This is a genomic window from Tardiphaga sp. 20_F10_N6_6 (genome assembly GCF_052076045.1).
GTDB lineage: Bacteria > Pseudomonadota > Alphaproteobacteria > Rhizobiales > Xanthobacteraceae > Tardiphaga > Tardiphaga robiniae.
The window spans coordinates 2,256,767-2,486,261 of record NZ_CP197239.1 but is presented as its reverse complement, the minus strand read 5'-3'; the positions used below and the strand labels follow the sequence as shown (position 1 = coordinate 2,486,261).

Below are 229,495 nucleotides of genomic sequence, written 5' to 3'. Positions count from 1 at the left end.
CGTGAAATAGCTCGCCTACACGGATCAATACAATCTTTCCCCGGATGCGTCCAATTCCCAGCCCCAAACGCTGGACTAGTCTCCGGCCATCGAACGCCACAAGGCGTCGGTGAAAAGAATTCGGGGAGGATAACATGGTGTCAGCAGTCAAGCGCGTTGCGGCGGGACTACTCGCAGTTGCCGGTGCGGCGGCCGTCGGATGGGGCGGCGGAGCCGAGGCCCAGACGTCTGTCAAGATCGGTTATGCCATCTCGCGCACCGGCCCCGCCGCCGGCGGCGCTGCGGTGACGACGATTCCGAACTACGAGCTGTGGGTAAAGGAAGTGAACGCCGCCGGTGGGCTCAAGCTCGGCGACAAGCGCGTCCCAATCGAGGTCGTCCAGTATGACGACCGGTCGAGCGCAGAAGAAGCCGCCAAGGCGCTGGAGCGACTGATCACCCAGGACAAGGTCGATTTCATCCTGCCGCCCTGGGGCACCGGCCTGAACCTCGCGGTTGGCCCGATCCTCAACAAGGCCGGCTATCCGCATATCGCCTCGACGGCGGTCACCGACCGCGCGCCAGAACTGGCGAAGCGCTGGCCCAACAGTTTCTGGCTGCTCGGCACCAGCGCCGATGCCGCCAAGACGCTGGTTGAGCTGCTGGTGAAGCTGCGCACCGAAGGCAAGATTGGCGATACGGTGGCGATGGCCAGCATCGCCGACGGCTTCGGCATCGATCTCTCTGGTGCGGCCAGACCCGCACTCACGGCCGCCAAGTTCAAGCTCGCCTATGACAAGACCTATCCGGTCGGCACACAGGATCTCAGCCCGATCATCAATGAGGTGAAGGCGCTGAACCCCGACGTGTTCATCGCCTTCAGCTATCCGCCGGACACGATCGCCATCACCGAACAGTCACGCATCTCCGGCTTCAATCCGAAGATCTTCTACACCGGTGTCGGCACGGCATTTCCGCTGTTCAAGCAGAAATTCGGCGCCAACGCGGAAGGCGTGATGGGCATCGGCGGCTGGAATGGCGACAGCCCGGCCATCAAGGACTATCTGGCGCGGCACAAGGCGTCGGCCGCGAATGGCGCGGAGCCGGATCGCTGGGCCAGTGCGGTCACCTATGCCGGCCTGCAGATGCTGCAGCAGGCGATCGAGCGGGTTGGCAAGGTCGATCGGGCCGCCGTCATCAAGGACTTGCAGAGCGGCACGTTCGATACCGTGATCGGCAAGGTGAAGCTCGAGAACAACATGCCGACCAAATACTGGTGGGTCGGGCAGTGGCAGGACGGCGAGTTCTACGGCGTCGGCCCGTCGGGTAACGAGGGCGCGCGTGCGCCGGTCGTGCCGAAGCCGGCATGGAAGGCGCAGTGATCGCGTCCCTCCCGTATCTGGTCTGACAGAATGACAAACGCGGTTCTCACCGGCCTCGTGCTGGGTGGCATGTACGCGCTGATCGCCATGGGGCTCACCCTGCAATATGGCGTGGCGCGGATCATGAACCTGTCCTATGGCGAGTTCCTGATCGGCGCGGCCTTTGCGTCCTACTGGCTGTTTACCGGCTGGGCGCTCAATCCGCTCGCAGGACTGGCATTTGTCATTCCGGTCAGTTTCGGCATCAGCTATCTCTTGTACCGCGTGTTGCTCACGCCGCTGGTGCGCCGCGCGCGCACCCGCGACGCCCTTGAGGTCGACAGCATTCTCGCCACCTTCGGCATGATGTTCATCGTGCAGGGCATCATGCTGACCATGTTCGGTGGTGCTTACTTCAGCTATTCGTTCCTCGCCATTCCTGTGAAGATCGTCGGCGAGGTGCTGGCACTCAATCGCCTGATTGCATTCGGGCTTGCGGTCGTGGTCGGCCTTGCGCTCTATCTGACGCTGACCCGCACACGGATCGGGACGTCCATCCGCGCCGTAGCCGTCGATCCCATCGCAGCGCAGCTTGTTGCCATCGATGTCACCAGGACATCGGCGCTGGCCTTTGCGCTCGGCGGCGCGCTGGTGGCGTCTGCCGGCGTGCTGATCAGCATGTTCCTGACCTTCAGCGCCACTTCCGGCGTGGTGTTCACCATGAAGGCGCTGATCGTGGTCGTGATGGGCGGCGTCGGCAATTTGCTGGGCTGTCTCGTCGCCGGACTGGCGCTAGGATTGAGCGAAGCGCTGGTGGCGACCTTCATCGATCCCGGCCTGACGCTTGCGGTGAATTTCGCGCTGTTCCTCGGTGTGCTGCTGGTGAAGCCGGCCGGCATTTTCGGGAGGGCGCAGCGATGAGCCGTACCCAAATGACGACTGGCGCGATCTGCCTCGCAGCCGTGGTTGCGCTCGCATTCGTCCCGATGATTGTCGATGCCTATCACCTCGCGCTCGCGATCAGTCTCCTGCAATTCACGGTGCTGGCGACGGCTTGGGGCATGTTCTCCGGCCCGACGCGCTATGTGTCGCTGGCGACCACAGCCTTCTTCGGCGTTGGTGCATACACGGTCGCTGTTCTCGGCGAACAATTGCCGTGGTCGCTGGTGCTGCTGATTGCGGCCGTGATCGGCGCGGTCATGGCCGTCATTGTCGGCTTGTCGACGCTGCGGCTGAGCGGCGTGCATTTCGTCATCTTCACCTTCGGTCTCGCCGAACTCGTGCGCCAGATCGTGGTCTGGTACGAGGTCAACAAGACCCGCGTGCTCGGGCGTTACGTCTTTGTCGATATCACCCAGAACGACATCTACTGGCAGCTGCTGGCGCTTGCCGTCATCGTGTTCGGCTCCGGCTGGCTGATCGCCCGCTCGCGCTTCGGCTTCGCACTGCGCATCATCGGCGAAGACGAGACTGTAGCACGGCATTGCGGCATCAATGTCACCATCGCCAAGGTTGCGCTGTTCACCATCACGGCCACCTTCATGACGCTGGTCGGTGCGATCATGGCGCCGCGCTTCACCTATATCGAGCCGTCGATCGCCTTCAACGCGACCATTTCGTTCGAAGTGGTGATCATGGCACTGCTCGGCGGCGCGCATCGGTTATGGGGCCCAGCGCTCGGCGCCATTCCGCTGACGCTGTTGTTCGACTTTCTGTCCGCGCGCTTTCCCAGCACATCGACCCTGATCATGGGCGTGGTGTTCCTGCTGATCGTCTATGCGCTGCCGTCGGGTGTCGTCGGCCTCTGGGAGAAGCTCAAAGCCTGGCGACCCTCAGCCTCGAACGTGCGGGGAGCACAGGCATGACCGCCAGTGCAATGCCGGTGCTTCGCATCGAAGGCCTGACCCGCGCCTTTGGCGGTCTCGTCGCCGTCAACGGAATCGACCTGACGGTGCATGCCGGCGAGATCGTCGGGCTGCTCGGTCCCAACGGCTCCGGCAAGACCACGGCGCTCAACCTGATCTCCGGCGTGCTGTCGCCGAATACGGGCGTGATCGCTTTTGCTGGCCATGACATCGCGGGATGGCCGACCCATCGCATCGCGCGACTCGGTTTGGCGCGTACGTTCCAACTGGTGCGCGTGCTCGACGGCATGACCTGCGGGGAGAATGTGGAGGCCGGGCTGGCCTTTCATCATGCGCCGCTTGCACGCGACGCGATGGCTGCGGCTGCGGCCGGCCTGCTCGCGCGGGTCGGTCTCGCCGGATTTGGCGGACGGCCCGCATCGGAGCTCACTTATATCGACCGCAAGCGGCTTGAACTGGCACGCGCGCTGGCGCTGCAGCCGCGCCTGCTGCTGCTCGACGAATGGCTCGCCGGTCTGAACCCGTCCGAATTGCTGATCGGGATCGAGCTGATCCGATCGCTCAAACAGGAGGGGCTGTCGATCCTGCTGGTCGAGCATGTGATGGATGCGATCCGTTCGCTCTGCGATCGTTGCGTGGTGATGAGCAGTGGCCGCAAGATTGCAGAAGGGCCTGTAGCTGCTGTGCTGAGCGACCCCGCGGTGATCGAAGCCTATCTGGGAGTGACGGCGGATGCTTGAGGTCTCCAATATCAGCGTCACCTATGGCCAGCATCACGCGCTGAGCGATGCGGCGCTCCATGTCGAGCGCGGCGAGATCATTGTCATTCTCGGCGCCAATGGCGCGGGCAAGTCATCGTTGCTCAAAGCCATCGCCGGCTTGCTGCCGTCACCAGCCAAGATCGTCAAACTCGCCGGTCGTGATCTGTCCCGTCTGCCGCCTCATGAGATCGTGGAAGCCGGGCTTGCGCTGGTGCCGGAAGGTCGCGGCGTGTTCGGCGAATTGACAGTGGCCGAAAACCTGTTGCTCGGCGCCAACCCGAAGCGTGCGCGGGCGGTCGAGGCAGCGCAGCGTGCCAAGGTGATGACGCTGTTTCCGCGGCTTGGCGAACGCTTGGCGCAGACCGTGCGCACCATGAGCGGTGGCGAGCAGCAGATGGTAGCAGTCGGTCGTGCGCTGATGTCGAACCCCGACATTCTTCTGCTCGACGAACCGTCGCTCGGTCTGTCGCCGTTGCTGGTGCGGGAATTGTTCGCCGCCTTGCGTAAGGTGCGCGAGACCGGCGTCGGCCTGTTGCTGGTCGAACAGAACGCACGCGAGAGTCTGGCTATCGCCGATCGCGGCTATCTGATCGAGAACGGCAAGATCACCGGCAGCGGCACCGCCGCAGCCCTGCAATCCGACGACGCCGTGCGCCGCGCCTATCTCGGCGGGCTCGCCAGCGGCGCGGCTTGAAATTCAAAGAAACATCCAACGGAGGACATCATCATGAACCAGATCAATCTGCTGCTCGAGAACCAGGATGTGCAGGCCATCGACGGCGCGACATTCGATCGTCTCAATCCGATGACCGGCGATATCGCCTCGCGCGCCGCGGCAGCCCAAATCGCCGATGCCAAGCGCGCTGCCGATGCTGCCGCCGCTGCTTTCCCTGCGTGGTCGGCGACCGGCCCGGGCGCACGCCGCGCCGTCCTGCTGAAGGCGGCCGATATCCTTGCCAGCAAGGCGCCTGATTTCATTGCCTTGATGGCGTCGGAAACCGGCGCGACTGCCGGCTGGGCCGGCTTCAATGTTCATCTCGCCTCCAACATGCTGCGCGAAGCGGCATCGATGACGACGCAGATTTCCGGCGAGGTCATTCCATCGGACAAGCCCGGCTGCATCTCGATGGCGATCCGCCAGCCCGCGGGCGTCGTGCTCAGCATCGCGCCGTGGAATGCGCCGGTCATTCTGGGCGTGCGGGCTGTGGCGTTGCCGCTGGCCTGCGGCAATACGGTAATCCTGAAGGCATCGGAAATCTGCCCGGGCACACATCGGTTGATCGGCGAGTGCCTGCGCGAGGCCGGTCTGCCGCCTGGCGTACTTAATGTGATCACCAACGCGCCGGAAGATGCGCCCGCGCTGATCGATGCACTGATCTCGCATCCCGCCGTGCGCCGGATCAACTTTACCGGTTCGACCCGCGTCGGCCGCATCATCGCAGAGACCGCCGCCAAATATCTCAAGCCAGTGCTGCTTGAACTCGGCGGCAAGGCGCCGCTGGTGGTGCTCGACGATGCTGATCTCGATGCAGCGGTGGCGGCCGCGGCCTTTGGAGCATTCATGAACCAGGGGCAGATCTGCATGTCCACCGAGCGGCTTGTTGTCGATCAGAAGATTGCCGACACCTTCGTGGCTAAGCTCGCGGCCAAGGCGGGTAGCCTAGTCGCCGGCGATCCGCGCAAGGGCGATACACCGCTCGGTTCACTGATCGGCAGGGATGCTGCGGGTCGCATGCAGGCGCTGATCAAGGACGCCGTGGGCAAGGGTGCCCGTGTTGTGGCGGGTGGCAGCGTCGATGGCACGCTGATGTCGGCTACAGTACTCGATCACGTTACCTCGACGATGCGGATCTACAATGAGGAGTCATTCGGGCCGATCGTGAGTGTCGTGCGCGTCGATGGCGTGAACGAAGCCGTGCGCGTTGCCAACGATACCGAATACGGACTATCGGCGGCGGTGTTCGGCCGCGATATCGCCCGGGCGCTGGAAGTCGCCAAGCGGATCGAGTCCGGCATTTGCCACATTAACGGCGCGACCGTGCATGACGAGGCGCAGATGCCGTTCGGCGGGGTGAAGGCGTCGGGCTACGGTCGGTTCGGCGGCAAGGCCGGCATTGCCGAATTCACCGAACTGCGCTGGATCACCATCGAGACCGGCCCGCAGCACTATCCGATCTGATCGTGTCCGTTACACGCGGCCGTCAGAAGCTGACGGCAGCGTAGGCCTTGCTGATATCTGCAGCTGCGTGCTGCAGATGCTCGCGCAACCTGATCTGGCTGGCTTTCGGCGTGCGGAATGCCGGCGTCACGAAAGAGATTGCGGCGATCACGCCACCGGAATCGCGGACGGGAACGGAGACGGCATAAACATGCGGTGTGATTTCCGCGCGCGACTCCGACCATCCCTGCTCGCGGATCACGGCGAGCTCGCGCACCAGCAGCCTGCGATGGGGTGCGAAGCCGGGATCGCGCCGAACGGCGTCGTCGAGGATTGTCTCGCATTCAGCTTCGGGCATATGCGCGAGCAGCATTTTCGGTCCGGCACCGCGGTGCAGCGGCAAGGCCGTTCCAACCTCGAAGGTCAGGCGAATGCGTGACGACGATTCGGCGCGCTCGATACACACGGCGCGATCGGCCGAGCGGCGCAGCAGGATGATGGTTTCTCCGACCTCCTGAGAGACGCGCTTCATGAAGGGGCGCGCAATGGAGGCAAGGTCGGTGCCGGCGCGGGCCGCCTGAGCCAGGCCGATGACGCGTGGCGCGAGCACGAACGAGCCGCGGCCGTCTTCGTCGATGAGGTCGGCTTCGCGCAAGATGCCAATGTACCGATAGGTCGACGACAGTGGCACCCCGATCTGTTCAGACAGGCTTTCTGCGGAATGCCTCGGACGATCGGTGGAGAAGGCCAGCAAGGCGCGAAGTATCTTTCGCGAACTGCCATCTGCAGCAGCAGGACGGTCCGTCTGGTCGACGCGTTTCGACGCAGTTGCGGCTCTCTTGATGGCCAACGGAACCTCCATTCGGTAATGCTTGCCAATGGAAACGGCAGCATGTGGATATCATTTGCGCACCAACAAACATTGCCGTGCGCGTGCCTTCTTATAAGATAAGATAGTGTTCTCAGCAATTGAGAAGTAGCAAATCAGCCCATGAAGCTTCCGCCGCTGGACTATATTTGCCCTGCTACGCTGCCCGAGGCGATCGCCGCGCTCGCGGTTCATGGCGGCAATGCCAAGGTGATCGCGGGTGGGCAGAGCCTGATGCCGATGCTTGCTTTCCGGCTGGCGGCGCCAAGCGTGCTGGTCGATATCGGACGGCTGCCAGATCTCAAAAGTATCAGTATTTCCGCTGAGGGCATCGACATTGGGGCCCTCGTGACCTGGCGGGATATCGAGCGCGATGCGCAGCTCGCACAGGCGCATCCGCTACTGGCGGCGGCCATCGCCCATGTCGCGCATTACCAGGTCCGTAACCGCGGCACCGTCGGCGGGAGCATGGCCCATGCCGATCCGGCCGCCGAAATGCCGGGCATTGCGGTGACCTGCGATGCGATGCTGACGATCGTCGGATCGACCGGGACCCGCATCTTGAGCGCAAACGAGTTCCTCACCGGCGGCCTCAGCACGGTTCTGGGGGCCGACGAAATCTTGACCAGCATACGTCTGCCGCTCTGGAAGAAGGCGCGGCGCTGGGCCTTCGAGGAACTCGCACGCCGCCGCGGAGATTTTGCGCTGGCGGGTGTTGCCGCATTCTACGACATCGACGCGCAGGGCCTGGCGCATAATGCGCATATCGGGGTGATCGGCGTTGCCGATCGTCCGATGCGGCTGCCCGGTGTCGAGGCCATCCTCGATGGTCGTCGGATCGATGCCGACGTGATTTTGCAGGCCGCGGCTGTCGCACGGGATGCGGTCGATCCCGCCGATGATATCCACGCGGAAGCCGCCTATCGCCGCGATCTTCTCGGCGTGTTGCTGGAGCGGGCGCTGGCGCGCGCAGCCAATATCACTCTGCCGGAGGCCGCATGACGTCGGCCCGTCCCGTCCATTTCACCGTCAACGGTGCCGCGGCGACCGTCACAGTCGAACCTCGCACCACGCTGGCGGATGCGCTGCGCAACGAGCTCCGCCTGACCGGCACGCATCTGGGTTGCGAGCACGGTGTCTGCGGTGCCTGCACGGTCATCGTCGATGGCGCCGCAGTGCGCGGCTGCCTGGTGCTGGCGGCGCAGGCAGAAGGACGCGAGATAACCACCGTCGAGGGTCTTGGCAGCGCCGCACATCTCAGTGCGTTGCAGCTTGCGTTCCGCAAGCATCACGCTTTGCAGTGCGGCTTCTGCACTGCCGGTATTCTCACGACGGCGCATGCATTGCTGACCGAAGAGCCGCATGCGGACGAGGACCGCATCCGCGAGGTGATTTCCGGAAACCTATGTCGCTGCACCGGTTATCTGCCGATCATCGCGGCGATCATGGAAGCCCGTATTGCCTATCGCGACGTGCAATGCGAGGCGGCGCAATGAGCGATGTCGCCAAGCTCCTGGTCGGTAGCGCAGTCGAGCGCATGGAGGATGCGCGCTTCCTGTCGGGATCCGGCAATTTCGCTGACGATCTCGCCGTCGAGGGCATGCTGCATGCGGCGATCCTGCGCAGCCCGATCGCGCATGCGCGGATTGTCGCCATCGATGCATCGGCGGCACTAGCGATGCCGGGCATTCATGCCGTGATCACGGCTCGCGACATCAGCGACACCATCCCCATCATCCCGCTGCGCCTGGCGCCGCTGCCCGAATTCGAGCCATTCCGCCAGCCCGTCATCGCAAGCGACAAGGTGCGCTATGTCGGTGAGCCCATCGCTGTCGTGATCGCCGACAGCCGCGCACTGGCCGAGGATGCGCTGGAGAGGATCGGCATCGAATTTGAAGCGCTGTCCGCAGTCACTGAGCGCGGCGCAAGTGAAACCCCGCTGTTCGACTTCGCCGAAGATAACGTTGCGCTGCGCTACGATGCCGGGTTTGGCGATGCCGATGCGGCCTTCGCGTCGGCGGACTATGTGCGCACCGAGCGCTTCAGCGTGCAGCGCCATACGGCGCTGCCCATGGAGACGCGGGGCCTCCTCGCAGAATGGAATTCATCGGCCGGTCGGCTCGTCGTCACAGGCGCGACAAAGGTTACGTTCTATAACCGCCGCGCGCTGGCGCAGATGCTGGGCCTTCGCGAGGATGATATCGATCTGATCGAGATCGATGTCGGTGGCGGCTTCGGCGTGCGCGGCGAATTCTATCCCGAGGATTTCCTGATCCCCTTCGCTGCCCGCAAAGTGGCACGCCCGGTCAAATGGATCGAGGATCGCCGCGAACATCTGATGGCGATCAATCACTCACGCGACATCGCTTGCGAATTGTCGCTCGCCTGCCGCAGCGACGGAATGATGCTGGGTTTGCGCGGCCAGGTATTCGCCGATATGGGCGCCTATATCCGCACCAATGGCGGCGTGGTGCCGGCCAAGGCGGCGCAGTTTCTGCCCGGCCCTTACCGCATTCCCCATGTCAGCGTCTCTGTCGAAGCTTTCATGACCAGCAAGACGCCGGTCGGCACCTATCGCGGGCCGGGCCGCTTCGAGGCGAATTTCTTTCGCGAGCGGCTGATCGACATGGCCGCCATGGATCTCGGCATCGACGTCGCCGAATTCCGGCGCAAGAACCTGATCACCGAACAGGAATTGCCTTATCCGATCGATGGGCTCGTGCCCTATGAGGGGCCGACCTCCTACGACACCGGCGACTATGTCGAGGTCTTCGAGTGTGCCTTGAAGGAGATAGGCTGGCACGAGAAACGTCATCTGCAGGGTAAATTGGTCGATGGCGTACGTCATGGCATCGGGCTCGGCTGTTTCGTCGAAAGCGGCGGTGCCGGCCCGAAGGAGAACGCCGAGCTCACCCTTGAGAAGGACGGCTCGTTGACGGTTGCCGTGGGATCGTCCGTGCTGGGGCAGGGATTGGAGACGGTGCTCGGCCAGATCGCATCGGATACGCTGTCGATCCCGTTCGACCGCATCCGTGTGCTGCACGGCTCGACCACGCTGCTGGATGAGGGCTTTGGCACCTATCATTCGCGTGCGGTGGTGATGGGCGGTTCGGCCGTGCTCGACGCCGCCACCCGGCTCCGCGAGAAGATCCTGCAGCAGGCGTCCAATCACTTGGGCAGGCCGAACAGCGAGTTGAAGATCATTAGTGCGAACGTCATCGCCGATAACGGCGCGTCGGTGTCGTTTGCGGCGCTCGCAGCCGGGCGCCAATTGCGGGCAGACGGCACATTCGCCAACGATGTGCGCACCTATAGCTACGGCACCCATGCGGCGCATGTCACTGTCGATCCACGCACGGGCGCGGTGAAAGTTCTCGATTACATCGCGGTCGAAGATGTCGGTCGCGCCATCAATCCGGCCATCGTGCACGGACAGGCGATCGGCGCCATCGTGCAGGGACTGGGTGGCGTTTTCCTCGATCATCTGATCTATGACGATCAGGGACAGCTCTTGAACGCTTCTCTGGCCGATTATCTGGTGCCGACCGCGAGCGACTTTCCGGTGCTGCGCGCGGTGACGCTGGAGCTGCGGCCGTCGCCGAGCAATCCGCTGGGTGCCAAGGGCGCGGGCGAGGGCGGTATCGTTGCTGTGGCCGCGGCGACGGCCAATGCGGTGGCAGCAGCGCTGGCGCCGCTCAATGTCGAGATTCATCACTTGCCGCTGACGCCGCCGCGTCTGTGGCGCCTCATCAAGAATGCGCGCGAGCGCACGACCAATGCCGCATAGGGACTGATTGTGCCGATCGATATCCATGCCCATTATGTGCCGCCGCAGCTGCTGTCCGCCATCGATGGCCGTGGCGCCTATTGCGGCGTGAGGCTGCTGCCGGCCGGGAATGGCAAGCCGCCGGCCCTTGGCTTCGATTATGGTTTCAGGGTTCGGCCGTTCTTCCCGCAACTGGTCGAGCCGGTTGAACAACGCCGTGCCAGCCTCGACCGCCAGGGTCTCGACCGGCAACTGGTCGCCACATGGCCGGATATCTACGGCTACGGTCTGGCGAAAGATGCCTGCGCGCATTGGCACCGCATGCTCAACGATACGCTGGGCGAGTGGTGCCATACGAACAACGACCGCTTTTCCTTTGTCGCATCGGTGCCGCTGGTCGATGCTGTCGACGCTGCTGCTGAACTCGATCGCGCCGTGGATCTCGGGGCGGTCGCGGTGATGGTCCCGGCCAATATCGAAGGCGTCAATATCGGAGAGAGGCCGCTCGATTCGTTCTGGGCCAAGGCGGAAGCGTTGGGACTGCCAGTCATCCTGCATCCCGTGCTGGTGGATGCCGCGCCGCGCGCCGCGAAGTTCGCCCTGACGCAGATCGCGCAATACACATTCGACACCACGCTCGGCATTGGTTCGATCATCTTCTCGGGTGTGCTCGATCGCTTCCCGGCGCTCTCGATCGTCCTCAGCCATGGCGGCGGCACATTTCCTTATCTGCTGGGTCGTTTCGATGTGATGCATGCGCGGATGGATCGCGCGGGACAGGGCGATGTCGCGCAATGCGACCCGTCGGTCTACGCATCGCGCATCGGCTATGACAGCATCGTGCATGCGCCGAAAGCGTTGCGTTTCCTCGCCGATACCGTGGGCATCGAACGTGTGGCGCTCGGTACTGACGAGTCCTTCCCGCCGGCGGATCGCGATCCCCTCGCCAGCGTCAAGGCTGCGGGCTTTTCCGCTGCCGATATCGAACTGATTACCGAAACCAATCCGAGGCGTCTGTTTCCACGCTTGCCCTGAGCTGCGGTGCGTTCTGCCGTATCATCTTCATGCGAGATAAAGAGGACCGATCATGCTGAAACGTCTGCTTGTTGCCGCCGGTGTTGCGATGTCGATGCTGGGTCTTGCGAACGCCCAGGAGATGAAGACGGTCAAGGTGGGGACGACCAATCTGTCGTCGGATATCGGCCTGTTCCTTGCCGAGAAGCGCGGCTACTTCAAGGAAGAGGGTATCAAGGTTGAACTGATCCCGTTCGACTCCGGCGCCAAGATGGTTGCGCCGCTCGGCGCAGGCGATCTCGACGCATCGGCAGGCGCGGCCTCCGCCGGGCTCTATAATGCCGTCAATCGCGGTCTCAAGCTGAAGATGGTGGCGGACAAGGGCACCAATATCGCGGGCTATAGCTACAAGGCGCTGATGGTGCGCAAGGATCTGATCGAGTCAGGCGCGTTCAAGTCGCTTGCGGATCTCAAGGGCAAGAAGGTCGCGATCATCGCCAATGGCGCGGCCGATGAGTCGGTCATCAATCAGGCGCTGAAAAAGGCCGGTTTGAAGGACGAGGATATCGAAAAGGTCTTCCTTCCGTTCCCGCAGCATCTCACCGCCTTCGCCAACAAGGCGATCGACGCGGCGATTTCGGCGGAGCCGGGCGTGACGGCGATGGTGCGCAACAATGTCGCTGTGCGCTTCACCGGCCTCGACGATTTCTATCCAGTGCAACAGACGGCGATGCTGCTGATCAATGGCAAGTTCGCCGAGGACCGCAAGACGGTCACGGCGTTTCTCAAGGCCTATCTGCGCGGGGTGCGCGCCTATGCCGCGACCCTCAAGGACGGCAAGATCGCGGGTCCCGGCGCCGAGGACATGATCAAGGACATTGCCGAGATGACGGGCATCAAGGACACGGCGCTGCTGCATCAGATCGTGCCGGTGTTCATCGATCCCGACGGTCAGATCAATCTTCCCAGCGTCGAGACCGATCTTGCCTATTTCAAGTCGCGCGGGCTGGTCACCAGCGACATCGAGGCCGCCAAGGTCGTCGACATGTCCTATGTCGATGCACTGAAGCCAGTCCTGGGGCCGTTCGCACGGCCCAAGTGAAACGGTGAAGAGAAGTGTGGCGATGACGGTGCAGATGTCGACAGCAGCAATCGGGGACAGCGGGCCAGCGCCCGCGCCGAAGATCAGCCTGCGCGACGTCACCAAGCGTCACGATGCACGGCTGGCGCTGGACCGGATCACGCTCGATATCCCGACCAGCACCTTTTTCGTGGTGGTCGGCCCGAGCGGCTGCGGCAAGACGACCTTGCTGCGCATGCTTGCCGGGCTGGATGCGCCATCGGAGGGCCGGATCGACATCGCCAATCCGCAGCCCGGCCATCCGCAGAACGCCATGGTGTTCCAGGGGGACTCGTTGTTTCCCTGGATGACCGTCTGGGACAACGCGGCCTATGGCCTGACGATGCGCAATGTTCCGAAGGCGCGCATCGATGACGTGGTCGGGCACTATCTGAACAAGACCGGCATGTATGGCGCGCGGACGCTCTATCCGCATCAGCTGTCCGGCGGCATGCGCCAGCGCGTCTCCATCGCGCGCGCCTTTGCCAACGATCCCGATATCCTGCTGATGGACGAGCCGTTTTCGGCGCTCGACGAACAGAACAAGACATTGCTGCATGAAGAGCTGCTGCGGATCTGGGAAGAGACCCGCAAGACCGTGGTCTTCATCACCCATAGTGTCGATGAAGCTGTGACGCTGGGCGACCGCATCATGGTGATGACGGCTGGCCCCGGCCGCATCAAGACCATCGTGCCAGTGGATCTGCCGCGGCCGCGCAATGTCGTCGAGCTCCGGCATACCCCGGCTTACGGCGAACTGGTCTATGACATCTGGGCGCAGCTGCGCGAAGAGGTCGATCGCGCGCGCAGCCGCGAACCGGGGAGCAAGGCATGAGCGCGGCCCGCACCGGCGCACTGTGGAGCGAGCGCGCCATCAGCATCCTCTCGCCGCTGGTGCTACTGGGCCTATGGGAAATCTGCGCCCGCACCGGCATCGTGGATGTCAGGTTCTTTCCGGCGCCCTCTAACATCATTGGGCATCTGTTCGAACTCGCTTCCTCCGGCGCACTGTGGCGTCATGTGGGAGCTAGCCTCTATCGCCTCGCTGCCGGTTTTGTCGTCGGCTGCGTGCCGGCCATCGTGATCGGACTCGCTATCGGCCTCTATCGGCCGATACGTGCGGCCTTCGATCCCCTGATCTCCGCGACCTATCCAATTCCGAAGAGCTCCCTGCTGCCGCTGATCCTCTTGATCTTCGGTCTCGGTGAAAGCTCGAAGATCGCCATGGTCGCGATCGGCGTGTTCTATCCGGTGGTCATCAATACGGCGGCCGGCGTGCGACAGATCGCACCGATCTTCCTCGATGTCGGCCGCAATTTTGGCGCCAGCCGCTTCAACATGTTTCGCACCGTGGCGCTGCCCGGCGCATTGCCGCTGATCATGACCGGCATCAAGCTCGGCGCGGGCATGGGCCTCGTGCTGATCGCCATCGCCGAAATGGTCGGCGCCAAACAGGGGCTGGGTTACATGATCTGGAATGCGTGGGAGTTGTTCGATGTCCAGACCATGTATGTCGGCCTGTTTGTCATTGCGATTATCGGCTTCGTGATGAATGCCGGCTTCGACGCGCTGGAGCGCGCCATCGTGCCGTGGCGGAAGGGCTAGAGCGTCTTCAACTGCTCGCTCACGGCCAGCAACTGCCGCCGAATATTGGATGCCGCAGTCACTTCCCAGAACGCGCCGCGTGTCGCCGGGCCGATGGCATAAAAGCCGGGTTGGACATGACCGGCGCTGTCACGCAGCTCGCAGGTTGGGGCGACATCGAGGCCGAGGCCGTTGAAGCCGGTCCGTACCTGTCCGGTCGCAAGCAGCGACTTGATGAGCGGATCGTCGAGGCGATCATAGCGCTCTTCGGGGCCGGTACAGTTCAGGATCCAGTTGGTGGCGAGGTTGACCGTCTCGCCGTGTCCGCGCTTGCGGATAGTGACGTCACGCCCCGACGGTGTCGCAACTGCACTGGTGATGCGACCCGCGATCACATCGAGCTGCTTGTCTCGCTGCAACTGCTCCAGCAGTTCGGCGACGTCGGGCGCCAGCCGATGCCGATGCACCATCCAGATCGCGCGCAGATGCCGCGCGAAGCGGGCACGTTCGGCCTCAGAGGCATTCCTGTAGATTTCACCGATGGACAATCGAAACGTGTCGACCATCGTCTGCCATGGAATGCCCGCGGCAACCTTGCGGCGGGTGTCCCTGAGCAATGCCGCCAGAAGCCCCCGTGCGGTGGGATTCGGGAACGATGTCATCGGATCGGGATCGGTCTGCGCCGGCACGTCGATCAGCGGCAGCAACCCGCGCCGCGAGACCATCGTGATGGGCGCGCGCATGCCGCGATGAACGAGATCGATCACCATATCGACGGCAGTGGCGCCGGTGCCGATGACCAGCACGCGATCGTCGTTGCCGATCGGATCGAGCGCGCCCGGCGCCCAGACATTGGTGATCGAGCGCGGCGATGCCTCGATGCCGGGAAATGGCGACGGCGGCTGGTTGCCAAGACAGAGGAACACCAGATCGGCGTCCATGATCGCACCCGATGCCGTCGCAACGCGATAACCATCGCCCTGTCGCGTCACACTCAGAGCCACATCCTGCCGCGGCGTTACGCGTCCGCTGCCCGTCAATTCGTTGAACTTCGTGGAGATGTAGTCGCCATAGACCCGGCGAGGCACGAAGGAGGTTGAATAGTCCGGCCAGTCCGCCTGGCCCGTCTCCGTCAACCATTCGACGAAGCCGTTATCGTCGGCGCCGAGTCCGCCCATCTTTGAGGCTGGGACGTTGATGCGGTGCCACTTGGCTTTCGCGGAATAGGCAAGCCCGCGCCCGAAGGCGCCATCGCGATCCAGCACGGTGATCGGCCCGATCTGCGGCAGTCTGGCCAGAATGATGCCGGCGAATGCGCCGGCCACGCCGCCGCCGATAACGGCAACGCGCAGAGAATGGGGGGAGGCTGATGTCATGCTGCCGGACGATGCGAGGAAAGGATGTCGAAGATATCAGGTCGGCGGCGCGTAGGCGGCCGGATCGACCGATGCCGGGCGGCTGTCGAGTGCGAGCCGGCCGATCCGTGCGGGCGTCTCGGCGATCACCTTGCCGCGGCGCACGACCGCAAGCCGCGTCGCCTTCAGCCGGATCGCCTCGATGGGATCGCGCGCCTGCAGCAGCACGAGGTCGCCATTGCAGCCGACATCGAGGCCGTAGCCGTCGAGCCCCATGATCTTTGCTGGATTGGTCGTAACGGTGTCGAAGCAGAAACGCATCGCGTCGCGGCTGGTCATCTGCCCGACATGCAGGCCCATATGCGCGACTTCCAGCATGTCCGCCGAGCCCAGCGAGTACCACGGGTCCATGCAGCAGTCCTGGCCGAAGGCCACGTTAATACCGTAGGGCCGCATCTCGGGCACGCGGGTCTGGCCGCGGCGCTTGGGGTAACTGTCGTGGCGCCCCTGCAGCACGATGTTGATCAGCGGGTTGGCGATCGCAGCGACGCCGGCCTCCGCGATCAGCGGCAGCAGCTTCGAGACATAGTAATTGTCCATCGAATGCATCGACGTCAGATGAGAGCCGGCGACGCGGTCCTGCAATCCGAGACGCTGGGTCTCATAGGCGAGGGTCTCGATATGGCGCGAGAGCGGGTCGTCGCTTTCGTCGCAATGCATGTCGACGCGCAGTCCGCGCGCAGCGGCGATCTCGCACAATGCCTTCACCGATGCGGCGCCATCGGCCATGGTGCGCTCGAAATGTGGAATGCCGCCGACGATGCTGACCCCCTTGTCGAGCGCGCGCGCAAGATTTTGCGCAGCCGTGGGCGAGCGGAAATAGCCGTCCTGCGGAAACGCCACCAGTTCGAGATCGAGATAGGGCGCGACCTGCTTCTTGACGTCGAGCAGCGCATCGACAGCCAGCAGCCGGTCGTCGCAGATATCCACATGGGTACGCACCGCGAGCAGGCCCTGTGCCACCGCGAGGTCGCAATAGCGCAGCGCGCGTTCGATCAGGGCCTCATAAGTGAGGTGTGGCTTCAATTCGCCCCACAGCGCGATGCCCTCGAGCAGGGTACCCGACACATTCAGGCGCGGCAGGCCGAGCGATAGCGTCGCATCCATGTGAAAGTGGATGTCGACGAATGGCGGCGAGACCAGGTGCCCGGCGGCATCGATCGCACGTCCGGCCTCTCCCGCCAGATTGGGCTGCACCGCGACGATACGGCCCGATTCAATGGCGATATCCTGGCCCATGCGGCCGTCGGGAAGCGTGGCGTTGCGAATGAGGAGGTCGAACGGCATGAAACCCTTGCTGCTGCAGGTGTGATCGCCGAATTATCTCCGTTGCGCTGCAGCAATGCAAGACGGTCCCACGCGGGCGGCATCCGCCGGTCCGCGCGGGCCGATTTGACCTGTATCAGTGAAACGATTGTTGTGCGGCGCGGAGCAGATCGATCGGGCTCCATGGCTTGGCCATGAACAGTGTGCCGTCGGGCAGCCGACGCACGCGAGGCGCACCTGAGGTCACGATCACATGCATATCGGGGTATCGTTGCTTGGCGAGATAAGCGAGCTCGATGCCGTCCATCATGCCCGCGAGTTCCACGTCGGTGAAGACCATCGCAACATTGTCGCCGGATTCTTCCAGCACCAGTACGGCCGCCTCCGCGCTTTCGCATTCGATGACGTTCATCTCGCTCTCTTCGAGCAGCAGGCTGACCAGTGTGCGTTGTGCTTCGTCGTTCTCGACCACCAGCGCTGTCGACCTGTGTGCATAACCCATGGGGGAGCCTCCGTGGTTTGGTTGCGACAGGAGGGCAATGCGTGAGTTCATCAGGGGTTCAGATAAAAGTGAGTTCCCGTGAGCAACAATGTTGCGAGCGCACCTGCATGAGTAGGCATGTAGATGCGCCTGATAAAATAGCAGTCAACCCGTAATAGAAGTCGAGTTCGCAATCTGTTGCATCATCTGCGGCAGCAGATAGGGCGCGCCATCGTCCGTTCGTGCAACGGCGACGTCGATATCGAACACGCGGCGAATGACATCGCTGGTGATCGTTTCCGCAGGCGTTCCTTCGGCTGCAACGGCGCCGTTGCGCATCACGATGATGCGGTCTGCAAACCGAACTGCGAGATTGAGATCGTGCAGCACTGCGATCACGGCCGTGCCGTTGCGCGCGCGCTGCCGCGAAATTTCGACGAGTTCGATCTGGTGACGCAGATCGAGCGATGATGTGGGCTCGTCGAGTAGCAGGATGCCTGGACCATGGGCAGCTTCGCCGCAGGCGAGCTGCACGAGGATGCGCGCGAAATGCGCGCGCTGTTGCTCGCCGCCGGAGAGCGTTGGCAATTCGCGATGACGGAAGTCGCCAAGGCCCACTTCGTCGATGGCCGCATTGACGAGCGATTGCGCAGAAGCCAGCGGCAGGTTGCCCCGACCCATCTGCACGACTTCCTCGACCGTGAATGGAAAGCTCACACTGACATGTTGCGACAGCATCGCGCGCCGCATCGCCAGTTCGGCGGGCGACCAGGCGTGGAGGTCGCGGCCTTTGAGCGTGATGGCGCCGCGCGACGCACGCAGATCGGCCGACAGCAAGCGTAGCAGTGTCGACTTGCCGGCGCCGTTGGGGCCGACGATGGCGACCATCTCGCCGCTGGTGATGGCGAGATCGACATGATTGAGCAGCGTGGCCTGGCCAATGGTCAGCGACAGGCCGGATGCTGTGAGGATGGGCGCGTCGGCCATCGGCGTCACAGCCCCACCAGCCCGCGCTGGCGCAGCAGGATCAGCAGGAAGATCGGCGCGCCCACGGCGGCGGTCAGGATACCGATGGGCATCTCGGCCGGCGCCACGATGGTGCGGGCGAGCGTGTCGGCGCCGACCAGCAGGCTCGCGCCGAGACCGACGGATGCCGGCAGCAACAACCGATGACCCGGTCCAATCATCAGCCGTAGCAGGTGTGGCACGACGATGCCGACGAAGCCGATCACGCCGCAGACAGACACCGCCGCGCCGGTCATGACCGACACCAGCACAATGCAGATGCGCTTGAGGCGCTCGACATCGACGCCGGAATGGAAGGCCTCGGACTCACCGAGGATCAGCACGTCGAGGCCGCGGCTGGTGAACAGCATCCCGATCAGGCCCAGCGCCAGCATAGGTGCAATCGTTGCCGCCTTGCTCCAGGTGGCGCCGCTGAGCGAGCCGAGCAGCCAAAACGTGATGTCGCGCAATTGCCGGTCGTCGGCGATGAACACCAGAAGGCCGATGCCCGCATTGGCGATCGCGGCGATGGCAATGCCGGCGAGCAGGAACAGCGCGATGGAGGTGCGCCCGCTGCGGCTGGAAATCCGGTACAGAATGATGGTCGTCAGCAGCGAGCCGATGAAGGCGGCCAGCGGCAGCAGGAAGGGCTGCAGAAAAAGCACATAATGCGCAAAGCGGCTGTCACTGATGACGATGGCGCCGGCTGCTGCAAATGCGCCGCCGCTGGAGACGCCCACCAGCGCCGGATCGGCGAGGGGATTGCGAAACAGGCCCTGCATAATCGCGCCGGCGGCGCCCAGCATGCCGCCGATCATGGCGGCGATGGCAATGCGCGGAATCCGGATCGACCACAGGATCAGCTGATCGCGCGCGGCAAATTGATTGCCGGGATCGGCGGCCGCGAGGCCAAGTGCTGCGGGCAGGCGGGACAGTGGGATACCGGCGGCACCCACGGTGGCGGCAAGCAGCACCGTCAGCAGCAGTGCCGCGAGCAGGCCGCACAACACGATAACGGTGGCAGGGCGACGCACCCGACCGGTCGTTCTGACAAACGCAGTCAGCTTGGCGTCGGCAGCGCTCATCTTATTGGCGGCAGTTGACGGCGAGCGAGACGGGCTTGAACGTTGCAGCCTCGGACGACAGCGCCGGGTCGAGCTTGACGGCGAGGTCGCGTGCGGCGGCGGCCGTGCGCGGACCGAAGCCGAGCAGATAGAGGCCATCCATGGCGACCAGGCTCCTGGTCTTCGCGGCCGGCGTCAGTGCGAATGCCGGGCTGGCAAACACGGTGTCGGCCTGCAGCGTATCCTTGCCGCGCTCCATCGAGAGCATGGTATCCGGCTTGGCTGCGGCGATGGCTTCATCGCTCATGATCTTGTAGCCGTCGAAGCTGTCCGCGACATTCACACCGCCGGCCAGTTTGATGATCTCGTTGGCTGCCGTCTTCTGGCCTGCGACCATGGCGCGGCCATCGAGGAAGGACATCACGAACATCACCCGTGGCGGGGTCTTCACCTTGGCGCGCAATTCACGCAGCGCGGCAAGATCGCCGGCCACGGCGTTGGCGAGACATTCGCCGCGTGCCTCGACACCCGCGACCTTGGCGATCAGCCGGATCTTCTCCACCATGCCGGCTTCGGTGAACGTATCCGGCACCATGATGAGCGGAATCTTGGCGGCGTCGATGACGTCGATGGTTTCCTTTGGGCCGGAGCCCGCAATCGCCAGTACCAGTTGCGGATTCAGCCCCAATACGCCTTCCGCAGAGAGTTGCCGCATGTAACCGACATTGGGTTTGTCGGCCATGGCCTTCGGCGGATAAAGGCTGGTCGTATCGACGGCGACGATACGGTCGTCAGCGCCGAGGGCATAAAGGATTTCGGTCACCGCGCCGCCGATTGAGACGATGCGGGTCGGGTGGCCGATGGTGACGTCGCGTCCGCGTGCGTCGCGCACAACGGCGTCTTCCGCCGCGGCCGCGGCTGACAGTACCAGCGTGCTGGCAAGCACTACACATTGCAGCGCATGTGCGATGCGATGACGTCGAACAGGGAGGCCGGTGATCATTTGGTGAGGATCAGTTTATTCTGGAATGTCAGGCGCAGGCGATAAGTCTCGTCGCCATGCGTAATCAGCAACTCACGCTGATCCGCGAACAGTTCCTTGCTGTCCATCCGGTCGCCATTTATGACCACATTGCGTCCGGCTGAGGATTTGGCGTGAGCGGCAGCGCTGCCGTCGTGAGAACCCGTATCCATAGCGCCGATCTATCCCATCCGTAAAAGTCTCTGTCATCGTTATAGGTTTTGTCGCACCTCATCGCCAAGCACTGCAGTCTATAATCAGTATAAACAGGGCGGGGATTGCTTGACCCCCCCGTTAATGAACCGTAATCGAAAATGGCAACTTGGTGGCAGGGGTCCCCGAGTCGCATTCGAGAGCCAGCAAGCTCACTGCCTCGTGCAGCGCCAGCCAGCCACGATCCGTTGAAATTTGTGTTTGGGGATTAGGCTATGGCTCTTGGGGGCATGACTACGCGCGCCTTGTTGTTGGGTGTGTCGATCGTATCAATGGGGGCGTTGGTCTCCGAGACCGCCTTGGCACAGGCCGCCGTGCAGGCAGGCGACGTGCAGCCGCAAAAGCCGAAACCCGCCAAGAAGAAGCGTGCAGCCGCCAAGCCGGCGGCCGTGCCAGCGCAGGTGGCTAACGCCAATGCGCAGGCCAGCCGCAGCGGCCAGTCACTCGATGAAATCACGGTGACGGCTTCGAAGACCCAGGAGCGCGCCATCGATGCGCTGGCGCCCGTCAGCGTCGTGACGCAGGAGCAGATCCAGCTGCAGCAGCCGAGCCGGCTGAGCCAGCTTTTCTACAATGTCCCCGGTGTCTGGATGCAGGATCGTGGCGATGATCCGTCCACGGCGATCAATATCCGCGGCTTGCAGGATTTCGGACGTGTCGCCGTTGTCGTTGACGGCGCTCGCCAGAACTATCAGCGCTCCGGTCACAATGCGAATGGCTCGTTCTTTCTCGATCCCGAGCTGATCGGCGGCATCGATATCACCCGCGGCCCGACTGCCAATATTTACGGCTCTGGTGCCATCGGCGGCGTCGCCTCGTTCCGCACCAAGGACATCAATGACGTCCTGCGACCCGGCGAGCGCTGGGGCGTGGATATGAGCGGCACCTACGGCTCCAACAACAGTCGCGGTCTCGGCTCCGTGTTCGGCGGCGTGCGTGTCGATCCGACGGTCGATGTGTTCGGCGGTGCGGTCTATCGCACCCAGGGCAACTACAAGGATGGCGCCGGTACCGAGATCGGCAATACAGGCAACGACATCGCTGCGGGCCTGATGAAAGTTACGGTTCGCCCGGCCGACGGCCATGAGGTGAAGTTCGGCGGCCTGTTCCAGGACTACAGCTACACGATTGGTCAGTTGAATCGTGGTCCAACTACAACGCCGGCCTTGATCGCTCTGAATCAGGGCTCGTCCGTCTATGCCTCCAATGCAAAGAACTATACCGGTACGGTGACGTGGAAATACGCGCGTCCGGAGGACATGCTGTTCGATTTCAATGTCTCGCTTTACGGCAATCGCGTCGACAACGACCAGACCAAGACCTACCACTATTCGACGGCCGGCACCGCGCTCTGCGGTGCTGGTAGTGCCGGTAACAACATTTCTGGTTGCGTTGGCGATCAGCGCGGCTACTTGCTGGATACGTTCGGCGTCGACGTCAACAACACGTCTCGCTTCAATATCGGTGAGTGGCGCAATGCTGTGACCTATGGCTTCGACGTCTTCAACGACAAGGTGAAAACATTCGACTCGCGCGGAAACTCCAACATCACCACGCCGAGCGGCGAGCGCACAGTCTCCGGCGGCTTCGTCCAGCTAAAGACCAACTATTCGAGTTGGCTCGAAGTCATAGGCGCGCTGCGTTATGACCACTATGAGCTCAATTCAAGCGGGACAGCCGTGGGTGTTAACAATGTTTCATCCAGCGGTGACCGCCTGTCGCCCAAGATCACACTCGGCGTGACGCCGGTAGCGGGCTTTACGCCCTATGTGAGCTATGCGGAGGGTTATCGTGCACCATCCATCAGTGAAACGCTCATTGCAGGTGGCCACGCTTCCGGCGGCGGACCGACTTTCGTCACCTGTGCTGATGGTACCGCTGGCCTGTTCTGCTTCTTGCCGAACCCGAACCTCCGGGCAGAAGTCGGCAAGAACAAGGAAGTCGGCATCAATCTGAAATACAACGACGTCTTTACGTCTGGCGACAGTTTCCGCGCCAAGTTTAACTTCTTCCGCAACGACGTTGATGACTACATCGACCTCGTCGCCTCTACGCCAGTTCTCGTCAACTATGTATTCATGGGGCGTCCTGGCACCATCCTCAACAGCAACTTCTATCAGTACCAAAACATTGCCAATGCGAAGATCGAAGGCTTCGAGGCCGAGACGGCCTATGACGCGGGCCTTTGGTTCCTGGGCGTCGGCGCGACGGTTCAAAGCGGCAAGAACACCCAGACCAATGTTGGTCTGGCGACAATCCAGCCGCGCAAGGTCACGACCACCGGTGGCGTCCGCCTGCTCGATCGCAAGCTGACAATCTCGGCTCAGTGGGCTTCGGTCGCGGCCAATACCGACCTTCCGGCCGGATACGTGCCATCGACCTCCTACGATCTCGTCAATCTCTACGTCGCCTATCAACCGACGCAGGACATCACCTTGAATTTCGGGGTCGACAATATCCTGAACCAGTATTACCGCCCCTATGCTATTCCCGGGTCGACCAGCGATGGCACAACGCAGAACGACGCGTTGTGGACCGCCCCTGGTCCGGGCATCGTTTACAAGGGTGGCATCAAGGTGCATTTCGGCGGCGCATAATCGCCATCTGCATCCACCAGCCTCCAAGGAATCGCGCTCATGTCCGGGCGCGATTTCGGTTATGATAGGTTCTCGACGTCACGAAAGGAAAGACATCCATGTTCATCGCCATGAACCGCTTTCAGGTCAAAACCGGATCCGAAGCCGCTTTCGAAAACATCTGGGCGACCCGCGAATCCTATCTCTCGGAATTGCCGGGCTTCATCGAGTTCAGCCTGCTGAAGGGGCCGGTGGCTGAGGATCACACGCTGTATTCGTCGCATACGGTCTGGGCCAGCAAGGCAGACTTCGAGGGCTGGACCAAGTCCGAGCAGTTCCGCAAGGCGCATGCCCGCGCGGACAATAAGTCGGAAGGCGCCAGCCTCTATCTCGGTCACCCCAAGTTCGAGGGTTTCGAAGTGATCCAGTCCGAGCGCCGCAAGAGCGCTGCGGCCTGATTGCAGGCACTGCGTCTCACACCAATGATCGATCACGGAGCCATCTCATGCTGAATACGGATCTCGCCGCGCTGAAGACCTATATGGCGGAGAATCCCGGCGCCGTGATCGAGACTGTTGCGCGCGAGCGGGGCGTCACGCCGCGTGCCGTGCTGGAAGCGCTGCCCGAGGGGATGGTGACCATCGGTGGCGGCGCCGATGCGTTCGTCACGGCGATGACGGATATCGCCGAGTGGGGCGAGGTGACGCTGATCGTTCACACCGAGGACGGCATCTTCGAGACCACTGCACCGCTGTCGCCGGGCGCCATCGGTCATGGCTACTACAATCTGACACAGCCGAAGGGGCTGCATGGCCATCTGCGCCATGAGCGCTGCGGCGGCGTGGCTTTCGTCGAGCGCCCGTTCATGGGCAAGTCGTCGGCTTTCGTCGCTTTTCTCAATGTCGATGGTGGCGTGATGTTCAAGGTCTTCGTCGGCCGCGACGAGACCCGCGCGCTGAAGCAGGATCAGCTCGAGCGTTTCCGCGCGCTGGCTGGAAAGCTCGCTGCCTGATCGCGCGTCTACCCTTCCTCATTATCCTTCATCTGCGCCACCAGCATCTCGGCGACCAGTCGCGTTGAGGGCGATGCCATGCGTGCGGCCGACTGCACCAGCGTCACCTGTGTTGACTCGAGTCTGCGGTCGCGCGGCGGGATCGCGACGAGTGTGCCGGCATTGATCGCCGCCGTCGCTGAGACCATCGGCAGGAAGGTCGCAAGATCGGTGCGGGCAGCGACGGTCTGGGTGAAGGCCAGCGAGTTGGTCTCGCTACACATTTCCAGCCGCACACTGGCCTGTGCGCAGGACTTGTCGAGTTCTTGACGAATGCCGAACGATGGATCCGGAAGGATCACGCGCAACCCTGCGAGATCCTTCATCGCGTATGAGTTCTGGCCGGCCAGCGGATGCGTGGGCGCGACGATCAGGCAGACCGGTTGTCGCATGCGTCCGAGTTCGATCAGATCGCGTCGTGGCGCACGGCCGAAGATCAGGCCGAGATCGACCTCGTTCTGGCTGACCATCTCGACCACATCGCGAGCGCCCACGGCGGTGACAGATAGCGCGATCCCCGGATATTGCTGCGACAGGTCAACGAAGGAGTTGGGCAGGAAGCTCGACAGCATGCCTTCGACGGTGGCGATCTTCACCTGGCCGCGGCGCAGCGATGCGAATTCCTCGACCTGGCTGCGCAGCCCGTCGAGCTGGCTGCGGTTCTCGACTGCATAGCGATAGAGCACGTGGCCGGCATCGGTCAGGTTCATGCCGCGCGCGCCGCGCTCGAACAGCTTGACCGCAAGCTCTTCTTCCAGCCCCTGCACCTGCCGGCTGATGGCGGAGGGGGCGATGCGGAGCGCTGCGGCGGCCTGTTTGATCGATCCGGACTCGGTAACGACGCGAAAATAGCGAATGGCGGTGGATTCGATCATGGTCAGTCCCTCGCGGCTGGCTGCCCAGCGCGATGGCAGGACCTGACTAGCGTTCTGATTTTCAGACCTCTCACATCGAAATTCAATGCTTTTATTCGAAATCTAAATTTGACAGAGTTTTGATCAGGTCACGGTCCCGTCATCGATGGAGAATTTGGATGTTTCATCCCCGGCTTGCTGTCTCGGCTTTTTCCGCGTCCCTCCTGCTGGCTGCGGCCGGTTTGGGAGCAACCTCCTCAATGGCTTCGGCGCAGGATGTGATCCGCTTCGGCGCGCCGCTGCCGATCACCGGGCCGCTGGCGCCGGAAGCCGTGAAGCAGCAGCAGGGCTATGACCTCTGGGCCGAGCAGGCCAACAAGGCCGGCGGCATCGATGTCGGCGGCAAGAAGTACAAGGTCGAGATCGTCTATTCGGACTATCAGTCCAACACGCCGCGCTCGGTGCAGACCACCGAACAGATGATCACCCAGGACAAGGTGAACTTCATGTTCGGCCCGTTCGGCTCGGGCGCCGCCAAGGCCGCCAGCACGATCGCTGAGAAATACAAGGTGCCGATGCTGGCCGCGACGGCGTCGTCATCCCAGGTCTATGACCAGAACTACAAGTATCTGTTCGGCACCTTCACCCCGAACGACACGCTGACCACGCCGCTGACGCAGCTCGTCAAGGCCAAGGCTGCCGACGTCAAGAAGGTCGCCATTCTGGCGCGTAACGATCTGTTCCCGCTGGCCATCGCGCAGGAAATGGAGAAGTCCGCCAAGGCCAACGGTCTCGAAGTCGTCTATTTCGAAAAATACGCCATCAACACCCTCGATCACTCCGCAACCCTCTCGCAGATCAAGTCGTTGAATCCGCAATGGGTGTTCGTCACCGGCTACACCAACGACCTCTTGCTGATCCGCAAGCAGATGGTCGATCAGCAGATGAAGGCCAATGTCGTGACCATGATCGCCGGTCCGGCCTATCAGGAATTCATCGAATCCGCCGGGGCGAGCGCCGAGAACATCTCCAGCGCTTCGTGGTGGCATCCGGCCGAACAGTACAACGGCAAGGACATTTTCGGCACCACGGCCAACTTCGTGAAGCTGTTCAAGGACAAGTACAAGCTCGAGCCCGATTATGCTCACGCCTCGGCTGCGGTCTGCGGCGCGCTGTTCCAGATGGCCATCGAAAAGGCCGGTTCGCTGGATCGCGACAAGGTGCGTGACGAACTCGCCAAGATGGACGTCGTGACCTTCTGGGGCCCGGTGAAATTCGGCGCCAACGGCCAGATCAACTCGCTCGAACCTCCGGTCTTCCAGATCCAGGCCGGCAAGCCGGTGGTGCTATTCCCGGATGCGATCAAGCAGGGCGAGTTCAAGCTCGGCGTGAACTGAGCCACGGCTGACCGGCGGGGAAACGATATGCTGGCCATCCAGGTCCTGATCAATGCACTCGTGCTCGGGTGTCTCTATGCCTGTATCGCGATCGGTTTCTCGCTGGTCTGGGGCGTGCTCAACGTCATCAACCTGATCCACGGCTCGTTCATCGTGCTTGGCGCCTATCTGGCCTGGGGGGCCTATAATTCGCTCGGCCTGTCGCCGTGGTATGCGCTGCTGATTGCGGCGCCGGCCTTCTTCGTGTTCGGCTACCTGCTGCAACGGCTGCTGCTCAACCGCGTCATCACCGCGCCGGTGCTGGTGACGCTGACGCTGACCTTCGGGCTCGATCTGATCCTGAACAATGCGATGATCTATTACTTCAAGGCCGACTACCGGAAGCTGACCCTCAATCCGCCCACGGGATCGATCTCGATCTTCGACGTCGTCGTCCCTGTCGATCGCCTGATCGCGACCGGCTCGGCGCTGGCGCTGACCTTTCTGCTCTATCTGCTGCTGCGTCGCTCGAAAGTCGGCCGCGCCATCGTTGCGGTCCGGCTCGACCGCGATGCCGCCGTACTGATGGGCGTCGACGTCAAATCGATCTACGCCATCGCCTTCGGTCTCGGTGCTGCATTGGCCGGTTGCGCCGGTGTGCTGATGGCGCTGATCTTCCCGATCTCGCCGCTGACCTCGTCGGCCTATCTCGGCAAGGCTTTCGTGGTCTGCGTCCTCGGCGGCCTCGGCAGCGTTTCCGGGGCACTCGCAGGCGGCTTGCTGCTGGCGCTCGTTGAAGGCGTCGGCTCGGTCTATCTCGGTCCGGCCCATGCGGTGACGCTGTCTTTCGTCCTGCTCATCATTTTCCTTGTGGTCAGGCCGCAGGGCTTGCTCGGCCGAAAGGGTTTTGAATGACCCGGACCAATATCGCGCTTCTCGTTCTCATTGCCGGCGTAGCATCGCTGCCGCTGTTCGGCGACGCGTATGCGCTGCGTCTCGGCACCATGGCCTGCATGTATGCGATCTTCGCGCTGTCATGGAACATCGTCGGTGGCTTCGCCGGCTATCCGTCTTTCGCGACGGCGGCCTTCTTCGGGCTCGGCGCCTATACAACCGGCATTCTCATGAACAAGGGCGTGCCGCTGACATTGTCGCTGCTGGGTTCGCTGGTATTGTGCCTGTTGCTTGCTGCAGCCCTCGGCGCGGTGCTGCTTCGCCTCCGCGGGCATTACTTCGCCATCGCCAGCCTCTCGCTGGTCGAAGTGTTCCGCGAACTCGTCAACAATGCCACCGACCTCACCGGCGGTGGCATGGGCCTGAATATCCCCTTGGTGTCCGGCTCCAGTGTCCTCTCCGACGCGACGTTCTTCTTTTACGCGATGTGGGGATTGCTGCTGATCACCGCGATCGTCGTCATCGCGGTGTCGATGTCGAAGCTCGGCTTCGGCCTCAACTGCATCCGGCAGAACGAGACGGCCTCGAACATGGTCGGTCTCAATTCCACGCTCTACAAGGCCATCGCCTTCGGCCTGTCTGCGTGTTTCGTCGGCGCCGCCGGCGGGCTCTATGCGGCCTGGGTGCACTATATCGATCCGTCCGACGTGTTCGACATTCTCTATTCGGTGAAGCCGATCGTGATGGCGCTGATGGGCGGGCTCGGATCGCCGCTTGGCGTGGTCTGCGGCGCCTTCGTCTATCTCGGCCTCGAGGAAGTGGTCTGGCGCAATTACATCCAGATCCATTCGGGCGTGCTGGGCGTCCTCATCATCCTGCTGCTGCTGTTCCTGCCGCATGGGTTGGTCTCGCTCCATGCCGGCAAGATCTGGCGCGGGCTGTTCGGACGAAAGGCAAAGCATGTCTGAGATCCGTCACGAAATCCTGCATCTGAGCAACGTCTCGCGAAACTTCAGCGGGCTGAAGGCGCTGAGCGACGTTTCGCTGTCGGTGAACAGGGGTGAGGTGGTCGGCTTGATCGGCCCGAATGGCGCCGGCAAGACCACGCTGGTCAACACCATCTGCGGCGTCACCCCGGCAAGCTCGGGCGTCGTCACCTTCGACGGCCGCGACATCACGCGGATCAAGACCTATCAGTCCGCGCGGCTCGGCCTGTCGCGCACCTTCCAGATCGTACAGCCCTTTGCGGAATTTTCGGCGCTCGACAATGTCGCCGCCGCCGCGCTGTTCTCGCAGCCGGGCGAGGGCCTGAAATCGGCGCGCGAGGCCGCCCGCGCGCATCTCGCTTTTGTGGGTCTCGACGCGCAGGCCGATCAATCAGCGGCGACGCTGACGCTTGCCATGCGCAAGCGGCTGGAACTGGCCAAGGCGCTGGCGATGAAGCCGAAGCTCTTGTTCCTCGACGAGGTCAATGCCGGCCTCAACAGCGCCGAGGTCGAGCGCGCCACGAAGCTGATCCATCAGCTTGCTGCCGATGGCATCACCATCGTGATGATCGAACATCTTATGAAGGTCGTGCTCAATGTGTGCACCCGTATCGCGGTGCTGCATAACGGCAAGCTGATCGCCGACGGCGCGCCGCGCGACATCATCAAGGATCCTGCCGTCGTCGATGCCTATCTTGGCCAGCAATATGCACAACGGAACGCTGCCCGTGGCTGATCATCCGATGCTCGAACTCAATCAGGTCTGCGCCGGCTACGGCGAAATTCAGGTGCTGTGGGGCATCGACATGACGGTGCGCTCCGGCGAAATCACCGCGCTGATCGGCTCCAACGGTGCCGGCAAGACCACGCTAATGCGTGCTCTGTCCGGGCTGATCCCGTTGGTCTCCGGCAAATATGTCTCCGAAGGCGTCGATCTCTCCAAGGCAACGGCTGCGCAGATGCTGGCGCATGGCATTGTGCACGTGCCGGAAGGCCGCCGCCTGTTTGGCGCCATGAGCATCGAGGACAATCTCCTGATGGGCGCCTATTCGCGCAGCGTTGGCCGTACCGAGCTCAATCGCGATCTCGATCGCGTTTACACGACCTTTCCGAAGCTGCGTGAGCGCCGCAACCAGGCGGCGGCGACATTGTCCGGCGGCGAACAGCAGATGTGCGCCATCGGCCGCGGGCTGATGAGCGCGCCGCGCCTCTTGATGATCGACGAACTCTCGCTCGGCCTGTCGCCATTGCTGGTGGAGCAACTGGTCGCGGCGCTGCGCCAGTTGAACTCCGAAGGCATGTCGATCCTGCTGGTGGAGCAGGACGTCACCACGGCGCTCGATCTCTGCCATCACGCCTACATCATGGATATGGGCCGCATCGTGCGCACCGGGCAGGGCGCCGAATTGCTGGCCGATCCAATCATCCGCGACGCCTATCTCGGCGTCCTCGAAGACTGACTTTGATTTCATCCAAAGAGGCAAACATGATCGAGACCGTCGAAGCCCCCAATAGCGGCTACCGTTACATGCCGGGCGTGTTCCAGTATTCCTGCGGCGTCGGCGCGCTGCCCGGCTTCGCGCTGGAGCGCGTGCGCTTCTCGAAAGTCGTTCCGCTGAAGGAAGGCTTCGCCAGGGTTGCCGAGATCATCAAGGCCGCCGGCCGGCCGCTGACCGCCTTTGCGGCCTGCGAATTGCGCTCGCCGGCGCCGTTCACGGAGCAGGGGTTCATCGACTTCAACGAGATCTACATCAAGACCCTCGAAGACTGGGGCATCATGAAGGATCGCGTGAATCCCATCGCGCGCAGCAATGTGTGTCCGAAGATCGATCCGCCGTCGGAGCCCGGCTTCCACGCTTTCTCTTTCACGACCGTCGCGCCGAATGCGCCGGCATCCTTCGTCATCGCCGGCAGCGGCGAGGCCGCGGAAGGCAAGGGCGACTATCGCGACAACACCGTGCGTCTCGGCGACATCAGCCCGTCGGGCATGCTGGAAAAAGCCAAGTTCGTGCTCGACGAGATGGAGCGCCGCATGAGCGCATTCTCCGGCACCTGGGACCAGACCACCGGCGCGCAGCTCTACACCGTGCGCGACGTCTATGCGCTCTTGGAAAGCGAACTCGGTCGTCGTGGCGTGTTCCGCAACGGCCTGACCTGGCACTTCAACCGTCCGCCGGTCGTCGATCTCGAATACGAGATGGATTGCCGCCGCGTGCATGTGGAGCGCGTGGTCGAGGTTTAACCGCCTCAATGATGACTGATGCGCAGATCTTGTGAGGTCTGTCGCAGTCGCCGGGTGAGTTCGCGCGCCAGGTTGCCCAGAAGCCTGGTGGCGAGCACCGGATTTTTCTTCAGGATCAGGTCGAAGCCGTCGCGCGGGAATTCGTAACAGATCACCGCGTCGTCGGCGACGATGGTCGCCGAGCGTGGTACCGATTCCACCAGCGCCATTTCTCCGACCGTCGTGCCGCGGCCAAGTCCGGCGATGCGGCGTCGCTCGTGATGTCCGTCGGTACGCAGCAGCACGCTGACGCTGCCTTTCAGGATCAGCCACATGCGGTCGCCGGCGTCGCCCTCGCGGCAGATCGTATCGCCGCACGCGAATTCGCGTCTGGTCATCACTGTGGTCAGTTCGGCCATCTCGTTCGCCGATACACCATCGAGAAAGTCGATCTGCTCGAGCGTGAGTTCATCCGCTTGCCCCTGCCTCGTAGCTGAGCGGTCGAGCATGGTCTGCTCCATCCACTCCAGTGCGGAATCGAGATCCTGCGTCATGGACGGCGATGCGGGATCGTGCCCGATCCCGTTGCCGATGATGGCGGCATGGATGGGCCGGACGTTGCAGTAGATCAGTCGCCGTTTCTTTTCAGTCGCCTTCTGGCGCAGGGTTCGCAATGCGTTGATGCCGGAGATGTCGAGGTCGGAGATGGCGCCCATGTCGAGCAGGATCATGTCCGTGCTGTTGAACAAGTCCTTGACGCGGAGCGAGAGGTCGTCGGCATTGCCGAAGAACAGCGCGCCTTCGAGCTGCAGGATGGCGCGCTGCTGCCCGGTCTGCTGCAGGATCGCGAGATCGTCGGCCGAGCGAATGCGCTTGGAGAACAGCGTGTCGCCGAGATGGGCGCGGCGTACCAGTGGCCGGCTCATATTGATGACGAAGATGATGCAGGACAGGATGATGCCGACGATCACTCCGGAAACGACCGAGCTGAACACGGTCACGGCCATCACCGCGAGCACCACGATCAGGTTGTAGACCGCGTGCCGGCGAACCTGCGGCTCGATGCTGTATCGGATATCGGCCAGCAGTTGCAGGTTCCAGCGATCGAACAGCACGATGCCGATCACCAGAAGCAGGCCGGCGAACACCGCGCGCGGCACCTGTGCGAGCACCGAGGACAGCGCGAATGTGATGGCCAACAGGCTGAGAGCCACGAAAATGCTGGTCCAGCGCGTGCGGCCGCCCATGCGATAGCCGAGCAGGATCACCGATGGAATCGCAGATCCTCCAATGCCGCCGCCGAGTGCTGCTGCCGCATTAGCGATGCCTTGTGCGGCGAGGTCGCGCACCGGATGGATATGCGTGTCGTCGAGCTGCTGTGCCACGCGAAACGCCAGCATGGTCTCCACCGTGCCGATGATCGCCAGCACCAGCGACACCAGCACGACATGCGGAAGCACGGCGGTCAGTTCCGGCGTGATGGAGCCGTCGAACACTGCGCCGAGCGGCATGGCGGGCGGGAAGCTGACATGGATCTCACCGATGGTCGGCCCGAGATCGAGACCGGTCGGGATGCTGATCAGATAGTAGAGCGCGGTGCCGGCGACGAAGCCTGCAAGCGATCCCGGTATTTTCCGCAGCCAGTCCGGCAGCCGCAGCCAGGCTGCTATGGCCGGATAGTTCAGAACAAAGAGCGCCAGGGCCACGACGTAAACCAGCATCGCGGGCTTGTTCGGCCACAGCGTCTGCGCGGCAAAGAACGGCTTGAACTGGGAAATCACGATCAGCATCCCGACGCCATTGAGCAGGCCCGTGAGTACCGGGTGCGGCGCGAATTTGATGGCGCGCGTCAGGCCGAGCAGTCCGAACAGGACCTGCCACAGCCCGGCCAGAAACAAACACAGCATGATCGCGGTCACGATTATCGCAGGCTGGCTCGCAAGCGTGGCGTCATTGACCAGCGTCGTAGTCAGGCCGGCCTGCACCAGGGCCATGCTGACGCGGCTCGTCGTCACGATATAGGACGAGGTGGCGACCACGGCCGCGACCAGGCCGACGATGGCGCCGCCATACAGGCCGGCCGCAGCGCCGGCCGCGACATAGTCGGGGCCGAGCGGCGCAAACACCAGCAGTCCGCAAGCAAGGCAGAGCGGCAGACAGACGAGGCTGGAGATCAGACCGGCGCTGATTTCCGATCGCCAGTCGACGAGCGGCTCGGCGGGAGGCGAAGCTTTGAGCACGGGCTGGCCTTCATCACAGGGGGTACCGGCCACGCCTTCATGGATGATAGTTGTTGCCAGCTTTTGCCATTATTGTGAAACGGAACTGATCCGCAAGCCAAGATCGGGGTTCGCCCGCCGATTTCCCGCGCTACACGCCGGCGACGATCGTCTTGCGATACAGCGCGCTGTAGCTGGCGGCAGAAATATTCCAGCTGAATGATTTCGACATGGCGCTGCGACGCATCGAGTTCAGGCGATCCTTCGAGCCATAGGTCGCGAAGGCCCGCAGGATGCCGCCCAGAAATGACTCGGTGGAGGGCTGCGTGAACAGGAAGCCGGTCTCGCCATCGACGATGGTTTCGGCGAGGCCGCCGGTCTGGTGGCCGATCGGCAGCGAGCCGAAGCGCTGCGCATACATCTGGCTCAGGCCGCAGGGTTCGAAGCGCGACGGCATCAGCGTGAAGTCGCTGCCGGCGAAGATGCGCCGTGCCTCGCGGTCGTTGAAGCCGATGGCGACGCCGATCGCGTCGGGGCGACGGCGATGCGCGTCCATCAGCGCATTCTCCAGTTCGGTCTCGCCGCGGCCGGTCACGACGATCTGTCCGCCGGCGGACACGATGGCGTCGGCCGCCGACAATACGAGGTCGACGCCCTTCTGATGCACGAGGCGGGCGACCAAACCAAAAATGGGCCCGCGGGAGAGCGCGAGCCCAAATTGTTGACGTACCCCGTCGGCATTGGCGCGTTTGGCTTCCCAGTCGCCCGCGCCGAACGGTCTCATGAGCTCCGCGCAGACGCGCGGATCCCAGCTTTCATCGATGCCGTTCAGAATGCCGGTGAGGCGCGACTCGTTGGAGCGCTTGGTCAGCAGGCCTTCCAGCCCGCAACCGAGTTCCGGCGTGGTGATCTCGCGCGCGTAAGTCTCACTCACGGTGGTGAGGTGGGACGAGTAGATCAGCCCACCCTTGAGAAAGGAGAGCTTGTCGTAGAATTCCAGCCCGTCGATATGGAACGACTCCGCCGGTGCACCGATCCGGCGCAGCGAAGACTTCGGAAACAGGCCCTGATAAGCGAGATTGTGGATCGTCAGGATGGTCGGGATCTTCACCCCGCTCCAGGCGAGATAGGCCGGCACCAAGGCCGCCTGCCAGTCATTGGCGTGGACCAGATCGGCCGACCAGTTCTTGTCGAGCTTCCCCGAGGCGAGCAGCGCCGCAGCGGAGGCGAAGCGCGCGAAGCGAATGTCGTTGTCCGGCCAGTCCCGGCCGCAGGCATCGCCATAGGGATTGCCGGGGCGATCGTAGAGCTGCGGGCAGAGCAGGATATAGATCGGCAGCCCGTCTTTGGTCGCGGCGAGGCCGACCGAGCAGGCGGGCATTTCCGCCAGCGCCGGGCATTCGCCGACGATCTCGATATCAGGAAACTGCGTGACGACGTCGCGATAGCCGGGAAGGATGATGCGAACGTCGGTCCAGATGCGCAAGGCTCTAGGGAGAGCGGCGGACACGGCTGCAAGGCCACCCACCCGGATGAAGTCGTCAATCTCTGGAGTGACGAACAGTACCCTCAAGAAATGCCCTCGTGCCCGCCGCGACTACAAGGATACGAAACTGGTCCAGCGTCTTTGGGTACTTACGGAACCGAAGGGCAATGGAACTCAGTTTTGTTACTTGCGCTGCAAAATATCTGTCTCTGCACTGCAGTATATCACATCACTTAATACGGCATTGCAAAAGAGAAATGTGAGTTCGCTAAATTATCTCTGAAATCAGTGACTGGGTGACGACGGGACGATCAGCCGCAGGAAGCTCATGACGCAGCCGAGCGCGGCAAAGCCGGCACCGAGCGCCAGCGCCCAGGTCGCGCCGCCATGGCCGAACAGGCCGAAGCAGAAGGCGGCGAGCGCCGCGCCCATGCTCTGGCCGGTCAGCCGGGCGGTGGCTACGATACCGCTGGCGCCGCCGCTGCGGCCGGCGGGGGCGCTCGACATGATCGCCTTCATGTTCGGCGCTTGGAAGAAGCCGAAGCCGGCGCCGCAGATCACCATCCGCCAGACGATATTGGCGACGCTCGGGTCGGGCGGCAGGGTGGCCAGCAGCACCATGCCGATGCCGAGCAGGGCCATGCCGATACCGCCAAGAAGCCCGGCGGGATAGTGGTCCGACAACCGGCCGGCGATCGGCGCCATGATGCCGACGACCAGCGGCCAAGGCGTCAGGAAGAAGCCGGTCTCGACTGCCGAACGATGCAGAACTTCTTCGAAATAGAACGGCAGCGACACAAAGGCGAGGCCCTGGACGGAGAAGGAGCATACCGCCGTGGCCGCCGACAGCGCGAACAGTGGGCGGCGGAACAGGTCGATCGGCAGCATCGGTGCAGGGTGATCGGCCTGCCGGCGGAGCAGCAGCCAGCCGAACAGCAGGCCGGCAACCAGTTCGGCGACGACGATGGATGGCGCCGTGTGATGGGCGGCGCTGTCGATGCCGAGGATCAGCAGGCCGAGACAGAGCGAGGTCAGCAGGGCGCCGAGAAAATCGAAACGATGGGTGGCGCGCGTGGTCTTTGGCAGTGTCTTGAGGCTGATGATAATGGCGGCGAGGCCGAAGGGCAGGTTGATCGCGAACAGCCAGGGCCAGGTCGCAACCGACAGGATGCCCGAGGCGATGGTGGGGCCGAGGGTGAAGGCCGTCGCAACGACGAGGGCGTTATGACCGAGCCCGCGGCCGAAATGGCTTGGGGGATAAACCACGCGGACCAGCGCGGCATTGACGCTCATGGCGCCAGCGGCGCCGAGGCCCTGCAGCACCCGGGCGAACAGTAAAGTGTCCAGCGACCATGCGAATGCGCAGGCGACGGACGCGATCGTGAACAGGATCAGCCCGCCGAGATAGATGCGCTGATGGCCGACGATCTCGCCCAGTGCGCCGAACGGCAGCAGCGTGGCGACCATGGCGATTTGGTAGACATTGACCACCCAGATCACGTCCGCTGGCGTGGCATGCAGGTCGCTGGCGATGGAGGGCAGCGCGATATTGGCAATGGCGGTATCGAGCGAGGCCATGGCAAGGGCGGTAAAGATGGCAAGCCGCGCCCAACGCTGCTGGCTCGGCGTCAGCCCTTCCGTCGGCTGGGGAGCCTGTGCCGCGATACCGTCTGCCATAGCTGGGGATTCCTGGGTGCGGCCGAACTGGCTGCCGATCCGCGCTATCTAGGATAGTTCGCTTTGCCCCTACAGGCGTGCAACTGCATGAGGCATATGCACATCTTTATTCCCAGCGGAAAATCCGCTTTCGGCTGATCACATCGCTGTCAGGCGATCACATCGCTGGCGATCACATCGCCGTCAGACCGGCTTGGTCTTGAACCAGGTCCCGGACGCCACCGCCGTGACGATGATGGTGCCGTAGACCACCAAGGCGAATGTCAGGCAGGCAAACAGCCAGGTCAGCGATCCCGTCAGCCGCAGCGCCAGCCAGCCGCCGCCGATCGAGATCAGGAGGCGCAGCACGCCGGCCAGCAGCGGATAGAGCATCTTGCCGGCGCCCTGCGAGGCAAAATACAGCGACAGGCCGAGGCCAAAGAAGCCATAGGCGGGGCCGACGATGCGCAGATAGGCGCTGCCGGTCTCGATCATCTGCGGATCCGACCCGAACAGGCCGAGCCACGCGGCTGGCCAGATCGCGGCCGCCAGGCCGACGGTTTCGGTGATCACGAACACCATGCCGCCGCCGATCAGCGCCGCCCGCAGCGCGCGCTGCTCCTGTCCGGCGCCGATATTGGTGCCGACCAGTGCGACCAGCGGTCCGCCAAACCCGAAGGCCAGCGGCACCATCAGATATTCCAGCCGGACGCCGGTGCCGAAGCCCGCCACGGCGTCGCCGCCAGCGAAGCCGCCGACCAGTGCGGTGGTCAGCAGCACCGTGAAACTCGTCTGCAGCGAAATCACCGCGGCGATGGCGCCGACGCGCAGGATGTCGGCCGAGAGATCCCAGCGCAGCCGGGCCAGCTTGAAATGGACGATGCAGCGGCCCGAGAGAATGTAGCCGGCGAGTACCGCGCCGACGGTGAAGGTGGACAGCACCACGGCCCAACCGCCGCCGGCAATGCCGAGCGCCGGAATCGGTCCCCAGCCGAAGATCAGCAGCGGCGACAGCGGGATCAGCAGCACCACGCCGATACAGATCGACAGCGACGGTACCAGCATATTGCCGGTGCCGCGGATGATGCTGGCAAAGCCGTTCATCAGCCAAACTAAAACGCTGCCGCCGAATACCACGTTGGAATATTGCATGGCCGCGTCTAGCGCGCCGCCGCTGACGCCCATCGCCGTGTAAATCGCACGGCCCCAGATCAGGAAGATCGCCGAACCGATGAGGCCGAGCAGGATATTGATGAGCGTGGCATGCATCACCAGTGCTTCGGCATCGTCGGTGCGGCGCGCACCGAGCGCACGCGCAATCGCCGAGGAAATGCCGCCGCCCATGGCGCCGGCCGACAGCATCTGCATCATCATGAAGCCGGGAAACACCACGGCCATGCCGGTCAGCGCGTCGCTGCCGAGATGCGACACCCACCAGGTCTCGATCAGCCCGGTGGAAGCCTGCGCCAGCATCACCAGCAGATTGGGCCAGGCGAGCTTGACCAGCGTGGAGGCGATTGGCGCCTGCAGCAGCATGCGCGTCCGCGGGTTCATCTCGTGGACGGGCGCGGCCGTGGCGGCGACGATGGCCTGCGGCGTTTCCAGTTTCATAATGTTCCGTCCTTCTGCGGGCGCGGTTTGCTGAGCCGCCGTTGCACGCGTGCGCTGGCGGCAGGGCCGGGCGCATTGGCGTGAGTGGCTTCGGTGATTGGTTTGCCGGTACGGCGGTCGACCAGGATGGGATCGGCGGTCTCGCCGGTCTCCTTGTCGATCAGGACAACGCTTTCACCCTCAGGCGCGAAGTGCCGGTTGCCCCAGCTTTGCAGCGACCACAGCACGGAGCGGAAATCCCGGCCGCGCGGGGTCACGATATATTCGTAGCGCGGCGGCTTTTCGCAGTACAGCCGCTTCTCCAGCAGCCCGGCCTCGACCAGGACTGCCAGCCGGCGGGTCAGCATGTTCGGCGCGATGTTGAGGTTCTTCTGGAACTGATCGAACCGCGTCATGCCGTAGATGGCATCGCGCATGATCAGAATGCTCCACCACTCGCCGACGCGCTCAAGGCTGCGGGCGACCGGGCATTCCAGTTTCTCGAAACTCTTGCGCTCCATGGTGGGAAGATAGGGGAGTAACTATCATCATGCAAGTCACTAGGTGGTGACCCTCCACGGTCATTCCGGGGCGCAGGTCAGCGGCGAAGCCGCTGGCAGGCGAACCCGGAATCCCGAAGTGTTCAGCCATGTCGAGATTCCGGGTTCGCGTGCGCAAGATGCACACGCGCCCCGGAATGACGGCGTTAGTGCTAAGCCCCTTACCCCACCATCCGCTCGCGCCCGACCCAGAAGCTCGCGCGCAGCGCCTTCTTGTCGATCTTGCCGACGCCGGTCATCGGCAGCTCAGTCACGAACTTGATGTGTTTCGGCGCATGAGCCGAGCCCTTGCGGGTCTTGACCAGATTGATCAGCTCATCCGCATCCGGCTTCGCACCGCCACGCGCGACCACGATGGCGGTGACAGCCTCGCCCCATTTGTCGTCGGGCACGCCGACCACAGCGCACATGGCCACATCGGCATGGGTGGTCAACACATCCTCGATCTCGCGCGGGAAGATGTTGAAGCCGCCGGAGACGATCATGTCCTTCTTGCGGTCGAGGATGAACATGTAGCCGCGCTCGTCGGCGCGGGCGATGTCACCGGTGTGCAGCCAGCCGTTCTTGAGCGTTTCGGCCGTCTGCTCCGGCCGCTTCCAGTATTCCTTCATCACATGCGGCGCACGCACGCAAATTTCGCCGGCCTCACCGGGCGAGACCTCCTGATCGTCATCGTCGAGAATGCGGACATCGCAGACCGCGATCGGAAAACCGCAGGACAAAAACAGTTCGGGCTTCTTCGGATCATGATCCGTCTTGCGCAGTACCGAGACCGGATAGCATTCGGTCTGTCCATAAAGTTGCGAGAACACCGGACCGATGCGCTCGATGCCTTCCACCAGTCGGCTCGGCGACATCGGCGATGCGCCGTAAAGCACCAGATCGAGCGACGATAGATCGGTCTTTGACAGCGTCGGGTTGTCGAGCAACACATAGATCATGGTCGGCACGAACAGCGTGAAATTGATCCGCTCGCGTTCGATGGTGTTGAGCACTGCCTCGGGATCGAAGCCCTTCAGCATGTGCACCGTGCCGCCGCGCATCAGCGTCGGCAGCACCTTGGTGCCGGCGACATGACTAATCGGCGCCACCGTGAGATAGCTCGGCGTGTCCGGAATTTCGAAGTCGGACAGGATGGCGCTGGCAAAACCCGACACTTCACGATGCCGGCGCAGCGCGCCCTTGGATTTTCCGGTGGTGCCGCCGGTGTAGTTCAGCACGGCGATGTCATCGACCTGTGCAAAGTCCCGCGCAGTGGCGCTGCCGCCTGAGCCGACGACTTTCAGCAGATCGATGCCGTAGTCTGCACGGCCCAGCGTGAATACGTGTTGCAGGCCCTGCGCGCGCGAGGCGAGCTCGCCGCCGCGCTGCAGGAAATTGTCGGCGTCAATGATCAGGATCGTTGCTTCGGCATCCTCGATCTGGTCGATCTGATCCTGCATCGAGCCCAGCGGATGCAGCCAGGAGATCGCGAAACGCGACAGTTGCGCGGCGACGCCGGCGCACCAGGTGTCGGCGCGGTTGGCTGTGAGCAGCGCCACTTTCGTGCCGGGCTGTGCGCCGAGGTTCATGAACACATTCTGCAGTCGCGCGATCAGGTCCGTGGTGCCGCGATAGGTGATCGAGCCGCCGGGCCAGCTGAAAGCGATGCGGTCCGGATAGCGCGCCAGGGCCCGCAGGGTCTGCGCGCCAACGGTCGGAAACGTGTTCAGCACGTCCGTCATGGAAACCTCCCCAAATGTCCTCGGCTTCTGTGGGCCGATGGTTGCGGCAAGGCTAACAACGAATGCCGGGCATGCAAACATAAACCCGTATGGGCATTGCAGCATTCGCGATGAACTTGTGGCGGCTTTCGTCGTTTGCCTGTGCTAGAAGCGGTCGAGCCATTTGAGCCGCGTCACAGGAGAATTTCATGCGCAAGTTTTTGACCGTGCTGGCAGCACTGGCGACCCTCAGCCTGACCAATTGCGGTTACAACGCGATCCAGACCAATGATGAGCAGGTCAAGTCGGCTTGGTCGGAAGTGGTCAACCAGTATCAGCGGCGCGCGGACCTCGTGCCGAATCTCGTGAATTCCGTGAAGGGCTTCGCGCAGCAGGAGAAGGACGTTCTTCTGGGCGTAACAAATGCACGCGCCAAGGTCGGCTCGGTGCAGGCGACGCCTGATGTGGTCAACGATCCCGCCGCGCTGCAGAAATTCCAGGCCGCGCAAGGCGAACTCTCCAGCGCGCTGTCGCGCTTGCTCGTGGTCACCGAGAACTATCCGCAGCTCAAGTCGGACGCGCTGTTCAAGGATCTGATGTCGCAGCTCGAAGGCACCGAGAACCGCATCACTGTGGCGCGCAACCGCTACATCAAGTCGGTGCAGGACTATAATGTCGGCGTGCGCACCTTCCCGAACAATCTGACGGCCATGATGTTCGGCTACAAGGAGAAGGCGAATTTCTCCGTCGCCAATGAGAGCGAAATCTCGACCGCGCCGAAGGTCGACTTCAACCCGACGCCGGCGCCCGCGAAATAGACCGGTGCCGATCAGGCCGATCCGATGAAGGCGATCAAAGCCTGCCTGCTGGCATTGCTGCTGTGCTGGAGCGCCATTGCTCTGGCCGATGTGGCCGTGCCGGCTCTGACGGGGCGCGTGGTCGATCAGACCATGACGTTGAGCGAGTCCGACCGGGCGTCGCTCGACAGCACGCTGCGCGACTTCGAGGCACGCAAGGGCAGCCAGATCGTGGTGCTGATCGTGCCCACCACGGCGCCGGAAGCCATCGCGCAATACTCCATCCGCGTTGCCGAAGCCTGGAAGATTGGCCGCAAGAAAGTCGATGACGGCGCGATCCTGCTGGTCGCCAAGGACGATCGCAAGCTCCGCATCGAAGTTGGCTACGGCCTCGAAGGCGCACTGACCGACGTCACGACGAAACGGATCATGGACGAGATCATCACGCCGCGCTTCAAGACCGGCGATTTCGCCGGTGGCATCACAGCCGGCGTCAACCAGATCATCAAGGTGATCGACGGCGAGCCGTTGCCAGCGCCGGATGAATGGAAGGGCAATTCGAATGCCCTCGATCAGATCATGGAATATGCGCCGTTCCTGCTGTTCGGTGTGCTGATCTTCGGCAGCATCCTGCGCAACATTTTCGGCCGGCTGTTCGGCTCGCTGGCGACCGGCGGGCTTGTCACCGCGGTGGTCTGGCTTGTCGCCGGCAGCCTGCTGTTCGGCGGCATTCTCGGCGCGGTCGCGTTTTTCTTTACGCTGATCAGCGAGGCCCTCATGTCGGGCGGCGGAGGCGGTGGACGCCGCGGTGGTGGCTATATCGGGGGCGGCGGCGGTTCCTGGTCATCAGGGAGCTCATCGAGCAGCGGCGGCTTCAGTGGAGGCGGTGGCAGTTTCGGTGGCGGCGGCGCTTCGGGGAGTTGGTGATGAGCCTGAAACGCATCGGCAACCATCTGCTCGGCAATCGCTCGCGGGTCCGCAAGGCGTTCCCGCCGCAATCGCTGGCGGCGATCGAACAGGCCATCAAGGCCTCCGAAGCCGGCCATGCCGGACAGATCCGCTTCGTGGTCGAGGGCGCGCTCGACGGCGCGCCGCTGTTCCGCAATCAATCCGCCCGCGAACGCGCCATCGGTGTGTTCGCGCAACTGCGCGTCTGGGACACCGCGCATAACAACGGCGTGCTGATCTATCTGCTGCTCGCCGATCGCGACGTCGAGATCGTGGTCGATCGCGGCATCGATGCCCGCGTCGGCAAAGCCGGCTGGGAAGCGATCTGCCAGATGATGGAAGCGGAGTTTCGCGCCGGGCATTTCGAGCGCGGCGTGATCAAGGGGATCGACGCGGTGACGCAGCATCTGGCGGCTCACTTTCCGCGGGACGGCGCGTTGGCGAATGAGCTGCCCGATGCGCCGGTGGTGCTGTAACGCGCTGCTCCCTCAGCCGTCATTGCAAGCGTAGCGAAGCAATCCAGTCTTCGCTTGTGACCTTCTGGATTGCCGCGTCGCTTCGCTCCTCGCAATGACGTGGAGAGGTCATTGACCTCCGCTCACGCCTTCGCCGACTCCCGCGCACCGACCCGCTCGAACCACGCCGCGACCTTCGCATTTCCGCGATCCCACGGCTGCTTCACCTTGTCGGCGAAATCGAGCCAGCAAAACAACACGATGTCGGCCATCGTGAACCGCTCGCCGCAGATGAAGGTCTTGCCGGCCATCTGTCCGTCGAGCCAGCGCAGCCGGTCGATGGCGATTGTCTTCAGGCCCGGCGCGCCTTCGGGTACGCAGACGATGCGCGTCTCGAAGCGCTTCAACCCCTCCGAAAAGCGATAGCCGTTGGCGATGTGCTGGCAGATGTTGAGATCGACGCGCTGCCGCCACATCCGTGCCTCGGCGCGCTGTTCGGGCGTGGTGCCGATCAGCGGCGGCATCGGATGCGTCTCCTCGACATATTCGCAGATCGCGACCGTCTCGGACACATAGGCGCCGTCGTCGAGCTCGAGCGTCGGCATCTGGCCGTGCGGATTGCGCGCCAGATGCGCGGGTTCGCGGTTCTCGCCAGCAGCAAGATCGACGGTCTGGACGGGGAGGCTGATGCCCTTCTCGGCCAAGAACATGCGCACCACGCGCGGATTCGGTCCGATGGAATCGTAGAGCTTCATGGCATTTCCCCGATTGTTCTGTTTGCTGGTGTTGTGCGGGCGGGGCGCGTGCGCGTCAAGCAACGGTTCCCATCGCCGGACAAGAGGTGAAATTTTCGTAAGCACTGCACCCGGTAAGGATTTGGCAAGCAATGAAAGTTACCAAAGTGTTCATCTATTCCGGAGAATTTGATCGTGAGCGAGCACAAGGCCGATTCCACCCCAGACGTCAGCGGCGATCACGTCGACACCGGCGCCGCGGCGGCGGCCGGCTCCCACGATGCTGACATTCACGTGGATTCGCCGAAGCTCGCACCGGAGCAGGGCGAGGAGCGCCCCGCCCAGATGCCAAAGCGGGAAGCGCCGAAGCTCGGAGCGCCCGGCCGGATCACCATCATGGCGCCCTCCCGCGACAGCGGCCCGCATGAGGGCGCGTCCCGTGAGCATGCGGCGCGCGAGCGCTCGTGGGAAGACTTCGTCAATTCCGAGCCGAAGATCGAGTCGGCAGAGAAGGCTGGCCGCAGCCGGATGATGGCGATTGCCGCGATGATCGCGCTGGGCATCACCGTCGGCGCAGTCGGCGGTTCGGTGGCTATGTCCGGCCTCGGCAAGCTGTTTGCCGCCGACGACACCAAGTCGACCAACCAGGCACTGGAAGAACACATTGCCCGTCTCGACGGTGAACTCTCGGCGCTCAAGGCCGAGGTCGACCGCAACGCCAAGCAGTCCATTGCGGCGCGCGCGAAGTCTGCCGAGCGTCTCGACAAGCTTGAGAAGGGCCAGGCCGAACCGGCCGCGAAACTCGCGAAGCTGAGCGAGACCGTCGAAAAGCTGCGCACCACGCCGCCGCCTGCTGCTGCACCCGCGCTGGTCCCTGCACCGGTTGCCTCGGCACCGGCCAAGGAAGTGACCGGTTCGATCAACGCCCCGGTGCCGACCCCGGCACCGAAGCCTGAAGTTGCGCGCCTGCCCATGGTCGAAGGCTGGCGCATCATCGACATCGCCGGCGGCGGCGCTACCATCGAGGGTCGTGCCGGAATCTTCGAAGTCTATGCCGGCGATCCGGTTCCCGGACTCGGCCGCATCGACGCGATCCGCAAACAGGACGGCCGCTGGACGGTGGTCACCTCCAAGGGCCTGATCGTCGCCCGCTGATCCACCCTTCTAGCGACGAATGCGTTCAGGCCGCTGCTGGTGCAGCGGCCTTTCTTTTGGGCTAGCCTCCCGACGTGACGTCTGGGATAGCGCCGTGCGACTTCGCTTGAGCTTCATTGCCGTGCTGCTCTGCCTCGTGGCTCCCGTCGCGCGGGCGGATGAGGGCAATGGTCTCGCCGTCACCGATCCCGGTGTGTTGCGGGCACTGGAAACGCACAACACCCGCGGTCTCGGCCTCGCGCAGCTGCTCGATCCCGCGCGGACAACGCCGATCCCCAACGACGCGCTGTTTGCTCTGCCTGCGATGACACCGGTGCGCGCCGCGCTGGACGATGCCTTTGCGCGCTATCTCGCCGATCACCGCACACACCAGCCGGGCGTGAGTATCGGCGTCGGCCCTGGACATGATGTGCAACTGTTCGACCAGGCAATGCTGACATCGCCGGACGCGCGGTTCGTTCTCGCCGGGATCGTCAATCGTATGGATCGGGCCTATGTCGCGCCGGAGACCTGCGGCGAGATCAGGCTGATCTATCGCCTCACGCGCACGGCCGCTGGCACAACGCCGCCGCGTCTGCCGATGACGCTCAATCTTGTGCTTCGTGCGAAGGACCTGAACGATGCGTCGGTGACATGCGCGGATCTCGCCGGGCGCTGGCTCGACTCTCCGTCATTCACCGAGACTGGCGCAGCACGCGCAGATCGCTTGCTGAAACCGGATGGTCCGCTTGCGACAATCACAGCCGCGCATGTCGATCGCGTCGAGACCAATCTGCAGATTGTGCATCGACCGAAGTCCGAGACGCAGGAATTCCGCACCGACTATTTGCAGAAGGTGTTTCGCTTCGATGCCACCGTGAAGCAGTTTCGCGAGGCACCCATGGAGAACCAGATCGACCGTGACCGGTTGCTGGCTGATGCGGCGCTCGGTCGCGCGTTTCGCGACTGGCTGCTTGCGCCCGTCAATCTCCTTGCTTTCGATCGCGGTACAGTTTTGATCCCCGAGAAATTCCTTGCGACCACGTCGCTGTCGTCGACACCAGCCGGCTTTGCACCGTCGGCCCTGCAGCCGGAATTCGGGCTGATAGACAGCAAGGGGAAGGGCGTGTTCAGCGAGCGTGACGTCGTCGCCGCGCTGGAGCGGGCAGTGGCGCAGGGCGGCGCCTTGGAGAATATCCGTTCGCCGGCTGGCTTCGCGCGGCGGCTGAACGACATCACCTGCGGTGGTTGCCACCAGATCCGCGGCATCGGTGGCTTCCATTTTCCGGGCGCGGACACGCTGGCAGACCAATCGCAGGTAACGGTTGCCGCATCGCCGCGTTTCATCGGTGACCAGCCCCGCCGTCGCGATATCGTCATGGCGATGCGCGATGGAAAGGCGCCGGATTTTTCGCGCGGCTTCTCCGATCGCCCGCAGATGCGTGGTAACAATGAACTCGCGGGATCGCCTCTCCTCGATGGCTGGGGTGCGACATGTTATCGACCGAAGCAGAAAGGTGTCGCGGACAAGAGTTTCGCGTCCTGGACCTGTGCCGAAGGTCTCGCCTGTCAGCAGGTTGGCGCGGATGCGTCGTCTGCAATCGGCATGTGTTTCGTGAAATGAAATGAGGACGCGATGAACGAGACCGACAAAGAGATCAAGGAACGCGACATCGCGATCGCCGAGAACGAGAGCAAGCAGCAGACGACAAGCAGTATCCGCGTCAGCGTCTGGGCGATCGGTGTGGCGGTTCTGCTCGGGCTCGGCTTCTTCGGATGGCTGCTGGCGCGGTAGCGTTTCCCTCGCCCCGCAGTGCGAAGCATAGCTTCGCTAGGCGGGGAGAGGGGGGATCGAACGCACGAAGGGCGTTCGAGACGGGTGGGGAGCCAGCGTGTGAAATATTGGCTCCCCCTCACCCGAATTGCTCCGCTCCGCTCGCAATTCGACCTCTCCCCGCAAGCGGGGAGAGGTAAGATCAATCAGCCCGGCATCAGCACGGTGTTGACGACGTGGATCACGCCGTTCGACTGGTTGACGTTCGGGATCGTCACCGTGGAGGCGCCACCCTTGGCATCGACGATCGTGACCTTGCCGCCCGAGCGCTTGACGGTGAGTTGTTCGCCTTCAACAGTCGTCAGCTTCTTGCCGTCGGTGAGGTCGGCCGCCGAGAGCCGTCCGGGCACCACATGATAGGTGAGGATCTTGGTGAGGGTCATCTTGTTCTCGGGCTGCACCAGCGTATTGACCGTGCCCTTCGGCAATTTGCCGAATGCGGCATTGGTCGGCGCGAAGACGGTAAACGGGCCGGGGCTGGCCAGCGTATCGACGAGGCCGGCGGCCTTCACGGCGGCGACCAGCGTGGTGTGATCCTTCGAATTCACCGCGTTCTCGACGATGTTCTTCGACGGATACATCGCGGCGCCGCCTACCATGACGGTGTTCTCGCCCTTCATCATCTTGGCAGCAGCAGGCTCAAGGAAGCTCGCCGAAATCATCAGCGTGCTGAAGGCGGCAAATGACAGCAGTGCAATGCGCTTCTTGGACATGGTCGTCTCCCGGTTGATAGTGGCGTCGCCGGCGGGGAATCCGCAGGCGTGGTGATCTCGTTGCCGCGCGACATGGCGAGTGCCTGTTGCGCTAACGAGACCAGCTACGCGTTTTAGGGGAGGCGGTTTCAGGTCGGCCTGTGACCACTTCGTGATCACAGGCCGCATCGCAATTTGAAACTCTTTCACGCGGGCTGCGTAACCCGCGGCTTGCGCGACTATGCTACCGTGCCGGAAGCGCGCAACCGCGCGATATCGGCATCATCGAAGCCGGCGGCGCGCAGGATCTCGTCGCTGTGCTGGCCGATGGACGGCGGCAGATGCGGCTTGCGCTTGGTCTCGCCGCCGATCCAGATCGGGCTGTTGATGGTGAGGATGTCGGTTCCTTCGAACGGGATCAGCACGTCATTGTCCTTCATCTGCTGATCGTTCGGAATATCGTCGAGGATGCCGACGAAGCCGAAGACGAGGCCATTGCCGTCAAGTCGCTCGCGCCAGTCGGCGAGGTCGCGGGTCGCGAACACCTCGTCGAGGATCTTGATCAGTTCGACCGAGCGCGCATGGCGATCGGGTTTGGTTGCGAAGCGCGGATCGTCGCGCAGGTCCTCGCGGCCGAGGCATTTGGTAAAAGCCGGCCACTGCCGCTCTTCGGCGAGCAGCGACAGCATGATCCAGCGGCCGTCGCGGCACCTGTAGTGATTGGTGACGGCATTGAGCGCTTCCTCGCGCGAGCGGCGCTTCTCGAATTTGGCGCCCACCAGCTTGGCCTGCGCCAGCACGCTCGACGACCACACGCCATTGGCCATCAGGTTCGATTTCACCTGGCAACCCTTGCCGGTCTTCTCGCGCTTGTAGAGCGCGGTGACGATGGCGCCATACAGCGCCATGGCGCAGGGATGATCGCCCATGCCGGCGATCGAACGCGCGGGTGTCGTGTCTTCGTCCGCCCGCACCAGATCCATCATGCCGGAGCGCGCCCACCACGCGGTGGAGTCGAAACCGGGCTTGTCGGCTTCCGCGCCCTTGTCGCCATAGCCGGTGAAGCAGGCATAGATCAGCCGCTCGTTCAGCGGTGCGATATCCTCATAGGCGATCTTCAGGCGCTTGCGCACCGGCGGCGGGAAATTGGTGATGAAGACATCTGCCTCGGCGATCAATTTGTAGAGCACCGCCTGGCCTTCCGGCTTGGCCAGATCGAGCGCCAGGCTTTTCTTGTTCCGGCTCTCCATCATCCACGCATAGTTGTGTTCGCTCTTGGGATAACCGGGCAGGTTGGGCAGGTTGCGATAGGGATCGCCAGCACCGGGCGGTTCGATCTTGATGACGTCGGCGCCGAAGTCGGACAGCACTGTGGCTGCGGCGGGCGCGGCGATGAAACTCGCGCAGTCCAGCACCTTCAGCCCTTTGAACAGACCGTCTTCCATGCGTCACTCCCGTCGCTTTTGTTTTGCGTGTTATTCTTGCCGTCTGCCGGAATTTAATTCCATCTGGAATCCGGTGGCGCATTTGACCCATCTTCGATGGGTGATGCAACGGCCTCAGCTAACCCTCCCCTGGAGGGGGAGGGTCGCTGCGTGCATAGCGCGCAGCGGGGTGGGGTGAAGCAGCAAGCTCCGTCGTTGTGGCTTCACCCCACCCCGTCTCGCAACACACGTCGCGTGCTGCTCACCGACCCTCCCCCTCCAGGGGAGGGTAAGAAGGATCAGTTTTGATCTGTCATCAATGCTGCATTGCCACCCGCGGCAGCCGTGTTGATCGTCACCGTCTGTTCGGTGGCGAAGCGGGCGAGGTAATGCGGGCCACCGGCTTTCGGCCCGGTGCCGGACAGGCCGAAGCCGCCGAAGGGCTGCACGCCGACCACGGCGCCGATCATGTTGCGGTTCACATAGACATTGCCGACCGGCAGGCGCGCGATCACGCGCACCATATCGTCGATCCGCGAATGCACGCCGAGCGTGAGCCCGAAACCGGTGTCGGCAATATCCTGCAGCACCTTGTCGAAGCCGGCAGCGCGGTAGCGGACCACATGCAGGACCGGACCGAACACTTCCTCGGTCAGTTGCCGCGCGCTTGCGAGTTCGAAGATATGCGGTGCGACGAAGTTGCCTGCAGGTGCCATGCCCGCAAGGTGCACGCGCATCTCGAGCATCATGCGCGCGATATGCGCATCCAGCTTCTGCTTCGCTTCGGCATCGATCACCGGGCCGATATGGGTGGCGGTATCACGGGGATCGCCCAGCTTGAGTTCCCGGGCTGCGCCCACGATCATTTCGATCATGCGGTCGGCGACATCGTCCTGCACCAATAGCAGCCGCAACGCGGAGCAACGCTGCCCGGCCGACCGGAACGCCGACATCACCACATCGTCGGCGACCTGTTCCGGCAGCGCGGTGGCATCGACGATCATCGCATTGATGCCGCCGGTCTCGGCGATCAGTGGCACGATCGGGCCATCCTTAGCGGCGAGGGTGCGGTTGATGGATCGGGCCACCTCGGTCGAGCCGGTGAACACCACACCGGCGATGGCGGGATGCGCGACGAGCGCCGCCCCGGTGTGGCCGTCGCCCTGGATCAGATGCAATGCTGATGTGGGCACACCCGCTTCATGAAGCAGGCGTACGGCCCGTGCCGCGATGCGTGGCGTTTGTTCGGCCGGCTTGGCGACAACCGTGTTGCCCGCCATCAGCGCGGCGCTGACCTGGCCGAGAAAGATCGCCAGCGGAAAATTCCACGGCGAGATGGCGATAAAGACGCCACGGCCGCGCAGGCTCAACACGTTGCTCTCGCCGGTGGGCCCGGGCATTGTCTGGCTAGTGCCGAATTGCTTGCGGCCCCGCGCGGCGTAATAGCGGCAGAAGTCGATGGCTTCGCGGACTTCCGACAGCGCGTCATCAAGCGTCTTGCCGCCTTCCTGTTGCAGCAAGGCGATAAAGGACGAGCGGCGCTGTTCCAGAAAGTCCGCGGCGTTGTCGAGCATCGCCGCGCGGTCTTCGGCCGGCGTGCGGCTCCATGATGCAAAGCCGGCGCGTGCTGCCGTCACAGCAGCACCTGCCTGCTCGGCATTGGCATCAACGACCTTATCCATGTCAGGCTTGCTGGCCGCAATCTCGGCCAGCAATTTGTTCAACGCAGCGCGTTCGCCGAATTCGATGTCGTGCGAATTGGTGCGCTCGGGTCGATAGAGATCGCCAGGCAGCGGGATCTTCGCGTGTCGCGCGCCGTCGGGCGCGCCAATAATTGCGGCAGGCCGCTTCAGCAGCGTCGTGACCGGCACGGTGTCATCTGCGGCAATCGCCACGAAAGATGAGTTCGCGCCGTTCTCCAGCAGCCGCCGCACCAGATAGGCCAGCAGATCGCGATGACTGCCGACCGGCGCATAGGTGCGCCAACGGATCGCGGGATGGTCCTTGCCGAGCCGCTCATAGAGCGCATCGCCCATGCCGTGCAGGCGCTGGAATTCGTAGCCGCCGCTGATGCCAGCCAGTTCGAGGATGGTCGCGACGGTGAGCGCATTGTGAGTGGCGAATTGCGGAAAGATGCGTGGCTGTAAAGCCAGCAGCTTCTGTGCGCAGGCGATGTAGTTGAGGTCGGTCATCGCCTTGCGCGTGAACACCGGATAGCCGGCGAGCCCGCGTTCCTGCGCGCGCTTGATCTCGGTGTCCCAATAGGCGCCCTTCACGAGCCGCACCATCATCTTGCGATCGTGACGGCGCGCCAGCGCGTCGATGTGGTCGATCACATCCGCGCAGCGCTTCTGATAGGCCTGGATAGCAAGCCCGAATCCGTCCCATCCCGCCAGCGACGGATCGGCAAAGGCCGCATCGATCACATCGAGCGACAATTCGAGCCGGTCGGCTTCTTCGGCATCGATGGTGAAATTGAGGTCATAGCTCTTCGCTTGCTGCGCCAGCGCGATCAGGCGCGGCACCAGTTCGCGCATCACGCGCTGATGGCTCACCGCCTCATAGCGTGGATGCAGCGCCGAGAGTTTGACCGAGATACCCGGCCGGTCAGGCAGCGGGTTGTTGCCCGCGGCGTGGCCGATGGCTGATATGGCCGAGGCATAGGAGTCGAAATAACGCTGCGCGTCGTCGGCAGTGCGGGCGCCTTCGCCGAGCATGTCGAAGGAATAGCGCGCCGGACGCTCGGACGGCGTGCGGGCGCGGGCCAGCGCCGCGTCGATGGTTTCGCCGAGCACGAAATGGCTGCCCATCAGCCGCATCGCCTGCCGCGTCGCCGTGCGCACCGCGGGCAGGCCGATCCGCTTGGCCAGCCGGCCTAGCGTGCCCGTCGGCGTCTCGCCGGGCTGGATCGCGCGCTGCGAGATGCCGAGCGCCCAGGCCGAGGCGTTGACCAGGAAGGCACTGGATCTGGTCTCGTGATGGATGAAGTCGCCCTGGCCGAGCTTGTCCTCGATAAAGGCATCGGCGGTCCGCGCGTCCGGCACCCGCAGCAGCGCCTCGGCCAGCACCATCAGCGCCAAGCCCTCTTTGGTGGAGAGCGAATATTCCCGCAGCATGTCCTCGACACCGCCGAAGCGGTCGTCTTTGGCGCGGATCGCGTCGATCAGGCGCGTCGCCGTTGCGTCGATCCGCGCGTCCTGGGCAGGCGTCATGGCTGCGTTGGCCAGAAGCCCGGCAGCGATGGCCCCATCATCCGGTGCATAGGGAGCGGTGAAGGGAGGCATGGAATCGGGTGGCATGGGCGTTTCCTCGGATATCCTTCAAGCCTAATCCCGGTCTGTCCGTAGTTCGATAGGAGATATCGGAATTTTACCTTAGATAATCCGGAAATGATCGTGCTATACACCGGGTATGAGCGATATCGACAAGATTGACCGGAAAATCCTCGCCGTCCTGCAGGCTGACGGCCGAATCGCCAATGTCGAGCTGGCCGAGAAGGTCGGCCTGTCCCCAACCTCGATCGGCGAGCGGTTGAAGCGGCTGCAGCGCGACGGCTATATCGAAGGCTATGGCGCGCGGCTCAATCCGCAGATGCTCGGCCTTGGCCTGCTGGTGTTCGTCGAGGTGCTGCTCGACAAGACAACACCAGATGTGTTCGAGCGCTTCGCCCGCGCCGTGCGGCTCGCGCCGGAAGTGCTGGAGTGCCACATGGTGGCGGGTGGTTTCGATTATCTGGTGAAGGCGCGTGTCGCCGACATGAGCGCGTATCGTCGCTTTCTTGGCGAGAGCCTGCTGGCGCTGCCCGGCGTGCGCGAGAGCCGCACTTACGCGGTCATGGAAGAAGTGAAGCGCGACGCACCGCTGCCCGTGGGATAGCGAGCCGGGATAACGCCACCGTTGTCTTGCCGTTGCCTTGGCAGCCCGAAAGCGCTGCGTTAGGTTTCCGCGCGTTTCTCTCGGAGCAAATCATGCGGGCAGGCCAGTTCAATCTTCGTGTCGCCGATTTTCGTATTCTGATGGCGGCAGGTGTCATCGCAGTGACCGGCCTGTTCTCGATGTCGCATGCGCGCGCGATCGAAATGTCCCGCGAGGTCAGCGATCTCTACACGTCGGTGTCGATCTACCCGCCATCCGCCGGTTCCATGACCATCTGCTACGGCTTCGTCTGCCGGCGTCGCCACGCCTTCGATTTTACGCCTGCCGACAGGGCTGCGCTCACCAAGCTTCTCGCCGCGGGCAAGGGGTCGGCCGCGGCGGAACGCGCTGCCGTGCAGAAGGCGGTGGTGTGGTGGGACCGCCGCGTCGGCCCGGTGCTCGGCACCGACAAGCGGATCGCCAATGCGGATTTCCGCTATTTCGACGACAAGCATAATTTCGATTGCTGGGACACGACGCGCAACGTCACCAGCCTGCTGCTGATCATCCAGGACTGGGGTTTGCTGAAGCATCACACGGTGGGCAATCCGCGCTATCGCGGCAATGCGTTGGTGCTGCAGACGCCGCACAATACCGCCGTGCTGCTGGACCGCGCGACGGGCACCGAATGGGTGGTCGACATGTGGACGCGCGGCTATGCGCAGCTCCCGGACGTCAAGCCGGCCGATCAGTGGGTCAAGGAAAACTGAAGCAGGGAATGGAGCGCCGTCGCGTCGCTGAGGCGTGCGTCACGTCAACTGGCGGCTCTAAGGAGCGGACCTTACAAAGATCTCAGCTCGGACTTTTGGAGTTAGGCTAGAGCGCACACCGCGGATCGAATTAGCGCAATCCTGCGTGAAACTGATTGCGTTGCAGGAGAGGTGCCTCTTTGGAGGAAACCGCTCGTGCCGAATGCGCTCTACATTGTTGAGGCGTGATCTGGAAAACTTGCCTGACGAAAGCCCGGGGAAGCAGCCGGATCACACTGGTATCAAACCAGATGTATCAGACCTTGAGGTTCTCAGCCGAGGTCTTGCCGCGGTTGGCAACTTCCTCGAATTCAACGGTCTGTCCTTCGTTCAGTGTCGAAAGGCCAGCCTTCTCAACTGCCGAAATATGAACGAACACGTCCTTGCCGCCATTCGCCGGCTGGATGAATCCATAACCCTTCGTCGGGTTGAACCACTTCACAGTGCCTTTAGTCATCACGTCGTCTCCGCGGGATCAAAATCGATAACGAACTGCCGGTCCCCGCAAACCGGCATATCCGACATGCGCACGTTACCCGCGGATTGCCAAGCTTGATAGCTCAAACGGCGTGCAGAAATCGTCCAAACCGACCGTTATCTGTCCAATTTGCCGGGATTCGTCGCTGTTCAGGATGTTTCCGACGCGGCGGAAGGTCGCAAAAGTAGAGTGCCGGGTTCGGTCGCAATACGACCATGCGTTGTCGCCTGCACGCTGGTGATATCGCTGCAATGCAAAACCCCGGCCGAGGTGGCCGGGGTTCGCAGCCCTCATGCGAGGATTAGTAGCAGACGTTAACCGTGCGCCAGCGCAGGCCGTAGGGCGTCATCACGCGGCGGCTCACATAGCATCCACCGCCGCCACCGACATAGCCAATGCCGAAAGTGGGGCCGTAGAAGCCGCCGCCATGGAAGTGGTGGTGATGGCCATGCCAGCCCCAGCCATGGGCCGATGCGGTGGACGGCGTCAGCGCCATCGCGCCGAGGGAAGCTGCAGCAACGAATGCGAGTGCGAGTTTGCGAAACATGGTCGTTCTCCTTCAGTGATGCGCGGAGCGCTGGTTGCGGGATCTGTCTGTTCGATCCATCGCAAATTCGTCGCATCGATTTCGGAGCGGGTTCGAAGAAACTCTGTAGGAATTTTCTGAATGCTTGTTCAGGCAGGCAAAGCGTGTGCGCCCTGCAGGAACAGCGTTAAAGCGCGGAAACCATGTCGCTGGTAACGAGAGACGAAAGCACCTTCGCATCTGTGATCGTGCGTACATTCATCGGCGCGGCACGGCCACGGATCGCGACGTCCTGTTGTGGCAGCGCGGCACCCGCGAGGCCTGCAGTGGTGCTTACTTCTTCGGAGATGATGACTTCGCAAGCGAGGCTCTTGGTCATGTCCTGCAGGCGTGCAGCGACATTGACCGCATCGCCGAGTGCGGTGAACACCATGTGGTCGCGATAGCCGATATCGCCGACGATGACTTCGCCGCCGTGAATGCCGATGCCGAAACGCAGCGGCTGCGGCAGGTCATGGGCGAGGGCGCGATTGAGTTCCTCGATATTCTCGGCAATGAGCCGTGCAGCCTGCAGGGCCTGACGACACGCGGTCTGCGGATCGCAGGCGAGGCCGAACAGCGCCAGCTCGCCGTCACCGATGAACTGGTTGGGCTTGCCGCCGCTTGCGATCACAGCTCGCGAGACGGCGTCGAGAAAGCGGTTGACGATGAACACCGTGTCGTAAGGCAGCCGCTTCTCGGCGAGCATGGTGGAGCCGCGCATGTCGACGAACATGCAGACGAGATAACGCTCCTGGCCGATCCGCGCCGGCTGCGACGCATGCGCATTCGCGCTGGTCACCTGCGGTGCGAACAATTGCACGAAGGCCACATCAGTTGTCGGTCGCAACTGGCAGGCAAGGCGAACCGCGGGGTCGGCAGCGCCGCCGATCCTGCTCAGCACGAAGGCTTCGCGCGCGGAAGGTGCCGGCAATGTCTCGACACCGCTGGTGACGCGAATGCGGCAGGTCGAACAGCGCGCGCGTCCGCCGCAGACGCTGGCATGCGGCACGCGATGACGTAGGCTCGCTTCCAGCACGCTGAGGCCGAGAGGGACGCGCAGCTTGCGACCGTCGCTATAGGACAGATTGATCATCCCGGCGCGGCGTTCGACGACCATGCGGATGGCGCGGGCCGCGAGCACGATACCAAGCAGCGCGAGATAGCCGATCAGGAGATCGTCGGTGATGTCGCCCAGTGTCTGCTGCTGCGGAGCGGTGCCCATCCGGTCCGGGCCGAAATTCTCGGCCTGCCATTGCGGCGATGCCAGCTTGGCCTCGACCTCGCGCTTGCCTTGGAAGATGCCAAGCAGCGCCAGTGTCGGGATCAGCACGGCAGCGGACAGAAGATAGGGCGCGAGGCTCTTGAAGTGTGCTTTCAGCCGCAGCCAGAAATACAATCCGATACACCCGTGTAGCCAGGAGACGACCACCACGAGATACATCGACCACGTCTTCGCGGGCGACGTGATCCAGCCATAGAACACCTGAGGATAGCTGCGATTGATGTCGTACAGGTTTTCTCCCAGGCGGACGGCGACCACATGGCCGACGATGAGTGCGGGAATGCTGAGCCCGAGTACCAGTTGCAGCGGCTCGACGGCTCGCCAGCGGAACTGCCGGCGTTCGAACAGCGCCCAGATGCCGAGCACGCCATGGATCGTCACCGCCGAATAGAAGGTCACGGCGACCGGAAAGAACTGCCAGAAGCCGGCATGGATCACGACGCCGGTCTGCAACGCGTCGAGCGAGATATTGCCAAGCGCGTGATTCAGGAAATGGCTGAGCAGATAGGTGAACAGCACCAGTCCGCAGACCAGCCTGACCTGGCGCAGCCCGATGCCGCGCCACCACGCGGTGGTGGGGGCGGTCCGGGGCAGGTTGCTGGCTGTCTTGAACGTCGCGTCCATGGCGAAACCCTACGGCGAGACGCGCTCCGATGCCATCCGGAGCGGCCTCCGGACAGACCTTATCCAGCAGTAAAGTCAACAAGTTGACAGCATGGCGAAGTCCGCCGAAAAGCTCGGCGATGACGTCTTTTCCCGACCCTTACCTCGATCGGAATGTCTCCCGCCGCGCCTTTTGGGTGATCGGCGCATTGCTTGTGGCGCTGACTGCGATGCGGCTGGTCTATGCTGGTCTGTTCGATTTGCGCACCGACGAGGCCTATTACTGGACCTGGTCGAAGGAAAACGTGCTGTCGTTCCTCGATCATCCGCCGATGATCTCATGGTTCATCCGTGCAGGCACGCTGATCTTTGGCGACACCAATTTAGGCGCGCGTTTCGCCGGTATCGTGGCGATGGCGGTGACGCAATTGCTGCTCGCCGACATCGTTCGCCGCGTCACGCAGGATCTGCGCGCGGTGCTGCTGGCGGTGCTGATGTCGGAAGCGGCGCTGTATTACGGATTGCTGATGGCCAAGGTCGCGCCGGACGTGGCGCTGATTCCGTTCGCCATGGCGATGCTGTGGTCGCTGGTGCGGCTGGCCGAAAGCCACGACGGACGCTGGTGGCTCGCGGCCGGTGTCTTCGGCGGTCTCGCGCTGCTGTCGAAACTCACGGTGGTGATGTTTGTGCCGGGCATTCTCGCTTTCATGCTGGTGCCGGAATGGCGCGGGCGCTGGCTGCGCAGCCCGTATCCTTGGCTGGCCGTACTGATCGCACTGGTGATCTCGTCGCCGGTCCTGATCTGGAATGCCGGTCATGACTGGGCATCGTTCAGGTTCCAGTTCATCCGCGCCACCACGAACAACGAAGTGTCGCTGCGCACGCTCGGTGATTTTCTCGGCCTACAGTTCGGTCAGGTCGGCTTCATCCTGATGCCGGTCATTCTCTCCGCGGTTGTCGTCACGGCATGGCGTGGCTATCGCCGCCGTGAACCGGTCGCGATCCTGCTCGCCACCTGCGTATTGGTGCCGTTCTTTTTCTTTGCATGGAAGTCGCTGACCCTGCGTGTCGGCGATACCTGGCCGATGTTCCTGTGGCCTGCCGGGATCGCTGCGGCGGCGATCAATCTGACGAAACTGCCGGGCGACGGCTGGTCGCCGCGCATGGTGCGTGCCTCCTATGGCTGGAGCATCGCCGCCATCGCCACCGGCATTCCGCTGGTGGTGCTGGTCTTCCTCTATAGCGTGGCCGCGCCGTGGAACCTGATCGGCAAGAACGATCCGCTCGGCGGCGAGGGCGGCTATCAGGTGCTGGCCGACCGCGCACTGGCTGAGATGAAGAGCACCGGCGCCACCTGGATCGCGACGACCGACTACCGCACCTATGCGATGCTGCGCTGGCATCTCAAGGACAAGGTGCCGGTGGTGCAGGTCAACGAGCGCGCGCGCTTCATCGGCTTTCGCGATCCCGGCATGGACAGAATTAAGGGGCACACCGGACTTTACATCGCGCAGACCGCGGACAACCAGCGCCCGTTGCTGGCGACGACGAGTGCGGTGCTCACGTCAGTTGCCGAAGTCGATACCATGTGGCGCGGCACGGCCATGAAGCACTATGCGATCGACAAGCTCACCGGCTGGACGCCTGACCTGACGCCGAAGCCTGATACACCGTTCTATCGCTGGCCGGCGCTGGCGGAGATGTCTGTGCCGTCACGCATTCAGCTGGCGGCGCGCTGACTGCTCTCTCCCGGCTGACGAGGGGAAAGGAGGCCGCGATTGGTGCATGCGACGTCCAGGTCGATGCCAAATATATCTTTCAATTCAACCTTGCCGGCATCCGTTACTTTAAAGGCGCGTGTCGCGCCCGTTCGCGCAACCCATCCGAGTTCCAGAAACCGCCGTTGCAGCTCGGCGCCGACCAATCCCCCCACATGATAGCGCCGCTCGCTCCAGTCCAGGCAGGCCCGGCAGAAGATGCGCTTGCTGCGGCGGTCGGTTTCAAGCCTGGCTCCGAAGTCGCAGAGGAAGCGGTGGCCTGCGTCGGTAAGCACTCCGCCGTCTACGCTCAGATGCATGTAGTCTCGTGCGATCAGCGCGTCCGCGACTGCAACGCCCAACCGTCCGGCCATGTGATCGTAGCAACTGCGTGCAAGGCACAACGCTTCATCGCGCGCGGAACGCGGTCGATGCCTCGGTGGCATTTCCAGGGCCGCGACGGCGATCATGCTTTCCAGCATCTGGGCCACGAGCGGTGATGTGATCCGATAGTAACGAAACCGCCCGCTCGGTGTCACCGATATCAATCGCGCGTTGAGCAGCCGAACCAGATGTTCGCTCGCGGTGGGGCGGGATATCCGCGCCTGAAATGCCAGCTCGGTTGCTGTGAGCGCCTGACCTCCCATAAGTGCTGCAAGCATGGTCGCGCGCGCAGTGTCGCCAACCAGCGCTGCGACTTCGACCATGTTTGCGGAGGCGACCATATCCCAGCGTAGCGGCTCGCCGGATAATCCGCCACTCCCGTCGGTTCGGCCGGCGCCGAACCAATTGGCCCGGCGCCGACCGTCCCCCGTGCGATGATGCGATCAATCATGGCAGCCGGGAGCGGAAACATGCAGGCACAGTTCATTCGCGTCGAACCGTTCTCATCCTATTTCGAGGCACGAAAGGTTCCTGTCGCGCCGGCCGTGCGCTATGGCGATCTCGTCTATGTCTCGCAACTGCCGCCCTATGATCCCGAGAGCGGGGAGATCAGGCGCTTCCCGCTGGAGCGGCAGATCGAGATTGTCCTCGATCAGATGGCGCTGTGCCTTACGGCTGCGGGCTCATCGATCGACAGGGTGATCAAGTGCAATGTCTATTGCACGGGGGCCGATCAGTTCGACACCATCAATCGGGTTTATGCGCGTTACTTCTCAGGCGAGCCGCCGGCACGCGGCTTTTTCATCGTTGCGGGATGGCATGGCCCGTTCGACGTTGAGGTCGACTGCGTGGCAGCGGTCTAGAAGTAGCGCGGATTACGTATTCTCTTCCCCGTCTCGCTTCCGCAACAGATCCTTCGCGAGATCGCCAAGCTGCGGGCGTGGCAGCGCCGTGAATGGCAATGGCCGCGTCACATCGATGGCGGCGAGACCCAGGCGGGCCGTGAGCAGGCCATTGAGCACGCCTTCGCCGAGCCGCTGCGAGAGTTTCGCGGCGATGCCGTGGCCGAGCACCTGCTGGATCATGCTGTCGCTGGCGGCCATGCCGCCGGTGATGGCGAGATGGCTGATGGCATGACGCATCAGCGTGATCATGCCGAGCGTCCCCGGGCGGCCGCCATAGAGTTTTGCGAGTTGGCGCACCAGCCGGATCGCAGCCGCAGCGACGAACAGGACATCGACCACGGCGCGCGGGCTGACGGCGGTCACCACCGAGACGCGTTGCGCGGCGACCGAGACGAGGCGACGCGCTTCGATATCGAGCGGGCTCATCAATTCACGCTCGGCCACGCGAATGAGATCGGCGCCGTCGATGATGTCATCGGCATGGCCCTGCAATGCGGTGCGGGCGCGGGCGAGCCGCGGATTGGTATGTGCGAGCTTCAGCAGGTCGGCGAGAACGGCGCGGCTTTCGGCATGGTCGTCGCTGGCGATCACGGCCAGCGCGCGGGCATGCAGCTTCTCGATGGTGGCGAGCCGCATCAGGCTCAGCGCTTCGCGTGTGATGATGGCGATCAGCGCGATGCTGACCAGCGCGGCGAAGCCGAGGCCAAGAAAGCCGAGGCCGTCATTGATCGCGAACAGGTCGCGGACCAGTTGCGTGACGCCCAGACCCGTGCCGAGCAGCACGAGGCCGCCGAGTCCGGTCCAGAACAGCCTGCCCCATCGGAAGCCTGTGCGGACGGGCCGTAGCGGCTCGTCGATGACGACGGGCATCGCCATCGGATCGGCTTCGGGCGTAATGCGGATGGTGCCGCGGGCGAGGCGGCCGGCGTCCTCGTCGGCGTCCATGACGGTGACGTGGGGATCGTCGAGCCGGAAGGTTGCCGGGCGGCGCGTACGGTCGGTCATTGCAGCCTGTCTCCGATCAGGAACTGGAGCGCGCGGTCGAGGCGGATGTGAGGCAGCGCCGGCTCCTCGCCGCCATCGCGCGTGAGGAGCGGCGGGCGGAAGCGCAGGAAGCGATAGTCGGCCTTGTCGGCGGCATCTGTCGAGAGGCCTTTGAAAGAACCGCCGGTAAACAAGCCATCGAGATCGGTCGGCAGATCGCCGGGGAAGGTCGCGACTTCAGTCTCGCCGTCGAACGTCTCGCCATTGGCGACCTCGCCGGCGGCCGGCGTGCCCAATATTGACGGCAGCTTGTCGCGGCCACGCTGCACCAGCGCTTCCTTGGTGGCGCGCACCGCAGCAATGGCGACGACGTCGACGGATGCACCAGCCAGCTCCGAACGCGACACCGCCTTGGTCACGGTGCGCCGGAGCACATCTTCCAGCCGGTCGTGGCTGAGGTGATGCAGATGATCGGCCTTGGTCGCTGCAAACAGGATGCGATCGACGCGCGGGCGGAACAGCGTGCTGAGGATCGTGCTGCGGCCGATGCGGAAACAATCGAGAATGCCGGCGAGGGCGGCTTCGAGATCGTGGAGTGCCTCGGGTCCCGCGTTGAAGGCCGAGAGCGCATCGACGAGTACGATCTGCCGATCCAGCCGCGAGAAGTGATCGCGAAAGAATGGTCGGACGACCACGTCCTTGTAGGCCTCATAGCGCCGCTTCATCATCGCCCACAGCGAACCATCCGGTGCGCTACCATCGCTGGCGACGTCGAGCGGCGCAAAAGTGAGCGCCGGCGAGCCTGCGAGGTTGCCCGGCATCAGGAACCGGCCCGGCGGCAGCAGGCTCATGGCGAAGCGTTCGTCGCGGCAGGCGCGCAGATAGTCGGTGAAGAGTTTTGCTGCGATCAGCGTCGCCTGCTCGTTTTCCGGCGCATTGGGATCGAGCATGGCGAGATGCGCGTGAAACGCCGCAGCCAGGGCCCTGCGCGGTCCTTGCCGCGACAATGCAAGGCTCTCCGCCGACCATTCCTCATAGCTCTTGTTGAGCAACGGCAGATCCAGCAGCCATTCGCCGGGATAGTCGACGATGTCGAGCGTGAGCGTGCGGTCGGCGCCGCTCGCGCGCTGATAGTCGATGACCAGACGCAGCTCGCTGATATCGGTGGTGGAGTTCGGCCAGCGCCGCTCGTCGATCAGTGTGCGCAGATGCTCTTCATAGGCGAACCTGGGAACGGCATCGTCGGGCTGCGGCGCAAGACGCGCTTTCGCGATGCGTCCGGTGGCCAGTGACTCGAACACCGGAAAGCGTCCGCCGCGCGTCAGGCCATGCACGAGCGCGGTAATGAACACCGTCTTGCCGGCGCGCGACAGGCCTGTGACCCCAAGCCGCACCGTGGGATTGAACAGACCATCGCCATAATCGAGCAATGCGCGCGCGGACAGCCGTGCTTCTTCGACGAGTTCGGACAGGCTGGGCATCGTGCGGGAAAGCTCGTCATGGTGAATGGTGCGCGGGTGTTGGTCTGCCTTTAAAAATGGCGATTGTCTGGCTGAAATCAAGTTCGTCACGAAAGCGTCGTCACTTCGTCGTTCGGCTTTCGTTGACGATCTCCAGCCTATGATCTATCGCTGATTTCAGGGGAAGTCACAGGCGGGCTTACGGGGCAAGCTCACCGCATCGCACCGGCCGGGTTGACGCCACCATGACCGTTTTCCGTATCAAAGAACTGACCAGTAATTCCGCTCACATGGTGGCCGGCGCGATCCGCTGGAATTACGACCGTGCCGAACTGATCGCCGACGGCATCGTTCACGGTCTCGGCGTGTTCTCCGGCCTGATCGCCGCCACCGTCCTCATCGTGCTCGCCGCCGTGTTTGCGACGGCCTATGAGGTCGTGACCGTCTCGGTCTATTCCGTTGGCCTGCTGGCCATGCTGGTGCTGTCGGCCATCTATAATATGTGGCCGGTGTCGCCGCGAAAATGGTTCCTGCGCCGCTTCGATCACTCCGCGATCTATTTGCTGATCGCCGCCACCTACACGCCGTTCTTCGCGCAGATCGCCAACACACGGCTCGCGATCTCGCTGCTGGCCGGCGTGTGGAGCGTCGCCATCACCGGCATCGTCATCAAGCTGGTTTATCCTGGCCGTTTCGATCGCCTTGCGGTCGTGCTCTATCTCGCCATGGGCTGGAGCGGATTGATGGCCTATGACGCCGTGTTCACGCCGCTGCCGCCGCTCACCATGTGGTTCGTCGCTGCCGGCGGCACGCTGTATACGCTGGGCGTCGTATTCCACGCCTGGCAGCGGCTGCGTTTCCAGAACGCCATCTGGCACGCATTTGTCCTGCTCGGCGCCGCATGCCACTATACGGCCGTGCTCGATATGGTGCTGAGCACCTAGAGCATGATCCCGAAAAGTGGGTACCGGTTTTCGGATCAGATCATGCTCTAATAAGAAACAAAAACAAACAAAGGGAGTGCGGCATGCGGGTAGACGGCAAGGTCGTCGTCGTGACCGGTGGCGCCAATGGCATCGGCCAGGCGTTATGCGAAACATTTCATAAAGCGGGTGCAGCGAAAGTCGTCGTCGTCGATCTCGATGGTGAGCGGGCGACGGCCGTTGCGGAGGCCATCGGCGGCGCCGCGTTCCGATGCGATGTCGGCAAGGAAAAAGACATTCAGCATGTGATCGAACTGACCGAACGGCATTACGGGCCGATCGCTTTGTTCTGCTCCAATGCCGGTATCGGCGGCGGCTTCGATCCCATGAGCCCGAATGCGGGCGGCACGTCGGATGAACCATGGGCGCGGAGCTGGGCGATCCATGTGATGGCGCATGTCTATGCTGCCAGGCATCTGATCCCGCTCTACAAGGCGCGTGGCGGCGGCTATTTCCTCAACACGATCTCGGCCGCGGGGCTCCTCTCGCAAGTCGGCAGCCCGGCCTATTCGACCACCAAACATGCCGCGGTTGGCTTCGCCGAAAATCTCGCGATCTCCCACCGGGCAGACAACATCAAGGTCTCGATCCTTTGTCCGCAGGGCGTCGATACCAACATGCTGAAGAACATTCCGAAGGGTCCGCAATCCAATGACGGCAATCTGTCGCCGGAGCAGGTGGCGCAGGATGCGCTCGCGGGGATCGAGGCGGAGACGTTCCTGATCCTGCCGCACAAGCAGGTGATCGATTACATGCGCAAGAAGACCGAGAACTACGACCGCTGGATCGGCGGCATGGCCAAGATCCAGGCGAAGATGCGGGAGACGTTTGGGACGAAGTGAGGGGCGTAGGGCCTTCCTTAACCTCGCCCCGCATTTGCGGGGAGAGGTCGGCGCGCAGCGCCGGGTGAGGGGCATGGCACGCGGCTAGCCATACAGAAGCCCTCTCGGATCTCTCTGAATGATGCCGTGTGGTTCAAGGAATTTCACGGCCCGAGAGACTGGCGCTGTGGCGAATGTCGCGCGCGGCCCCTCACCCGCCGCGAAGACGCGGCGACCTCTCCCCGTAAAGAACGGGGAGAGGTTAGAAAGAGGACTACTCCGCGGCTTCCAGCTTCGGCGGGCGTGGCCAGATCACCGGGACCGGCGGATCGAACGCCTGGATCGGCGGCAGGTTGCCGGTGAATTTCTCGACATTCACCACCGTGAGCTGACCCGTGCAGCCCTGCGCCAGGCGCGAGGTGCCGGTGTCGCGCGTGAGCACATTCGGATTGCCGTGCACGCAGAGCGGCTTTTCCTCGTTCGGATCCTCGGGATCGTAATAGGCGCCGGTCGGCAACTGCACTACGCCGGCCATGACGTCCTCGGTGACCACCACAGAGGCGAGGCACGAACCGCGCTGATTGAACAGCTTGATGATGTCGCCGTCCTTGATGCCGCGCGCATCGGCGTCGACCGGATGCATGCGCGCGACCTCGCGGCCGCGGCGCTTCTCGGCCGAACTATGCCCGCCGAAATCGAGCTGGCTGTGCAGGCGCGACGCCGGCTGATTGGCGACGAGCTGCAGCGGATTGGTCGCATCGACCACGTCCTCCGGCGGCAGCCAGACCGGATGGCCCGGGCAGTCGTCGTAACCGAAGCTGGCGATGGTGTCGGACGTGATCTCGATCTTGCCGCTGGTGGTCGGCAGCGGCGTGCCCTCGGGATCCTCGCGGAAGGCGCGCAGCGTGCCGCCATCCAGCGGCAGTTGCGGCAGCAGCACTTCGCCGGCCGCCCAGAAGGCGTCGAAGTCGGGTGCATCGATGCCCTTGGCTTTGAGCCCGTCGTACGTCGGCTGATAGAGATGTTTCAGCCACTCACGCGGCGTGCGGCCCTCGGTGAATTCATCGGCCTTGCCGAGACGTTCCGACAGGCCGGTGAAGATCGCATAGTCGTCGCGCGCGTCGCCGAACGGCTCGGCCATCTGATGCATCGCGACCATCAGCGGATCGGTCTGCGACGAGCCGATGTCCTCGCGCTCCAGCGTCATGGTGCAGGGAAGCACGAAGTCGGCATGGCGTGCCGACGCCGTCCAGGCGAGGTCGTGCACCACCAGCGTATCGACGCGCGCAAAGGCCTTGCGCAGGCGATTGAGATCCTGATGGTGATGGAATGGATTGCCGCCGGCCCAATAGACCAGCTTGATATCCGGATAGGTCATATGCGCGCCGTTATATTCGAACGGTGCGCCGGGATTGAGCAGCATGTCGCTGACGCGCGCCACCGGAATGAATTCGCTGACGCCGTTCTTGCCCTGCGGCAGGCCGGCGATCGGCACGGCATTCTGGCGACGGCCATAGTTTGCGATGGCGCCGAGCGCATAGCCGAAGCCGCCGCCGGGCAGGCCCGATTGTCCGAACATCGCGGACAACACTGATGCCATCCAAACCGGCTGCTCGCCATGCTTCGCACGCTGCAGCGAATGCGCGACCACGAACAGTGCACGCTTGCCGGGCAGGCGACGCGCCAGCTTGAGGATGTCATCCGCCTTGAGACCGGTGATCGCAGCGGCCCACGCCGCATCCTTTGGCTGGCCGTCGCTGTGGCCCATCAGATAATCCTCGAAGGTGTCCCAGCCATGCGTATGGCTGGCGAGGAACGCGCGATCATGCGTGCCGTCCATCACGGCGGTGTGCGCGATGCCGAGCATCAGTGCCACGTCGGTGCCAGGACGCGCGGCGACCCAGTCCTGGTTCACTTCATCCGGCAGATCGCTCTTCAACGGCGAGATCAGCACGAGCTCGCCGCCGCGCTTGCTCAGCGCGATCATGTCGCGATGTTCGGTATGCTTGCTGATGCCGCCACCGGCGACGCGCGAATTCTTGGTGTTCATGCCGCCGAAGGCGAGAATGATGTCGGTGTGCTCGACGATCTCGTCCCAGCCGATATTGCGGCGGGTCATGTCTTCGTAGTTGCCGAGGATGTGCGGAATCAGAACCGTCGACGCGCCGGCCGAGTAGCTGTTGACCGAGCGCACATAGCCGCCGAGCGCGACATTCAGAAAACGATGGATCTGACTCTGCGCGTGATGGAAACGTCCCGCGCTCGACCAGCCATAGGAGCCGCCATAGATCGCCTTGGCGCTGTAGGTGTCCTTGACGCGCTTCAGCTCGCCGGCGAGCAGGTCGAGCACCTCGTCCCATTCCATCTCGACGAACGCATCGCGGCCGCGACGCTCGTCCGGGCCGGGGCCGTTTTCGAGCCAGCCACGACGCACCATCGGCTTGGCGATGCGTGCCTTGTGGCGGAGCGCTTCGGGGAAATTCTGGATGATCGGATTCGGATCGGGATCAATCGGATGCGGCGTGATGACCAGCTTGCCGTCGACCCACTGTCCGGAAAAGGCACCCCAGTGGGAGCTGTGCGTTTTCTTCGAGGAGTCGCCTGCCTGCGTCGTCATGCCTGACCTTCCGTTATGATCCCGTCATATCAGTGCTTCTGTCCATAAAGCACGGGAACGGCCGAGTCGACGATGACTTCGACAAGGCTGATGCCCGGATGTTGCAGAGACTGCGCGAAGGCGCCTGCGAGTTCCGATGATTTGTCGACGCGGACGGCATGCGCGCCCATGCCTTCGGCCAGTTTGACGAAATCCAGACCGGGCAGATCCAGCCCGGGAACATTGCGCACCTGCATCACCTGGCTGAACGAGCGCATCGCGCCGTAACCGGAATTGTTGATCACCACTACAGTTAAAGGCAATTTGCGCTGCGCCGCGGTCCACAGTGCCTGGATCGAATACATCGCCGAACCGTCGCCGATCAGGCACACCGTGCGACGATCCGGGTAGCCCAGCGCCATGCCGACCGAGGCGGGCAGTGAGTGGCCGAGGCCACCTGAGGTCATGGTGTAGAAACTGTTTGCACCGCGCATCGGAAGATACTTCTGCATTGCAGGGCGATGCGAGGGCGCTTCTTCCACCAGCATCGCATCTGCAGGCATGGCCCGCGACAGCGTGTGCAGCAGATAATCTATCGGGATCGGGTCAGCACCTGCGGGCGGCGGCGGCAGGATGCGGCCCTTGGCGATGTTTCGTTGTGTATCTGGTAGCAGATCGAACAGCAGCTTGAGCGCCGGCTTCATGGTGGCGATGATGCTGGTGCCGATCGGCGCGACGGCGGCGGAATCCACATCATCCGTGATCTGGAAGATCGTGGTATCGCCGTCGAAGATCGCGGCATGACCTTCGACGTGGAAGGTGAATACCGGCGCGCCGATCACGACGACCAGATCATGTTCGCGCAGCGCGTCGGAGAGCTGTGCCGGCGACGCATGCAGGAAGCCTGCGAATTGCGGATGAAGTTCCGGGAAACTGCAACGCGCCGAGAACGGGCTGACCCAGATGGCGGCCTTCGTTTTCTCAGCAACGCTGACCATGAGATCGACGGCGTTTGCGCGGTCGATACCGGGGCCGACGATCAATGCAGGGTTCTTGCTTGTGTTGAGTGCGGCGACGAGTTCCTGCATCGCCTTGGGATCTGGCCCGAGCTCGCGGCTCACATAACGTGCTTCAAGAGGTTGGGCCTGATGCGTCCAGTCGTCGATCGGCACCGAGACGAAGGTTGGTCCGCAAGGCGGCTGCATCGCCACATAATAGGCGCGGGCGATGGCAGCGGGCACATCCTCCGCGCGCGCGGGCTCGACGCTGTATTTGACATAGGGCCGCGGAAATTCCGACGCGCGTTCCGCATAGAGAAACGCCTGCAGCGGCAGAATGCTGCGTGCCTGCTGGCCCGCGGTGATCACCATCGGCGTCTGGTTGCGATGCGCGGTGTAGATATTGCCCAGCGCATGGCCGACGCCGGCGGCGGAGTGCAGATTGACGAAGGCGGCATTGCGCGTCGCCTGCGCATAGCCATCGGCCATGCCGATGACCGAGGCTTCCTGCAGGCCGAGCACGTAGTCGATATCGTCCGGCCAGTCGGAGAGGAACGGCAGTTCGGTGGAGCCGGGATTGCCGAAGACTTTTTGGATGCCGAAGCCGCGCAGCAGGTTCAGCGTGGCGTCCTTGACGGTCACGGGAGTACGGGCGGCGGTTGTCTTGCTGTCGCGGGCCAAGGCGGTTTCCTCACGGGATCGGGCAGTGGTCTGCCGTGTGTTGTTGACTCATCAACAGCAGGAGGGGGCGGGGAGTCAATCGGGGAGGAGGGTGAAACCGCGCCGACCGAGCGGCGCGCGCTGTCGCTCCCTCTCCCCGCTCTTGCGTGGGGAGAGGGGTGGGGTGAGGGGCGGGGCACATAGCCCGCGAAAGGCGGGGGAGATTGCGGATCGAAAAGTCGAGATCCGATAGGTGAGGCCACTGGGTCTCTATAGCGTGCGGCCCCTCACCCGCCGCGAAGACGCGGCGACCTCTCCCCGCAATGCGGGGAGAGGTTAGGTCGGAGTGTCGCTGCGATTACCAGCTCGCGGTCGCCTTCATGGTCGGCGCGCCCTGATGGTTCGCCGTCCAGACGTCGAGCCCGTCCGCCGTCTCATTCGCATTCACCGAAAAATCAGCGCCATCGAACAGCGGCGACACGCCGCGATAGCTGAACTTGGCCGGCGCCTTGCCGCCCTTCAGCTTTGCCGCAAACTCCACCAGCAGGGCCGCCTGCAGCGGGCCGTGAAACACGAGGCCCGGATAGAACTCGACCTTGGTGACATAATCGCGGTCGTAATGGATGCGGTGGCCGTTGAAGGTCAGCGCCGAGTAGCGAAACAGCAGCACGGGATCGGCGTAATGCGTTTCCTGATGCTGGGCCTTTGGCACTTCCTTGGGCGCGGGCGCCGGCGGCGCCATGCTGGTCGGCATGTCCCTGTAGACGATGTCCTGCCGCTCGCGGATGGCGAGGCCGCGCTTGGTGGTGATCAGGTGCTCGACATTGACGAAGCACAGCGCGCCGGTGGAGCCGGTCTTGAGATTGACGTCGAGGATTTTTGACGTGCGCGTGACCTCGTCGCCCACAAGCAATGGCTCGATGAACTGCACTTCGCCGCCCGCCCACATGCGGCGCGGCAGCGGCACCGGCGGCAGGAAGCCGCCGCGCGCGGGGTGACCATCGGGTCCGAGTCTGTCCATCGCCGCCACCGGCTGCGCCAGGCACCACTGCGTGGTGAAGGGCGCGGCGTCGCCGGGCTTCGGCGTGCCGATGTCGAGAAACAATGTCGCGCACAGGCCCTTCACGAGCTGCGCAGTCACGACGTCGGAGGCCTCAATGGTGCGACCGATCCACTGCTTGAGATGATCGATGTCGAGCTTGTCGGTCATGATGACCTCCGTCTGATCTTGAAGTTTACTTCTGCACTTCGCCGATGCCGGGCACCGCGCCATAGCTGCGCGGCGCATCGACCCAGATCGCGGCCGGTGCCGGATAGGACACTTCGCCATTCGGCGTGTTGACGGTGATGCGGCGCAGATGCGGATGGGTGGTGAGGTCCGCCATGGTGTTCACTTCGGCAAAGGCGATATCGGCGTCGGTCAGGCGCTTCAGGAGTTCGTCGCGGCTGAGCGATCCGAAGATGTCGCTGACGGTCTGGTCGGTGAAGGCGCGGTTGCGCACGCGCTCGACGCCGTTGACGAGGCGCGGATCGGCGGCGAGGTCGGCATTCCCCAGCACCTTGGCGCAGAGGATCTTCCACTCACGCTCGCTCTGGATCGAGATCAGGATGTCCTTGCCGTCCTTGGAGCGAAACACGCCATAGGGCGCGATCGAAGGATGGGCGAGACCCATGCGCTTCGGCTCGTTGCCGGCTTCGGCATTGAGCAGCGGCACGGTGAGCCAGTCCGCCATCACATCGAACATCGAGATGCGGATATCGGCGCCTTCGCCAGTCACCGAACGCCCGATCAGCGCTTCAAGGATCGCCGCATGCGCGGCGGCGCCGGTGGCGACATCGACGATGGAGACACCGACGCGCGACGGGCCTTCGGGGCCGCCGGTGATGGAGGCGAGGCCGCTTTCGGCCTGGATCAGCAGGTCATAGGCCTTGCGATGGGCATAGGGGCCGGTATCGCCATAGCCGGTGATGGTGGCGCAGATCAGCCGCGGATAGTCCTTGCGCAGCCGCTCGCGCGTGAAGCCGAGCTTGTCCATCGACCCGGGCTTGAGGTTCTGGATCAGCACGTCGGCAGTGGCGATCAGCTCTTCCATCGCCTTGCGGCCTTCCGGCGTCGCGAGATCGACCACCACGGAATCCTTGCCGCGGTTGAGCCAGACGAAGTAGCTGCTCTGGCCCTTCGCCGCGGCGTCATAGCCACGGGCAAAGTCGCCTTCGGGGCGCTCGATCTTGATGACATGCGCGCCGGCATCCGCGAGCCGCGAACTGCAGAATGGTGCGGCCACCGCCTGTTCAACGGCGATGACGGTCAGTCCCTTGAGCGGCAGCATATGTCTATCTCAATATGAGCGCGGCATGCCGAGCACATGCTCGGCCACGAAGGACAGGATCAGGTTGGTCGAGATCGGCGCCACCTGATACAGACGCGTCTCGCGGAACTTGCGCTCGACGTCGTATTCCTCGGCAAATCCAAAACCGCCATGAGTCTGGATACAGGCATTGGCCGCCTCGAAGGATGCATCGGCCGCGAGCATCTTGGCCATGTTGGCCTCGGCGCCGCATTCCATGCCGGCTTCGTATTTGCGCAGCGCTTCCTTCACCATCAGCTCGGCCGCGCGCATATTCGCATAGGCCTTGGCGATGGGGAACTGGATGCCCTGGTTCTGGCCGATCGGGCGACCGAACACCTGACGCTCCTTGGCATAAGCGCTCGCCTTGGCGATGAACCACTTGGCATCGCCGACGCATTCGCTGGCGATCAGGATGCGCTCGGCATTCATGCCGGAGAGGATGTAGCGGAAGCCCTTGCCTTCTTCGCCAATCAGGTTTTCCGCCGGCACCTTCATGTCGGTGAAGAACACTTCGGTGGTGGCGTGATTCATCATGGTGCGGATCGGGCGGATCTCGAGGCCGTTCTTTTTGGCCTCTTTCATGTCCACCAGAAACACCGACAGACCATCGGTGCGCTTCGCCGCCTGTTCCTTCGGCGTGGTGCGCGCAAGCAGCACCATCAGGTCGGAATATTCGGCGCGGCTGGTCCAGATCTTCTGGCCGTTGACGATGTAGTCGCCGTTATCGTCCTTCTTCGCCACCGTCTTCAGCGACGACGTGTCCGTGCCCGAGGTCGGCTCGGTGACGCCGAAGGCCTGCAGGCGAACTTCGCCACTGGCGATCTTCGGCAGCCACTTGGCCTTCTGCTCGTCATTGCCATGACGCAGCACCGTGCCCATCGTATACATCTGCGCGTGGCAGCCGCCGCCGTTGCAACCGGCGCGCTGGATCTCTTCGAGGATCGCCGCTGCAGCCGACAGCTTGAGGCCGGAGCCGCCATATTCCTCGGGGATCAGAACCGACAGGTATCCGGCTTCCGTCAATGCATCGACGAAAGCCTTCGGATAGGCCATCTCGCGATCGAGCTTGCGCCAATATTCACCGGGGAACTGTGCGCACAGTTTTGCAACGGCATCGCGGATATCGTGGAATTCGTCCTGTTCCGCGGGATGGTGTTTCGTCAAGGAATTGAGCTTCTCTTCTTGAGGGGAAAATTATGAATCCTGACCGGCATTACGAAATCCTGCGGTCTTACGTGATCCGAACCGGCAGGGTCTCATAGCCTTTAACGAAGCTCGAATACACGCGCTTGGGTTCCCCCACAACTTCGATGTTCTCGAACCGTTTCAGTATCTCCTCCCAAACGATCCTCAATTGCAACTCCGCCAGGCGCATGCCCACGCAGCGGTGTATGCCAAAACCGAATGACAGGTGAATCTTCGGTCGCGCGCGGTCGATGATGAACTCGTTCGGCCGCTCGATCACCTCCTCGTCGCGGTTGCCCGAGACGTACCACATCACCACCCGGTCGCCCTTCTTGATGGTCTTGCCGCCGAGTTCAGTATCCTGCATGGCGGTACGGCGCATATGCGCCAGCGGCGTCTGCCAGCGGATCACTTCGGGGACCATGGTCTCGATAAGCGACGGATTGTCGCGCAACTTCTGATACTGGTCGGGGTTCTCGTTCAGCGCCAGCACCGAGCCGGTCATGGTGTTGCGGGTGGTATCGTTGCCGCCGACGATGAGCAGGATGATATTGCCCATCAGTGTGTCGGGATCCATGAAGCGCGTCGCGTCGCTATGCGCCATCATGGAAATGAGGTCATTCCGCGGGTCGGAATTCACGCGCTCGTTCCAGAGCTTCTGGAAATAGGCGGCGCATTCGTCCATCTCGCGGCGGCGCTCTTCCTCCGACGACACGATTCCACTTTTTGGCAGCGCGGTGGACACGTCCGACCAGCGCGTCAGCTTGCGGCGCTCTTCCCACGGGAAATCGAACAGGGTCGCCAGCATCTGCGTGGTGAGTTCGACCGAGACGCGTTCGACCCAGTCGAAGGTCTCGCCGCGTGGCAATCCGTCGAGCACCTTGCACACGCGCCCACGGATCAGCACCGCCATCTCGTCGAGATGCGTTGGCGTGAACATCGGCGTCACGGTCTTGCGCTGTGCGCTGTGCTTCGGTTCATCCATGGCGATGAAGCTCGGCCAGTCATAGCCTTCCGGCACGTCGCGGATCGCGATGCCGCCATGCTTCACGTCGGACGAGAAGATGCCGTGATTGGTGTCGACATGCATGATGTCGTGATACTTGGTCACCGACCAATAGGGCTCGATCGGTGCATTGGTGCAGTAATGCACCGGCTCTTCCTTGCGCAGCCTTTCGAAGAACGGCCACAGCGTATCGGTTGCGAACAGTTTCGGCGCGCCGGGATGGAAGTCCTTCAGCGGCGTCGAATAGGCGATCTCGCGCGCGACGCGCTGGATCTCGGCTTTGTCAGGATTGATCCTGGCTTGGATATTCATGGCGTCTGCTCTCCAAAAAATCGATCCTGAGCCGTTGCGCTCGCTGGTTCAGCCAGCGATCCGCACAGGCAGTGTTTCATAGCCCTTCACGAAGCTCGAAAAGACGCGGCGCGGCTCGCCGACGACTTCGATCCTGTCGAAGCGCTTCATGATCTCTTCCCACACAATCTTCAATTGAAGTTCGGCAAGTCTGAGGCCGACGCAGCGGTGGATGCCGAAGCCGAATGACAGATGGCGGTTCGGGCGTACGCGGTCGATGATGAATTCGTTGGGGTTTTCGATGACCTCGTCATCGCGATTACCCGAGACGTACCACATTACGACCTTGTCACCCTTCTTGATCTGCTTGCCGCCGAGCTCGGCATCCTGCACCGCCGTGCGCCGCATATGTGCGAGCGGCGTCTGCCAGCGGATGATCTCCGGCACCATGCTCTCGATCAGCGCGGGATTGGCGCGCAGCTTGTCATATTCGCCGGGGAATTGATTGAGCGCATAGACGCCGCCGGACATCGAATTGCGCGTTGTGTCGTTGCCGCCGACGATCAGCAGAATGATGTTGCCGAGAAAACTCTCCGGATCGAGATGCCGCGTGGCCTCGCTGTGCGCCATCATCGATATCAGGTCGCTCTTCGGCGGCGCATTGAGTCGCTCCTGAAACAGTCGCCCGAAATACTCGCCGCATTCGCGCAGTTCTCTCTGCCGCTCCAGCTCGGCCTCGGGCGTGGGTGGCAACATGGTGGCGACATCCGACCAGTGAGTGAGCTTGCGGCGCTCCTCCCACGGGAAGTCGAACAGGGTCGCCAGCATCTGTGTGGTCAATTCGATCGAGACGCGATCGACCCAGTCGAAGGTCTCGTTGCGGGGCAGGGAGTCCAGCACCTCGGCAGTACGACTGCGGATCAGGCTGGAGAGTTCATCCATGTGGTGAGGTGCGAACATCGGCGCCACTGTCTTGCGCTGGGCGCTGTGATGCGGCGGATCTGTGGCAATGAACATCGGCCGGCGGAACTGCACACCGGCATCGCGGATGGTGATGCCGCCGAATGCTGCCGCGGAGGAGTAGGTGGCGTGATTGGTCTCGACCTGCATGATGTCGTTGTACTTGGTCACCGACCAATACGGTCCGAACATGCTGTCCTTGCAGTAGTGGACGGGATCCTCGCGGCGCAGCCGTTCGAAATAGGGCCAGAACGTATCGGTGCGGAATAGTTCGGGATTGCCGGGATCGAATTCATCGAGCGGCATCCCGTAAGCTTGGGCGCGAGCGGCGGCTTGGGCGGATTTGCTGCTGTCGGAATCCTGGACGCGATCGAGCATCAGTTCTCTCCCCTGGCATGCCTTCCGTGGTTGGTCCCGGAGGGCTTATTTGGATGAATTACAACCCGTTGCGGGGCCAAGAGCAAGGACCACTTTATGCCTCTTCTCAGCCCGTTCGGCCCGTGACATGGTGATTTCAATCAACAAAACCGGTGCGCTTGCGCGCCGTTCTGACCGGAGGCGACCCTGTGATTGCGAACGCTCAACGGATGTTCAATTTTGATCTCGGCGAGACTGCGGACGCGATTCGCGAGACCGTGCGTGACTTCTCCCAGAACGAGATCGCGCCGCGCGCCGAAGCCATCGACAAGACCAACCAGTTCCCGCTCGATCTCTGGCCCAAGATCGGCGCGCTCGGCCTGCACGGTATCACGGTGGAGGAAGAGTTCGGCGGCGCCGGGCTCGGCTATCTCGAACACGTCATCGCGGTAGAAGAGATTTCGCGCGCCTCGGCGTCGGTGGGCCTGTCCTATGGCGCGCATTCGAACCTCTGCGTCAATCAGTTGCGTCGCAATGGCAACGAGGCGCAGAAGCGCAAATATCTGCCGAAGCTGATCTCGGGCGAACATGTGGGATCCCTCGCGATGTCCGAGCCTGGTTCGGGCTCGGACGTGGTGTCGATGAAGACCCGCGCCGACAAGAAGGGCGACCGCTACGTTCTCAACGGCAACAAGATGTGGATCACCAATGGCCCGGTGGCGCAGACGCTGGTGGTCTATGCCAAGACCGATCCGGCTGCCGGCCCGCGCGGTATCACCGCCTTCATCATCGAAAAGGGCATGAAGGGTTTTTCGACGGCGCAGAAGCTCGACAAGCTGGGCATGCGCGGCTCGGATACCTGCGAACTCGTCTTCGAAGATTGCGAGGTGCCCGAGGAGAACGTGCTCGCCGAGGTCGGTCGCGGCGTCAATGTCCTGATGTCCGGCCTCGATTACGAGCGCGCGGTGCTCGCGGCGGGGCCGCTCGGCATCATGCAGGCCTGTCTCGACGTCGCGCAGCCTTATGTCCACGAGCGCAAGCAATTCGGCGAACCTATCGGCAACTTCCAGCTCGTGCAGGGCAAGATCGCCGACATGTATGTCGCGCTGAGTTCGGCGCGCGCTTATGTCTATGCAGTCGCGAAAGCCTGCGACCGCGGCGAAACCACCCGCGAGGATGCCGCCGGCGCCATCCTCTACGCATCGGAACGCGCCACGCAATGCGCGCTCGACGCGATCCAGCTGCTCGGCGGCAATGGCTATATCAACGACTATCCCACCGGCCGCCTGCTGCGTGACGCCAAACTCTACGAGATCGGCGCCGGCACCAGCGAGATCAGGCGGATGCTGATCGGGCGGGAGCTGTTTGCGAAGAACGGGTGAGGTTTTCACGCCGTCATTTCGGGACGTGCGCCTTGGCTCGTCATTCCGGGGCGCGCGTCGCCGGCCAAGCCGGCATAGCGCGAACCTCAGCCACTCCAATTGGAGTGGCGGGGAATCCCGACGTGTTTGGCACGATCAGAAACTCCCATGCTGGGATTCCGGGTTCGCGTCCGGCAAGTGCCGGCCGCGCCTCGGAATGACAGCGTGGGGCGCCCCAAACATTTTTTCCTATCTCCCGTTGACAGCATCCCTATCTTGATTATATTCCCCTTTGTCCTGCCCCACCGAGAGGGGCGATCGCGATCGTCACGTTCGCGGGGTGGGATGCGGTGGACGCCGGAGATGCGGCGTCACGCGGTTCATGGGGGAACGTCTGTCTTCGGGCAGGACGAATCTGCGCCAGCACTGCCACTGGCAAGGAGACGGCTGGCCTTGGGATGGAAAGAGCCCTGGACAGTGTGACGGACGACCAAATCAAAACGCGTTCGGCCTATTCGCTTGAGGCTCCCTTCCCATCGCCTTGGGACTTTAATTCGCGATCGGAGCGTTCGTCGAGGCAAAGTGCAAGCAACCGAAAAAACACCGCAGGCGGAACGTCGGGCACTTGCTCGGCGCCTCCGAAAGTCCTGATGCACTCTCAATTGCGGAAGACCGCATCGCATCAGGCCCAAGGGTGCAACGGGCACCCGGCGTTCCGCACGCCCTCCCACAAGGGGGCGGGAATGCAAGCGACGACGGCGCCCCCGCGCCGCAAACAATGGGGGCGATGACGCATGCCTGAAGAACAGTGGCTGTTTGACAAATTGAATCAAGAGCAACGCAGAAGCGCGGCTGTGTGTCCGCCACTTCAGAGACATTCAAAAGCCATCGCCACTTGATCCACCTCAATCCTGTCACGGCAAAATGCGCAGATGATTGGCTCATCGCGTCGATCGACGCACCATCGCAAGCAGGAGCAGGATCATGCCGAAAATGAAGGCTGCGATATTTGTCGAACCGGGGCGTATCGTTCTGGATGACAAGCCGATCCCTGACGTCGGCCCGCTCGATGCGCTGATGCGCATCACGACCACTACGATCTGCGGCACCGATGTGCATATCCTCAAGGGTGAATATCCGGTCGCGAAAGGGCTGACCATCGGACACGAGCCGGTTGGTATCATTGAGAAGCTCGGCAGCGCCGTCACCGGCTATCGCGAGGGCCAGCGCGTCATTGCCGGCGCCATCACGCCGAGCGGCCACAGTTACGCATGTCTCTGTGGCTGCTCATCGCAGGATGGCGCTGGAACCAAGCACGGTTTCAAGGCGACCGGCGGCTGGCGGTTCGGCAATACGATCGATGGCGCACAGGCCGAGTACGTGCTGGTACCCGATGCCATGGTCAATCTCAGTCCAGTGCCCGACGCGTTGACGGATGAGCAGGTGCTGATGTGTCCGGACATCATGTCGACGGGATTTGCCGGCGCCGAACGCGGCGGCATCAGGATCGGCGACACGGTGGTGGTGTTCGCTCTGGGGCCGATCGGACTCTGCGCCCTCGCGGGCGCGAAGCTGATGGGCGCGACCACGATCATCGGTGTCGATACGGTACCCGCGCGCATCGAGGTCGCCAAACGGCTCGGCGCCGATATCGTCGTCGACTTCAAGAAGGGTGATCCGGTCAAGCAGATCATGGACCTCACCGACGGCCGCGGCGTCGATGTGGCTATCGAAGCGCTCGGTACGCAAGGCACCTTCGAATCGGCACTGCGCGCGCTGCGGCCGGGCGGCACCCTGAGCAGCCTTGGCGTCTATTCGACGGATCTGCAGATTCCCCTGAGCGCTTTTTCGGCGGGCCTCGGCGATAACACGATTGTCACCAGCCTGTGCCCCGGTGGCAAGGAGCGGATGCGACGGCTGATGAACGTCGTCGCCTCCGGCCGCGTCGACCTGACGTCGCTGGTCACGCATCACTACAAACTGGACGATATCGAAAAAGCCTACGATCTGTTCTCGCACCAGCGCGATGGCGTGTTGAAGGTCGCAATCACGCCGTGAGGCGGGCGGCGGCCAGCGCGAAGGGCGCTGGCTGCCTTTGACGCGCTCACATGGCCAGGAAGCTGCGATTCCAGGTCGGGCTGATCAGCACCTCATTGATACAGACATGCGGCGGCATGCTGGCGATGAAGGCGATGGTCTTGCCGAGATCGTCGGGCTGCAGCATCCGCGCCATCACCTCGTCACTCGGCGGCACCGGACGGTTCTTCATGATGTCAGTGGCGACTTCGCCGGGCGAGAGACAGCAGGCGCGCAAGCCGTTGACGCATTCGTCCATGTTGAAGGAATGCGTCAGCGCCAGCACGGCATGTTTGGTGGCCGTATAGGCCGGCCCCGTCATCTTCGACACGATGCGCCCGGCCCATGAGGCGACATTGATGATGCAGCCGTCCTTCTGCGCCCGCATCGCCGGCAGCACCGCGCGCATGCAATACATCACGCCATTGAGATTGATGTCGACGATCTGGTCCCAGCCGTCCTGCGTGACGTCTTCCCAGCTCCGCTTCGGCAGGTTGACGCCGGCGCTATTGACCAGAAGATCGATACGCCCATGTCTGGCGAGGATGGCCTGTGCCACCTTGCCGACGTCGTCGGCATTGCTGACATCCAGCGCCATTGTTTCAACCGGCTTGCCGCCGGCGCCGAGTTCATCGGCGACGCCCTTCAGCACATCGGCCCGGCGGCCGGAAATAACCACCGTCCAGCCGTCGGCCAGCAGCGCCGCTGCGCCCGCTTTGCCGATTCCGGTGCCGCCGCCGGTCACCCATGCGATCCTGGTCTTGCTGCTCACGATTTTCTCCCCGATCGTTTCTTGCTTCTCGATGTCCATCGTCTTGCTTCACGATGGCCAAAGTGTTCAACAATAATCGCGCCGGCGCCAGTGCCGCCAACTCATGAGCCTCATGCCGATCATGCCGACCGACACCAAGCCGCCCATCGATCAGAACCGCCTCTGGGACGACCATATGGCGCTGGCCGCCATCACCGATCCCGACAAGCCATGGACGCGGCGATCGTTCTCGCAGCGCTTCCTCGACGGCCGTGCGTGGCTGCATGAGCAATATATCGCAGCCGGCATGACGGTGCGCATGGATGCCGCCGCCAACGTGATCGCACGGCTGGAAGGTAGTGTCGCAGGCCTGCCGCCGATCATGCTCGGCTCGCATTCCGATACGGTGCCATCCGGCGGCCGCTTCGACGGCATCTCCGGCATCCTCACGGCACTGGAGGCGGTGCGCGCGCTGCAGGCGTCCGGCTACAAATCGCGACATCCGATCGAGATCGTGGATTTCCTCGCCGAGGAGCCCAGCGAATACGGCCTGTCATGCGTCGGCAGCCGCGCCATGGTCGGCGAGCTCGATGCCAGGATGCTGACTTACACCAATGCAGCGGGTGAGTCGCTGGCCGATGCCATCAAGCGCGTCGGCGGTGATCCCGCCGCCATCGCCGCGATGCAGAAGCCGGAATTCGTTGGCTATCTCGAATTGCACATCGAGCAGGGCGTGGTGCTGGAAAGCAAGAAGCTCGATCTCGGTCTCGTCACCGGGATCGCCGGCATCACCCGCGTCGAGATCGTGCTGAAGGGCGCCGCCGATCACGCCGGCTCGACGCTGATGGAATATCGTAGGGATGCAAGCTTGCCCGCCGCCGAACTCGTGCTGCTCGTCGCTCAGCAGGCCAAGGCGTTTGCGGCGCGCAAGCAGGGCCACTTCGTCGCCACCACGGGGATCCTCGAGATCAGCCCGAACGCTGCGAATGTCGTCCCCGGCGGTGCGCGCATGATCCTCGATATTCGCGCAGAGAAGGCCGCGCTGGTCGATGAATTCGTGGCACTGCTCGACCGCGAGAGCCTCGCCATCGCCAAACGCGCCAAGGTCGAACGTGAACGTTTCGCGTTGATTTCGCAAAATCCTCCCGCGCCTTGCGACGATCACCTGCTCGATGTTCTCGGGCATAGCGCTGCCAAGCTCGGCTATTCCACGACGCGGCTGGCGTCGGGGGCCGGTCACGACGCGGCTTTCATGTCGCATATCGGCCGCAGCGCGATGCTCTTCATTCCGTCAAAGGACGGCAAGAGCCATTGCCCGGAGGAATGGTCGGAGCCCGAGCAATTGGCCGTCGGGGCGGCAACACTGTTCGAGGCGGTGCGGCTACTCGACGGACAGAACGACTAGCTGGCGGTGCGTTCGGCCAGCACGCCGTGTTGAACAGAAGCCAGATAATCGCCGACCTGCTCGATGCCCATGGGCTTGGCGAAGAAGTAGCCCTGCATGAAACGGCAGTGCTCCTTGCGCAGGAAGTCGACCTGTTCGCCGCTCTCGACGCCCTCGACGATGCAGTCGTGACCGAGGCCGTTGCACAGTCCGAGCATGGTGCGCAGGATCAGGCGCGCGGCAGAATCCGTCTCGATCTTGCTGATGAAGCTGCGATCGATCTTGACCTTGTCCAGCGGCAATTCGCGAATGCAGCTCAGGCTCGAATAGCCGGTGCCAAAATCATCCAGCGAGATGCGGGCCCCCAGAGCCTTCAGGGCATTCAGCGCTTCGGTCGCCTGTGCGAGATTGCCCATCACGGCCGTCTCGGTAATCTCGAAGTCGATGCGGCTGGCCTTCACCTTGCTTTGCTGGACAACAGCAATGATCTTGAGGATCGACAGGGGAGAGGCGACGTCCACCGCAGAGAGGTTGAACGAAATCCGGACATGCTCCGGCCATGTCGCTGCACCTTCAAGGGCCTTGCGCAGCAGCAACGGTGTCAACTGGCCGATCATGCCTGAGCGCTCGGCGGCGACAATGAAGCTCATCGGTGGAACATTGCCCAGCTCCGGGCTCTTCCAGCGCGCCAGGGCTTCGAAGCTCGCGGGCTGTTGTGTTTCTGCGTCGATGATCGGCTGGTAGGCGATCCACAATTCCCGTTCGAGGTCGGCACTGGCCAGGGCCCGACTCACAGAGGAGGCCTCGCGGATATCGGCTTCGTGTTCTGCAGAAAACCGAACGGCCTTGCCACGCTTGTGCTGCTTGGCAAAGAACAGCGCGTAATCGGCGCGCTCGAACAAATCCTGCGCGGTCCTGGCTGTGTCCGGAAATTCCGCATATCCGATCGAGCAGCTGATGCTAACTGTAATGTTATCAATCTCGAACGGGATGTCGAACAGGTTCTCGATGCTCTCTTCCGCCTCAACAATCGCGTCCGGGTCGAGCAATTGGTCGCTGAACATGACGAATTCGTCGCCGCCCAGTCTGCCCAGAAACACGTGAGGGGCGAGATGTGCACGCAGTCTGTCTGCGACTTCGACCAGCAAGCGATCACCCGTGTGGTGCCCATGGATGTCGTTGATCGGCTTGAAGCCGTCAAGATCCAGGATACCGAGCAGCAGGCCGCCGCTACTGTGCTCAGTGTTGACAATGCCGCGCTCGAGCTCGGCAAAGAAGTTCCGGCGATTGGGGAGACCGGTGAGGCTGTCGATATTCGAATTCCGGAAATTCTTGTCGCTCAGCACCTGCAGTTCAGCCTGCTTGATACGCAGCGCCTTCTCCGAATTCACCCGCTTCTCGAAGTCGGAGTAATTGCCGAGCAGCATGAAGAGAACGGCCCCGATAACCACGACGAAGTTGAAGGCGATGGAGACGAAGACGACATTGTCGCTGGAGCCGAAAAAGAACGCGAAAGGCACGACAACCAGCGCCATTACGATCAGCGCTGCCGCGCGCAGATGCATGAGGCAGAAACCGCAGCCGATCGATGTGACGGCCATAAAGAACGCAACGTGGCTTTTGCTATAGGCGTCGCCATAGGGAAACAGGCTGAGGCTCCAGGCAGTGAACGCGACGCCGAGAATGCCTGCAAAGATGATCGAGCCGGTGAGCTTCTCGACGGCCTGATTGAGTGACAGCGTGGTGTTCCGCGCTCTCAGCCAGCTCAGTATCCGGATCACACAGATTGCATCGAATGCAGCAGGGAGATAGACGGTAAGCAGATGTGGCGCAGTACCATAAAAGGTGATCGCAAGTGCCGTCGTGTTGACGACCACCAGCGCATACATCATCGGCACCTGACGGGTGAAGGCAGCGAGTTTCGCTTCCACCAGTTCGGGGTTTTCGCGCGGCACGCGGAAGATCGTTCCGATTTGTGATGCCGCCATTTCGAAGTAGTTCAGCATCGTACCGTCCTGGACTCTGCACTGGTAAGTTAGATACCTATCGCAACTTCTTTAAGATTGGCCTGCCTCGGTTGTCTAAAGTTCGAGCGAGTAACCAATTGTTCTGATTGGTGTATTTTCTTCTGTTTGCGATGGTGCAGGTGCGAAAAGGTCGGGGGTGGTATTAAGAAACCGACCTTGCGTCAGCGACATCGCAGCGGCATGAGGTTGAAGAAGGTCCATTCGCCGTGGGTGAGAGGAAGAACATGACAACAGCGAGCAGGGTGTTCGAATGATCTATGTGAGCTCGCTCGGAGGCCTTGCTGCTGTGGCAAACTCACTGCCGTCCTTCGATCTGCTGACCCTTCTGTCGCCCGCCGCGAGCGAGCGCGACTGGAGCGGGTTGGCGCGTGAGCGGCATGTGGAGCTGACCTTTCACGATATCGTCGAAGCAACGCCGGACCTGATCGCGCCCGATGCCGACGTCGTGGATGCCATTCTTCAATTCGGCCGCGGCAGCATCGCTGACCGCCCGATGCTCATTCACTGCTGGGCCGGTATCAGCCGTTCCAGCGCCGCCGCTTACGCCATCGCCTGCGATCGCAATCCTGGCTATGAGACGGCGATTGCAGATGAACTACGCAAACGTTCGCCTTATGTGACGCCGAACAAATTGATGGTGCAATTGGCCGACGAACAGCTTGGTCGCGACGGCCGCATGGTCGAAGCCATCGCACGCATCGGCCGCGGTGCGGACGCTTTTGAAGGTGAGCCTTATCGATTGCCGTTGAACTGGCCTATCTGATCAGGGCCGCAACGCCGAGAAGAAATCCGATCTCGAAGAGTTGCTCGACGGCACCGAGCACGTCGCCGGTGTAACCACCGATCAGGCGACGCGACCAGAGTGCGAGCAGTGCGGCGAGCGCTGCGCCGAGCAGAAGACCCGCAAAAAGCGATGCGACCGAGACGAGCGCAAGCGGGATTGCTGCAAGCACAACCACACCAAGTGCAAACAACGATTCCTTAAATCGCACGGGCGCCTCGGCGTAAGTGACCTTCATCGCACTGGTATCGCCGCTATAGGGCAGGCGGTTCATCACGAAGGCCGGCATGGCGCGCGCTGCGGCGTGGACGGCGATCAGCGCTGCCGCACCTGCCCACAGCGGCAATATGGCGAGCGCCGCGATGCGCAGCGCCACGCCGAGGCCGAGTGCCAGCGCCCCGTAAGTGCCGATGCGGCTGTCCTTCATGATCGCGAGGCGCTTCTCGACGGTCCAGCCTCCGCCGAAACTGTCGGCCGTATCGGCAAGGCCGTCTTCATGCAGCGCGCTGGTCAGAGCGATGCTTGCCGTGATTGCCAGCAGGGCGGAAATCAGCGGTGACCAGAATTCGCCGGCAACGAGAAACACGATTGCGGATGCAGCACCGATGCCGGCGCCGACCATCGGAAAATACTTCATTGCACGCGCAAGCCAGTCAGCATCCTGCGCGTCGCCAGTTGCCGGTACCGGCAGCACCGTCAGGAAACGGATCGCATTCAAAAGATGCGGATCCAGCCTCATCTAGATCTTTCCGGCCAGCACGTCGTCGAGGCTCGCAACGTCGGTCAGCATGCGCGCGGCAGCACGGACCAGCGGCACCGCAAGCAGCGCGCCGGTGCCTTCACCGAGCCGCAAGCCGAGATCGAGTAGCGGCTGGGCATCGAGCGCATTGAGCACCATGTCGTGGCCGCGTTCAGCCGAACGATGTGCGAAGACGCAGTAGCCGCGTGCAGCCGGGCACAGACGAACGGCGAGCAGTGCCGCGGCGCTGGAGATGAAGCCGTCGATGATCACCGGCCGCCGTTGCGAAGCTGCGCCGAGGATCGCTCCGGCCATGCCAGCGATTTCCAATCCGCCGAATTGGGCCAGCACATCCAGTGGCGCAGTTGCGTCGCTGCGCGCTGCCGCCTTCGTGATCGCCGCGCGCTTGCGCGCCATGCCGGCATCATCCTGCCCGGCGCCAACGCCGATACAATCATCCAGGGGTGCCGGTGCGAGTCGATGAACCACCAGTGCCGAGGAGGCCGTGTTGCCAATTCCCATCTCGCCGAGCGCGATGATGTCTGCGCCGGCCTTGATCTCACCGACGGCGATTCTGAAGCCGCGCGTCAGCGCATCCGTCGCGTGCTCTGCCGTCATCGCTGGCTCGCGCGCGGCATTCGCCGTACCCACGCGAACCTTTGCATCGACCAGCTTCGGGTGCACCGGCAGCTCGGCGGCGACGCCGATGTCGATCACGCGCACACCGATGTCATTGGCCGCGGCGAAAGCATTGGCCGTGGCGCGGCCGGCCAGATAGGTCATCACCATCGCGACCGTGACCGCCGACGGATATTGCGACACGCCTTCGGCTACGAGTCCGTGATCCCCCGCGAAGACCAGCAGCACGGCATTGTCGCCGCGGGGCTCGCCCGGATGCCGGATCATGCCGAGCTGCAGCGCCAGGTCCTCGATTCTCCCCAGCGATCCCGGCGGTTTGGCCTTGCCGTCGATGACGGCGCGGATGCCTGCCGCGATCTGCGGATCAACAGGCGCAATGGCGGGCGGCTGCCACAAGGACTGGGAATAAGCGGGCATAGGGTTCCTTTTCGCGGCCTAACTGACGCAAGACGACCTACAAGGTCAACAGGTCCGGGCGACAGTCCGTCGGCGCGGTTGACCCCGGCGCACCCGGCAGATAGCGTCTTTTGCGATGGTCCTTCCGCGTGGAAGGTGAATAGGGAAGCCGGTTTGAGGCCGGCGCTGCCCCCGCAACTGTAAGCGACGAGCCCGCGCCGGTGCCACTGGGAATTCTTCAGAATTCTTGGGAAGGCGGCAACAGGCTATGACTCGCAAGCCAGGAGACCTGCCATCACGAACTGTGCTTTGGAGGCGTCGTCGGGGCGGGGTGCACCGGACGGGAGCGAACCGACGGCCATGCTGTCGGCGCGATCCAACAAAGCTCGTAGGCCCGTGAGGGCATGAACTGAGCATGTGATGGATCACGACAGCGCCGATATCTCTGGCGAACAAATTTCGGTCGAACCGCCGCGCCCTGTGCCGGCTGGTCCCGTTGTCGTGAGCGTGTGCATCAGCTGCAAGGCTGCCGAAACCGGCACGATCGTCGGGCCGGACATGTTCGATGCCGTGAAGGCCGCGCTCGGCAATGGGGATGCTACTGTGATAGTGCGTCCGGTGCAGTGTCTCAGCGTCTGCAAACGGCCGGCGACGGTCGCGGTGACGAGTCCCGATGGCTACACGTTCCTGTTCGGCGATCTGCAGACCGACAGCGGCAGCGCGGCGCTGGTGTCTTTCGTGGAGTCCTATCAGAAGGCCGACTACGGTCTTGTACCGTGGCGGGAACGCGCCGAGGTGTTGCGCAAGGGTATGGTCGCGCGCGTGCCGCCATTGCGCTGGTCACCCGAAGACGGACGTGCTCCGAAATGACCGCGGCCTCCACCACGTTGGTGCTGGGCGGCGCGCGCTCCGGCAAGTCGTCCTTCGCCGAGAAACTGGTCGATGGTATAGGCCTGACGAAAATCTATCTGGCCACGGCAACGGCCGGCGATGACGAGATGCACGCCCGCATCGCGCAGCATCGCAGGCAGCGCGGAGAAAGCTGGATCACCTTGGAAGAGCCGCTGGCGCTTGTCGATGCGCTGACGCGCGAGGCGACGGTGGGGCGCGTCGTGCTGGTGGATTGCCTGACACTGTGGCTGTCGAACCTGATGTTGGCCGAGCGCGATCCAGAGATTGAAGCGAAGCGCCTCGTGCGTTTTCTCGATGTCTCGCGCTATCCGATCGTGTTCGTGTCCAACGAAGTCGGCCTCGGTCTCGTGCCGGAGACGCCACTCGGACGCGCTTTTCGCGATGCGCAGGGGCGGCTCAACCAAATCATCGCGGCCGCCGTGCCGAATGTTGCTTTCATTGCCGCCGGGCTTCCGCTCTGGCTCAAGCGTTCCCAGGAGAATTGAATGTCCCGCGTTCCCGTCACCGTCCTCACCGGATTTCTCGGCGCCGGCAAGACCACGCTGCTGCGCTCGCTGCTGACCCAGGCCGATGGCCGCCGCATCGCCGTGATCGTCAATGAGTTCGGCGATGCCGGTTTCGATGGCGGTCTGGTCGAGGAATGCGCGGCAAAAGCCTGTGCGCCCGGCGATATCGTCGAGCTTACCAATGGCTGCATCTGCTGCACCGTCGCCGACGACTTCGTGCCGACCATGGATAAGCTGCTGTCGCGCGAGCGTCCGCTCGATGCCATCGTCATCGAGACCTCCGGCCTCGCGCTGCCGCAGCCGCTGTTGAAGGCCTTTGCCTGGCCGGCGGTGAAGACTCGCGCCACTGTCGATGGCGTCGTCACTGTCGTCGACGCACTGGCGCTCTCTGAAGGCCGTGTCACGCTGGACGAAGACGCTGTTGCCGAACAGCGCGCCAAGGACGAAGGCATCGAACACGACGACCCAATCGAGGAAGTGTTCGAGGACCAGCTCGCTTGCGCTGATCTGGTGGTTTTGTCGAAGAGCGATCTCGTCGCTCCGGAAAAACTCGCCGAGATTGAGACCAAGCTCAAAGCCGTGCTGCGTCCCGGCGTGAGCATCGTGCGCTCCAAGGGCGATCTCGCGCCATCGGTGCTGATCGGCCTCAATGCCGCCGCCGAGGACGATATGGCTGCCCGCGTCGGTCATCACGGCGAGGAAGAAGAACACGACCATGACGACTTCGACAGCATCGTCGTCAAACCCACCGCTGCTGCGAGCATCGACGCGATGCGTGCACGCATCAGTGACGCGCTTGGCCTCGACGGCGTGCTGCGCGTGAAGGGTCATGCACGCATTACGGACAAGCCCGCGCCGATCGTGGTGCAGGCCGTCGGCGCTCGCGTTGAACTCGCCTTCGCCCGGCCAGACGTGATGCAGGCCGAGCATCTGGTGGTCATCGGCCTCAAGGGATTCGACGGCGACGCCGTGCGAAAGGCACTCGCCGGGTAACGCAGGTTCACCCGCATGCATCTGAAGCTCGATACCTCCGGCAGCATTGACGACGGCGACGTCGCCCGCGATCTCGGGCAGGACACCGCCGATATCGTCGTGCTGTCGGCGGCGGACAGCGATCTGGCGGCGTTCGGCGCCGCACATGCGATGCTGCCGGGCGACTTTCCCAGCGTGCGCTTCACCAACATGCTGGCGCTCGGTCATCCCGCGTCGGTCGATCTCTATGTCGAGCGCACGCTGGCTGAGGCGAAGATCGTGGTGCTGCGCATGCTCGGCGGTATCAGCTATTGGCCGCATGGCGTCGAAAGCCTGCGCAGCGATGCGCTGAGCCGCGGCGCCAAATTCGCCTGCCTGCCCGGCGAGATGGACTGGAATGCCGAGCTGGCCGCGCACGGCACTGTCAGCAGCGATGAAACGCACGCGCTGTGGCGCTATTGCAGCGAGGGCGGCGTCGACAACGCGCAGCTGGCACTGCGCTATGCCGCACATCTGATCGGCCATGGTGAGGAGCCGCCTGTTGCGCGGCCGATGCCTTCGGCCGGCTTCTGGCCGGGTGAACCCGCGGGGGATAACCGGCCGAATGCGATTGTGATCTTCTACCGCGCACTGGTGGCCGGCGGCGATACTGCGGCAATTGATGCATTACGTCTGTCGCTCGACGCGCGCGGCCTCAACACCGTCTGCCTCTATGTGACCAGCCTGAAGGATGAGCGCTCCGCGGCTTTCCTGCGCGCCGCGCTTGCGGCCTATCCGCCCGATATCATCATTAACGCGACGGCCTTCGCCACTGCGACCGCGCATGACGATGCCGGCGTGTTGTCGGCGTCAGGCTGTCCGATTCTGCAGGTCGCGCAGGCCGGCATCTCGCGCGCCAGCTGGGAAGCCTCTACTCGCGGCCTGACGCCGCGCGATCTGGCGATGCATGTGGTGTTGCCGGAAGTCGATGGCCGCATCTTCGCCAACGCCATCGCCTTCAAGGAACGTGGCGCCAGCGACGGCGGCTTTGCGCCGACAACATTGCAGCCGGTGCAGGATCGGATTGATGCGACCGCCGATCTGGCGCGCGCCTGGGTGCGCTTGCGCCGCGCTGCGGCGTGCGAACGTCGCGTCGCGCTGATCCTTGCGAACTATCCAAATCGCGATGGTCGTCTCGCCAATGGCGTCGGCCTCGATACGCCGCAGAGCCTGATCGATGTGATCGCCGCGATGTGCGAAGCCGGCTACGGCACTGGTGACGCACCTGACACGACGACCGCCATGATGCAGCTGTTGCAACAAGGTCCAACGAATGCGCTTGCCGGTCGCGCCGAGCGAAGCGGTGGCGTGACTTGGCCGTTAGCTGATTATAACGCGGCCTTTGCGACGCTGCCGACCAATGTGCGGCTTGCTATTGAGTCACGCTGGGGCAAAGCTGAGAACGATCCGCATGTGGTCGATGGTGCCTTCCGTCTCGGCCTGCATCGTTTCGGCAATATCACCGTCGGTGTGCAGCCGGCACGCGGTTACAATATCGATCCCAAGAGCACCTATCACGACCCCGATCTGGTACCGCCGCATCACTATCTCGCATTTTATCTCTGGCTGCGCCGTGGCTTTGACACCCATGCAGTGGTGCATCTCGGCAAACACGGCAATCTCGAATGGCTGCCGGGGAAAAGCGCCGGTCTGTCGGCCGATTGTCTGCCCGATGCCGTACTCGGTCCGCTGCCGCATCTCTATCCGTTCATCGTCAACGATCCCGGCGAGGGTATTCAGGCCAAGCGCCGCACCTCCGCCGTGATCATCGATCACCTAACGCCACCGATGACGCGGGCCGAATTGCACGACGATCTGGCGCGGCTGGAGAACTTGGTCGACGAATATGCCATGGCGACCGATCTCGATCCCAAGCGCGCTGCCGTGATCGCCGAAGACATCCTGTCGCTCGCCCGCGCGCAGCAGATTGATGCCGACGTCAATGTCACCCGCGACACGCCGACGGGCGAGGCGCTGCGCGCGCTCGACGCCCATCTGTGCGATCTCAAGGAAATGCAGATCCGCGACGGATTGCACATCTTTGGCCGCGTGCCCGAGGACGCGCAGCGCAATGATCTCCTTGTGTCCATCGCGCGCCTACCGCGCTCGGACATCAAGCCGCAGGATGCGTCACTGCATCGCGCACTAGCTGCCGATCTCGGGCTTGGTGCGTTCGATCCGCTCACCCGCGATATGGCCAATGATTATCTCGGCCCGCGCCCCGGCGTTCTTGCCGATGTCAGCGATGCAGTGTGGCGCACCACAGGTGACACCGTCGAACGGATCGAAGGGCTGGCGCTGCAATTGGTCTCCGGCGAGCTGCCCTGCGATCCCACCTGGACGCGCGCCACCGATGTGCTCGGCTGGATCACTACGAAACTGCGACCCGCCATCGATGCCTGCGGTGGCGCGGAGACGGCCGCATTCCTCGGAGGACTCGACGGTCAATTCGTGCGGCCTGGCCCGTCTGGCGCGCCGACGCGCGGGCGCCCCGATGTGCTGCCGACCGGACGTAACTTCTTCGCCGTCGACGTCCGCGCGGTGCCGACGCCATCAGCCTGGCGCATCGGACAGCTGGCGGCCGAACGGCTGGTTGAGAGCTATTGGCAGGAGGCCGGCGAATGGCCGCGCGCGATTGCGCTGTCGGCCTGGGGCACGGCCAATATGCGCACCGGCGGTGACGATGTCGCGCAGGCATTGGCGCTGATCGGCGCACGGCCGTTGTGGGAGGAAACCTCGGGCCGCGTCACGGGCTTTGCGATCACTCCGCTGTCGGAACTGAAACGCCCACGCGTGGATGTGACCTTCCGTGTCTCCGGCCTGTTCCGCGATGCGTTCCCGACCCAGATGGACATCATCGGCTCTGCTGTGAGCGCGGTGGCCGAGCTCGATGAGCCCGATGAGGCCAATCCCATCGCGGCCAATGTCCGCGCCCGCACCCGCACGCTCGAAGCCGGCGGCATGACCTGCGAGATTGCGCGCCGACAGGCCACGCGCCGTGTGTTCGGCTCCAAGCCCGGCGCCTATGGCGCGGGGCTGCAGGCGCTGATGGATGAAGGCGGCTGGAGCAATCGTGCCGACATTTCCGAGGTCTATCTCGATTGGGGCGGCTATGCCTATGGCGGTGGAACCGATGGCGAGGACGTGCGAGGCGAATTCGCCGAACGGCTGAGGGGCGTCGATCTCGTCGCGCAGGCGCAGGACAATCGCGAGCACGACATTCTGGATTCCGACGACTATTACCAGTTCATCGGCGGCCTCGCGGCGACGGTGCAGGCGCTGCGTGGCTCGGCGCCGCGCATCGCCCATATCGATACGTCGCGCCCCGAAGCGCCGATTGCCCGGCCGCTGGCGCATGAGATCTCGCGGGTGGTGCGCGGCCGCGGCGCCAATCCGAAATGGATCGCCGGCGTGATGCGTCATGGCTACAAAGGCGCATTCGAGATCGCGGCCACGGTTGATTATCTGTTCGGTTTCGCGGCCTCCACAAATGCAGTCGCCAATCACCATTTCGATCAGCTGTTCGCCTCCTATCTGGAAAATGACGAGGTTCGCAGCTTTATGGCGTCTGCCAATCCCGCGGCGCTGCGCGAGACGGCTGCGCGTTTTGCCGAAGCCATCCGCCGGGATCTGTGGACGCCGCGCTCCAATCGCGCGGCCGATCTGATCGCCGAACTTCTGCCGCAGGCACACAAAGAGATCGCAAAGGAAATCGCATGACCGAACTGGCCCGCGACGATGAAGAAAATGCCCGCCACAAGATCAAGGCGGCCAAGCACAAGGCCGCTAAGGACAAAATCATGGCGACCAAGGTCGGCGAGAAAGGCCTGTTGATCGTCCATACCGGAACCGGCAAGGGCAAGACCTCGGCAGCGCTGGGCATGGTGTTCCGCCATATCGGTCATGGCTATCCCGTCGGCATTGTGCAGTTCACCAAGTCGCCGGAATGGGACACTGGCGAAGCGCGGCTGCTGAAGACCTTCCCGGATCTCGTCACGCTGCACATTATGGGCGAGGGCTTCACCTGGATCACGCAGGACCGCGAACGCGACATTGCTGCCGCGACCGCGGGCTGGGAGCGCGCCAAGGAGATGATCCGCGATGACCGCCATCGTCTGGTGCTGCTCGACGAACTGAACATCGTGCTGCGCTACGACTATCTCGACCTCAATGAAGTCCTGACCTTCCTGCGCGACGAGAAGCCGGCCGACAAGCACGTGGTCATCACCGGCCGGAACGCCAAGCCCGAGCTGATCGAGATGGCCGATCTGGTTACCGAGATGACGCTGATCAAGCATCCGTTCCGCGCCGGCATCAAAGGTCAGAAGGGCATCGAGTTTTGAACCTTGAGCACGCAGGACCTCTCCATCTGTCATCCCCGCGAAGGCGGGGATCCATAGCCCCTGTCGGAGCAATGGAAACGGCAGAGCAGTTGCTGCGGCGATCACTTATCTCTGATGTGTTTATGGATCCCCGCCTTCGCGGGGATGACATGCTGAGAGGCTGGAGCGCAGCATGAACCTCACCACGCCCGCGTTGATGATCCAGGCGACCGGCTCCAATGCCGGGAAGTCGACGATTGTCGCTGGCCTCGCGCGGGCACTGGTGCGGCGTGGCTTGAAGGTGGCACCGTTCAAGCCGCAGAACATGTCGAACAATGCTGCTGTCGCGGTCGATGGCGGCGAGATCGGCCGCGCGCAGGCGGTGCAGGCGCGGGCCGCCAGGTTGCCGCCAAGTGTCCACATGAATCCGGTGCTGCTGAAGCCGGAGACGGACACCGGCGCCCAGGTGATCGTTCAGGGCAAGCGCTGGGGCACGCTGCGGGCGAAGAACTATCTGGAGAAGAAAGCTGCACTCCTACCGGCGGTGCTTGAAAGTTTCTCGCTGCTGGCCGATCAGGCGGACATCGTCCTCATCGAGGGTGCCGGCAGCCCGGCCGAGATCAATCTGCGCGCCGGCGACATCGCCAATATGGGTTTTGCTGCCGCGGCCAACATTCCCGTAGTGCTCGCCGGCGACATCGATCGCGGCGGCGTCATTGCGAGCCTCGCCGGCACGCATCTGGTGCTGGAGCCGGAAGAACGTGCGCGCATCCACGGCTTCATCGTCAACAAGTTTCGCGGCGATCCCAGCCTGTTCGACAACGGCCTCAGGGCGATCACGCGGCTGACGGGGTGGCCATCCATCGGTGTGTTGCCCTGGCTGCCGCAGGCGGCGTTCCTGCCCGCCGAAGACGCCGTCGATCTCGATCGCACCCATGCCTCGTCATCGACCCGCATCATCGCCGTGCCGGTGCTGGCGCGGATCGCCAATTTCGACGATCTCGATCCGCTTGGCATGGAGCCCGGCGTGAAGCTTGTCTTCATCAGGCCGGGCGAAGCCATTCCGGGCAATGCCGACGTGATCATCATTCCCGGCAGTAAATCTACTATCGGCGATCTCGCCTTCCTGCGTGCGCAGGGCTGGGACATCGACATCAAGGCGCATGTGCGCCGCGGTGGTCATGTGCTCGGCCTGTGCGGAGGCTACCAGATGCTCGGCCGTACGATCGCCGATCCCGATGGCGTCGATGGTTCACCAGGCACTGTGGAAGGGCTCGGCCTGCTCGATATCGCGACGCTGATGAGCGCGGATAAATCCACGACGCTGGTCACCGGTACGCATTGTGCGACTGGCGCCGCAATCGAAGGCTACGAAATTCATCTCGGTCGCAGCGAGGGTGACGACTGCGCGCGGCCGCTGCTGATGATCGATGGACGACCTGATGGTGCTGCGTCCGTCGATGGACGGGTGCAGGGCACTTATGTCCATGGGCTGTTCACCGGCGATAGCTTCCGCAAGGCATGGCTGGCCAATCTCGGCATTGCCTCGTCTCTGGCCTATGATGCGCAGATTGAAGCCGCGCTCGATGCGCTCGCTGACCATTGCGAAAAGCATCTCGATATCGATCGGCTGATCGAGATTGCCCGCAGCCGTCACAGCAGCAGCGCCAGCGCAGCATAGATCGCCGCCTGCAGGACGCAGGCTGCGACGAACACGTGAAGTGCCCGGCCGATGTCGTCAGGCGCTGCGGTTCGGCCTTCGGCATTGAGATAGGGATCGTTGACGGCGCCCTCGGCATAGACGCGCGGTCCAGCGATCGCGATTCCGAGCGCGCCAGCCATGGCGCTTTCCGGCCAGCCGGCATTGGGCGAACGATGCTTGGAAGCGTCGCGCATCATGATCTTCAATGACGCGATGATTGATCCGCGTGACACTGGCGCGGCAAGCGCGACCAATATTCCCGACAAGCGCGCCGGGATCAGGTTGACGAGATCGTCGAGCCGCGCTGCAGCCCAGCCGAAATCGATATAGCGCGTGCTGCGATGGCCGATCATGGAGTCGGCCGTGTTGATGGCCTTGTAGGCGATCAGGCCGGGCAATCCGAGCAATGCCAGCCAGAACACCGGCGCGACGATGCCGTCGGAGAAATTTTCGGCGGTGGATTCGATCGCCGCGCGTGCCACGCCGGCTTCGTCGAGTCGTTCAGGATCGCGGCCGACGATCATCGCGACGGCCTGTCGCGCCGCAGGCAATCCGCCCTCGGTGAAAGCGCGACGCACGCGGGCCACATGCTGATACAGGCTGCGTTGGGCGATCAGCGTCGAGGCAATCAGGGCTTCGACGCCGAAACCGATCCAGTTGTCGTTGAGAAGATCGGTGAGCAGTCCGCCGACAAGTATTGCGACACTGACTAGCGCGATGATAGTGACGACGCCTGCCAGCTTGCGCTGCCGACGCGACCAGCTCTCGAGGTTGAGCCGGTGTTCCAGCCAGCCGATGCCGTTGCCGATCCAGACCACGGGATGCGGTGCGCGGCGCCACAGCCAGTCGGGATCGCCGATCACGGCATCGAGCAGCAGCGCCGCGACCACCAGCAGGAGCGCGTCGCCATGCACCAGCATCAGGGCGCCACGCGACTGATTTCGGTAGTCAGTCGATCGAGCGCCTCGACCATGGTCGGACCGCCGCAGGCGGTGAGGCGCTCGGGCAGCACCAGTCGCTTCGATGCCGGATAGAATTTCTCCAGTGCGGGATGCAGCAGGAAGGCGCGGCCTTCGTCTTCGGCGAAATCGGTATTGTCGGTGACCAGCAGCAGATCGGGCCTCAGTGTGACGATCGCCTCCAAGGAGGCGAAGCCGCCAGCCTTGAGGCCGAGCTCGCCGCCGGCATTGCGCAGCCCGACCGCTGATAGCAACGATGTGGTCAGATTTTCGCCGCCGGACACCCAGCCGCGCCGCGACACCGCCAGCACGCGCAACGGCTTGCGGTTTACGGCGACATGGGCCTGCGCGATAGCAGTATCGAGTTTCGCGATTTCGGCTTCAGCACGCTCCGGGTGCTTGACTAGCGCGCCCATCTGGCGGAGCTGTTTCTTGACGTCGTCGAGCGAGCGGGCCGGATCGAATTCGGTGACCTTCAGTCCCTTGTCCTTCAGGAGGTCGCGGGTCGCGCGCTTGGTGAAGCGGCCGGCGACAACGACATCCGGCCTCAGCGCCAGCACGTCCTCGGCCTCGCCGGACAGCAGCCGGAACGCCTTCGCCTTGTCCTTATCCCATGAGCGGAACGGATCGCGCGCATAGGGGCTGAGGCCCAAAATCTGCTCGGGATCGGCGAGGGTGACGAGCAGTTGATCGGTGCAGAGATTGATCGAGGCGATGCGTGGCTGCTCCGCAGCACTGGCCTGCAGCGGCGCCCATGCGAGCAGCGCGAGTGCCGTAGCCGCGAGCGGCCAAAGCCTCTCGCGCTTTGCCCGATATGATGGCATGACACAGGCATGAAACATGGTGGCGATCTCACGCAGGCGATGGCTGAATTCGGCGGCGCGCCGGACCAATGGCTCGATCTCTCGACCGGGATCAATCCATGGCCGTGGCCCATTCCTGCCAACCTGCCGAGCCATCTTTGGGAACGCTTGCCGACGCGCGCCGACGAACAGTCGCTGTTGTCCGCCGCGCGCAGCGCCTACCACGTGCCCGATAACGTCGATGTCGTTGCTGCTGCCGGTACGCAGGCTCTGATCCAGTGGCTGCCGCATCTCGCGGCGCCCAGCGCCGTTGCCATTGTCGGGCCGACCTATAACGAGCATGTCGCGGCTTGGCGTGCCGGTGGACATGAGGTTGGAGTGATCGGCAGCCTTAGCGCGCTGCCGGATCATGCCAGGCATCTGGTGATCGTCAATCCCAACAATCCCGATGGGCGGATCGCCAAGCGCGATGAACTCGCCGATGTTGCGGCGATCCTGCAACGGCGCGGAGGCTGGCTGGTGATCGATGAGGCCTTCGCCGATGTCGATCCCGCGATCGGCGCTGTCGGCCTGTGCGCGACACTGCCAGTGGTGATCCTGCGCTCCTTCGGAAAATTCTACGGCCTTGCGGGTCTGCGTCTCGGCTTCGCGCTTGCGGCGCCGCTGATCGCGCAGCGTATCGCGACTGCCATCGGCCCCTGGGCCTGTTCCGGACCGGCGCAGGTCATCGGCGCGGCCGCTTTGCGCGACGAGCGCTGGGCCACACAGACTCGCGTCGCGCTGGTCGCCCAAGGCATCAAGCTCGACAACGTGTTGGCCGATGCCGGTTTCGAGATTGTCGGCGGCACGCCGCTGTATCGGCTGGCGCGACGTGCCGATGCCTCGAAATGGCATATCGCATTGGCCCGGCAGCAGATCTGGTGTCGCCACTTCGACTGGAGCCATGAGCTGCTGCGGTTCGGCTTGCCGCCCGATGCGGCTGCTCTGAACCGGCTTGGTGCTGCGCTGGCGAAATAGCCGCCACATCGCTCAGACTCCCGCCCAAGGCAGGATAATCGTTTCGTTTCGGTGTTCGGCGCGATAGGTGCTGATGCGGAACACATTGGCGACGATGTCATCGGACAGCGCCTGTCGCGGCGCGCCCTGCGCAGCGAGGCGCCCGTCGGACATCACCAGCACCGTATCGGCGAAGCGCGCGGCGAGGCCGAGATCGTGCGTCACCACGATCACCAGCACGCCGCTGTTAGCGACATCGCGCAGATTTGTCATGACGTCGATCTGGTAGCGCGGATCGAGCGATGCGGTCGGCTCATCCGCCAGCACGATCGGCGCCTCGACAGCGAGGACGCGGGCGAGCGCGACGCGGCTGCGTTCGCCGCCGGAGAGTTCGGTCACACGCCGATCGGCAAAGGCGACGATGTCTGTTGCCAGCATTGCGCGCTCGACCGCAGCCTTGTCCGATGATGTCAGCCGCGCCGGATCGGTCGCGCCATGTGGATAGCGGCCAAGAGCGACGACGTCCTTTACGTCGAGCGGCCAATGCACGACATGACCTTGCGGCAGATAGCCAAAGCGCTTTGCGCGCTCGCGTAGCGACAAGGACGCCAGTGTATGGCCCGCGACATGGATAGCGCCGGTGGACGATTGCAATCCTGCCAGTGCGCGCAGCAGCGTCGTCTTCCCGGCGCCGTTCGGGCCGACCAGGGCGACGAGGTGCTGTCGGTGTAGCGAGAGCGAGACATCGTGCAGCACCTCGCGCCCGGAGAGCGTGACGCTCAGATTGCTCGCGGTCAGCAGCGCCTGATCGGTCATGCGACGCCTCCGCCCAGAGCGCGCCGCTCGCGCATGATGAGATAGAGGAAGAATGGCACACCGATGATCGATGTCAGGACGCCGACCTTGATGTCTGTGGTCGATGGAATGATGCGCACGGCGATATCGGCGGCGAGCAACAGCGCCGAGCCGGTCAGCGCGCTCGGAATTAGTAGTCGCGCGGGATCATGGCCGATGATCGGGCGCATCAGATGTGGCGCGATAAGGCCGATGAAGCCGATCGTGCCGGTGACCGCGACAGCGCCGCCAACGCCGAGCGCGACGCCGAGGATCACCAGCAGGCGCAGGCGGCTCACATGGACACCGAGGCTCTGTGCGGTTTCTTCGCCGAGGCTCAATGCACGAAAGGCCGAGCGCTGACTCATCAGGATAATTGCGCCAGCGACAATGAACGGAAGCGCCAGGGTGACGTGACGGAAGCTACGGTCTTCCAGCGAGCCGAGCAACCAGAAGGCGATCTCAAGTGCGGCGAAGGGATTGGGCGACAGGTTCATCACCAGCGCCGTCGCAGCACCTGCTAGACTTGAGATCGCAAGCCCCGCGAGGATCAGCAACAGCAGACCCGCATTGCGGCCGGCGATGCCGAGCAGCACGAACACCGACAGGAACGCCATCGTGATGCCGGCAACAGGCAGCGCCCATGAGCGGACATCGGCCAAACCGAGCGAGATCATCAGCACCGCACCGAAGGCCGCGGATTGCGGCGCGCCGAACAGCGACGGCGAGGCGAGGGGATTGCGCAGCAAGCCCTGCAGCGCGGCACCGGACAGGCCGAGGATCGCGCCGATGGCAAGTGCGAGAATCGCGCGGGGCAGGCGGATTTCACGCACGATGATCTGATGCACGTCGCTGCCGCCGCCGAACAGTGCATCGAGCACCGTCAGCGGCGAGAGTTTGACAGGTCCCGTGCCGAGCGAGCCCAGTGCCAGCAGCGTGACGAGGCCGACGAGCGCGATGGTCGCGATCGTCCGGCGCCGTGCTGCTGGCGCTATGCTCACCATGTGGCGTTGAAGCCTGCGTAAGCCGCAGGCCCCGTGGTGCCGAAGTTCAGCACTTCCTGATAATGCTCATTCAGGATGTTCTCGCCGCGGGCGAAGACCTTCCAGTTCGCATCGATCTTGTACTCGGTATAGAGGTCGACGCGGGTATAGGCATCCACCTGACCGACCTGATTGGCACTGCTGAAGCGCTTCGACACCGTGGTGACACGCGGCTCGATCATCCACTTGTCGGTGGGCGTGATCGTGAGTGCGAAGCGGGCGAAGTTCTTGGGACGACGTGCCAGCACGGTGTCGGTGCCGAGATCCTGTGCGTGAAGGTAAGTGTAGGCTACGTTGAATTTCACCCAGCCCGGAATGACATCGACATTGCCGCCGACTTCGAGACCGCTGGTCTCGGCGCGGGCGACGTTGACGTAATAGCCGAGCGGGCGGGACGCATCGGAGACAAAGTTGATCAGATTGCTGTAATCGGTGGAAAAGCCTGTGACCGACAGCACGACGCGGCCGTTGAAGAGGCTCTGGTCGATACCCGCGTCATAGCCGAAATTGGTTTCCGGCGTCAGGTTTCTGCTGCCGTAGGTCGTGTCGTAAAGCTGAAACAGCGTCGGCGCTTTTGCGCCGGTGCCAGCGCTGGCGCGGAATTTGGTGCCGGTTTCTGTAATGTTGTAGGCAGCCGTAGCGCGCCAGGTCTCGAAGCGGGCAACGTCGACGACGTCATCGACCCGGCCGCCGAGCGTGACGTTGAGCCGTTCACCGATCGGCACAGACCACAAAGCGAAGATCGAGTTGGTGTCCTGCTGTTTGGCTAGCAGCGGCGTCAATGGGCCGGCAACAGGCGAGATATTCGTGCTGTAGGTCTGCGCGGTCTCGGTCTGTGTCTTGGCACCATAGACGAGGGAGCCGAATGCGCCGAGCTTCAGGGTCGCCTGATATTCGGCGCCGAGACTGTTGCCGACATAATCGGAGATTTTCTCGGTGGTGTTTGCCGGCAACCTGTTGGTGCGATAGCTGACGTCGTCAAACATCCGCTCGGTGTGCGTATTCGACACGGTGACATTGTGAGTCAGAATGCCACCGAATGAATCGATGCCGACGCGTCCATAGACGGTTTGCAGCAGACGCGTCGCCGCTGACGGCGTATCCGGAAGCGTTCCCGTTGCTGCATCATAGGCCGAGCGCGTGAACGAATGGACGATGCCTGACTCAAGCCGGATGCCTTCGCCTGCATCGTAGCCGATGCGCGCCGAGCCGCCGACGCGATCGAAGCTGTCGTTTTCGAGATTCGGAAAACGTGCTTCGAGGGCAGGGATACGATAACCGTAACGCGAGAAACCGTTGCTGTGCTGACCGCCGCCGGTGAAGGCATAGGACCACGGACCGTTGGATCCGGTCAGCGATCCCTGCGTCATGACGGTGCCATAGCTGCCGGCTTCCGTGCGGACATTGACCTGCGCAGGACCGGAGCCCTTCTTGGTGATGATGTTGACCACGCCGCTCATGGCGTCTGAGCCATAGAGCGCGCTCTGTGGCCCCTTCAGGACCTCGATGGCGGAGGGCGTGAACATGGCGAATTCGAAGTCGCCCGATGCAGCCGTGGGATCGTTGACGCGGATGCCGTCGATCATCACCAGGGTCTGGCCGGTATTGCCGCCGCGCAGGCGCACATTCGCGGTGCCGCCGGGGCCGCCATTTTCGCTGATATCGAGGCCAGGCACGGTGCGCAGCGCATCGACCAGCGAGCCGGGATTGCTGGTCGCAATGGTTTCGCCTGACACCACGCTAATCGAACTGCCAGTGCGATTGAGCTGTTCGGGTGCTCTGTCCGCCGTCACTACGATTTCGGAGAGCTGCTCGGCACTGGACTGCGCAGCACTGTGAGAGCAGGACAGAACAACAACGGCCGCAGTGCCTGCGGCCAAATTCCGGATAGTCATTTAACCCCTTCCGTCGACCCACCGTCGAACGAGTGTGAAACTCGTTACCGGCCGGTCTCCTGGCTCGCGGTGGTCTCCCGGTCCGCCTTCCCGAATCTGCGATGCAAATTCAGTGGCTTTGTGGACCCGGAATGGCCGCTTACAGTTGCGGGGGCAGCCGCGGCATAGGGGATATTTCCCCGCACCGCATTCCCGTTTCACCTCCTCGCGGAGGCACCGATAACGACAGACAGGAAGCACAGCGCGCCGCGCGGTGCAACAGCCATCACCGCGTTGTGGACTCTATTGCTCGTGCTGTAGCGCGGCGAGCACGTCGTCGGGGCGCTCGACCATCATCATGTGGCCAGTGCCGGGCAGAATCACCGTGCGGGCGTTTTTCAATGCGGCGGCCAGGGTCTTGCCGGCCTTGGCAGGAGTCATCATGTCCCGTTCGCCGAGGATGAGCGTGACCGGGATTTCAAGCTGGCCCGCAGCGGTCAGCGCATTCTGGTATGTATTGCAGGCGTTGAGATCGGTGAACAGCACGCCCGGCTTTGTGGCCTCGAGCACGCGCTGCGCACCGCTATGCATCCACAACCCCGGCGCGAGGCTGCCGCCGAGTTCGGCGCGAAAGCCGAGCCCCCAGATCGACACCATATCGATAGCGGAATGCTGATTGGCTTCGGCATCCTTCAACAGATCCGGGCCGACGGTCATCGTCCCTGCCGTGCCCATCAGGTCGAGGCGCGTGACTTTACCGGGATGCCGCGCTGCGGTCTCCAGCGCAATCAGCGAGCCCATGGAATGGCCGATCAGCCGCGCAGTCTTTGCGCCTGCAGCCTCGATCAATGCTGCCGTCCAGTCTGCGAGATCGGCGATGGTCGTGAGCGCTTCACCCTTTGAGCGACCATGGCCGGGCAGATCCGGCGCCAGCACGGCGAAGCCATGATGCGCGAACCAGCGCGTATGCAGCGCCCAGGTCGAGTGATCGAAGCCGGCGCCGTGGATCATCACGACGACCGGGAGCGATGGATCGAAGGTGCGGCCGCCATTCGCGATATAGGTCTCGTGACCGTTGACGGTGAGTTGCATCGCTCAGCCCTTCTGCGAGATGCGCAGCGCCTGCGCGAGGTCATCGATGATATCATCGGCGGCTTCGATGCCGATGGAGAGGCGGATCAGCTCCTCGCCGATGCCGGCGGCCTTGAGCTGCTCGGCGTCCATCTGCTGATGCGTGGTGCTGCCAGGATGAATGACCAGCGTCTTGGCGTCGCCGACATTGGCGAGATGGCTGGTGAGTTTCAGGGCCTCGATGAATTTGCGGCCGGCATTGCGGCCGCCCTTGATACCAAACGAGACGATGGAGCCGGCGCCGCGCGGCAGCAGGCGTTTCGCGAGTTCGTAATCCGGATGGTTCTCCAGCGACGGATGCAGCACCCAGTCGACCGCCTTGTTGGCCGCGAGCGCTGCCAGCACCGCATGCGTGTTGGCCACATGGCGCTCCATGCGAATGCCCAGCGTTTCGACGCCTTGCAGCAGCTGGAATGCATTGGTCGGCGAGAGACACGCGCCGAAATCGCGCAGGCCCTCGGTGCGGGCGCGCATGATGAAGGCGGCAGCGCCGAACTGTTCGTCGAAGACGATGCCGTGATAGCCGGCATAGGGTTCGGTCAGCTGCGGGAATTTGCCGGATGCGTGCCAGTCGAAGCGGCCGCCATCGACGATGACGCCGCCGATAGCGATGCCGTGGCCGCCGATCCATTTGGTGGCGGAGTTCATCACGATATCGGCGCCGAGTTCGATCGGCCGCGACAGGAATGGCGTCGCGAAAGTATTGTCGATCAGCAGCGGAATCTTCGCGGCATGGGCGATGTCGGCGACAGCGGGAATGTCGAGCACTTCGAGGCCGGGATTGCCGATGGTTTCGCCGATGATCAGTCTCGTGTTCGGCTTGATTGCCGCCTTGAAGGCGTCGAGATCGCGCGGCTTGACGAAACTCGTGGTGATGCCGAAGCGCGGCAGCGTGTGGGCCAGCAAGTTGATGGTGCCGCCATAGAGCGAGGACGACGCCACGATGTGATCGCCGGCATTGAGCAGTGTGGCTATGGCGAGATGCAGCGCCGCCATGCCCGATGCGGTGCACACCGCGCCGACGCCGTTCTCAAGTGCGGCGAGTCGCTCTTCCAGCACCGCCGTCGTCGGATTTGAAATGCGCGTATAGATGTGGCCGGCGCGTTCGAGATTGAACAGCGCAGCAGCGTGATCCGAGTCCTGGAACACATAGGACGTGGTTTGATAGATCGGCACGGCCCGCGCGCCGGTGATGGCGTCCGGATGCTGGCCGGCATGCAGACTCAGCGTTTCGAAAGCAGGCGGTTTGGGTGCTGGCATGGTGATTTCATCCCTGGACGCAATTTGCGACATCTATGGCACGAATCGGATGCGAGTGTGAGTCGGCGATATTTCAACTGATGGAACGAAACGCGGGGTGGCGACTTGTACGAGGTCGATCACGCGGGAGAGTTATCATGAAGAAATTGCTGCTTTGCACTGCGGTTGCGGGTCTCGCGTTTTCATCGGTTGCGGCCGAGGCGAAAGGCTGTATCAAAGGCGCGATCATTGGCGGAATCGCCGGCCACTATGCAGGACATGGCAAGGTTGGCGTCGTTGCGGGGTGCGTGATCGGACGCCACGAGGCCAACAAGGCCGATGCGGAACGGGCGCAGAAGGCGCAGCATCCACAGCCGCCGAACGAGAATGGTCGCATCTAGATCGGCGTTGTTCTCAACGCTGGACGATGTTGCTAAAATTTGATGGACTAGACCGGTTCAGTAGAGCCTCACCCTCATCAGGTTGGGGTTCTTTTCGTCTCTGTACGATACCGGACGAGATTGGGCGTAGACGTGGTGCTGCATCGGGATGTGTTTTGGCTCGGCAAGCAATGGGCCGTGACTGGCTATGGAATTCAGGCTGTCAGCCAGAAGCACAATATGAAGTTCGATATCGAAGTATCGCAGATCTGGAACGAGGATCTGGATGCGTTGATGCGCGATGAGCCGTGGTTCGATGCGCAGGATTTTGCACAGGCCGTGGATCGCGCGAGGCAGCGTGCGATGGAATCACCGCTGACGTTCAAGCCACCGCTGAGTGATGAACGATAGCGGCAGCGCATCATTGCAGGATTCAAATTTCAAACAGCCACTGTCCTGAAAACATGCGTTCGCATTCTCGCGGCGCTTGCGTGTCCGAGCTATGAGCATTCCCACCTCGCCCCCTTGTGAGAGGGCGTGCGGAACGCCGGGTGCCCGTTGCACCCTTGGGCCTGATGCCGATGCGGTACTCCGCAATTTAGAGTGCATCAGGACTTTCGGAAGCACGAGCGAGTGCCCGACGTTCCGCCTGCGGTGTTTTTTCGGTTGCTTGCACTTTGCCTCGACGAACGCTCCGATCGCGAATTAAAGTCCCAAGGCGATGGGAAGGGAGCCTCAAGCGAATAGGCCGGACACGTTTTGACTTGGTCGTCCGTCACACTGTCCAGAGAGTCTTTCCATCCGAAGGCCGGCCGTCTCCTTGCCAGTGGCAGTGCTGGCGCAGATCCGTCCGCCCGAAGACAGACGTCACCCCCAAACCGCGTAACGCCGCATCTCCGGCGTCCACCGCATCCAGCTCCGCGAACGTGACGATCGCGCTCGCCCCTCTCATCGGGGCCGGACGCGAGAGAATATAATCCAGGAAGGGATATTGTCAATGAAAGATAGGAAAATATGTTTGGCGCTGTCTTACCGCTCCAAACTGTCATTCCGGGGCGGCTGCGCGCCTTCGCGCAGACGAACCTCAGCCACTCCAATTCGAGTGGCGGGGAATCTCGACCTGTTCAGCGCAAAACTCTCTGAGATTCCGGGTTCGCGTCCGGCAAGTGCCGGCCGCGCCCCGGAATGACGAGAGTGGGTCGGGAGGCCAAGTTCGCACTCTCGGCTGCGCCGAAACCTCGCCCTCCGACACGCCAATTGGCGTGCCCCGGAATGACGGTGTTGGACCGCCGAAAACTGCGGCTTGCTTCTTTCGCCCTCTGCTGCAATCTGGATGGATCACTGTCAGTCACTCCAATTACGAGATTCCACGGATGAGCCAGCTCAAAGTCCATGTCGGCGACTTCACCTTCGACGCGAAGTTCGAGGAGAAGGACGCCCCCAAGACCGTCGCCGCCTTCAAGAAGGCGATGCCGTTTGTCAGCCAGGCGATCCATGTGCGCTGGAGCGGCGAGGGCGTCTGGATGCCGCTTGGCGATCTCGATTTCGGCGTGCCGTATGAGAACCACACCAGCTTTCCGGCGCCGGGCCACATCATCCTGTATCCGGGCGGTATCAGCGAGACCGAGATCCTGCTGGCCTATAGCGGCGTACATTTTGCCAGCAAGATGGGCCAACTGGCCGGCAACCATTTCATTACGCTGACCTCGAATCTCGAAAATCTGAAAGAGATGGGTAAGACCGTGCTCTGGAAGGGTGCGCAACCCGTCCGTTTCGAGATGGTGTGATGACCTCAGGCCAGTATCCCCGCGATCTCCGCGGCTACGGCCGCACACCGCCCGATCCGAAATGGCCGGATGGCGCCCGCGTCGCGGTGCAATTCGTGGTCAATTTCGAAGAGGGCGGCGAGAACAACATCCTGCATGGCGACCGCGCCTCGGAAGCGTTCCTCTCGGACGTACTGGGGGCGCAGCCCTGGCCGGGCCAGCGTCATGCCAATATCGAATCCATGTTCGAATATGGCTCGCGCGCCGGCTTCTGGCGGCTGTGGCGGATGTTCACCGAACGCAATATGCCGACCACGGTGTTCGGCGTCGCGACAGCGCTGCAACGCAATCCCGAAATCGTCGCAGCGATGCAGGAGGCGAAATGGGATATCGCCAGCCACAGTCTGAAGTGGATCGAGCACAAGGATATGTCGGAGCCCGAGGAGCGCTTCGAGATTGCCGAGGCGATCCGCGTGCATACCGAGGCGACCGGCGCGCGCCCGACCGGCTGGTACACCGGCCGCAGTTCGATCAACACCATTCGCCTGCTGATGGAAGCCGGTGGTTTCAAGTATCTGTGCGATAGTTATGCCGACGATCTGCCATACTGGATCAAGGGACCCAGCGAACCGCAGCTCATCATTCCCTATACGCTCGATGCCAATGACATGCGTTTCGTCAATCCGCAAGGTTTTGGTGGCGGCGACGAGTTCTTCACCTACCTGAAGGATTCGTTCGATGTGCTGTATGCCGAAGGCGCGACGTCGCCGAAGATGATGACCGTGGGCCTGCATTGCCGCGTCGTCGGGCGGCCTGGACGTGCGGCGTCGCTGATGCGGTTCCTCGATTACATCGCGAGCCACGAGCGCGTCTGGGTGCCGACGCGTCTTGATATCGCCGAGCACTGGCACGCCAATCTGAAACATCTTGCCTCCGATGCTCGTGCCATCGGATAGACCAGGATTGGGATAAGCCCTGTCATGACAGAGAAGACGCTCGACGAACTCAACGCCTGCAGCAAAGCGGATTTCGTCGCGGCGCTGGCGAATATTTTCGAGTATTCGCCGTGGATCGCGGAGAAGGCGGCGGAGAGCAGGCCCTTCGCGGGCGTGAAGCAGTTGTTCGCCGCGATGCGCAAGGTGGTGGAGGAGGCGGCTGCAGGTCAGCGGCTGGCGCTGATCAAGGCGCATCCGGATCTCGCCGATAAAACGCAACGCGGCGATCTCCTGACGGCGGAATCCAATGCCGAGCAGAACAGCGTCGGGCTCGACCGGCTGTCGGAGGCCGAATATGCCGCCTTCGATCGCGTCAACAATGCCTATCGTGCGAAGTTCGGCTTCCCGTATATCGTCTGCGTTCGCCGCCACACCAAGGATTCGATCCTGGCGGATTTCGAGAAGCGGTTGCCGAACGACCCGGCCGCCGAGGTCACCGCATCGGTCGCCGAAATCTGCAAGATCGCGGCGCTGCGTACCGATCTTTTGGTCGACGGGCCAGATCGCCTGCAGATGCATGGCCGGCTCTCGACCCATGTGCTCGATACCCATAGCGGCAGACCTGCGGCCGGGATTTCGGTCGAGCTTGTCGAATTGTCGAAGCTTGGCGTCAGCCGCGTGATTGCGCGCACGCTGACCAATCACGACGGCCGCACCGATGTGCCGCTGATCGGCGGCAGGCCGGTGCCGATCGGACGCTATGAACTGACCTTCAAGGTCGGTAGCTATTTTGCGGAGCGTGGCGTGCCGATGTCCGATCCGCCGTTCCTCGACGAGATCCCGCTGCGCTTTTCGGTCTATGAACCCGAAGGCCATCTCCACGTGCCGCTGCTGGTGACGCCGTGGAGCTATGGGACGTATCGCGGGAGCTGAGCGGGGCGCGATGCCTCATGGTGAGGAGCGCGCCACTTGGCGCGCGTCTCGAACCATGAAGAGTATTACGCACATCCTTCGAGACGCGCGTGAAGAACGCGCTCCTCAGGATGAGGACGGAGTTCAGACGTGGATGGCCGGGACAAGCCCAGCCATGACGACTGAGAGTTTCGCAATCGCGCCATCCTACATTCGACCCAAATCGGTCGTCTCATCACAAAACAAAAATCAGGGAGAACGTCATGCGTGGCATCAATCGCCTGCTGCTGGTCGCGGCATTCACATCCATCGCCACGGCCAGCGCCTTCGCCTCCGAAGTCCATGTGATGATCTCCGGCGGCTTCACGGCAGCCTACAAGGAACTGGTGCCGCAGTTCGAGAAGGCAACGGGCAATACGGTCGTCACGGCCTATGGGCCGTCGATGGGCGAGACGCCGCAGGCGATCCCGATGCGGCTGGCGCGCGGCGAGCCGGCCGATGTGCTGATCATGGTGGGCTATGCGCTGGGCGATCTCATCAGCAAGGGCAAGGTGGTCGCCGACAGCCGCGTCGATCTCGCGGATTCGCCGATCGGCGTGGCGGTGAAGGAGGGCGCGCCGAAGCCGGACCTGTCCTCGGCGGATACGCTGAAGGTCGCGCTGCTGAAGACGCGGACCGTGGCCTATTCGGACAGCGCCAGCGGTGTGTATGTCAGCAAGGAGATGTTCGAGAAGCTCGGCATTGCCGACGCCATGAAGGACAAGGCGCGCAAGATCCCGGCGACGCCGGTCGGCGAGATCGTCGCCAGGGGCGAGGCGGAGATCGGTTTTCAGCAGATCAGCGAATTGAAGCCGGTCAAGGGCATCGAGATCGTCGGCCCGCTGCCGGCGGAGCTGCAGAAGATCACGGTGTTCTCGGCGGGGCTCGCGAGCAATGCGCCGCAGCCCGATGCCGGCAAGGCGCTGATCGCGTTTCTGTCCTCGAAGCAGGCCGCCCCTGTGATCGTGGCCAGCGGGCTCGAGCCCAAGGTGAAGTAGACGCTCTCACTCCGTCCCTCATGGTGAGGAGCGTGCCTCTTGGCGCGCGTCTCGAACCATGAGTTGGCGGCCATCCTTCGAGACGCCGCGCAAGATGCGCGGCTCCTCAGGATGAGGGCGGAGTGTTTGGCCCTGATCTTTTCAATGCGTCGCAGCCGCAGCCACGCCCGCCGCTTCCGCCTTTGCGGTCTCGGCACTGCTGACGCCATTGAAGAACGCGTTCAGGATCACGGCCACCAGCGCGCAAAGCAGGATGCCCGACTCCAGCAGCGGATGCAGGTCGTGCGGCAGCGCCTTGAAGAAATTCGGCGACACCAGCGGGATCATGCCGAAGCCGACGGAGATGGCGACCACGAACAGGTTGCGCTGGTTGGTCTTGAAGTCCACCGCGGTGAGGATGTGCGCGCCGGTCGCGGCGACCATGCCGAACATCACGAGGCCGGCGCCGCCAAGCACCACCTGCGGCACCGACTCCACCAAGGCTGCCATCTTCGGCAGCAGGCCGAGCACCAGCATGATGCCGCCGCCGGCGATGGTGACCCAGCGCGAGCGCACGCCGGTGACGCCGACAAGGCCGACATTCTGCGAGAACGAGGTGTAGGGGAAGGTGTTGAAGATGCCGCCAAGGAAGGTGCCGACGCCATCGGCGCGCAAGCCCTTGGTGAGCGCATCGCGGTCGACCTTGCTGTCGGTCATTTCACCGAGCGCCAGAAACATGCCGAGGGACTCGATCATCACCACGATCATCACGATGCACATGGTGACGATGGGCACGAGATGGAATTGCGGCATGCCGAAATGGAACGGCAGCACGATGTCGACCCAGCCGGCAGTGCCGACCTTGTCGAAATGCATCACGCCGAGCACGCTGGCAAGGATCGCGCCCGCGATGATGCCGAGCAGCACCGAGACGTTGGACAGAAAGCCGGTGCCCCATTTGATCAAAGCAAGGATCACGACCAGCACGAACAGCGCGATGCCGAGCCCCTGCAACTGGCCGTAAGCCGGATTGGGGAACGTGTGCGGAACGCCATCGATCATCTTTGTGAACATGGGTAGTCCGCCACCAGCCCAGTTGATACCAACGCGCATCAGGGAGATGCCGATCACCATGATGATGGTGCCGGTGACCACCGGTGGAAACAGCGGCAGCAGCCGGCTGATGAAAGGCGCGACAAGGATGCCGAAGATTCCGGCAGCGATGACCGAGCCATAGATGCCGAGCAGGCCGATCTCCGGGGCGGTGGCCATCGACAGCATCGGGCCGACCGAGGCGAAAGTGACGCCCATCATGACAGGCAGGCGGATGCCGACGCCGGGAAAGCCGATACACTGGACCAGCGTGGCCAGGCCGCAGGCGAACAGGTCGGCGGAGATCAGGAAGGCGACGTCCCGCGGCGGCAGCTTCAGGGCACGGCCGATAATGAGCGGCACCGCGACCGCGCCGGCATACATCACCAGCACATGCTGCAGGCCCAGCGCGAGCAGGCGCGGGGTCGGGAGGACCTCGTCGACGGGATGGACGCTCTCTGTCATTGATCTAGCCCCTTGCTTAGGTGATGAAATATCGTGGCATTATGATCGTCAGATACAAGCCTCGTGCCAGACGCCGCTGAAAGCCATTTCGAGGTTGATGAGTGGCCGGTGGCACGAAGGTTGCTCGAAAGTGAGCATTGCTGAATATATTGCCCGGCGACCGAGGTTCTCTGGTCGCCAACACAGACCGGAGGTCGCGCGTGCCGCTCATCAAGAACAGATATGGAAAAGGCCGTGTCCGCATCATGCGGATCCATCGCGACGGCGACAAGCAGGATGTCAGCCAGCTCAGCATCAAGGCGATGCTGGAAGGCGATTTCGGCCGCGCCTATACCGAGGCCGACAACTCCACCTCGACCTCCACGGACACGATCAAGAACATCGTCAATGTGGTGGCGCGCGAGAATACCGCGCTCTCGACAGAGGAGTTCTGCCAGGTATTGGCGAAACGCTATCTCGACCTGTATCCGCAGGCCAGTTCCGTCAGCATCACCGCGCATGAAACCAAGTGGGCCCGGCTGGCTGTCGACGGTGAACTACACCCGCACGCATTCCTGCTCGACAGTAACGGCAAGCCCACTGTCGAGATTGTCGCGACGCGCGATGGCATGACCATGAGCTCGGGCCTTGACGGTTTCACCTTCATGAAGTCGACCCAGTCGGGCTGGGAGAACTACTACACGGACAAATATTCCACGATCCAGCCGACCAATGACCGCATCTGTGCGACGTCGATGGTGGCGTCGTGGACATGGTCCGGCAAGCCGGCGAGCTATCCGGCGACCAACAAGAAAATTCTCGACACGCTGTTGAAGGAATTCGCGACGACCTATAGTCCGAGCGTGCAGAACAGTCTGTATCGTATGGGCGAGAAGGTGCTGGCCGCTGTGCCGGAAATTTCCGAGATCAGCATGGCCTGTCCGAACATCCACTATATCCTGATGAATCTCTCGGCCTTTGGTCTCGACAACAACAACGACGTGTTCCTGCCGACGGATGAGCCGCACGGGCAGATCGAATGCACGGTGGGGCGGGGGTAGTTTTGCTTAACCTCTCCCCGCTCCCACGCGAAGCGAAGCTTCGCTAGGCGGAGAGAGGTCGCCGCGTCTTCGCGGCGGGTGAGGGGCAGGGCACATGTCCGGATGTCATCCCCGCCTAGCACGCCGAAGGCGTGCGCGGGGCGGGGATCCATAAACACCAGGGATCTGTTTAAAGCGATGTGGTCGTAGCTCTGCCGCTCCTATTTCAACGATCGTGGCTATGGGTCCCCGCCTTCGCGGGGACGACACCTCTACTGACGTCGGCTACTTCCCAAACTTCTTCTGCAATTCCGGAAAAATTCGATCCGGCTTGAATGGCACCTGCGTAAACCGGATGCCGGTGGCGTCGAACAGTGCGTTGCCCATGGCGGCCGCGACGGGATTGTAGGGGCTTTCGCTCATCGACTTCGCACCCAATGGCCCGATCGCATCATAGGTGTCGGCGAAATACACCTCGGTGCGCGGCAGATCGGCGAAGGACGGCAGATGATAGTCGCGGAATTTCGGATTGACGACGCGGCCGCGGTCGTCGATCACCATCTCCTCATAGAGCGTGGCCCCCAGCGACTGCGCGACGCCGCCTTCGATCTGGCCGCGGAGCTGCATCGGATTGGCGACGGCGCCAGCGTCCGCGGCCTGCACGCTCTTGAGAACCTTGATCGCGCCGGTCCCCTTGTTCACCGCCACGCGAAATCCCTGGACGTTGAAGGCGACCGAACGTGGGGTGCCGCCTGAGGTTCCGGTGGCGCTGCGTACGCTGCTGTCCGCCTGCATCGCCGCCACCAGCTTCTGCGCGGCGTCATGGGTGGCTTTGCCAGCGACGAATGTGCCGGCGCTGCCATAGGCGCCGGTGTCGTGGCCGCCGTTCCGCGTATCGGACTGGCGCAGATGAATCTGCTCGACGCTGCAGCCGAGCGTCGTGGCGGCGATCTGCCGATGCACCGTCGCGGTGCCGTTGCCGAATTCGGCGGTGCCGACCGTGAGATCGTAACCGCCGTCATCGCGTTTGGCGATGACGACTTCGGCGATGTGGCCCTGCGGCGGCACTGTGTCGATCATGGTGAGCGCGATGCCGTCGCCGATCAGCCAGTCGTCATCGAGATCGTGTTTGGTCTCTATCTCCATCGCGCGCTCGACGAGGTCGAGGCACTGGTCAAGGCCGTAACTTCCGATCAGCACATCGTCGTAGTGCGTGCCGGCGGGTGACAGCATGGGGTCGCCAGGCTTGATGACGTTGTGCCGGCGGAAATCATACGGGCTGATACCGAGCTGTTTCGCAAGGTCGTCGATGGCGGCCTCCACCGCGAACAGCGTTTGCGGCAGGCCGTAGCCGCGAAATGCCCCCGCAGGCACCGTGTTGGTATAGGCGACCACGGCATCGACCTTCTTGTTGGCGCAGTTATAGACGCCGAGTGATTCACCGCAGGCGTGAAACAGCACCGGGCCGGCGTGATTGCCATAGGCGCCGGTGTTGGAGAGTACGTCGAGCTGCAGCGCGGTGAGTTTGCCGTCCTTGTCCGCACCGGCCTTCACGGTGACGCGCATCGGATGCCGCGTCGATGTGGCGATGAATTGTTCCTCGCGGGTCAGTTCCCATTTCACCGGGCGGCCGGTCTTGAGCGCGGCCAGCGCGAGAATGTCCTCGACGAACATTTCCTGCTTGCCACCGAACCCGCCGCCGACGCGTTCGCAGAACACGCGGACCTTGTCGGAGGAAAGGTCATAAAGCTGAGCCAGCGCGCGGCGTGTCAGGAATGGCGTCTGCGTGCTTGAGCGGATATTGAGGATGCCGTCTACATCGAGCCAGGCCATGCCGCCATGGGTCTCGAGATGGCCGTGTTGCACGCGTTGCGTGGTGAAGGTGCCCTCATAGGTGACGGCGGATGATGCCAGCGCCGCTGCGACATCGCCGAATTCACCGTGCGTTTCGGCGACGATGTTTCTGATAGCATTGCTGACGCGATGCACCGGCGTCTTGTCGGGGTGAATGACCGGCACGCCAGGCGCGATGGCGGTGGCGGGGTCGAACACCGCGGGCAGGATGTCATAGACGACGTCGATGCGGCGGCAGGCTTCTTCGGCGATCGCTTCGCTGTCCGCGACCACGGCGGCGACTTTCTGGCCGATGAAGCGCACGGTGTCGTCAAGGATCCGTGTATCCTCGGGATCCATTGCATCGATCTCGTGGCGCGCGGTCGAGAACAAAGTGGCCGGCGCATCCGCATGGGTCAGGACCGCATGAACACCTGGCATGGCGCGCGCTGCTGATGAATCAATCGATACGATGCGGGCATGCGGATGTGGTGAGCGCAGCATCTTGATATGCAGCAAGCCGTCCATGACGACGTCGAATGTGTAGCGCGCCTTGCCCATCACCACCTGGGGACCAGCGGGCGCGGGCAGGCTGCGGCCGAAGGCGCTGCCGGGCTCGGCGTCTTCCACATTGGACTTGCCGTCGAGTGCGTCCTCGATCGTGCGATAACCTGTGCAGCGACACAGATTGCCCTTCAATGACGCTCCGAGATCGGCGCGCTGTGCCTGATTGAGCGACGCGCAGGTCACGATCATGCCGGATGTGCAGAAGCCGCACTGGAATCCCTGTGCGTCCAGGAACGCCTGCTGCATCGGATGGATGCCGCCTTCGGGCGCGAGACCTTCGATTGTTGTGACGGCATGGCCTTCGGCGCGGAATGCCGGGATGATGCAGCTATGCACTGGCTCGCCATCGAGGAGCACGGTGCAGGCGCCGCAATCGCCGGCATCGCAGCCCTTTTTGACGCCGAAACGGCCGAGCTGACGCAGGAAGGTACGCAGGCATTGGCCGGCTTGCGGCTGCTGCGAAAAGCTGTGGCCGTTGATCTCGAAACTCATGGCTTGAAGCCCTGCAGCTCGGCGCGGATTTCTTCCGCGAGCCGCAGCGTCATCTGCTTGCGCCAGGCCGGCTTGCCGTGAACATCGTCGTGATAGAGATTGTCCGGAATCCGGTCGAGGATCGCCTCTTCGAGCGCATCGGCATCGGGAAGTGTTGGGAGCGCGATGCGGACAGGACGCTTCGTCGATGCCGTGATCGTCAGCCGCAAGCCATCTTCATCAAGGCTTCCTATCAGCAGCGCAGCAGATCGCCCGACCGGCGTCAGCGAGATCTGCCTGAATGCAGAGCGGCGCTTGAACGCTGCAAGAGGAATGGCAATGCTGCGCAGGAGATCACCCGGCATCAGCACATTGCTTTGATCGCCGGTGACGAAGTCCACGACGTCGATCGTGTTTGCGCTGCCATCGGCCTTCCAGATCGTGCAGACCCCATCGAGCGCGGCGGTGAGCGCGATCATCGGGCCCGCCGGCAGCGACATGCAGAGATTGCCGCCGACCGTTGCGGTCTTCCAGATCTTGAAGGAGGCGAGGAAGGCGCGGCAACATTGATTGATCAGGGGCGATGCGATCCAGTCGGGCGGGCAGGCCAGCGCGTCCAGTTGCGCCACGGTGCAGGTCGCGGCGATCTGCAATTCACTATCGGTGACGGTAAGGGCCGGCCATTTGAGATCGGTGAGGTCGATCAGCCGCGTCAGGTGGCTCTGTGGTTCGGAGAAAAGCCAGGTGCCCCCGGCGAGCCATGCATCCCCGGCACTCCATGTCGGTAGCTGTTCCCGCGTCGTGGGGCGGGCAACGGACGTGACCGTATTCAAATCCATAGGGCGGTTATGCTTTCACTCGGCAATGACCCCTTGAAGTATCATTGTGAACCTTGCAAGACCGACGCCAAGTCGCCGACAATTGCAGAACAAATCGAAGTATTCGTGGCTGGTCCCTGAATTGCAAGGTCGGGTCCAGGACCGAAGGAGATGAGCCATGACAGAAACGCAGGCCACCTGGATCAAGGATCCGCTCGGCATTTTCGCCGAGGGTGCCGAGCGCGGCATTGTCGTCAAGAACGGTCGGATTGTCGAACTGGTGCCGGCCGGCGGCCAGCCGGCCACGGCGGATATCGCGACCTATGATGCCAGCGCCCATGTGGTGCTGCCGGGGCTGATCAATACGCATCACCATTTCTATCAGACGCTCACGCGCGCCTTGCCGGCGGCGCTGAATCGCGAGCTGTTTCCCTGGCTGCAGGCGCTCTATCCGGTCTGGGCGCGGCTGACGCCCGAGAATCTCCATCTCGGCGTCAGTGTGGCGATGTCGGAATTGTTGCTGTCGGGCTGCACCACGACCACCGATCACCACTATGTGTTTCCGGCGGGGCTCGAAGCGTCCGTCGATATCGAGGTCGCGGTGGCGCAGCGGCTCGGCATGCGCGTGCTGCTGACGCGGGGATCGATGAACCGCTCGCAGCGCGACGGCGGTCTGCCGCCGGACTCGGTGGTGCAGGACGAGGACACGATCCTCGCCGATAGCGAACGTGTGGTGGCGACATTCCATCAGCGCGGCGAGGACGCGATGGTGCAGATCGCATTGGCGCCGTGTTCGCCATTCTCGGTGACGACCTCCCTGATGGCCTCGACCGCCGCGCTGGCCGACAAGCTCGATGTGCGGCTGCATACGCATCTCGGCGAGACCGAGGACGAGAACCGCTATTGCGAGGAGATCTATGGCTGCCGTCCGCTGGATTATCTGGAGCAGACCGGCTGGCTGAATAAACGCACCTGGCTGGCGCATGGCATTCATTTCAACGGGGCGGAAATGCTGCGGCTCGGCAAGGCCGGGACTACCATCAGTCATTGCTCCTGCAGCAATCAGCTATTGGCCTCTGGCTGCTGCCCGGTCTGCGAGATGGAGGATGCCGGCGTCGGCATCGGCCTCGGCGTCGATGGTTCGGCGTCGAATGACGGATCGAATCTGATGCAGGAAGTGCGCGCGGCATTTCTGCTGCAGCGGGCGCGTTACGGCGTCGGGCGCGTCAGTCACAAGGATGCATTGCGCTGGGCGACGAAAGGCTCGGCGGCCTGTGTGGGGCGGCCGGAGCTCGGCGAGATCGCGGTCGGCAAAATGGCCGATCTCGCGCTGTTCAAACTCGACGAGCTGCGCTTCTCCGGCCATGGCGATCCCCTGGCGGCGCTGGTGTTGTGCGGTGCGCATCGTGCGGACCGCGTGATGGTGGGCGGCGCATGGCGCGTGATCGACGGTGCGATCCCGGGGCTGGATATCGCGGATCTGATCCGCCGACACGGCGCGGCGGCGAAGGCGATGCAGGCGGGGTGATAACTTCCGCAGAGGTATTGCGCGAACGCTTCAACGCGCTGCGGCCTGCCCTCTCCCCCCTTGCGGGGGAGAGTTGGAGAGGGTGGTGCCACAAACTCTGAACGCACCTGCTGCCGCCCCCTCCCTAACCCTCCCCCGCAAGGGGGGAGGGGACGACGGCGTTCATTGTGCGGCTATTCGCTCGTTACTTCCCCGGAATCTTGTCGTCGATACCCTTCACATAGAAGTTCATGCCGAGCACCTGGCCGGGGTCGAGGGCATCGCCGCCCTTGCATTCCACTTCCTTGCCGTCTTGTCCCATGATCGGGCATTTGAACGGCTTAAGCGTGCCGGCGATGATGGCGGCTTCGGTGTCCATCGCCATCTTCTTCACGTCATCCGGCATGTTGGTATAGGGCGCCATCACGACCATCTTCTCTTTCAGGCCGGCCCAGGTGTCTTCCGACTTCCAGGTGCCATCGAGGGCCGCCTTGACGCGCTCGACGTAATACGGGCCCCAGTTGTTGGTGACCGCGGTGAGCTGGGTCTTGGGACCGAACTTGATCATGTCGGAGTCCTGGCCGAAGGCGAGGGCGCCGCGCTCGGAGGCGACCTGCATCGCAGCCGGGCTGTCGGTGTGCTGCATGATCACGTCGGCGCCCTGATCGAGCAGCGCCTTGGCGGCATCGGCTTCCTTGCCGGGATCGAACCAGGTGTTGACCCAGATGATCTTGATCTTGATGTCCGGATTGATCTTCTGCGCGGCGAGCATGGTCGCATTGATGCCCGAGATGACTTCCGGGATCGGGAACGAGCCGATATAGCCCAGCACGCCCTTCTTCGACATCTTGGCGGCGATCAGACCCTGGATGTAGCGGCCTTCAAAGAACCGGCCGGAATAGCTCGACATGTTCTTGTCGCGCTTGAAGCCAGTGGCATGTTCGAACATCACCTTGGGATTGCGCTTGGCGACCTTGAGCGTTGGGTCCATGTAGCCGAACGACGTGGTGAAGATGAGCTGGTTGCCGGCGCGCGCGAGCTGTTCGATGGAGCGCTCAGAGTCCGGACCCTCACTGACATTTTCGAGATAGGTGGTCTCGATCTTGTCGCCGAACTCCTTGACGATCATCTGGCGGCCGACTTCGTGCTGATAGGTCCAGCCGAAATCGCCGACCGGGCCGATATAGACGAAGCCGACTTTCAGCTTGTCGGCGGCGACGGCTGCACCCAATCCGAGGCCGGTGGCCAGCAGTAGGGCGGCGGCTGCAAGTGCTTTCCTGTTCATACGCGTCTCCTGTTTGCGAGATAGTCTTGCGAGAATGTCTTTAGCGGTCGGGCACGAATACCGTGCCCAATGCTGCCGGCGCCGTGGAGCCGCCGCTGCGGGTGCGCGAGATCAACACCAGCACGACGACGGTTGCGAGATAGGGCAGTGCGGACATCAGTTGCGAGGGCACGCCGACGCCCCAGCCCTGCGCATGCAGTTGCAAGATCGAGACCGCGCCGAACAGATAGGCGCCAATTACGAGGCGCCCCGGCAGCCATGAGGCGAATACCACCAGCGCCAGCGCGATCCAGCCGCGGCCGGCGGTCATGCCGGGGACGAAGAACGGCGTATAGGCCAGCGGCAGATAGGCGCCGGCCAGACCCGCGCAGCCGCCGCCGAACATCACGGCGAGGGTGCGGATCTTGAGCACGGGATAACCGAGCGCATGGGCGGAGACGTGATTGTCGCCGATGGCGCGGAGGACCAGCCCCGCCCGGGTGCGATAGAGGAACCAGGACATGCCGATGATCAGCGCAAGCGAGACATAGACGAAGGCGTCTTCGCCGAACAGGATCTTGCCGACGAAGGGGAGCGTGGTCAGGCCGGGAATGTACAGCCGCGGCGCGGTGGCGATACGCTCGCCGACGAAGCCGGCGCCGATCAGGCCGGACACGCCGATGCCCAGGATTGTGAGCGCGAGACCCGTGGCGACCTGATTGACGGCGAGGCCGAGCGTCATCAGTGCAAATACCAATGAGAGCGCGACGCCCGCGAGAATTCCGCACAGCGCGCCGATGAATGTCGAGCCGGTGGCCCAGGCGCCAGCAAAGCCGCAGGCTGCGCCGACGATCATCATGCCTTCGACGCCGAGATTGAGCACGCCGGCGCGCTCCACCAGCAGCTCGCCGGAGGCGGCGAGCAGCAGCGGTGTCGACGCCGCGAGTACGGCAAGGATGATGGCTTCAAGCAGCTCCATCGGCGACCTTCCGCTGCGGCATGATGAGCTTGATCCGGTACAGGATCAGGCTGTCGCAGGCGAGCACATAGAACAGCAGGATACCCTGAAACACCTTGGTGATATCGAGTGGGATCTTCATAGCGATCTGCGCTTGCTCCCCGCCGATAAATGTCAGCGCCAGGAAAAGCCCTGCAATTAGTATTCCAACCGGGTTGAGCCGTCCGAGAAATGCAACGATGATCGCGGTGAAGCCATAGCCGGGCGAGATGCCGGGCTGCAGATGACCGACGGGGCCGGCGACCTCGATGATCCCCGCGAGGCCGGCCAGCGCGCCGGATATCGCGAAAGTCAGCAGCACCAGCTGGTTCGACGAGAAGCCGCCGAAGCGCGCCGCCCGCGGTGCCGCGCCAACCACGCGAATTTCAAAGCCCTTGATGGTGCGGCCGAGCAGGACAGCAGCGGCAACAACGATCACCAGCGCGATGACCGCGCCGAGATGCAGCCGTCCACCCTCGAACAGCAGGGGCACGGTGGCGACCGGATCGAATTCGGCCGTGGTCGGGAAGTTGAACCCTTTGGGATCGCGCCACGGGCCGCGGACGAGATAATCGAGCAGCAGGTCGGCCACATAGACCAGCATCAGACTGACCAGAATTTCGCTGGCGCCGAAGCGCACCTTGCAGAAGGCCGGGATCAATGCATAGAGCGCGCCCGCGATGGCGCCGAGCAGCAGCATCGCCGGCAAGACCCAGACGCCGGCATCGGTGCCGTTGGTCTTCACCGCAAGCCAACTGCCCGCCACGGCACCGACGAGGAACTGTCCCTCCGCGCCGATGTTCCAGACATTGGCGAGATAACAGAGCGAGAGGCCGATGGCGATCATCACCAGTGGCGCGGCTTTCACCGCGAGCTCCTGCAGCGAATAGGCGTCGGTCAGCGGCGTGATGAAATAGACGTTGAGCGCGGCGATCGGATTTTTGCCGATGATCACGAACAGGATGCTCATGGTCACGATGGTGAGCCCGATGGCGATAACAGGCGATACCAGCGCGATGATGGTCGATCGCTCCGCGCGCTTCTCAAGCACCAACTGCATCGGGCACGTCCTTTGGCGTGAGTGCGCTGCCGCCCATCAACAAGCCCAGCGTTTCCCTGTCCGCATCTGCCGTCATCAATGGCTCGGAGAGACGGCCGTGGAACATCACGGCGATGCGGTCGGCGATGTCAGCGAGTTCGTCAAGGTCCTGACTGGTGACGAGGATGGCCGCGCCCGCAGCGGCAAGATCGAGCAGCGCCTGACGAATGACGGCGGCAGCGCCGGCATCGACGCCCCATGTCGGCTGGCTGACCACCAGCACGATGGGATTGCGCAGGATCTCGCGGCCGACGATGAATTTCTGCAGGTTGCCGCCGGAGAGGCTGGCGGCTTCTGGATCGCGCTTGGCCTTGCGGACGTCGAAACTTTCGGTGGCGCGATCGACGGTCGCGAGCGTTGCCGCCGTATTGATGAAACCGTTGTGCACCATGCCGGATGCGGCGTGGCCGGTGAGCAGCGCGTTCTCCGACAGGCGCATGCGCGGCGCGGTGCCGTGGCCGAGCCGTTCTTCGGGCACGAAGGCCGCGCCAAGCTTGCGGCGCGCGGTGATCGACAGATGTCCGGCGGCGTGACCGTCGATGACAATGGTGCCGGGATCTTTGGCGAGACGCTCGCCGGAGAGCGCCGCGAAGAACTCGTCCTGCCCATTGCCGGCGACGCCAGCGATCCCCAGGATCTCGCCGCCCTTCAGCTCCAGCGAGATGTTTTTCAGATGCACGCCATGTGGTTCGTCGGGCGCGAGGCTGAGATCATTGACCACGAGCCGTGGCACCGTCGTCTGCCGGTTGGCGGCGGCTTTCACCTGCTTGATCTCGGTGCCGACCATCATGCGCGCCAGTGATGCGGCAGTTTCTTCGCGCGGCAGGCAGGTCGAGATCTTCTTGCCGCCGCGCAGGATGGTCGCGGTGTCGCAGAGCCGCTTCACTTCGTCCAGCTTGTGGCTGATGTAAAGGATCGCGCGGCCTTCCGACTTCAGGCGCTCCAGCACGACAAACAATTGATCGGCCTCCTGCGGCGTCAGCACGGCGGTGGGCTCGTCGAGGATCAGGAATTTCGGATTCTGCATCAGCACGCGCACGATCTCGATGCGCTGACGTTCGCCGACCGAGAGTTGCCAGACCTCGCGCTTGGGATCGAGCGGCAGGCCATATTGCTGCGACACCTGTTCGAGCCGCGCCGACATCGCTTTGAAGGATTCCTTGCCGTCGAGACCGAGCGCAACGTTCTCGGCGACAGTGAGATTGTCGAACAGCGAGAAATGCTGGAACACCATGCCGATGCCGCGCGCGCGCGCATCATGCGGGCCGGCGAGCACCATCTTCTCGCCCTGCCAGAGCATCTCGCCTTCGCTCGGCTGGATCAGGCCGTGGATGGTTTTGACGAGCGTGGATTTGCCGGCGCCGTTCTCGCCGAGCAGCGCGTGGATTTCCTGCGGACGGATCGCGATGTCGATGGCGTCATTGGCGAGGAAACTGCCATAGCGCTTGGTCAGACCAATGGTCTGCAGAAGCACCGTCCCCATACGCGCGTGTCCCGATCCCGAATCCAACATTCGCTACTCACGCGTGAAAAGGAGGTTTGCGGCAAGTGTGTGCCGGATTGGAATGCAGCGTAAATCTCGAATAAGCGCCAGCGTCTGCCTTATTTTTGGACTGGATCGCTTTCTTGGGCGATTCCTCTCGACGCAATCGCGTAAGGCTCGGGCTTTTCATTGATTGAATGACGTTTATTCGACTTTCGCATTGTATACTTGGTCTGAAGTGTTGCAGTTCTGGTACATGTGCAACGAATTCGGAATCCGGATTTTCTCGTGTGTTGAGAAGTTGGGCAGTGATTTTCTTGCAGTGCAAACACGGAATCACAGTGTGAATTCACCATCGGAGCTTCGTACGGAAACCTGCGACAGAACGTCGCAAAATACCAATCTTTACAGTCTCTAAGCGCTTGTCTTACACGCGCTCGCATGGCGTCATTTCACCATCCCGAAAACACGATGCTTCAAGCATAAAATACTGATTTCACTGGGCATCCCTGATGAAATCCGTGGCAACTATTGGAAAAAGTTGAGGCTTCTCACCCGGACTGATTGCAACAACTCTCTCGCGAGAGGCACGCAATCATTGTCAACAGGTGGGGGTAATTCCAATGGCCAATCGTTTCCGCGCAATCGCAGCCGCGACGTTGCTGTCGCTAACAGCCATGGTGCCGACAGGCTCGGCAGGCGCCGCCGACATGGCGGCCATGCCGGTCAAGGCAAAGCCGATCCCGGATCTGCCGTTCTTCCTGCTGATCGATAACCGTTTCACCTATGCCTATCAGTGGGGGGCGGTCGATCCCGGCGTCACCGCCAAGACCACCAAGCAGGTCTTCGCCTTCACCCACTTCGACGTGTGGACCTACGGCACCAACTTCTTCAACATCGGTCTCGAAAAGGCGGGTAAGAGCAGCCCGGCTAATCCGTGCGCCGATCCGCTGCGTCCGATCACGGGCTGCGAAGGCGCAACAGAAATCTACGGCCTGATCCGTAGCACGATCGGCTTCAACGAGGTCTTCAACACCAAGGCCTTCTCGATGGGGCCGCTGCGCAACGTGTCGTTCGTCATCGGTGCGGATGGCAGCACTGAAAATCGGTTCTTCTCCGCATCCAAGCGCGACGTCGTGACCGGTCTGCAATTCGCTTTCGACCTGCCTTACAAGGGCTTCTTCAACGTCAATCCGTTGTTCTACTACGAATTCGCCAATCGCAGCACGTTCACGCAGTGTGGTTATGCCGGGGCTCCCGGCCAGATTCCTGGCGTCTCCTGTAACATCGATGGCAACCGCCAGTTCAACCCGACCTGGGCCGTTGAACTCAATTACTACATGGATCTCGGCTTCCTGCCGCCGAGCATGGATTATTTCGCGATCAGCGGCCGCGCAGGCTTCTACGGGCCGAAAGGTTCGGAGAACGGCCAGATCATCGGCACGGCAACCAAGATGGAGATCAACGCCGAACCGATCCGTCTGACCTTCGACGCCAGCAAGGCGATCTGGGGACCGAAATACACTCACAATGTCGACGTGTGGGTGGCCTATCGGCTCTGGCGGAACAAGTTCGGCTTGGATGAGAATGCCAGCCTGCCGTGCACCACGTTTGCGCCCGGATCGTGCCGCGAGGACTCGCTCTATTCCGGCGTCACCGTCAAGTTCTGATCTGAGCTGACTTCCGGGGCTAATTCTCCAAGGCCAATCTCCAGGCTGATGGCGTCGCGATGTCCTCGCGGCGCCTTCAGTTTTTTGCAAGCTCCTGCGCGCGTGCCGCTAGCGCAGCTGCGCCCAGAAATTCTCGTGCTGCGCGGCTGCCTCGTCTTCGAGCAGCGGTCCGACGACCTCGATGCTCTTCTGCCCGGCAGCAAAGACATTGCGGCAAGGCAGATCAAGCGTGGGATTCTCCGGATGGTCGCCGGTGATCGCCTTGAGCCTTGCTTCGCCGAGCCCATAAACCAGCCGTCCAATGCCGACCCAATAGATCGCGCCCGCGCACATCGCGCAGGGTTCTGCCGACGAATACAGCGTGAAGGTCTTCAGCTCGGTCTCTTCATAGGCAATCGAGGCTTCGCTGCACAGCAGCCGCTCTGCATGGGCGGTGCCGTCATGAGAGGGCATGAAGGCGTTACCGGCTTCCATCAGGACCTTGCCGTGCGCATCGACCAGGATCGCACCAAACGGATGGTTGCCGCGCTCCACGGCTTTGCGTGCAGCGTCGAAAGAAAGCCTGAGAAAGGCCTCATCCCTACTCGACGAGTCTTGCTTTGGCATCAGGGGGCTCCTGTCGTCGGCGCGTCGAAATCTGCTAGTTTCCCGCGAGGCTAGGCGCGGATTCGCTTTGGCCCGCTGGCCGCACTAGTATTGACGATCTAAATCGTTCAAGTCCCAGCCGGGTCTGTGGTCTGAACAAAGAAGCATGATTGCGATGGAAGAGAAAGTCGTCGGAGCTTCCGGCCAATCGCTCGGCGGCGAGATCGTCGAACGCATCAATGCGCTGGCTGCTATTTCGGAAGCGCCGGACAACATCACACGAATATTCCTTACACCGGAACATCGTACTGCCGCCGAACTGATCATCGGATGGATGCAGGCAGCCGGCATGCGGGCGCGTATCGATGCGATCGGGAATGTCTGCGGACGCTATGAAGGCGACCGGCCCGGTCTGCCGTGCCTGATGCTGGGCTCACATTACGACACCGTGCGCGATGCCGGCCGCTGGGACGGACCGCTCGGGATCATCACGGCGATTTCCTGCGTTAGCGATCTCAATCGCCGTGGTCTGCGTCTGCCATTCGCCATCGAGATCGCCGCCTTCGCCGACGAGGAGGGCGTACGCTTCGCCTCGACGCTGCTCGGCAGCCGCGCGGTGGCCGGGACGTTTGTCGAGAGCGTGCTCGGCGGCCGCGACAAAGCGGGTATCTCGATGCGCGAGGCGATGATCACCTTCGGCCTCGATCCCGATCACGTCGGCGCCGCAGCGCGCGCGCCCGGCGAATTGCTGGCCTATCTCGAATTGCATATCGAGCAGGGGCCCGTGCTTGAAGCGCAGAAGCTTCCGGTAGGGGTCGTGACTGCCATTTCGGGTGCGACGCGGCTTGCTGTCGAGTTGCACGGCATGGCCGGTCATGCCGGCACGGTGCCGATGGCGATGCGACGCGATGCACTGGTGGGCGCCGCCGAATGTATCGTTGCGATCGAGGAGTTCTGCCAGTCGGACCGCGGCGGTCTTGTCGGCACCGTCGGCTATATCAACGCGATGCCGGGCGCGACCAATGTGATCCCGGGTCTGGTGTCGTTCACCATGGATATCCGATCGCCGAAGGATTCCTATCGCAAGCTCGCCATCACCGACATGGTGCGCGAGATCGAGTCGATCGCCAAAGCGCGCAAGCTCGATCTGCAGATCAACATCACCCATGAGAATCGCACGGTGCCGTGTGCGCCCTGGCTGCAGAAGCAGATCGCCGATGCAATTACTGCCGAGGGCTATCGCGCGTTCGAGCTGCCGAGCGGGGCCGGCCATGACGGCATGGCGATGACCGATATTGCCGATGTGGCGATGCTGTTCGTGCGCTGTCGCGGCGGGATCAGCCACAATCCTGCCGAGCATGTGGACGATGCGGATGTCGAGGTCGGTGCGCGCGTGTTGTTGCGCGTGATCGAGAATTTTAAGCCGAAGGCCTGATGCGATGGCAGATTTCCACGGCGTGTTTCCCTATCTCGTCTCGCCGGCTGACGACGAGGGGCGTATCCGCACCGATGTGCTGGGCCGCCTGTGCGGCGATCTCATCGGCGCGGGCGTGCATGGTCTGACGCCGCTCGGCTCGACCGGCGAATTCGCCTATCTCAATCGCGAGCAGCGCAGGACGGTGGTGCAGGCCACGATCGATGCGGCAGGCGGGCGCGTGCCGGTGGTGGCAGGCGTGGCATCGACCTCGACGGTCGATGCGGTGGCGCAGGCGAAGTCGTATCAGAAGCTCGGCGCCACCGGCATCCTGGCTATTCTCGAAGCGTATTTCCCGCTCAAGGATGCGCAGATCGAATCCTACTTCCGCGCCATCGCCGATGCCGTCGATATTCCCGTGGTGATCTACACCAATCCGCAATTCCAGCGTTCGGATCTGACGCTCGACGTCGTGGCGCGGCTCGCCGAGCATCCGCGCATCCAGTATATCAAGGATGCCTCCACCAATACCGGCCGGCTGTTGTCGATCATCAACCGCTGCGGCGACAAACTGAAAGTGTTTGCCGCCTCGGCGCATATTCCGTCAGCCGTCATGCTGATCGGCGGCGTTGGCTGGATGGCGGGACCTGCCTGCGTCGTGCCGAAGCAGAGCGTCGAACTCTACAATCTCTGCAAGGCGCATCGCTGGGACGAGGCCATGGTCTTGCAGCGGCGGATGTGGCGGCTCAACGAGGCCTTTGCGCGCTATAATCTGGCGGCCTGCATCAAGACGGGCCTCGCGATCCAGGGCTATGAGGTCGGCGACCCCGTGGCCCCGCAGCCGGCTTTGACCGCGGACGAGCGCAAGGTGATCGAGGCCGTTTTGCGGGATGTCGGCTGATCGATGTCGTTGCCGCCAGACGCGCAAACGAGCAGCGCTCATGCACATTCTGTCGCTCAGCCTTGTGCGGCTGGCCTGTTGGCTCACGCGGTCTTTCTGGGCTAGAAACCATACAGCCCGCCCGTAAGGCTCGCCATTGAAGGACGTCTGATGAACATTCTGCCCGGCAATCTGCGCTTCGGCGCCGGTCTTTCTCCCAAGCGCCTTGAAGATCAAAGACTTCTCACCGGGCAGGGCAAATTCATCGACGACAAGCCGGAAGACGGCGCGCTGTGGCTGCATCTGCTGCGCTCGCCGCATGCCCATGCGAAGATCACCGCGATTGACGTGGCCGCCGCCAAGGCGATGCCCGGTATCGAGGCGATCTATACCGGCGCGGATCTCGTGGCCGACGATGTCGGCACGCTGCCGACGCTGCCGATCTTCAAGCGTCCCGACGGCTCGGCGGCGACCTTTCCGCCGCGCCGGCTGCTCGCGCACGAGGTCGTGCGGTTCGCCGGCGAAGCAGTGGCGGCGATCGTCGCCACGTCGCGCGCCGCTGCCCAGCTCGCGGCCGAGGCGATCGACATCAGCTATGACGTCCTGCCCGCGGTGGTCGATCCCGTCGAGGCGATGAAGCCCGGTGCGGCCGTGGTCTGGCCGGATGCACCGGACAATATTGTCGCGGCCACCAGCTATGGCGATCCTGCCAAGGTGGAGGCTGCTTTTGCCGCTGCCAAGCATACGGTGTCGCTGGACATCGTGAGTCAGCGTCTCGTGCCATCGGCCATGGAGCCGCGCTCGACCATCGCTGAAGTCGACAAGAAGTCCGGCAAGCTGACCCTGTACGTGCAGTCGCAGACCCCGGCATCGACCCGCGATATCCTTGCCGACGCGGTGCTCAAGCGTCCGAAGGAATCGATCCGCGTGGTGGTGGGTGATATCGGCGGCGGTTTCGGCCAGAAGACGAGCCTGTATCCGGAAGACGGCGTCGTCGCCTATGTAGCCGTGAAGCTGAACAAGACGATCCGCTGGCGCGGCGATCGCACCGATGAATTCGTCGGCGGGACGCATGGTCGCGATCTGACGTCGACGGCAGAACTCGCGCTCGATGCCAAGGGTCGGATCTTGGCCTATCGCGTGCGTTCGATCGGCGGCACCGGTGCCTATATGTCGGCGACCGCGGTCATCATTCCGTTGGTGTTGGGACCGTTCGTGCAGACCGGCGTCTACGACCTGCAGAACGTGCATTACGATATCAAGGCGGTCATCACGAACACCGCGCCGGTGGGCGCCTATCGCGGTGCCGGGCGTCCGGAAGCCGTTTTCATCATCGAGCGCTTGATGGATGCCGCCGCGCGGCAGATGGGCATGGATCCGCGGGCGATCCGCAAGGTGAATTACATCAAGCCGACGCAGTTTCCCTACAAGAACGCCGTCGGCCAGACCTATGACAGCGGCGCCTTCGCGCACATGCTCGACCGCGCCACCGAATTGTCGGATTGGGACGGCTTCGCCGCGCGCAAGAAGGCGGCGAAGAAGAAAGGCCTGCTCTACGGCCGCGGGCTCACCAGCTACATCGAATGGACCGGCGGTCCGGGCACCACCGAGAAGGTTCGCCTGCGCGCCACGGCCAATGGCCGCGTCATCCTGCATTCCGGCACCATGGCAATGGGACAGGGCCTGCAGACCGCTTATTCGCAGCTCGTCTCTGAAGCCCTTGGCATTGGCATCGACAAGATCGATGTGATCCAGGGCGATACCGACGTCATCGTCGGCATGGGTAGTGTCGGTTCGCGTTCGCTGTTCGTTGGCGGCACTGCCGCGGTGGTGTCGGCCGCCGACATGATCGCCAAGGCGCGCGAGAAGGCGGCCAACATGCTCGAAGCCTCCGTGGAGGACATCGAGTATTCCGCGGGCTTCCTCACCGTCGTCGGCACCGACAAGCGCGTCGGCCTGTTCGAAATCGCGAAGGCCGAAGACGGCGAACAGCTCAGCGTCGAGTCCACCGGCGTGGCGGACGGCCCGACCTGGCCGAACGGAACGCATATCTGCGAGGTCGAGATCGATCCGGAGACCGGCATCACCAATGTCGTTCGTTACACCACGGTCGACGATGTCGGCGTAGCGGTGAATCCGATGCTGGTGACCGGCCAGATCCACGGCGGCGTGGCGCAGGGCATCGGCCAGGCGCTGTTCGAGAACGTTCATTACGACGAGGATGGCCAGCTCATCACAGCCAGCTATCAGGATTACTGCATTCCGCGCGCCGGCGACCTGCCACCTCTGTCAGTGACATTGGATGGTTCGGCACCCTGCGTCACCAACCCGATCGGCTCGAAGGGCTGCGGCGAATCCGGCGCGATCGGCGGTCCGCCCTGCATCGTCAATGGCGTGCTGGATGCGCTGCAACCACTGGGCATCACGCAGCTCAATACGCCGCTGTCACCCATCAAGGTGTGGGAAGCGATCAGGAGCGCAAGCGCAACGCATGGCTGAGACCCAGCAGGATGGGTAGAGCGTCGTCGCGAAACCCATCATGATCGGGTTCTATGCGATGGGTTTCGCTTCGCTCGACCCATCCTGCGGATAACAAGAAACTTCAACCGGGAGAGAAAACACAATGAAGAGCTTCAAGGTTCTCGAATTCAACGAGCCGCTCGGCGAGGTCGACGAGCAGACACCGCAGCCGACCGGCACGCAGGTGCTGATCCGCGTGAAGGCTGCCGGCGTCTGCCATAGCGACCTGCACATCTGGGAAGGCGGCTATGAACTCGGCCACGGCCGCAAGAAGCTATCGCTGAAGGATCGCGGCATCACGCTGCCGCGCACCATGGGCCACGAGACCGTCGGCGAAGTCATTGCCTTTGGTCCGGATGCGCAGCAGGAAGCCGGCGGCGTCAAGATTGGCGATATCGCATTGGCCTATCCATGGATCGGCTGCGGCAAATGTGCGGTCTGTCTTGCCGGTGATGAGAATCTCTGCCTCGCGCCGCGCTGCCTCGGCGTACATTGCGACGGTGGTTACTCCGATCACCTTCTAGTGCCGCATCCGCGCTACCTGATCGACCTCAAGGGCATGGATCCGGTCATCGCCGCGCCTTACGCCTGCTCGGGCGTCACCACCTATAGCGCGCTGAAGAAGATCGAGAGCGATCTCGGCAATCCGATCGTGATCTTCGGCGCTGGTGGCCTCGGCCTGATGGCGCTTGAACTGTTGAAGGCGATGGGGGGCAAGGGCGCCATCGTTGTCGATATCGATGCGCGAAAGCGCGAGGCGGCGATCAAGGCCGGCGCTCTGGCGGCCGTGGACGGCAATGCGCCCGACGCGCTTGAGCAGCTTGCCAAGGCCGCCGGTCAGCCGATTCTGTCGGTGATCGATCTGGTCGGCACTCCGTCAACGACGCAGCTCGGCTTCGACGTGCTCTCCAAGGGCGGCAAGCTGATCATGGTCGGCCTGTTCGGTGGCGGCGCCACCTGGGCGCTGCCGCTGATCGCCATGAAGGCGCTCACCATCCAGGGCAGCTATGTCGGCAATCTCCGCGAGACCAAGGAATTGCTGGAGCTGGTGCGCACCAAGAAGGTGCAGCCGATCCCGACAAGCCCGATGCCGCTCGCAAAAGCCAATGCCGCTCTGAACGACCTGAAAGACGGCAAGCTGGTCGGCCGCGCGATCCTCACGCCGGCGTAAGGTTGAAGCATTCATTCTGACGTTGAGAAGCGGCCTTCGGGCCGCTTCTTTTTTGACGGGTGACGCGATTAGCCGGCCGTTACATCCACGAGCTCTTCGCCATCCAACACACGCTTCGCCTTGGCATGGTCGAGATCGCCTTCCCATGCGCCGACCACGACGGTGGCAACGCAGTTGCCGATCAGGTTGCCGAGCGCGCGGGCCATGCCGATGAACCAGTCTACCGACAGCACCAGCACGAGACCGATGGCGGGAATGCTCGGCACGGCATTCAGCGTCGCGGCAAGGATCACGATCGCTGAGCCCGGTACGCCATGGGCGCCCTTCGACGTTACCAGCGAGACGCCCAGCACCAGCATGAGATCGCCGAAAGACAGCGGTGTATTCGTGGCCTGCGCGATGAACACGACGGCCAGCGTCAGATAGATCGAGAATGCATCGAGATTGAACGAGTAGCCTGTCGGGATCACGAGGCCGACCACGTTGTCCTTGACGCCGAGCCGTTCGAGTTTGCGCATGACCTGGGGCAGCACTGCATCCGATGACGCGGTGGCGAGCACGATGGTGAGTTCTTCGCGCAGATAGTTCAGGAATTTGATGATGTTCAGCCCGGCCAGCGCCATCACGCCGCCGAGTACGCCGAAGACGAAGATCGCGACCGAGACATAGAACAGCACCACCAGCGAGACGAGTTGCTTCAGCGATCCGACACCGTAGCGTCCGACCGTATAGGCGACAGCGCCGAGCACGCCGATCGGGGCGAGGCGAACGATCAGTCCCATGGCGCGGAACAGAACGGTCGATACGGCTTCGATGAAGCTCGAAATCCGCTCGCCTTTCTCGCCACCGACCAGCGCCAGGCTGGTGCCGAACAGGATGGCGAAGAACAGCACCTGCAGGACGTCGTTGCGCGCCAGAGCGTCGAACGAGGTGGTCGGAATGATGTTGAGCAGGAAACTACCGATGCCGCCGCCCTGCAGCTTGTGAGCGTTGTCTGCGACCGTCGTGAGTGCCTTGCCGTCGAGCGAGGCCGGATTGATGTTCATGCCGTGGCCCGGGCCGAACAGATAGGCCAGCACCAGGCCGACAACGAGCGCCAGCGTGGTCATGGCCTCGAAATAGATCAGCGCCTTGACGCCAACCCTGCCGACTTTCTTCAAGTCACCTGCGCCGGCAATGCCATGCACCACCACACAGAACACGATGGGGGCCACAATCATGGAGATGAGTTTGAGGAAGGCGTCGCTGAAGACCTTCAGGCCGACGGCGAAGTCCGGCACGGCGATGCCAAGGACGATGCCGAGTAGCAAGGCGACAAGCACCTGCACGAAGAGCGACTGATAGAGAGGCTTGCGGATTGGTTCGACGGCGGTAATCGTAGCTGTAGACATGGTTCGCTCCCCCTGAGGTTCACGAATATTCCAGCAACAACTGTGCCACCGCTAGGTGCAGATGCGTAAAATCTCGCCGCGGTTACGGCGAGTTCTTTTCGTGTCGAGGGGGGATTGAAATCGAGCCGATCAGCGGCCGGGTCGCTCCGGCGGCCATGCGACGATTACTTCTCTTCGTCGGCGATCGCTTCCATCAGGACGACCATCTGGCGCTGGACCGTCTGGCTCTTGATGCGGCTGTAAGCACGAAGCAAGCGGAGGCTGAAAGCGCTATCGAGGAACAGCAAGCTTTCCACTTCACGGCTCTTGCCATCGCCATCGTAGAAGAAGGTGACCGGCACATCGAGCGCCGTCGCAATCTGCTGAAGACGCGCAGCGCCAACGCGATTGACACCCTTTTCGTACTTCTGAACCTGCTGGAAGCTGACGCCCAGCTTTTCGCCTAAATCCGCCTGCGAAATTTTCTGCTCAACACGACGCAGACGGATCCTCTTGCCCATCTCAATGTCGGGTTTGCCGGCGCTACGTTGCTTCATTCGTCACCATTCAGTTTGTTTGAATAAGGGAGTTTGGTTTTATTTTCTTGTTAGAGCTTCTTAGCCCGAGAGCCCTTAAAGCTAACTTTCAAAGGCATCTCTGTTATACACATCGTCATGACGATTGGGATGGCTGAAATCGTCGCGATACTCGAATTGATCGACACGTAATCGCGAGGGTCATCCAATCGTACAAAAAACCTTGCGGTATTCTGTTGCTACTTCGCATTGCTTGCAAAACTTCCAACGAATACCGGAACTCAATTTCTATCGATACGGGCCTTGCAGCGGAAGCGAAAGTACAAGTTGGTCATCATGCTATACACATGTGACTTGCCTGACGCACGCAGGATAACTGAGAGTCGTTCGCATTCGTAAGCTGCAAATCTCTGGCATGCAGCATTCCATGCGATTTCCAGCTGCAATTTCGCACTTTACGATCTCCTGTGTAGCACCGACGTAATATCACAATTCCGTGGGTGGTTGTTGCTACGTCCCATGCGCACCGGAAGTTTCATTCCAAATTCTCACTGAGAGAGAATTTCATTTGATTCGTGCTGGATATGTTGAACGCGTCCGGTGCCTGGTGGCGCGCGCCGACTGAGCAATATTGATCATACCGTTCGTTACTAAACATTGCTGTCGGTAATCGCGGAGTAGATCATGGTACGCAGCTCGCGCCGAACCGGATAAGCGCTCGATGGCAACAGCTGTGTCATGAAGATTGCGATCAGCTGTTCAGCCGGGTCTATCCAGAACACCGTGCTCGCCGCGCCGCCCCATCCATACTCACCGGCGCTGCCGGGGATCATGGTCTTGACCGGATTCATCATCACCGAAAATCCAAGTCCGAAGCCGACGCCGGCATAGCTCGTTTCGCTGAACATCGACGTCGACATGTCGGCGACGTAGGCACCGCCGGGCAGATGATTGTTGGTCATCAGCGCGATCGTCTTCGGAGCGAGCAGGCGCACGTCGCCGAGCGCACCGCCATTGAGCAGGGCGCGACAGAAGGTGAGATAGTCCGCGGCGGTGGAGCATAGGCCGCCGCCGCCGGAAATCATCTTAGGCGGCGACAGGAATGAACTCGTCGCGGGATCGTCCTGAAGAACAAAGCCGCCCTTGCCGTCGGCGGCGTAGCAGGCCGCGAGACGATGCGCCTTGTCGGGCGGCACAAAGAAGCCGGTATCCGTCATGCCGAGCGGATCGAAGATACGTTCCTGCAGGAATTGTTCGAATGGCTGTCCACTGATCTTCTCGACGAGATAGCCGATCACGTCGGTCGAGACCGAATAATTCCATGCATCCCCCGGGGAGAATTCCAAGGGGACCTTCGCGAGATCCGAAATCATCGATGTCATCGTGCCGGATTTTTCGATCTCGCCGATCTTGAGTGCACGATAGGCGGCGTCGACATTGGTGCGCTGCTGGAAGCCGTAAGTGAGTCCCGACGTGTGACGCAGCAGGTCGATGATCTGCATGGGACGGGCCGGTCGCTTCGTCACGAACGGCGCCGTTACGCCGGCCTGAAACACGCCGATATTTTCCCATTCCGGAATATATTTGTGCACGAGTTCATCGAGCGTGACGCGCCCTTCCTCCACCAGCATCATGAAGGCGACCGACGTGATCGGCTTGGTCATCGAATAGATGCGGAAAATCGTATCGTCCTTGACGGCGATCTTTCGCTCGAGATCGGCAAAGCCCTGCGTCGCGCTGTGCACGATCTCGCCGTGGCGATAGACCAGAAGCTGTGTGCCGGAAAAACGGCCGGCATCGACATAACGCTGCTTGAGATGCGCTTCGACGCGGGCCAGTGCTGTGGTCGACATGCCGACCTGTTCGGGTGACGCAGACGAAGGGCTCAGGCTTTGGGACGGCATTGCAACATCACTCCGATGTGTGGACGCGGCTCGTTTCTATGGATGAAAATCAGCGGTTGTCCATATGGGTTTGTAGCGGGGCGAGCTTACGTGAAGCTCTGTTTGGTGTATCCTTAAAGATGTAATCGCGTCGTGTTGCTCAGGATGGAATTATGACCCAATTCAATGACACTGAACTCACTGCGGCCGTCATCCAGAGCTTCGACAGGACGCCCGATCCGCGTACGAAATTCCTGCTGCAAGAACTCGTGAAGTCTTTGCACGACTATGTTCGCAAGACCGATCTCACCTTCGGTGAATGGGAAGTGGCGATCGACTTCCTGACCCGCACGGGCCAGAAATGCACGCCGATCCGGCAGGAGTTCATTTTGCTCTCTGACGTGCTGGGCGTCTCGATGCTGGTCGATGCCGTCAACCACAGGGAGCGTGAGGGGGCCACACAGACGACGGTACTCGGACCGTTCTATGTCGGCGAGCATCCCGTCATGGCGCATGGCGCTGATATCTCTCCGGGCCTCACGGGTGAGCGCATGTTCGTGCAGAGCCGCGTCACCGATCTCGACGGCAAGCCGCTGACGGGCGTGCCGGTTGACATCTGGCATGCCGATGATGACGGTTTCTACGACTCGCAGAAAGCCAGCTATGCCACGCAGGGCCCTTCGTCGCGCGCGCGCTTCATCACCGACAGTGATGGCCGGCTGTTCTTCCGCACCATTCTGCCCTGCAGCTATCCGATCCCGACCGATGGTCCGGCCGGAGATCTTGTGCTGAAAACGGGACGTCATCCAATGCGTCCGGCGCATGTGCACTTTCTCGTCGCGGCTCCCGGCTATGAACCGCTGATCACTCACGTCTTCATCGAGGGCGACGAATATCTCGACTCCGATGTCGTGTTCGGCGTGAAGTACGATCTGATCGCCACCGTCGAGAACCGCAGCGATGCCTTTATGCCTGATGGTCAGCCTGCCACGGGGCCGTGGCATCTGATGACCTATAATTTCCGGATGAAGCCGGGCGAGGGCACGGTGCCGCAGCCGATGATGCCGGAAAAGGCCGAGGCGTAAGCGATCTCGGCCGTCTGCCATCTGCGATCAGGTCGCGCTCCAGTCGCGTTGCGAGAGTTCCTGCAGCGACTCCAGGAAGAACTGATCGAACAGGAACGGTGTATCGCCGTGTGCGGCCGATGGCGCGATGAGGGTGACCATGCCTAACAGCGCGCGGCCGAGTTCGCCGATGCGCTCGGCAAAGGCCTCGAGCCCGCTGCGATCAGAGCTCTCGAGGACGGCGTGGAGTGCGCCTTTGGTTTGTGCGATCTGTAGATCGATATCGTCGACGGCGCGATCGAGGGCATCGATATCGACATCCACAGTGACAGTGTTGTCTTTGGTCGGTATCAGCGCGTCCTCAAGGACGCTCTTTCGGAACATATGAAGTTGCCGTGAGACATCCTCGAAATGACCGAACGCTGCCGCCGCATTCGCTTCGAGGTCGCTTTTGCCCTGAGACAGGATCGCTGCCGCGGACACCACGGTCGCCGCCTTCAGGGTGCTGATTACCTTTCGAAGCGACGAGAGGGCAGGTTCGGTGATCACCGGAATGGTCGGCATGAAGCGATCCGTTCGCTGGAAATTGGACTCGGTTGATAGCACCGATCCACGGGTCGGCATGCCGATGAAGTCGGCAAAATAGTACCTCACAATTCATTGCCTATTCCGCGTGCGTCGCACAATAAATGAGCGTCCCGCAAATTTTCGATGCGCGTGGTTCTCTGCGCTGGTCTTGTTGCCTTTAGGTAAGTGATTGCAATTTATCGAAATTTCCATCAGGCAGCGGTTGGCACGAACTTTGAATAGTTCTTAGCGACGCCATTGTAGCCGTCACAATCAATCACCAGCCAGCATTGCCATCATGGGGCTTCCCCCAGGCGCGCCGCTATGTCCGTACGCCTTCGACCCAAGGTGCGCTGTGACGAGGGGCCAATGACGGTGCAGGCGATCCGAGGCGCGAAAGGACGACAGCAGCACATGACGAAGTCAGAGACCAACAAGCCGGGCCGCAAGATCAGCCGCCGTCAGCTTCTGAAAGCCGGCGCGGGAACCGCTGCCTTGCTCGCGGCCGCCCGACTGAACTTCCCCGGCGGCGCTTTCGCGCAGGATGCCGGGCCCGAAGTGAAAGGCGCCAAGCTCGGCTTCATCGCACTAAGCGATGCCGGTCCGCTGTTCGTTGCCAAGGACAAGGGCCTGTTCGCCAAATACGGCATGCCCGATGTGGAAGTGTCGAAGCAGGCCTCGTGGGGCACGCTGCGCGACAACATGGTGCTCGGCTCCGAAGGCAATGGCATCGATGGCGCGCATATCCTGACGCCGATGCCGTACCTGATCTCGTCCGGCAAGGTCACCCAGAACAATCAGCCGACGCCGATGTATATCCTCGCGCGTCTCAATCTCGATGCGCAGTGCATTTCGGTCGGCAATGAATATGCCGATCTGAAGGTCGGCCTCGATGTCGCGCCGCTGAAAGCCGCGTTCGAGAAGAAGAAGGCTGCGGGCAAGTCGGTGAAGGTGGCGATGACCTTCCCGGGCGGCACGCATGACCTGTGGATTCGCTACTGGCTCGCGGCCGGTGGCATCGATCCCGACAAGGATGTCGAGACCATTACCGTGCCGCCGCCGCAGATGGTGGCGAATATGAAGGTCGGTACCATGGACGCGTTCTGCGTCGGCGAGCCGTGGCCCGGCCAGCTCGTGCACCAGAAGATCGGCTACACCGCGGTGAACACCGGCGAGATCTGGAACAAGCATCCGGAGAAGTCGCTCGGCATGCGCGCGGCCTGGGTCGACAAGAACCCGAAGGCGGCGAAGGCGATCACCATGGCTATCATGGAAGCCCAGCAGTGGGCCGACAAGATGGAGAACAAGGAAGAGCTCGCTACCATCATGGGCAAGCGGCAGTGGATCAACTGCCCGGTCGAGGACATCCTCGATCGCGCCCGTGGCAAGTTCGACTACGGCACCGGCAAGGTGGTCGAGAACTCGCCGCACATCATGAAGTACTGGAAGGACTTCGCGTCCTATCCGTTCCAGAGCCACGATCTCTGGTTCATGACCGAAGACATCCGCTGGGGCAAATACGAGCCCGGCTTCGACTCGAAGGCGCTGATCGCCAAGGTCAACCGCGAGGATATCTGGCGTGACGCGGCGAAGACCATGGGCGTCGCTGCCGCCGAGATCCCGACCTCGACCTCGCGCGGCAAGGAGACCTTCTTCGACGGCAAGGTCTTCGATCCCGAAAATCCGGCAGCCTACCTCAAGTCGCTCGCCATCAAGCGCGTCGAAGCCTGAGACACACGTTTGGGACCGATGCGGACTAGCTGAAATGACGGAGACAGTGCGATGAACATGCAAGCTATCAAGACGGAGCCGGCAACGGCACTGGCGAAGCCGCCGGTGGCGAGCGTCGCACTGTCTCCCAAGCAGCCGGTAAGTTTCGACAGATACGCCAAGATGGCGAAAGAGACAGCGGCGCGGGTCATCCCGCCGCTGATCGTCGTCCTCCTGCTCGGTGTGATGTGGGAGCTCTTGTGCCGGCGCACCGGATCAACGCTCCCGCCGCCCTCAAAGGTCTACAAGGACACCAAGGAACTGATCTTCGATCCGTTCTTCGACAATGGCGGCCTGGACAAGGGTCTGTTCTGGCATATCTCGGCCAGTCTCCTGCGTGTGGCCTATGGCTACTCGCTCGCTGCCGTCGTCGGCATCGCGCTTGGCACGCTGGTCGGCCAGTCGGTCTGGGCCATGCGTGGTCTCGATCCGATCTTCCAGGTGTTGCGCACTATTCCGCCGTTGGCCTGGCTGCCGCTGGCGCTCGCGGCCTTCCGGGATGGTCAGCCGTCGGCGATCTTCGTGATCTTCATCACCTCGATCTGGCCCATCATCATCAACACCGCAGTCGGCATTCGCAACATCCCGCAGGACTATCGCAACGTCGCCGCCGTCGTGCAGCTCAATCCGGTGGAATTTTTCTGGAAGGTCATGCTGCCGGCGGCTGCGCCCTATATTTTCACCGGTCTGCGCATCGGTATCGGCCTGTCATGGCTCGCCATCATCGCGGCTGAAATGCTGATTGGCGGCGTGGGCATCGGCTTCTTCATCTGGGATGCCTGGAATTCCTCGCATATGAGCGAGATCATCCTGGCGCTGTTCTATGTCGGCATCGTCGGCTTCGTGCTCGATCGCCTGATCGCCGCCCTCGGCAAGCTCGTCACCCACGGCACTTCAGTCAGCTAACATTTGGGTCAGCTAAGGAGAGATATCATGAAGGCATATCTGAAGCTCGACCACGTCGACAAGGTGTTCACCCGCGGCAAGGTCTCGTCCGAAGTATTGAAGGACATCAACCTCAGCCTCGGCAAGGGTGAGTATATCTCGATCATCGGCCATTCCGGTTGCGGCAAGTCGACGATGCTCAACATCATCGCCGGCCTGACACGTGCAACGATGGGCGGCGTGATCCTTGAGGATCGCGAAGTCAATTCGCCCGGGCCCGATCGCGCCGTCGTGTTCCAGAACCACAGCCTGCTGCCGTGGCTGACGGTTTATCAGAACGTCCGTCTTGGCGTGGACAAGGTGTTTGCCAAGACCAAGTCCCGCGCTGAGCGCGACGAATGGACAATGCACAATCTCAATCTCGTGCAGATGACGCATGCCAAGGACAAGCGCCCTTCGGAAATCTCCGGCGGCATGAAGCAGCGAGTTGGCATTGCCCGTGCCCTCGCGATGGAGCCCAAGGTGCTGTTGCTGGACGAACCGTTCGGTGCGCTGGACGCGCTGACCCGCGCGCATCTGCAGGACTCGGTGATGGCGCTGCATCAGAAACTCGGCAACACCATCGTCATGATCACCCATGACGTGGACGAAGCCGTGCTGCTGTCGGACCGCATCGTGATGATGACCAACGGGCCATCAGCGACCATCGGCGAAGTGCTCGATGTGCCGCTCGCACGACCGCGTCAGCGTCTCGAACTGGCGAGTAACCCGGTCTATCTCGACTGCCGCAAGCGCGTGCTCGAATTCCTGTATGAGCGCCACAAGTTCGTCGAAGCCGCGTAAGCATCTTGTTACCTCTTGACTTCCGAGGATAAACCGAATGAATGCGGCTCAGACTTTCCGGATAGCTGCAAATCATGAGTCGTTCGATAGGCCTGACGCGCGAAGAAATCATGCGCGTGCAATCGTCATTCGATCAGATGTGGCCGAACTCCTCGGTCATGGTGGATCTGTTTTATGCCCGGCTGTTCGAGACATTGCCGGAAACGCGCCCGCTGTTTCGCGGCGACATGGCGCAGCTCAAGCACAAGTTCATCGCAACGCTTGCAGTGATCGTCGGCAGTCTCGACAATATCACAGGTCTGTTGTCGGTGATCGGCAAGCTCGCGAAAGACCATGTGCATTATGGCGTGGAGGCCGCGCACTACGAGTCTGTCGGCGAGGCACTGTTCTGGAGTCTGGGGCAGGGGCTTGGCGAGCGCTGGACGCCCGAGGTGGAAGCCTCGTGGCACAAGGTCTACAATTTCCTGGCGGCGCGCATGATTTCTGCGGCCTATCACTAAAACCACATCGCATTTTATCGCGCGCTGAACATTTGCTCACGCGGCGCGACACACAAGCTCACCTTCCACTGCAAGGAGAGTTAGCATGAATGCGTCCGACGTTGCTCTGGTTCAGGATAGTTTCAAGAAAGTCGCGCCGATTTCCGATGTGGCTGCGGAATTGTTCTACGGCCGTCTCTTCGAGGTTGCCCCGCAAGTGAAGCCGATGTTTCGCGGCGACATGAAGGAGCAGGGTCGCAAATTGATGGCGACGCTTGGTGTCGTCGTCACGGGCCTGACGCGACTCGAAACCGTACTGCCTGCAGCGAGCGCGCTCGCCAAGCAGCACGTGGCCTACGGCGTAAAGGCCGAACATTATCCGATCGTCGGCGGTGCGCTGCTGTGGACCCTGGAGAAGGGCCTCGGCGACGCATGGACGTCCGAACTCGCCGCAGCCTGGACCGCAGCCTATGGCACGCTGTCCGGCTACATGATTTCTGAAGCCTACGGCACAGCGCAGGCGGCCGAGTAAGGATATGACGTGAGCGAGCCGCTGGTCATCATTGGTAACGGAATGGCAGCGGCTCGGCTCGTGGACGAGCTGGCGAAATGCGCGCTCGGTCGATACGCCATCGCCGTCATCGGAGACGAACCGCGGCTCGCCTACAATCGCGTCTTGCTGTCGTCTGTGCTGGCCGGTGAGGCGACATCCCAGGAAATCGAGCTGAAGCCTGCTGCCTGGTGGCGCGACCGCGGCGTCACGCTGAAATACGGCGCGACGGCGACCGCCATCGACATGGCCGCGCGCGAGGTTACGACATCGACCGGCAAGCATGTGCCGTTCTCAAAACTGGTCATCGCCACCGGTTCATCCGCACTGCGGCTGCCGGTGCCCGGTGGTGATCTCAAGGGCGTGCATGTGTTCCGCGACAGCCGCGACGTGGACCTGCTGCTCGAACTCGCCGCGCAGAAGAAGCGCGTCGTCGTGGTCGGTGGCGGCCTGCTGGGTCTCGAAGCGGCCTATGGTCTCGCCAAGGCGGGTGCTGACGTCACACTGATCCATCTGATGGACCGGCTGATGGAACGTCAGCTGGATGCACCTGCAGCGAACCTCCTGAAGACGCTGGTCGAGCGCAAGGGCGTCAGGATTCTGCTCAATGCCAATACCGCGCGTATTCATGGCAACGATTGTGTCGAGAGCGTCGAACTCGCCGATGGCCGCACGCTTGACGCCGATGCGGTGATCTTTGCGGCCGGCATTCGGCCCAACACGTCCCTCGCCAAGGAAGCGGAAATCCCGGTCAATCGCGGCATTGTCGTCAACGACCAGATGGCAACCGGCACCGACGACGTTTTCGCACTCGGCGAATGCGCCGAGCATCGCGGCACCTGCTACGGCCTCGTCGAGCCCGCCTACGAACAGGCCAGGGTGTTGGCGCGCCATCTCGCGGGCAAGGCCGCTGCCTATACGGGCAGCGTGCTCTCTACAAATCTCAAGGTCTCCGGCGTCAGCGTTTTCTCCGCTGGAGACTTCATGGCGGGCGAAGGCAGCGAGACGCTGCTGCTCAACGATGTCCGCCGCGGCACCTACAAGAAGCTGGTGATCGCAGATGGCGCGCTCACTGGCGCCGTGCTGGTCGGCGATACGCAGGATGCGCTGTGGTATCTCGAACTGATCCGCAGCGGTGCTGATATTTCCGATATCCGCGCCGAGATGATGTTCGGCCGCGCACTCGCCGTCCGCGCGGAGGCGGCGTGATGAACGCGGTCGATCCGCATCTGCATGTCACGCGCACCACATGCCCTTACTGCGGCGTCGGTTGCGGCGTGCTGGCGACGCCGGACGGCAACGGCGGCGCAGCGATTGCGGGCGATCCCGCGCATCCCGCCAATCTCGGGCGGCTCTGCTCGAAGGGATCGGCACTCGGCGAAACGCTGAGCCTCGACGAGCGTCTGCTGCATCCGATGATGCGCAGCGACGACGGCGAGATGGCGCAGGTCGCCTGGAGCGATGCGCTGGATCATGTCGCCGAAGGATTTCAGAAGGTCGCCGCCGAACATGGCCCCGGTGCCGTAGCCTTTTATCTCTCCGGCCAGCTGCTGACCGAGGATTACTACGTCGCCAACAAGCTGATGAAGGGTTTTCTCGGCAGCGCCAATGTCGATACCAATTCGCGGCTCTGCATGGCCTCATCCGTGGCTGGCCACAAGCGTGCGTTTGGCGCCGATACGGTGCCGGGGTGCTACGAGGATCTCGACCAGGCAGATCTGCTGGTGCTGGTCGGCTCCAATGCCGCCTGGTGCCATCCGGTGCTGTATCAGCGCATGCTGGCCAACAAGCAGACGCGGGGCGCACGGATCGTCGTGATCGATCCACGCCGCACCGACACGGTTGGCGATGACGATCTGTTTCTCGGCCTGAAGCCGGGTACTGATACCGCACTGTTCAGCGGGCTGTTCGCCTATCTCGCCGATAACGGGGCGCTCGATCGCAGCTATATCGATGAGCATACGTCAGGCTTTGACGACGCGCTGGCGCGGGCTAGAACCATCGCCGGCAGTGTGGCGGCGACAGCAAAGGCGACGGGACTCGACGAGATCGATGTCGCGACCTTCTTCCAGATGTTCAAGGCGACGCCGCGTGTGGTCACGCTGTATTCGCAGGGCGTCAATCAGTCGGCACAGGGCACCGACAAGGTCAATGCGATCCTCAACTGCCATCTGGCCACCGGCCGCATCGGCAAGCCTGGCGCGTCGCCGTTCTCGCTGACCGGCCAGCCGAATGCCATGGGCGGCCGCGAGGTCGGCGGCCTCGCCAATCAACTTGCAGCCCATATGGGCTTCACGCCTGTTGATATCGACCGTGTGCGCCGCTTCTGGAAGGCACCGCATATCGCCACCCATGAAGGCCTCAAGGCTGTGCAGATGTTCGAAGCCATCGGCCGTGGCGAGATCAAGGCGTTGTGGGTGATGGGCACCAATCCCGCGGTGTCGCTCCCGGATGCCGATGCCGTGCGCGCGGCGCTGAGCAAGCTCGATCTGTTCGTGGTGTCGGAGAATGTGCGCTCCAACGACACTGTGAATGCCGGTGCGCATGTGCTGCTGCCAGCACTGGCCTGGGGCGAGAAGTCCGGCACGGTGACCAATTCCGAACGCCGCGTGTCGCGGCAACGCTCGTTCCTCCGCGCGCCTGGCGAGGCGCGACCAGACTGGTGGGCGCTGAGTGAAGTCGCCAAGCGCCTGGGTTATGGCGCGTCATTTGCCTACACATCGGCCGCCGAGATTTTTCGCGAGCACGCGGCCCTTTCGGCCTTCGAGAACAACGGCCATCGCGACTTCGATATCGGCGGATTGATGAAGGTCTCGGATGAGGCCTTCGACACCATGGCCCCGGTGCAATGGCCGGTGCGCGAGGGCACCACGAAGCCGCAGGCGCGGTTCTTCGCCGGTGGTCAATTCTACGCCAATGACCGGCGCGCGCGTTTCATCGCGCCGGAGGCGCCGGAGCTGCGCACGCAGGTGTCAATCGAGCGCCCGCTACGTTTGAACACTGGCCGCGTTCGCGATCAGTGGCACACGATGACGCGCACGGGTCTCAGCCCGCGGCTCGGCCAGCATATCCCGGAGCCCTTCGTCGAGATCCATCCTGACGATGCTGCGCAGTTCGCCATTGTCGATGGCGGGCATGCGCGGCTGACGACCGACTATGGCGAATGCGTGCTGAAAGTCATTGTCAGCGAACGCCAGCAGCGCGGCATGCTGTTCGCGCCGATCCACTGGAACGACGAGACCGCGGGGTTCGCGCGTGTCGGTGGACTTGTCGCACCGATCACCGACCCGTTCTCCGGTCAGCCCGAGAACAAGGCCACGCCGGTGGCGATTGCATCTGCGGTGTTTGCACAGCGTGGTTTCGTGCTCTCGCGTAGTCCGCTGGAGATGCCGTTCGGGGTGCAATGGGCGCGCGTCGCGGTCACGGGCGGCGTCGGTTATCTGCTCTCGGACAATACCGACGTCGAGACCTGGCAGAGCTGGTTGAAGCCGTTGCTGGGCGATGATGCCGCTGAATACGAAGACGCCGGCCAAGGTGTGTATCGCGCGGTGTCGTTCAAGGATGACGGGATCGAGACCTGCCTGTTCATCGGCCCGACGGAGGGGGCGCTCTCCTGGGATGCCGTGAAGGAATTATTCGCGGCCGAGACCGTGAGCGACGACCAGCGCCGTACGCTGCTCTCTGGAAAGTCCGCAGATGGTGCTGCGAGTGCAGGGCCCATCGTCTGTGCCTGTTTCGGCGTTGGCCGCAACACCATCTGCGACGCAATTGCAGCAGGGGCGGGAACTGCGGCCGAGATTGGAACCAGGCTCAAAGCGGGCACCAATTGCGGCTCGTGCATACCGGAGCTGAAGCGCCTGATCGCGGCGAGCGAAACTGCGCCGGATGAGCAGCGCAAGGTTGCGGCTGCGAATTGAGCGTGGGCCTTTCAGCCGTCATTGCGAGGAGCGAAGCGACGCGGCAATCCAGAGGGCCGCAAGCGAAGACTGGATTGCTTCGTCGCAAGGGCTCCTCGCAATGACGTGGAGGGGCCCTTGCGTCACTTCACCGCGCCCGCGGTCAGTCCCGCCACGATCTGCCTTTGTGCAAACATCGTCAGCAGCAGCACCGGCAGCGTCACGATCAGGGCGGCCGCTGCCAGCGGCCCCCAGCTCAATTGATCGAATGAGATCATGTTGTAGACCGCGACCGGCAATGTCCGCGTTTCCCGTCCTGCCAGCACGATGCCGAACACGAAATTATTCCAGGAGAAAATCACCGAGAGGATGAAGGCAACGGCGATGCCGGAGCGAGCAATCGGCAGCGCGACGTGGCGGAACACCTGCCAGCGGGTGGCGCCGTCGATGATGGCGGATTCTTCGAGCTCCATCGGTGTCGTCTCGAAATAGCCGATCATGATCCAGATCACGATCGGCACTGTCACCACAAGGTGGATGATGATCTGCGGCCACAACGTGCCGAGCAGGCCGAGCCATTGGAACAGCAGGAATAGCGGGATCAGGTAGGACAGGCCGGGCGTGATGCGCGCGATCAGGATGACGATGGCGGATTTGCGCGCGCGCATGCGCGCGATGCCGTACCCGGCAGGCACGCCGATGATGAGAGCGAACAAGGTCGCCGAGCCGGTGACGATCAGCGTGTTGAAGAAATAAGTCATGAATCGCTTGGATTCGATGACGGCGGCGTAATTGCCCCAATTGATGCGCTCGGGGATGAAGACCGGCGGATAGGAAGCGTTGTCGATCTCGAATTTCAGCGACAGCGACAGCATCCAGAGGAAGAACAGCACCGCTGGCGAGACGATGACGATGAAGGCGAAGGTCAGGCCGAGTTTGTTGAGAAAGTCCCGCATGATCAGGCACTGCCTCCGGCTTCGTTCCAGTGGGTGCGCTGGCGCAGATGCAAGAGCGCGCCGGCGAGGGCAACGATGAGCGCGAAGAATACGACCACGATCGCGGAGGCATAGCCGACGTCGTAATAGACGAAGGCGACGCTGTAGAGATAGAGGTTGATGGTTTCCGAGGCGCTGCCGGGACCGCCTTGGGTGATGGCGAAGATGATGTCGAAACTCTTCACGGCGTCGATCATGCGGATCATCGCCGCGATGAACAGGAACGGCGTGATCATCGGCAGCGAGATGTAGCGGAAGGTCTGCCACGGTGTCGCGCCGTCGATCTGGGCGCTTTCATAGGGCTCGGTCGGAATGGCGCTGAGGCCGCCGAGCACGATCAGCATGACCAGCGGCGTCCATTGCCACGTTTCCACCAGCACCAGCGACGGGATTGCGGTGGCGGGATGGAACACCCAGAGCGATGGCGGTAGGCCGAACAGCGATAGCAGATAGTTCAGCACGCCGAGCTGCGGGTGGAACATCATCGTCCACACCAAGGCGATAGCGACCGGCGTTGCCATCATCGGCAGGATGAATAGCCCGCGGAAGAAGCCGCGCAGCGGAAACTTGTTGTTGAAGATCACCGCCGCCAGCGTGCCAAGGATCAGCGGCAGCGCGACCGATAGCGCCGTATAGACCAGGGTGTGCCCCACGGATTCCACAAAACGCGCATCGCTTGGCAGCCTGAGATAATTGGCGAAGCCGACGAAAGTCGGCGCTTGGCCGACCTTCCATTCGTGCAGGCTCATCCAGATCGTATAGACCCACGGGAAGATGATGACCGCCATGACGACGATCATCGCTGGAATCACGAACGGCCAATAGGAAATTGGCCGCCACTCGTTCTTTTTCGCAGTCGCCGTTTCGGCCCCGACCGTTGCGGTCGTTTTGGCGACTGCCTTTCCCGCTGTCAGTTCGCTCACGATTTTTCGCTGCGCTCCAGAATCGGCCGGAACTGTTCGTGGGCCTTCTTCAGCTCGGTAGCCGGATCCGCGCCTGCCAAAGTCGCAGTCACAGCGGCGCCGACAAGGTCGCGGAATTCGGCGACAGGCACGATGACCGGCAGGCCGAGCTTGCTGATCTTGGCCGAGGCGATCACCGAATCCAGCCACTCCTGGTTCTTCACGCCCTTGCGCACCGTCTCGTCATTGAGGATCGAATTGCGGAACGGCACGCCGCCGCCGCTCTGCAACAGCCGGGCGCCCATGGTCTTCGACACCGCCCATTGGCAATAGAGATAGGCGGCTTCCTTCTTGGTGCTGGTCTTGGCGATGCCGATGCCGTCGCCATAGGCGGCGGAGAATTGCCCCTTCGGTCCGGCGGGCACGACGGTGTAGCCAATCTTGCCGACCACGCGCGACGCATTGGGATCCTCGATCGGCGGTGCCCAGCCGACACCGTCGATCCACATGGCCGCGCGGCCCTGCGTCAGCGAGGCCATCGACTCCATCCAGTTGAAGCCCGCGACGCCGGGAGGTGCCGTCTTGGTCAGAAGACGCTGATACATCTTGGTCGCTTCGATCGCCTCGGGCCCATCGGTCAGGATGTTGCCCTTGGCGTCGAGGAATTCGCCGCCATAGTTGAGGAAGAAGTTGGTCCACAGCGTCATGTTGGCGTTGCGGAGGCCACGCCCGGTGAAACCATAGATGCCGTTGGCGGGATCGTTGAGTTTCTCGGCGGCGGCTGCCATCTCATCCATGGTTTTCGGAACTGCGACGCCCTTCTTGGCGAACATTTCCTTGTTGTAGTACAGGATGAAATAGTCCACCGACCACGGCAGTGAATGCATCTGGCCCTTGTCGTTCTGCGCGAATTGCAGACCGCCGGTGGAGAAGTCTTCAACTTTCAGATCCGGCGCGGTGAGGTTCGGATCTTTCATGAAGCCGGTGAGATCGGCGAGCCAGCCGGCCTTTTCGAACTGGCGCTTCTGGACGTGGTAGCTGACATGCACGACGTCGAAGCTGGGCTTGCCCGAGGTGAGCTCGATCACGGCCTTCTGGCGCTGCTGTTGCTCCGGGATCACTTCGGATTCGACCTTGATGCCGGTTAGTTCCGTGAATTCGGAGGCGTATTTCTGCAGCAGTTCGCCGCGCGGACCCTTGATCAGATTGGCTTCAATCGTGGTGCCTGCGTACTTCTTCCAGGCGGGATCGGCGAAAGCTGGAATGCCGGTGAGGCCAAGCGCGCTGGTGGCGAGCGCCCCCTGCACAAAGGCACGACGTGTCGGGCCGTAAAGAGCCATGTGTCATCCTCCCTCGAGCCGCCTTGACCGGCGGTGATTTTATGGTCGCTCCCCGTGGACCGGAGATGCGCCTAAGGGATCGTAACACGATGGACTGGGGCGACAAGGCCACGCGTCGGGTTGTCAGACAACTTTGCACGCTGCACGCATCTTACGCAGATTGCTGCGCTGCTCAGTCCTTGACGTCGCGGCCGAGCCGACGCGAGATCGCATTGGTGCAATCGAGCAGGGCGCTGGCGATTGGGCTGTTCCAGTTGACGTCGAAGGTGCCCACCGCGCCCATGGCGGTCACGGCGAGAACCACCGCGCCGCTGTGATCGAACACCGGTGCGGAGAAGGCATTAACGCCGCGCAGGGGTTCGCCAACGGCGCGGGCCAGCCCGCGCGTGCGAATGTCGGCGAGGATCTTGTCGATGGCCGGGCCTTTTATCTTCCGGTTCGGGTCGTAGCCGATCGAGAGCCGATCGAGATCCTCGGTGAGCGCGGCATTGATGGTTGCGGGTGGCATGAATGCCGCGAATATCCGCCCTGTCGCGGTTTCGAGCAACGATACCGTGGAGCCCACGCGCATGGCGATATGTACGGGATGACTGGGCTCCTCCATGCGCACTACGGTGGGTCCATGGGTACCCCAGATCGCCAGCGAGACGGCGTGGTCGATGGTGCCGGCCAATGCCGTGATGGCCGGCGTTGCGACGCGAACCGCCGACAGGCGCCGCAGCGTGACGATGCCGAGTTCGAGGGCGAGCGCACCGAATTCATAGCGGCCGGTGGAGGGGTCCTGCTCGATCAGGCCGATGCGGGAGAAACTGGCGAGATAGGGATGCGCCTTGGCCGGTGACATTCCGGCCTCGCGGGCCAGATCCCGCAGCATCATCGGTTCCCCATTGCGCACCAGCGCTTGCAGCAATTCACCCCCGACCTCGATCGACTGAATACCGCGACTCTCTTTAGCCATGCTTGCCCCAAACCAGTGCCGCGGACACTACACGGCCAGAAAGCCTCCATCCACTGGCAAGGTCACGCCTGTGACATAGGACGCCATGGGGGAGGCGAGGAAGACCACGGGGCCGATCAGCTCATCGGGCTGGCCGACGCGGCCCAGCGGCGTGCGGCCGAGGAAGCCCGCCAATCGTGCGGGATCGTTGCGTGTCGCTTCGGTCATGGCCGTCTCGATCACGCCGGGCGCAATGGCGTTGACGCGCACGCCGTCTTTGGCGACTTCGCGCGCCAGCGCTTGCGTCAGAAGCTTCACGCCGCCCTTGGACGGCGAATAGCCGAGCGTATCGGCGACGCCGACGAAAGAGGCGATGGAGGCAAGATTGATCACGCTGCCACGCCGGGCGCGCAAGGCCGGCAGGAAGGCATGGGTGACGTTAAACACGCCGTTGAGGTTGACGTCGAGTACGCGCCGCCAGTTCTCAACCGCGCGCTCGGAGTCGATGCCCTCGCGAATGATGATGCCGGCATTATTGATCAGGATCGAAATGTCGCCGGCACTCGCCTTGACGGTCTGCGCGAGCTGTTGGCAGGCATCGACATCCGTGACGTCGAGATGATGATGCCATGACCGCTGCCCGGTGGCTGCAATATCGCCGGCCGTGCGTGCGGCGCCATCGCGGTCGATGTCGGCCACCATAACATCGGCGCCATGTGCAGCCAGCCCCAGCGCAATCGCACGACCGTTGCCGGCGCCGGCACCCGTTACAAGCGCCAATTGACCCTTGAGCAGATGGGGTGCGAAGCTGGCCATCATGCCGCCTTTACCGGTGTGCCGGCGAGGTGGCGGCCGGCGATATAGCCGAAGGTGAGCGCGGGGCCGAGCGTGATACCCGCGCCGGGGTAGTTGCCGCCCATGATGCTCGCCATGTCGTTGCCGGCCGCATAGAGGCCGTTGATGACCTGACCGCCGGCATCGAGCGCGCGTGCCTGCGCATCGGTCCTGATGCCGGCATAGGTGCCGAGATCGCCGATCACCATCTTGATGGCATAGAATGGCCCCTGTTCGATGGGTGCTACGCAGGGGTTCGGCCCGTGATTGGCGTCACCCTGATAGCGATTATAGGCGCGTGAGCCCTTGCCATAGGCGGGATCGCGGCCTTCGGCGGCGGTGTTATTGAATTGCGCGACAGTGGTGACAAAGCCGCCGGCGTCGATGCCGGCCTTGCCCGCGAGTTCTTCGAGCGTGTTGCCCTTGATGAGATAGCCCGAGTTCAGATACTGGCCGATCGACATCGGGAAGGGCGGCACGGCGCCGAGTCCGTATTGGCGCAAGGCGCGGTGGTCGCAGACGAGCCAGGCCGCGATTTCCTCGCCGGGCTTCGCTGCCTTCATCATCTGCTGAACGAAGGCGTGGTAGGAATTGCCTTCATTGGCGAAGCGGGCACCGTCGCGCATCACGGCAATCACACCCGGTTTGGCGCGGTCAATGAAATGAGGCATCACGCCCTTGCTGCCATCCTTGCGATGAGTGACCGAGACCGGCACCCAGGCAGCGGCATTCGGCAATGAATCTTCGACACGGCCGCCCACGGATTCGGCCAGACGAAGACCGTCGCCGGTATTGCCGGTTGGACCGGGCGAATAGTGCTCTCGGCCGGTCGGTGCATGCGGAAACATTGCCTTGCGCCGTTCGATGTCATGCGGGAAGCCGCCGCATGCGAGCACCACGCCGCGGCGTGCGAAGATGCGGACGCGCTTGCCGTTGCGTTCGATGATGGCGCCGCGGACCGCGCCGTTCTCGATGATCAGTTCACGCACCGGGGACGATAGCCAGAGCGGGATCTTGAGGTCGAAGGCCGACTTGGCGAGCCGGCCGGCGAGTGCGTTGCCGTTGGTCAGTGTCATGCCGCGGCCATAGCGCAGCACGTTCATGAAGTGCTTCGACAGCCGCTTGGCCACATAGACCGCCGAGGTCAGCGACTTGGTCGCGCGCATGAAATGGATGATGTCCTTGCCGGAGCCAAGCATGATGCCAAACACCGTCAGTTCGGGCAGGGGCGCGCCGATATCTTTGATATGTTCGCCGAGCTCACGCCCGTCGAACGGCCGCGCCACCATGGAACGGCCGCCCTGCTTGCCGCCGGGCGCCTCCGCATCGTAGTCGGGAAAAGTCAGCGGCATATCGAAGCGCACCGCCGTCTTGCTTGTGAAGAAATCAACCGCTTCGGGCCCTGCGGCGAGAAACGCATCGACGCGTGCGGCGTCGTAACTGTTGCCGGCCTCGTGGCGCAGATAGGTGCGCGCCTCGTCAGGGCCTTCATTGATGCCCCAGGCGCGCGCCAGCGAGGTGCCGGGAATCCACAGCCAGCCGCCGGAGCGTGCGGTCGTGCCACCGAACCGCGGCTCCTTTTCGACGATCAGGACATCGAGCCCGCTATGTTTGGCGGTAATCGCCGCCGACATGCCGGAGCAGCCGGAGCCGGCGACGAGTACGTCGCATTCATAGAGCTCAATATTCGCTTTGGGATCAGCAGCCATGAGACCTTACTTTTTCAGTAATGGGCATTTCGATTCAGAGATGGGCCGGAACGCGTCATCGCCCTTCACGGTCTTGACGATGTCGAGATAATCCCACGGCTCTTTGGATTCCGACGGCTTCTTGACGCGGGCCAGATACATGTCGCGAATGACGCGGCCGTCCTCGCGCAGCTTGCCGCCATGCACGAACGTGTCCTCGATGGGCAGTTCGCGCATCTTGGCCATCACCTTGGCCGGATCGTCGGTGCCGGCAGCCTTGATGGCCTGGAGATAGTGCAGCACCGAGCCATAAACTCCGGTCTGGATCATGGTCGGCATCACCTTGGTACGTGCGAAGAACTTCTTCGACCAGGCACGCGTCTTGTCGTCCATGTTCCAGTACGATGCTGTCGTGAGATAGGTGCCTTGGGCAGCCTCGAGTCCGATTGCGTGAACGTCGGTGTCGAACATCAGCAGGCCGACCAGTTTCTGGCCGCCTTTGACCAGCCCGAATTCACCGGATTGCTTGATCGAATTGTCGGTGTCTTGACCGGCATTGGCGAAAGCGACGACTTCAGCCTTCGAGTTCTGCGCCTGCAATGCGAAGGACGAGAAATCGGCGGTGTTGGTCGGATGGCGAACGCCGCCCAGCACCGTGCCGCCGCTTGCCTTGATGAAGCGCGTCGCGTCCTGTTCAAGCTGATTGCCGAAGGCGTAGTCGGCGGTGATGAAGAACCATGACTTGCCACCGCCGGCGACCACAGCAGAGGCCGTCACCTTCGCAAGCGCATAGGTGTCGTAGGTGAAGTGGACCGTGTTGGGGCTGCACAGCTCATCCGTGAGCGTGCTTGCGCCGGGGCCGGACAGCAGTGCGATCTTGTTACGGTCCTTCGCCAGATTATGAACTGCGATGGCGATGGCGGAGTTCGGGATATCGACAACGGCATCGACCTTGCTGGCGTCGAACCAGTTGCGCGCGATCTGGATGCCGACGTCAGACTTCATCTGATGATCGGCGCTGATGATCTCGATCGGCTTCTCGAGAACGGTCGGGCCGAATTCCTCGAGCGCCATCTTCGCGGCTTCGACCGAGCCGGGGCCGCTATTGTCGCGCCCCCAGCTCGAGAGATCGGTGAGAACGCCGATGCGAACGACGTCGTCGGAGACCTGAGCGGAGGTGGTGGATGTCCAAAGCGTGAGCGCGGCTGCGCACACCAGGAACTGGCGTGTCATCTGTTTCTCTCCCCAATGCGGCCTCGTGTCGGGCCAGTCATTCTCTGTTTTTCGCCAAATTAGATATTGGCGAAAAGGTTTGTCAATAGCGAATTCGCGCGTGGAAAGGTGTGGGCACGCGCCGCGATGCCGTGCGTGCGGTGCGGTATCAGACTGATTGTAGCAGCGGTCGAACTACGCGACGGTCACGTCGTGGCTATTGCCGCCTGTGGCTCGCATTCACCGCAATTGCCGCAGCCGCAGTACGGTTCTCGACGCCAAGTTTGGCGTAGATCTGCTCAAGATGCTTGTCGACGGTGCGCGGTGAGAGGCCGAGGATCTGCGCGATATCGCGGTTGCTCTTGCCCTTGCTGAGCCAGGATAGCACTTCGCCCTCGCGGCCCGTGAGGCCAAGCTCCTTGCTGAATTCGGCGGGAGCGGTTGGCGCATTCTCCTTGGCGAGACGCAGCAAGAATTCGTCGGAGCCGACTTTCCCCATATATTGCAGACGCAGCAGCTCGTTGCTCGGAAAGCCCGATGACGGTGCCGGCTTGGCGCCCGGTCGCTGCATCTGCTCGAGCCACTGCATCATGACTGGTGGCAGCAGCAATTCATCATTGGGGGCGGCGATCAGGTGATCGCTGAGCAATTTCTGCGCCTGCGGCGTCGCCCACAGGATATTGCCCTTGCCGCTCACCGCGAGAAGGAAACGCCCGGAGACATCCAGCGCCGTGCGTGCGCTTTGCGTCAGCCGCGCATTGGCGAGATGCACGCGGATGCGCGCCAGCATTTCCTCGATGATGATCGGCTTCGTGACGTAATCGACGCCGCCCGCCTCAAGGCCGCGCACGATGTGTTCGGTCTCGGACAGCCCGGTCATGAAAATCACGGGCACGTCGCCGAGACCCGCATCGCGCTTCAGCCGGCGACAGGTTTCGAAGCCGTCGATCCCCGGCATGACGGCATCCAGCAGGATGATATCCGGCGTGATCTGATCGACGATCCGCATGGCCGCAGCGCCGTCCATGGCCACCATCACGGTCATGCCGGCGCCATCGAGCGCGTCGGTCAGTAGCCGCAATGTTTCCGGTGAGTCGTCGACCACCAGCGCGACGTCGCGTTTTTTCGATTCAGTGGTCATAGGTGTACAGCGTCTTCAAGGTGGCCATGTATTGATCGAGGTCGAAGCGGTCGATCAGCGAACGCATTTGAGCGACGAAGTCGGCATGTTCGGGGTGTTCATTGCCGATCTCGTCGAGCTTCAACTGGATGGCGCGAATGTGCCCCATCTGCCCGAGGCTAATGAGTTCCTCTACATGATGCACGGGTGGCCGTGTGCCGCTATTGGGCGTCCATTGCGGCAGCGGAGCCACTTCGTCGCGTTCGTATTGCCATTCGATCTTCAGGAGCTGGCCGATCTGTTCCAGCAGCCGCGGCAGTTCGATCGGCTTCATGAGGTAACCGTCGTGGAACGGCTGCGCCAGCGGCGTGCCATGGGCTTCCAGCGCGCTGGCCGAGACCATCAGGATACGCGCTTGATGGTGGCCCGACGACCGCAGCTTCTCCGCCACCGTCCAACCGTCCATGCCGGCCATGGAAATATCCAGCAGGAACAGATCCGGGCGGCAATGCTGGGCGAGGCTGAGGCAGGCCTGGCCGTCCGGCGCGCTGAGCAGGATGAAGCCCAGCGGCGTCAGCACCTGACGCAGCAGATCGCGTTGGGTCGGATCGTCGTCGGTGACGAGTATGGTCTTTCTGATACCGTGATAGCCATAGATCGGCGCATCGACCGGCGCGATGCGCGTCGGGTTGGTCACCTCGGAGAGCAGCATCTTGACGCGGAACGTGCTGCCGGTGCCAACCTCGCTGCTAACGCGGATGTCGCCGCCCATCACGCCGGCGAGCAGTTTGGAAATCGTGAGACCCAAACCTGTGCCCGTATGGGGCTGCGCAGCGCCAAGTGCGCCACGCTCGAACGGCGCGAAGATGCGTTCCAGATCGTCGGGACGAATGCCGGGGCCGGTATCGATGATCTCGAACTCGGCGACGGGGCTGCGATAATGGATCACGAACTGCACGCTGCCTTGTTGGGTGAATTTGATAGCGTTGGAGAGCAGGTTGATCAGGATCTGCCGCAATCGCTTCTCGTCGGCATAGACGACCGTTGGCAGAATGTTCGGCCGCCGGAACACGAAGTCGATGCCCTTGGCTGCGGCCTGCAGCCGGAACATGCCGACCAGCTGATCGAGGAAGTCAGTGAGGCGCACTTCGTCACGCGAGAGATACAGGCGCCCCGCCTCGATCTTGGAAATATCCAGAATGCCGTCGATCAGCCCCGAGAGATGATCGGCGCTGCGCTTAACGACACGCACCTGATCGCGCGGGCGGGTCTGCAGACTGTCATCCTGCTCCAGGAGCTGCGCATAGCCGCTGATGGCGTTGAGCGGCGAGCGAAGCTCGTGGCTCAGGCCGACCACATAACGACTCTTGGCGAGGTTGGCGGATTCTGCAACCTCCTTGGCGCGCTGCAGTTCTGCATCGGTGCGCTTGTGCGCGTCGATTTCCTGCATCAGCAGGGTGGTCTGCCGCTTGGTTTCGGCCTCCGCCGCGCGACGGCTTTGCTTGGCCAGCACGAATAGCCATGCCACCACGCCGATGATGATCGCCAGCGCGAAGAACACTTTCCACAGCACTTCCGAGACCTGCGCACTGTCTCCCGGCGATGCGGCGGAGGTCTGCAGATAGATCAGTCCGAGCGTCAGGCCGACGAGACCGGCAGCGATCATGAACACGCCAAGATAATGGCCGAGCTGCGAATTGAGCCGGGCCAGGATCGGCTCCGGCAGCAATTTGCCGAACGTCGCCGACATCTGTGCGTCGATCCGCGCATGAGGCTTGCAGAGATCGTGGCAACGCGCATCGAGCGAGCAGCACAGTGAGCAGATCGGGCCGGCATAGGCCGGGCAATGCGCCATGTCCTCGGGCTCGAACGAATGTTCGCAGATACAGCACTGGATCGCTGCCATGTTCTGCCAGGCGCGCTTCGGCTTGCGGGCGATGTAATATTTTCCGCCAGTCGCGAAGGCGATGATGGGGGCGGTCACAAGCGCGGTAAGCAAGGCTACGAACGGCGACAGTGCCTTGGCTGTGGGGCCGAACAGGCCGTAGAAGGCGCTGACCGACATCACGGTGGCGGCCAGCATGGCGCCGACGCCGACCGGGTTGATGTCGTAGAGATGTGCGCGCTTGAACTCCATCTGCTGCGGACGCAGCCCGAGCGGCTTGTTGATGACGAGATCGGCGACCAGCGCGCCGACCCATGCAATCGCAACGTTCGAGTACAGCGCCAGCGTCTGCTCCAGCGCCTTGTAGACGCCGATTTCCATCAGCAGCAGCGCGACCAGCACATTGAACACCAGCCAGACCACGCGGCCGGGATGGCTGTGGGTGAGGCGCGAGAAGAAGTTCGACCAGGCGATCGAGCCCGCATAGGCGTTGGTGACATTGATCTTGAGCTGCGACAGGATCACGAAGGTTCCTGTCAAAGCGAGCGCCAGATCAGGCTGCGACAGCACATAGCGAAACGCTTCGAGATACATATGGGCGGGCTCGGCGGCGTGCTCGGCCGAAACGCCGTGGGTCAGTGCGAAATAGGCGAGGAACGAGCCGGCCAGCAGCTTGATCGCGCCGACAATGATCCAGCCCGGGCCCGCGCACAGCAGCGCCACCCACCAGCTCGCACGCGAGCTGCGGCGGTCGCGCGGCAGGAAGCGCAGGAAGTCAACCTGTTCGCCGATCTGCGCGACCAGCGAGAATACGACCGAAGCGGCCGTGCCAAACAGCAGGAGATCGAGATGACCGGCGGCGCTGCCGTGGTCGCCCGGAAATTTGGTCCAGGCCACGAAGGAGTCGCGGCTGGCATAGGCGATGGCCGCGAAAGGCAGCAGGTTGAGCACCAGCCAGATCGGCTGGGTCCAGAGCTGAAAACGGCTGATCAGTGTGATGCCATGGGTCACCAGCGGGATGATGACCACGGCCGATATCAGGTAGCCGATGGGGCGCGGAATATCGAAACACATCTCCAGCGCCGAGGCGAGAATGACCGCCTCGATGGCGAAGAAGATGAAGGTGAAAGACGCATAAATCAGCGAGGTAACAGTCGAGCCGATATAGCCGAAACCGGCACCGCGGGTGAGGAGATCGATATCAATGCCGCATTTTGCGGCATAATATGCGATCGGCAATCCGCAGCAGAAGATGATGACGCTGACCACCAGGATCGCTGCCGTGGCGTTGGTCATGCCGTAATTGATGGTGATGGTGCCGCCGATGGCCTCGAGGGCGAGAAACGAAATGGCGCCCAATGCCGTGTTGGCGACCCGCGCGGCGGACCAGCGCCTGGCGCTCTTCGCCGTAAAGCGGAGTGCGTAATCCTCCAGGGTCTGGTTGGCGACCCATTGATTGTACTGGCGTCTCACGCGGTCGATACGCTGCCGCCCTGCCACTACTCCGCTCCTGACCCTGTCAAACTACGCATGTTTGCGTGATGCAAAAACCTACGTCGGCATTTTGCGGTGCAGTATACGCGATCTCGCGTATCCGTGCACCGCACAAGTTCAGCAATGCTTGCCTCACCAATAGGCGTACTCGAACCAGTGGGGTTGAAATGTCAGACGAGAAGAAACCGGGCTTGCACTCGCCATTGCGGCGTAAACTGCTGATGGGCATGGCGGCTTTGCCGGCAATGTCGCTGCTTCCGCGCACATCTTTTGCGCAGGCGCCGGCCACCTCAGCCATCAATACCACCGGCCTTGCGGTTACCGATACGGAAGTTACCGTCGGCATTCTGCATTCCGTCACCGGTACGATGGCGATCTCGGAAACCGGCTCGGTTCAGGCTGAAAAGCTCGCCATCGACCAGATCAACGCCATGGGCGGCGTGCTCGGCCGCAAGATCAAGTTCATCCAGGAAGACGGTGCCTCGGACTGGCCGACCTTCGCTGAAAAGGCCAAGAAGCTGCTGGTCAATGACAAGGTCGCCGCCATCATGGGCTGCTGGACCTCGGCCTCCCGCAAGGCGGTGCTGCCGGTCATGGAGCAGTACAACGGCATGCTCTACTACCCGACCTTCTATGAAGGTCTCGAGCAGTCGAAGAACGTGATCTATACGGGTCAGGAAGCCACCCAGCAGATCCTCGCCGGCCTCGATTGGGTCTCCAAGACCAAAAACGGCAAGAGCTTCTATCTGATCGGCTCGGATTATATCTGGCCGCGCACGTCGATGAAGATCGCGCGCAAGCACATCGAGGGCAAGCTCGGCGGCAAGGTGTCGGGCGAAGAATACTTCCCGCTCGGCCACACCCAGTTCAACTCGGTGATCAACAAGATCAAGCTGACCAAGCCGGACGTGATCTATGCGGCAGTGGTCGGCGGCTCTAACGTCGCCTTCTACAAGCAGCTCAAGGCGGCCGGCATCGACCTGTCGAAGCAGACCATGCTGACCATCTCGGTCACCGAGGACGAGATCGACGGTATCGGCGGCGAGAACATCGCGGGCGCCTATGCCTGTATGAAGTACTTCCAGTCGCTCGATAACCCGAACAACAAGGAATTCGTCGCTGCCTTCAAGAAGATGTGGGGCGAGAAGACCGTGATCGGCGACGTGACGCAGGCTGCCTATCTCGGCCCGTGGCTCTGGAAAATGACGGTCGAAAAGGCCGGCAGCTTCGATATCGACAAGATCGCACCTGCGTCTGCCGGTATCGAATTCACCAAGGCGCCGGAAGGCTACGTCAAGATCCATCCGAACCACCATCTGTGGTCGAAGGCTCGCGTCGGCCAGGCCCAGCTCGATGGCCAGTTCAAGGTGGTCTACGAGACGCCCGAACTGATCGAGCCGGATCCGTTCCCGAAGGGCTACCAGTAAGCCTTCCTCCTCAAGCGCGGAGCGTGTCTCCGCGCAGCTTCTCCCTGGCGCGGACGACCTATCCGCGCACGACAACCCCGCGTCGCGTCTCATCGCGCGGCGCGGGACCCTTTCCCTGACGGAGGACGGATCGATGTTCGGCGACTATTCGATTGGTGACCTTGGCGCCATCTTTGCAATGCAGGGCTTTGCCGGCCTGATCCTGTTTTCGGTCTATGTGCTGATGGCACTCGGCCTCGCAATCATCTTCGGGCAGATGGGCGTCATCAACATGGCGCATGGCGAATTCATGATCCTCGGCGCCTACGTTACCTGGCTGACGTCGAGCTTCTTCCAGTCGCATCTGCCGTCACTGTTCTCCGGCTACTTCTTCGTTGCCATGATCCTCGCTTTCATCGCCTCCGGTGCGCTGGGGATGCTGGTCGAATGGGGGCTGATACGGCATCTCTACAAGCGTCCGCTCGACACGCTGCTGGCGACCTGGGGCCTCAGCCTGATCCTGCAGCAGGCCTATCGCTCGGTGTTCGGTGCGCGCGAAGTCGGCGTCGAACTGCCGCAATGGATGATGGGCTCCAAGCAGGTCACCGATACGATCGAGGTGCCGATCAACGGCATCTTCGTGATGGTACTGACGCTGGGGATCACCATGGTGGTCGCCTACATCATGTACAAGTCGCGCTGGGGTCGTCAGGTTCGCGCCGTGGTGCAGAACCGTGTGATGGCCGGCGCCGTCGGCATCAATACCGAGAAGGTCGACCGCTACACCTTCGGCCTCGGCTGCGGCATCGCCGGAATCGCCGGCTCCGCCTTCACCATGATCGGCTCGACCGGTCCGACCTCCGGCCAGCTCTACATCGTCGATACGTTCCTTGTCGTGGTGTTCGGCGGCGCGGCCAGCCTGTTCGGCACCATCGCCTCGGCCTTCACCATCTCCCAGGCGCAGTCGACCATGGAATTCTTCATGTCCGGTTCTATGGCCAAGGTGCTGACGCTGCTCACCATCGTCGCGATCCTGATGATCCGGCCGCAGGGCCTGTTCGCCCTCAAGGTCCGCAAGTAAGCGCGTGCAGTACAGACAGAGCAGGGTATTCTCACCATGATCAATTCACGCTTCTTCAACCGCTCGGAGCTTCTCGGTTTCCTGTCGCTGCTGCTGCTGCTCGCAGTCATTCTGCCGCTGTTTCTGGATGTGTTTCGTCTCAACCTCGTCGCCAAATATCTGACCTACGCCTTCGTCGCGATCGGTCTGGTGATGTGCTGGGGCTATGGCGGTATCCTCAGCCTCGGGCAGGGTGTGTTCTTCGGCCTTGGCGGCTATTGCATGGCGATGTTCCTGAAGCTGGAAGCCTCCAGCGTCGCCAACACCAAGATCCAGTCGACCCCCGGCATTCCGGATTTCATGGACTGGAACCAGATCACGGCGCTGCCGATGTTCTGGAAGCCGTTTCACTCGCTGACGCTGACCATCATCGCCATCCTCGTGGTGCCGACGCTGCTGGCCTTCATCATCGGCGCCGCGATGTTCAAGCGACGTGTCGGCGGCGTCTATTTCGCCATCATCACCCAGGCCATCGCGGCGATCGCCACCATCCTGATCATCGGCCAGCAGGGCTACACCGGCGGCATCAACGGCATGACCGACCTGCGCACGCTGAACGGCTGGGACATCCGCACCGATCACGCCAAGGTCATTCTCTACTTCTTCGAAGTCTTCGTGCTGTTCGCCTGTATCATCACCGCGCAGTTCATCCGCCTGACCAAGCTCGGCCGCATCCTGGTGGCGATGCGCGAACAGGAGGACCGCGTCCGCTTCTCCGGCTACAGCGTGGCCAACTTCAAGATCTTCGCCTTCTGTGCCGCGGCAATGTTTGCGGCGATCGGTGGCGCCATGTTCACGCTGCAGATCGGCTTCATGTCGCCCTCCTTCGTCGGCATCGTGCCGTCGATCGAAATGGTGATCTACACGGCCGTGGGCGGCCGCATGTCCATCTTCGGCGCGGTCTACGGCACGCTCTTGGTGAACTACGCCAAGACGATGCTGTCGGAATCCTTCCCCGAGCTCTGGCTGTTCGGCCTCGGCGGCTTGTTCATCGCCGTGGTGCTGTTCTTCCCCAATGGCCTGTCCGGCATCTGGCGCGATCACGTGGCGCGCCACATCGATCGCCTGATCGCCATGCGCTCGTCTAAATCCAAGAAGGCTTGGGCCATCAAATCCGCCGCCGACGGCGCGCCGGCCGAGTAAGGGGACATCATGCTCATCGGACATCAGCCCAAGGAATTTTTGCTCGCGGTCGAAGGGCTCACCGTTTCCTTCGACGGCTTCAAGGCGGTCAACGATCTCTCCTTCTACGTCGAGGAGAACGAGATCCGCGTCATTATCGGCCCCAACGGCGCGGGCAAGACCACCGTCCTCGATCTGATCTGCGGCAAGACCAAAGCCACCTCGGGCTCCGTCCAGTTTCGCGGCACCGAACTCACCAAATTGAAAGAGAACCAGATCGTGCAGGCCGGCGTCGGCCGCAAGTTCCAGACGCCGTCGGTCTATGACGACCTCACGGTGTTCGAGAATCTGGAGATTTCCTATCCGCGCGGGCGCTCGGTGTTCGGCTCGCTGATGTTCAAGCGGGACGCCGCAGTGCGCGAGCGCGTCGAGGAAGTTGCCGAGATGATCTTCCTCAAGGATCGTCTCAACATGTATGCCGATGTGCTCTCGCATGGCCAGAAGCAGTGGCTCGAGATCGGCATGCTGCTGATCCAGGATCCAGACCTCTTGATGCTCGACGAGCCCGTCGCCGGCATGAGCGTGAGCGAGCGCGTCAAGACGGCGGAACTGCTCAATACGATCATCAAGAACCGCTCGGTTCTGGTGATCGAACACGACATGAAATTCGTCGAGGACATCGCCCACAAGGTGACCGTGCTGCATCAGGGACAGATCCTGTCCGAAGGCACCATGGAGAAGGTTCAGAACGATCCCAAGGTCATCGAAGTCTATCTGGGTCATTGAGGAGATCATCATGCTCGCGATCAACGATCTCCACGTCGCTTACGGCCAGAGCGAAGTTCTGCATGGCCTCAACGTCTCGGTGCAGCCCAACGAAATCGTGGCCATCATGGGCCGCAACGGCATGGGCAAGACCACGCTGATGAAGTCGCTGATGGGCATCGTGCCGACCAAGTCGGGCTCGGTGACCATGGAAGGCAAGGAGCTCGGTGCGCTGAAGAGTTATGAGCGCGTCGCGCGCGGCCTCGCTTACGTGCCGCAGGGCCGCATGATCTTCTCGCATATGACGGTGAAGGAGAATATCGAGACCGGCCTTGTCGCTTCTGGCGAGAAGGAAGTGCCGGGCGATCTCTATGAGCTGTTCCCGGTGCTGCTCGAAATGAGAGGCCGCCGCGGCGGCAATCTCTCCGGCGGCCAACAGCAGCAGCTTGCCATCGCCCGCGCGCTCGCCACCAAGCCGAAGGTACTGCTGCTGGATGAACCCACCGAAGGCATCCAGCCGTCGATCATCAAGGACATGGCCCGCACGCTGAAGCACATCCGCGACACCAAGGGCCTGTCGATCATCGTCTCCGAACAGGTGCTGAGCTTTGCGCTCGATGTCGCCGACCGTGTCCTCGTCATCGAGAATGGTGAGATCGTTCGCGACGAAGCGCGCGAAGGTATCGATGCCGCGCAGATCGCTAAGTACCTGTCCGTCTAATTCACCACGCGTCCAACCACCAAGACCAGTAACCGAAGGGGAGCATTGAATGCCAGATACACTGATCAAGGTCGACCTTACGCAATCGGCCTACGACAACGACATGATTCACAACCGCTGGCATTCGGACATTCCCATGGTCGCATGGGTCAATCCCGGCGATGACTTCATCGTCGAGACCTATGACTGGACTGGTGGCTTCATCAAGAACAACGACAGCGCCGACGACGTGCGCGACATTGATCTGTCGATCGTGCACTTCCTGTCCGGCCCGATCGGCGTCAAGGGTGCGGAGCCCGGCGATCTGCTCGTGGTCGACCTGCTCGATGTCGGCCCGATGAAGGACTCGCTGTGGGGCTTCAACGGCTTCTTCTCCAAGCAGAATGGCGGCGGCTTCCTGACCGATCACTTCCCGGAAGCGCAGAAGTCGATCTGGGACTTCAAGGGCATGTACACCTCGTCGCGTCACATCCCGGGCGTGAACTTCGCCGGCCTGATCCATCCCGGCCTGATCGGCTGTCTGCCCGATCCGAAACTGCTTGCCACCTGGAACGAGCGCGAGACCGCACTGATCGCGACGAACCCGACCCGCGTGCCCGGCCTTGCCAATCCGCCGTTCGGCCCGACTGCCCATATGGGTCGGCTGAAGGGTGAGGCGAAGGAGAAGGCTGCGGCCGAAGGCGCGCGCACCGTTCCGCCGCGCGAGCATGGCGGCAATTGCGACATCAAGGATCTGTCGCGCGGCTCGAAGGTCTATTTCCCGGTCTATGTCCCTGGCGGCGGTCTCTCCATGGGCGACCTGCACTTCTCGCAGGGCGACGGCGAAATCACCTTCTGCGGCGCCATCGAGATGGCCGGCTGGCTGCACATCAAGGTCGATGTCATCAAGGACGGCGTGTCGAAATACGGTATCAAGAACCCCGTGTTCAAGCCGTCACCGATGACGCCGAACTACAACGACTTCCTGATCTTCGAAGGCATCTCTGTCGACGAGCAGGGCAAGCAGCATTATCTCGACGTGCATATCGCCTATCGTCAGGCCTGTCTGAATGCCATCGAATATCTGAAGAAGTTCGGCTATTCCGGCGCGCAGGCCTATTCGATCCTCGGCACCGCGCCGGTGCAGGGCCACATCTCCGGCGTCGTCGACGTGCCCAATGCCTGCGCCACGCTGTGGCTGCCGACGCAGATCTTCGACTTCGACATCAATCCGTCGTCGGCAGGGCCCGTCAAACACATCAAGGGCGACATCCAGATGCCGCTCTCGCCGGACAAGTAACGCGGTCAACTCGGCTGCGGGGCTCTAGTCACGGCCCCGCGGCACTTTTTTCTGATGTGCCAACGAAAGTGAAGCGCGATGCCGGTCTATGAATATCTCTGCGACGATTGCGGTCCGTTCACCGACATGCGGCCGATGGCCGAATGCGATGACCCGCAGAACTGTCCGCATTGCGCGACACAGGCCCCGCGTGTGATCCTGACTGCGCCGGCGTTCTTCTGCATGCCCTCCGACAAGCGCAAGGCCCACGCCACCAACGAGCGCAGCCGCAATGCGCCGAAGACATCGGCGGAGTACAAGGCGTCGCACGGGGCCGGTTGCGGTTGCTGTTCCGGCAAGAAGCCGTCGCGGCTGGTGAAGCAGACCCGCTCGGGCGCCAAGAGCTTCCCGACAGCGCGGCCGTGGATGATCAGCCACTGACTCCTCTGAATTGATGCGCTAAAGTCCACTCCCGTGTGCCTCATTGCCGCGGGAGGCGGAGGCGCACCATGCGACACAATCCATTCGGCCAAACCAAGCGCGACGTCTCAGTCATCGGGCAGGGCACCTGGTATATCGACCACAGTGACCGCGCTGCGGCGGTCAGGGCGCTGCAGGCCGGCCTCGATGCCGGCATGAGCCATATCGACACGGCCGAAATGTATGGTGACGCGGAACTCGTGATTGCAGAGGCCATCGCCCGCCGTCGCGACGAGGTGTTCCTGGTCTCCAAGGTGCTGCCGAGCAACGCATCGCGGAAGGGCACCATCGCCGCCTGCGAGCGCTCGCTGAAGCGGCTGGGTACCGACCGGCTCGATTGCTACCTGCTGCACTGGCGCGGTCAGGTGCCGCTTGCCGAGACTGTCGCCGCCTTCGGAGAGTTGAAGGCGGCCGGCAAGATTGCCTCCTGGGGCGTCAGCAACTTCGATGTCGACGATCTCAACGAGCTGTCGAAACTTGCAGGCAAGGGCGCCATCGCCTGCAATCAGGTGCTCTATCATTTACAGGAGCGCGCCATCGAACACCGCGTGATCCCGTGGTGCGAGAGCCATGGCGTCGCTGTCGTGGCCTATTCGCCGTTCGGGCATAATGATTTCCCGTCGACGCGCTCGCCGGGCGGCAAAATCCTGCAGCAGATCGCCGACGCCCATCTGGCCACGCCGCGGCAGGTGGCGCTCGCTTTCCTGATCCGTCAGCCAACGGTCTTCGCAATTCCGAAAGCGTCTTCGGCCGCCCATGCGGCGGACAACGCGGCGGCGAGTGCATTGACGCTCAGGGCGGCCGAACTGGCTGATATTGGAAAGGCGTTCCCGCTCGGCCGGGAGCCTTCCAGTCTACCGATGCTGTAGGGATGCGGTAAAATCGATGCTGCGCTGCACGCTGGCCGCTGATGCGTCGGCCGGCATAGGCTTTTTTGCCGCGTGCATATCCGTGTCCTGATATCGGCAGTTGTCCCGGCCTCGTGATCGTCGTTTTGTGAGCCGTATTCGATTCGGCTCGCATGCACCGACGAGCCCGCATATTGGTCCCCGCTCGTGACAAGCCATGTTCCGCCGCCGAAGACTGCTGCCCCTGTATCGGCGCATCGCCATACCGACCGGCCGCTGCGCGGCATTCTGATGATCATTTGCTCGACGGCGTTTCTGGCGTCATCGGACGCGATGGCGAAGTATCTGTCGCGCACGGGCATGCCATCGGTGGAGATCGCCTGGATCCGCTTTCTGGTGTTCGTCGTGATCCTGCTGCCGATCGTGTTGGCGCCGGCCTCGGGCAATCCGATGCGCTCGACGCGGCCGCTGCTGCAGGTATTTCGCGGGCTGGGCCTGTTGTGTTCGTCGATCTTCTTCATCATGGCGCTCGGTTATCTGCCGATCGCGGAAGCGACTGCGACGGGCTTCATCTCGCCGCTATTCGTCACCGGGCTATCGGTTCTCTTCCTCGGCGAAAAGGTCGGTCTGCGCCGCTGGACTGCCACCATCGCAGGGCTTCTGGGCGTATTGATCATCGTGCGGCCAGGCACCGCGGCGTTTCAGCCCGGTACGATCTTTCCGATCATTTCGGCGTTGGGCTGGGCGACCGCATTGGTGTTGACGCGCAAAATAAGCGGGGCCGACCGCGCCATCACCACGATGGCGTTCTCGGCGATCACCGGCTTTCTCGTGCTCAGTGTCATCGTGCCGTTCTACTGGATCGTACCGAGCTGGACGCAGATCGCGCTCGGCGTTGGTATTGGCGTCGCCGCTACTGTCGGCCACTGGATTGTCGTATTGGCCTTCCGCTATGCGGATGCATCGGTACTGGCGCCGTTCTCCTATGTGCAGCTGGTGTGGGTGACGCTGATCGGCTTCTTCCTGTTTGGCGAAGTGCCCGATGCTGTCACTTTCGCCGGTGCTGCAATCATCATCGCCAGCGGTGTCTACACCGCACATCGCGAACGCGTGCGCCGCGCGCAGGTCACCGCACCGGCGGAACCTTATCCGAGCGCCTAATGATGAGCTGTTGATAGAGACAGGTCGTCCCCATTGCTCGATTTTCCCCTGAGCCACGGCGCTTGCGGTGGGTACATCCGAATGTGTTGCATATTTTTCCGCAAACATGGACGATGATACCCGGCATATTTCGGGCTTTATCGCGGCTTAAGAATAACAGCTCTTCTGTGCAATTTTTCCGTGAGTTTTAAACATTCCGAACGTTGCACGCGCTATGCTTCGATATCTCGTCATATGTTGGTATCTTTATGCTACGAGTCTGGAATTGCATCGAGTTGCAGCATGACTGGCGGCAGATCCTGCTGGCGGCAGCGGTGTGTTTTCTCTCCAGCCTTGCTGCCGTCAACCTGTTCACGCGTGCGCGCACCGCATTGCCCGACACGCGCCTTGCGTGGTTGATTACCGCAGGCGCGGTCACCGGATTCGGCACATGGGCGACGCATTTCATCGCGATGCTCGCATACACGCCTGGTTTCGAACTCCATTACGATCTTATCATCACCGCCTGTTCGCTCGTCGCCTCTGCAGTGATGACCACGGCCGGATTCGCCATCGCGCTGTTTAATCGAACCAAACGGAACGCGCTGGCCGGCGGCGCGGTGATCGGCCTCGGCATCGCCTGCATGCACTATATGGGCATGGCGTCGCTGCGCATCCCCGCCATCATCCAGTGGATGCCGGACCTCGTGACGGCGTCGGTCGTCGGCGGCATGGTGATTGCCGCCTTGGCGATCCTCATCGCCCAGACAGCCGACCGGCCCGGCAAGCTGCTCGTTGCCGCACTGCTTCTGACGCTCGCGATCTGTGTACATCACTTCGTTGCCATGGGCGCGATCGATCTGACCTACAATGCCGCAGCCGCTGAGACCCAAAGTCTGCTGTCGCCGATCGAACTGTCGCTGGCCATTGCGGCCTTCACCGCCGCCGTGGTGATCGCGGGCCTCGTCGTTGCCGTAACAGATCAGCGCACCCGCCGCAGCATGAGCAAGCGCAATCTGCAGCTCGATGCGGCGCTCAACAATATGGAGCAGGGCCTGTGCATGTATAGCGCCGATGGTCTGCTCGAATTGTGGAACGAAAGCTACATGCGCATGTACAATATCGCGCCGGCGAAAATGTTCGCCGGCGCGACCGAGGATCAGGTGCTGGCAATTCGCGCGGCAGCTGGCACGCTGTTCGTCGATATGGATAGTTATGAGATGAAGATGCGGACGGCGCTCGCGGATCGCGTGCCGAGCAGCCAGACCGCCGAGCTGCCGGATGGACGCGCCATCAATGTGCGCTACCGGCCGATGAAGAATGGCGGCTGGGTCGCGACCCATGCCGACATCACCGACCGCAAACTCAGCGAAGCGCGGATCGTGCATCTCGCGCGGCACGATCCGATCACCGATCTGCCCAATCGTGTTGCTTTCAACGAACATCTGGCCCGCGTCTTCAAAGAGGCCTCGGCGGGACACGGCTCGTTTGCGATCGCGCGGATCGATATAGACCGCTTCAGAGAGACAAATGACGTATACGGCCAGGCCACTGGAGACGCCGTACTGGCCGAGCTGGCGAAGCGGCTGGCGCAAGCCTGCAACGGTGCATTTCTGGCACGGCCGAGTGGCGATATCTTCTCGATCGTGTCTCATCTCGGCGCGGAGCCGCAAACAGCGGAAGATCTCTGTGCGCGATTGTCGGGCATTCTCGATAATACGTTTCAGATCGACGGCCAGCACGTCAATGTTCGCTGTAGTATCGGCATCTCCGTCTATCCGCAGGACGGCCAGGATATCGAAGCTCTCATTGCGCATGCGGATCTGGCGCTCGACCGCGCCAAGGCCGAGGAACGCGGCACCATCCGCTTCTTCGAGGCTGCGATGGATCAGCACATCCGCGAGAAGCGACTGCTGCAACGTGATCTCGTGGTGGCGGTCGAGAACAAGCAATTCCAACTCTATTTTCAGCCGCAGGCGACCACCGAGGGCGCTGTCGTCGCCTTCGAGGTTCTGCTGCGCTGGCGGCATCCCGAGCGCGGCATCATCTCGCCGACGGTGTTCATTCCGCTAGCGGAGGAGAGCGGTCTGATAGGCGCCATCGACGAGTGGGTGGCGCGCGAGGCCTGTCGCGAGGCGGCGACCTGGGTCAATCCGCTGTCGATTGCCATTAACCTGTCGCCGGTCAATTTTCAGCGCGGCGATGTGCCCGGGATGCTCGCCGCCGTTCTGGCGGAAACCGGTCTATGCCCGAAGCGTGTCGAGATCGAGATCACCGAAGGCGTGCTGATTGACGATTTTGCTGGTGCCATCGCAATCCTGCACGCCGTCAAGGAACTGGGCGTTCGCGTCGCCATGGATGATTTCGGTACGGGGTATTCGAGCTTGAGCTATTTGCAGGCTTTCCCCTTCGACAAGATCAAGATCGACCAGACCTTCGTAGCCAATCTCGAGGACAATCCGCAGTCAGCGGCTATTGTTCACGCTATCATCGGGCTCGGCCGCTCGTTGAAGCTCCCGGTGATCGCCGAGGGCGTCGAGACCGTCGCCCAAATGTCGTTTCTTGCGAGCGAAGGCTGTGCGGAAATCCAGGGTTTCCTGATCGGCCGCCCGCAGCCGATTGCGCACTACCAGAGCGTCGTCAGCGCCCCGGGTGGTACCGCCGCCACGGTGAAGCTGGCCAGCTAGCTCTGGGCCCTCACACCGGCAGTGCGATCGAATACTTCACCTGGCTGAGGGCGAAGCTGGATTCGATCGAGGCGATGCCGTCGAGCCGCGTCAGCTTGTTCTTCAGGAATGCCTCATAGGACGACAGATCCGCCGCGACGACGCGCAAGAGATAGTCGCGGTTGCCGGTCATCAGATAGCATTCCAGCACTTCCTCCCATTTCGAGATCGCTTTCGCAAAACGGTTGAGGTCTTCCTCCTTCTGCCTGACAAGCTTGATGGAGATGAAGACACTTACTGGGAGCCCGATCGATTTTTGATCGACCAGCGCCATGTAGCGGGTGATGACGCCGCGCTCTTCCAGCAATTTCACCCTGCGATGGCACGGCGAGATCGAGAGCCCGACCTTCTCGGCGAGCTCCTGCATGGTGATGCGGCTGTCGATCTGCAGCGCGGCGAGAATCTTGCGGTCGATTGCGTCGAGGGCTGACATTGGGAAAATTCCATGAAATTGGAGCCAGAACAATTCGTTTATCCCAAGATGGCCGTGGTTGTCGCGATGAATTGAGAAAATCCCGCAAGGGCGCCTGCTAGAATGGCGACCTCATCACGAACCAGCGCAGCTGGCCGACGCGGGAGCCCACCATGCCGATCGATCATCATCGCCTGCAGACCCTGACCGCCTTGGCGCGCAAGGTGCTCTGGCTCTCGTCATGGACCATCCATAACGCCAACCACATCCGCCCCAATACCGACGGCCTCAAGGTTGGCGGCCATCAGGCGTCATCCGCCTCGCTGGCGACGATCATGTCGGCGCTGTATTTCGCCGTGCTGAAGCCGGAAGACCGCGTCGCGGTGAAGCCGCATGCGAGTCCGGTGTTCCACGCCATCCAGTATCTGTTCGGCAACCAGACGCGCGAGAAGCTCGAGAACTTCCGCGGCTTCAAGGGGGCGCAAAGCTATCCGTCGCGCACCAAGGATATCGACGATGTCGATTTCTCCACCGGCTCGGTCGGCCTCGGCGTCGCGCAGACGCTGTTCTCGTCGCTGGTGCAGGACTACGTCTCGGCTCACGGCTGGATGAAGGACCGCCGCGAAGGCCGCATGATCGCGCTGGTCGGCGATGCCGAGATGGACGAGGGCAATATCTTCGAAGCTTTGCTTGAAGGCTGGAAGCACGGGCTGCGCAACACCTGGTGGATCGTCGACTACAACCGCCAGAGCCTCGACGCCGTGGTGCGCGAGGGGCTGTGGGAGAAGTTCGAATCCATGTTCCGCAACTTTGGCTGGGACGTGGTGATCGTGAAGTATGGCCGGCTAATGCAGACGGCTTTTGCCGAGCCCGGCGGCGCGGCGCTGAAGACCTGGATCGACAACTGTCCGAACCAGATCTATTCGGCTTTGTGTTTCCAGGGTGGCGCAGCGTTCCGCAAGCGGCTCAACGACGAGATCGGCGATCAGGGTCCGGTGTCGCGCCTGATCGAGGCGCGCAGCGACGAGGAACTGCTGGCACTGATGTCCAATTTGGGCGGCCACGACATGGCCAGCATGGTCGAGGCTTTCGAAGCCATCGATCACGATCGTCCGGTCTGCTTCATCGCCTATACGATCAAGGGCATCGGCCTGCCGTTCCAGGGCCACAAGGACAACCATGCGGGCCTGATGACGCCGACGCAAATGGAGACCTGGCGCGCGGCGCAGAACATTCGGCCCGGCCATGAATGGGACAGATATGAAGGCCTGACGCAGGAGGCTTTGATGCTCGATGCGTTCCTCAAGGATGTGCCTTTCGTGCAGCAGGGCACGCGGCGCCTGGGCGCTGACGTGATCGATGTTCCCGCGCATCTGTCGTTCAAGCCATCGCCGGAAATGTCGACGCAGCAGGGTTTCGGCCTCGTCCTGCATGAGCTGGCACGCGGCGATACCGAACTGGCGTCGCGCATCGTCACCGCGTCGCCCGATGTCACCGTGTCCACCAATCTCGGCGCCTGGGTCAATCGCCGCGGGCTGTTCGCGCGTGCCGAGAAGGCCGATCACTTCCGCAGCGAGAAGATTCCGTCCACCTTCAACTGGGACTTTTCGCCGAAGGGCCAGCATCTCGAACTCGGCATCGCCGAGGCGAACCTGTTCATCCTGATGTCGGCCCTGGGCCTGTCGAGCAGCATCAACGGCGTCCGTCTGCTGCCGGTCGCGACGCTGTACGATCCCTTCATCGAGCGTGGTCTCGATCAGCTCAACTATGCCTGTTATCAGGATGCCCGTTTCATGGTGGCGGCGACGCCGTCGGGCATCACGCTTGCGCCAGAAGGCGGTGCTCATCAGTCGATCGCGACGCCGCTGATCGGCATGGCGCAAGACGGGCTCGCATCATTCGAGCCGGCTTTCGTCGATGAGCTCGCCGTCATCATGGGGTGGGGCTTCCAGCACATGCAGCGCGACGCGGGCACTGATGACAGCGGTCAGCGTGCCGGCGGCTCGGTCTATCTGCGGCTCTCCACGCGCACCATCGAGCAGCCGCAGCGCATGATGACGCCGGAGCTGCAGCAGGGCATCACTGACGGCGCCTACTGGCTGCGCAAGCCCGGCGCCAATTGCGATCTGGTGATCGCCTATACCGGCACGCTGGCGCCGGAAGCGATCGAGGCAACGGGACTGCTTGGCGACAGCCATCGCGACATCGGCCTGCTGGCGATCACCTCAGCCGACCGTCTCCATGCCGGCTGGACGTCAGCGCGGAAAATCCGCCGCGACCGGCGTAACCCGCAGCATCTGAGCCACATCGAGAAGCTGCTGCAGCCGCTGCCGCGCGATTGCGGCATCGTCACCGTGCTCGATGGTCATCCCGCGACTTTGGGCTGGATTGGCAGCGTGTGCGGTCATCGTATGGAAGCGCTGGGTGTCGAGCAATTCGGCCAGACCGGCACGATCGGTGACCTCTATCGCCACCACGGCATCGACGCGAATGCAATCGTCGACGCGGCGGAGGAGCTGAGCGGGGTGCCCGTGCTGCATCGGAAGATGGCCGTGTAGGTCTCTTAACCTCTCCCCGCTTGCGGGGAGAGGTCGCCGCGTCTTCGCGGCGGGTGAGGGGCATGGCACGGCCTCATCACATACGCATTATTTTCGGATCGGATTCGGTGCGACTTGTGAGATGGCAAATGGATGTGACCGCGTGCCTCGCCCTCACCCCACCCCTCTCCCCGTGCAGAGCGGGGAGAGGGAGCGCGTCTACAGCGCTCCGCCTCAAAACGCCTTGAACGTGATGATCGTGTGGGTGTCCTGAATGCCCGGGATGGTCTGCACCTTCTCGTTCACGAAATGGCCGATGTCGGTGGCGTTATCGACGTAGAACTTCACCAGCAGGTCGTAATGCCCAGCGGTGGAATAGATCTCCGAGGCGATTTCGGCTTCGGCCAGCGCGTTGGCGACGGCGTAGGACTGGCCAAGCTTACACTTGAACTGGACAAAGAAGGGGACCATCGGGATTCTCCGGAAACGGGCGATTTTAGAGATCATCAAGCCCAAAACAGGGTGCGGCGCAAGCCGCCAGCATGTCGCCGCCTTGCTGGTTCACGACTGGCGGGGTAGGACTGGTATGGCTGCTTATCCCTTGATCTCGTGCGAGTTTTTCCGATGCCCACACCCGTTGCGCTGACCATTGCCGGTTCGGATTCCTCGGGCGGCGCCGGCATCCAGGCCGACCTCAAGACCTTCGCGGCGCTGGGCGTCTATGGCGCGTCGGTGATCGCAGCGCTGACCGCGCAGAACACCAAGGGCGTCACCGGCATCCATCAGGTGCCTGCGGAGTTCGTGAGCGAGCAGATCAATGCCGTGTTCGTCGATCTCGCGGTCGGCGCGGTGAAGATCGGCATGGTCGCGCAGCGCGATGTGATCGAGGCCATCGCCGCGGGCCTTGCGACATGGCAGCCGAAACATGTGGTGCTCGATCCCGTGATGGTGGCGACTTCAGGCGATCGTCTGCTGGCGCCGGAGGCCATCGCCGCGCTGCGCAGTACACTGATCCCGCGGGCGCAGATTATCACGCCGAACCTGCCAGAGGCCGCCGCGCTGCTCGACGAGCCGATGGCAGAGGGCGATGCGGCTATCGAGGCGCAGGGCAAGCGTCTGCTCAAGCTCGGCTGCAAGGCTGTGCTGATCAAGGGCGGCCATGGGACCGGTCCGGAGAGCACCGACTATTTTATCACCGCAGACCGCGCCATCGCATTGCCTGCAGAGCGCGTGTCCACGAAGAATACGCACGGTACCGGCTGCACGCTGTCATCAGCGATCGCGGCGGGCCTCGCCAAGGGGCAGGACATGGAAGCCGCCGTGCGTGCGGCGAAAGCCTATGTCACGGCTGCGATCGCTGCGGCGGATCGTTTTACGGTCGGTCACGGCCACGGCCCGGTGCACCACTTCCACGCATTCTATTAGGCGTATCAAGATCGGCTCAAACCAACCTCGGCGCGCTCCAATCGCCTGAGCATCGGCTCGCGCACGAGCCCGTTGCATCTCATGGCCTATGACGAAGGAACGTCGCGTGCCGCTTACGAACCGTCGCGGCAGACGCTCACCATGTAGATTGTGAGCTCATTCGTGCCGATGAGGCTGTAGGGATCCTCGACCCCCTGTTCGCGTAGCCATTTCATCTGAAGATCATAGGCCTGGCGTTCGTGGGCTGCCACACACGGAGCTTCGACGTTGTTGGCCCGTTGCACGTGATGCACGAGTTCGTGCAGCAGCGCGCTCTTCTGCCGCAAATTGACCGGTTGCCATTCGTGGGGCAGGTAGATCGCGCCTTCTTCGCGGCTGTAGAGCGCTTGAAATTCGAGCCCGCTATTTTCCGGCGCACCACTTAGCACAGCCATTTCTGCTGACGTCGCGAAATGGATTGGCGGGTGAGCCGGAGGGGCGAAGCCGGTTTGGGCGATGATCCATGCGATATAAGTGGCGATCAGGGCGTTCACGTAGTGACCTCATGCGGATATGACCTGCGGGGAATTGAACGCTTCGGTTTGCGCAATCGTGGCGAGGATCAGAAAAGGCCCGAGCTCAAATCCAGGCCGTAAGTGAGCGAGAGCACGAACACCAGAATTCCGGCTCCGCAGAAAAACAGAAAATGCTTGAGCACATCGAATCCGGTGATCGAACGAAGAGCGCGGGACATCGCGCTCGCGATTTCAGTCATGTCAGCCTCACGATCGTTGCCGCCGATTGATGATTGATGCCGTCTTCGCCTGCCGCGATCAGTCGCCCCAGGCTGCTATATTCACAGGGCGACTGTGCTCGGGCGCCGCCCGTGCCAGGAGGACGCCGCCAATCACGTGCACAATGCCGAAGCCGATAAGGATCAGGATGATCAGGTGCGTCTCGCTCAGTCGTCTCACGTTTCTTTTCCTTTCACTGTTCTGTATCTGACGAACGCGCATTTTCGCGTCTGGCGATGGAATGGGCTTGCCAGGATTGGTTTCGACGCGGTCGGAGATGAGAGGCTGGTAGCGATGAATGATGTTGATTGCCTGCCGGCGACGGGATTCATGAAGTGCGCCGACGATCATCGAAGCCCCCACAGGTGCTGGAGATGGCGCCGGAAAGTCGGTCTTCATCACTCTTTTCCTGATACTTCACGGGATGATGCAGGTGAGCTTGCTGACCGCTCGGCCCGCCTGACACCCTTGAAATTTGCATTGAAACTTCGCTGTGCTTGCTGGCATTGGCAGTGATGCTACCGCGGCGTTGGCTTTGTTCGCCTACGGTAGCGGCAAGCTCGACATGTGGTATGTGACGAAATCATCGGAAGCGAGGTCAGGCTGATCGGCTTGGGGCCTTTGGCTCGTTGCAGCCAAAGCAATCAACAAAATCGAGCCATAGAACGCGATCACTCCAGTTCTCCATCTCGCGACGACTCGTCGTTCGTCTTCGGTTGAGAGAAAGGCATACGATCGCGCTCGTAGTTGCGCGGTATTGGTCAATGCGACCTCCTGCTTGATGGCTACTTCGAAATCGAACCGAGATCAGTCGCCTCCGAAAAGGAGGGGTGAGACGGGAGGCGTGGTGTGCGAAGCCGCCCTAGCTTTCGGAGCGGCCAGGGAAGTCAGCGCCACATCAACTCCGGCGAGGATCACGGTCAGGGTAACGACGACTGCAATGATGTGACGCGTGCGCATGACGGCTTCCGGGTGAAGTTGCTCTGCGCCGAATGCCATTCGCATCTCGTCGCATTTTGACTTGAACCCGCCGCCGTCTCACCGGCGTTAGTCAGCCGTCATCGCTGCGTTAATACTGCTCGCAAAGTTGCCAATCTGAGTTAAATGTATATTCAGGGGACGCATTTGTTCAAAACTTGGAAGTAGCCGACAGTGTGCCCAAAATTTAATCTTTCGCTTTTGGGACGCGTCGTGCTCACCGGGCCGAACGGCGTGGTCGGCTTGCCAAACAAGAAGCTCTCGGGATTGCTTGCTTATCTGGCTTGCACGGCACCGGAGCCTCAGCCGCGCGAAAAACTGTCGACCCTGTTCTGGGGGTCTTATTTCGACGCGCAAGCAAGGCAGAACCTCCGTCAGTCACTGTTCAAGCTACGTCAAATTCTGGGTCGGGATGCTCTCAAGAGCGATGGCGAGTTCGTATCGCTGAATACGACGGTGATCCTGTGCGATATCAGCCGGTTCGAGGCCCTGGTGCGGGAGGGCGGCCGTGATGCGCTGGGTGAGGCAGCGCATCTCTATCGAGGGCGCTTCGTCGATGACATCGGTGTTACCGAAGAAGGCTGGAGCGATTGGCTGGCTGGCGAACGCCAGCGATTTCAGGAGCTGGCTCTGACTGCGATGGTCGGGCTCGGCGAAAAAGAACTGGTCGCCGGTCGCGCCGATCACGCATTGAAGGCCGGGCACCGTGCCAGCGCACTGAACAACATGCGTGAGGATGCGCACCGGCTGATCATGCAAGCTCTGTCTGCAACTGGGCGTAAAGCTGAAGCGCTCAAATACTATCAAGAGGTCGTTGGGCTTCTGAAGCGAGAGCTCAATACAGAGCCGGACGAGGCAACCAGAGCGCTCGTTGCTGAACTACGCAGAGCCCAGATACTGATCGAATCGGTGGCTGTCAGCGAGATCGAGATATCGACTCCGCTTACGCCTGCTCTGATGATGGTCATGGATCAACCATCCATCGTAGTTCTGCCGTTTCGGAACATGAGCGACGACCCAGAGCAGGAATACTTCGCTGACGGTGTCACCGAGGACATCATCACCGCTTTGTCGCGCTTTCGCGAATTCGTGGTCATCGCACGCGGATCGAGCTTCGCCTTCAAGGATAGAAGGCTGACCAGCCGGCAAATCGCGCAACAACTCGGTGTTCAATACGTCCTGAGCGGCAACATCCGCAAAGCGGGCAACCGCATTCGTGTATCGGCCGAACTGACCCATGCCCGCGATGAGGTTCAGGTCTGGTCTGATCGCTACGATCGCGCCATCGTCGATGTTTTCGATCTGCAGGATGACATCAGCGCGAGCGTCGCAGCAGTGATTGATCCGGCCGTGCGGAGCGCCGAGGTCGAGCGCGCAAGGCGCAAGCCGCTCTCTGATCTTTCGGCTTACGACATCTACCTGCGAGCGCTTCCCCATCTATGGAACGGAACCCGTGACGGGATCACGAGGGCGATCGTATTGTTGCGACAGTCTCTCAACCGCGATCAGCTGCGCCCAGCCACGCTGGCGTCCCTTGCCTGGGCACTTGTCATGGCGTCGCCTCTGGGGGCCGCAGCGTTGCCGGAAACGTTGGTCGAAGCCCTCGTCTTGGCGCGCCGCGCCGTCGAGCAAGATGGCGCAGATGCTTTCGCCCATGCGGTCTATGGCTTCACATTGTTTGGTCCGGTCGGCAACAACGATCAGGGGCGCATCCACTGCAAGGAAGCTGTGCGCCTCAATCCCAGCTCCGCCTTCGCCTGGGGCATTCTTGGAATGATCGACAGCATGGGGGGCGACTATGAGCATGCTGTCACATGCCTTCACCGGTCGATCGCCCTCAGCCCCTACGACAATATGCTCCACTTTTGGATGACGGGCCTGGCTGCATCATGCTTTGCGCTCGGACGCCCTGAGGATGGTGTCTTGTGGGCGCGCAACTCGATCCAGCAGAATCCGGCCAACGGTACGGGCCATCGCATGCTGGTAGCCAATCTTGTAGCCGCCAGGCGATTGGAAGAGGCCCGCGACGTGACGCGCCAGCGCGATGCCGTGCAAAAGACAACTATAACAGAGCTTCGTGCCATGCGATTTTTCAAGCGGGACGACGATCTTGAACGTTACCTATCGGCCCAGCGCGAAGCCGGCGTTACGGCTTGAACTTCACGCGCCGACTGCAGATATCAACGTCCGGACGGTCATGAAGATCAGGATGAGCGAGCCCACAGTCCAGAAGGTCGCGCGTATCTCATGAATCTGTCCGGTGAGATAGGCGATGAAGTGAAGCAGACGTGAGGCGACGTAACCGTATAGCAGCCATTGGGCGAGCAGCAGGGACGGTTGCGTGAGAATGTAGAGCAAACCCGCGAACAGGAAGTAGGGCAGGCTCTCGAGGTCGTTCATTTGGATCCGGCGAATCCGCTCGACGCGCTCGTTGGGCAAGAGTTGCGCCGGGTCGGGCGCGGGGTTCATCGGCGTCTTCTTGATATCCTCGGGTGAACGGTAGCCGCCCTTGACGTCGACCATACGGACTACAGTCAGCCACGACATCGCCACAGCCTTGAGGATCGTCAGGCTCGCAGCAATGACGTAGGTGGCGAATAGCGGATCGTTCAGAGTGAGTTTGTCCAATGTGCCGTCCCCCATAGGCCATAGATCGTATCTATGGCCCAGCGCGTTTCCCAGCGAAATACAATGTCTGTGTCTGTTTACGCGGGATTTGGCCCCCCGTACGAGTGCTGATCGGGGGCTGTCGCCTCTTGGTCATCAGTTTTGCGGGAGGAGACGGCTGAAGGAAGGTAGTTTGAGGCAAAGCTTGACGATGAGAGGGAGCGCGAGGACAGGGATGACGCACGCAGCGACATAACCCTCCGCGAGAGATGGCAGACCAAAGCTGGCCGCTGCCCACACGAGAGTGACATTACGGTTTCCGCTCACGAGGCCTATCGTTCCAGCGGTCTGTAACCCCATTCTCGCGAATGTCAAAATTGCGAGCGCGCACAGTCCAAAGTTGGAGACGACCGCCGCGGCGAGCATGACATCGAAACGTAGCGGATTGCTGATCCAGTGGGTCCGAATGCCCTGTGAGGTTGCCAGTCCGACGATGATGAGTCCGATAACGGCGACCCCGGTGGCAGCGTGTTGGTCGGGCAGAACGGGCATCAGATTCCGGTGAAACCGTATTGCCAGAAAGGCAACCAAGCCTGCAGCGCCGATGATGCTGAACAATCGGATAGCCAGCGCGCCCATGTCGAATTCAATTCCAAGTCCGAGCACTGTGGCAAAACATGGAATTGAAATCGGCGCGAGGAGGGTTAGTGCGATGGACACGAGTAAAGCGAGACGGGCCCGCAGACCAAGCATCCCAGCGATCGCGGCCGCGCTTCCGACCGGCGGCGCCAGGAGCGAAAGCAGAACACCGGCCCGCAGCGCAGGATCAAGCGGAAGGAAGGACAGTAGAGCGGCAGCGGCCAGAGGAAGCGCTAGGCCGACCCAGGCAATCACCAGGGCCATCAGAGGCAGACGAATCCTGGCTTCGGATGGTGCGAGACCGGCTGCGAGAAACGAGCCTAGTGTCAGCAGAAATGCCGAGAACGGCAAAAGATCGTAGCCGAAATGAGCGAGAGGTTGGATCAACAGCCCTGCACAAAGCGAGATCACCAAAAGCGCTGGTCCTTGTCCGCCAAGTGCAGGACAATAGCCTGCCAACCATCTGCATGCGCGCCCCTTGCCTCGTTTACGTATTTGCCCTGGCGGGCCTCTCAAGTGCTCCGCGGAATGCGAAGCAATCGCGATCGCAATCATTGGAATTGCATCGGTCCGAAATCGGTAGCTATCTGGTAGAGACTCTTGCGACCCGAATGTGCGGCCGCAGGCCTCGCGTGGCACCCGTTGAAGCCTGTCGAAGTCTTAGTTGGGCGCTGCAGAGGTGCTGTTAAAAGAATGCGTGCAGTATGAGCGTTAGATCGTCCGATCAGTCGTTGTTGGAAAAGACGAATGTTATGCTCTTGGTCGAGCGCAGGTCCGCCGCAACAATCGGATTGTGATTTTGGACTAGCGGCGCTTTAGTAGCCAAGGCTCCCAGAAAAACCGTGACGCTTCGGCATGCGCTTCGTACAGGCCGATGCCGATATCGTGGAGAAAATCGGGGCGGTCTCTGATATCGGCGCGCAACTCTGCTCTGAAACGGGCTCGCTGTCGCCACGTGGCAGGCAGGCTGAAGATCGCGCCGAGACGCAGATGATCGTCGCCTGATACAAACTGTGCGTAAGCGCGCATGGTGGTGCTCCGATTTTGTGACCGGGATATCCCGGCACATCGCCGCGTGACATCCATTGAAGCCTGTCGACGTCGTCGCCGACGTCAGTCGGGCGTCAGAGCAGCGTTATTTTCGCTTAAGGCGCTGCCAAAAAGGCCGCCAGGCGTGTCGAACGCGGTCAGGAAGGGCTTCGTCTTGCGCATTCTGCGCGTCAGCACCGGATTCGCGATCCACGCGCTGTAGCGGCTCTGCGATCTAGCGACCCGTCTTGAAGCTTGATGCCGAAGCCAGAGAGACAATGTCCGCGAAACGCTTGCGCTCGGCTGCAAGGCTGTGCTGATCAGGGGCGGCCACGGGACCGGCCGGGTGCATCGTTTCTACCCGTTCTATTAAGTCGGTCGCACCGTTACGCGGCTGCTTAATGGGCCGCGCTCGCTCACCTTGCGTTGAATTCGGGCAAAGCGCTTTTGTCGCCAGCGATCGATCGGCTGATCGACAAGATGATAGATCAGTATCGACGTCGTCACGGTGAGGAATAGCGCGCCATAGGACGCTAGAAGCGTCTCCGGCAGCAATATCCATCCAAATAGAAAATGGCAGATATAGATTGGATAGGACAGCTCGCCGAGGTATCTGTCCCATCCTATGTTCTTGCTTAGCTCGAACAGTCTGGGAACTGCGACGATCACAATGGCGAGGAACGAGATCGACGGCAGCGTCTCGAATCCTTTCGACTTGTTGATCGTGAGGCAAACGAATATCAGCGCCGAAGCCAGTACGAGCAATCCATTCAGGCGCGCTCGCCTGCTGTCATCTCCGGATGCGTATACTTGGTAGCCTAGCGCTCCCGCGCAGAATAACGCCATCTCGGAAGGAAATACGCGATAGGACCACGGGTCTCCACTGAAGCCGAATAGCCATTGAACTCCCATCCGGAAGACAAGGCTTGCAGCGATAACTGAGGCAATCACGATCGGTCCTCGTCTCACTAGCAACGGCGCGAGTAGATAGAAGTAGATCTCCAGTGCCAGAGTCCATGCCTGCGGAATCGGGGCGAATGTGTAGAGCAGGTCGGGTACACCGGCCGGCTGCAAGGCGAGCGCCAGCCCACCATCTCGAACGACCAGAAAAAAATACGTCTCCTGACCAATGATCACTAATTGGGAGACGACGAAATATGCGGCGTCAAACGGGTCCAGAGACATCAGTTGCTTCCAGTGCCCGGTCACGACGAGGGAGAGAGTCAGCACGAGCAGGTATGCCGGAAACAGGCGCAGCAGGCGGTTGGAGATGAACAGCCGATAGGAACCGGGCGCGTATTTCTCGTTCAGCACCAGGGCCATATAGAACCCAGAAATAACAAAGAAGCTCTGTACGGCGATGTCGCTGGTGAGAATGCCGAAAGGCAGCCCGAAATGCGCGAATGCAACGGAAATCGCGAGGATGATTCTGAGCGTGCCCATCGTCGAATCCTGCGTGGAAAACCTTTAGTGGCTGTTAATGGATACGAATGGTTCTGCGGGTGGAATGTTTCTTAGCCATCGCCGTCAACGTCTTAGGGCCCTGGATGCGCCGAGGCACCCATAGCCTCATCCTTCGAGCCTCCCAGGAGCGAGCTTCTCAGGATGGGTGACACAGGGTGTGTCCGCAGCACTCAGATACTTGTTCCTGCGACACTCTGTCGTCGATCTGTCATCCCGGCTTGATATCAGCCGAACAGCAAACGGGTTGTCCGATTCTTTCGGACGCGCTGGACGGAAACTCCGATGACGACGCTGGATCTCGAAAAGTCCATTGTTGAAACGGCCTATGCGCGCTGGGCTCCGATCTATGATGCGGTGTGCGGTCCGGTGATGCTGAAGGGGCGCCGTGCGGCTGCGGAAGCAGCGCGTGCTGTGGGCGGCAAGGTGCTTGAAGTTGGTGTCGGCACTGGCCTGTCATTCGATGACTATGATGCGACAACCGAGATCACCGGTATCGATCTGAGCGCGCCCATGCTCGCCAAGGCGCGCGCCAAGATGGCGACCGGCCGCTATCCATGGGTGAAGGATGTCCAGGAGATGGACGCTCATGCGATGACCTTTGCCGACGCCAGTTTCGACTGCGTCGTGGCGCAGTTCGTTATTACGCTGGTCGAAAATCCCGAGCAGGTGCTGTCGGAATGCCACCGCGTGGTAAAGCCGGGCGGCCGCATCATTCTCGTCAATCATCTGTATTCGGAGACTGGCCTGGCAGCCGCCGTCGAGCGCTGGGCCGCCGTGAAGACCCGTTCCCTCGGTTTGCGCCCGGAATTCCCGTTCGCGCGGCTGCAGGCGTGGTCGCAAGCGAATGCTGAATCGATCCTCATCGAACGCCGCAAGGTGGCGCCGTTCGGCATCTACACATTGGTTACTTTTGAGCGAATCGCGGCGGCGCTGGCGGCGTAAATCGTCATCGCCGTGTCATGCAAATCAGTTAGCTGCTCGACATGGAAAGAGACGTGATGAGTGAAGGCAACGAAAAGCGCTTTCGCACCTTGTTTATCTCCGACGTCCACCTTGGTGCCCGCGGATCGCAGGCTGACCGGTTGCTGGACTTCCTCCGTACCCATGATGCCGATACCATCTATCTCGTTGGCGACATCGTCGATGGCTGGGCGCTGAAATCCGGCTGGCACTGGCCGCAGTCTCATAACGACTTCGTCCAGAAGATGCTGCGCAAGGTTCGCAAGGGCGCCAAGGTCGTTTACATTCCCGGCAATCACGACGAATTCCTGCGCAGCTATTACGGTACGCATTTCGGCGGTATCGAGGTCGTCGAGACTGCGACGCATGAAGGCGCTGACGGCAAGAAATATCTCGTCATCCATGGCGACATTTTCGACCTTGTGGTGCAGAACGCGCGCTGGCTCGCCCATCTCGGCGACAAGGCCTATGACTTCGCGATCCAGATGAATCGTCTGGTCAATGCGCTGCGTAAATTGTTCGGCTTCCCTTACTGGTCGCTGTCGAAATGGGCCAAGATGAAGGTGAAGAACGCCGTCAACTATATCGGCGCGTTCGAAGAGACGCTGGCCGGTGAGGCGCGGCGCCACGGCGCTGATGGCGTGATCTGCGGCCACATCCACTACGCGACGATCCGTGACGAGCACGGCATCCGCTACATGAATTGCGGCGACTGGGTCGAAAGCTGTACGGCGCTGGTCGAACACGAGGATGGCCGCTTCGAGATCATTACCTGGACCGATCCGGTCCGCCGCGGCATGCCGGTGCAGGCGCTCGCACCGGCCAAGGCGGCGTGAAGGATGGCGGCCTGATGCGCATTCTCGTCGCTACCGACGCCTGGCATCCCCAAGTCAACGGTGTCGTACGCACGCTGACAATGATGGCGGAGGCGGCCAAGGGCTTTGGTGTCGATGTGAGTTTTCTCACGCCGGAATCGTTTCGTACGGTCGGGCTGCCGAGCTACGCTGATTTGCGCGTTGCGATCCCGAGCCGCCGCAAGATTGCACAACTGATCGACGAGGCGAAGCCCGACAATATCCATATCGCCACCGAAGGCCCGATCGGATTTTCTGCGCGTGCTTATTGCCGCCGTCGCAACATTCCCTTCACCACCAGTTTCCACACGCGCTTTCCCGAATATATCTCGGCGCGTTTTCCGATTCCTGAATCCTGGGTCTGGGCCGGCCTGCGCCGCTTCCATGGCGCCAGCTCTGCCGTGATGGCGGCTACGCCGGCGCTAGCGAGCGAGCTACGTGACCGCGGCTTCCGCAATGTCGTGCTGTGGCCGCGCGGCGTCGATGCCAATCTGTTTCATCCGCGCCGTGTCGATCTCGGCAAACCGAAGCCGATTTTCCTCTCGGTCGGCCGCGTCGCCGTCGAGAAGAATCTCGAAGCCTTTCTCGATCTCGATCTGCCGGGCACCAAGGTCGTGGTCGGCGATGGTCCGGCGCGTGCGGCGCTCGAAGCGAAATACCCGGATGCACTGTTCATGGGCGGGCTGCAGGGCGAGGCTCTGGCAGTTGCCTATGCCTCGGCCGATGTCTTCGTGTTTCCAAGTAAGACCGACACCTATGGTCTCGTGCTGCTCGAGGCGCTGGCGAGCGGCGTGCCGGTGGCTGCGTTTCCGGTGACGGGTCCGAAAGATGTGATCGGCGCGTCGCCGGTCGGTGTGTTGTCGGATGACTTGCGGCAAGCCTGTCTCAAGGCGCTCGAGATCTCGCCGCAAGATTGTCTCAAGTTTGCTGCCGGTCACACCTGGGAAGCGTCGGCACGCGCTTTCGTCAACAATATCAGCCATGTGCGGGCCGAAATCGCTGCCCGTGCACCGTCCGCAGCGAAGCATCCGCGTTTCGCTGCCTGACATGCTCTTTGTATAGCTTGCCCGCCGGTTGTGCCGCGCGATAAAATGCGCGCATGACAAACATTCCATTGCCGATCACATCCGCCGATATTGATGCCGCCGCGCGCGTCATCGCCTCTTATGCAACGCGTACGGCGTTACTCCGGTCGCCTGCGCTCGATGCGCTGACCGGCGCGAAAGTGTTCTTGAAGCCCGAAGTGCTGCAGCGAACCGGCTCGTTCAAGTTTCGCGGCGCCTTCAACAAGATTTCCTCGATCCCCGAGGGTGCGCGCGGCAGGGGCGTCGTCGCGTTCTCCTCCGGCAATCATGCGCAGGGCGTTGCCGCCGCGGCGCAGATCCTCGGCATGAAGGCGACCATCGTGATGCCGTCCGATGCGCCGGTGTCGAAGGTCGAGCGAACCAGGGGCTATGGCGCCGAAGTCGTGCTCTATGACCGCGACAAGGAAGACCGCGAAGCCATCGCCCGCGATATTGCCGGCAAGAGCGGCGCCACAGTCGTGCCGCCCTATGACGACCCGTTCGTGATGGCCGGGCAGGGCACCGTCGGACGCGAGATCGCCGAGGACATGGCCGCCCTGGGCATCGTGCCGGACATCGTGTCTGCACAGGCCTCCGGCGGCGGTTTGATCGGTGGCATCGCGACCGCCGTGAAGGCGCGTTTCCCCGAGACGGCAGTCATCGTCGCCGAGCCTGCGGGGTTTGATGATCACGGACTTTCATTACGCGCCGGCAAGCGCGTCGCTCACAGCAATGCGGGCCGCACGATCTGCGATGCGCTGATGGCCCTGACGCCCGGCGAAATCACCTTCGCCGTCAATCAGCATCTGCTGTCGGGTGCCGTCACCGCCACCGACGAGGAAGTTGGCAAGGCAATGGGTTTTGCGTTCCGCGAATTGAAGCTGGTGGTCGAGCCCGGCGGGGCCGTGGCGCTGGCCGCGCTGATGCAGGGGCGTTTCGACGCGCGCGGCAAGACGGTGGTGATCGTTTTGTCCGGCGGCAATGTCGATGCGGATCTCTACGCCAGGATCATCAACGCCTGAACTGAAGCGCTTACGAGAAGAACGCGATCTTTTCGGCCTGCGTCATCTTGCGGATCGGCGCCAGCGGGTCCGATGCCGGCGCGTTCGGATCCGCGATCACGCCGCCAGCGATCAGCGCTGCGCCAAGCGACGGCGCGGCAGCTTCCACCGAAGGCACGAGATCCGGCTGCGGCGGCTCGGGTGCCAGCGCAACCTCGGCGATCTGCGCCAGCGTCATCAGATCGGGATTGAGGACTTCGGGCTCCGCTGGCTGAACAGCGACAGCTTCAACCTGCATCACCTCAGGCTCAACGTATTGAGGCTCGGCAAGCTGAGGCTCAATAACGTCGGGCTCGCTCAGATCGAGCGCGCCCATCTCAGCGGCGACCATATCGAGGACGGCGAGGTCATGTTCGTCCTCAGCAATCCCTGCCGTTTCAGGCGCCTCCGGGACATCGTCCGCAGCGATAGCCGCGGAGGCCTCGGCCATCGTGGCGGCAAGCTCCGCGGTGGCTTCTGCGACAGGCGCGGCCGTTTCAGAGGCGGTCTCTACGATGACCGTCTCTGCGAGGGCCGGCTGTACAGCGGCGCGCGGCGGTTCGACGCTTGAGATCGTGACCGTCTCAGCCAACACTTCGCTCGCCTGTGACTTGAACAGCGGCGTCACGGATGCTTCGCGCGCTTCTGCGACAACGTGCTCAGCCTTCTCGGCAACCGGAGTCGGTTCGGCCTGCGCAGTTGTCGCCGCGCTGCCATCGACCATCTGCTCGATGCGCTGCATCAGCAAGTCGTAGCTCGCCAGCACATCCTCACGGCCATTGCCATTCAGCGCCTGCTGGCCGGCCTCGATAGCCTTGACCTGCGTGTCGAGCAGATCGCAGATCCGCGTGTCGGCGCCGCATTCACGCAGCGTCCAGGCGATCTCGCGGATGATGCGGGTGCCGTTACGGGCGCCGGTCAAAACCTCGTCGGCGTCGACGCGCGGCATCGCCTCTATGGCGCTGGCCTTGGCCTGACGGACGGCGGAACGGATCGCGCCGAGCGCGGCGATCAGGCTGAGCGCCGGCGCCTGCTTCTGGGCGGCGAGATTGGCTTCCAGCCGCGTGACGGCTTCGAGCACCAGGCTGGTATCGGCGGTGCGGTTGCGCTTGGCATATTCGGCGAGAAACCAGCGGCCGCGCGCGGTCTCCATGAAGGCTTCGCGGATCGCATCATAGTCTGCCTCGCCCGGCAGGGTGGGCCGGGCGGAGATCGGCGACAGGGCAAATGCTTCTTCGGCCATCATGATAACTCGTGGCGCGCACAGGGATGCGCGGTATGTAACCATCTCCACGATCCCGTGGCGAATCGCAGTTCACCTCATGATAGCCGAATCTGCCCCCCATAGCGCCCCGCAAATCCGCCGCAAATTCGCGCAGCGGCTGGCGATGTTCTACGGGACGGTGTTCGGCTCCAGCGGCTTCTATCTGCCGTTCTTCCCCGTCTGGCTGAAGGCTATTGGGATCGACCCGACCTGGATCGGCGCCATCCTGGCTGTGCCGTCGATGACGCGCTTCACCACGCTGCCCTTTATCACCGCTTTCGCAGAGCGCCGTCATGCGCTGCGCCAGACGATGATTGTCTGTGCCTTTCTCACCATGATCGGCTTTGCGACAGTAGGCACGCTACGCGAACCGCTCGCCGTGCTCCTGGTGTTCGCGCTGACGGCAGTGGTCTGGACGCCGCTCACGGCGTTGACCGATGGCTATGCGCTAAAAGGCGTGGTGCGCTTCGGCTTCAGTTACGGTCCGCTGCGGCTGTGGGGCTCGGCGGCTTTCGTGGTTGGCGCGCTTGCCTGCGGTCTGGTGGTCAACTGGCTCGACGGTGAGCATCTGATCTGGGTGATTGTTGCAGCGATGGTGCTGTCGGCTGTCGTCAGCCTTGGTCTGCAGCCACTTGGCGCGCCGACAGGCGAAGGCACGGTGCTGTCGAAGGCAAGCGCACTGCTACGCGACCCCGGCTTCCTCGCCATAGCGATCTCCGCCGCGCTGATCCAGGGCAGCCATGCCGGCTACTACACCTTCGCGTCGATCACCTGGCAGGCGTCCGGCCTCGACGGCCTCACTATCGCGGGTCTGTGGACGCTCGGCGTGCTCGCCGAAATCATCCTGTTCGCAGTGTCGCCACGCCTGACTTTGTCACCTGCAACCATGGTCATCCTTGGTGGCCTTGGCGCATTGCTGCGCTGGACGCTGACCGCGCAAACGCTTCCGCTCCCGATTCTCGTGGTTGTGCAATTGCTGCACGGCGCGACCTACGGTCTGACGCAACTCGGCACAATGGGCCTGTTGCTGCATCACGTGCCGCCGCACGTCATGGCGCGCGCGCAGGGTTATGTCACCGCCTGCACAGGCCTTGTGATGAGCAGCATGGCGGTTCTGTCAGGCGCGATCTATGCGCGTTACGGCGAGGGCGTTTACTACGTGATGGCCGTGCTTGGCCTTGCCGGCGCGACCGTCATATGGTTCGGCCGGCATCGCGCCGGGCAGCCGCCGGACGTTGCGGGCGATCAGCCCCAGAGCGCCGCGTCGGGCGGATAGACCGTGCTTTCGTCATAGCGCAGACCGCCGTCGCGATCTCCGGTGAGCAATAGCGGGCCATCAAGGTCGACGAAGCGTGCATATTGCGCAATCAGCATCGCGGGCGCCATCGCCAGCGACGTCGCCACCATGCAACCGACCATGATGTCGAGATTCATGGCGCGCGCGGCATCGGCCATCGCCAGCGCTTCGGTCAGGCCGCCGGCCTTGTCGAGCTTAATATTGATCGCATCATAGCGCCCGCGCAGCGCCTCGAGCGAAGCGAGGCCATGCACGCTCTCGTCGGCGCAGACCATGATCGGCCGATGCACATGCATCAGCGCATCATCCTTGCCTGCCGGCAGCGGCTGCTCAATTAGCGTGACGCCGGCGTTATGGCAGGCATCGAGATTGGCTTTCAGGTTGCCCGGCGTCCACGCCTCATTGGCATCGACGATCAACTCGGATTCCGGTGCGGCCTGGCGCACGGCCTTGATGCGGCTGATGTCGTCGTCACTGCCGAGCTTGATCTTCAGCAGCGGCCGGTAGGCGGCCTTTGCGGTGGCGGAGGCCATCGCCTCGGGTGTACCAAGCGAGATCGTATAGGCGGTGGTGCAGGCGCGCGGTGCCGGCCGCTGCAGCATGTCCCAGACGCGCTGGCCCTGGCTCTTGGCTTCGAGGTCTAGCAGAGCGCAATCCACCGCGTTGCGGGCGGCACCGGCGGGCATGGCCGATTGCAAGGCGTTTCGGTCGAGGCCCGCGGCAAATCGGTCCTGCATCGCCAGGATGGCGGCCAGCGTGGCCTCCGGGGTCTCGCCATAGCGCGCATAGGGGACGCACTCGCCACGGCCGGTCAAACCGCCGCGGTGGATTTCGGCTACCACGACGACGGCCTCGGTCTTGGCGCCGCGGCTGATGGTGAAGGCGCCAGCGATCGGCCATTGCTCGATCCGGGCGGTCATTAGGGCGGGGGCAGCGTCGGATGCGGACAATGCGGCGTCTTTCGGGCTGTGCCGGCAACGGCGGGTAATGACGTGTCTATAAGTTTACGTGATCGCCGTGAACTTGTTTGCGACGCAATGCCGGTGTCTGACAGGGCGGATTAAGGCTATATTAACCATAGCAACGTGTTGGCTTCACTTGGCTTCTCAGAAACGTATTTGGGCGTGTTAATACTTTGTTCATGCACAGACTGAACGCCCGCGGGAGCCTGTTTTGAGCGGCCCGACCTTGGAACAGATCGCGAAAGGCGACGGCTTGGCGCTGTGCGCGGCTGGGTCGTGGACGGCGCGTTTTGCCCCCGCGCTCGAAAAACTTGTCGGTGAGGCCGAGAAGCTGACCGGTAGCCGCCCCAACATCTTCATCGACGTGTCGCAGGTCTCCAAGCTGGATACATTCGGCGCCTGGCTGATCGAGCGGTTGCGTCGGGCGCTGACCAATGGCGGCCACGAGGCGCAGATCGCGGGCCTGTCGGCGAATTACGCGACCCTGGTCGACGAGGTCCGCCGCGTGAAGCCTGCGGTCCCGTTACCGGCAAGCGGTAGCGCTCTGACTGCCGTGCTCGATGGCATCGGCCGCAATATCTATGGCATCGGGGAAACCCTCGTCGCGCTGGTCGATATGATTGGTGCCGTGATCGCGGCCTGGTTCCGCGTCTGGCGGCATCCGTCGAAATTCCGGCTCACCTCGGTGGTGCATCACCTGGAGCAGGTGTGCTGGAACGCAGTACCGATCGTGGTCCTGATTACCTTCCTGATCGGCTGTATCGTTGCCCAGCAGGGTCTGTTCCATTTTCGCCGCTTCGGTGCCGACGTCTTCGTGGTCGACATGCTCGGCGTGCTGGTGCTGCGCGAGCTTGGCGTGCTGCTGGTGGCGATCATGGTCGCCGGTCGTTCTGGCAGCGCCTATACCGCCGAGCTTGGTTCCATGAAGATGCGCGAGGAGATCGATGCGCTTCGCACCATGGGCTTCGATGCCATCGAAGTTCTGATCTTGCCACGCATGGTGGCGCTGGTACTGGCGCTGCCTATTCTCGCATTTCTCGGCGCTATGGCTGCGCTCTATGGCGGCGGTCTGGTCGCCTGGCTCTATGGGGGCGTCGATCCATCGTCATTCCTGTCGCGGCTGCGCGAGGCGATTTCGATCAACCACTTCATCGTCGGCATGGTGAAAGCGCCTGTGATGGCCATGGTGATCGGCATCGTGGCCTGCGTCGAAGGCCTTGCCGTGCAGGGCAGCGCGGAGTCGCTGGGGCAGCACACCACCTCGTCAGTGGTGAAGGGGATCTTCTTTGTGATCGTGATGGATGGCGTATTCGCGATCTTCTTCGCAACGATCGGGATCTGACGGCCATGACCTCGACGACTGCGATGCCCATTACTGAGACGCCGACGGCTGCCGCCTCCACCTCTGCCGATGCGATCATCAGCGTGCGCGATCTTACCGTGGCATTCGGCAGCCGTCGGGTGCTCGACGGCCTCAATCTCAATGTCACCCGCGGTGAGATCCTCGGTTTCGTCGGCGCGTCCGGCGCCGGCAAGTCCGTGCTGATGCGCACGATCATTGGCCTCGTGCCAAAGGTCTCCGGCACGATCGAAGTGTTCGGCACCGATCTCGACAGCGGCGACAAGGAACGCCGCGAAGTCGAGCGGCGTTGGGGTATCCTGTTTCAACACGGGGCGCTGTTCTCGTCGCTCAACGTGCGACAGAACATCCAGTTTCCGGTGCGCGAATATCTCAAGGTCTCGGAACGTCTGCTCGACGAGATCACCATGGCCAAGCTTACCATGGTCGGTCTCAAGCCGGAGGTCGCCGATCGCTATCCGTCGGAACTCTCGGGCGGCATGATCAAGCGCGTGGCGCTGGCGCGGGCGCTCGCGCTCGATCCGGAGATCGTGTTCCTGGACGAGCCGACGTCGGGTCTCGATCCGATCGGCGCTGGCGATTTCGACGAATTGGTGCGCACGCTGCAGCGAACTTTGGGGCTGACCGTTTTCATGGTAACTCATGATCTCGACAGCCTGCATACAGCCTGCGACCGGATCGCCGTTCTCGGTAATGGCAAGATCATCGCGCAGGGAACGATGGCCGACATGCTGGCCTCGCAGCATCCCTGGCTTCGGGAATATTTCCACGGCAAGCGCGCACGCGCTGTTATCGGCTAGTTGTACTGGAGTTGGTTTGATGGAAACGCGGGCGAACTTCGTCCTGATCGGAATTTTCACGCTGGCGGTGATCGCCGCAGCGTTCGGCTTCGTGTTGTGGTTCCAGAATCTGCATTCGACCACGCAGCGCACGCCGCTGCGCATCATCTTCGAAGGCGCGGCGTCCGGGTTGCGCAACGGCGGCAACGTCAACTTCAATGGTATCCGGGTCGGTGAAGTCGTCTCGGTGAAGCTCGACAATCCCAAGCGCGTCGTTGCGCTGGCGATGGTCGAGAATATCGCGCCCATTCGCAAGGACACGCAGGTCGGCCTGGAATTTCAGGGGCTCACCGGTGTAGCTGCGATCGCGCTGAAGGGCGGCGATGAAGCTGCGCCCGCGGTCCCGCTGGATACCGACGGCGTGCCGGTGCTGACGGCCGATCCGGAGCTGCTGCGGGATATCTCTGAATCGATCCGGGCAACGCTGAACAACGTCAATCGTCTGGTCGCCGATAATCAGGATACTCTCAAGGGTGCCATGAAGAATGTCGAAACCTTCACGGCGACGCTGGCGAAAAATTCCGAAGTGATCGACGGCATCATGCTGAAGATCGACAGCGTGATGGGCAAGGCCGACGGTGTCATGGGCAAGGCTGACAGCGTTGTCGCGCGGACCGACAACATCCTGCTCGGCCTGGATGCGCTCGCGGGGGGCAAGGACGGCGGTGAGCTGACTGCGGCCGTGAAGTCGTTCCATGAACTGACCGAGAACCTCGACAAGCGTTCCGGTGCATTGATGCTCGATGGCCGTCGTACCCTCGCGGATATCAGCCGTGCCGTGAACAATCTTGACCGCAACCCGACGCGTCTGTTGTTTGGCGCCAGCAGCGGCACACCCGCGGCTGCACCTGCTCCGGCCGCGCCGCCGGCACCCGCTGCTCCGCCGCGTCGTCGCCAGCAGGCTCAATAGACACCAGTCCCGATATACATGGAGAGCGCTGATGGAGACCCAAGATAGCTTCACCATCAGCAATGGCCGCGTCACGGCGACGATCAAGGCCGCTGGTGCCGAACTCTGCTCATTGAAGGATGCGCATGGGCATGAGGTGCTCTGGCAGGCCGGCGAGGAATGGCCTCGCCACGCGCCGCTGCTGTTTCCGATTGTCGGTAAGCTAAAGGACGATGTGCTGCGCCATCGCGGCCAGGTCTATGCAATGACCCAACACGGTTTTGCGCGCGACCAGCGCTTCAGCTGGACAGGGCAGGGACCTGCGTCCTGTGCGCTGTCGCTGGCGGACAATGACGCCAGCCGGGCGAAATATCCGTTCGCGTTTCGGCTTGACGTCACCTATGTGATCGAGGGCGATGAACTGGTGATCGGTTATGCCGTCACCAACACTGGCGACGAGATGCTACCGGCCTCGATCGGCGCGCATCCGGCATTTCACTGGCCGCTGACGGACGGCGCCGACAAGCGCACGCATACGATCATCTTCTCCGATGCTGAACCGGCGCCGATCAGACGGCTCGAGGGTGGACTGTTGCTGAGGGAGGCGGAACCGTCGCCGGTGCAGGGCGGCGCACTGGCGCTGTCGGAATCGCTGTTCGTCAAGGATGCTATGATCTTCGATCATCTCGCCAGCAGGTCGCTGAGCTATAGCGCGCCTGGCGGACCGACGATCACCTTCGCCTGGGAAGGCTTTCGCGAACTTGGTATCTGGTCGAAACCATCCGGCGCTGCATTCCTCTGCATCGAACCGTGGTACGGCTATGCCAGCCCGGTGGATTTTGACGGCGAGTTCGCCGACAAGCCGGGCGTGATGCATATCGCGGTGGGCGAGACACGCAGCTTCACCCAACGCATCGGGTTCGCATAAGGTAACTGTCGCGGCCCGTGATCCAGCAGACCGCTGCATCGAGGAGGTCCGTCATGTCGAGAACTGCGTCCTGTTCGTGCGGTCAGCTGTCCATCGTGCTCGAAGGCGAGCCGAGGGGCGTCGGTATATGCCACTGTTTCGCCTGCCAGCGCCGGACCGGCAGCGTCTTTGCCGCGCTCGCGGGCTTCGGGCCAAGTTACAATGTGAGCGGCATCGCGACCGAGTATGTCCGCACGGGGGATCAGGGCGCGCGCTTCCGATTCCGGTTCTGTCCCGTCTGTGGCACCAATCTCTTCCACACCGAAGAAGGATATGAAGCGCGTTCCGTAGCTGTGGCGGTCGGCTGCTTTGCTGATCCGGATTTTCCGCCTCCGGAGATCTCCGTCTATCATTGTCGGCGGCATGCCTGGGTGTCCTTGCCGTTCGGCGTCAACATTCACGACAAGGATCCCGCGTGATGACGGCACCGGCCTGGCCCCGCGTCTAGCGCTCCGGCACAACAGCAGGCTCAACAAAAAAGCGGAGGCATCGCTGCCTCCGCTTTTCGCGTTCGTATTTAATCTTGCTTAGCCCAGCCGACCTGCTGCATGCGCAAGCAGGGTGTAGACCAGGCCCGTTTCCGAGGTCAGATGGCTGCGCAGCGCTGCCGGACCGCGTTCATCGCGGGCGACTTCGTCAAGCAGGCGTTCGAACTCGGTGATGTAGCGATCCACCGTGCCCTTGAAGTTGCGGTCCGACCGATACTTGCGGGCGACTTCATCGAAAGCCTTCTGGCCGGCGGGCGTATAGAGCCGCTTGCTGAAGGCCTTGCTCTCGCCGCGCTGATAGCGATCCCACATTTCGGCAGCCAGTGTCCGATCCATCAGGCGGCCGATATCGAGCGACAGCGACTCCAGCGGATTGGCCGAGGCTACAGGCTGCTGCGGAGCCGGTGCGCGGCGCGGCGGCGTGCGATCTTCTTCGACGTGATCGGCGCGGCCGAGCAGATCCGACAACCAGCCGTCACGGCCCTGGTCGGAGTTGGCCGGAGCGACCGACGGCGCTTCGGTGCGACGCGGCGCTGGGCCACCGATATCGGGCATCGGCAAGTTCGTTGCGCTACGGGCAGGCGGCTCCTCGCGGCGCGGGGCCGGACGCGGAGCCTCGTGGCGCGCTTCACTACGGCTGCTGGCGATCGCCATCGCCGGCTCCTCGTCACGCTGCACGCTGGTGGTGCGGCTGGTCGAGACCACGTCAAGGCCGCGGCCGTGGCGGGCAACGATGCGGTTCAGCTCGGCGAGCGCCTCTATCTGGTCGACGATCACCTTGCGCATCTGCGCAGTGCTCTCGGCGGCTTCCTGCGGCATGTCGAGAACGCCACGGCGCAGTTCGGTGCGGGTGCTCTCGAGCTCGTTGTGCATTTCGGCAGCCATCTGCTTCATGCTGGCGACCATCGACGAGAACTTGTCGGCCGACTGCTTGAACATGGCATCGGCTTCCTGCGTGCCCTGCTGGTAGATTTCGCTCATGGCTTGCGTTGTCGCGCGGCGTTCTTCTTCCGCGGCGGTGCGAACGGCTTCGAACTGCCGGCTGATCGCTGCCGAGCCCTGACCGGCGGTCTCTGCGACGACGCGGGCGATGTCGCGGGCACGCTCTTCAGCGGCTGCCAGCGATTCATCGAGCAGGCCGGTGAAGCGGGTGAGGCGCTGATCGAGATCGGTGGTGCGCAGATCGATGGTGGTGACCAGCGATTCCAGCGCCGCCTTGCGTTCGCCGACCGACGACATCGTGGTGCGGTTGCTCTGTTCGACCAGAGCCGCGGCATCCACGAGGGCATGGCCATGGGTTTCGAACTGGCCCGAGAGTGAGCCGAGATCTTCCAGGGCCTTGGAGGTCTTGGAGGTGAACACGGTGAGCTGTTCTTCCAGCGTCTGGGTAGCCAGGCCGTTGCGCGACGTCACGTCGTTCATGGTGGACACGAAGTCCGCCACGCGGGTGACCAGAGCGCGCTCCAGCGAGTTGAGATTGTCGTGGGCGCCGGTGAGGACTTCCTGCAGCAGGATGTTGCCTTCACGCAGGCGTTCGAACAGCGCCACGGTATCGGTGCGCAGGATCTTGCTGGTTTCCTGCATCTCCGTGACCGCAGTGATCGAGACTTGACGCGACTGCTCGATGGCGGTGCGCGAGCTCTGCTCGAGATCCTTCAGCGACTTGTTGACCGCACCGGTGGCGAGTTCGCCAGCCGTGGTGATCGCGCGAGCCACGTCCGTGCTGTTGGTGACCATGGTCTGCGAGAAGGTCTGGCCGCGGCTCTCGATCGCCTTGAGCGCGTCGGCGGTGACGCGATCGATATCGACCGTGAGCTGATTGGCCTTGGCGCCCAGCGCATCGACCAGCGAACCGCGCTTGGCGTCGACCATCTGCGACAGACGGTCGGTCTGCTGCTGCACATAGGTGACGATTTCGTCGGTCTTGCCGGTCATCGTGGTGCCGAAGCTGCCCGAAGCGGCGAACACCGACCGCTCGATCTCCGACGAGGTGGTCTTGATCTTGGTGGTGATCTCGTTCGAGGCGGCGACCAGCGAGTTGTGCGCATTCTGCGCACTGGTCTGGATGTTGTCGGTGGTGTTGGCAGTGACGTTCGAGAGCGAACGCTCGATGTCGGCGGAGATCACCTTGATCTGGTTCGCGGCATCCGCCGAGGAGGTTGCCAGCGAGGTCTGCACTTCGCGAGCGCTCGAGAGAATCGCAGCCGCCGTATCGGCGCCGACCGCGGTGAGTGTGCGCTGCACGTCGATGGAGAGCGACTTCACGTGGCTTGATGCCTCGGAAGATGCTGTGACCAGCGTGCTCTGGGCTTCGCGGGCGCCGGCGACGATCGACTCGGCAGTTGCGGTGCCGGCGGTGGTCAGGCTGCGCTCCATGTCGGCCGCGAGGTTGCGGACATGGTTCGACGCTTCGGTCGAGGCGTCGATCAGCGAGGACTGGACGTTGCGCGTGCTGGCCAGGATCGAATCCGCGCTGGCGGTGCCGGCGGCGATCAGTGTGCGCTCCACGTCGGCCGCAAGGGTGCGGACCTGCTGCGAGGCGTCTGTCGATGCGGCGACCAGCGTGCTCTGCGCGGCGCGGGCGCCGGACAGGACCGAGTCGGCCGTCGCCGTGCCTGCGGCAGTGAGTGTGCGTTCGATATCGGCCGAGAGCGACTGGATCTGGCTGGCAACTTCCGAAGAGGTGGCGACCAGGGTCGACTGGGCGTCGCGGGCACCCGACAGCATCGAGGCTGCGGTGGCGGAGCCGGCCGCGGTGAGGGTGCGCTCGACATCGGCCGACAGTGACTTCACCTGTAGCGAGGCTTCCGAAGACGCATTGACCAGCGTGGCCTGCGCATCGCGGGCACTGTTGACGATGGCCGTGGCGGCAGTGGTGCCGACAGCGGTCAGCGAGTTCTCGATATCGGACGCCGTCAGCTTGAGCTGCGCGCCGACATCGGTCGAGACCGACACGAGGGATTCCTGCGCGGCGCGGGCGCCGGCCTGAATGGTCTCGCTCGTATTGACCATGAGATGCGTGAGCGAACGCTCGGCGTCCTCGACATTGGTCTTGATGCCGATCGAGAGTTCTTCGGCGCGGGCCATGAGCGAGTCGCTGGCCGTGCGGCCGGAGGTTTCGATGCGGCCGGCAACGGCTTCGATGCGCGAGCCGAGCAGTTCCTCGAACTGTTCGACGCGGGTTTCGATCCCGCCGGCAACAATGCCGATACGACCTTCCATGCCTTCGTGGATCGTCTGGAAGCGCGCCGTGATGGTATCCGCGAACTGTGTGCTGCGGCTGTCGATGGCATCGGTGACGTTGTTGATGCGGCTGTCGATGGCCGTGATCGCCTGCGTCGTGCCTTCGGTGAGCGAGCTCGTGAAGTAGGAAAGGCGGTCGTCGATGGAGTGGATCGCCTGCACGGCGCCTTCCGTGAGGGCGGTGGTCAGGTGGGTCAGGCGGCCGTCGACCGAGCTGACTGCGAGATTCGCGCCTTCGGTCAGGGCGGTGGTCAGATGCGTCAGGCGCGCGTCGACCGACTGGACGGCCTGATTGGCACCTTCCGAGAGCGTCGATGCGAGGTTCTCAAGGCGCGTATCGATGGTCGCGGTGACCGACTGCGCGCGCGCGTCAAACGTTTCTTCAAGGCTCTTGAGACGTCCATCGACGGTCTCGTCGAACGACTTGATCCTGGTGTCGAGCGACGCATCGAGATTGACGACGCGGCCTTCGAATTTGGTCTCGAATTCTGCGAGGCGGGTGTCGAGCGACGACGTGATGCCACCGACATTGGACGCGACGCGGGTGTCGAAATTATCGACATAGGTCTTCAGCGTTTCCGAGATGTCCTGCGTACGCTGACCCAGGCGATCGACGACTTCGCCGCCGAAGGTCTTCACGGTGCGGTCGAATTCCGAGATGTGCTTGGTGATCAGTGCGCCCAGCGTACCGCTGTCGCGCGAGAAGCGCTCGGCCAGCTCAGAGCCCTGTTCCTTCACCAGTTCGTCGAAGGCGTTCATCTGCAGGCTGAGGGTGTCGTGCGCGGTTTCGGTCTGGCTCGCGACCTTGGCGACCAGTGCGTTGACGGTGGCGTCGAGGGACTCGCCCGCCTTGTCACCTGACGTGAGGATCTGGTTGGCCAGGCGGTTGCCGGCATCGTCGATCTTGCTGACGAGGTCGCCACTGCGCAGCTCGAGTTCGAGCAGCAAGCTATCGCTGGAATTCTTCAGCGAGTCGTGGACCTGCTCGGTGCGATCCGACACGCGATCGACGATGGTCGAGGAGCGCTGTTCGAATTCGCTGGTGATGCGGTCGATACGCTCGTTGAGCATTTCGTGGACGCGGTCTGCCAGATCGACGAACTCGTCGTGTACGTGGCCGGTCTTGAAGTTGAGGCTCGTCGTCAGACGCTCGCTGGCGTCGAGCACCGCGCGGGTGGTCTCGGCACTGGCCTCTTCGAGGCGGTCGAGCAGGTCACCACCACGCTCGCCGAGCGCGAGGATCATGTTGTCGCCGGCATTGCCGAGCGCGCGGGTGATGTGTTCGCCGCGCTCTTCGAGGGCGCCGGTGATGCTCTTGGCGACTTCATCGACGCGTGATGCGATGGCGTCCGAAATCAGTGCGATGTCGTGGCGGAGATCGATCTGCACGCCCGAAATGGCGGAGCGAACCTGCTCGGCCTGACCGACCAGGTTGTCGCGCTGATGCGCGATGTCCTGCAGCAGCGCGCGGATGCGGACTTCGTTGTCAGAGTAAGCGCGCTCGAGCGCGGAAACTTCGTTGGCGACGAGGGTTTCGAGTTCGCCGGCACGCGCAATCGCGCGCTCGACGCCGTCGCCCATCGCGGCGACTTCGCGGCGGATCGCCTGGCCGACCGTGACCATCGAGTCGCTGGCCGTGCTTTCGGGCTCGGAGAAGCGGATCGCAACCTGTGCCATCGACTGGGCGATCAGGCGCATTTCCTGGCCGCGCCAGGCGAGGCTGGCGAGGAAGTAAAACAGCAAAATCGGAGCGAACAGCAGCGCAGCAAGGCCAGCCAGCGCCAGCGTGCCGCCGGAACCCTGACCGATCAGGGCCTGCAGCGACGGCAGGAACGCAACGGTCAACAGGCCTGCGCCGACGATCCACAAGCCGGCGAACAGGGTGGCGAGTGTATAGACGTTGCGGGCGGGGCGATTCTTCTGCAGCGCCTGCAGGATCTGGCCGATAGTTTCGCGGTCATCGTTCGCGGGACGGCGCGCAAAGCGCTGATCGTCCTGCGCTTCGAAGCTCGGGCGATCATTGGCGATGCGTGCGTCGAAGGCGTTGTCGTCGAGGTCAACGGCGGGCGATGAATTGATGGGAGCGTTGTCGGCACGGATCGCGGGTTGATCGCGATCGACATGCGCGGGGTCACTGATGTTGAGAGCTTCCTGGATGGCAGAGAGCGCGACTTCGGTCGGATCCTTGGCCTTTTTGGTGTTGTTTGCCATGCTCGTTCCACGCCCCCTGATTACGCAACTGACACAGAAGTCCCCACGATTCGTTCCCGCCTGCAGCATGGCAACTGGCCATGTGCACCCCGCGGGACGAATTTCGGACTGCCGGTCGCTCGGCTTGTCCGCTACTTCCGCAAACATCCTATTGGCTTGGTCGCGCGAATGAAATGGTTCTGGTTAAGACATTCTTAATGATAGTTAACGGCTTCCCCCGGTAACTTCTTGTGGCGCCTCAAATAAACGGAATGGCCCCTCAATCGTGGCGAGTTTGCGTCAAAACTGCGTCAACCCAGCGGATTGTACCTAGAACGTTCCGTTAACCAATTCCGTGTTTGGCTGCAAAAAATCGCGGCCGGATCGTTCGGTTGGCGGGAATTTGGGCCATCATCAATGCCGCTTCACCTCGAACGGGTTCAATGGATGCCGTCACCGCCGCTGGTTCCCGACGACGGACCGATCGATTTCCCCCACCTTCAACGTATGACGATGGGCGATAGCAGCCTGGAACGTGAAGTTCTGGCGATGTTCGCGGCCCAGTCGAGCGAGTTGATCGAGAAGATCGTCAAAATGCCGGCGGATGCGGCTGAACTCACGCACAAGCTGAAGGGCTCCGCGCAGGCGGTCGGCGCGTTCCGCATCACGGAAGCCGCCGAATGGCTGGAAACTACGCTGCGCGACAGCAGCGATACCGCGGAGGCCCTGATGACGCTCACCGACGCCGTTCTCGAGGCGCGGGCGGAGATCGACGTCCTTCTGAAACGGTCCTGATCCCAAAGGGACCGTTTTTAATCCCCCAAAAGGGGTCATGCTTGGCCCTGCTTTTCTAGATGACGGTTTTGCTGCGGAGCGCTGGCGCGATCCGGATCGACCCGTTATAGGACAGCCGGTATCTTCCTTTCGGCAGCGCGAGCATCATGGCCAAGATAAACTTTGTCGATCACTCCGGTGAGACCCGCAGCATTGACGCCGAGATCGGCTCCACGGTGATGGAGGCGGCCATTCGCAATGCCATCCCGGGTATCGAAGCCGAATGTGGCGGCGCCTGCGCCTGTGCCACCTGCCACGTCTATGTCGACGAAGCCTGGCAGGAGCGCGTCGGTGCGCCGACGCCGATGGAAGAGGACATGCTGGACTTCGGTTACGACATCAAGCCGAACTCCCGGCTGTCGTGCCAGATCAAGATCACCGATGCGCTCGATGGGCTTGTCGTGATCACGCCGGAACGCCAGGCCTGAGCTTCCCAAGACTTGTTCTGAGCTTTCCAAGCCTTGTTATCTACTGCGCGTTCAAGCCGCGCAGCATCCATGGCTGAAACCGGTCGACGACGTCGGGCGGGATCGGCGTTGGTTGACGGCTGGTGAGGCCAACCATCACGGTCGTTGCGATCGCCGAGGCCATGCACTTGCCTTCCGAAAACACGACCTGCGAATAGGTCACCGAGGTCCGGCCGATCTTGGTGACGCCGAGCCCGAGTTCGATCTTGCCGGGCCAGTGCAATTCGGCGCGAAAGTGAATATCGAGCCGCGCCAGCACCCAGCTTTGCCCCGGCGCGATCAGCCCGCATGCCGGGTCCCGCATCAGCAACACGCGGCTGGTTTCGAAATAGCTCGAATACACCGCGTTGTTGACGTGGTTGTTCGGATCGAGATCCGCAAAGCGCACATTGTCCGACAGGCGATAGGGATAGTCGTCGAGGACGGGCGCCGGGGCGCGGGCAGGGGCGTTCACGAAATTGATCTCCAGCAATGCTTGGCAGGTTTGCGCCTGTTACAGCGCAGTTGCACAGCCCAGGCAAGGGCGGGGCACATGCTGATTTCAGGCCGAGCCGCTGTGGCTTTCCCCGTGTGGCGCCGCTAGGCTGGACGCAATTGCCGGATGGCGCCGGGCTCTGCGATCTCGCAGGGCTGGTTCAACCGAGAAAAAACACTATGGGCGAAACGATCAAGACGGACGTGCTGATCATCGGCGCCGGCCCCTGCGGACTGTTCGCCGTTTTTGAACTTGGTCTGCTCGATATGAAGGTCCACCTCGTCGATATCTTGGACAAGATCGGTGGCCAATGCGCCGAGCTCTATCCTGAAAAACCGATCTACGACATTCCTGCGATTCCGCTGGTCACCGGTCAGGGGCTGACCGAAGCACTGCTGGAGCAGATCAAGCCGTTCCATCCGACCTTTCATCTGAATGAAATGATCGAGACCATCGAGAAGATCGGCGATCCCTTGTTTCGTGTCACGACGGATGCCGGCCAGGTGTTCGAAACCAAGGTGGTGGTGATCTCCGCCGGTGGCGGCTCGTTCCAGCCGAAGCGTCCGCCGGTGCCGGGCATCGAGGCCTATGAAGGCACGTCGGTGTTCTACGCGGTGCGCAAGATGGAGCAATTCCGCGACAAGGATCTGCTGATTGTCGGCGGCGGCGATAGTGCGCTGGACTGGACGCTCAACCTGCATCCGGTCGCGCGGCGCGTCACGCTGTTGCATCGGCGCGATGATTTTCGTGCTGCGCCTCACAGCGTCGAGCAGATGCGCAAGCTCGTGGCAGCCGGTCAGATGGACCTGCAGATCGGTCAGGTCACAGCGCTCGAAGGCGAGGGAGGCCATCTCACTGGGGCTGTCATCAAGGGCAATGACAACGAAAGTGTCCGGATCGACTGCAATACGATCCTGCCGTTCTTCGGCCTGACCATGAAGCTCGGTCCGGTCGCCAATTGGGGCGTCACGCTGGAGAACAACCTGATCCCGGTGGAGACGGCGTCGTTCGAGACCAACGTGCCCGGCATCTTCGCCATTGGAGATATCAATACGTATCCCGGCAAGCTGAAGCTCATCCTGTCCGGCTTCCACGAGGGCGCGCTGATGGCGCAGAAGGCGTATCACTACGTCTATCCGGACAAGCGGCTGGTGTTTCAATACACGACGTCCTCCTCCAGCCTGCAGAAGAAGCTCGGCGTTAACTAACTTCGGGTAGTTTTTGGAATCATCTTGTATGACGGAGATGCAAAGGCGGTTCGGATCGCCGGTAACCGCGTCGGGTTCGGTGGGGCAGCTTGTGGCAAAGCTGTGGCCGCTGACACAATCGGACATCCGGCGCGCGATCGGCAATCTTGCAAAAGCCATCAACCGCAGTCACTCTCTCGTCGCGGAAGATTGATAGTCTATGCAATCGGATCGAGTGCGGATACTCGGCGGATGCCTGGACGACGAACTGCACTGGGGAAGGCGATGGCACAACTTCGATCCCGACGTCTGGCGCTCACAGTCGCCTCAGGTCTGGCCGCATGCGCGATGTTCGCAGGCCCTCTCCACGCAGCCGAACCGACTGCTGCCGGGCTTTGGCAGAAGGTTGAGAATAACAAGCCTGTCGTCTGGGTTCTGGTGGTTGACCATGGCGGCGGCGTATTCGAAGGCGCGATCGCCAAGACGTTTCCGAGCCCCGATGACAAGCCGGGCGACGACTTCTGCGGCAAGTGCGTCGATGACCGGAAGGGCCAGCCAGTGCTGGGGATCTCATTCATCCGCAACATGCAGCAGCAGGGACTGAAATACGAGAACGGCAACATTCTCGATCCGCGCGACGGCAAGGTCTACAAGGCCAAGATGAGCGTCAGCGCCGATGGTCGAGCGCTCACCGTGCGTGGCTATTGGGGCATTGCGCTGCTCGGCAAGGACGAGACCTGGTACCGTCTGCCCGACACCGAAATGGCCTCGCTCGATCCAACCGTGATCGCGAAATATGTGCCGACCCTCGCGGCAGCAGCCGTGAAGCCGCCAACCGTCGGTAATGCCGCCGCGAAGGCCCCCGTCGCGCCGATGAAGAAGGCCAGCAACGTGACGCCGGGTAGCAACGTCGCGCGCTGATCGCCGCCAACTTGATCGTGGCTCCCCCACAAGCGAAGACTGTCCAACACCCCACATTCTGGAAGCCGACGCCATGGCGCGTCGGCCATTTCGTTGCCAATTCAATCGTGGCGCGCCAGCTTCCAACGTTGCTTGTCGGCTCTCTCCGGACGTCATTCATTTGAATACCGGATCATAGAAATATAATTCCACGTCTGTTCTTCGCGGCCCGTCGATCGATATCGTGCATCGATTCAATGACAATGGCTGCTGAAGGAGCCCATCACGATGATCGTTGCGCATTACGAGCATCGCTTGCCCGCCGACTATGATCTTGGCTTGATCCGCTCACGCGCACAGGAGCGTGGGCCGCTCTGGGATGCAAAGCCGGAGCTTTATTTCAAGGGATTTCTCTTGCGAGAGAGCGGGCGCTTCGGTGCAACGACGTCTAGCTATTCCTCGCTTTATCTGTGGCGACACGACGAGGCGTTTCGCGATTTTCTCGTGAACGGCGGTTACAAGATCGTCGTCGATATGTTCGGTCGGGCGCGGATCGAAACACGCGTTGCCCTCGATGCCCGCAAGGGGCGTAGCCTGAAAGCTCGCTTCGCCTATCGGCAAGATATCGCCATACCGCCCGACGCCGATCTTGAAACAACGATAAGAGGGGAGATCGAGCGCAACGCGGATCTCTCGGCGCGCGCCGGAATCGTTGCGGCCGTCATCGGATTGGATGCCGAGAAGTGGGTCTTCACCCGCGTCCTGCTCTCGGAGAATGAATGCACCGATGCCGGCACTTGCTACCAGATCCTGCATCTGGCGCAGCCGCTGCTGGATCGCCTTCCGTACGCTACCTAGCTCGTATGCGCGCGGTGTTCGCGGAACGCAGCCGCGAGGGTTCGCAGCGCTTGGCGAGACTGCATATCCGACAGTGTCGAGAGAAGTACGATTTCCGACGACGCCAGCGGTGGCAGGCCAAACTTCTGGCTGACTTCGATGGTGCCGGCCGGTGCAAGCCGGCAGGAGAAGACCGCGGTGGCAAGACCCGCCGAGACAGCGTCCGATACGACTGAAGAGCCGCCACCGAGAAACACCTCCGTCCATGCGATGCCAGCCGCGTCCAGCGCATGAATGGCAACGTCGTGCACGCCACATACTGGCGTTAGCGCCGCCAGTCGCAATGCCTCGCCCGGCCGGTGCACAAAGCCTGGTGCTGCGAACCAGCCGAAATGCTCGGGCGCAAGCACTTCGCCGTCGCGTCGGTCATCCTCACGCCGGACGATGGCCGCATCGATTTCGCCGCGGTCGAATGCGTCCAGCAAATTGCGTGAATTATCGAGGCGAACCTCGATCGTGAGCGTGGGGTCATGGGCATTCAGGCGAGCCAGCAGCGTCGGAACCTCCGGCCCGGCCACATGGGCCGCAATGCCGAGTGCGAAACGGCGACGGGTCGCAGACAAAGCTGCGACAGCGCGATCATGCGCGGCCAGGAAGTCGCGGGCTGAATCGACGAATAGCGCGCCTTGCGCCGAGAGGCGCACCATTCGCGGGGTTCGTTCGATCAATTTATGGCCGAGGCGGTCTTCCAGCCGCTTCAGCTTCACGCTGATCGCGCCCTGGGTCGTGCCAAGCGCTTCCGCCGCACGCGTGAAGCTCTGAAGATTGGCGATGGTCACGAATGCCTGCACGGCATCCACGTCCAGGGCGCTCATTTGAATTATCCAGATTTGTTGTCTCTGAAATAATCAATCATCCAATTCTGAAATGGTCAACCTCTGCCTATGTTGCGTTCATCACAACGCAGACCGGGTGGACCTCATCCTCTGTCGTCGGGCTTCACTGTGGCGCGTTATTATCCCGAAAGGCTTCCATGCTCTCCGAATCGACACGACAAAGCACATTGGCTTTGGCGGCTGCCTGTCTCACCTCCCTGATGTTCGGTCTGGAGATTTCCAGCATTCCCGCGGTCCTGCCGACACTGGAGCGGGTGCTTCATGCTGATTTCAAGCAGCTCCAATGGGTCATGAATGCGTATACGATCGCGGTGACGACGGTGCTGATGGCAACCGGCACGCTCGCGGATCGCTATGGGCGCAAGTGCGTCTATCTGATTGCGATCGTCGCGTTTGCCGCTGCATCGCTGCTTTGCGGCCTGACCGAAAATATATTGGTGCTGATCGTTGCCAGATTTCTCCAGGGCATGAGCGGCGGGGCGATGCTGATCTGCCAGGTCGCGGTGCTATCCCATCAATTTCCGGAAGGGCGGCAACGCGCCGTTGCATTCGGCTGGTGGGGGATCATCTTTGGCGTCGGTCTGGGCTTCGGCCCGATCATCGGTGGTGCGATCGTGGCTTTGTCGAGCTGGGAATGGGCCTTCCTCATCCATGTCCCGCTTGCGGTGATCGCCCTGATCCTCGCCGGGAACGGAGTTCGCGAGTCGCGCGATCCGGAGGCCAGCAGCCTCGATCTTGCAGGGATCATCACTCTTTCGCTTGCGGTCTTCTGCCTCGCATTCTTCATTACGCAAGGCCCGGATATCGGATTCGACAGCTGGACGGCGTTTGCGGTCGTCGGCGTGTTCGTTGCAAGCCTGATCGGCTTTGTCTTCGCCGAGCGTCTCAGCCCGAGACCGATGTTCGACTTCACCGTCTTCCGGATCCGTAATTTTTCCGGCGCCCTGGTCGGCTCGATGGCCATGAACTTCAGCTTCTGGCCGTTCATGATCTATCTGCCGATCTATTTCCAGGCAGGGTTGGGTTATGGCAGCGTCGGCGCCGGACTGTCGCTTCTGGCCTATACGTTGCCGACGCTGGTCGTGCCGCCGGTGGCCGAACGCCTCATGCTACGTTTCCATCCGGGTCTGGTCATCCCGCTCGGCCTGTTCACGATCGGAGCGGGGTTCTTCGCCATGAAGATCGGCAGCTCGGTCGCGCATGCGAGCTGGCTGACGATGCTGCCGGGATGCGTCCTTGCCGGCATCGGATTGGGTCTGACCAACACGCCCGTGACCAACACCACGACTGGATCGGTGCCGCAGGAACGCGCGGGCATGGCGTCAGGTATCGATATGAGTGCCCGCATGATTGCACTTGCCATCAATATCGCGCTCATGGGCCTCATTCTCGTCGAGGGGGTACGCGCGTCTTTGAAGTTTGCGCTGCCGAGCGGTATCAGTGTCGAGCTCTTACGCTCGCTGGCAGAAAGCGTCGCCGCCGGCACGGCGCTCGCGTCTGAATACCATCCCGGCGGAGCCGTCATTCAAGACGCCCTGACCCAAGGGTTCGGCTGGGTCCTGCTTTATGGCGGAATGAGCGTGTGGATTCTCGCGGGCATCAGCTTTGTTGTCTTCGGCCATGGACTGCCGAGACGCGCGCCCCACGGCCAAAGCTGTGTCGAAGGCGACGGTCGGGCGTAGTCCGGACCGACGAGGTCCTCGGTTCTGCCAGGACCTCGATGGATAGCTGAGCTGATCGCCCTATCGCGCGGCTGGCTGCAGCACCATCGGCGCCAGCGGCTCTTGCGTGACATCAGCTTCGGCGCCCAGCCGCAATACGCTCGCCGCTGCCGGCACGACGGCATCGGCCATCGCGGCGTGGCCTTCGCCGGTGGGATGGATCGCACCGCCATAGACGGCGGAGAGAATGCCCCAGGTCGCGTCATGGATATCGGCCGGCTGGATCGCCGCCGAATAGCCCTGCGGGTAGGTCATCGCCGCGAAGTAGCTGTCATTGGCGTCGCGGATCCAGCGGCCACGCGGCAAATAGGGGCGGAATTCGCTGGCGCCGCGACCGCACACCATTGGCTGCGCCGCCGCTTCGACGAGACTGCTCTCGAAGCTGTCGCCCTTGGGCGAGAAGCAGGCGCGGTCGAATTCGGGATCGGATGAGGAGCGTGCGCAGAAGCCGTGATTGGCGAAACTCGTCTGATGCTGATCGACGAAGGTCATGCGGTCGGCTTCGGGATTGCGGCACAGTACGCCGCCCTGGCACAGCGCGATGGACTTCAGTTGCGGCAGGAATTCGGACTCGACGAAATTCGCGACATTGGCCAGCCGCTGCGGATCGGCTGAGAATGACGGATGCACGTCGAAGCCGGCCGGGCCGCCGGGGCAGGGTGCGCCATTGGCGAAAGTCGGGTTGGCGTAAGCGGCAAACACCACGCGCGACATGTCTCCGCCGAGCAGCGGCTTCAGGGCTTCCCGCACCTTGCCGAAGCTGGAGGGCAGTTCGCGGACCAGCGCGCTGCGGGAGTCCTCGACCGAGCCTAGGATGCCGCCGCGCTTGAACAGCGCGCGTTCGGTGGCGTTCTCGACGATGACGTCGGCAACGAGCCCGGAGAAGTTGATGTCGTTGGCGCCGATCGACAGCAGCACGAGATCGAGCCGGCGAGCCGGCTGACGGCGCTTGGCGGCAGCGATGGCTTCGCGCAGTTCGGCGATCTGCGCGTTGACGCTGCCCGCACAGGTGCTCGCATTCTTCGTGGTGAGGCACTCACGCGCGCGCTGGCCACCCAGCAATCCTTCGGCGATGGTCGCGCCGGAACAGGCCAGCGGCAGATAGGTGACGGCGATGTGCGGATACTGCACGGCGAGCGCCAGCGCGGCGCGGGTCTGGTAGCTATAGAGCGAGCGGTGGCACGCGGCGTTGAACCACTGCGCGCCCGCGCGCTGCCAGGCCTGCAGCGACTCATAGGAGTCGCAGGAACGGCCGCCTTTGAAGCCGGCGCGGCTCGGCCGATAGAACTGCCCGCTGGGGCCGCCGAGATAAGAGCGGAAGCAGAAGCCGTCATCGGACAGCGCGACCGGACGATCGGGATTGCCTTCGCCCGATGCAATGGAATCGCCGAGGCCCGCAATCAGGATGTCGCGCACGGCGATGTCGGCGCTGACCCGCACAGGCGCCTCGGCGCCGCTGGTGACCTCCACGGCCGCGACCGTGCGGCGACCATAGATGGCGCGGAAATTGATCGGCTCGGCGCAGTCGAGGGTGGATTGACGCGGGCCTTCGCCGTCCTCGAAGGTCCAGGCGCAGATCGCACCGACCGGCACTTCGCCGGTGAGGCGGACGGTGATCGGGTGCTCGGTCGGCGTCAGGTAGCTTTCCTTGACGGTGTCACGGGTGCAGGGCTCGCTGACCTTTCCGGCCAGATCGATGCACAGCCGGTTGACGGTGTTGCGCGCCCAGCCGCGGCCATCGCTCTGCACGCCCAAAGCCTGTTCGGCACCCAGCACGCTGCGGTTGCGCATGGCGTCGACATGGAGCTGGAAGTCACGTTCTTCGCGGAACAGTCGAAAGCGGTTGCGCACTTCCCAGGAAATCTGGATCGAACTGTTGGCCACGCCCTGCGCGGCGGCCGGTTCAACCGGCAGCGCGCCCAGCATGCCGAGCAGCAAGGCGAAGTTGATCAATGAACGTCTGAAATAAATGGGGGCCATGGCGGTGTTGAACGTCACGTATGGGGCGGAAGTAAGAAATCGATTGGCCGGACGCGCGATGTGGCGCGCCCGCGACTGATTCAACCCTGTGACTGACGCTTCAATGGCTGCTCATGCACCACGACCGGGGCGGGCTCGGTCTCGCGACGTTCATTGCGGTCATCCAGGCGGCGCCTGTGCCATGGCTGGATGACACTGAGCCAGATTTCGCGGGTGCCCATGATGCAGATCGAGATGGCGAACGGGATCATGAAATACAGGATCCGGAACATGACCACAGTGGCGACCAGCTCCTCCTGGCGGAACTGCGGCAGCGCCACCAGCAAGGCTGCGTCGAACACGCCAAGGCTGCCCGGCGCATGGCTGGCGAAGCCCAGCAGGGTGGCCAGGATGAACACCACAGCCAGTGAGACGAAATCGATATAGGGCTGATCTGGCATCAGCAGATACATAGCCAGCGCGCAGAAGCCGAGATCGACAACGCCGATGGCGATCTGCAGCAGCGTCAACTGGGCGGAGGGCAGGACGACCTTCCAGCCGTTCTGACCGAGCTCGCGGCGTTGCTTGCCGATCGACAGCCAGATCAGATAGCCGATGATGCCGGCCAGACAGCCGAACCCGATCAGCCGATTGATGGCATTGGGCAGGAGATCGATGGCCGAGGCGGCCTGCGGATGCCAGACCATGCCGATGCCCAGCACGAACAGATTGCCAAGCCAGAAAGTCAGTCCGGAGATGAAGCAGATCTTGGCGACGTCAATGGCATTCAATCCGTAGTCCGAATAGATACGGAAGCGGATGGCGCCCCCTGTGAACACGGTGGCCCCGATATTGTGGCCGATGGTGTAGCTGGTGAAGCCCGACAGCGCCGCGATCCGATACGGCACATGTTTCTTGCCGATCGTTCTGAGCGCGAAGTAATCGTAGAAGGTGAGGGTGCAGAAGGCGCCGATCACGCACAGCGTCGCCATGGCGATTTGCATCGTCGATTTTGCGGCCATCGCCGCCAGGATCTTGGCGGTATCGAGGCCCTTCAGCGTATGCACCAGATGGGAGATGGCGAGGGCGATGACGATCAGGCTTGCGACAACACCCAGCCGTTTCCAGCCGACGTGTTGCTTGAAGCCGCGCCCGAGCGCGGTCAGCAATCGTTGCATTCGTCCTCCCGGCGGAGCGCGAACAGGTGGAAAGCCGATCGGGGTAACAGGCGGCAAGCGGCGACCAATTCACTCATACGCGAAGTTCACTCATCAAGCCCAAACCCTTACGGCAAAAACGTTTCGTTGTGCAGTCCTTGACAGCGCCAGCGTTAATACCGCGCCGCAAGGTCGCCACATACCCGCGCCGGCTGCAAAGCCCTGACCCTGCACGACAATCGCACAGACAATTCCGAGCCATTCGTCCCGCATTTCATATAGGCGGGCAAGTCGAATGTTCCATGCGGCAAATCAAGACGGTCCCGGAACACGTCCCAATATCGATGGTTACCGGCCTATCGCAACCGAGCGGGACAATGCGCCGCAGCGGCCACCCCGTTCCAGAACACCGGGATTGAAACGATGGGACTGTTCACCAAGGACATCAAGACGATGGATGACCTGTTTGTGCACCAGCTGCAGGACATTTATTACGCGGAGAAGCAGCTTCTGAAGGCGCTGCCGAAAATGGCTGACAAGGCTGCAGAACCACTGTTGAAGCAGGCTTTCAAGACGCATTTGCAAGAAACCGAAGTGCATGTGCAGCGGCTTGAGCAGGTCTTCGCCATGCACGGCGCCGAGGTGAAGGCGGTTACCTGCCCGGCAATCGACGGTATCATCAAGGAAGCCGACGAGACCGCCGGGGAAGTCGAGGACAAGAAGGTACTCGACGCCGCGCTGATCAATGCGGCTCAGGCCGCCGAGCACTACGAGATCGCGCGTTACGGCAGCCTGATCGCGTGGGCGCGCCAGCTTGGCCGCAACGATTGCGCGGCCGTGCTGCAGAAGACGCTCGATGAGGAAAAGACCACCGACAAGAAGCTGACGTCATTGGCCGAAGGCAAGGTCAATATGCGCGCCGCAAGCTGATCGCGGTACCAGCGATCACACGGCACAGAACAATCGCGCGGGCGAAAGCCTGCGCGATTTTTTTTGGGCTTCGCCTATGCCTTTCGCAGCGCAAAATGGGCGCCGCAGAACGCCATGACGCCGCCGAGGCCGAGGGCGGCAAGACTGGCCAGAACACCCGATGCCGTCGGTATAGCGTTGGGCGCCGAGGCCGCCTGACCGGCGCCGGCCAGAAACAGCACGCCAATGGTGATCAGAAACTGCCGCATGCGCTGCGGGATGCGACCGGATGCTGCGCTGTGCAGCAGGTTAGCGGTCACATAGCCGCCGACAAAGGCCATCGCCGCGATCAGCCACCAGGCGAAGGCGGATCCGATCGGCATGAAATTGTCGGGATCGTTGCGCCAGAGGCCACCGAGGTCGAGGCCGAATCGCTGGCCGAGCATGTGTACGGCCAGCGCCAGCAGCAATCCTGAAATCATCGCGCCGGCCAGAATCAGGCGGCGCGGAAAAGTGGTCGTCTCGGCCATGGCAAGCTTGTAAGGGACATGCAGGCGATCGCGCAAGCAAGCGAGATCGAACAGCGCAGGGGACTTCTGTTTGCTCAAGACCCTCTTCAGGCGCAGAGACGCATCGTCTGCCGCAGAAGCGGCAGGGCCGGGGCACACCTATGCCTACAAGGCCTCCCTGATTGGCGCCGCGCATCGTTATGAATTGACCGATGAAGGTTTGTTATGGCGCACAGGTCGTCGCTCTGGTGTCTGGGCCTATGCGGATATCGCGGCGATCCGGCTGTCCTATCGGCCGATGGGTATGCAGCACCGCCGCTTTCGCGCCGATATCGATCATGCCGACGGTCGTCACATCACGATCTTCTCGACGTCGAAACAAACCGTCGCGCTGATGGAGCCGCAGTCGGGCTTCAGCGCGTTTATCCTGGAGCTGCATCGCCGCCTCGCTGTGGCAGGTAGTCTGGCCAAGCTCAGCTCCGGCCTGCGACCAGGCATCTACACAATGATTGTCGCGGCACTGGCCTTTGTCGGTCTCGCAATGACCGCGCTGCTCCTGCGTGCACTGTTCACCGGGGAGTTTGCCGGCGTGGTCTTTATCATTGGCTTCGCAATATTCTTCGGCTGGCCGATCAGCGGCTTCATCCGCCGCAACAAGCCGCGCAACTACACATTCGACAGTGTGCCGGCCGAGCTGTTGTCGTAGAAATGGTTCCTCTGCAAGAAGCGCGCATCGCGCGCGCTTTTCCGCGGGAGTATGCATCGAAATTCTTGTTGCATTTAATCTGGCTGTAGCGCATTTATGATTATACTTTAGGTTGTATTTTCTTGTTGATCGTTGTTTTGAACTGGCCGGGGGGCAAAATGATAGTTCAAAAAATGGGACTTTTCGTGTGCTTTATATCAATCGGAGCCATGCTGGGGTGCACAGATTTCCGCGGAAGAATTGCTCCTCATTTCTCTATGGAGCAAGTCGTCGACAATGTGGAATGCGAGTTGCAGGAAGCCTTATCTAAGTACAAGGCAGATTATCCTTGGCTCCATCATTGGGCTGCAAGCTTCACCATTACGTTGAAGAGAGAAGATCGAGGCAGTTTCGGTCCGAAGGTTGATTATCTCAACCCTGATGTCTTCGGAATTGGTGCTTCCGGCGAATTTGTCATTGATGGAATCAAAACACTCACAACAAAGCGAACGCTGCTGTTAAGAGATCTGCCGCGGTACGTTTGCAAGAAGGAAGCGTTCGGCTCGATTATGACAGGCCGACTCGGACTAATTGAATCGCTTGGTGATTCGTTGCGGGAACGAGGATCGGACGATGTTATCGGGGTGGAGCCGGATGACCTCGGATATAGAATTGATTTTTCCATAAAGGCTGGAGGCGGCATTTCCCCATCGTGGATACTGACGCGCATTCCAGGTGCAGGCTTCAATATGGGGGCTTCAAGCGAGACGACCCATATACTCGATATTGCTTTTTCCGATGCAACTCCCAAGAGGCCTATGCTAGTCGAGGTGACAAATTTTCCTCGCGGTGGAGTAAGTGCACCCGCTTCGGACTATGTGCCGAAAGTACGTCAAGGACGTTCCGGTTCACCACCAGCAATCACTTACCGCGGCGGTGTTTCGCTCGACACCCGACAGAGACTAGACTCGACGTTGCAGCGTCTTCAATTGGAAACGCTATTGCCAAGACGGTGACATGTCGAGCAACTGAGTTTGCTTTTGACGGCACGACCAAAAGTGGTGAAAGAGAGGGTTGTCCTAAGGCCGTACCACCAGCACCGAACATTTCGCATAGCGCACCACATGGCCGGCATTGGAGCCGAGAAAGTAAGTGCGCATCGCCGGGCGGTGCGAGGTCATCACAATGAGATCGGCCTTGATCGCCGAGGCTTCTTCGAGAATCTCGTGATAGATGCCGCCCTGTCGCACCACGCTGGAGACGCGGCTGCTGTCGATGCCGCAATCGCGTGCCACCGCAGCAAGAGCGGCCTGCGCCGATTCTAGTTGCTGAGTATCGAAATCCGCCGGGACATATTCGGCCAGCATCACCGGGGTCATCGGCATTATGTTGAGCAGCCGGACGGTGGCACCGAAGGTTTGCGACAGCGTCGCGGCCTGGGCAATCGCGGGTTTGGCCACATCGGTTTCGGCCAGATCGATCGGGACCAGAATGGATTTGTACATGCGCACCTCCATCGTCGTCCGGAGAAGGATAGCACAAACCGGTTCCGATGGGCGCGGCTTATTCGCCCGCGGCGCCCTTCAGCAGTTTCGGACTGACGAATTGCACGAGTTTTCCATCGCGGAAGGCAACGTCGTTCCAGTCCTCGATGGGAAAGTCGATCACCACGATGCTGCCGGTCGGCAGATTGTCGGCGACGGCTTTCCTGCCTGCGGCATCGCCGCTGCCAATCAGGCTGAGCGCCATTTCATGCAGGCCGGGATTGTGGCCGACCAGCATCAGCTGCTCTGGATCTTCCACGGCTGCGCCGCGGATCACCGCCAGCAATTCGGAGAGGCCGGCGCCATAGAGTTCATCGAGGCTGGCGACTATCGGTTTCGCCGCCGGCATCGCCGCGGCCACGAGGCTCCAGGTCTGCTGCGCGCGTACCGCCGTGGAGACGCAGACCAGATCGGGCAGGGGCGGATTTCTGCTGAGCCAGGCGCCCATGAGAGCCGCATCCAGCCGGCCGCGGTCATCCAGCCTGCGATCGAAATCCTTGCCGCTCGGCGCGTCCGTTTCAGTCTTGGCGTGACGCAGCAGCAGTAAACGGCGCATGGCGCGATCTCGATTCGGCAAGAGGTAGTAGCGAGGCGGGCGGCGCGGTCGCGCCAGACGTCAGGTCTGCGGATTAATGGACATGAACCGTGAGGACAAGGTGACAAGCGCCCCACCTGTCCGTAAGAAAACGTTATGACCGCCCCTTCCGCAAGCGTGACATTTGGACCTGAGGTCGCCGACGCCGACCGCGCGCGGCTGACCTTCAGCCTCGATGTCGATGTCTGCGTGGTCGGGGCCGGGCTCGCCGGGCTCAGTATTGCGCTGGAAGCGGCTCGTCTGGGTGCAAGCGTCGCGGTGCTCGAAGGACGTTATGTCGGCTGGAACGCGTCCGGCAACCAGTTGGGAACCGTGATGCCGGGCTTTGGCCTGCCGCTCGCCGATCTGATTGCGCGTGTTGGCCTGGAGGACGCTCGTGAGTTGTGGGCGCTGTCGAAGCAGGGCGCAGAGTATGTCCGGACCCAGGCATCAGACGACCTGATCCCCGGTCTCGGCCTGTCCGAGGGGGCGCTGGAAGTCTCCAATGTCGATGTCGGCGATCGCCTGATCGCACGCCTGCAGATGCTCGGCGAAGATTTCGATACTGAAGTGGACGGCTGGCAGATCGACCGCGTCCGCGATGTGCTGAAAACGAAACGCTACTTTCACGGCGTGCACTATCCGAAGGCGTTCCAGATCGATGGCCGCAAATATCTGCTGGGTCTCGCAGCGCTGGCAAAACAGGCCGGTGTGCGGATCTTCGAGGACACGCCGGTGGTCAGCATCGATGCCGGCGGCATCCGCAAGCGCATCGTAACGCCGTCAGCGCGGATGCGTGCCACACACATCGTGCTGGCCGGCAACATCCATCTCGGTGCGCCTGCCCAAAAGCTGTCGGACACGCTGTTGCCGATGTGGCGCTATGCAGGCATCACCGAACCGCTTGGTGAGCGTCTCGCCGAGGCGGTGACGTTTCAGGGCTCGGTGAGTGACAGCGACGGCGTCGACCATTTCCGTATTGTCGATGGCGATCGGCTGATGTGGTCGAGCCCGGAAACGACATGGGCCGGGCAGCCGGAGCGCTATGCCGGCGCCATCGCGCGGCGCATTCGCACCGTGTTTCCGGCGCTGGGCAAGGTTGCCGTGGCCGAGACCTTCGGCGGCGCGCTCGGCCAGACCGTGCACGGCATGCCGCAGATCGGGCAACTCCGTCAGGGATTGTGGGTCGCCAGCGGCTTCAGCCATCGGGGCCTGAACACGACGGCCATGGCCGGGCAACTGATCGCCCGTGGCATGTATGCCTATGACGATCGCTTCAAGCTGTTCGCGCCGTTCGAACTGGTCTGGGCTGGTGGCACGACCGGGCGGGCCGTCGGCTACGCGGTCGGGCTATGGGAGCGGCAGGGCTCGGCGCTGGCCGGTACGCTGGCGCGGTATCGCGAACGGGCCCGGGCGCGGGAGCGGATCCGTGAGGCCCGGCTGGCCGAGGCCAATCTGCGCGCGGGAACGCGGGGCCCGCGGCCGGGCTAGGCCGATCCGCCCGGTTTGGGCGCGCAACAAAACGTGAGTAATATTTCGGAACCGGCGTGTAACTTCCGGCTCGTCCGCCCGTATTTCAAGCGAACGAGATGATTGTCTCGATTGTCAGGGAGACCAACCATGATCGACCGCCGCTTTCTTTTGACGACCGCTGCTGGCCTGGGAGGATTGCTGTCGCTGAAATGGCTGACGGCTTCGTCGGCGCGGGCTGCCTCGGACGAGAAGTTCGAAGTCATGAAGACCGATGAGGAATGGCGCAAGCAGCTGACGCCGCAGCAATACGAGATCCTGCGCAAGGAAGGCACCGAGCGGCCGTATTCGAGTCCGCTGAACAAGGAAAAGCGCAAGGGCACCTTCGCCTGCGCCGGCTGCGACAATCCGCTGTTCTCGTCGGAGACCAAGTTCGAGAGCGGTACCGGCTGGCCGAGCTTCTGGCAGCCACTGCAGAATGCCGTGGGCGAGCGCAAGGATTCGACGCTCGGCATGGTCCGCACCGAGATCCATTGCCGTCGCTGCGGTGGCCATCTTGGTCACGTCTTCGATGACGGCCCGAAGCCGACCGGCCTGCGCTACTGCATGGACGGCTTCGCGATGATCTTCAAACCGGCCGCGCCGTCGGCGACCTGAGCAACTACGCAGAACCCGGCGAAATCAGGCGCCGATCCGGCAATTATTTCCCTGCTAGGCAATTGTGCCCCGGTCCATGGACCGGGGTTCTTTTTTTAGTGCGTTGAATTCGTTGAATTTATCCCCTTGGCACGGGGCTTGCGACATCTCCTCCGACAGCGGCTGTGAATTTGGCACCATCCGGCGGGCCGCCCGGATCGAAGTTGGAGACGATGTAATGGGTATCTTCGGCGCTCTCACCACGTCCGTTGCGGGCCTGCGGGCGAACTCCTATGCGCTGGAAAACATTTCCGGCAACATCGCGAACTCGCAGACCACCGCCTTCAAGCGGATCGATACCAGCTTCCTCGACCTCATTCCCGATGCCGGCACATCCGCGCAGGTGGCTGGCAGCGTGACGGCGCAATCGCGCAGCACCAACACCATCGCGGGTTCGGTGCAGTCGTCTTCGGTGGCGACTTACATGGCCATCAACGGCGACGGTTTCTTTGCGGTGCAGAAGCCGGGCAACGTCTCCGACTCCACGCCGATCTTTGACGGTGTCAACAAATACACCCGTCGCGGCGACTTCTCGCTCGACAAGAACGGCTATCTCGTCAACGGCGCAGGCTACTATCTGCAGGGCGTCAAGATCGATCCCTCGACCGGCAACCCGGCCGGCAGTACGCCGGAAGTGCTGCGCTTCCAGAATGACTTCCTGCCGTCGCAGGCCACCACCAAGATCGACTACCGCGCCAACCTCGCCAGCTATCCGCTGACCACCAAGCATCAGACGTCGGTGCCCGGTTCCGAATTGCTGCGATCGGCCGACTTCGTGTCGAACCCGCGCGTGCTGGGCACTGCGGCAACGCCCTTCGGGAATACGGCTGTTCCCGGCAACGCGCGCAACAATTTCGCGACGACGCCGGCGCCGATCTCGGCGAATACCAAACTCGCGCCCGTATCCGGCAGCGATACGCTGCCGGTCGGCTTTGCCAACGGCGATACGCTCGTGCTGAAGACCACCAGTGCCGGTGTCACCACGACCAAGACGCTTTCGTTCTACACGGGCGCCGTTGCTCCTGCGGCTGTACCAGGCACGACCTTTATCCCTATCGATACGGCCACTGTCGGCGACGTGCTCACCGCCATCGACACCGCGACCGGCAATGCGTCGCCGCTATCGAGCGTGTCCGCCACCGGCGTGATCACGTTGAACTCCGGTACGGCGAACGACTTTACGCTGGCGGCAGGTTCGACGACCACGGCGGTCGCCGCATTCCAGGCCCTGGGTTTCACCGGCACCGTTACCGGCCTTCGTTCGGGCGGCGGCACGGCGGGCACCGGCGTCGTGATCGGCAGTGACTCCCAGACCTTCCTCGATGAATCGATCAGCGGTGGCGCCAAGACGGTCTATGATGGCAACGGTGCACCGGTCAGCCTGCAATTCAGGTGGGCGAAGGTCGAGTCCGCCACGCAGGGCGGAACGGATACCTGGAACCTGTTCTACCAGACCGATCCAGCGGCCACGGGTGCAAGCCCTGCCTGGCAGAATGTCGGCACCGACTTCAAGTTCGGCCCGAACGGCCAGATGCAGCCCGTTGTCGGCCAGATCACGCTGACCGGCCTGACCGTCAGCGGCAAGAGCCTTGGCAATGTCACCATGGCGTTCGGCACGGGCGGTCTCACGCAATTCGCCGACACCAACGGCAACGTCCAGGTCAATCAGCTTGAGCAGGACGGTTATGCTGCGGGTCAGCTCCAGAGCGTATCGGTCAGCAACGAAGGACGTGTGGTCGGCAGCTACTCCAACGGCCGCAACATCGATCTTGCCGAAGTCAGCATTGCCACCTTCAACGGCGCCAACTTCCTCAAGCGCATCGATGGCGGCGCGTTCGAGACCACCAACGAATCCGGCGAGGCGCTGTACGGCAAGGGTGGCAGTATTTCCGGCTCGTCGCTGGAGTCGTCGAACACCGACATCGCCGACGAATTCACCAAGCTCATCGTCACCCAGCAGGCCTATTCGGCCAATACCAAGGTGATCACGACCACCAACACCATGGTTCAGGATCTGCTGAACGTGATGCGTTAATCGCAAGGCCGCATCTGCGGCCTTCTTCCCGCGTGAACCTTGAGAGCGACAGTTAGTATGAGTCTGAACGACGCACTCTCCATCGCCATGTCCGGCCTGCGCGCCAATCAGGCCGCGATGTCGCTGGTCTCCTCGAATGTGGCCAATGCGGAAACGCCTGGCTACATTCGTAAATCGACGGATCAGGTCGCAGTCAATTCCGGCAACGGCAGCAGCGTCCGCACCGTCGGCGTCAATCGCGAACTCGATCAGTATATCCAGGCGCAGCTCCGCACCGAAACGTCGGGCGCGGGCTATGCCTCGCTCCGTTCGAGCTTCCTGCAGCAGATGCAGAGCCTCTATGGCGATCCTGGTTCAGTCGGCTCGCTCGAATATTCCTTCAACGCCCTGACGACGGCAGTGCAGGCGCTGTCCACGAGCGCCGACAGTCAGTCGGCGCGGATCGGCGTGCTCAACGCCGCGCAGACACTTGCGCAGCAATTGAATTCGATGACGCAGGGCATTCAGAACCTGCGCAGCTCGGCGGAAAACGGCATCAAGGATTCCGTGACGACCGCCAACACGTTGATGAAGCAGATTGCCAAGATCAACAATCAGTTGACGGCCAATCCGCAAGGCGGAACATCGACGGATTCCAACACCGCCGCGCTGCTCGATCAGCGCGATCAATACGTCACGCAGCTGTCGCAGCTGATGGATATTCGCGTCACCACCAATGGCGCCAATCAGGTCACCATCTTCACCGGTTCCGGTGTGCAGCTGGTGGGCAACGAAGCGGCGACACTGGCGTTTAATGCCCAAGGCACAGTATCGGCCGGCACGACGTGGAGCGCGGATCCCAGCAAGAGCAATCTCGGCTCGGTGGTGATCGAATTTCCGAACGGCGGATCGATCGACCTGACTGCTGCCGGCGCTATCAAGTCGGGCACGATCGCCGCATATACCGAACTTCGCGACAAGACGCTTGTCGAGGCGCAGAACCAGCTCGATCAGTTCGCAGCATCGATCTCGAGCGCGCTCTCGGACAAGACGACGGCGGGAAGCGTGTTCCCGGCACCGACGGTGCCGCCGACGACGCTGCCGCCGGGAACGCCGACCGGCTTCACGCTCGACGTATCGCAAATGAAGCCGGGCAATGTCATTCACTTCACGTATACGGATACGGCGACTAACACGCAGCGCGAAATTTCGTTCATGCGAGTCGATGATCCCAGCGTGCTGCCGCTGCCGAACACGGCAACAACCAATCCGAATGATACCGTCATCGGCCTCGATTTTTCTTCTGGCTTCGGCTCGGTTCTGAATCAGTTGAACGCGGCGCTTGGCGGCCAGGCTACGTTCTCCGGCACGGCTGGCGCGCTCACCGTCGTCAATAATCCCGCATTCGCCAACATCAACGCGGCGTCGGTGACGGTCACGCAAGGTCCCACCGATTTGAGCAACGGGAGCCCGGAGCTGGCGTTGTTCACCGACAACGGTGCCGCCTATAGCGGCGGCATCAGCAAGAACGGTTCGCAGATGGCCGGTCTCGCCGGCCGGCTGACGATCAACAATGCGATCGTCGCCGACCCGTCCAAGCTGGTGGTTTATAGCGGGTCGACGGCAGCAGGCGACACGACGCGGTCGGCCCTCCTGCTCAACCAGTTGAACAATGCCAGTTTCACTTACTCGCCGGCGACGGGAACGGGCAGTGATACGGCACCGTTCAAGGGGACGCTGTCGAGCTATATGCGCCAGTTCGTCGGGCAACAGGGCGCTGCGGCGGATTCCGCCAAGCAACTCGCGGATGGCCAGAACGTCGTTCTCAATACACTCGACAAGAAGATGGCAGACGCGTCCGGCGTGAATATGGATGACGAGATGGCGCATCTGCTGTCGTTGCAGAACGCCTATTCGGCCAATGCGCGCGTGATGTCGACGGTCAACGAATTGTACAAAACCCTGATGCAGGCATTCTGAGGTAATCATGACGATCAGCGGTGTCGGCTCACGCACATCCTATATCGGATCCGGAATTACCAATCTGCGCGATCAGCTCGACGCGCTGACGCAGCAGCTGTCGAGCGGCAAGATTTCCAACACCTATGCAGGGCAGGGCAGCGGTCGCAGTCTCGCGATCGCGCTGCGCGCGCAGATCAGCAATGTTGCGGCCTATGCCGATACTGCCGTCAATCTGAACACGCGCATCGGCGTCGCAAATCTGTCGCTGCAGCGGCTGGTGGCGATCGGATCCGATGTGAAAGGCGCCGCGGTCAGCGCTGGCGGCAATTTCGACAATACCGGTCAGACGCCAGGGCAGAAGACGGCGTCGCTCGGCTTCTTCGATTCCGTCGATATGCTGAATGCGCGGTCGGGCGACCGCTACCTGTTCTCCGGCCGCGCCACCGATACGGCGCCGGTCGCGCCGGCCGATCAGATCATGAATGGCAATGGTGCGCTCGTCGCCGGCCTCAAGCAGGTGATCGCCGAGCGCAAGACGGCTGATCTCGGTGTCAACGCAAACGGGCGCGTTGGCAGCGCAGTCGGAACCCCGGTGACCTCGGTGGTGATTTCCGAAGAAGACGCGACGCCAGCCCCACCGCTGGAAGCTCAGCCCTTCGGTATGAAGGTCACTGGCGTGTCTACCACGATCGCCGGTGCCACCGTCACCCAGCCGGTCGATCTGCCAGCGACCATCCCGCCTGCGCTGCCGGCGACGCCCGTGGCGAAATCGATGTCGGTCGATCTCGGGGCGACCAATCCGAATGTCGGCGATCAGGTGAAGTTCACTTTCACGATGCCGGATGGCACGAAGGAAGACATCGTTCTGACGGCGTCGGACCAGACGCCGCTGCCGGCCAATTCGTTCCTGATCGATCCCGGTCAGCCGAACGCTGTTCCGCCGGTGGCGCCGTCATCGACGGTCACCGCAGCGAATCTCAATGCCGTGCTCGGCACAGCCATGAAGGATCTCGCCAACGGGCCGATGGTGGCGGCATCCGCGATCGAGGCCGGCGACAACTTCTTCGACCAGCCGCCGCTGCGCGTCGGCTCGACGCCGCTCGGCTCTGCGACCACGCTCGTTGCCGGCACGGCCGACAATACCGTGATCTGGTATCAGGGCGAGCAGAACACGGCCGCCAACGGCTCGGCCCGCGGATCGGCGGTCTCCCAGGTCGATACATCGATCAAGGTGCAATATGGCGCGCGCGCCGACGAGCAGGCCCTGCGCGCGCAACTACAGACAGTCGCGGTGTTCGCGGCCGTGGCCGTCGATCCGGCACAACTCAGCAATGCGACCTATGCAAAGAGCGCCAATGCGCAGATCGCGGCGCTGAACCAGCGCGTGGCGCAGAACCTGGCGAATGTCCCCGGTCAGCAGACGATTCAGGACATCCAGGCCGACTTTGCCGGCGCGCAGGCATCGATCAAGTCGACCACGGATCGTCAGGTCCAGACCAAGGCGATGGCCCAGACGATGCTCGACTCCATCGAGGGCATCAATGACGACGAGGTCGCGACCAAAATTCTGGCGCTGCAGACCGCTTTGCAGGCCTCGTATCAGACAACGTCAAATCTTTATCAGATGAGCTTGGTTAAGTTTCTTTAACGGGTAGCTTCGTGTTTACAACTTCACCGGGTTTTGGCCACCTCGCCAAAGTCCGGGAAGCCAACCTCCCAGCTACACAAAAAGCACTGATAACAAATGACAAAGCCCGACTTTCACGAGTTGGGCTTTGTCATTTTCAGGACGCGTGTAGGTAATTAAATACACGCATAAGGAGCATCGAATCCGCGCAGTTCCCTTTACGCAATTTTAGAACCTCAGCGTCATCTTCCCGATACCGACCAAGAAGGTCGTTCGTTGTGTCTACCAGGAAGGTAACCAAACATGTCCGGCATTACACTCTCGGCTTCCGTTCGTCAGAACCTGCTCTCGCTGCAGTCGACCGCGGATCTTCTCTCCACCACCCAGAACCGCCTCGCGACCGGCAATAAGGTCAACTCGGCGCTCGACAATCCCACCAACTTCTTCACCGCGCAGGGCCTGAACAACCGCGCTGGCGACATCAACAACCTGCTCGATGGTATCGGCAACGGCGTGCAGATCCTGCAGGCTGCCAACACCGGCATCACCTCGCTGCAGAAGCTCGTTGACTCCGCCAAGTCGATTGCCAACCAGGCGCTGCAGGCGACCACGGGCTATTCGACGAAGTCTCAGGGCGTCACCGCTGCCGTTACTGGTGCGACCGCCGCCAACCTGCTCGGCCCCACCGGCGCAGCAACGGCGAACACCGTTCAGGGTACCGCTGTTCTCAACGACAACACCGGCACGGCTGTTGCAATCACTGGCGCAACCAAGCTGTCAGGTACAGCTGGCGCCGGCTCGGACAACTTGACGGCAGCGTCGAAGTTTACGACCGCGGATACGATTGTCGTCAACGGCACGACGATCTCCTTCGTCGCTTCCGGCGCGACCGGCAACCAGATCAACATCACCGACGACGTCGATGCACTGTTGGCCAAGATCGACTCGATCACTGGCGGCACCTCTTCGGTCGCCACTGGCCAGATCACCCTCGGCACCGGCACCACGCAGGACCTCGTTGTTTCGGGTTCGGGCTTGGCCAAGCTCGGTTTGGCCGCAGGCACCACCGCGTTGACCCCTGGTACTCCTCCGGCGTTGAGCGGCAAGACTCTGACGATTGGTGCTACTGGTGGCGGCACCGCTACCAACATCACCTTCGGTACCGGTACTGGCCAGGTCAATACGCTTGACCAGTTGAACACCGCCTTGGCGGCGAACAACATGTCGGCGTCTATCAGCACGGATGGCAAGCTTACGTTTACCACGACGAACGATTATGCTTCGTCTACGATTGGTGCGTTCGGTGGTACAGCCGTTGCGGCTGGTGCTGGCCTGTTCGGTGCCTCGATTACCGCCAGTGCTCCAGTGGCCGACGCTAACGCGCAGAACACCCGCGCTGGCTTGGTTGCCCAGTACAACACGGTGATCGATCAGATCAAGACGACCGCGGCCGACTCGTCGTTCAACGGCGTCAACCTGCTCAACGGCGACACCCTTGCCCTGACCTTCAACGAAACCGGCAAGTCCAAGCTGAGCATCGCGGGCGTGACCTTCGATCCGGCTGGCCTCGGTCTGGCGTCGCTGACCAAGGGCACCGACTTCCTCGACAATGCTGCGACCAACAAGCTGCTGACCGGTTTGAACGACGCCAGCTCCAAGCTGCGTTCGCAGGCTTCGGCCTTCGGTTCGAACCTGTCGGTCGTGCAGATGCGTCAGGACTTCTCGAAGCAGATGATCAACGTGCTGCAGACCGGTGCGTCGAGCCTCACGCTCGCCGACACCAACGAGGAAGCCGCCAACAGCCAGGCGCTGTCGACCCGTCAGTCGATCGCCGTCTCCGCGCTGTCGCTGGCCAACCAGTCGCAGCAGGGCGTTCTCCAGCTGCTCCGTTAATTTCGGCGCACTGATCATACGAAAACCAGGCGGCGGGGCAGAAAGCCCCGCCGTTTTTCGTTGTCCGATCGTCGCATGAGGCCCGGAAAGCTCAAGCTTTCCGGGCCTTTGCCGTTTTGGGACAGTTTTACGAAAGCCTTAATCCGCTGTTAACCATATCTTAAATGGTGGTCGGTCATATTCGGCCTGAGTAGGAAGAAGGTAGGCCGAGAATCGGCCGCGTTAATCCGGGCATCGCCGCAAGGCGGACCGAGATTCCTCTTCCAGAAGGGCGTCAAATTCAACCGACAGCATCGCGGCGAGACGGGTCTCGTCAGATGCACCATGCGCTTGCGCGACCTGAAGGTCGACTGCGCGGGGAACAGGAAGGTTTCCATATGTCAGGCATCGTTCTATCGGCTTCGGTTCGCCAGAACCTGCTGTCGTTGCAGTCGACCGCGGACCTCTTGTCCACGACGCAGAACCGTCTTGCGACCGGCAAGAAGGTCAACACCGCGCTCGACAACCCCACGAACTTCTTCACGGCAGCAGGGCTCGACAGCCGCGCCGGCGACATCAACAGCCTGCTCGATGGCATAGGCAACGGCGTGCAGGTGTTGCAGGCGGCCAACACCGGCATCACCTCGCTGCAGAAGCTGGTCGATACCGCGAAATCGATCGCCAACCAGGCGCTGCAGATTCCGGTCGGCTATAACGCCAAGTCGTCGTTCACGACGCCGATCAATCCCGGTGCGACCGCCGACAACCTGTTGGGTACATCCACGAAGACCGACAACACCTATGTCGGCACTGTCGCGAATAACAAGAATGCCGCTGCCATCACCGGCGCCACGGTGCTGTCGGGTCTTGCCGCCACCGACTCGATTGCTACCAGCTTTGCGGCGAACGACACTATCACCGTCAATGGTCAGAGCCTGACCTTCAGAGCTTCGGGCGCGTCGGGCGCCAACGAAATCAACATCACGGACACCGTCGCTACGCTGCTGGGCAAGATCGATGCGCTGTCGGGTGGTGCTGGCTCTGCAGTCAACACGGCAGCGCCCATCGGGGCGATCACGCTGCACACGGGTGCGGCTTCCGATCTGTCGATCACGAGCTCGAACACCGCCGCGCTCGCCGGGCTCGGCCTGGGTACGTCGGTGACCCAGGCGCGGACCTCAGGTCCGACCGCCCTGGGTGGCCCACCGGCGCTGACGCTGACGATTGCGGCGACCAATCCGTCGAGCACCGCGACGAACATCACCTTCGGTACCGCGAGCGGCCAGGTCTCTACCCTGGCGCAGCTCAACGCCGCGCTGGCGCCGAACAACCTGCAAGCCGTCATCGATCCCGCCGGCTTCATGACCATCCAGACGTCCAACGATGCGGCCTCGTCGACCATCGGCGCCATTGGCGGCACAGCCGCGGCCGTCGGCAAGCTGTTCAATGGCCTGGTGCCGAGCACCCCGGTTCAGGACTTCGCGTCGCAGACCTCGCGCGCCAATCTCGTCGCGCAGTACAACAACATCATCGATCAGATCACGACCACGTCGCAGGATGCCTCGTTCAACGGCATCAACCTGCTCGGTGGCGATCAGCTCAAACTGGTGTTCAACGAGACCGGCAAGTCGACGCTCAACATCGCCGGCACGACCCTGACGCCGGCAGGTCTGGGTCTCAGCAAGCTCGCCAAGGGCGCGGACTTCCTCGACAATACCTCGGCGAACAACACGCTGGCAGCGCTCAACATCTCCAGCTCGGTTCTCCGCGCGCAGGCCTCGGCGCTCGGCTCCAACCTGTCGATCGTGCAGATCCGTCAGGAATTCGCCAAGAACCTGATCAACGTGCTGCAGACCGGTTCGTCCAACCTGACGCTGGCCGACACCAACGAGGAAGCTGCGAACAGCCAGGCACTGTCGACCCGGCAGTCGATCGCGGTGTCCGCGCTGGCGCTAGCCAACCAGTCGCAGCAGAGCGTACTCAAGCTGCTCCAGTAAGTCTGGCGGTCGCACCAAGATTATCGAACGGCGGGAGAAATCCCGCCGTTTTTCGTTGGTCGGGGTAGTCAGCGGCGCGTCGCTAGGCATCCTGGCTTTCCCGAGACTGAAGATGCGGCGGCTGAATGCTGGTATTATTCGAATCACAGGCGTATTTTCGGGGTTCCTGGATAGTGCATGCCCGCCCGAAACGTGGCACCAGATACCATTGGCTTTGCATGTGGCCTCACGGCCGCTGCGGGGAAGGAGAGCTGAATGCCTTTGCGAGTCGAACTGAAGCCGGGTGAGCGAATCATCATCGGTCAGAGCGTGATCACCAATTCCGATACGCGCACGGCGTTCCTGATTGATGGCGATGCGCCGATCATGCGTGAAAAGGACATTCTCACGGCAGAGACTGCTACGACACCGGTGAAACGCGTCTATCTCTGCGTACAGATGATGTATCTGGAAAACGATATCCCGGCCTATCAGGAGCTATATCTCGGTTTCATCAAGGAATTGATCGAAGCGGTTCCGAGTTTTCGTGAAACGATCGAGGACGTCAGTAAGCTTATTTTAAGCGGCGCGCTTTACAAAGCACTCAAGGAATTACGTCCGCTAATCAAGCGGGAAGAAGAGTTTTTGAGGTAGCGAATGTCGATCGGTGCTCAAGCATACGCGCGTACTGCGCAGACCACGGCGACACCGAGAGACATCGAAGCCCAAGCCCTTCTGAAAGCAGCGCGCAAGCTTCAGGACGTTGTGGAGAATTGGGAGCATACTGACGCAGGTCTCGACGACGCTCTCCTGTTCAATCGCAAGCTCTGGTCCATCTTCGTCGGCGATGCCATCAATGATCAGAATCCGGAATCGATCGAGATCCGGCAGAATATCGCCAATATCGGCATTTTTGTTCTGACGCAGTGCACCGCGCTTCAGCAGGTCCGCCAGGTCGAACATCTGCAAGCGCTCATCGACATCAACCGCAATATTGCGGCGGGACTGTCCGGTCGCCCGTGAGCGTATCGACACTGTAACTTTAGCTTAATGTTTGGCGCGGCCTAATGGGGCCCGACAGGCGCGGCGATTCGAAGCCGCGTGCGACGAGGCACGATGGCAGACGCACTCAGCATTCTTGCAACGGCTTACAAGACGACCACGCCGGTCACGGCAGGCAAGTATGTGGCGGTGGATGCCGACGCCTACAAAGGCAGTTGGCAGGGCACCTACGCTAATGGAAAGAAGTTCGAGGTCGCGATTTCGCAGGTCGAAGGCTTCCGCGCTCAGGTGAAGTATCAGAGCGAAGGAACGGTGAAGTATCAGCAGGTCCTGATCAAGGACAATTCGTTCCGGGTCGGCGACACCAAGTTCCAAATGACGGCCAACAATAAGGCGACGATCAAGAACGTCGTGACCGATGCCGCCACCGGCAGCACCTATCTCGATACGGCCTTTGCAACGCGCAACGTCTGATCAGCGCATTAGATCCTGCGATCCGTCTCCATACGTCGATTCTGCAGCTTTGCGTCCTGGTTGAGCGTGTCCATGGCGCGCAGATAGGCGCGGGAGCGTAGTCGCGATTCCTCGGGATACTGATCGATCACCTGATTGGACTTCTTGTCCACAGATACGAAGACGATCTCGCCTGCACCCTTGTCGATGATGACTTCCTTGGAGATGCGTTCGCTGTCCATCTGCTGGTAGTTCGCCGCAGAAATGTTCGGCTGCAGTACACGGGGCGCTGCTGACACGGTCTTGTCGGGAGGGAGTTGCGTAGGCACGGCTTCGCGCACCGCTTCTGGTGCGGGTCGTATCACCGGCGTAGCAACCGGCGCCCCCACCGGTTTGATATTGAAGTCGGCACCCATGGCAGCCCTCCTGGCTCCATTCGATAAATCCCGACCCGTTCCCAAACGACATTATGCACCGGACGGCTGAATCCGGTGCTTACTTGCGCGCTGCAATTTAAGTCAAAAGATAGCAATGCCGCGGCGCATCACATGCGCCCGCGGCGGTATGATCGGTTATACGATCAAAGTGACCGACTGACGACAATGGGCGTCATGTTGACCCGGCCCGGCTGAGCCTGCCGACCGGCCGCCGTATAGGTCTGCGGGATATTGCGCTTCTGAACCTCGGCATTGACGCCGCGGACAATGCCTTCCGAAACCGCATGCGCGGTGGCGAGCACGGTCAGATTGACCTGCAGCATCGCACGGAACACGTCATGGTGCTTGCGCAAGGCCGAGAGCAGGTCGGGCGTCGTCTGCGCGAGATATGTCTGGCTGATCTTGAGCAGCGAGATCATCGCAATGTAACGACGCGAAATGTCCGCTTTCGGAGCTTCGAGCTTGATGGCCTCGCGGATATGGCCGTTGCGGACCAGCGTCGTCTCCTGTTCGATGACGGCGAGCAGCTCGTTCATCACCTTCATGAGTTCGTCGGCGAGCTGACGGGCTTCCATCAGCGTTGCGACCGAACGCGGTGCGGCGATCGGGGCGGCTTGCTGGCGTTGCGCATTGTTCATGGCGGTGTCCTCTGCGATCAGCTGGCGCGATTGGCTTGCTGGATGATGAGTGAACGAAAGACTTCGTTGGAGATGCCGACGCCGCCGGCCTTGGCGAAGGACTTCGAATATTCGTCTGTCAGCATCGAGCGCCAGGCACCGGTGCCGGTGGTGTCGCCGAACGGGCCTTCGCCCTTGATGCCTGATGTCATCTGCGAGAACATCGTGTTGATGAACATCGCCTCGAAATCTTCGGACTGCTTGCGCGTCTTGGCCTGAGCTTGCGGCGATACTTTCTGCAGCGCATCGATCAGGTTCTGATCGGGGCGGCCGTTGATGGTCGGGTGCTTGGCCTGATAGGCGGCGACGACGGTGTTGACGTTCATCACATCACCTCGATGTCGGCCTGGATGGCGCCTGCGGCCTTGATGGCCTGCAGGATGCCGATCAGGTCGCGCGGACCGATGCCGAGTCCGTTGAGACCGTCGACGAGCTGCTGCAGCGACACACCGTCTTTCACCAGAGCGAATTTCTTGCCGTCCTCGGTGACGCCGACACGCGTGCTTGGCGTGACGACAGTGCGGCCGTTGGAGAATGCATTGGGCTGGCTGACATTGGCGCTCTCCGAAATCGTCACGGTGAGATTGCCTTGGGCCACGGCGACAGTGGCGACGCGGACGTCGCGGCCCATCACGATGATCCCGGAGCGTTCGTCGATGATGATCTTGGCGGCCAGATCCGGTTCGACCTGCAACTGCTCGATCTCGGTGAGTAGGGCAACAACGTTGCCCTTGAACTCCGGCGGGATCGATAGCTGCACGGTGGAAGGATCGATCGGTTCGGCGGTCTTGGATCCCAGAAAGTCGTTGACGGCGGCGGCAATGCGCTTGGCGGTGGTGAAGTCGGGGTTGCGCAGCGCGAGGCGCACATTGGGCAGGCGGTTCAGCGCGAATTCGATCTCGCGCTCGATAATGGCGCCATTGGCGATGCGGCCAACGGTCGGCACGCCGCGGGTGATGCTGGCGGCAGCGCCTTCGGCGGCAAAGCCATTGATGGCGAGGGAGCCCTGGGCGACGGCGTAGACATTGCCGTCGGCGCCGAGCAGGGGGGTGACCAGCAGGGTGCCGCCGGTCAGGTTCTTGGCATCGCCAAGCGCCGAGACGGTGACGTCCATGCGGGTGCCCTGTGTGCCGAAGGCGGGCAGGTTGCCGGTCACCATGACGGCGGCCACGTTGCCGGTGCGCAGCGTCTGGCCACGAATGTTGACGCCCATGCGTTCCAGCATCGCCTGCAGCGACTGGCGGGTGAACGGGATGTTGTTGAGGGTGTCGCCGGTGCCGTTGAGGCCGACCACGAGGCCGTAACCGATCAGCTGGTTCTGCCGGACGCCTTCGATATTGGCGAGATCCTTGATTCGCGACGTCGCATGTGCCGACACCGCCTGCACGAGCAGCACGAGCAGCACCGCACAGGCCGTCTGACAGAATCGGATCGAAGGTAGGCTCGGCATCCTCTGCTCCCCGCTGAGGTCTTCACTGGACCGCTCGCCACTCCCATGACGACGATCCAGCCTTCACTATGCGAGTGCCGTGCCAGTGGTGTTTCGTTCTTAAGATGCTGATTTATAATAGGAATAATAAAAGCGCGCGGGCTGCATGGCGGCCTGCGCCCCGGCGAATGTGCCGCCCGCGGCAGATTTTGCCGGGCTGTTTACGATTGATTAACCATAAAAGACGACCTTTCCGGATGGAGGTCCGTTTACGCTCGCGATGGTACTGAGCGAACGGCAAGCCGCCGTGGGCCGGGATTGGCCATCACCCTCGCTGGACACGCCGATGCGCATTTACGGACCGAACGGCACTACATTCGGAGCCCCGTCGTCAGGAGCGAAGAAAACCAGTTCGACCGGGTTTTCGTTGCCTGATGCGACACCGACCTCCGAGACCAAACCGACCGTAGCGCCTCGGGCGGCCAACAGCATCGATGCGCTTCTGGCCATGCAGAGCGTCGAAGATCCCATGGAGCGTCGCAAGCGCTCGGTGAAGCGCGGCCGCGGTGCGCTCGATGTCCTCGACGAACTCAAGATCGGCCTGCTCACGGGCTCGATCAATCCGGCCATGGTGGCGCGGTTGCGCAGTGCGGCAGCCAACCTCAAGGAATCATCCGGCGAACCCGGTCTGGACGCCGTGCTCTCCGAGATCGAGCTCCGGGTCGAAGTTGAGCTGGCCAAGGCCGGCCAAGTCTAAGTCGGCGAGGCCGGCCCCAAGCGCGGCTGAAACCCGCATAAGCCGTATGGCTGCTCGGATGTCTCTTGGACCAATGGACCGCGCCGGGGTTGTGGTGCGCTGCAGCAGCACGGTTCCGACCATGAAACCGGGCGGTGGACGGCGGTTCTGGAGGTATCCTGACGTTATTGTCTGTCACATGACGTCGCTATATAAGCTGCGGCGCGGCCGGTCATTTCCGGCGCCTTGCACGCATAGATGGATTGGCCTTGGACAAGTTGAAAAGCTATCGCCCCTCCGAAAAAGAGCCTTTCATGAACGACCGGCAGCGCGACTATTTCCGCGCGAAATTGCTGGCCTGGAAGGAAGAAATCCTCCGTGAATCGAAACTCACCCTGCAGGCTTTGCAGGAGGAGAACGTCAATCACCCCGACCTCGCCGACCGTGCATCGTCGGAAACCGACCGCGCCATCGAACTGCGGGCGCGCGACCGGCAGCGCAAGCTGATCTCCAAGATCGACGCCGCGCTGCTGCGCATCGAGGATAATACCTACGGCTATTGCGAGGAGACCGGCGAGCCGATCTCGCTCAAGCGGCTAGAAGCCCGCCCGATCGCAACACTCTCCGTGGAAGCTCAGGAGCGCCACGAGAAGCGCGAAAAGGTCTATCGCGACGAATAGTCTTTCAGATGCCAAACGGCCGCCCCATCGGGCGGCCGTTTTTCATTTCGGAGTTCCGGAAGGCAATCACGCATGCTGTGCGATGCAGTGATCTGCGATGACTGCACTGCAGCACGGCGACATTCTTAAACACGGGAATATGAACGTCATCATTCGCCGATAGGACGTAGGCTTGCTCCAGAAAAAAACGGGAGGATGAACAATGGCTGCGCCTGCCTCTTATGATCCCGATACGATCGCGCTGATGCGGAATGTTCTTCAAAAGGTCGTCGCAAGGGTGCCGGAGCAGCACCGCACCTCCTGCAATCAGGCCGCGATCGCCTCGCGCATCCTTGCGACTGCTGCGCAGGGCCGGCGTTCTGAAGACGTCCTGACCACAGAGGCTCTTGCCGAGGTGAAGGAGATATTCACCGGACCCGCCGGGATGAGGCGACTTCATGAAGACCTGACCAGGGTCTTCGGCTGAACTCCAGAATCGAGGAGTTGCAGTGGCGCGAGCGTCGGTTCGCGCTAGCAACGCTGCGCACCGTTGCCAAGCAGGATGGTGGTCGCTACCCGTTAGTCATATGTCGGCATGAGCCGTGTGACGAGCGAAGGGACCGCCGATGGAAAAGTATCTCGCGATCGCCGAAATCCTGGCTTACGTCCGCCATAACCGCACGCCGCTCGCCGTATTGCCGCCAGACGCGGTCCCGCATGACGAGGCCGATGGCTATCGCGTACAGGACGCGCTTCACAATTTGCTGTCGCCCGATTTCGGCTTGCAGGTCGGTTACAAGATCGGCTGCACAAGCGCGGTGATGCAGCAATATCTCGGTATTTCGCATCCTTGCGCCGGCGGACTCTATATGAGCGGTGTTCATGCCGCCGGAACGTCGCTGCGCTACAACGATTATGTACATGTCGGCGTGGAGTGTGAAATTGCGGTCCAGCTCGCGAGCGATCTGATGCCGTCGGGCGAGCCGTTCACAGCTGATGACGTCGCAACAGCGATCGATGCCTACCATCCGGCTATCGAGATCGTCGATGATCGTTATGCGGACTGGCGCAGTATGGATGCGCCGACACTGATCGCAGATGATTTCTTTGCGGCAGGATGTGTTCTGGGTGCGCCTGTTACTCGTGGCAAGGCGCCTGATCTTCTGTCGGTGATTGGACGTGCCGTCGTTAACGGCACGGAAGTGGGGCGCGGCAATGGCGCCGATGTTCTTGGTCATCCACATCATGCACTGGCTTGGCTTGCCAACCATCTCGCGGCCCGAGACAAGATATTGCGCGCCGGAGACTTCGTACTGACGGGCAGCCTAGTGCAAACGGCGTGGCTCAGTGCCGGAGATCACGTCCGAATGGAATTGCTCGGACTGGGCAGCGTCGAGGTGGATTTCAAGAGCTGACGAATGATTGCGCCGCGTTTCGAGTCTGTCCAGAACGACGACGGCCTTCCGCCAGGGGAGCTGACGGAAGGCCGCGCGTGAACACCTCATCGCGTGGGAGCACGATGAGATGTGGGAGCTCGTAACGTTAGAAGGGCAGCAGCACGTCCATCACTTGCTGGCCGTAGCGCGGCTGCTGGACGTCCGAAATCTGACCGCGACCGCCATAGGCGATGCGGGCCTGGGCGATCTTGGCGCTGTCGATGGTGTTGTCGCTCTGAATGTCTTCCGGGCGCACGATGCCGGCGACGATCAGTTCGCGGATCTCGTAGTTGACGCGGATTTCCTGCTTGCCCTCGACCACGAGATTGCCGTTCGGCAGCAATTGGGTGACGACAGCGGCGACGCTGGTTTGCAACGCTTCCTGCCGTGCGACCGATCCCTTGCCGTCGCTCGACGACGATCCATCAGCCGTCAGCAGACGGCCGGGCAAGACCGAGGCGGCCGAACCTGTCAGCAGCTTGCTGCCCGCAAAGTCGGTGATCCCCGAGTTCTCCGTATTGGTGCGGCTGCGCTGGGTCTCGTTGGCGATATTGGCCTTGTCGGTGAAATTCACGGTGACCGTGAGAATGTCACCGATCTGACGCGCGCGCTGATCCTTGAAGAACGCGCGTGATCCGCTGCGCCATAGCGAGTTGGCGTTGTAGGATGCGACCTCCGGCTTTGGCATTGGCATCTGCACCGGCTTGTAGCCGGGCTGTGTCGTCGGGTTTTCGATCGCCGTGAGCGCCGGTTTCTCGCCGATGGACGCGAGACGGTCGATCGATGAACAGCCGCTGGCAGCAAGGCCGACCGTCAGAAGCGCAGCGCCGGTGGCGAAGGGACGATGGAACTGGAACATCAACTTTACTCAGCTTTTCGAGAAACAGGCACGTGGTCGTTGGCAGCAAGCGCGACGGGAGAGTTGGCAGCGGGAGAGTCGGCCAGGGGAGGTCTGGCCTGGGAGATTTTTTCGGACGGGAGAGACTCGCGGGTTGGGGCAATAGTTGGCGCGGGAGCTTCTACTTGCGCGGGGAGACGCGGCGACGGAGCGGAAACGGCGACCTGGCCGCGACCGACCACGACGCCGGAGACGGTGCGCTTGGACTGCAGGTTGATCACATTGACCACGTCGCCTTCGGTGCCGCCTTCGATGGCCTTGCCGCGGAGCGTGAGGTAGAGCCCGGCGGTTTCGTAGATCAGCGTCACCGCCTGATCGCGGGTGACGAGGTCAGGCTTGGCGAGGTCGGCATTGCGGATTGCCTGACCGGCGCGCAATTGGCGGCGGCTCTGCATGCCCACGGCGCGGTCGCGCGTTACGCCATCGTTGCCGACTTCGGCTTTCGGGCGACGCTCGACGACAACATCGGAAGATTTCAGCACTTCATTGCGTTCGACGCCGCGGACCAGCACCGCCGCTTCCACGGTCTCAACGGCACTGCCGGTGAAGCGCAGCTTGGTGGCAGAGACGTTGGAGTCGTTGCCGATCGCAAAGGTGACGTCGAAACGGCCGCTGCGCGCGTCGAAACGGACCGCGACAGGCTGCAGCGCGCCGGTATTGCTGGCGTCAAGCTGCAGGCCCTGGACTTCGCGATCGAAGGTCAGGCTCAGATTGGCGGCGGCACCAAGGCCGTGGCGGTTCTCCAACGCCTGCGCGACCTGATTCTCGATATCCTTGCTCTCGATGCTGCGCGACAGCCGCGTTACGGTGATGGACTTGAGCTCGCGTGTATCGACGCCAATCACCTGATGCTGCCGCAACGCCGCGATGACCTGCGCGGTTGACAGCGTGCCGACGGTGCCGAGATCGGGCGCCCGATAGATTGCGATCTGCGCGGTGGGGCCGGCATTGTCGATGACATCGCCAATCCGCACCACGTCGCTGGACACCGTGACGTTGGCGCGCAGCGTTGGCGATGCGATGACCTCGTCGCGCTGCGCTTGGCCGAGCGCAGCAGTGGCCGCTGCAGCGAGCAGGGCGGTGGCGAGGAGAAGCGAACGCATGGCTGATGTCATGATCATTCTCCTCAGCGGAACATGCCGGCGGTGGATTGCAGCATCTGGTCGGCAGCGCTGATGACCTTGGCGTTCATCTCATAGGCGCGCTGCGCGGCGATCAGGTCCGAGATTTCGGTGACCACTTCGACATTGGCCATTTCGAGGTTGCGCTGCTGCATGTCGCCGAAGCCGTCGGCATTGGCGACGCCGTCCTGCGGTGGGCCGGAGGCCGGTGTTTCGGTGAACAGGTTGTCACCGATCGAATTGAGACCGGCCTTGTTGATGAAGCGGGTGAGGCTGATCTGGCCGAGAACGGTCGGGGTCGTCGAGCCCGGTACGATCACCGAGACCTGGCCCTGCGCATTGATCGAGAGTTGCGACGATGCCTGGGGAATCGAGATCGTTGGCTGCAGCAGGTTGCCCTGCGGGTTGACGATCCGGCCCTGCTGGTCAGTTGAAAACGTACCATCGCGGGTATAGGCGAAGGTGCCATCGGTGAGCTGGATCTT

At 62.3% G+C, this 229,495-nt stretch carries 202 protein-coding genes and 2 riboswitches (1 of these 204 only partly in view); of the genes, 113 read left to right on the top strand and 89 right to left on the bottom strand.

Annotation, left to right across the window (positions count from 1 at the left end):
- The first annotated feature begins 134 nt into the window (after nt 1-134).
- The 6 genes from AB7813_RS12065 to AB7813_RS12040 are packed head-to-tail and all read left to right on the top strand — an operon-like array spanning nt 135 to nt 6,145.
- Nucleotides 135-1,361, top strand: a complete 1,227-nt coding sequence (locus AB7813_RS12065) for an amino acid ABC transporter substrate-binding protein (protein WP_439062800.1) — start codon at nt 135-137, stop codon at nt 1,359-1,361.
- 30 nt (nt 1,362-1,391) lie between these two features.
- Complete coding sequence (locus AB7813_RS12060; RefSeq protein ID WP_092144790.1) at nt 1,392-2,261, top strand: branched-chain amino acid ABC transporter permease; 870 nt, start codon at nt 1,392-1,394, stop codon at nt 2,259-2,261.
- Nucleotides 2,258-3,205, top strand: a complete 948-nt coding sequence (locus AB7813_RS12055; protein ID WP_120291626.1) for a branched-chain amino acid ABC transporter permease — start codon at nt 2,258-2,260, stop codon at nt 3,203-3,205. Before AB7813_RS12060 ends, AB7813_RS12055 begins: the two co-directional genes overlap by 4 nt.
- Nucleotides 3,202-3,945: an ABC transporter ATP-binding protein gene (locus AB7813_RS12050; protein WP_439083000.1), complete on the top strand. Its 744-nt coding sequence runs from the start codon at nt 3,202-3,204 to the stop codon at nt 3,943-3,945. The genes AB7813_RS12055 and AB7813_RS12050 overlap by 4 nt, the downstream gene beginning before the upstream one ends.
- Nucleotides 3,938-4,660, top strand: coding sequence for an ABC transporter ATP-binding protein (locus AB7813_RS12045; protein WP_441228098.1), 723 nt, complete (start codon nt 3,938-3,940; stop codon nt 4,658-4,660). The genes AB7813_RS12050 and AB7813_RS12045 overlap by 8 nt, the downstream gene beginning before the upstream one ends.
- A 33-nt stretch (nt 4,661-4,693) precedes the next feature.
- Nucleotides 4,694-6,145, top strand: coding sequence for an aldehyde dehydrogenase (locus AB7813_RS12040; protein WP_231079763.1), 1,452 nt, complete (start codon nt 4,694-4,696; stop codon nt 6,143-6,145).
- Between the two features lie 22 nt (nt 6,146-6,167).
- On the opposite strand, the gene AB7813_RS12035 is transcribed toward AB7813_RS12040, so the two are convergent.
- On the bottom strand, nt 6,168-6,974 hold the full coding sequence (locus tag AB7813_RS12035; RefSeq protein ID WP_170849559.1) for an IclR family transcriptional regulator: 807 nt from the start codon (nt 6,972-6,974) through the stop codon (nt 6,168-6,170).
- Between the two features lie 141 nt (nt 6,975-7,115).
- Here AB7813_RS12035 and AB7813_RS12030 point away from each other — a divergent pair, with 141 nt between their 5' ends.
- The 7 genes from AB7813_RS12030 to AB7813_RS12000 are packed head-to-tail and all read left to right on the top strand — an operon-like array spanning nt 7,116 to nt 14,497.
- Entirely contained in the window at nt 7,116-7,994 is an 879-nt protein-coding gene (locus tag AB7813_RS12030) for an FAD binding domain-containing protein (RefSeq protein ID WP_175368365.1), read from the top strand.
- Nucleotides 7,991-8,488, top strand: coding sequence for a (2Fe-2S)-binding protein (locus AB7813_RS12025; RefSeq protein WP_175368366.1), 498 nt, complete (start codon nt 7,991-7,993; stop codon nt 8,486-8,488). The genes AB7813_RS12030 and AB7813_RS12025 overlap by 4 nt, the downstream gene beginning before the upstream one ends.
- Nucleotides 8,485-10,779, top strand: a complete 2,295-nt coding sequence (locus AB7813_RS12020) for a xanthine dehydrogenase family protein molybdopterin-binding subunit (RefSeq protein ID WP_439083001.1) — start codon at nt 8,485-8,487, stop codon at nt 10,777-10,779. Before AB7813_RS12025 ends, AB7813_RS12020 begins: the two co-directional genes overlap by 4 nt.
- A gap of 9 nt (nt 10,780-10,788) precedes the next feature.
- Nucleotides 10,789-11,793, top strand: coding sequence for an amidohydrolase family protein (locus AB7813_RS12015; protein WP_439062798.1), 1,005 nt, complete (start codon nt 10,789-10,791; stop codon nt 11,791-11,793).
- A 52-nt stretch (nt 11,794-11,845) separates the two neighbouring features.
- Complete coding sequence (locus AB7813_RS12010) at nt 11,846-12,874, top strand: ABC transporter substrate-binding protein (protein WP_439062797.1); 1,029 nt, start codon at nt 11,846-11,848, stop codon at nt 12,872-12,874.
- Nucleotides 12,875-12,908: 34 nt separating this feature from the next.
- Entirely contained in the window at nt 12,909-13,727 is an 819-nt protein-coding gene (locus AB7813_RS12005) for an ABC transporter ATP-binding protein (RefSeq protein WP_439062796.1), read from the top strand.
- On the top strand, nt 13,724-14,497 hold the full coding sequence (locus AB7813_RS12000; RefSeq protein ID WP_439083002.1) for an ABC transporter permease: 774 nt from the start codon (nt 13,724-13,726) through the stop codon (nt 14,495-14,497). Before AB7813_RS12005 ends, AB7813_RS12000 begins: the two co-directional genes overlap by 4 nt.
- Here the strand turns inward: AB7813_RS12000 and AB7813_RS11995 are convergent.
- From AB7813_RS11995 to hemP, 7 genes are all read right to left on the bottom strand, one after another.
- Nucleotides 14,494-15,852 (bottom strand): FAD/NAD(P)-binding protein, encoded by a 1,359-nt coding sequence (locus tag AB7813_RS11995; RefSeq protein WP_439062794.1) that lies wholly within the window; start codon nt 15,850-15,852, stop codon nt 14,494-14,496. The two genes, AB7813_RS12000 and AB7813_RS11995, sit on opposite strands and share 4 nt — an antisense overlap.
- A gap of 36 nt (nt 15,853-15,888) precedes the next feature.
- Nucleotides 15,889-17,178 carry an amidohydrolase family protein gene (locus AB7813_RS11990; RefSeq protein WP_439062793.1) on the bottom strand — a complete coding sequence of 430 codons (1,290 nt, stop codon included), beginning with the start codon at nt 17,176-17,178 and terminating at the stop codon, nt 15,889-15,891.
- A 115-nt stretch (nt 17,179-17,293) separates the two neighbouring features.
- Nucleotides 17,294-17,659: a response regulator gene (locus AB7813_RS11985; protein ID WP_089265330.1), complete on the bottom strand. Its 366-nt coding sequence runs from the start codon at nt 17,657-17,659 to the stop codon at nt 17,294-17,296.
- A 144-nt stretch (nt 17,660-17,803) separates the two neighbouring features.
- Nucleotides 17,804-18,625, bottom strand: a complete 822-nt coding sequence (locus AB7813_RS11980) for a heme ABC transporter ATP-binding protein (protein ID WP_439062792.1) — start codon at nt 18,623-18,625, stop codon at nt 17,804-17,806.
- Nucleotides 18,626-18,630: 5 nt separating this feature from the next.
- Nucleotides 18,631-19,728: a FecCD family ABC transporter permease gene (locus AB7813_RS11975; protein ID WP_093756741.1), complete on the bottom strand. Its 1,098-nt coding sequence runs from the start codon at nt 19,726-19,728 to the stop codon at nt 18,631-18,633.
- 1 nt (nt 19,729) lies between these two features.
- On the bottom strand, nt 19,730-20,710 hold the full coding sequence (locus AB7813_RS11970) for a heme/hemin ABC transporter substrate-binding protein (protein ID WP_439062791.1): 981 nt from the start codon (nt 20,708-20,710) through the stop codon (nt 19,730-19,732).
- Nucleotides 20,707-20,901 carry a hemin uptake protein HemP gene (gene hemP, locus AB7813_RS11965; RefSeq protein WP_068735289.1) on the bottom strand — a complete coding sequence of 65 codons (195 nt, stop codon included), beginning with the start codon at nt 20,899-20,901 and terminating at the stop codon, nt 20,707-20,709. Before hemP ends, AB7813_RS11970 begins: the two co-directional genes overlap by 4 nt.
- 255 nt (nt 20,902-21,156) lie before the next feature.
- On the opposite strand from hemP, the gene AB7813_RS11960 reads away from it, so the two are divergent.
- The 3 genes from AB7813_RS11960 to hutX all read left to right on the top strand — a co-directional run bounded on the left by AB7813_RS11960 (nt 21,157) and on the right by hutX (nt 24,529).
- Complete coding sequence (locus tag AB7813_RS11960) at nt 21,157-23,538, top strand: TonB-dependent hemoglobin/transferrin/lactoferrin family receptor (protein ID WP_439083003.1); 2,382 nt, start codon at nt 21,157-21,159, stop codon at nt 23,536-23,538.
- A gap of 98 nt (nt 23,539-23,636) precedes the next feature.
- Nucleotides 23,637-23,975, top strand: coding sequence for an antibiotic biosynthesis monooxygenase family protein (locus tag AB7813_RS11955; RefSeq protein WP_068735293.1), 339 nt, complete (start codon nt 23,637-23,639; stop codon nt 23,973-23,975).
- A gap of 47 nt (nt 23,976-24,022) precedes the next feature.
- Complete coding sequence (gene hutX, locus AB7813_RS11950; protein WP_231079775.1) at nt 24,023-24,529, top strand: heme utilization cystosolic carrier protein HutX; 507 nt, start codon at nt 24,023-24,025, stop codon at nt 24,527-24,529.
- Between the two features lie 8 nt (nt 24,530-24,537).
- On the opposite strand, the gene AB7813_RS11945 is transcribed toward hutX, so the two are convergent.
- The gene (locus AB7813_RS11945) at nt 24,538-25,443 is read right to left on the bottom strand and encodes a LysR family transcriptional regulator (protein WP_089265324.1); all 906 of its coding nucleotides are present in this window, start codon (nt 25,441-25,443) and stop codon (nt 24,538-24,540) included.
- Between the two features lie 239 nt (nt 25,444-25,682).
- Here AB7813_RS11945 and AB7813_RS11940 point away from each other — a divergent pair, with 239 nt between their 5' ends.
- The 6 genes from AB7813_RS11940 to cnbZ are packed head-to-tail and all read left to right on the top strand — an operon-like array spanning nt 25,683 to nt 30,920.
- The gene (locus AB7813_RS11940; protein WP_439062789.1) at nt 25,683-26,819 is read left to right on the top strand and encodes an amino acid ABC transporter substrate-binding protein; all 1,137 of its coding nucleotides are present in this window, start codon (nt 25,683-25,685) and stop codon (nt 26,817-26,819) included.
- A gap of 27 nt (nt 26,820-26,846) precedes the next feature.
- Nucleotides 26,847-27,713: a branched-chain amino acid ABC transporter permease gene (locus AB7813_RS11935; protein ID WP_439062788.1), complete on the top strand. Its 867-nt coding sequence runs from the start codon at nt 26,847-26,849 to the stop codon at nt 27,711-27,713.
- Nucleotides 27,710-28,660 carry a branched-chain amino acid ABC transporter permease gene (locus AB7813_RS11930; protein ID WP_439083004.1) on the top strand — a complete coding sequence of 317 codons (951 nt, stop codon included), beginning with the start codon at nt 27,710-27,712 and terminating at the stop codon, nt 28,658-28,660. Before AB7813_RS11935 ends, AB7813_RS11930 begins: the two co-directional genes overlap by 4 nt.
- Nucleotides 28,653-29,414 carry an ABC transporter ATP-binding protein gene (locus tag AB7813_RS11925; protein WP_120291592.1) on the top strand — a complete coding sequence of 254 codons (762 nt, stop codon included), beginning with the start codon at nt 28,653-28,655 and terminating at the stop codon, nt 29,412-29,414. The genes AB7813_RS11930 and AB7813_RS11925 overlap by 8 nt, the downstream gene beginning before the upstream one ends.
- A gap of 7 nt (nt 29,415-29,421) precedes the next feature.
- Nucleotides 29,422-30,138: an ABC transporter ATP-binding protein gene (locus AB7813_RS11920; protein ID WP_439084207.1), complete on the top strand. Its 717-nt coding sequence runs from the start codon at nt 29,422-29,424 to the stop codon at nt 30,136-30,138.
- A 26-nt stretch (nt 30,139-30,164) separates the two neighbouring features.
- A complete protein-coding gene (cnbZ, locus tag AB7813_RS11915; protein ID WP_120291590.1) occupies nt 30,165-30,920 on the top strand; it encodes a 2-amino-5-chloromuconate deaminase CnbZ in 756 nt (251 codons plus the stop codon).
- 5 nt (nt 30,921-30,925) lie between these two features.
- Here the strand turns inward: cnbZ and AB7813_RS11910 are convergent, their stop codons facing one another.
- The 6 genes from AB7813_RS11910 to AB7813_RS11885 all read right to left on the bottom strand — a co-directional run bounded on the left by AB7813_RS11910 (nt 30,926) and on the right by AB7813_RS11885 (nt 40,134).
- Complete coding sequence (locus tag AB7813_RS11910; RefSeq protein ID WP_439083005.1) at nt 30,926-33,139, bottom strand: SLC26A/SulP transporter family protein; 2,214 nt, start codon at nt 33,137-33,139, stop codon at nt 30,926-30,928.
- Nucleotides 33,140-33,269: 130 nt separating this feature from the next.
- Nucleotides 33,270-34,691 carry a glycogen synthase GlgA gene (gene glgA, locus AB7813_RS11905; RefSeq protein WP_089265318.1) on the bottom strand — a complete coding sequence of 474 codons (1,422 nt, stop codon included), beginning with the start codon at nt 34,689-34,691 and terminating at the stop codon, nt 33,270-33,272.
- A 198-nt stretch (nt 34,692-34,889) separates the two neighbouring features.
- Nucleotides 34,890-36,281: an MFS transporter gene (locus AB7813_RS11900; RefSeq protein ID WP_439083006.1), complete on the bottom strand. Its 1,392-nt coding sequence runs from the start codon at nt 36,279-36,281 to the stop codon at nt 34,890-34,892.
- Between the two features lie 183 nt (nt 36,282-36,464).
- A complete protein-coding gene (locus AB7813_RS11895) occupies nt 36,465-37,871 on the bottom strand; it encodes an MATE family efflux transporter (RefSeq protein WP_231079783.1) in 1,407 nt (468 codons plus the stop codon).
- Nucleotides 37,868-38,371, bottom strand: a complete 504-nt coding sequence (locus AB7813_RS11890; protein WP_439083007.1) for a helix-turn-helix transcriptional regulator — start codon at nt 38,369-38,371, stop codon at nt 37,868-37,870. The genes AB7813_RS11895 and AB7813_RS11890 overlap by 4 nt, the downstream gene beginning before the upstream one ends.
- Before the next feature lie 200 nt (nt 38,372-38,571).
- Complete coding sequence (locus AB7813_RS11885; protein WP_439083008.1) at nt 38,572-40,134, bottom strand: AMP-binding protein; 1,563 nt, start codon at nt 40,132-40,134, stop codon at nt 38,572-38,574.
- Nucleotides 40,135-40,322: 188 nt separating this feature from the next.
- Here AB7813_RS11885 and AB7813_RS11880 point away from each other — a divergent pair, with 188 nt between their 5' ends.
- The 3 genes from AB7813_RS11880 to AB7813_RS11870 are packed head-to-tail and all read left to right on the top strand — an operon-like array spanning nt 40,323 to nt 42,334.
- Entirely contained in the window at nt 40,323-40,931 is a 609-nt protein-coding gene (locus AB7813_RS11880; RefSeq protein WP_089265314.1) for a LemA family protein, read from the top strand.
- A 24-nt stretch (nt 40,932-40,955) separates the two neighbouring features.
- On the top strand, nt 40,956-41,837 hold the full coding sequence (locus tag AB7813_RS11875) for a TPM domain-containing protein (protein WP_439083009.1): 882 nt from the start codon (nt 40,956-40,958) through the stop codon (nt 41,835-41,837).
- A complete protein-coding gene (locus AB7813_RS11870; RefSeq protein WP_441228097.1) occupies nt 41,837-42,334 on the top strand; it encodes a TPM domain-containing protein in 498 nt (165 codons plus the stop codon). The genes AB7813_RS11875 and AB7813_RS11870 overlap by 1 nt, the downstream gene beginning before the upstream one ends.
- Before the next feature lie 122 nt (nt 42,335-42,456).
- Here AB7813_RS11870 and AB7813_RS11865 read toward each other — a convergent pair whose 3' ends face one another.
- Nucleotides 42,457-43,068, bottom strand: a complete 612-nt coding sequence (locus AB7813_RS11865; protein WP_439083011.1) for a glutathione S-transferase family protein — start codon at nt 43,066-43,068, stop codon at nt 42,457-42,459.
- A 174-nt stretch (nt 43,069-43,242) separates the two neighbouring features.
- Between AB7813_RS11865 and AB7813_RS11860 the strand changes: the two genes are divergently transcribed.
- The 3 genes from AB7813_RS11860 to AB7813_RS11850 all read left to right on the top strand — a co-directional run bounded on the left by AB7813_RS11860 (nt 43,243) and on the right by AB7813_RS11850 (nt 45,976).
- Nucleotides 43,243-44,202, top strand: a complete 960-nt coding sequence (locus AB7813_RS11860) for a hypothetical protein (protein WP_439062778.1) — start codon at nt 43,243-43,245, stop codon at nt 44,200-44,202.
- A 94-nt stretch (nt 44,203-44,296) separates the two neighbouring features.
- Nucleotides 44,297-45,805: a hypothetical protein gene (locus AB7813_RS11855; protein ID WP_441228096.1), complete on the top strand. Its 1,509-nt coding sequence runs from the start codon at nt 44,297-44,299 to the stop codon at nt 45,803-45,805.
- A gap of 12 nt (nt 45,806-45,817) precedes the next feature.
- Complete coding sequence (locus AB7813_RS11850) at nt 45,818-45,976, top strand: hypothetical protein (RefSeq protein WP_176454609.1); 159 nt, start codon at nt 45,818-45,820, stop codon at nt 45,974-45,976.
- Between the two features lie 185 nt (nt 45,977-46,161).
- Here AB7813_RS11850 and AB7813_RS11845 read toward each other — a convergent pair whose 3' ends face one another.
- The 3 genes from AB7813_RS11845 to putA form a co-directional block, all read right to left on the bottom strand.
- Complete coding sequence (locus tag AB7813_RS11845; RefSeq protein ID WP_175368393.1) at nt 46,162-46,728, bottom strand: fasciclin domain-containing protein; 567 nt, start codon at nt 46,726-46,728, stop codon at nt 46,162-46,164.
- A gap of 218 nt (nt 46,729-46,946) precedes the next feature.
- Entirely contained in the window at nt 46,947-48,152 is a 1,206-nt protein-coding gene (locus AB7813_RS11840; protein ID WP_320445112.1) for a CaiB/BaiF CoA transferase family protein, read from the bottom strand.
- 278 nt (nt 48,153-48,430) lie between these two features.
- Entirely contained in the window at nt 48,431-51,430 is a 3,000-nt protein-coding gene (gene putA, locus AB7813_RS11835; protein ID WP_441228095.1) for a bifunctional proline dehydrogenase/L-glutamate gamma-semialdehyde dehydrogenase PutA, read from the bottom strand.
- 112 nt (nt 51,431-51,542) lie between these two features.
- On the opposite strand from putA, the gene AB7813_RS11830 reads away from it, so the two are divergent.
- Entirely contained in the window at nt 51,543-52,007 is a 465-nt protein-coding gene (locus AB7813_RS11830) for an Lrp/AsnC ligand binding domain-containing protein (protein WP_068734214.1), read from the top strand.
- Between the two features lie 140 nt (nt 52,008-52,147).
- Entirely contained in the window at nt 52,148-52,756 is a 609-nt protein-coding gene (locus AB7813_RS11825; protein WP_439064563.1) for a hypothetical protein, read from the top strand.
- Nucleotides 52,757-53,051: 295 nt separating this feature from the next.
- Here the strand turns inward: AB7813_RS11825 and AB7813_RS11820 are convergent, their stop codons facing one another.
- From AB7813_RS11820 to AB7813_RS11810, 3 genes are all read right to left on the bottom strand, one after another.
- Complete coding sequence (locus tag AB7813_RS11820; protein WP_068734210.1) at nt 53,052-53,252, bottom strand: cold-shock protein; 201 nt, start codon at nt 53,250-53,252, stop codon at nt 53,052-53,054.
- A gap of 322 nt (nt 53,253-53,574) precedes the next feature.
- The gene (locus tag AB7813_RS11815; RefSeq protein WP_089265306.1) at nt 53,575-53,820 is read right to left on the bottom strand and encodes a hypothetical protein; all 246 of its coding nucleotides are present in this window, start codon (nt 53,818-53,820) and stop codon (nt 53,575-53,577) included.
- A 166-nt stretch (nt 53,821-53,986) separates the two neighbouring features.
- Nucleotides 53,987-55,747: an adenylate/guanylate cyclase domain-containing protein gene (locus AB7813_RS11810; protein WP_439083015.1), complete on the bottom strand. Its 1,761-nt coding sequence runs from the start codon at nt 55,745-55,747 to the stop codon at nt 53,987-53,989.
- Nucleotides 55,748-55,866: 119 nt separating this feature from the next.
- On the opposite strand from AB7813_RS11810, the gene AB7813_RS11805 reads away from it, so the two are divergent.
- The gene (locus tag AB7813_RS11805; protein WP_439062774.1) at nt 55,867-57,465 is read left to right on the top strand and encodes a glycosyltransferase family 39 protein; all 1,599 of its coding nucleotides are present in this window, start codon (nt 55,867-55,869) and stop codon (nt 57,463-57,465) included.
- Here the strand turns inward: AB7813_RS11805 and AB7813_RS11800 are convergent.
- Entirely contained in the window at nt 57,447-58,208 is a 762-nt protein-coding gene (locus tag AB7813_RS11800; RefSeq protein ID WP_441228094.1) for an ArsR/SmtB family transcription factor, read from the bottom strand. The two genes, AB7813_RS11805 and AB7813_RS11800, sit on opposite strands and share 19 nt — an antisense overlap.
- 129 nt (nt 58,209-58,337) lie before the next feature.
- Here AB7813_RS11800 and AB7813_RS11795 point away from each other — a divergent pair, with 129 nt between their 5' ends.
- Nucleotides 58,338-58,730, top strand: coding sequence for a RidA family protein (locus AB7813_RS11795; protein ID WP_439062772.1), 393 nt, complete (start codon nt 58,338-58,340; stop codon nt 58,728-58,730).
- A gap of 12 nt (nt 58,731-58,742) precedes the next feature.
- Here AB7813_RS11795 and AB7813_RS11790 read toward each other — a convergent pair whose 3' ends face one another.
- Both AB7813_RS11790 and AB7813_RS11785 read right to left on the bottom strand, forming a co-directional pair.
- Nucleotides 58,743-59,777 carry a YcjF family protein gene (locus AB7813_RS11790; protein WP_439083016.1) on the bottom strand — a complete coding sequence of 345 codons (1,035 nt, stop codon included), beginning with the start codon at nt 59,775-59,777 and terminating at the stop codon, nt 58,743-58,745.
- Entirely contained in the window at nt 59,774-61,237 is a 1,464-nt protein-coding gene (locus tag AB7813_RS11785) for a YcjX family protein (protein WP_439083017.1), read from the bottom strand. Before AB7813_RS11785 ends, AB7813_RS11790 begins: the two co-directional genes overlap by 4 nt.
- 224 nt (nt 61,238-61,461) lie before the next feature.
- Here AB7813_RS11785 and trhA point away from each other — a divergent pair, with 224 nt between their 5' ends.
- Together trhA and AB7813_RS11775 are read left to right on the top strand one after the other, a co-directional pair.
- Nucleotides 61,462-62,160 (top strand): PAQR family membrane homeostasis protein TrhA, encoded by a 699-nt coding sequence (trhA, locus tag AB7813_RS11780; RefSeq protein WP_184518994.1) that lies wholly within the window; start codon nt 61,462-61,464, stop codon nt 62,158-62,160.
- 83 nt (nt 62,161-62,243) lie between these two features.
- The gene (locus AB7813_RS11775) at nt 62,244-63,041 is read left to right on the top strand and encodes an SDR family oxidoreductase (protein WP_439083019.1); all 798 of its coding nucleotides are present in this window, start codon (nt 62,244-62,246) and stop codon (nt 63,039-63,041) included.
- Between the two features lie 253 nt (nt 63,042-63,294).
- Here AB7813_RS11775 and AB7813_RS11770 read toward each other — a convergent pair whose 3' ends face one another.
- The 7 genes from AB7813_RS11770 to AB7813_RS11740 all read right to left on the bottom strand — a co-directional run bounded on the left by AB7813_RS11770 (nt 63,295) and on the right by AB7813_RS11740 (nt 73,445).
- Nucleotides 63,295-65,637, bottom strand: a complete 2,343-nt coding sequence (locus AB7813_RS11770) for a molybdopterin guanine dinucleotide-containing S/N-oxide reductase (RefSeq protein WP_439083020.1) — start codon at nt 65,635-65,637, stop codon at nt 63,295-63,297.
- A gap of 29 nt (nt 65,638-65,666) precedes the next feature.
- A complete protein-coding gene (mdlC, locus tag AB7813_RS11765; RefSeq protein ID WP_439083021.1) occupies nt 65,667-67,295 on the bottom strand; it encodes a benzoylformate decarboxylase in 1,629 nt (542 codons plus the stop codon).
- Nucleotides 67,296-67,632: 337 nt separating this feature from the next.
- Entirely contained in the window at nt 67,633-68,484 is an 852-nt protein-coding gene (locus AB7813_RS11760) for an FAS1-like dehydratase domain-containing protein (RefSeq protein WP_439062765.1), read from the bottom strand.
- Between the two features lie 25 nt (nt 68,485-68,509).
- Nucleotides 68,510-69,604, bottom strand: a complete 1,095-nt coding sequence (locus AB7813_RS11755; RefSeq protein WP_439062764.1) for a CaiB/BaiF CoA transferase family protein — start codon at nt 69,602-69,604, stop codon at nt 68,510-68,512.
- Between the two features lie 9 nt (nt 69,605-69,613).
- Complete coding sequence (locus tag AB7813_RS11750) at nt 69,614-70,789, bottom strand: acyl-CoA dehydrogenase family protein (protein ID WP_089265293.1); 1,176 nt, start codon at nt 70,787-70,789, stop codon at nt 69,614-69,616.
- Between the two features lie 67 nt (nt 70,790-70,856).
- Nucleotides 70,857-72,128 carry a cytochrome P450 gene (locus AB7813_RS11745; RefSeq protein ID WP_175368407.1) on the bottom strand — a complete coding sequence of 424 codons (1,272 nt, stop codon included), beginning with the start codon at nt 72,126-72,128 and terminating at the stop codon, nt 70,857-70,859.
- 48 nt (nt 72,129-72,176) lie between these two features.
- Nucleotides 72,177-73,445, bottom strand: coding sequence for a cytochrome P450 (locus AB7813_RS11740; protein WP_439062763.1), 1,269 nt, complete (start codon nt 73,443-73,445; stop codon nt 72,177-72,179).
- Between the two features lie 188 nt (nt 73,446-73,633).
- On the opposite strand from AB7813_RS11740, the gene AB7813_RS11735 reads away from it, so the two are divergent.
- Both AB7813_RS11735 and AB7813_RS11730 read left to right on the top strand, forming a co-directional pair.
- On the top strand, nt 73,634-74,806 hold the full coding sequence (locus tag AB7813_RS11735) for an isovaleryl-CoA dehydrogenase (protein ID WP_089265707.1): 1,173 nt from the start codon (nt 73,634-73,636) through the stop codon (nt 74,804-74,806).
- A 963-nt stretch (nt 74,807-75,769) separates the two neighbouring features.
- Nucleotides 75,770-76,843, top strand: coding sequence for an NAD(P)-dependent alcohol dehydrogenase (locus tag AB7813_RS11730; RefSeq protein WP_439083022.1), 1,074 nt, complete (start codon nt 75,770-75,772; stop codon nt 76,841-76,843).
- A 46-nt stretch (nt 76,844-76,889) separates the two neighbouring features.
- Here AB7813_RS11730 and AB7813_RS11725 read toward each other — a convergent pair whose 3' ends face one another.
- Complete coding sequence (locus tag AB7813_RS11725) at nt 76,890-77,672, bottom strand: SDR family oxidoreductase (RefSeq protein WP_439062762.1); 783 nt, start codon at nt 77,670-77,672, stop codon at nt 76,890-76,892.
- Between the two features lie 73 nt (nt 77,673-77,745).
- On the opposite strand from AB7813_RS11725, the gene AB7813_RS11720 reads away from it, so the two are divergent.
- The gene (locus AB7813_RS11720; RefSeq protein ID WP_441228093.1) at nt 77,746-79,017 is read left to right on the top strand and encodes a Zn-dependent hydrolase; all 1,272 of its coding nucleotides are present in this window, start codon (nt 77,746-77,748) and stop codon (nt 79,015-79,017) included.
- On the opposite strand, the gene AB7813_RS11715 is transcribed toward AB7813_RS11720, so the two are convergent.
- Entirely contained in the window at nt 79,014-81,002 is a 1,989-nt protein-coding gene (locus tag AB7813_RS11715; protein WP_439059428.1) for a putative bifunctional diguanylate cyclase/phosphodiesterase, read from the bottom strand. The two genes, AB7813_RS11720 and AB7813_RS11715, sit on opposite strands and share 4 nt — an antisense overlap.
- A gap of 271 nt (nt 81,003-81,273) precedes the next feature.
- Here AB7813_RS11715 and AB7813_RS11710 point away from each other — a divergent pair, with 271 nt between their 5' ends.
- Nucleotides 81,274-81,786, top strand: a complete 513-nt coding sequence (locus tag AB7813_RS11710; protein WP_439077913.1) for a tyrosine phosphatase family protein — start codon at nt 81,274-81,276, stop codon at nt 81,784-81,786.
- Here the strand turns inward: AB7813_RS11710 and cobS are convergent.
- Both cobS and cobT read right to left on the bottom strand, forming a co-directional pair.
- A complete protein-coding gene (gene cobS, locus AB7813_RS11705; protein WP_439083024.1) occupies nt 81,779-82,543 on the bottom strand; it encodes an adenosylcobinamide-GDP ribazoletransferase in 765 nt (254 codons plus the stop codon). The genes AB7813_RS11710 and cobS overlap by 8 nt on opposite strands.
- The gene (gene cobT, locus AB7813_RS11700; protein ID WP_439083026.1) at nt 82,544-83,599 is read right to left on the bottom strand and encodes a nicotinate-nucleotide--dimethylbenzimidazole phosphoribosyltransferase; all 1,056 of its coding nucleotides are present in this window, start codon (nt 83,597-83,599) and stop codon (nt 82,544-82,546) included.
- A 99-nt stretch (nt 83,600-83,698) separates the two neighbouring features.
- A riboswitch (cobalamin riboswitch) is annotated at nt 83,699-83,889 on the top strand.
- 109 nt (nt 83,890-83,998) lie between these two features.
- Here cobT and AB7813_RS11695 point away from each other — a divergent pair.
- The 6 genes from AB7813_RS11695 to AB7813_RS11670 all read left to right on the top strand — a co-directional run bounded on the left by AB7813_RS11695 (nt 83,999) and on the right by AB7813_RS11670 (nt 92,010).
- A complete protein-coding gene (locus tag AB7813_RS11695) occupies nt 83,999-84,448 on the top strand; it encodes a DUF1636 family protein (RefSeq protein WP_439083027.1) in 450 nt (149 codons plus the stop codon).
- Entirely contained in the window at nt 84,445-84,975 is a 531-nt protein-coding gene (cobU, locus tag AB7813_RS11690) for a bifunctional adenosylcobinamide kinase/adenosylcobinamide-phosphate guanylyltransferase (protein WP_439083028.1), read from the top strand. The genes AB7813_RS11695 and cobU overlap by 4 nt, the downstream gene beginning before the upstream one ends.
- On the top strand, nt 84,976-85,989 hold the full coding sequence (cobW, locus tag AB7813_RS11685) for a cobalamin biosynthesis protein CobW (RefSeq protein ID WP_093756700.1): 1,014 nt from the start codon (nt 84,976-84,978) through the stop codon (nt 85,987-85,989).
- 15 nt (nt 85,990-86,004) lie between these two features.
- Nucleotides 86,005-89,727: a cobaltochelatase subunit CobN gene (cobN, locus tag AB7813_RS11680; RefSeq protein WP_439083030.1), complete on the top strand. Its 3,723-nt coding sequence runs from the start codon at nt 86,005-86,007 to the stop codon at nt 89,725-89,727.
- On the top strand, nt 89,724-90,350 hold the full coding sequence (gene cobO / locus AB7813_RS11675; RefSeq protein WP_439083031.1) for a cob(I)yrinic acid a,c-diamide adenosyltransferase: 627 nt from the start codon (nt 89,724-89,726) through the stop codon (nt 90,348-90,350). Before cobN ends, cobO begins: the two co-directional genes overlap by 4 nt.
- Before the next feature lie 172 nt (nt 90,351-90,522).
- Entirely contained in the window at nt 90,523-92,010 is a 1,488-nt protein-coding gene (locus AB7813_RS11670) for a cobyric acid synthase (protein ID WP_439083032.1), read from the top strand.
- Here the strand turns inward: AB7813_RS11670 and cbiB are convergent.
- Nucleotides 91,983-92,951 carry an adenosylcobinamide-phosphate synthase CbiB gene (gene cbiB, locus AB7813_RS11665; RefSeq protein WP_439083034.1) on the bottom strand — a complete coding sequence of 323 codons (969 nt, stop codon included), beginning with the start codon at nt 92,949-92,951 and terminating at the stop codon, nt 91,983-91,985. The genes AB7813_RS11670 and cbiB overlap by 28 nt on opposite strands.
- Nucleotides 92,951-93,814, bottom strand: a complete 864-nt coding sequence (locus AB7813_RS11660) for an ABC transporter substrate-binding protein (RefSeq protein ID WP_439083036.1) — start codon at nt 93,812-93,814, stop codon at nt 92,951-92,953. The genes cbiB and AB7813_RS11660 overlap by 1 nt, the downstream gene beginning before the upstream one ends.
- A 9-nt stretch (nt 93,815-93,823) precedes the next feature.
- On the opposite strand from AB7813_RS11660, the gene cobD reads away from it, so the two are divergent.
- Nucleotides 93,824-94,810: a threonine-phosphate decarboxylase CobD gene (gene cobD, locus AB7813_RS11655; protein ID WP_439083037.1), complete on the top strand. Its 987-nt coding sequence runs from the start codon at nt 93,824-93,826 to the stop codon at nt 94,808-94,810.
- 12 nt (nt 94,811-94,822) lie between these two features.
- Here cobD and AB7813_RS11650 read toward each other — a convergent pair whose 3' ends face one another.
- The 5 genes from AB7813_RS11650 to AB7813_RS11630 all read right to left on the bottom strand — a co-directional run bounded on the left by AB7813_RS11650 (nt 94,823) and on the right by AB7813_RS11630 (nt 100,931).
- Nucleotides 94,823-95,605: an ABC transporter ATP-binding protein gene (locus AB7813_RS11650; RefSeq protein ID WP_439083038.1), complete on the bottom strand. Its 783-nt coding sequence runs from the start codon at nt 95,603-95,605 to the stop codon at nt 94,823-94,825.
- Nucleotides 95,602-96,627 carry a FecCD family ABC transporter permease gene (locus tag AB7813_RS11645; RefSeq protein ID WP_439083040.1) on the bottom strand — a complete coding sequence of 342 codons (1,026 nt, stop codon included), beginning with the start codon at nt 96,625-96,627 and terminating at the stop codon, nt 95,602-95,604. Before AB7813_RS11645 ends, AB7813_RS11650 begins: the two co-directional genes overlap by 4 nt.
- Nucleotides 96,621-98,561: a TonB-dependent receptor plug domain-containing protein gene (locus AB7813_RS11640; RefSeq protein WP_441228092.1), complete on the bottom strand. Its 1,941-nt coding sequence runs from the start codon at nt 98,559-98,561 to the stop codon at nt 96,621-96,623. Before AB7813_RS11640 ends, AB7813_RS11645 begins: the two co-directional genes overlap by 7 nt.
- A gap of 32 nt (nt 98,562-98,593) precedes the next feature.
- Nucleotides 98,594-98,797: riboswitch (cobalamin riboswitch) on the bottom strand.
- A 46-nt stretch (nt 98,798-98,843) separates the two neighbouring features.
- Nucleotides 98,844-99,632, bottom strand: a complete 789-nt coding sequence (locus AB7813_RS11635) for an alpha/beta fold hydrolase (protein ID WP_439083041.1) — start codon at nt 99,630-99,632, stop codon at nt 98,844-98,846.
- Nucleotides 99,633-99,635: 3 nt separating this feature from the next.
- A complete protein-coding gene (locus tag AB7813_RS11630) occupies nt 99,636-100,931 on the bottom strand; it encodes an O-acetylhomoserine aminocarboxypropyltransferase (protein ID WP_439083042.1) in 1,296 nt (431 codons plus the stop codon).
- Between the two features lie 137 nt (nt 100,932-101,068).
- On the opposite strand from AB7813_RS11630, the gene AB7813_RS11625 reads away from it, so the two are divergent.
- The 6 genes from AB7813_RS11625 to AB7813_RS11600 all read left to right on the top strand — a co-directional run bounded on the left by AB7813_RS11625 (nt 101,069) and on the right by AB7813_RS11600 (nt 105,940).
- Entirely contained in the window at nt 101,069-101,311 is a 243-nt protein-coding gene (locus AB7813_RS11625; RefSeq protein WP_068734329.1) for a hypothetical protein, read from the top strand.
- A gap of 219 nt (nt 101,312-101,530) precedes the next feature.
- Complete coding sequence (locus AB7813_RS11620) at nt 101,531-101,701, top strand: hypothetical protein (RefSeq protein ID WP_170849552.1); 171 nt, start codon at nt 101,531-101,533, stop codon at nt 101,699-101,701.
- 962 nt (nt 101,702-102,663) lie between these two features.
- Entirely contained in the window at nt 102,664-103,077 is a 414-nt protein-coding gene (locus AB7813_RS11615) for a DUF3830 family protein (protein ID WP_068735441.1), read from the top strand.
- Nucleotides 103,077-104,012 carry an allantoinase PuuE gene (gene puuE, locus AB7813_RS11610; RefSeq protein ID WP_439083043.1) on the top strand — a complete coding sequence of 312 codons (936 nt, stop codon included), beginning with the start codon at nt 103,077-103,079 and terminating at the stop codon, nt 104,010-104,012. The genes AB7813_RS11615 and puuE overlap by 1 nt, the downstream gene beginning before the upstream one ends.
- Before the next feature lie 24 nt (nt 104,013-104,036).
- Nucleotides 104,037-104,924: a 2-oxo-4-hydroxy-4-carboxy-5-ureidoimidazoline decarboxylase gene (gene uraD / locus AB7813_RS11605; RefSeq protein ID WP_439083045.1), complete on the top strand. Its 888-nt coding sequence runs from the start codon at nt 104,037-104,039 to the stop codon at nt 104,922-104,924.
- 242 nt (nt 104,925-105,166) lie between these two features.
- The gene (locus AB7813_RS11600) at nt 105,167-105,940 is read left to right on the top strand and encodes a substrate-binding domain-containing protein (protein ID WP_439064551.1); all 774 of its coding nucleotides are present in this window, start codon (nt 105,167-105,169) and stop codon (nt 105,938-105,940) included.
- A 141-nt stretch (nt 105,941-106,081) separates the two neighbouring features.
- Here AB7813_RS11600 and AB7813_RS11595 read toward each other — a convergent pair whose 3' ends face one another.
- Entirely contained in the window at nt 106,082-107,476 is a 1,395-nt protein-coding gene (locus AB7813_RS11595) for a nucleobase:cation symporter-2 family protein (protein WP_441228091.1), read from the bottom strand.
- A 200-nt stretch (nt 107,477-107,676) separates the two neighbouring features.
- Between AB7813_RS11595 and pucL the strand changes: the two genes are divergently transcribed.
- Complete coding sequence (gene pucL / locus AB7813_RS11590; protein ID WP_439083047.1) at nt 107,677-108,516, top strand: factor-independent urate hydroxylase; 840 nt, start codon at nt 107,677-107,679, stop codon at nt 108,514-108,516.
- 264 nt (nt 108,517-108,780) lie between these two features.
- On the opposite strand, the gene AB7813_RS11585 is transcribed toward pucL, so the two are convergent.
- Nucleotides 108,781-111,387, bottom strand: coding sequence for a molybdopterin-dependent oxidoreductase (locus AB7813_RS11585; RefSeq protein ID WP_439083049.1), 2,607 nt, complete (start codon nt 111,385-111,387; stop codon nt 108,781-108,783).
- Nucleotides 111,384-112,205 (bottom strand): FAD binding domain-containing protein, encoded by an 822-nt coding sequence (locus AB7813_RS11580; RefSeq protein WP_439083050.1) that lies wholly within the window; start codon nt 112,203-112,205, stop codon nt 111,384-111,386. The genes AB7813_RS11585 and AB7813_RS11580 overlap by 4 nt, the downstream gene beginning before the upstream one ends.
- A gap of 157 nt (nt 112,206-112,362) precedes the next feature.
- Here AB7813_RS11580 and AB7813_RS11575 point away from each other — a divergent pair, with 157 nt between their 5' ends.
- Nucleotides 112,363-113,712, top strand: coding sequence for an 8-oxoguanine deaminase (locus AB7813_RS11575; RefSeq protein WP_439083052.1), 1,350 nt, complete (start codon nt 112,363-112,365; stop codon nt 113,710-113,712).
- Between the two features lie 184 nt (nt 113,713-113,896).
- On the opposite strand, the gene AB7813_RS11570 is transcribed toward AB7813_RS11575, so the two are convergent.
- Genes AB7813_RS11570 through AB7813_RS11555 form a run of 4 tightly spaced genes read right to left on the bottom strand, consistent with a single transcriptional unit; the run spans nt 113,897 to nt 118,564 of the window.
- Complete coding sequence (locus AB7813_RS11570; protein ID WP_120291483.1) at nt 113,897-114,976, bottom strand: BMP family ABC transporter substrate-binding protein; 1,080 nt, start codon at nt 114,974-114,976, stop codon at nt 113,897-113,899.
- Between the two features lie 40 nt (nt 114,977-115,016).
- The gene (locus tag AB7813_RS11565) at nt 115,017-115,934 is read right to left on the bottom strand and encodes an ABC transporter permease (protein WP_439064544.1); all 918 of its coding nucleotides are present in this window, start codon (nt 115,932-115,934) and stop codon (nt 115,017-115,019) included.
- On the bottom strand, nt 115,921-117,012 hold the full coding sequence (locus tag AB7813_RS11560) for an ABC transporter permease (RefSeq protein WP_120291479.1): 1,092 nt from the start codon (nt 117,010-117,012) through the stop codon (nt 115,921-115,923). The genes AB7813_RS11565 and AB7813_RS11560 overlap by 14 nt, the downstream gene beginning before the upstream one ends.
- Nucleotides 116,996-118,564, bottom strand: a complete 1,569-nt coding sequence (locus AB7813_RS11555) for an ABC transporter ATP-binding protein (RefSeq protein WP_439064542.1) — start codon at nt 118,562-118,564, stop codon at nt 116,996-116,998. Before AB7813_RS11555 ends, AB7813_RS11560 begins: the two co-directional genes overlap by 17 nt.
- A 593-nt stretch (nt 118,565-119,157) precedes the next feature.
- Here AB7813_RS11555 and AB7813_RS11550 point away from each other — a divergent pair.
- The gene (locus AB7813_RS11550; RefSeq protein WP_089265258.1) at nt 119,158-120,204 is read left to right on the top strand and encodes a hypothetical protein; all 1,047 of its coding nucleotides are present in this window, start codon (nt 119,158-119,160) and stop codon (nt 120,202-120,204) included.
- Nucleotides 120,205-120,312: 108 nt separating this feature from the next.
- Here AB7813_RS11550 and AB7813_RS11545 read toward each other — a convergent pair whose 3' ends face one another.
- A complete protein-coding gene (locus tag AB7813_RS11545) occupies nt 120,313-120,810 on the bottom strand; it encodes a nucleoside deaminase (RefSeq protein WP_439064541.1) in 498 nt (165 codons plus the stop codon).
- 145 nt (nt 120,811-120,955) lie between these two features.
- On the opposite strand from AB7813_RS11545, the gene AB7813_RS11540 reads away from it, so the two are divergent.
- From AB7813_RS11540 to AB7813_RS11525, 4 genes are all read left to right on the top strand, one after another.
- A complete protein-coding gene (locus AB7813_RS11540) occupies nt 120,956-122,224 on the top strand; it encodes an allantoate amidohydrolase (RefSeq protein ID WP_439083054.1) in 1,269 nt (422 codons plus the stop codon).
- Nucleotides 122,225-122,228: 4 nt separating this feature from the next.
- On the top strand, nt 122,229-123,104 hold the full coding sequence (locus AB7813_RS11535; RefSeq protein ID WP_439064539.1) for a dihydrodipicolinate synthase family protein: 876 nt from the start codon (nt 122,229-122,231) through the stop codon (nt 123,102-123,104).
- A gap of 150 nt (nt 123,105-123,254) precedes the next feature.
- Complete coding sequence (locus AB7813_RS11530; RefSeq protein ID WP_439064538.1) at nt 123,255-125,582, top strand: xanthine dehydrogenase family protein molybdopterin-binding subunit; 2,328 nt, start codon at nt 123,255-123,257, stop codon at nt 125,580-125,582.
- A gap of 124 nt (nt 125,583-125,706) precedes the next feature.
- Nucleotides 125,707-126,774 carry an alcohol dehydrogenase gene (locus AB7813_RS11525; RefSeq protein ID WP_093756673.1) on the top strand — a complete coding sequence of 356 codons (1,068 nt, stop codon included), beginning with the start codon at nt 125,707-125,709 and terminating at the stop codon, nt 126,772-126,774.
- Nucleotides 126,775-126,842: 68 nt separating this feature from the next.
- On the opposite strand, the gene AB7813_RS11520 is transcribed toward AB7813_RS11525, so the two are convergent.
- The 3 genes from AB7813_RS11520 to AB7813_RS11510 all read right to left on the bottom strand — a co-directional run bounded on the left by AB7813_RS11520 (nt 126,843) and on the right by AB7813_RS11510 (nt 130,584).
- Entirely contained in the window at nt 126,843-128,165 is a 1,323-nt protein-coding gene (locus tag AB7813_RS11520) for a dicarboxylate/amino acid:cation symporter (protein WP_089265252.1), read from the bottom strand.
- A 164-nt stretch (nt 128,166-128,329) separates the two neighbouring features.
- Entirely contained in the window at nt 128,330-128,701 is a 372-nt protein-coding gene (locus AB7813_RS11515; protein ID WP_089265251.1) for a helix-turn-helix domain-containing protein, read from the bottom strand.
- 629 nt (nt 128,702-129,330) lie between these two features.
- Entirely contained in the window at nt 129,331-130,584 is a 1,254-nt protein-coding gene (locus AB7813_RS11510) for a serine hydrolase domain-containing protein (RefSeq protein ID WP_439064537.1), read from the bottom strand.
- A 152-nt stretch (nt 130,585-130,736) separates the two neighbouring features.
- On the opposite strand from AB7813_RS11510, the gene AB7813_RS11505 reads away from it, so the two are divergent.
- A complete protein-coding gene (locus tag AB7813_RS11505) occupies nt 130,737-131,648 on the top strand; it encodes an intradiol ring-cleavage dioxygenase (RefSeq protein WP_439064536.1) in 912 nt (303 codons plus the stop codon).
- Between the two features lie 27 nt (nt 131,649-131,675).
- Here AB7813_RS11505 and AB7813_RS11500 read toward each other — a convergent pair whose 3' ends face one another.
- Nucleotides 131,676-132,281, bottom strand: coding sequence for a hypothetical protein (locus AB7813_RS11500; RefSeq protein ID WP_439064535.1), 606 nt, complete (start codon nt 132,279-132,281; stop codon nt 131,676-131,678).
- A 327-nt stretch (nt 132,282-132,608) separates the two neighbouring features.
- On the opposite strand from AB7813_RS11500, the gene AB7813_RS11495 reads away from it, so the two are divergent.
- From AB7813_RS11495 to AB7813_RS11465, 7 genes are all read left to right on the top strand, one after another.
- Entirely contained in the window at nt 132,609-133,925 is a 1,317-nt protein-coding gene (locus AB7813_RS11495) for a CmpA/NrtA family ABC transporter substrate-binding protein (RefSeq protein WP_089265247.1), read from the top strand.
- A gap of 51 nt (nt 133,926-133,976) precedes the next feature.
- Complete coding sequence (gene ntrB, locus AB7813_RS11490; RefSeq protein ID WP_093756668.1) at nt 133,977-134,870, top strand: nitrate ABC transporter permease; 894 nt, start codon at nt 133,977-133,979, stop codon at nt 134,868-134,870.
- A gap of 27 nt (nt 134,871-134,897) precedes the next feature.
- Nucleotides 134,898-135,692, top strand: coding sequence for an ABC transporter ATP-binding protein (locus AB7813_RS11485; RefSeq protein WP_089265245.1), 795 nt, complete (start codon nt 134,898-134,900; stop codon nt 135,690-135,692).
- A 74-nt stretch (nt 135,693-135,766) separates the two neighbouring features.
- Nucleotides 135,767-136,192, top strand: coding sequence for a globin family protein (locus tag AB7813_RS11480; protein ID WP_089265244.1), 426 nt, complete (start codon nt 135,767-135,769; stop codon nt 136,190-136,192).
- 85 nt (nt 136,193-136,277) lie between these two features.
- Complete coding sequence (locus AB7813_RS11475) at nt 136,278-136,703, top strand: globin family protein (protein WP_439064534.1); 426 nt, start codon at nt 136,278-136,280, stop codon at nt 136,701-136,703.
- 9 nt (nt 136,704-136,712) lie between these two features.
- Complete coding sequence (locus AB7813_RS11470) at nt 136,713-137,930, top strand: NAD(P)/FAD-dependent oxidoreductase (RefSeq protein WP_439064533.1); 1,218 nt, start codon at nt 136,713-136,715, stop codon at nt 137,928-137,930.
- Nucleotides 137,930-140,638, top strand: coding sequence for a molybdopterin-dependent oxidoreductase (locus AB7813_RS11465; protein WP_439064532.1), 2,709 nt, complete (start codon nt 137,930-137,932; stop codon nt 140,636-140,638). The genes AB7813_RS11470 and AB7813_RS11465 overlap by 1 nt, the downstream gene beginning before the upstream one ends.
- Before the next feature lie 122 nt (nt 140,639-140,760).
- On the opposite strand, the gene AB7813_RS11460 is transcribed toward AB7813_RS11465, so the two are convergent.
- From AB7813_RS11460 to AB7813_RS11420, 9 genes are all read right to left on the bottom strand, one after another.
- Complete coding sequence (locus AB7813_RS11460; RefSeq protein ID WP_068735498.1) at nt 140,761-141,573, bottom strand: carbohydrate ABC transporter permease; 813 nt, start codon at nt 141,571-141,573, stop codon at nt 140,761-140,763.
- 2 nt (nt 141,574-141,575) lie between these two features.
- On the bottom strand, nt 141,576-142,535 hold the full coding sequence (locus tag AB7813_RS11455) for a carbohydrate ABC transporter permease (RefSeq protein ID WP_439059390.1): 960 nt from the start codon (nt 142,533-142,535) through the stop codon (nt 141,576-141,578).
- Nucleotides 142,532-143,854, bottom strand: a complete 1,323-nt coding sequence (locus tag AB7813_RS11450) for an ABC transporter substrate-binding protein (RefSeq protein ID WP_439059389.1) — start codon at nt 143,852-143,854, stop codon at nt 142,532-142,534. Before AB7813_RS11450 ends, AB7813_RS11455 begins: the two co-directional genes overlap by 4 nt.
- A gap of 172 nt (nt 143,855-144,026) precedes the next feature.
- Nucleotides 144,027-144,812 carry an IclR family transcriptional regulator gene (locus AB7813_RS11445; protein ID WP_120291451.1) on the bottom strand — a complete coding sequence of 262 codons (786 nt, stop codon included), beginning with the start codon at nt 144,810-144,812 and terminating at the stop codon, nt 144,027-144,029.
- Nucleotides 144,813-144,839: 27 nt separating this feature from the next.
- Nucleotides 144,840-145,607, bottom strand: coding sequence for an SDR family NAD(P)-dependent oxidoreductase (locus tag AB7813_RS11440; RefSeq protein WP_439059388.1), 768 nt, complete (start codon nt 145,605-145,607; stop codon nt 144,840-144,842).
- Nucleotides 145,607-147,334 (bottom strand): FAD-dependent oxidoreductase, encoded by a 1,728-nt coding sequence (locus AB7813_RS11435; RefSeq protein ID WP_439059387.1) that lies wholly within the window; start codon nt 147,332-147,334, stop codon nt 145,607-145,609. The genes AB7813_RS11440 and AB7813_RS11435 overlap by 1 nt, the downstream gene beginning before the upstream one ends.
- 6 nt (nt 147,335-147,340) lie before the next feature.
- Entirely contained in the window at nt 147,341-148,546 is a 1,206-nt protein-coding gene (locus AB7813_RS11430; RefSeq protein ID WP_439083056.1) for an ABC transporter substrate-binding protein, read from the bottom strand.
- 196 nt (nt 148,547-148,742) lie between these two features.
- Nucleotides 148,743-149,666 carry a response regulator gene (locus tag AB7813_RS11425; protein WP_439083058.1) on the bottom strand — a complete coding sequence of 308 codons (924 nt, stop codon included), beginning with the start codon at nt 149,664-149,666 and terminating at the stop codon, nt 148,743-148,745.
- On the bottom strand, nt 149,656-153,030 hold the full coding sequence (locus AB7813_RS11420) for a hybrid sensor histidine kinase/response regulator (RefSeq protein ID WP_439083059.1): 3,375 nt from the start codon (nt 153,028-153,030) through the stop codon (nt 149,656-149,658). Before AB7813_RS11420 ends, AB7813_RS11425 begins: the two co-directional genes overlap by 11 nt.
- Before the next feature lie 161 nt (nt 153,031-153,191).
- Between AB7813_RS11420 and urtA the strand changes: the two genes are divergently transcribed.
- The 10 genes from urtA (at nt 153,192) to AB7813_RS11370 (ending at nt 164,571) form a co-directional block, all read left to right on the top strand.
- Complete coding sequence (gene urtA / locus AB7813_RS11415) at nt 153,192-154,451, top strand: urea ABC transporter substrate-binding protein (protein WP_439064527.1); 1,260 nt, start codon at nt 153,192-153,194, stop codon at nt 154,449-154,451.
- Between the two features lie 133 nt (nt 154,452-154,584).
- On the top strand, nt 154,585-155,511 hold the full coding sequence (gene urtB, locus AB7813_RS11410; protein ID WP_089265233.1) for an urea ABC transporter permease subunit UrtB: 927 nt from the start codon (nt 154,585-154,587) through the stop codon (nt 155,509-155,511).
- 36 nt (nt 155,512-155,547) lie between these two features.
- Nucleotides 155,548-156,693, top strand: a complete 1,146-nt coding sequence (urtC, locus tag AB7813_RS11405; protein WP_439064526.1) for an urea ABC transporter permease subunit UrtC — start codon at nt 155,548-155,550, stop codon at nt 156,691-156,693.
- A gap of 9 nt (nt 156,694-156,702) precedes the next feature.
- Complete coding sequence (urtD, locus tag AB7813_RS11400) at nt 156,703-157,458, top strand: urea ABC transporter ATP-binding protein UrtD (RefSeq protein WP_068735525.1); 756 nt, start codon at nt 156,703-156,705, stop codon at nt 157,456-157,458.
- A 10-nt stretch (nt 157,459-157,468) separates the two neighbouring features.
- Nucleotides 157,469-158,158, top strand: a complete 690-nt coding sequence (gene urtE, locus AB7813_RS11395) for an urea ABC transporter ATP-binding subunit UrtE (RefSeq protein WP_439064525.1) — start codon at nt 157,469-157,471, stop codon at nt 158,156-158,158.
- A gap of 49 nt (nt 158,159-158,207) precedes the next feature.
- Complete coding sequence (fmdA, locus tag AB7813_RS11390) at nt 158,208-159,437, top strand: formamidase (protein ID WP_439064524.1); 1,230 nt, start codon at nt 158,208-158,210, stop codon at nt 159,435-159,437.
- A gap of 78 nt (nt 159,438-159,515) precedes the next feature.
- Nucleotides 159,516-159,857, top strand: coding sequence for an FmdB family zinc ribbon protein (locus tag AB7813_RS11385; RefSeq protein ID WP_120291885.1), 342 nt, complete (start codon nt 159,516-159,518; stop codon nt 159,855-159,857).
- Between the two features lie 68 nt (nt 159,858-159,925).
- Nucleotides 159,926-160,765 (top strand): aldo/keto reductase, encoded by an 840-nt coding sequence (locus tag AB7813_RS11380; protein ID WP_439064523.1) that lies wholly within the window; start codon nt 159,926-159,928, stop codon nt 160,763-160,765.
- 186 nt (nt 160,766-160,951) lie between these two features.
- On the top strand, nt 160,952-161,905 hold the full coding sequence (locus tag AB7813_RS11375) for a DMT family transporter (protein WP_374725716.1): 954 nt from the start codon (nt 160,952-160,954) through the stop codon (nt 161,903-161,905).
- 248 nt (nt 161,906-162,153) lie between these two features.
- Nucleotides 162,154-164,571: a bifunctional diguanylate cyclase/phosphodiesterase gene (locus AB7813_RS11370; protein WP_439064522.1), complete on the top strand. Its 2,418-nt coding sequence runs from the start codon at nt 162,154-162,156 to the stop codon at nt 164,569-164,571.
- Nucleotides 164,572-164,581: 10 nt separating this feature from the next.
- On the opposite strand, the gene AB7813_RS11365 is transcribed toward AB7813_RS11370, so the two are convergent.
- The gene (locus AB7813_RS11365) at nt 164,582-165,043 is read right to left on the bottom strand and encodes an Lrp/AsnC family transcriptional regulator (protein WP_175366591.1); all 462 of its coding nucleotides are present in this window, start codon (nt 165,041-165,043) and stop codon (nt 164,582-164,584) included.
- A 152-nt stretch (nt 165,044-165,195) separates the two neighbouring features.
- On the opposite strand from AB7813_RS11365, the gene AB7813_RS11360 reads away from it, so the two are divergent.
- A complete protein-coding gene (locus AB7813_RS11360; protein ID WP_439064521.1) occupies nt 165,196-167,580 on the top strand; it encodes a transketolase in 2,385 nt (794 codons plus the stop codon).
- A 213-nt stretch (nt 167,581-167,793) separates the two neighbouring features.
- On the opposite strand, the gene AB7813_RS11355 is transcribed toward AB7813_RS11360, so the two are convergent.
- Nucleotides 167,794-168,030: an Lrp/AsnC ligand binding domain-containing protein gene (locus AB7813_RS11355; RefSeq protein ID WP_068735543.1), complete on the bottom strand. Its 237-nt coding sequence runs from the start codon at nt 168,028-168,030 to the stop codon at nt 167,794-167,796.
- Between the two features lie 153 nt (nt 168,031-168,183).
- On the opposite strand from AB7813_RS11355, the gene thiD reads away from it, so the two are divergent.
- A complete protein-coding gene (thiD, locus tag AB7813_RS11350) occupies nt 168,184-168,984 on the top strand; it encodes a bifunctional hydroxymethylpyrimidine kinase/phosphomethylpyrimidine kinase (protein WP_439064520.1) in 801 nt (266 codons plus the stop codon).
- Between the two features lie 113 nt (nt 168,985-169,097).
- On the opposite strand, the gene AB7813_RS11345 is transcribed toward thiD, so the two are convergent.
- The 3 genes from AB7813_RS11345 to AB7813_RS11335 all read right to left on the bottom strand — a co-directional run bounded on the left by AB7813_RS11345 (nt 169,098) and on the right by AB7813_RS11335 (nt 170,156).
- On the bottom strand, nt 169,098-169,517 hold the full coding sequence (locus tag AB7813_RS11345) for a DUF6647 family protein (protein ID WP_439064519.1): 420 nt from the start codon (nt 169,515-169,517) through the stop codon (nt 169,098-169,100).
- Nucleotides 169,518-169,585: 68 nt separating this feature from the next.
- Complete coding sequence (locus tag AB7813_RS11340; protein WP_439064518.1) at nt 169,586-169,738, bottom strand: hypothetical protein; 153 nt, start codon at nt 169,736-169,738, stop codon at nt 169,586-169,588.
- A gap of 58 nt (nt 169,739-169,796) precedes the next feature.
- The gene (locus AB7813_RS11335) at nt 169,797-170,156 is read right to left on the bottom strand and encodes a hypothetical protein (protein ID WP_439083062.1); all 360 of its coding nucleotides are present in this window, start codon (nt 170,154-170,156) and stop codon (nt 169,797-169,799) included.
- 753 nt (nt 170,157-170,909) lie between these two features.
- On the opposite strand from AB7813_RS11335, the gene AB7813_RS11330 reads away from it, so the two are divergent.
- Nucleotides 170,910-172,892 (top strand): BTAD domain-containing putative transcriptional regulator, encoded by a 1,983-nt coding sequence (locus AB7813_RS11330; RefSeq protein ID WP_439064516.1) that lies wholly within the window; start codon nt 170,910-170,912, stop codon nt 172,890-172,892.
- Nucleotides 172,893-172,895: 3 nt separating this feature from the next.
- On the opposite strand, the gene AB7813_RS11325 is transcribed toward AB7813_RS11330, so the two are convergent.
- Both AB7813_RS11325 and AB7813_RS11320 read right to left on the bottom strand, forming a co-directional pair.
- A complete protein-coding gene (locus AB7813_RS11325) occupies nt 172,896-173,363 on the bottom strand; it encodes an MAPEG family protein (RefSeq protein ID WP_439064515.1) in 468 nt (155 codons plus the stop codon).
- A gap of 135 nt (nt 173,364-173,498) precedes the next feature.
- The gene (locus AB7813_RS11320) at nt 173,499-174,392 is read right to left on the bottom strand and encodes a hypothetical protein (RefSeq protein WP_439084208.1); all 894 of its coding nucleotides are present in this window, start codon (nt 174,390-174,392) and stop codon (nt 173,499-173,501) included.
- Between the two features lie 444 nt (nt 174,393-174,836).
- On the opposite strand from AB7813_RS11320, the gene AB7813_RS11315 reads away from it, so the two are divergent.
- The gene (locus AB7813_RS11315) at nt 174,837-174,986 is read left to right on the top strand and encodes a hypothetical protein (protein WP_439083063.1); all 150 of its coding nucleotides are present in this window, start codon (nt 174,837-174,839) and stop codon (nt 174,984-174,986) included.
- 393 nt (nt 174,987-175,379) lie between these two features.
- On the opposite strand, the gene AB7813_RS11310 is transcribed toward AB7813_RS11315, so the two are convergent.
- Complete coding sequence (locus AB7813_RS11310) at nt 175,380-176,453, bottom strand: acyltransferase family protein (RefSeq protein ID WP_439064513.1); 1,074 nt, start codon at nt 176,451-176,453, stop codon at nt 175,380-175,382.
- A 303-nt stretch (nt 176,454-176,756) separates the two neighbouring features.
- Here AB7813_RS11310 and AB7813_RS11305 point away from each other — a divergent pair, with 303 nt between their 5' ends.
- The 4 genes from AB7813_RS11305 to AB7813_RS11290 are packed head-to-tail and all read left to right on the top strand — an operon-like array spanning nt 176,757 to nt 180,374.
- On the top strand, nt 176,757-177,416 hold the full coding sequence (locus AB7813_RS11305; RefSeq protein WP_439064512.1) for a class I SAM-dependent methyltransferase: 660 nt from the start codon (nt 176,757-176,759) through the stop codon (nt 177,414-177,416).
- Nucleotides 177,417-177,472: 56 nt separating this feature from the next.
- Nucleotides 177,473-178,270 (top strand): UDP-2,3-diacylglucosamine diphosphatase, encoded by a 798-nt coding sequence (locus tag AB7813_RS11300; protein WP_374725715.1) that lies wholly within the window; start codon nt 177,473-177,475, stop codon nt 178,268-178,270.
- A 14-nt stretch (nt 178,271-178,284) separates the two neighbouring features.
- Nucleotides 178,285-179,334: a glycosyltransferase family 4 protein gene (locus tag AB7813_RS11295; protein WP_439083064.1), complete on the top strand. Its 1,050-nt coding sequence runs from the start codon at nt 178,285-178,287 to the stop codon at nt 179,332-179,334.
- A gap of 53 nt (nt 179,335-179,387) precedes the next feature.
- Nucleotides 179,388-180,374 carry a threonine ammonia-lyase gene (locus tag AB7813_RS11290; RefSeq protein WP_439064510.1) on the top strand — a complete coding sequence of 329 codons (987 nt, stop codon included), beginning with the start codon at nt 179,388-179,390 and terminating at the stop codon, nt 180,372-180,374.
- A 10-nt stretch (nt 180,375-180,384) separates the two neighbouring features.
- Here AB7813_RS11290 and AB7813_RS11285 read toward each other — a convergent pair whose 3' ends face one another.
- On the bottom strand, nt 180,385-181,638 hold the full coding sequence (locus AB7813_RS11285; RefSeq protein ID WP_439064509.1) for a hypothetical protein: 1,254 nt from the start codon (nt 181,636-181,638) through the stop codon (nt 180,385-180,387).
- Nucleotides 181,639-181,714: 76 nt separating this feature from the next.
- On the opposite strand from AB7813_RS11285, the gene AB7813_RS11280 reads away from it, so the two are divergent.
- A complete protein-coding gene (locus AB7813_RS11280; protein WP_439064508.1) occupies nt 181,715-182,932 on the top strand; it encodes an MFS transporter in 1,218 nt (405 codons plus the stop codon).
- Here AB7813_RS11280 and dgcA read toward each other — a convergent pair.
- Nucleotides 182,902-183,873, bottom strand: coding sequence for an N-acetyl-D-Glu racemase DgcA (gene dgcA / locus AB7813_RS11275; protein ID WP_439064668.1), 972 nt, complete (start codon nt 183,871-183,873; stop codon nt 182,902-182,904). The two genes, AB7813_RS11280 and dgcA, sit on opposite strands and share 31 nt — an antisense overlap.
- A 253-nt stretch (nt 183,874-184,126) precedes the next feature.
- On the opposite strand from dgcA, the gene AB7813_RS11270 reads away from it, so the two are divergent.
- From AB7813_RS11270 to AB7813_RS11250, 5 genes are read left to right on the top strand one after another with little or no spacing between them, the layout of a single operon-like run.
- Nucleotides 184,127-185,257 (top strand): ABC transporter permease, encoded by a 1,131-nt coding sequence (locus tag AB7813_RS11270; RefSeq protein WP_089265213.1) that lies wholly within the window; start codon nt 184,127-184,129, stop codon nt 185,255-185,257.
- Nucleotides 185,258-185,280: 23 nt separating this feature from the next.
- Nucleotides 185,281-186,075: an ABC transporter ATP-binding protein gene (locus tag AB7813_RS11265; RefSeq protein ID WP_439064667.1), complete on the top strand. Its 795-nt coding sequence runs from the start codon at nt 185,281-185,283 to the stop codon at nt 186,073-186,075.
- Between the two features lie 19 nt (nt 186,076-186,094).
- The gene (locus tag AB7813_RS11260) at nt 186,095-187,024 is read left to right on the top strand and encodes an MlaD family protein (protein WP_315843093.1); all 930 of its coding nucleotides are present in this window, start codon (nt 186,095-186,097) and stop codon (nt 187,022-187,024) included.
- A 31-nt stretch (nt 187,025-187,055) separates the two neighbouring features.
- A complete protein-coding gene (locus AB7813_RS11255) occupies nt 187,056-187,931 on the top strand; it encodes an aldose 1-epimerase family protein (RefSeq protein WP_439064507.1) in 876 nt (291 codons plus the stop codon).
- Between the two features lie 53 nt (nt 187,932-187,984).
- Nucleotides 187,985-188,389, top strand: a complete 405-nt coding sequence (locus tag AB7813_RS11250; RefSeq protein WP_093756638.1) for a GFA family protein — start codon at nt 187,985-187,987, stop codon at nt 188,387-188,389.
- Between the two features lie 108 nt (nt 188,390-188,497).
- Here AB7813_RS11250 and AB7813_RS11245 read toward each other — a convergent pair whose 3' ends face one another.
- Nucleotides 188,498-193,912, bottom strand: a complete 5,415-nt coding sequence (locus AB7813_RS11245; protein WP_439083066.1) for a hypothetical protein — start codon at nt 193,910-193,912, stop codon at nt 188,498-188,500.
- Between the two features lie 396 nt (nt 193,913-194,308).
- Between AB7813_RS11245 and AB7813_RS11240 the strand changes: the two genes are divergently transcribed.
- Both AB7813_RS11240 and AB7813_RS11235 read left to right on the top strand, forming a co-directional pair.
- Nucleotides 194,309-194,686, top strand: coding sequence for an Hpt domain-containing protein (locus AB7813_RS11240; protein WP_093756636.1), 378 nt, complete (start codon nt 194,309-194,311; stop codon nt 194,684-194,686).
- A gap of 146 nt (nt 194,687-194,832) precedes the next feature.
- Entirely contained in the window at nt 194,833-195,153 is a 321-nt protein-coding gene (locus tag AB7813_RS11235) for a 2Fe-2S iron-sulfur cluster-binding protein (protein ID WP_089265206.1), read from the top strand.
- A gap of 40 nt (nt 195,154-195,193) precedes the next feature.
- Here AB7813_RS11235 and AB7813_RS11230 read toward each other — a convergent pair whose 3' ends face one another.
- Nucleotides 195,194-195,646, bottom strand: a complete 453-nt coding sequence (locus tag AB7813_RS11230) for an acyl-CoA thioesterase (RefSeq protein WP_092147107.1) — start codon at nt 195,644-195,646, stop codon at nt 195,194-195,196.
- Between the two features lie 200 nt (nt 195,647-195,846).
- Between AB7813_RS11230 and AB7813_RS11225 the strand changes: the two genes are divergently transcribed.
- The 3 genes from AB7813_RS11225 (at nt 195,847) to AB7813_RS11215 (ending at nt 198,612) form a co-directional block, all read left to right on the top strand.
- Nucleotides 195,847-196,875 (top strand): NAD(P)/FAD-dependent oxidoreductase, encoded by a 1,029-nt coding sequence (locus AB7813_RS11225; RefSeq protein ID WP_089265205.1) that lies wholly within the window; start codon nt 195,847-195,849, stop codon nt 196,873-196,875.
- A gap of 264 nt (nt 196,876-197,139) precedes the next feature.
- Nucleotides 197,140-197,775, top strand: coding sequence for a DUF2147 domain-containing protein (locus AB7813_RS11220; protein ID WP_120291400.1), 636 nt, complete (start codon nt 197,140-197,142; stop codon nt 197,773-197,775).
- Nucleotides 197,776-198,042: 267 nt separating this feature from the next.
- A complete protein-coding gene (locus AB7813_RS11215; protein WP_439083069.1) occupies nt 198,043-198,612 on the top strand; it encodes a DUF4865 family protein in 570 nt (189 codons plus the stop codon).
- Here AB7813_RS11215 and AB7813_RS11210 read toward each other — a convergent pair.
- Nucleotides 198,609-199,466 carry a LysR family transcriptional regulator gene (locus tag AB7813_RS11210; RefSeq protein ID WP_068735591.1) on the bottom strand — a complete coding sequence of 286 codons (858 nt, stop codon included), beginning with the start codon at nt 199,464-199,466 and terminating at the stop codon, nt 198,609-198,611. The two genes, AB7813_RS11215 and AB7813_RS11210, sit on opposite strands and share 4 nt — an antisense overlap.
- Nucleotides 199,467-199,624: 158 nt before the next feature.
- Between AB7813_RS11210 and AB7813_RS11205 the strand changes: the two genes are divergently transcribed.
- Nucleotides 199,625-201,169 (top strand): MFS transporter, encoded by a 1,545-nt coding sequence (locus tag AB7813_RS11205; RefSeq protein ID WP_439084209.1) that lies wholly within the window; start codon nt 199,625-199,627, stop codon nt 201,167-201,169.
- 60 nt (nt 201,170-201,229) lie between these two features.
- On the opposite strand, the gene AB7813_RS11200 is transcribed toward AB7813_RS11205, so the two are convergent.
- Both AB7813_RS11200 and AB7813_RS11195 read right to left on the bottom strand, forming a co-directional pair.
- Nucleotides 201,230-203,134, bottom strand: coding sequence for a hypothetical protein (locus AB7813_RS11200; protein ID WP_439084210.1), 1,905 nt, complete (start codon nt 203,132-203,134; stop codon nt 201,230-201,232).
- A gap of 134 nt (nt 203,135-203,268) precedes the next feature.
- Nucleotides 203,269-204,345, bottom strand: a complete 1,077-nt coding sequence (locus tag AB7813_RS11195) for a lysylphosphatidylglycerol synthase transmembrane domain-containing protein (protein WP_175366570.1) — start codon at nt 204,343-204,345, stop codon at nt 203,269-203,271.
- Between the two features lie 402 nt (nt 204,346-204,747).
- On the opposite strand from AB7813_RS11195, the gene AB7813_RS11190 reads away from it, so the two are divergent.
- Nucleotides 204,748-205,254 (top strand): YciE/YciF ferroxidase family protein, encoded by a 507-nt coding sequence (locus AB7813_RS11190; RefSeq protein WP_068735594.1) that lies wholly within the window; start codon nt 204,748-204,750, stop codon nt 205,252-205,254.
- A gap of 74 nt (nt 205,255-205,328) precedes the next feature.
- Here the strand turns inward: AB7813_RS11190 and AB7813_RS11185 are convergent, their stop codons facing one another.
- Nucleotides 205,329-205,763 carry a hypothetical protein gene (locus AB7813_RS11185; RefSeq protein WP_089265199.1) on the bottom strand — a complete coding sequence of 145 codons (435 nt, stop codon included), beginning with the start codon at nt 205,761-205,763 and terminating at the stop codon, nt 205,329-205,331.
- 70 nt (nt 205,764-205,833) lie between these two features.
- Between AB7813_RS11185 and AB7813_RS11180 the strand changes: the two genes are divergently transcribed.
- Together AB7813_RS11180 and AB7813_RS11175 are read left to right on the top strand one after the other, a co-directional pair.
- Complete coding sequence (locus AB7813_RS11180; RefSeq protein WP_439089145.1) at nt 205,834-206,448, top strand: hypothetical protein; 615 nt, start codon at nt 205,834-205,836, stop codon at nt 206,446-206,448.
- A 122-nt stretch (nt 206,449-206,570) separates the two neighbouring features.
- Nucleotides 206,571-207,443 carry a hypothetical protein gene (locus AB7813_RS11175; protein WP_439064499.1) on the top strand — a complete coding sequence of 291 codons (873 nt, stop codon included), beginning with the start codon at nt 206,571-206,573 and terminating at the stop codon, nt 207,441-207,443.
- A 63-nt stretch (nt 207,444-207,506) separates the two neighbouring features.
- On the opposite strand, the gene AB7813_RS11170 is transcribed toward AB7813_RS11175, so the two are convergent.
- Both AB7813_RS11170 and AB7813_RS11165 read right to left on the bottom strand, forming a co-directional pair.
- Nucleotides 207,507-207,932, bottom strand: coding sequence for a universal stress protein (locus AB7813_RS11170; RefSeq protein ID WP_439064498.1), 426 nt, complete (start codon nt 207,930-207,932; stop codon nt 207,507-207,509).
- 58 nt (nt 207,933-207,990) lie between these two features.
- Nucleotides 207,991-208,527 carry a SixA phosphatase family protein gene (locus AB7813_RS11165; RefSeq protein WP_439064497.1) on the bottom strand — a complete coding sequence of 179 codons (537 nt, stop codon included), beginning with the start codon at nt 208,525-208,527 and terminating at the stop codon, nt 207,991-207,993.
- A 135-nt stretch (nt 208,528-208,662) separates the two neighbouring features.
- On the opposite strand from AB7813_RS11165, the gene AB7813_RS11160 reads away from it, so the two are divergent.
- The 10 genes from AB7813_RS11160 to AB7813_RS11115 all read left to right on the top strand — a co-directional run bounded on the left by AB7813_RS11160 (nt 208,663) and on the right by AB7813_RS11115 (nt 221,638).
- Nucleotides 208,663-210,036 carry an NAD(P)/FAD-dependent oxidoreductase gene (locus AB7813_RS11160; protein ID WP_439064496.1) on the top strand — a complete coding sequence of 458 codons (1,374 nt, stop codon included), beginning with the start codon at nt 208,663-208,665 and terminating at the stop codon, nt 210,034-210,036.
- A 129-nt stretch (nt 210,037-210,165) separates the two neighbouring features.
- Nucleotides 210,166-210,672 (top strand): peptide-methionine (R)-S-oxide reductase MsrB, encoded by a 507-nt coding sequence (gene msrB, locus AB7813_RS11155; protein WP_320445018.1) that lies wholly within the window; start codon nt 210,166-210,168, stop codon nt 210,670-210,672.
- 217 nt (nt 210,673-210,889) lie between these two features.
- Nucleotides 210,890-212,746: a flagellar hook-basal body complex protein gene (locus AB7813_RS11150; protein ID WP_175366566.1), complete on the top strand. Its 1,857-nt coding sequence runs from the start codon at nt 210,890-210,892 to the stop codon at nt 212,744-212,746.
- 57 nt (nt 212,747-212,803) lie between these two features.
- Complete coding sequence (flgK, locus tag AB7813_RS11145) at nt 212,804-214,705, top strand: flagellar hook-associated protein FlgK (protein WP_439064495.1); 1,902 nt, start codon at nt 212,804-212,806, stop codon at nt 214,703-214,705.
- 7 nt (nt 214,706-214,712) lie between these two features.
- Nucleotides 214,713-216,335 (top strand): flagellar biosynthesis protein FlgL, encoded by a 1,623-nt coding sequence (locus AB7813_RS11140; RefSeq protein ID WP_439064494.1) that lies wholly within the window; start codon nt 214,713-214,715, stop codon nt 216,333-216,335.
- A 282-nt stretch (nt 216,336-216,617) separates the two neighbouring features.
- The gene (locus tag AB7813_RS11135; RefSeq protein WP_439064493.1) at nt 216,618-218,207 is read left to right on the top strand and encodes a flagellin N-terminal helical domain-containing protein; all 1,590 of its coding nucleotides are present in this window, start codon (nt 216,618-216,620) and stop codon (nt 218,205-218,207) included.
- 377 nt (nt 218,208-218,584) lie between these two features.
- Nucleotides 218,585-220,183, top strand: coding sequence for a flagellin N-terminal helical domain-containing protein (locus tag AB7813_RS11130; RefSeq protein WP_439064492.1), 1,599 nt, complete (start codon nt 218,585-218,587; stop codon nt 220,181-220,183).
- A 255-nt stretch (nt 220,184-220,438) separates the two neighbouring features.
- A complete protein-coding gene (flbT, locus tag AB7813_RS11125; RefSeq protein ID WP_089265190.1) occupies nt 220,439-220,816 on the top strand; it encodes a flagellar biosynthesis repressor FlbT in 378 nt (125 codons plus the stop codon).
- Between the two features lie 3 nt (nt 220,817-220,819).
- A complete protein-coding gene (gene flaF / locus AB7813_RS11120; RefSeq protein ID WP_439064491.1) occupies nt 220,820-221,185 on the top strand; it encodes a flagellar biosynthesis regulator FlaF in 366 nt (121 codons plus the stop codon).
- 93 nt (nt 221,186-221,278) lie between these two features.
- On the top strand, nt 221,279-221,638 hold the full coding sequence (locus tag AB7813_RS11115; protein ID WP_068735624.1) for a hypothetical protein: 360 nt from the start codon (nt 221,279-221,281) through the stop codon (nt 221,636-221,638).
- Nucleotides 221,639-221,646: 8 nt separating this feature from the next.
- Here the strand turns inward: AB7813_RS11115 and AB7813_RS11110 are convergent, their stop codons facing one another.
- The 4 genes from AB7813_RS11110 to AB7813_RS11095 all read right to left on the bottom strand — a co-directional run bounded on the left by AB7813_RS11110 (nt 221,647) and on the right by AB7813_RS11095 (nt 224,181).
- Nucleotides 221,647-222,033 carry a hypothetical protein gene (locus AB7813_RS11110; protein WP_175366561.1) on the bottom strand — a complete coding sequence of 129 codons (387 nt, stop codon included), beginning with the start codon at nt 222,031-222,033 and terminating at the stop codon, nt 221,647-221,649.
- A gap of 164 nt (nt 222,034-222,197) precedes the next feature.
- Nucleotides 222,198-222,692: a hypothetical protein gene (locus tag AB7813_RS11105; RefSeq protein WP_175366560.1), complete on the bottom strand. Its 495-nt coding sequence runs from the start codon at nt 222,690-222,692 to the stop codon at nt 222,198-222,200.
- A gap of 17 nt (nt 222,693-222,709) precedes the next feature.
- Complete coding sequence (flgJ, locus tag AB7813_RS11100; protein ID WP_439064490.1) at nt 222,710-223,057, bottom strand: flagellar assembly peptidoglycan hydrolase FlgJ; 348 nt, start codon at nt 223,055-223,057, stop codon at nt 222,710-222,712.
- A complete protein-coding gene (locus tag AB7813_RS11095) occupies nt 223,057-224,181 on the bottom strand; it encodes a flagellar basal body P-ring protein FlgI (RefSeq protein WP_089265184.1) in 1,125 nt (374 codons plus the stop codon). The genes flgJ and AB7813_RS11095 overlap by 1 nt, the downstream gene beginning before the upstream one ends.
- Before the next feature lie 325 nt (nt 224,182-224,506).
- On the opposite strand from AB7813_RS11095, the gene AB7813_RS11090 reads away from it, so the two are divergent.
- The 4 genes from AB7813_RS11090 (at nt 224,507) to AB7813_RS11075 (ending at nt 226,970) form a co-directional block, all read left to right on the top strand.
- On the top strand, nt 224,507-224,917 hold the full coding sequence (locus tag AB7813_RS11090) for a flagellar assembly protein FliX (RefSeq protein WP_089265694.1): 411 nt from the start codon (nt 224,507-224,509) through the stop codon (nt 224,915-224,917).
- Between the two features lie 248 nt (nt 224,918-225,165).
- Nucleotides 225,166-225,576, top strand: a complete 411-nt coding sequence (gene dksA, locus AB7813_RS11085; protein WP_068735634.1) for an RNA polymerase-binding protein DksA — start codon at nt 225,166-225,168, stop codon at nt 225,574-225,576.
- A gap of 202 nt (nt 225,577-225,778) precedes the next feature.
- Nucleotides 225,779-226,042 carry a hypothetical protein gene (locus tag AB7813_RS11080; RefSeq protein ID WP_120291376.1) on the top strand — a complete coding sequence of 88 codons (264 nt, stop codon included), beginning with the start codon at nt 225,779-225,781 and terminating at the stop codon, nt 226,040-226,042.
- Nucleotides 226,043-226,181: 139 nt separating this feature from the next.
- Complete coding sequence (locus AB7813_RS11075; protein WP_175366558.1) at nt 226,182-226,970, top strand: 2-keto-4-pentenoate hydratase; 789 nt, start codon at nt 226,182-226,184, stop codon at nt 226,968-226,970.
- Nucleotides 226,971-227,097: 127 nt separating this feature from the next.
- On the opposite strand, the gene flgH is transcribed toward AB7813_RS11075, so the two are convergent.
- The 3 genes in view from flgH to flgG are tightly spaced (at most 11 nt apart) and all read right to left on the bottom strand, a layout consistent with a single transcriptional unit that may run on beyond the window.
- Nucleotides 227,098-227,850 carry a flagellar basal body L-ring protein FlgH gene (gene flgH, locus AB7813_RS11070; RefSeq protein ID WP_068736258.1) on the bottom strand — a complete coding sequence of 251 codons (753 nt, stop codon included), beginning with the start codon at nt 227,848-227,850 and terminating at the stop codon, nt 227,098-227,100.
- A 5-nt stretch (nt 227,851-227,855) separates the two neighbouring features.
- Entirely contained in the window at nt 227,856-229,004 is a 1,149-nt protein-coding gene (flgA, locus tag AB7813_RS11065) for a flagellar basal body P-ring formation chaperone FlgA (protein WP_439064489.1), read from the bottom strand.
- Nucleotides 229,005-229,015: 11 nt separating this feature from the next.
- On the bottom strand, nt 229,016-229,495 hold the 3' portion of the coding sequence (gene flgG, locus AB7813_RS11060) for a flagellar basal-body rod protein FlgG (RefSeq protein ID WP_089265180.1). The gene runs 309 nt beyond the window's last position; 480 of the gene's 789 nt are visible here — the last part of the coding sequence; the start codon falls outside the window, past its right edge — the gene reads right to left on this strand; its stop codon occupies nt 229,016-229,018.

Excerpts from the sequence above, each read along its gene's own strand:
- AB7813_RS12065 (WP_439062800.1), top strand. The coding sequence starts at position 135 with ATGGTGTCAGCAGTCAAGCGCGTTGCGGCGGGACTACTCGCAGTTGCC.
- AB7813_RS12060 (WP_092144790.1), top strand. The coding sequence starts at position 1,392 with ATGACAAACGCGGTTCTCACCGGCCTCGTGCTGGGTGGCATGTACGCG.
- AB7813_RS12055 (WP_120291626.1), top strand. The coding sequence starts at position 2,258 with ATGAGCCGTACCCAAATGACGACTGGCGCGATCTGCCTCGCAGCCGTG.
- AB7813_RS12050 (WP_439083000.1), top strand. The coding sequence starts at position 3,202 with ATGACCGCCAGTGCAATGCCGGTGCTTCGCATCGAAGGCCTGACCCGC.
- AB7813_RS12045 (WP_441228098.1), top strand. The coding sequence starts at position 3,938 with ATGCTTGAGGTCTCCAATATCAGCGTCACCTATGGCCAGCATCACGCG.
- AB7813_RS12040 (WP_231079763.1), top strand. The coding sequence starts at position 4,694 with ATGAACCAGATCAATCTGCTGCTCGAGAACCAGGATGTGCAGGCCATC.
- AB7813_RS12030 (WP_175368365.1), top strand. The coding sequence starts at position 7,116 with ATGAAGCTTCCGCCGCTGGACTATATTTGCCCTGCTACGCTGCCCGAG.
- AB7813_RS12025 (WP_175368366.1), top strand. The coding sequence starts at position 7,991 with ATGACGTCGGCCCGTCCCGTCCATTTCACCGTCAACGGTGCCGCGGCG.
- AB7813_RS12020 (WP_439083001.1), top strand. The coding sequence starts at position 8,485 with ATGAGCGATGTCGCCAAGCTCCTGGTCGGTAGCGCAGTCGAGCGCATG.
- AB7813_RS12010 (WP_439062797.1), top strand. The coding sequence starts at position 11,846 with ATGCTGAAACGTCTGCTTGTTGCCGCCGGTGTTGCGATGTCGATGCTG.
- AB7813_RS12005 (WP_439062796.1), top strand. The coding sequence starts at position 12,909 with ATGTCGACAGCAGCAATCGGGGACAGCGGGCCAGCGCCCGCGCCGAAG.
- AB7813_RS12000 (WP_439083002.1), top strand. The coding sequence starts at position 13,724 with ATGAGCGCGGCCCGCACCGGCGCACTGTGGAGCGAGCGCGCCATCAGC.
- AB7813_RS11995 (WP_439062794.1), bottom strand. The coding sequence starts at position 15,852 with ATGACATCAGCCTCCCCCCATTCTCTGCGCGTTGCCGTTATCGGCGGC.
- AB7813_RS11990 (WP_439062793.1), bottom strand. The coding sequence starts at position 17,178 with ATGCCGTTCGACCTCCTCATTCGCAACGCCACGCTTCCCGACGGCCGC.
- AB7813_RS11985 (WP_089265330.1), bottom strand. The coding sequence starts at position 17,659 with ATGGGTTATGCACACAGGTCGACAGCGCTGGTGGTCGAGAACGACGAA.
- AB7813_RS11980 (WP_439062792.1), bottom strand. The coding sequence starts at position 18,625 with ATGGCCGACGCGCCCATCCTCACAGCATCCGGCCTGTCGCTGACCATT.
- AB7813_RS11975 (WP_093756741.1), bottom strand. The coding sequence starts at position 19,728 with ATGAGCGCTGCCGACGCCAAGCTGACTGCGTTTGTCAGAACGACCGGT.
- AB7813_RS11970 (WP_439062791.1), bottom strand. The coding sequence starts at position 20,710 with ATGATCACCGGCCTCCCTGTTCGACGTCATCGCATCGCACATGCGCTG.
- hemP (WP_068735289.1), bottom strand. The coding sequence starts at position 20,901 with ATGGATACGGGTTCTCACGACGGCAGCGCTGCCGCTCACGCCAAATCC.
- AB7813_RS11960 (WP_439083003.1), top strand. The coding sequence starts at position 21,157 with ATGGCTCTTGGGGGCATGACTACGCGCGCCTTGTTGTTGGGTGTGTCG.
- AB7813_RS11955 (WP_068735293.1), top strand. The coding sequence starts at position 23,637 with ATGTTCATCGCCATGAACCGCTTTCAGGTCAAAACCGGATCCGAAGCC.
- hutX (WP_231079775.1), top strand. The coding sequence starts at position 24,023 with ATGCTGAATACGGATCTCGCCGCGCTGAAGACCTATATGGCGGAGAAT.
- AB7813_RS11945 (WP_089265324.1), bottom strand. The coding sequence starts at position 25,443 with ATGATCGAATCCACCGCCATTCGCTATTTTCGCGTCGTTACCGAGTCC.
- AB7813_RS11940 (WP_439062789.1), top strand. The coding sequence starts at position 25,683 with ATGGCTTCGGCGCAGGATGTGATCCGCTTCGGCGCGCCGCTGCCGATC.
- AB7813_RS11935 (WP_439062788.1), top strand. The coding sequence starts at position 26,847 with ATGCTGGCCATCCAGGTCCTGATCAATGCACTCGTGCTCGGGTGTCTC.
- AB7813_RS11930 (WP_439083004.1), top strand. The coding sequence starts at position 27,710 with ATGACCCGGACCAATATCGCGCTTCTCGTTCTCATTGCCGGCGTAGCA.
- AB7813_RS11925 (WP_120291592.1), top strand. The coding sequence starts at position 28,653 with ATGTCTGAGATCCGTCACGAAATCCTGCATCTGAGCAACGTCTCGCGA.
- AB7813_RS11920 (WP_439084207.1), top strand. The coding sequence starts at position 29,422 with ATGCTCGAACTCAATCAGGTCTGCGCCGGCTACGGCGAAATTCAGGTG.
- cnbZ (WP_120291590.1), top strand. The coding sequence starts at position 30,165 with ATGATCGAGACCGTCGAAGCCCCCAATAGCGGCTACCGTTACATGCCG.
- AB7813_RS11900 (WP_439083006.1), bottom strand. The coding sequence starts at position 36,281 with ATGGCAGACGGTATCGCGGCACAGGCTCCCCAGCCGACGGAAGGGCTG.
- AB7813_RS11895 (WP_231079783.1), bottom strand. The coding sequence starts at position 37,871 with ATGAAACTGGAAACGCCGCAGGCCATCGTCGCCGCCACGGCCGCGCCC.
- AB7813_RS11890 (WP_439083007.1), bottom strand. The coding sequence starts at position 38,371 with ATGGAGCGCAAGAGTTTCGAGAAACTGGAATGCCCGGTCGCCCGCAGC.
- AB7813_RS11885 (WP_439083008.1), bottom strand. The coding sequence starts at position 40,134 with ATGACGGACGTGCTGAACACGTTTCCGACCGTTGGCGCGCAGACCCTG.
- AB7813_RS11880 (WP_089265314.1), top strand. The coding sequence starts at position 40,323 with ATGCGCAAGTTTTTGACCGTGCTGGCAGCACTGGCGACCCTCAGCCTG.
- AB7813_RS11875 (WP_439083009.1), top strand. The coding sequence starts at position 40,956 with ATGAAGGCGATCAAAGCCTGCCTGCTGGCATTGCTGCTGTGCTGGAGC.
- AB7813_RS11870 (WP_441228097.1), top strand. The coding sequence starts at position 41,837 with ATGAGCCTGAAACGCATCGGCAACCATCTGCTCGGCAATCGCTCGCGG.
- AB7813_RS11865 (WP_439083011.1), bottom strand. The coding sequence starts at position 43,068 with ATGAAGCTCTACGATTCCATCGGACCGAATCCGCGCGTGGTGCGCATG.
- AB7813_RS11850 (WP_176454609.1), top strand. The coding sequence starts at position 45,818 with ATGAACGAGACCGACAAAGAGATCAAGGAACGCGACATCGCGATCGCC.
- AB7813_RS11845 (WP_175368393.1), bottom strand. The coding sequence starts at position 46,728 with ATGTCCAAGAAGCGCATTGCACTGCTGTCATTTGCCGCCTTCAGCACG.
- AB7813_RS11840 (WP_320445112.1), bottom strand. The coding sequence starts at position 48,152 with ATGGAAGACGGTCTGTTCAAAGGGCTGAAGGTGCTGGACTGCGCGAGT.
- putA (WP_441228095.1), bottom strand. The coding sequence starts at position 51,430 with ATGCCACCCGATTCCATGCCTCCCTTCACCGCTCCCTATGCACCGGAT.
- AB7813_RS11830 (WP_068734214.1), top strand. The coding sequence starts at position 51,543 with ATGAGCGATATCGACAAGATTGACCGGAAAATCCTCGCCGTCCTGCAG.
- AB7813_RS11825 (WP_439064563.1), top strand. The coding sequence starts at position 52,148 with ATGGCGGCAGGTGTCATCGCAGTGACCGGCCTGTTCTCGATGTCGCAT.
- AB7813_RS11820 (WP_068734210.1), bottom strand. The coding sequence starts at position 53,252 with ATGACTAAAGGCACTGTGAAGTGGTTCAACCCGACGAAGGGTTATGGA.
- AB7813_RS11815 (WP_089265306.1), bottom strand. The coding sequence starts at position 53,820 with ATGTTTCGCAAACTCGCACTCGCATTCGTTGCTGCAGCTTCCCTCGGC.
- AB7813_RS11810 (WP_439083015.1), bottom strand. The coding sequence starts at position 55,747 with ATGGACGCGACGTTCAAGACAGCCAGCAACCTGCCCCGGACCGCCCCC.
- AB7813_RS11805 (WP_439062774.1), top strand. The coding sequence starts at position 55,867 with ATGACGTCTTTTCCCGACCCTTACCTCGATCGGAATGTCTCCCGCCGC.
- AB7813_RS11800 (WP_441228094.1), bottom strand. The coding sequence starts at position 58,208 with ATGGTCGCCTCCGCAAACATGGTCGAAGTCGCAGCGCTGGTTGGCGAC.
- AB7813_RS11795 (WP_439062772.1), top strand. The coding sequence starts at position 58,338 with ATGCAGGCACAGTTCATTCGCGTCGAACCGTTCTCATCCTATTTCGAG.
- AB7813_RS11790 (WP_439083016.1), bottom strand. The coding sequence starts at position 59,777 with ATGACCGACCGTACGCGCCGCCCGGCAACCTTCCGGCTCGACGATCCC.
- AB7813_RS11785 (WP_439083017.1), bottom strand. The coding sequence starts at position 61,237 with ATGCCCAGCCTGTCCGAACTCGTCGAAGAAGCACGGCTGTCCGCGCGC.
- trhA (WP_184518994.1), top strand. The coding sequence starts at position 61,462 with ATGACCGTTTTCCGTATCAAAGAACTGACCAGTAATTCCGCTCACATG.
- AB7813_RS11775 (WP_439083019.1), top strand. The coding sequence starts at position 62,244 with ATGCGGGTAGACGGCAAGGTCGTCGTCGTGACCGGTGGCGCCAATGGC.
- AB7813_RS11770 (WP_439083020.1), bottom strand. The coding sequence starts at position 65,637 with ATGACGACGCAGGCAGGCGACTCCTCGAAGAAAACGCACAGCTCCCAC.
- AB7813_RS11760 (WP_439062765.1), bottom strand. The coding sequence starts at position 68,484 with ATGACCGACAAGCTCGACATCGATCATCTCAAGCAGTGGATCGGTCGC.
- AB7813_RS11755 (WP_439062764.1), bottom strand. The coding sequence starts at position 69,604 with ATGCTGCCGCTCAAGGGACTGACCGTCATCGCCGTTGAACAGGCGGTG.
- AB7813_RS11745 (WP_175368407.1), bottom strand. The coding sequence starts at position 72,128 with ATGAATATCCAAGCCAGGATCAATCCTGACAAAGCCGAGATCCAGCGC.
- AB7813_RS11740 (WP_439062763.1), bottom strand. The coding sequence starts at position 73,445 with ATGCTCGATCGCGTCCAGGATTCCGACAGCAGCAAATCCGCCCAAGCC.
- AB7813_RS11730 (WP_439083022.1), top strand. The coding sequence starts at position 75,770 with ATGCCGAAAATGAAGGCTGCGATATTTGTCGAACCGGGGCGTATCGTT.
- AB7813_RS11725 (WP_439062762.1), bottom strand. The coding sequence starts at position 77,672 with ATGGACATCGAGAAGCAAGAAACGATCGGGGAGAAAATCGTGAGCAGC.
- AB7813_RS11720 (WP_441228093.1), top strand. The coding sequence starts at position 77,746 with ATGCCGATCATGCCGACCGACACCAAGCCGCCCATCGATCAGAACCGC.
- AB7813_RS11715 (WP_439059428.1), bottom strand. The coding sequence starts at position 81,002 with ATGCTGAACTACTTCGAAATGGCGGCATCACAAATCGGAACGATCTTC.
- AB7813_RS11710 (WP_439077913.1), top strand. The coding sequence starts at position 81,274 with ATGATCTATGTGAGCTCGCTCGGAGGCCTTGCTGCTGTGGCAAACTCA.
- cobS (WP_439083024.1), bottom strand. The coding sequence starts at position 82,543 with ATGAGGCTGGATCCGCATCTTTTGAATGCGATCCGTTTCCTGACGGTG.
- cobT (WP_439083026.1), bottom strand. The coding sequence starts at position 83,599 with ATGCCCGCTTATTCCCAGTCCTTGTGGCAGCCGCCCGCCATTGCGCCT.
- AB7813_RS11695 (WP_439083027.1), top strand. The coding sequence starts at position 83,999 with ATGGATCACGACAGCGCCGATATCTCTGGCGAACAAATTTCGGTCGAA.
- cobU (WP_439083028.1), top strand. The coding sequence starts at position 84,445 with ATGACCGCGGCCTCCACCACGTTGGTGCTGGGCGGCGCGCGCTCCGGC.
- cobW (WP_093756700.1), top strand. The coding sequence starts at position 84,976 with ATGTCCCGCGTTCCCGTCACCGTCCTCACCGGATTTCTCGGCGCCGGC.
- cobN (WP_439083030.1), top strand. The coding sequence starts at position 86,005 with ATGCATCTGAAGCTCGATACCTCCGGCAGCATTGACGACGGCGACGTC.
- cobO (WP_439083031.1), top strand. The coding sequence starts at position 89,724 with ATGACCGAACTGGCCCGCGACGATGAAGAAAATGCCCGCCACAAGATC.
- AB7813_RS11670 (WP_439083032.1), top strand. The coding sequence starts at position 90,523 with ATGAACCTCACCACGCCCGCGTTGATGATCCAGGCGACCGGCTCCAAT.
- cbiB (WP_439083034.1), bottom strand. The coding sequence starts at position 92,951 with ATGCTGGTGCATGGCGACGCGCTCCTGCTGGTGGTCGCGGCGCTGCTG.
- AB7813_RS11660 (WP_439083036.1), bottom strand. The coding sequence starts at position 93,814 with ATGCCATCATATCGGGCAAAGCGCGAGAGGCTTTGGCCGCTCGCGGCT.
- cobD (WP_439083037.1), top strand. The coding sequence starts at position 93,824 with ATGAAACATGGTGGCGATCTCACGCAGGCGATGGCTGAATTCGGCGGC.
- AB7813_RS11650 (WP_439083038.1), bottom strand. The coding sequence starts at position 95,605 with ATGACCGATCAGGCGCTGCTGACCGCGAGCAATCTGAGCGTCACGCTC.
- AB7813_RS11645 (WP_439083040.1), bottom strand. The coding sequence starts at position 96,627 with ATGGTGAGCATAGCGCCAGCAGCACGGCGCCGGACGATCGCGACCATC.
- AB7813_RS11640 (WP_441228092.1), bottom strand. The coding sequence starts at position 98,561 with ATGACTATCCGGAATTTGGCCGCAGGCACTGCGGCCGTTGTTGTTCTG.
- AB7813_RS11635 (WP_439083041.1), bottom strand. The coding sequence starts at position 99,632 with ATGCAACTCACCGTCAACGGTCACGAGACCTATATCGCGAATGGCGGC.
- AB7813_RS11630 (WP_439083042.1), bottom strand. The coding sequence starts at position 100,931 with ATGCCAGCACCCAAACCGCCTGCTTTCGAAACGCTGAGTCTGCATGCC.
- AB7813_RS11625 (WP_068734329.1), top strand. The coding sequence starts at position 101,069 with ATGAAGAAATTGCTGCTTTGCACTGCGGTTGCGGGTCTCGCGTTTTCA.
- AB7813_RS11620 (WP_170849552.1), top strand. The coding sequence starts at position 101,531 with ATGAAGTTCGATATCGAAGTATCGCAGATCTGGAACGAGGATCTGGAT.
- AB7813_RS11615 (WP_068735441.1), top strand. The coding sequence starts at position 102,664 with ATGAGCCAGCTCAAAGTCCATGTCGGCGACTTCACCTTCGACGCGAAG.
- puuE (WP_439083043.1), top strand. The coding sequence starts at position 103,077 with ATGACCTCAGGCCAGTATCCCCGCGATCTCCGCGGCTACGGCCGCACA.
- uraD (WP_439083045.1), top strand. The coding sequence starts at position 104,037 with ATGACAGAGAAGACGCTCGACGAACTCAACGCCTGCAGCAAAGCGGAT.
- AB7813_RS11600 (WP_439064551.1), top strand. The coding sequence starts at position 105,167 with ATGCGTGGCATCAATCGCCTGCTGCTGGTCGCGGCATTCACATCCATC.
- AB7813_RS11595 (WP_441228091.1), bottom strand. The coding sequence starts at position 107,476 with ATGACAGAGAGCGTCCATCCCGTCGACGAGGTCCTCCCGACCCCGCGC.
- AB7813_RS11585 (WP_439083049.1), bottom strand. The coding sequence starts at position 111,387 with ATGAGTTTCGAGATCAACGGCCACAGCTTTTCGCAGCAGCCGCAAGCC.
- AB7813_RS11580 (WP_439083050.1), bottom strand. The coding sequence starts at position 112,205 with ATGGATTTGAATACGGTCACGTCCGTTGCCCGCCCCACGACGCGGGAA.
- AB7813_RS11575 (WP_439083052.1), top strand. The coding sequence starts at position 112,363 with ATGACAGAAACGCAGGCCACCTGGATCAAGGATCCGCTCGGCATTTTC.
- AB7813_RS11570 (WP_120291483.1), bottom strand. The coding sequence starts at position 114,976 with ATGAACAGGAAAGCACTTGCAGCCGCCGCCCTACTGCTGGCCACCGGC.
- AB7813_RS11565 (WP_439064544.1), bottom strand. The coding sequence starts at position 115,934 with ATGGAGCTGCTTGAAGCCATCATCCTTGCCGTACTCGCGGCGTCGACA.
- AB7813_RS11560 (WP_120291479.1), bottom strand. The coding sequence starts at position 117,012 with ATGCAGTTGGTGCTTGAGAAGCGCGCGGAGCGATCGACCATCATCGCG.
- AB7813_RS11555 (WP_439064542.1), bottom strand. The coding sequence starts at position 118,564 with ATGTTGGATTCGGGATCGGGACACGCGCGTATGGGGACGGTGCTTCTG.
- AB7813_RS11550 (WP_089265258.1), top strand. The coding sequence starts at position 119,158 with ATGGCCAATCGTTTCCGCGCAATCGCAGCCGCGACGTTGCTGTCGCTA.
- AB7813_RS11545 (WP_439064541.1), bottom strand. The coding sequence starts at position 120,810 with ATGCCAAAGCAAGACTCGTCGAGTAGGGATGAGGCCTTTCTCAGGCTT.
- AB7813_RS11540 (WP_439083054.1), top strand. The coding sequence starts at position 120,956 with ATGATTGCGATGGAAGAGAAAGTCGTCGGAGCTTCCGGCCAATCGCTC.
- AB7813_RS11535 (WP_439064539.1), top strand. The coding sequence starts at position 122,229 with ATGGCAGATTTCCACGGCGTGTTTCCCTATCTCGTCTCGCCGGCTGAC.
- AB7813_RS11530 (WP_439064538.1), top strand. The coding sequence starts at position 123,255 with ATGAACATTCTGCCCGGCAATCTGCGCTTCGGCGCCGGTCTTTCTCCC.
- AB7813_RS11525 (WP_093756673.1), top strand. The coding sequence starts at position 125,707 with ATGAAGAGCTTCAAGGTTCTCGAATTCAACGAGCCGCTCGGCGAGGTC.
- AB7813_RS11520 (WP_089265252.1), bottom strand. The coding sequence starts at position 128,165 with ATGTCTACAGCTACGATTACCGCCGTCGAACCAATCCGCAAGCCTCTC.
- AB7813_RS11515 (WP_089265251.1), bottom strand. The coding sequence starts at position 128,701 with ATGAAGCAACGTAGCGCCGGCAAACCCGACATTGAGATGGGCAAGAGG.
- AB7813_RS11510 (WP_439064537.1), bottom strand. The coding sequence starts at position 130,584 with ATGCCGTCCCAAAGCCTGAGCCCTTCGTCTGCGTCACCCGAACAGGTC.
- AB7813_RS11505 (WP_439064536.1), top strand. The coding sequence starts at position 130,737 with ATGACCCAATTCAATGACACTGAACTCACTGCGGCCGTCATCCAGAGC.
- AB7813_RS11495 (WP_089265247.1), top strand. The coding sequence starts at position 132,609 with ATGACGAAGTCAGAGACCAACAAGCCGGGCCGCAAGATCAGCCGCCGT.
- ntrB (WP_093756668.1), top strand. The coding sequence starts at position 133,977 with ATGAACATGCAAGCTATCAAGACGGAGCCGGCAACGGCACTGGCGAAG.
- AB7813_RS11485 (WP_089265245.1), top strand. The coding sequence starts at position 134,898 with ATGAAGGCATATCTGAAGCTCGACCACGTCGACAAGGTGTTCACCCGC.
- AB7813_RS11480 (WP_089265244.1), top strand. The coding sequence starts at position 135,767 with ATGAGTCGTTCGATAGGCCTGACGCGCGAAGAAATCATGCGCGTGCAA.
- AB7813_RS11475 (WP_439064534.1), top strand. The coding sequence starts at position 136,278 with ATGAATGCGTCCGACGTTGCTCTGGTTCAGGATAGTTTCAAGAAAGTC.
- AB7813_RS11465 (WP_439064532.1), top strand. The coding sequence starts at position 137,930 with ATGAACGCGGTCGATCCGCATCTGCATGTCACGCGCACCACATGCCCT.
- AB7813_RS11460 (WP_068735498.1), bottom strand. The coding sequence starts at position 141,573 with ATGCGGGACTTTCTCAACAAACTCGGCCTGACCTTCGCCTTCATCGTC.
- AB7813_RS11450 (WP_439059389.1), bottom strand. The coding sequence starts at position 143,854 with ATGGCTCTTTACGGCCCGACACGTCGTGCCTTTGTGCAGGGGGCGCTC.
- AB7813_RS11445 (WP_120291451.1), bottom strand. The coding sequence starts at position 144,812 with ATGGCTAAAGAGAGTCGCGGTATTCAGTCGATCGAGGTCGGGGGTGAA.
- AB7813_RS11440 (WP_439059388.1), bottom strand. The coding sequence starts at position 145,607 with ATGGCCAGCTTCGCACCCCATCTGCTCAAGGGTCAATTGGCGCTTGTA.
- AB7813_RS11435 (WP_439059387.1), bottom strand. The coding sequence starts at position 147,334 with ATGGCTGCTGATCCCAAAGCGAATATTGAGCTCTATGAATGCGACGTA.
- AB7813_RS11430 (WP_439083056.1), bottom strand. The coding sequence starts at position 148,546 with ATGACACGCCAGTTCCTGGTGTGCGCAGCCGCGCTCACGCTTTGGACA.
- AB7813_RS11425 (WP_439083058.1), bottom strand. The coding sequence starts at position 149,666 with ATGACCACTGAATCGAAAAAACGCGACGTCGCGCTGGTGGTCGACGAC.
- urtA (WP_439064527.1), top strand. The coding sequence starts at position 153,192 with ATGTCAGACGAGAAGAAACCGGGCTTGCACTCGCCATTGCGGCGTAAA.
- urtB (WP_089265233.1), top strand. The coding sequence starts at position 154,585 with ATGTTCGGCGACTATTCGATTGGTGACCTTGGCGCCATCTTTGCAATG.
- urtC (WP_439064526.1), top strand. The coding sequence starts at position 155,548 with ATGATCAATTCACGCTTCTTCAACCGCTCGGAGCTTCTCGGTTTCCTG.
- urtD (WP_068735525.1), top strand. The coding sequence starts at position 156,703 with ATGCTCATCGGACATCAGCCCAAGGAATTTTTGCTCGCGGTCGAAGGG.
- urtE (WP_439064525.1), top strand. The coding sequence starts at position 157,469 with ATGCTCGCGATCAACGATCTCCACGTCGCTTACGGCCAGAGCGAAGTT.
- fmdA (WP_439064524.1), top strand. The coding sequence starts at position 158,208 with ATGCCAGATACACTGATCAAGGTCGACCTTACGCAATCGGCCTACGAC.
- AB7813_RS11385 (WP_120291885.1), top strand. The coding sequence starts at position 159,516 with ATGCCGGTCTATGAATATCTCTGCGACGATTGCGGTCCGTTCACCGAC.
- AB7813_RS11380 (WP_439064523.1), top strand. The coding sequence starts at position 159,926 with ATGCGACACAATCCATTCGGCCAAACCAAGCGCGACGTCTCAGTCATC.
- AB7813_RS11370 (WP_439064522.1), top strand. The coding sequence starts at position 162,154 with ATGCTACGAGTCTGGAATTGCATCGAGTTGCAGCATGACTGGCGGCAG.
- AB7813_RS11365 (WP_175366591.1), bottom strand. The coding sequence starts at position 165,043 with ATGTCAGCCCTCGACGCAATCGACCGCAAGATTCTCGCCGCGCTGCAG.
- AB7813_RS11360 (WP_439064521.1), top strand. The coding sequence starts at position 165,196 with ATGCCGATCGATCATCATCGCCTGCAGACCCTGACCGCCTTGGCGCGC.
- AB7813_RS11355 (WP_068735543.1), bottom strand. The coding sequence starts at position 168,030 with ATGGTCCCCTTCTTTGTCCAGTTCAAGTGTAAGCTTGGCCAGTCCTAC.
- thiD (WP_439064520.1), top strand. The coding sequence starts at position 168,184 with ATGCCCACACCCGTTGCGCTGACCATTGCCGGTTCGGATTCCTCGGGC.
- AB7813_RS11340 (WP_439064518.1), bottom strand. The coding sequence starts at position 169,738 with ATGACTGAAATCGCGAGCGCGATGTCCCGCGCTCTTCGTTCGATCACC.
- AB7813_RS11335 (WP_439083062.1), bottom strand. The coding sequence starts at position 170,156 with ATGAAGACCGACTTTCCGGCGCCATCTCCAGCACCTGTGGGGGCTTCG.
- AB7813_RS11315 (WP_439083063.1), top strand. The coding sequence starts at position 174,837 with ATGCGCTTCGTACAGGCCGATGCCGATATCGTGGAGAAAATCGGGGCG.
- AB7813_RS11310 (WP_439064513.1), bottom strand. The coding sequence starts at position 176,453 with ATGGGCACGCTCAGAATCATCCTCGCGATTTCCGTTGCATTCGCGCAT.
- AB7813_RS11305 (WP_439064512.1), top strand. The coding sequence starts at position 176,757 with ATGACGACGCTGGATCTCGAAAAGTCCATTGTTGAAACGGCCTATGCG.
- AB7813_RS11300 (WP_374725715.1), top strand. The coding sequence starts at position 177,473 with ATGAGTGAAGGCAACGAAAAGCGCTTTCGCACCTTGTTTATCTCCGAC.
- AB7813_RS11295 (WP_439083064.1), top strand. The coding sequence starts at position 178,285 with ATGCGCATTCTCGTCGCTACCGACGCCTGGCATCCCCAAGTCAACGGT.
- AB7813_RS11290 (WP_439064510.1), top strand. The coding sequence starts at position 179,388 with ATGACAAACATTCCATTGCCGATCACATCCGCCGATATTGATGCCGCC.
- AB7813_RS11285 (WP_439064509.1), bottom strand. The coding sequence starts at position 181,638 with ATGATGGCCGAAGAAGCATTTGCCCTGTCGCCGATCTCCGCCCGGCCC.
- AB7813_RS11280 (WP_439064508.1), top strand. The coding sequence starts at position 181,715 with ATGATAGCCGAATCTGCCCCCCATAGCGCCCCGCAAATCCGCCGCAAA.
- dgcA (WP_439064668.1), bottom strand. The coding sequence starts at position 183,873 with ATGACCGCCCGGATCGAGCAATGGCCGATCGCTGGCGCCTTCACCATC.
- AB7813_RS11265 (WP_439064667.1), top strand. The coding sequence starts at position 185,281 with ATGCCCATTACTGAGACGCCGACGGCTGCCGCCTCCACCTCTGCCGAT.
- AB7813_RS11260 (WP_315843093.1), top strand. The coding sequence starts at position 186,095 with ATGGAAACGCGGGCGAACTTCGTCCTGATCGGAATTTTCACGCTGGCG.
- AB7813_RS11255 (WP_439064507.1), top strand. The coding sequence starts at position 187,056 with ATGGAGACCCAAGATAGCTTCACCATCAGCAATGGCCGCGTCACGGCG.
- AB7813_RS11250 (WP_093756638.1), top strand. The coding sequence starts at position 187,985 with ATGTCGAGAACTGCGTCCTGTTCGTGCGGTCAGCTGTCCATCGTGCTC.
- AB7813_RS11245 (WP_439083066.1), bottom strand. The coding sequence starts at position 193,912 with ATGGCAAACAACACCAAAAAGGCCAAGGATCCGACCGAAGTCGCGCTC.
- AB7813_RS11240 (WP_093756636.1), top strand. The coding sequence starts at position 194,309 with ATGCCGCTTCACCTCGAACGGGTTCAATGGATGCCGTCACCGCCGCTG.
- AB7813_RS11235 (WP_089265206.1), top strand. The coding sequence starts at position 194,833 with ATGGCCAAGATAAACTTTGTCGATCACTCCGGTGAGACCCGCAGCATT.
- AB7813_RS11225 (WP_089265205.1), top strand. The coding sequence starts at position 195,847 with ATGGGCGAAACGATCAAGACGGACGTGCTGATCATCGGCGCCGGCCCC.
- AB7813_RS11220 (WP_120291400.1), top strand. The coding sequence starts at position 197,140 with ATGGCACAACTTCGATCCCGACGTCTGGCGCTCACAGTCGCCTCAGGT.
- AB7813_RS11215 (WP_439083069.1), top strand. The coding sequence starts at position 198,043 with ATGATCGTTGCGCATTACGAGCATCGCTTGCCCGCCGACTATGATCTT.
- AB7813_RS11210 (WP_068735591.1), bottom strand. The coding sequence starts at position 199,466 with ATGAGCGCCCTGGACGTGGATGCCGTGCAGGCATTCGTGACCATCGCC.
- AB7813_RS11205 (WP_439084209.1), top strand. The coding sequence starts at position 199,625 with ATGCTCTCCGAATCGACACGACAAAGCACATTGGCTTTGGCGGCTGCC.
- AB7813_RS11200 (WP_439084210.1), bottom strand. The coding sequence starts at position 203,134 with ATGCTGGGCGCGCTGCCGGTTGAACCGGCCGCCGCGCAGGGCGTGGCC.
- AB7813_RS11195 (WP_175366570.1), bottom strand. The coding sequence starts at position 204,345 with ATGCAACGATTGCTGACCGCGCTCGGGCGCGGCTTCAAGCAACACGTC.
- AB7813_RS11190 (WP_068735594.1), top strand. The coding sequence starts at position 204,748 with ATGGGACTGTTCACCAAGGACATCAAGACGATGGATGACCTGTTTGTG.
- AB7813_RS11185 (WP_089265199.1), bottom strand. The coding sequence starts at position 205,763 with ATGGCCGAGACGACCACTTTTCCGCGCCGCCTGATTCTGGCCGGCGCG.
- AB7813_RS11170 (WP_439064498.1), bottom strand. The coding sequence starts at position 207,932 with ATGTACAAATCCATTCTGGTCCCGATCGATCTGGCCGAAACCGATGTG.
- AB7813_RS11165 (WP_439064497.1), bottom strand. The coding sequence starts at position 208,527 with ATGCGCCGTTTACTGCTGCTGCGTCACGCCAAGACTGAAACGGACGCG.
- AB7813_RS11160 (WP_439064496.1), top strand. The coding sequence starts at position 208,663 with ATGACCGCCCCTTCCGCAAGCGTGACATTTGGACCTGAGGTCGCCGAC.
- msrB (WP_320445018.1), top strand. The coding sequence starts at position 210,166 with ATGATCGACCGCCGCTTTCTTTTGACGACCGCTGCTGGCCTGGGAGGA.
- AB7813_RS11150 (WP_175366566.1), top strand. The coding sequence starts at position 210,890 with ATGGGTATCTTCGGCGCTCTCACCACGTCCGTTGCGGGCCTGCGGGCG.
- flgK (WP_439064495.1), top strand. The coding sequence starts at position 212,804 with ATGAGTCTGAACGACGCACTCTCCATCGCCATGTCCGGCCTGCGCGCC.
- AB7813_RS11140 (WP_439064494.1), top strand. The coding sequence starts at position 214,713 with ATGACGATCAGCGGTGTCGGCTCACGCACATCCTATATCGGATCCGGA.
- AB7813_RS11135 (WP_439064493.1), top strand. The coding sequence starts at position 216,618 with ATGTCCGGCATTACACTCTCGGCTTCCGTTCGTCAGAACCTGCTCTCG.
- AB7813_RS11130 (WP_439064492.1), top strand. The coding sequence starts at position 218,585 with ATGTCAGGCATCGTTCTATCGGCTTCGGTTCGCCAGAACCTGCTGTCG.
- flbT (WP_089265190.1), top strand. The coding sequence starts at position 220,439 with ATGCCTTTGCGAGTCGAACTGAAGCCGGGTGAGCGAATCATCATCGGT.
- flaF (WP_439064491.1), top strand. The coding sequence starts at position 220,820 with ATGTCGATCGGTGCTCAAGCATACGCGCGTACTGCGCAGACCACGGCG.
- AB7813_RS11115 (WP_068735624.1), top strand. The coding sequence starts at position 221,279 with ATGGCAGACGCACTCAGCATTCTTGCAACGGCTTACAAGACGACCACG.
- AB7813_RS11110 (WP_175366561.1), bottom strand. The coding sequence starts at position 222,033 with ATGGGTGCCGACTTCAATATCAAACCGGTGGGGGCGCCGGTTGCTACG.
- AB7813_RS11105 (WP_175366560.1), bottom strand. The coding sequence starts at position 222,692 with ATGAACAATGCGCAACGCCAGCAAGCCGCCCCGATCGCCGCACCGCGT.
- flgJ (WP_439064490.1), bottom strand. The coding sequence starts at position 223,057 with ATGAACGTCAACACCGTCGTCGCCGCCTATCAGGCCAAGCACCCGACC.
- AB7813_RS11095 (WP_089265184.1), bottom strand. The coding sequence starts at position 224,181 with ATGCCGAGCCTACCTTCGATCCGATTCTGTCAGACGGCCTGTGCGGTG.
- AB7813_RS11090 (WP_089265694.1), top strand. The coding sequence starts at position 224,507 with ATGCGCATTTACGGACCGAACGGCACTACATTCGGAGCCCCGTCGTCA.
- AB7813_RS11080 (WP_120291376.1), top strand. The coding sequence starts at position 225,779 with ATGGCTGCGCCTGCCTCTTATGATCCCGATACGATCGCGCTGATGCGG.
- AB7813_RS11075 (WP_175366558.1), top strand. The coding sequence starts at position 226,182 with ATGGAAAAGTATCTCGCGATCGCCGAAATCCTGGCTTACGTCCGCCAT.
- flgH (WP_068736258.1), bottom strand. The coding sequence starts at position 227,850 with ATGTTCCAGTTCCATCGTCCCTTCGCCACCGGCGCTGCGCTTCTGACG.
- flgA (WP_439064489.1), bottom strand. The coding sequence starts at position 229,004 with ATGACATCAGCCATGCGTTCGCTTCTCCTCGCCACCGCCCTGCTCGCT.